The sequence below is a fragment of the Serratia sp. SCBI genome, from assembly GCF_000747565.1.
Lineage (GTDB): Bacteria > Pseudomonadota > Gammaproteobacteria > Enterobacterales > Enterobacteriaceae > Serratia > Serratia ureilytica.
Genome location: NZ_CP003424.1, coordinates 3505235 through 3732708 on the forward strand (window position 1 = coordinate 3505235; position 227474 = coordinate 3732708).

216 protein-coding genes, 7 tRNA genes and 4 pseudogenes (2 of these 227 running past the window's edge) are annotated in these 227474 nt (G+C 60.0%); 79 read left to right on the forward strand and 148 right to left on the reverse strand.

Annotated features, from left to right (window positions below):
* Positions 1–670, forward strand: a pseudogene (locus tag SERRSCBI_RS16420) (IS3 family transposase); it begins 576 nt to the left of the window's first position.
* Positions 671–676: 6 nt separating this feature from the next.
* On the opposite strand, the gene SERRSCBI_RS16425 reads toward SERRSCBI_RS16420, so the two are convergent.
* Positions 677–1216 carry a YfaZ family outer membrane protein gene (locus SERRSCBI_RS16425; protein ID WP_033643844.1) on the reverse strand — a complete coding sequence of 180 codons (540 nt, stop codon included), beginning with the start codon at positions 1214–1216 and terminating at the stop codon, positions 677–679.
* Between the two features lie 338 nt (positions 1217–1554).
* On the opposite strand from SERRSCBI_RS16425, the gene katA reads away from it, so the two are divergent.
* A complete protein-coding gene (katA, locus tag SERRSCBI_RS16430) occupies positions 1555–2991 on the forward strand; it encodes a catalase KatA (RefSeq protein WP_042785089.1) in 1437 nt (478 codons plus the stop codon).
* 44 nt (positions 2992–3035) lie between these two features.
* On the opposite strand, the gene menE is transcribed toward katA, so the two are convergent.
* The 8 genes from menE to idnO all read right to left on the reverse strand — a co-directional run bounded on the left by menE (position 3036) and on the right by idnO (position 11297).
* Complete coding sequence (gene menE / locus SERRSCBI_RS16435; protein WP_042785091.1) at positions 3036–4421, reverse strand: o-succinylbenzoate--CoA ligase; 1386 nt, start codon at positions 4419–4421, stop codon at positions 3036–3038.
* Entirely contained in the window at positions 4409–5392 is a 984-nt protein-coding gene (gene menC, locus SERRSCBI_RS16440) for an o-succinylbenzoate synthase (RefSeq protein ID WP_033651932.1), read from the reverse strand. The genes menE and menC overlap by 13 nt, the downstream gene beginning before the upstream one ends.
* Complete coding sequence (menB, locus tag SERRSCBI_RS16445) at positions 5392–6249, reverse strand: 1,4-dihydroxy-2-naphthoyl-CoA synthase (RefSeq protein ID WP_033639797.1); 858 nt, start codon at positions 6247–6249, stop codon at positions 5392–5394. Before menB ends, menC begins: the two co-directional genes overlap by 1 nt.
* An 11-nt stretch (positions 6250–6260) precedes the next feature.
* Positions 6261–7031 carry a 2-succinyl-6-hydroxy-2,4-cyclohexadiene-1-carboxylate synthase gene (gene menH, locus SERRSCBI_RS16450; RefSeq protein WP_042785092.1) on the reverse strand — a complete coding sequence of 257 codons (771 nt, stop codon included), beginning with the start codon at positions 7029–7031 and terminating at the stop codon, positions 6261–6263.
* Positions 7028–8704 (reverse strand): 2-succinyl-5-enolpyruvyl-6-hydroxy-3-cyclohexene-1-carboxylic-acid synthase, encoded by a 1677-nt coding sequence (menD, locus tag SERRSCBI_RS16455; RefSeq protein WP_042785093.1) that lies wholly within the window; start codon positions 8702–8704, stop codon positions 7028–7030. Before menD ends, menH begins: the two co-directional genes overlap by 4 nt.
* A 380-nt stretch (positions 8705–9084) precedes the next feature.
* Positions 9085–9396: a stress response protein ElaB gene (gene elaB / locus SERRSCBI_RS16460; RefSeq protein WP_033643850.1), complete on the reverse strand. Its 312-nt coding sequence runs from the start codon at positions 9394–9396 to the stop codon at positions 9085–9087.
* Between the two features lie 81 nt (positions 9397–9477).
* Positions 9478–10509: an L-idonate 5-dehydrogenase gene (idnD, locus tag SERRSCBI_RS16465; RefSeq protein ID WP_033643851.1), complete on the reverse strand. Its 1032-nt coding sequence runs from the start codon at positions 10507–10509 to the stop codon at positions 9478–9480.
* Between the two features lie 23 nt (positions 10510–10532).
* Positions 10533–11297, reverse strand: a complete 765-nt coding sequence (gene idnO / locus SERRSCBI_RS16470) for a gluconate 5-dehydrogenase (RefSeq protein WP_033643852.1) — start codon at positions 11295–11297, stop codon at positions 10533–10535.
* 268 nt (positions 11298–11565) lie between these two features.
* Between idnO and SERRSCBI_RS16475 the strand changes: the two genes are divergently transcribed.
* Positions 11566–12549, forward strand: coding sequence for a LacI family DNA-binding transcriptional regulator (locus SERRSCBI_RS16475; protein WP_042785095.1), 984 nt, complete (start codon positions 11566–11568; stop codon positions 12547–12549).
* On the opposite strand, the gene SERRSCBI_RS16480 is transcribed toward SERRSCBI_RS16475, so the two are convergent.
* Both SERRSCBI_RS16480 and SERRSCBI_RS16485 read right to left on the reverse strand, forming a co-directional pair.
* A complete protein-coding gene (locus tag SERRSCBI_RS16480) occupies positions 12529–13038 on the reverse strand; it encodes a DUF1097 domain-containing protein (protein WP_033643854.1) in 510 nt (169 codons plus the stop codon). The two genes, SERRSCBI_RS16475 and SERRSCBI_RS16480, sit on opposite strands and share 21 nt — an antisense overlap.
* Positions 13039–13168: 130 nt before the next feature.
* Positions 13169–14404, reverse strand: a complete 1236-nt coding sequence (locus tag SERRSCBI_RS16485) for an MFS transporter (RefSeq protein ID WP_042785096.1) — start codon at positions 14402–14404, stop codon at positions 13169–13171.
* A 288-nt stretch (positions 14405–14692) separates the two neighbouring features.
* Here SERRSCBI_RS16485 and SERRSCBI_RS16490 point away from each other — a divergent pair, with 288 nt between their 5' ends.
* Positions 14693–15568 carry a LysR family transcriptional regulator gene (locus SERRSCBI_RS16490; RefSeq protein WP_033643856.1) on the forward strand — a complete coding sequence of 292 codons (876 nt, stop codon included), beginning with the start codon at positions 14693–14695 and terminating at the stop codon, positions 15566–15568.
* Between the two features lie 58 nt (positions 15569–15626).
* Here SERRSCBI_RS16490 and nuoN read toward each other — a convergent pair whose 3' ends face one another.
* The 14 genes from nuoN to lrhA all read right to left on the reverse strand — a co-directional run bounded on the left by nuoN (position 15627) and on the right by lrhA (position 32344).
* Positions 15627–17084: an NADH-quinone oxidoreductase subunit NuoN gene (nuoN, locus tag SERRSCBI_RS16495; protein WP_033635324.1), complete on the reverse strand. Its 1458-nt coding sequence runs from the start codon at positions 17082–17084 to the stop codon at positions 15627–15629.
* Between the two features lie 6 nt (positions 17085–17090).
* Entirely contained in the window at positions 17091–18620 is a 1530-nt protein-coding gene (nuoM, locus tag SERRSCBI_RS16500; RefSeq protein WP_033643857.1) for an NADH-quinone oxidoreductase subunit M, read from the reverse strand.
* A gap of 95 nt (positions 18621–18715) precedes the next feature.
* Positions 18716–20563 (reverse strand): NADH-quinone oxidoreductase subunit L, encoded by a 1848-nt coding sequence (gene nuoL / locus SERRSCBI_RS16505; RefSeq protein ID WP_004936005.1) that lies wholly within the window; start codon positions 20561–20563, stop codon positions 18716–18718.
* Positions 20560–20862, reverse strand: a complete 303-nt coding sequence (gene nuoK, locus SERRSCBI_RS16510) for an NADH-quinone oxidoreductase subunit NuoK (protein WP_004936014.1) — start codon at positions 20860–20862, stop codon at positions 20560–20562. Before nuoK ends, nuoL begins: the two co-directional genes overlap by 4 nt.
* Positions 20859–21416, reverse strand: coding sequence for an NADH-quinone oxidoreductase subunit J (gene nuoJ / locus SERRSCBI_RS16515; protein ID WP_019453717.1), 558 nt, complete (start codon positions 21414–21416; stop codon positions 20859–20861). Before nuoJ ends, nuoK begins: the two co-directional genes overlap by 4 nt.
* 13 nt (positions 21417–21429) lie before the next feature.
* Positions 21430–21972, reverse strand: a complete 543-nt coding sequence (gene nuoI / locus SERRSCBI_RS16520) for an NADH-quinone oxidoreductase subunit NuoI (RefSeq protein ID WP_025160170.1) — start codon at positions 21970–21972, stop codon at positions 21430–21432.
* A gap of 14 nt (positions 21973–21986) precedes the next feature.
* Positions 21987–22964 (reverse strand): NADH-quinone oxidoreductase subunit NuoH, encoded by a 978-nt coding sequence (gene nuoH / locus SERRSCBI_RS16525; RefSeq protein ID WP_033643858.1) that lies wholly within the window; start codon positions 22962–22964, stop codon positions 21987–21989.
* Positions 22961–25699 carry an NADH-quinone oxidoreductase subunit NuoG gene (gene nuoG, locus SERRSCBI_RS16530; RefSeq protein ID WP_084587990.1) on the reverse strand — a complete coding sequence of 913 codons (2739 nt, stop codon included), beginning with the start codon at positions 25697–25699 and terminating at the stop codon, positions 22961–22963. The genes nuoH and nuoG overlap by 4 nt, the downstream gene beginning before the upstream one ends.
* A gap of 76 nt (positions 25700–25775) precedes the next feature.
* A complete protein-coding gene (gene nuoF / locus SERRSCBI_RS16535) occupies positions 25776–27122 on the reverse strand; it encodes an NADH-quinone oxidoreductase subunit NuoF (protein ID WP_015378579.1) in 1347 nt (448 codons plus the stop codon).
* Complete coding sequence (gene nuoE, locus SERRSCBI_RS16540; RefSeq protein WP_033651941.1) at positions 27119–27670, reverse strand: NADH-quinone oxidoreductase subunit NuoE; 552 nt, start codon at positions 27668–27670, stop codon at positions 27119–27121. Before nuoE ends, nuoF begins: the two co-directional genes overlap by 4 nt.
* 2 nt (positions 27671–27672) lie before the next feature.
* Entirely contained in the window at positions 27673–29469 is a 1797-nt protein-coding gene (gene nuoC, locus SERRSCBI_RS16545) for an NADH-quinone oxidoreductase subunit C/D (protein WP_033651942.1), read from the reverse strand.
* A gap of 96 nt (positions 29470–29565) precedes the next feature.
* Positions 29566–30240, reverse strand: coding sequence for an NADH-quinone oxidoreductase subunit B family protein (locus SERRSCBI_RS16550; RefSeq protein WP_004936039.1), 675 nt, complete (start codon positions 30238–30240; stop codon positions 29566–29568).
* A gap of 15 nt (positions 30241–30255) precedes the next feature.
* Complete coding sequence (gene nuoA / locus SERRSCBI_RS16555; protein WP_004936040.1) at positions 30256–30693, reverse strand: NADH-quinone oxidoreductase subunit NuoA; 438 nt, start codon at positions 30691–30693, stop codon at positions 30256–30258.
* A gap of 706 nt (positions 30694–31399) precedes the next feature.
* Positions 31400–32344 carry a transcriptional regulator LrhA gene (lrhA, locus tag SERRSCBI_RS16560; RefSeq protein ID WP_033643860.1) on the reverse strand — a complete coding sequence of 315 codons (945 nt, stop codon included), beginning with the start codon at positions 32342–32344 and terminating at the stop codon, positions 31400–31402.
* 856 nt (positions 32345–33200) lie between these two features.
* On the opposite strand from lrhA, the gene SERRSCBI_RS16565 reads away from it, so the two are divergent.
* Positions 33201–34415, forward strand: coding sequence for a pyridoxal phosphate-dependent aminotransferase (locus SERRSCBI_RS16565; RefSeq protein WP_019453720.1), 1215 nt, complete (start codon positions 33201–33203; stop codon positions 34413–34415).
* A 107-nt stretch (positions 34416–34522) separates the two neighbouring features.
* Positions 34523–35140 carry a 5'-deoxynucleotidase gene (gene yfbR / locus SERRSCBI_RS16570; protein ID WP_042785099.1) on the forward strand — a complete coding sequence of 206 codons (618 nt, stop codon included), beginning with the start codon at positions 34523–34525 and terminating at the stop codon, positions 35138–35140.
* 27 nt (positions 35141–35167) lie between these two features.
* Here the strand turns inward: yfbR and SERRSCBI_RS16575 are convergent, their stop codons facing one another.
* The 4 genes from SERRSCBI_RS16575 to yfbV all read right to left on the reverse strand — a co-directional run bounded on the left by SERRSCBI_RS16575 (position 35168) and on the right by yfbV (position 38862).
* On the reverse strand, positions 35168–37000 hold the full coding sequence (locus tag SERRSCBI_RS16575) for an SLC13 family permease (RefSeq protein WP_033643862.1): 1833 nt from the start codon (positions 36998–37000) through the stop codon (positions 35168–35170).
* A gap of 97 nt (positions 37001–37097) precedes the next feature.
* The gene (locus tag SERRSCBI_RS16580; RefSeq protein WP_042785100.1) at positions 37098–37754 is read right to left on the reverse strand and encodes a sugar phosphatase; all 657 of its coding nucleotides are present in this window, start codon (positions 37752–37754) and stop codon (positions 37098–37100) included.
* A gap of 17 nt (positions 37755–37771) precedes the next feature.
* Positions 37772–38266 carry a YfbU family protein gene (locus SERRSCBI_RS16585; RefSeq protein WP_033643864.1) on the reverse strand — a complete coding sequence of 165 codons (495 nt, stop codon included), beginning with the start codon at positions 38264–38266 and terminating at the stop codon, positions 37772–37774.
* Positions 38267–38406: 140 nt separating this feature from the next.
* Positions 38407–38862: a terminus macrodomain insulation protein YfbV gene (gene yfbV, locus SERRSCBI_RS16590; protein WP_004936061.1), complete on the reverse strand. Its 456-nt coding sequence runs from the start codon at positions 38860–38862 to the stop codon at positions 38407–38409.
* 358 nt (positions 38863–39220) lie between these two features.
* Here yfbV and ackA point away from each other — a divergent pair, with 358 nt between their 5' ends.
* Together ackA and pta are read left to right on the forward strand one after the other, a co-directional pair.
* On the forward strand, positions 39221–40423 hold the full coding sequence (gene ackA / locus SERRSCBI_RS16595) for an acetate kinase (protein ID WP_004936063.1): 1203 nt from the start codon (positions 39221–39223) through the stop codon (positions 40421–40423).
* A 74-nt stretch (positions 40424–40497) separates the two neighbouring features.
* Positions 40498–42657 (forward strand): phosphate acetyltransferase, encoded by a 2160-nt coding sequence (pta, locus tag SERRSCBI_RS16600; RefSeq protein ID WP_033651943.1) that lies wholly within the window; start codon positions 40498–40500, stop codon positions 42655–42657.
* A gap of 73 nt (positions 42658–42730) precedes the next feature.
* Here pta and SERRSCBI_RS16605 read toward each other — a convergent pair whose 3' ends face one another.
* The 7 genes from SERRSCBI_RS16605 to SERRSCBI_RS16635 form a co-directional block, all read right to left on the reverse strand.
* On the reverse strand, positions 42731–43153 hold the full coding sequence (locus SERRSCBI_RS16605) for a putative T6SS immunity periplasmic lipoprotein (RefSeq protein ID WP_042785102.1): 423 nt from the start codon (positions 43151–43153) through the stop codon (positions 42731–42733).
* A complete protein-coding gene (locus SERRSCBI_RS16610; RefSeq protein ID WP_042785103.1) occupies positions 43150–43689 on the reverse strand; it encodes a hypothetical protein in 540 nt (179 codons plus the stop codon). The genes SERRSCBI_RS16605 and SERRSCBI_RS16610 overlap by 4 nt, the downstream gene beginning before the upstream one ends.
* 223 nt (positions 43690–43912) lie before the next feature.
* Positions 43913–44872: a transketolase family protein gene (locus SERRSCBI_RS16615; protein ID WP_042785104.1), complete on the reverse strand. Its 960-nt coding sequence runs from the start codon at positions 44870–44872 to the stop codon at positions 43913–43915.
* The gene (locus tag SERRSCBI_RS16620; RefSeq protein ID WP_033643868.1) at positions 44865–45716 is read right to left on the reverse strand and encodes a transketolase; all 852 of its coding nucleotides are present in this window, start codon (positions 45714–45716) and stop codon (positions 44865–44867) included. Before SERRSCBI_RS16620 ends, SERRSCBI_RS16615 begins: the two co-directional genes overlap by 8 nt.
* 13 nt (positions 45717–45729) lie before the next feature.
* On the reverse strand, positions 45730–47109 hold the full coding sequence (locus tag SERRSCBI_RS16625) for a PTS ascorbate transporter subunit IIC (protein WP_004936074.1): 1380 nt from the start codon (positions 47107–47109) through the stop codon (positions 45730–45732).
* Between the two features lie 23 nt (positions 47110–47132).
* Positions 47133–47414 (reverse strand): PTS sugar transporter subunit IIB, encoded by a 282-nt coding sequence (locus tag SERRSCBI_RS16630; protein WP_025303676.1) that lies wholly within the window; start codon positions 47412–47414, stop codon positions 47133–47135.
* A 92-nt stretch (positions 47415–47506) separates the two neighbouring features.
* Complete coding sequence (locus tag SERRSCBI_RS16635; RefSeq protein ID WP_033643869.1) at positions 47507–47950, reverse strand: PTS sugar transporter subunit IIA; 444 nt, start codon at positions 47948–47950, stop codon at positions 47507–47509.
* A 310-nt stretch (positions 47951–48260) separates the two neighbouring features.
* Between SERRSCBI_RS16635 and SERRSCBI_RS16640 the strand changes: the two genes are divergently transcribed.
* Complete coding sequence (locus tag SERRSCBI_RS16640) at positions 48261–49280, forward strand: LacI family DNA-binding transcriptional regulator (RefSeq protein WP_042785105.1); 1020 nt, start codon at positions 48261–48263, stop codon at positions 49278–49280.
* A gap of 53 nt (positions 49281–49333) precedes the next feature.
* On the opposite strand, the gene yfcD is transcribed toward SERRSCBI_RS16640, so the two are convergent.
* Both yfcD and yfcE read right to left on the reverse strand, forming a co-directional pair.
* Positions 49334–49879, reverse strand: coding sequence for an NUDIX hydrolase YfcD (yfcD, locus tag SERRSCBI_RS16645; protein WP_004936086.1), 546 nt, complete (start codon positions 49877–49879; stop codon positions 49334–49336).
* A 100-nt stretch (positions 49880–49979) separates the two neighbouring features.
* On the reverse strand, positions 49980–50531 hold the full coding sequence (yfcE, locus tag SERRSCBI_RS16650; protein ID WP_033643871.1) for a phosphodiesterase: 552 nt from the start codon (positions 50529–50531) through the stop codon (positions 49980–49982).
* A gap of 233 nt (positions 50532–50764) precedes the next feature.
* Between yfcE and yfcG the strand changes: the two genes are divergently transcribed.
* The 3 genes from yfcG (at position 50765) to SERRSCBI_RS16665 (ending at position 52808) form a co-directional block, all read left to right on the forward strand.
* The gene (yfcG, locus tag SERRSCBI_RS16655) at positions 50765–51394 is read left to right on the forward strand and encodes a GSH-dependent disulfide bond oxidoreductase (RefSeq protein ID WP_016926886.1); all 630 of its coding nucleotides are present in this window, start codon (positions 50765–50767) and stop codon (positions 51392–51394) included.
* 111 nt (positions 51395–51505) lie between these two features.
* Positions 51506–51877, forward strand: a complete 372-nt coding sequence (folX, locus tag SERRSCBI_RS16660) for a dihydroneopterin triphosphate 2'-epimerase (RefSeq protein WP_025303682.1) — start codon at positions 51506–51508, stop codon at positions 51875–51877.
* A gap of 16 nt (positions 51878–51893) precedes the next feature.
* Entirely contained in the window at positions 51894–52808 is a 915-nt protein-coding gene (locus SERRSCBI_RS16665) for a TIGR01777 family oxidoreductase (RefSeq protein WP_033643873.1), read from the forward strand.
* A gap of 7 nt (positions 52809–52815) precedes the next feature.
* Here the strand turns inward: SERRSCBI_RS16665 and hisP are convergent, their stop codons facing one another.
* The 15 genes and pseudogenes from hisP to SERRSCBI_RS16740 form a co-directional block, all read right to left on the reverse strand.
* Positions 52816–53589, reverse strand: coding sequence for a histidine ABC transporter ATP-binding protein HisP (hisP, locus tag SERRSCBI_RS16670; RefSeq protein WP_004936098.1), 774 nt, complete (start codon positions 53587–53589; stop codon positions 52816–52818).
* Between the two features lie 21 nt (positions 53590–53610).
* A complete protein-coding gene (locus tag SERRSCBI_RS16675) occupies positions 53611–54315 on the reverse strand; it encodes an ABC transporter permease (protein ID WP_033643875.1) in 705 nt (234 codons plus the stop codon).
* A pseudogene (locus SERRSCBI_RS16680) lies at positions 54312–54997 on the reverse strand (histidine ABC transporter permease HisQ). Before SERRSCBI_RS16680 ends, SERRSCBI_RS16675 begins: the two are co-directional and overlap by 4 nt.
* An 82-nt stretch (positions 54998–55079) precedes the next feature.
* Positions 55080–55862, reverse strand: coding sequence for a histidine ABC transporter substrate-binding protein HisJ (gene hisJ, locus SERRSCBI_RS16685; RefSeq protein ID WP_033643876.1), 783 nt, complete (start codon positions 55860–55862; stop codon positions 55080–55082).
* A 305-nt stretch (positions 55863–56167) separates the two neighbouring features.
* A complete protein-coding gene (locus SERRSCBI_RS16690; RefSeq protein ID WP_033643877.1) occupies positions 56168–56740 on the reverse strand; it encodes a UbiX family flavin prenyltransferase in 573 nt (190 codons plus the stop codon).
* A gap of 139 nt (positions 56741–56879) precedes the next feature.
* Entirely contained in the window at positions 56880–58397 is a 1518-nt protein-coding gene (purF, locus tag SERRSCBI_RS16695) for an amidophosphoribosyltransferase (RefSeq protein ID WP_033632500.1), read from the reverse strand.
* Between the two features lie 21 nt (positions 58398–58418).
* Entirely contained in the window at positions 58419–58919 is a 501-nt protein-coding gene (gene cvpA / locus SERRSCBI_RS16700; RefSeq protein WP_004936119.1) for a colicin V production protein, read from the reverse strand.
* Positions 58920–59153: 234 nt separating this feature from the next.
* The gene (gene dedD / locus SERRSCBI_RS16705; protein ID WP_033643878.1) at positions 59154–59906 is read right to left on the reverse strand and encodes a cell division protein DedD; all 753 of its coding nucleotides are present in this window, start codon (positions 59904–59906) and stop codon (positions 59154–59156) included.
* Positions 59907–61172, reverse strand: coding sequence for a bifunctional tetrahydrofolate synthase/dihydrofolate synthase (gene folC / locus SERRSCBI_RS16710; RefSeq protein WP_042785107.1), 1266 nt, complete (start codon positions 61170–61172; stop codon positions 59907–59909). It abuts the gene before it with no gap.
* Positions 61173–61363: 191 nt separating this feature from the next.
* Positions 61364–62272: an acetyl-CoA carboxylase, carboxyltransferase subunit beta gene (gene accD / locus SERRSCBI_RS16715; RefSeq protein WP_033643880.1), complete on the reverse strand. Its 909-nt coding sequence runs from the start codon at positions 62270–62272 to the stop codon at positions 61364–61366.
* A 232-nt stretch (positions 62273–62504) separates the two neighbouring features.
* A complete protein-coding gene (locus SERRSCBI_RS16720; RefSeq protein ID WP_004936130.1) occupies positions 62505–63167 on the reverse strand; it encodes a DedA family protein in 663 nt (220 codons plus the stop codon).
* A 78-nt stretch (positions 63168–63245) separates the two neighbouring features.
* A complete protein-coding gene (gene truA / locus SERRSCBI_RS16725) occupies positions 63246–64067 on the reverse strand; it encodes a tRNA pseudouridine(38-40) synthase TruA (protein ID WP_033651950.1) in 822 nt (273 codons plus the stop codon).
* The gene (locus SERRSCBI_RS16730) at positions 64067–65077 is read right to left on the reverse strand and encodes an aspartate-semialdehyde dehydrogenase (RefSeq protein WP_033643883.1); all 1011 of its coding nucleotides are present in this window, start codon (positions 65075–65077) and stop codon (positions 64067–64069) included. Before SERRSCBI_RS16730 ends, truA begins: the two co-directional genes overlap by 1 nt.
* A gap of 110 nt (positions 65078–65187) precedes the next feature.
* On the reverse strand, positions 65188–66309 hold the full coding sequence (pdxB, locus tag SERRSCBI_RS16735) for a 4-phosphoerythronate dehydrogenase PdxB (protein WP_033651952.1): 1122 nt from the start codon (positions 66307–66309) through the stop codon (positions 65188–65190).
* A 53-nt stretch (positions 66310–66362) separates the two neighbouring features.
* Positions 66363–67136 (reverse strand): helix-turn-helix domain-containing protein, encoded by a 774-nt coding sequence (locus tag SERRSCBI_RS16740; RefSeq protein WP_033643885.1) that lies wholly within the window; start codon positions 67134–67136, stop codon positions 66363–66365.
* A 117-nt stretch (positions 67137–67253) separates the two neighbouring features.
* On the opposite strand from SERRSCBI_RS16740, the gene SERRSCBI_RS16745 reads away from it, so the two are divergent.
* Positions 67254–68174, forward strand: coding sequence for a DMT family transporter (locus tag SERRSCBI_RS16745; protein ID WP_033651953.1), 921 nt, complete (start codon positions 67254–67256; stop codon positions 68172–68174).
* Here the strand turns inward: SERRSCBI_RS16745 and SERRSCBI_RS16750 are convergent.
* The 3 genes from SERRSCBI_RS16750 to SERRSCBI_RS16760 form a co-directional block, all read right to left on the reverse strand.
* Positions 68171–69589: a sensor histidine kinase gene (locus tag SERRSCBI_RS16750; RefSeq protein WP_033651954.1), complete on the reverse strand. Its 1419-nt coding sequence runs from the start codon at positions 69587–69589 to the stop codon at positions 68171–68173. The two genes, SERRSCBI_RS16745 and SERRSCBI_RS16750, sit on opposite strands and share 4 nt — an antisense overlap.
* A complete protein-coding gene (gene tctD / locus SERRSCBI_RS16755; protein WP_033643888.1) occupies positions 69576–70250 on the reverse strand; it encodes a transcriptional regulator TctD in 675 nt (224 codons plus the stop codon). Before tctD ends, SERRSCBI_RS16750 begins: the two co-directional genes overlap by 14 nt.
* Positions 70251–70417: 167 nt before the next feature.
* Positions 70418–70747: a hypothetical protein gene (locus tag SERRSCBI_RS16760; RefSeq protein ID WP_033651956.1), complete on the reverse strand. Its 330-nt coding sequence runs from the start codon at positions 70745–70747 to the stop codon at positions 70418–70420.
* Positions 70748–71021: 274 nt separating this feature from the next.
* On the opposite strand from SERRSCBI_RS16760, the gene SERRSCBI_RS16765 reads away from it, so the two are divergent.
* Genes SERRSCBI_RS16765 through SERRSCBI_RS16775 form a run of 3 tightly spaced genes read left to right on the forward strand, consistent with a single transcriptional unit; the run spans position 71022 to position 73978 of the window.
* The gene (locus SERRSCBI_RS16765; protein ID WP_042785108.1) at positions 71022–72002 is read left to right on the forward strand and encodes a tripartite tricarboxylate transporter substrate binding protein; all 981 of its coding nucleotides are present in this window, start codon (positions 71022–71024) and stop codon (positions 72000–72002) included.
* 15 nt (positions 72003–72017) lie between these two features.
* On the forward strand, positions 72018–72449 hold the full coding sequence (locus SERRSCBI_RS16770; protein ID WP_033643891.1) for a tripartite tricarboxylate transporter TctB family protein: 432 nt from the start codon (positions 72018–72020) through the stop codon (positions 72447–72449).
* 11 nt (positions 72450–72460) lie between these two features.
* The gene (locus SERRSCBI_RS16775; RefSeq protein ID WP_042785109.1) at positions 72461–73978 is read left to right on the forward strand and encodes a tripartite tricarboxylate transporter permease; all 1518 of its coding nucleotides are present in this window, start codon (positions 72461–72463) and stop codon (positions 73976–73978) included.
* Between the two features lie 34 nt (positions 73979–74012).
* Here SERRSCBI_RS16775 and SERRSCBI_RS16780 read toward each other — a convergent pair whose 3' ends face one another.
* Together SERRSCBI_RS16780 and SERRSCBI_RS16785 are read right to left on the reverse strand one after the other, a co-directional pair.
* On the reverse strand, positions 74013–74642 hold the full coding sequence (locus SERRSCBI_RS16780) for a CatB-related O-acetyltransferase (protein ID WP_042785110.1): 630 nt from the start codon (positions 74640–74642) through the stop codon (positions 74013–74015).
* 156 nt (positions 74643–74798) lie between these two features.
* Positions 74799–75794, reverse strand: a complete 996-nt coding sequence (locus tag SERRSCBI_RS16785) for a DMT family transporter (RefSeq protein ID WP_033651959.1) — start codon at positions 75792–75794, stop codon at positions 74799–74801.
* Positions 75795–75966: 172 nt separating this feature from the next.
* Between SERRSCBI_RS16785 and SERRSCBI_RS16790 the strand changes: the two genes are divergently transcribed.
* A complete protein-coding gene (locus SERRSCBI_RS16790; protein WP_042785111.1) occupies positions 75967–77433 on the forward strand; it encodes a PLP-dependent aminotransferase family protein in 1467 nt (488 codons plus the stop codon).
* Here the strand turns inward: SERRSCBI_RS16790 and SERRSCBI_RS16795 are convergent.
* Genes SERRSCBI_RS16795 through SERRSCBI_RS16810 form a run of 4 tightly spaced genes read right to left on the reverse strand, consistent with a single transcriptional unit; the run spans position 77430 to position 81084 of the window.
* Positions 77430–77930: a protein disulfide oxidoreductase gene (locus tag SERRSCBI_RS16795; protein ID WP_042785112.1), complete on the reverse strand. Its 501-nt coding sequence runs from the start codon at positions 77928–77930 to the stop codon at positions 77430–77432. The two genes, SERRSCBI_RS16790 and SERRSCBI_RS16795, sit on opposite strands and share 4 nt — an antisense overlap.
* Entirely contained in the window at positions 77923–78639 is a 717-nt protein-coding gene (locus SERRSCBI_RS16800) for a DsbA family protein (RefSeq protein ID WP_042785113.1), read from the reverse strand. The genes SERRSCBI_RS16795 and SERRSCBI_RS16800 overlap by 8 nt, the downstream gene beginning before the upstream one ends.
* On the reverse strand, positions 78636–80672 hold the full coding sequence (locus SERRSCBI_RS16805) for a protein-disulfide reductase DsbD (RefSeq protein WP_042785114.1): 2037 nt from the start codon (positions 80670–80672) through the stop codon (positions 78636–78638). Before SERRSCBI_RS16805 ends, SERRSCBI_RS16800 begins: the two co-directional genes overlap by 4 nt.
* Before the next feature lie 49 nt (positions 80673–80721).
* Positions 80722–81084: a hypothetical protein gene (locus SERRSCBI_RS16810; RefSeq protein WP_042785115.1), complete on the reverse strand. Its 363-nt coding sequence runs from the start codon at positions 81082–81084 to the stop codon at positions 80722–80724.
* Between the two features lie 205 nt (positions 81085–81289).
* Between SERRSCBI_RS16810 and flk the strand changes: the two genes are divergently transcribed.
* Positions 81290–82318: a flagella biosynthesis regulator Flk gene (flk, locus tag SERRSCBI_RS16815; RefSeq protein WP_033643901.1), complete on the forward strand. Its 1029-nt coding sequence runs from the start codon at positions 81290–81292 to the stop codon at positions 82316–82318.
* Positions 82319–82322: 4 nt separating this feature from the next.
* Here flk and SERRSCBI_RS16820 read toward each other — a convergent pair whose 3' ends face one another.
* Positions 82323–82778, reverse strand: a complete 456-nt coding sequence (locus SERRSCBI_RS16820) for a rhodanese-like domain-containing protein (RefSeq protein ID WP_033651965.1) — start codon at positions 82776–82778, stop codon at positions 82323–82325.
* A 93-nt stretch (positions 82779–82871) separates the two neighbouring features.
* Here SERRSCBI_RS16820 and SERRSCBI_RS16825 point away from each other — a divergent pair, with 93 nt between their 5' ends.
* Complete coding sequence (locus SERRSCBI_RS16825; RefSeq protein ID WP_198036326.1) at positions 82872–84305, forward strand: PLP-dependent aminotransferase family protein; 1434 nt, start codon at positions 82872–82874, stop codon at positions 84303–84305.
* A gap of 27 nt (positions 84306–84332) precedes the next feature.
* Here SERRSCBI_RS16825 and SERRSCBI_RS16830 read toward each other — a convergent pair whose 3' ends face one another.
* Positions 84333–85229, reverse strand: coding sequence for an endonuclease/exonuclease/phosphatase family protein (locus SERRSCBI_RS16830; RefSeq protein WP_042785117.1), 897 nt, complete (start codon positions 85227–85229; stop codon positions 84333–84335).
* A 217-nt stretch (positions 85230–85446) separates the two neighbouring features.
* Here SERRSCBI_RS16830 and pepT point away from each other — a divergent pair, with 217 nt between their 5' ends.
* Positions 85447–86694 (forward strand): peptidase T, encoded by a 1248-nt coding sequence (pepT, locus tag SERRSCBI_RS16835; RefSeq protein ID WP_042785118.1) that lies wholly within the window; start codon positions 85447–85449, stop codon positions 86692–86694.
* Here the strand turns inward: pepT and SERRSCBI_RS16840 are convergent.
* Positions 86691–87803 (reverse strand): SLC13 family permease, encoded by a 1113-nt coding sequence (locus SERRSCBI_RS16840; RefSeq protein ID WP_033643905.1) that lies wholly within the window; start codon positions 87801–87803, stop codon positions 86691–86693. The genes pepT and SERRSCBI_RS16840 overlap by 4 nt on opposite strands.
* 152 nt (positions 87804–87955) lie before the next feature.
* Here SERRSCBI_RS16840 and apbE point away from each other — a divergent pair, with 152 nt between their 5' ends.
* Positions 87956–88987, forward strand: a complete 1032-nt coding sequence (gene apbE / locus SERRSCBI_RS16845; RefSeq protein ID WP_042785119.1) for an FAD:protein FMN transferase ApbE — start codon at positions 87956–87958, stop codon at positions 88985–88987.
* Between the two features lie 51 nt (positions 88988–89038).
* Here apbE and SERRSCBI_RS16850 read toward each other — a convergent pair whose 3' ends face one another.
* Together SERRSCBI_RS16850 and fabB are read right to left on the reverse strand one after the other, a co-directional pair.
* On the reverse strand, positions 89039–89260 hold the full coding sequence (locus SERRSCBI_RS16850; RefSeq protein WP_004936201.1) for a hypothetical protein: 222 nt from the start codon (positions 89258–89260) through the stop codon (positions 89039–89041).
* Positions 89261–89472: 212 nt separating this feature from the next.
* Entirely contained in the window at positions 89473–90693 is a 1221-nt protein-coding gene (gene fabB, locus SERRSCBI_RS16855; RefSeq protein ID WP_016926857.1) for a beta-ketoacyl-ACP synthase I, read from the reverse strand.
* Positions 90694–90863: 170 nt separating this feature from the next.
* Here fabB and mnmC point away from each other — a divergent pair, with 170 nt between their 5' ends.
* Complete coding sequence (mnmC, locus tag SERRSCBI_RS16860; protein WP_042785762.1) at positions 90864–92885, forward strand: bifunctional tRNA (5-methylaminomethyl-2-thiouridine)(34)-methyltransferase MnmD/FAD-dependent 5-carboxymethylaminomethyl-2-thiouridine(34) oxidoreductase MnmC; 2022 nt, start codon at positions 90864–90866, stop codon at positions 92883–92885.
* Between the two features lie 40 nt (positions 92886–92925).
* Here mnmC and SERRSCBI_RS16865 read toward each other — a convergent pair whose 3' ends face one another.
* The 6 genes from SERRSCBI_RS16865 to prmB form a co-directional block, all read right to left on the reverse strand.
* The gene (locus SERRSCBI_RS16865; protein ID WP_016926855.1) at positions 92926–93207 is read right to left on the reverse strand and encodes a YfcL family protein; all 282 of its coding nucleotides are present in this window, start codon (positions 93205–93207) and stop codon (positions 92926–92928) included.
* 32 nt (positions 93208–93239) lie between these two features.
* The gene (locus SERRSCBI_RS16870) at positions 93240–93794 is read right to left on the reverse strand and encodes an elongation factor P hydroxylase (RefSeq protein WP_042785120.1); all 555 of its coding nucleotides are present in this window, start codon (positions 93792–93794) and stop codon (positions 93240–93242) included.
* Between the two features lie 91 nt (positions 93795–93885).
* Positions 93886–94692, reverse strand: a complete 807-nt coding sequence (locus SERRSCBI_RS16875) for a sulfite exporter TauE/SafE family protein (RefSeq protein ID WP_033651971.1) — start codon at positions 94690–94692, stop codon at positions 93886–93888.
* A gap of 3 nt (positions 94693–94695) precedes the next feature.
* On the reverse strand, positions 94696–95523 hold the full coding sequence (gene mepA / locus SERRSCBI_RS16880) for a penicillin-insensitive murein endopeptidase (RefSeq protein ID WP_025303719.1): 828 nt from the start codon (positions 95521–95523) through the stop codon (positions 94696–94698).
* Between the two features lie 5 nt (positions 95524–95528).
* Positions 95529–96614 (reverse strand): chorismate synthase, encoded by a 1086-nt coding sequence (aroC, locus tag SERRSCBI_RS16885; protein WP_042785121.1) that lies wholly within the window; start codon positions 96612–96614, stop codon positions 95529–95531.
* Positions 96615–96679: 65 nt separating this feature from the next.
* Positions 96680–97612 carry a 50S ribosomal protein L3 N(5)-glutamine methyltransferase gene (prmB, locus tag SERRSCBI_RS16890; RefSeq protein WP_025160157.1) on the reverse strand — a complete coding sequence of 311 codons (933 nt, stop codon included), beginning with the start codon at positions 97610–97612 and terminating at the stop codon, positions 96680–96682.
* A gap of 170 nt (positions 97613–97782) precedes the next feature.
* Between prmB and smrB the strand changes: the two are divergent.
* Positions 97783–98314 (forward strand): annotated as a pseudogene (gene smrB, locus SERRSCBI_RS16895) (endonuclease SmrB).
* A gap of 69 nt (positions 98315–98383) precedes the next feature.
* On the opposite strand, the gene sixA reads toward smrB, so the two are convergent.
* From sixA to SERRSCBI_RS16915, 4 genes are all read right to left on the reverse strand, one after another.
* Positions 98384–98866, reverse strand: coding sequence for a phosphohistidine phosphatase SixA (sixA, locus tag SERRSCBI_RS16900; RefSeq protein WP_004936230.1), 483 nt, complete (start codon positions 98864–98866; stop codon positions 98384–98386).
* A gap of 389 nt (positions 98867–99255) precedes the next feature.
* Positions 99256–101421 carry a fatty acid oxidation complex subunit alpha FadJ gene (fadJ, locus tag SERRSCBI_RS16905; protein WP_042785122.1) on the reverse strand — a complete coding sequence of 722 codons (2166 nt, stop codon included), beginning with the start codon at positions 101419–101421 and terminating at the stop codon, positions 99256–99258.
* On the reverse strand, positions 101421–102731 hold the full coding sequence (gene fadI, locus SERRSCBI_RS16910) for an acetyl-CoA C-acyltransferase FadI (protein WP_042785123.1): 1311 nt from the start codon (positions 102729–102731) through the stop codon (positions 101421–101423). Before fadI ends, fadJ begins: the two co-directional genes overlap by 1 nt.
* Before the next feature lie 195 nt (positions 102732–102926).
* Positions 102927–103223: a YfcZ/YiiS family protein gene (locus SERRSCBI_RS16915; protein ID WP_072145088.1), complete on the reverse strand. Its 297-nt coding sequence runs from the start codon at positions 103221–103223 to the stop codon at positions 102927–102929.
* Between the two features lie 405 nt (positions 103224–103628).
* Here SERRSCBI_RS16915 and fadL point away from each other — a divergent pair, with 405 nt between their 5' ends.
* Positions 103629–104969, forward strand: a complete 1341-nt coding sequence (fadL, locus tag SERRSCBI_RS16920; protein WP_042785124.1) for a long-chain fatty acid transporter FadL — start codon at positions 103629–103631, stop codon at positions 104967–104969.
* Positions 104970–105086: 117 nt separating this feature from the next.
* On the opposite strand, the gene mlaA is transcribed toward fadL, so the two are convergent.
* The 10 genes from mlaA to ccmA form a co-directional block, all read right to left on the reverse strand.
* Positions 105087–105845 (reverse strand): phospholipid-binding lipoprotein MlaA, encoded by a 759-nt coding sequence (gene mlaA / locus SERRSCBI_RS16925; protein WP_033643913.1) that lies wholly within the window; start codon positions 105843–105845, stop codon positions 105087–105089.
* 28 nt (positions 105846–105873) lie between these two features.
* Positions 105874–107088 carry a c-type cytochrome biogenesis protein CcmI gene (gene ccmI / locus SERRSCBI_RS16930; protein ID WP_042785125.1) on the reverse strand — a complete coding sequence of 405 codons (1215 nt, stop codon included), beginning with the start codon at positions 107086–107088 and terminating at the stop codon, positions 105874–105876.
* Positions 107088–107555, reverse strand: a complete 468-nt coding sequence (locus tag SERRSCBI_RS16935) for a cytochrome c-type biogenesis protein (RefSeq protein WP_033643915.1) — start codon at positions 107553–107555, stop codon at positions 107088–107090. Before SERRSCBI_RS16935 ends, ccmI begins: the two co-directional genes overlap by 1 nt.
* Positions 107552–108103, reverse strand: coding sequence for a DsbE family thiol:disulfide interchange protein (locus tag SERRSCBI_RS16940; protein WP_033643916.1), 552 nt, complete (start codon positions 108101–108103; stop codon positions 107552–107554). Before SERRSCBI_RS16940 ends, SERRSCBI_RS16935 begins: the two co-directional genes overlap by 4 nt.
* Positions 108100–110070, reverse strand: coding sequence for a heme lyase CcmF/NrfE family subunit (locus SERRSCBI_RS16945; protein ID WP_033643917.1), 1971 nt, complete (start codon positions 110068–110070; stop codon positions 108100–108102). Before SERRSCBI_RS16945 ends, SERRSCBI_RS16940 begins: the two co-directional genes overlap by 4 nt.
* Positions 110067–110561: a cytochrome c maturation protein CcmE gene (ccmE, locus tag SERRSCBI_RS16950; RefSeq protein WP_042785126.1), complete on the reverse strand. Its 495-nt coding sequence runs from the start codon at positions 110559–110561 to the stop codon at positions 110067–110069. The genes SERRSCBI_RS16945 and ccmE overlap by 4 nt, the downstream gene beginning before the upstream one ends.
* Positions 110558–110794: a heme exporter protein CcmD gene (gene ccmD, locus SERRSCBI_RS16955; RefSeq protein ID WP_033651976.1), complete on the reverse strand. Its 237-nt coding sequence runs from the start codon at positions 110792–110794 to the stop codon at positions 110558–110560. The genes ccmE and ccmD overlap by 4 nt, the downstream gene beginning before the upstream one ends.
* Positions 110791–111528 (reverse strand): heme ABC transporter permease, encoded by a 738-nt coding sequence (locus SERRSCBI_RS16960; RefSeq protein ID WP_042785127.1) that lies wholly within the window; start codon positions 111526–111528, stop codon positions 110791–110793. Before SERRSCBI_RS16960 ends, ccmD begins: the two co-directional genes overlap by 4 nt.
* Before the next feature lie 120 nt (positions 111529–111648).
* The gene (gene ccmB / locus SERRSCBI_RS16965; RefSeq protein ID WP_025303731.1) at positions 111649–112308 is read right to left on the reverse strand and encodes a heme exporter protein CcmB; all 660 of its coding nucleotides are present in this window, start codon (positions 112306–112308) and stop codon (positions 111649–111651) included.
* The gene (gene ccmA, locus SERRSCBI_RS16970; protein ID WP_015378626.1) at positions 112308–112940 is read right to left on the reverse strand and encodes a cytochrome c biogenesis heme-transporting ATPase CcmA; all 633 of its coding nucleotides are present in this window, start codon (positions 112938–112940) and stop codon (positions 112308–112310) included. Before ccmA ends, ccmB begins: the two co-directional genes overlap by 1 nt.
* A gap of 229 nt (positions 112941–113169) precedes the next feature.
* Here ccmA and SERRSCBI_RS16975 point away from each other — a divergent pair, with 229 nt between their 5' ends.
* Together SERRSCBI_RS16975 and SERRSCBI_RS16980 are read left to right on the forward strand one after the other, a co-directional pair.
* Positions 113170–114096, forward strand: coding sequence for a formate/nitrite transporter family protein (locus tag SERRSCBI_RS16975; protein WP_042785128.1), 927 nt, complete (start codon positions 113170–113172; stop codon positions 114094–114096).
* 129 nt (positions 114097–114225) lie between these two features.
* A tRNA-Arg gene (locus SERRSCBI_RS16980) sits at positions 114226–114300 on the forward strand.
* A gap of 71 nt (positions 114301–114371) precedes the next feature.
* On the opposite strand, the gene SERRSCBI_RS16985 is transcribed toward SERRSCBI_RS16980, so the two are convergent.
* From SERRSCBI_RS16985 to SERRSCBI_RS17000, 4 genes are all read right to left on the reverse strand, one after another.
* Positions 114372–114614 (reverse strand): hypothetical protein, encoded by a 243-nt coding sequence (locus tag SERRSCBI_RS16985; protein ID WP_033643920.1) that lies wholly within the window; start codon positions 114612–114614, stop codon positions 114372–114374.
* A gap of 19 nt (positions 114615–114633) precedes the next feature.
* A complete protein-coding gene (locus SERRSCBI_RS16990; RefSeq protein WP_033643921.1) occupies positions 114634–115434 on the reverse strand; it encodes a helix-turn-helix domain-containing protein in 801 nt (266 codons plus the stop codon).
* A gap of 698 nt (positions 115435–116132) precedes the next feature.
* A complete protein-coding gene (locus SERRSCBI_RS16995; RefSeq protein ID WP_033643922.1) occupies positions 116133–116354 on the reverse strand; it encodes a hypothetical protein in 222 nt (73 codons plus the stop codon).
* A gap of 1 nt (position 116355) precedes the next feature.
* On the reverse strand, positions 116356–117327 hold the full coding sequence (locus tag SERRSCBI_RS17000; RefSeq protein WP_042785129.1) for a hypothetical protein: 972 nt from the start codon (positions 117325–117327) through the stop codon (positions 116356–116358).
* 227 nt (positions 117328–117554) lie between these two features.
* Here SERRSCBI_RS17000 and SERRSCBI_RS17005 point away from each other — a divergent pair, with 227 nt between their 5' ends.
* The 3 genes from SERRSCBI_RS17005 to dsdC all read left to right on the forward strand — a co-directional run bounded on the left by SERRSCBI_RS17005 (position 117555) and on the right by dsdC (position 120819).
* The gene (locus SERRSCBI_RS17005) at positions 117555–119051 is read left to right on the forward strand and encodes a PAS domain S-box protein (protein WP_042785130.1); all 1497 of its coding nucleotides are present in this window, start codon (positions 117555–117557) and stop codon (positions 119049–119051) included.
* Positions 119052–119185: 134 nt separating this feature from the next.
* Positions 119186–119437: a CsbD family protein gene (locus SERRSCBI_RS17010; protein ID WP_033643925.1), complete on the forward strand. Its 252-nt coding sequence runs from the start codon at positions 119186–119188 to the stop codon at positions 119435–119437.
* 452 nt (positions 119438–119889) lie between these two features.
* A complete protein-coding gene (gene dsdC, locus SERRSCBI_RS17015) occupies positions 119890–120819 on the forward strand; it encodes a DNA-binding transcriptional regulator DsdC (RefSeq protein ID WP_042785131.1) in 930 nt (309 codons plus the stop codon).
* Between the two features lie 11 nt (positions 120820–120830).
* Here dsdC and SERRSCBI_RS17020 read toward each other — a convergent pair whose 3' ends face one another.
* Genes SERRSCBI_RS17020 through SERRSCBI_RS17030 form a run of 3 tightly spaced genes read right to left on the reverse strand, consistent with a single transcriptional unit; the run spans position 120831 to position 122397 of the window.
* On the reverse strand, positions 120831–121133 hold the full coding sequence (locus SERRSCBI_RS17020) for a hypothetical protein (RefSeq protein WP_042785132.1): 303 nt from the start codon (positions 121131–121133) through the stop codon (positions 120831–120833).
* Between the two features lie 3 nt (positions 121134–121136).
* The gene (locus SERRSCBI_RS17025) at positions 121137–122060 is read right to left on the reverse strand and encodes a DMT family transporter (protein ID WP_042785133.1); all 924 of its coding nucleotides are present in this window, start codon (positions 122058–122060) and stop codon (positions 121137–121139) included.
* Between the two features lie 46 nt (positions 122061–122106).
* Complete coding sequence (locus SERRSCBI_RS17030) at positions 122107–122397, reverse strand: hypothetical protein (RefSeq protein ID WP_042785134.1); 291 nt, start codon at positions 122395–122397, stop codon at positions 122107–122109.
* A gap of 399 nt (positions 122398–122796) precedes the next feature.
* On the opposite strand from SERRSCBI_RS17030, the gene SERRSCBI_RS17035 reads away from it, so the two are divergent.
* Complete coding sequence (locus tag SERRSCBI_RS17035) at positions 122797–123948, forward strand: porin (protein WP_042785135.1); 1152 nt, start codon at positions 122797–122799, stop codon at positions 123946–123948.
* 57 nt (positions 123949–124005) lie between these two features.
* On the opposite strand, the gene mltB is transcribed toward SERRSCBI_RS17035, so the two are convergent.
* Positions 124006–125094, reverse strand: coding sequence for a lytic murein transglycosylase B (gene mltB, locus SERRSCBI_RS17040; protein WP_033632457.1), 1089 nt, complete (start codon positions 125092–125094; stop codon positions 124006–124008).
* Between the two features lie 279 nt (positions 125095–125373).
* Between mltB and SERRSCBI_RS17045 the strand changes: the two genes are divergently transcribed.
* The 3 genes from SERRSCBI_RS17045 to ypdK all read left to right on the forward strand — a co-directional run bounded on the left by SERRSCBI_RS17045 (position 125374) and on the right by ypdK (position 126980).
* Positions 125374–125826 carry a DUF805 domain-containing protein gene (locus tag SERRSCBI_RS17045; protein WP_033643931.1) on the forward strand — a complete coding sequence of 151 codons (453 nt, stop codon included), beginning with the start codon at positions 125374–125376 and terminating at the stop codon, positions 125824–125826.
* Between the two features lie 83 nt (positions 125827–125909).
* The gene (locus tag SERRSCBI_RS17050) at positions 125910–126347 is read left to right on the forward strand and encodes an antitoxin HicB (RefSeq protein ID WP_033651988.1); all 438 of its coding nucleotides are present in this window, start codon (positions 125910–125912) and stop codon (positions 126345–126347) included.
* 558 nt (positions 126348–126905) lie between these two features.
* Positions 126906–126980: a membrane protein YpdK gene (gene ypdK / locus SERRSCBI_RS24805; protein WP_099782600.1), complete on the forward strand. Its 75-nt coding sequence runs from the start codon at positions 126906–126908 to the stop codon at positions 126978–126980.
* Positions 126981–127038: 58 nt separating this feature from the next.
* Here ypdK and SERRSCBI_RS17055 read toward each other — a convergent pair whose 3' ends face one another.
* The 3 genes from SERRSCBI_RS17055 to SERRSCBI_RS17065 form a co-directional block, all read right to left on the reverse strand.
* The gene (locus SERRSCBI_RS17055; RefSeq protein ID WP_033643933.1) at positions 127039–127563 is read right to left on the reverse strand and encodes a cytochrome b; all 525 of its coding nucleotides are present in this window, start codon (positions 127561–127563) and stop codon (positions 127039–127041) included.
* A 111-nt stretch (positions 127564–127674) separates the two neighbouring features.
* The gene (alaC, locus tag SERRSCBI_RS17060) at positions 127675–128904 is read right to left on the reverse strand and encodes an alanine transaminase (RefSeq protein ID WP_042785136.1); all 1230 of its coding nucleotides are present in this window, start codon (positions 128902–128904) and stop codon (positions 127675–127677) included.
* A gap of 119 nt (positions 128905–129023) precedes the next feature.
* Complete coding sequence (locus tag SERRSCBI_RS17065; RefSeq protein ID WP_042785137.1) at positions 129024–129563, reverse strand: GNAT family N-acetyltransferase; 540 nt, start codon at positions 129561–129563, stop codon at positions 129024–129026.
* Between the two features lie 168 nt (positions 129564–129731).
* Here SERRSCBI_RS17065 and SERRSCBI_RS17070 point away from each other — a divergent pair, with 168 nt between their 5' ends.
* The 3 genes and pseudogenes from SERRSCBI_RS17070 to SERRSCBI_RS17080 all read left to right on the forward strand — a co-directional run bounded on the left by SERRSCBI_RS17070 (position 129732) and on the right by SERRSCBI_RS17080 (position 133491).
* Positions 129732–130976 (forward strand): DUF1479 domain-containing protein, encoded by a 1245-nt coding sequence (locus tag SERRSCBI_RS17070; protein WP_042785138.1) that lies wholly within the window; start codon positions 129732–129734, stop codon positions 130974–130976.
* Positions 130977–131050: 74 nt separating this feature from the next.
* Positions 131051–132760: pseudogene (locus SERRSCBI_RS17075) on the forward strand (LytS/YhcK type 5TM receptor domain-containing protein).
* Positions 132757–133491, forward strand: a complete 735-nt coding sequence (locus tag SERRSCBI_RS17080) for a LytTR family DNA-binding domain-containing protein (RefSeq protein WP_025303751.1) — start codon at positions 132757–132759, stop codon at positions 133489–133491. The pseudogene SERRSCBI_RS17075 and the gene SERRSCBI_RS17080 overlap by 4 nt, the downstream one beginning before the upstream one ends.
* A 4-nt stretch (positions 133492–133495) precedes the next feature.
* On the opposite strand, the gene SERRSCBI_RS17085 is transcribed toward SERRSCBI_RS17080, so the two are convergent.
* The gene (locus tag SERRSCBI_RS17085; protein ID WP_033643938.1) at positions 133496–133828 is read right to left on the reverse strand and encodes a DUF2502 domain-containing protein; all 333 of its coding nucleotides are present in this window, start codon (positions 133826–133828) and stop codon (positions 133496–133498) included.
* A gap of 396 nt (positions 133829–134224) precedes the next feature.
* Between SERRSCBI_RS17085 and SERRSCBI_RS17090 the strand changes: the two genes are divergently transcribed.
* A complete protein-coding gene (locus tag SERRSCBI_RS17090; RefSeq protein ID WP_033643939.1) occupies positions 134225–135454 on the forward strand; it encodes an OFA family MFS transporter in 1230 nt (409 codons plus the stop codon).
* Between the two features lie 69 nt (positions 135455–135523).
* Here SERRSCBI_RS17090 and glk read toward each other — a convergent pair whose 3' ends face one another.
* A complete protein-coding gene (gene glk, locus SERRSCBI_RS17095; protein ID WP_042785139.1) occupies positions 135524–136486 on the reverse strand; it encodes a glucokinase in 963 nt (320 codons plus the stop codon).
* A 310-nt stretch (positions 136487–136796) separates the two neighbouring features.
* On the opposite strand from glk, the gene SERRSCBI_RS17100 reads away from it, so the two are divergent.
* Positions 136797–138044, forward strand: a complete 1248-nt coding sequence (locus tag SERRSCBI_RS17100) for an ion channel protein (protein ID WP_033643940.1) — start codon at positions 136797–136799, stop codon at positions 138042–138044.
* Here SERRSCBI_RS17100 and SERRSCBI_RS17105 read toward each other — a convergent pair.
* Positions 138041–138733: an aspartate/glutamate racemase family protein gene (locus tag SERRSCBI_RS17105; protein ID WP_019453821.1), complete on the reverse strand. Its 693-nt coding sequence runs from the start codon at positions 138731–138733 to the stop codon at positions 138041–138043. The genes SERRSCBI_RS17100 and SERRSCBI_RS17105 overlap by 4 nt on opposite strands.
* A 67-nt stretch (positions 138734–138800) precedes the next feature.
* Complete coding sequence (locus SERRSCBI_RS17110) at positions 138801–139253, reverse strand: multidrug/biocide efflux PACE transporter (RefSeq protein WP_016926809.1); 453 nt, start codon at positions 139251–139253, stop codon at positions 138801–138803.
* A 96-nt stretch (positions 139254–139349) separates the two neighbouring features.
* Between SERRSCBI_RS17110 and SERRSCBI_RS17115 the strand changes: the two genes are divergently transcribed.
* Complete coding sequence (locus tag SERRSCBI_RS17115; protein WP_033651995.1) at positions 139350–140240, forward strand: LysR family transcriptional regulator; 891 nt, start codon at positions 139350–139352, stop codon at positions 140238–140240.
* Here the strand turns inward: SERRSCBI_RS17115 and SERRSCBI_RS17120 are convergent.
* Entirely contained in the window at positions 140216–141877 is a 1662-nt protein-coding gene (locus SERRSCBI_RS17120; RefSeq protein WP_042785763.1) for an alpha-keto acid decarboxylase family protein, read from the reverse strand. The genes SERRSCBI_RS17115 and SERRSCBI_RS17120 overlap by 25 nt on opposite strands.
* A 191-nt stretch (positions 141878–142068) precedes the next feature.
* Here SERRSCBI_RS17120 and mgrA point away from each other — a divergent pair, with 191 nt between their 5' ends.
* Positions 142069–143058: an L-glyceraldehyde 3-phosphate reductase gene (gene mgrA, locus SERRSCBI_RS17125; protein ID WP_042785140.1), complete on the forward strand. Its 990-nt coding sequence runs from the start codon at positions 142069–142071 to the stop codon at positions 143056–143058.
* On the opposite strand, the gene SERRSCBI_RS24810 is transcribed toward mgrA, so the two are convergent.
* Entirely contained in the window at positions 143050–143283 is a 234-nt protein-coding gene (locus tag SERRSCBI_RS24810; protein ID WP_127897177.1) for a hypothetical protein, read from the reverse strand. The two genes, mgrA and SERRSCBI_RS24810, sit on opposite strands and share 9 nt — an antisense overlap.
* On the opposite strand from SERRSCBI_RS24810, the gene SERRSCBI_RS17130 reads away from it, so the two are divergent.
* Positions 143282–143692 (forward strand): DUF2502 domain-containing protein, encoded by a 411-nt coding sequence (locus SERRSCBI_RS17130; RefSeq protein ID WP_046896266.1) that lies wholly within the window; start codon positions 143282–143284, stop codon positions 143690–143692. The genes SERRSCBI_RS24810 and SERRSCBI_RS17130 overlap by 2 nt on opposite strands.
* A gap of 41 nt (positions 143693–143733) precedes the next feature.
* Here SERRSCBI_RS17130 and SERRSCBI_RS17135 read toward each other — a convergent pair whose 3' ends face one another.
* The gene (locus SERRSCBI_RS17135; protein WP_042785141.1) at positions 143734–144969 is read right to left on the reverse strand and encodes an Nramp family divalent metal transporter; all 1236 of its coding nucleotides are present in this window, start codon (positions 144967–144969) and stop codon (positions 143734–143736) included.
* Between the two features lie 379 nt (positions 144970–145348).
* Here SERRSCBI_RS17135 and SERRSCBI_RS17140 point away from each other — a divergent pair, with 379 nt between their 5' ends.
* A complete protein-coding gene (locus tag SERRSCBI_RS17140) occupies positions 145349–146536 on the forward strand; it encodes a NupC/NupG family nucleoside CNT transporter (RefSeq protein WP_004936373.1) in 1188 nt (395 codons plus the stop codon).
* Positions 146537–146917: 381 nt separating this feature from the next.
* Here the strand turns inward: SERRSCBI_RS17140 and SERRSCBI_RS17145 are convergent, their stop codons facing one another.
* A complete protein-coding gene (locus SERRSCBI_RS17145) occupies positions 146918–147856 on the reverse strand; it encodes a hypothetical protein (protein ID WP_042785142.1) in 939 nt (312 codons plus the stop codon).
* Positions 147857–148383: 527 nt separating this feature from the next.
* Here SERRSCBI_RS17145 and SERRSCBI_RS17150 point away from each other — a divergent pair.
* The 5 genes from SERRSCBI_RS17150 to SERRSCBI_RS17160 all read left to right on the forward strand — a co-directional run bounded on the left by SERRSCBI_RS17150 (position 148384) and on the right by SERRSCBI_RS17160 (position 153247).
* The gene (locus tag SERRSCBI_RS17150) at positions 148384–148920 is read left to right on the forward strand and encodes a fimbrial protein (RefSeq protein WP_049866699.1); all 537 of its coding nucleotides are present in this window, start codon (positions 148384–148386) and stop codon (positions 148918–148920) included.
* Between the two features lie 69 nt (positions 148921–148989).
* Positions 148990–149670 carry a molecular chaperone gene (locus tag SERRSCBI_RS24280; RefSeq protein WP_071883570.1) on the forward strand — a complete coding sequence of 227 codons (681 nt, stop codon included), beginning with the start codon at positions 148990–148992 and terminating at the stop codon, positions 149668–149670.
* A gap of 23 nt (positions 149671–149693) precedes the next feature.
* Entirely contained in the window at positions 149694–151922 is a 2229-nt protein-coding gene (locus SERRSCBI_RS17155; protein ID WP_049866700.1) for a fimbria/pilus outer membrane usher protein, read from the forward strand.
* Positions 151867–152154 (forward strand): FimD/PapC C-terminal domain-containing protein, encoded by a 288-nt coding sequence (locus SERRSCBI_RS25385; protein WP_369795877.1) that lies wholly within the window; start codon positions 151867–151869, stop codon positions 152152–152154. The genes SERRSCBI_RS17155 and SERRSCBI_RS25385 overlap by 56 nt, the downstream gene beginning before the upstream one ends.
* Before the next feature lie 112 nt (positions 152155–152266).
* Positions 152267–153247 (forward strand): fimbrial protein, encoded by a 981-nt coding sequence (locus SERRSCBI_RS17160; protein WP_042785143.1) that lies wholly within the window; start codon positions 152267–152269, stop codon positions 153245–153247.
* 157 nt (positions 153248–153404) lie between these two features.
* On the opposite strand, the gene SERRSCBI_RS17165 is transcribed toward SERRSCBI_RS17160, so the two are convergent.
* Both SERRSCBI_RS17165 and SERRSCBI_RS17170 read right to left on the reverse strand, forming a co-directional pair.
* Positions 153405–153480: transfer RNA gene (locus SERRSCBI_RS17165), tRNA-Ala, on the reverse strand.
* 60 nt (positions 153481–153540) lie between these two features.
* Positions 153541–153616: transfer RNA gene (locus SERRSCBI_RS17170), tRNA-Ala, on the reverse strand.
* Positions 153617–153924: 308 nt separating this feature from the next.
* On the opposite strand from SERRSCBI_RS17170, the gene SERRSCBI_RS17175 reads away from it, so the two are divergent.
* Entirely contained in the window at positions 153925–154710 is a 786-nt protein-coding gene (locus SERRSCBI_RS17175; RefSeq protein ID WP_042785144.1) for a formate/nitrite transporter family protein, read from the forward strand.
* 66 nt (positions 154711–154776) lie between these two features.
* Here SERRSCBI_RS17175 and gltX read toward each other — a convergent pair whose 3' ends face one another.
* Positions 154777–156192 (reverse strand): glutamate--tRNA ligase, encoded by a 1416-nt coding sequence (gene gltX, locus SERRSCBI_RS17180; protein ID WP_033643946.1) that lies wholly within the window; start codon positions 156190–156192, stop codon positions 154777–154779.
* A 294-nt stretch (positions 156193–156486) separates the two neighbouring features.
* Here gltX and SERRSCBI_RS17185 point away from each other — a divergent pair.
* From SERRSCBI_RS17185 to SERRSCBI_RS17200, 4 genes are all read left to right on the forward strand, one after another.
* Positions 156487–156562: transfer RNA gene (locus tag SERRSCBI_RS17185), tRNA-Val, on the forward strand.
* A 28-nt stretch (positions 156563–156590) separates the two neighbouring features.
* A tRNA-Val gene (locus tag SERRSCBI_RS17190) sits at positions 156591–156665 on the forward strand.
* A 38-nt stretch (positions 156666–156703) separates the two neighbouring features.
* Positions 156704–156779: transfer RNA gene (locus tag SERRSCBI_RS17195), tRNA-Val, on the forward strand.
* Between the two features lie 7 nt (positions 156780–156786).
* Positions 156787–156862 (forward strand) — tRNA-Lys (locus tag SERRSCBI_RS17200).
* Positions 156863–156946: 84 nt separating this feature from the next.
* Here the strand turns inward: SERRSCBI_RS17200 and SERRSCBI_RS24290 are convergent.
* A complete protein-coding gene (locus tag SERRSCBI_RS24290) occupies positions 156947–157357 on the reverse strand; it encodes a GNAT family N-acetyltransferase (protein WP_071883572.1) in 411 nt (136 codons plus the stop codon).
* A 216-nt stretch (positions 157358–157573) separates the two neighbouring features.
* Here SERRSCBI_RS24290 and fepB point away from each other — a divergent pair, with 216 nt between their 5' ends.
* From fepB to SERRSCBI_RS17220, 4 genes are all read left to right on the forward strand, one after another.
* Complete coding sequence (gene fepB / locus SERRSCBI_RS17205) at positions 157574–158581, forward strand: Fe2+-enterobactin ABC transporter substrate-binding protein (protein WP_042785145.1); 1008 nt, start codon at positions 157574–157576, stop codon at positions 158579–158581.
* 215 nt (positions 158582–158796) lie between these two features.
* Positions 158797–159852, forward strand: a complete 1056-nt coding sequence (fepD, locus tag SERRSCBI_RS17210; RefSeq protein WP_042785147.1) for a Fe(3+)-siderophore ABC transporter permease — start codon at positions 158797–158799, stop codon at positions 159850–159852.
* The gene (gene fepG, locus SERRSCBI_RS17215; protein ID WP_033652548.1) at positions 159852–160889 is read left to right on the forward strand and encodes an iron-enterobactin ABC transporter permease; all 1038 of its coding nucleotides are present in this window, start codon (positions 159852–159854) and stop codon (positions 160887–160889) included. Before fepD ends, fepG begins: the two co-directional genes overlap by 1 nt.
* 21 nt (positions 160890–160910) lie before the next feature.
* Complete coding sequence (locus tag SERRSCBI_RS17220) at positions 160911–161717, forward strand: ABC transporter ATP-binding protein (RefSeq protein WP_004936408.1); 807 nt, start codon at positions 160911–160913, stop codon at positions 161715–161717.
* Positions 161718–161745: 28 nt separating this feature from the next.
* Here the strand turns inward: SERRSCBI_RS17220 and SERRSCBI_RS17225 are convergent, their stop codons facing one another.
* The 3 genes from SERRSCBI_RS17225 to budA all read right to left on the reverse strand — a co-directional run bounded on the left by SERRSCBI_RS17225 (position 161746) and on the right by budA (position 165973).
* A complete protein-coding gene (locus SERRSCBI_RS17225) occupies positions 161746–163332 on the reverse strand; it encodes an ABC transporter substrate-binding protein (protein ID WP_042785765.1) in 1587 nt (528 codons plus the stop codon).
* 143 nt (positions 163333–163475) lie between these two features.
* Positions 163476–165161, reverse strand: coding sequence for an acetolactate synthase AlsS (alsS, locus tag SERRSCBI_RS17230; protein WP_033643950.1), 1686 nt, complete (start codon positions 165159–165161; stop codon positions 163476–163478).
* Positions 165162–165193: 32 nt separating this feature from the next.
* The gene (gene budA, locus SERRSCBI_RS17235) at positions 165194–165973 is read right to left on the reverse strand and encodes an acetolactate decarboxylase (RefSeq protein ID WP_033643951.1); all 780 of its coding nucleotides are present in this window, start codon (positions 165971–165973) and stop codon (positions 165194–165196) included.
* A gap of 449 nt (positions 165974–166422) precedes the next feature.
* Here budA and SERRSCBI_RS17240 point away from each other — a divergent pair, with 449 nt between their 5' ends.
* Positions 166423–167325, forward strand: a complete 903-nt coding sequence (locus SERRSCBI_RS17240; RefSeq protein ID WP_042785148.1) for a LysR family transcriptional regulator — start codon at positions 166423–166425, stop codon at positions 167323–167325.
* Here SERRSCBI_RS17240 and eutC read toward each other — a convergent pair.
* Entirely contained in the window at positions 167304–168095 is a 792-nt protein-coding gene (gene eutC / locus SERRSCBI_RS17245; protein WP_042785149.1) for an ethanolamine ammonia-lyase subunit EutC, read from the reverse strand. The two genes, SERRSCBI_RS17240 and eutC, sit on opposite strands and share 22 nt — an antisense overlap.
* On the reverse strand, positions 168092–169477 hold the full coding sequence (locus SERRSCBI_RS17250) for an ethanolamine ammonia-lyase subunit EutB (RefSeq protein ID WP_042785150.1): 1386 nt from the start codon (positions 169475–169477) through the stop codon (positions 168092–168094). Before SERRSCBI_RS17250 ends, eutC begins: the two co-directional genes overlap by 4 nt.
* Positions 169478–169637: 160 nt before the next feature.
* On the opposite strand from SERRSCBI_RS17250, the gene SERRSCBI_RS17255 reads away from it, so the two are divergent.
* Both SERRSCBI_RS17255 and SERRSCBI_RS17260 read left to right on the forward strand, forming a co-directional pair.
* Positions 169638–170186: a nucleotidyltransferase family protein gene (locus tag SERRSCBI_RS17255; protein WP_042785151.1), complete on the forward strand. Its 549-nt coding sequence runs from the start codon at positions 169638–169640 to the stop codon at positions 170184–170186.
* Between the two features lie 52 nt (positions 170187–170238).
* Entirely contained in the window at positions 170239–170706 is a 468-nt protein-coding gene (locus SERRSCBI_RS17260) for a FlxA-like family protein (protein ID WP_021505617.1), read from the forward strand.
* Position 170707: 1 nt separating this feature from the next.
* Here SERRSCBI_RS17260 and SERRSCBI_RS17265 read toward each other — a convergent pair whose 3' ends face one another.
* Positions 170708–171628, reverse strand: coding sequence for a LysR family transcriptional regulator (locus SERRSCBI_RS17265; protein WP_033643957.1), 921 nt, complete (start codon positions 171626–171628; stop codon positions 170708–170710).
* A gap of 97 nt (positions 171629–171725) precedes the next feature.
* On the opposite strand from SERRSCBI_RS17265, the gene SERRSCBI_RS17270 reads away from it, so the two are divergent.
* Positions 171726–172718, forward strand: a complete 993-nt coding sequence (locus SERRSCBI_RS17270; protein ID WP_042785152.1) for a bile acid:sodium symporter family protein — start codon at positions 171726–171728, stop codon at positions 172716–172718.
* Positions 172719–172745: 27 nt separating this feature from the next.
* Here the strand turns inward: SERRSCBI_RS17270 and SERRSCBI_RS17275 are convergent, their stop codons facing one another.
* From SERRSCBI_RS17275 to zipA, 3 genes are all read right to left on the reverse strand, one after another.
* Positions 172746–172961 (reverse strand): DUF3820 family protein, encoded by a 216-nt coding sequence (locus tag SERRSCBI_RS17275; RefSeq protein WP_004936441.1) that lies wholly within the window; start codon positions 172959–172961, stop codon positions 172746–172748.
* The gene (gene ligA, locus SERRSCBI_RS17280) at positions 172961–174982 is read right to left on the reverse strand and encodes an NAD-dependent DNA ligase LigA (protein ID WP_042785153.1); all 2022 of its coding nucleotides are present in this window, start codon (positions 174980–174982) and stop codon (positions 172961–172963) included. The genes SERRSCBI_RS17275 and ligA overlap by 1 nt, the downstream gene beginning before the upstream one ends.
* Positions 174983–175061: 79 nt before the next feature.
* Complete coding sequence (gene zipA / locus SERRSCBI_RS17285) at positions 175062–176087, reverse strand: cell division protein ZipA (RefSeq protein ID WP_042785154.1); 1026 nt, start codon at positions 176085–176087, stop codon at positions 175062–175064.
* A gap of 221 nt (positions 176088–176308) precedes the next feature.
* On the opposite strand from zipA, the gene cysZ reads away from it, so the two are divergent.
* The 5 genes from cysZ (at position 176309) to crr (ending at position 181211) form a co-directional block, all read left to right on the forward strand.
* A complete protein-coding gene (cysZ, locus tag SERRSCBI_RS17290) occupies positions 176309–177067 on the forward strand; it encodes a sulfate transporter CysZ (RefSeq protein ID WP_033643961.1) in 759 nt (252 codons plus the stop codon).
* A 185-nt stretch (positions 177068–177252) separates the two neighbouring features.
* Positions 177253–178221 carry a cysteine synthase A gene (gene cysK / locus SERRSCBI_RS17295; RefSeq protein WP_016926786.1) on the forward strand — a complete coding sequence of 323 codons (969 nt, stop codon included), beginning with the start codon at positions 177253–177255 and terminating at the stop codon, positions 178219–178221.
* A 399-nt stretch (positions 178222–178620) separates the two neighbouring features.
* Entirely contained in the window at positions 178621–178878 is a 258-nt protein-coding gene (gene ptsH, locus SERRSCBI_RS17300) for a phosphocarrier protein Hpr (RefSeq protein WP_004936458.1), read from the forward strand.
* Between the two features lie 46 nt (positions 178879–178924).
* A complete protein-coding gene (gene ptsI, locus SERRSCBI_RS17305; protein WP_004936461.1) occupies positions 178925–180652 on the forward strand; it encodes a phosphoenolpyruvate-protein phosphotransferase PtsI in 1728 nt (575 codons plus the stop codon).
* A gap of 49 nt (positions 180653–180701) precedes the next feature.
* Complete coding sequence (gene crr, locus SERRSCBI_RS17310; protein WP_004936467.1) at positions 180702–181211, forward strand: PTS glucose transporter subunit IIA; 510 nt, start codon at positions 180702–180704, stop codon at positions 181209–181211.
* Positions 181212–181286: 75 nt separating this feature from the next.
* Here crr and SERRSCBI_RS17315 read toward each other — a convergent pair whose 3' ends face one another.
* From SERRSCBI_RS17315 to SERRSCBI_RS17360, 10 genes are all read right to left on the reverse strand, one after another.
* Complete coding sequence (locus tag SERRSCBI_RS17315; RefSeq protein ID WP_042785155.1) at positions 181287–182612, reverse strand: ATP-binding protein; 1326 nt, start codon at positions 182610–182612, stop codon at positions 181287–181289.
* A gap of 6 nt (positions 182613–182618) precedes the next feature.
* The gene (locus SERRSCBI_RS17320) at positions 182619–183299 is read right to left on the reverse strand and encodes a response regulator transcription factor (RefSeq protein ID WP_033643964.1); all 681 of its coding nucleotides are present in this window, start codon (positions 183297–183299) and stop codon (positions 182619–182621) included.
* 250 nt (positions 183300–183549) lie between these two features.
* Positions 183550–184431 (reverse strand): cysteine synthase CysM, encoded by an 882-nt coding sequence (gene cysM / locus SERRSCBI_RS17325; RefSeq protein ID WP_033644334.1) that lies wholly within the window; start codon positions 184429–184431, stop codon positions 183550–183552.
* Between the two features lie 80 nt (positions 184432–184511).
* Positions 184512–185600, reverse strand: coding sequence for a sulfate/thiosulfate ABC transporter ATP-binding protein CysA (cysA, locus tag SERRSCBI_RS17330; RefSeq protein ID WP_033643965.1), 1089 nt, complete (start codon positions 185598–185600; stop codon positions 184512–184514).
* Complete coding sequence (cysW, locus tag SERRSCBI_RS17335) at positions 185590–186465, reverse strand: sulfate/thiosulfate ABC transporter permease CysW (protein ID WP_033643966.1); 876 nt, start codon at positions 186463–186465, stop codon at positions 185590–185592. The genes cysA and cysW overlap by 11 nt, the downstream gene beginning before the upstream one ends.
* Positions 186465–187304 (reverse strand): sulfate/thiosulfate ABC transporter permease CysT, encoded by an 840-nt coding sequence (gene cysT / locus SERRSCBI_RS17340; protein WP_033652561.1) that lies wholly within the window; start codon positions 187302–187304, stop codon positions 186465–186467. The genes cysW and cysT overlap by 1 nt, the downstream gene beginning before the upstream one ends.
* Positions 187305–188327: a sulfate ABC transporter substrate-binding protein gene (locus SERRSCBI_RS17345; protein WP_042785156.1), complete on the reverse strand. Its 1023-nt coding sequence runs from the start codon at positions 188325–188327 to the stop codon at positions 187305–187307.
* Positions 188328–188527: 200 nt separating this feature from the next.
* Entirely contained in the window at positions 188528–189427 is a 900-nt protein-coding gene (locus SERRSCBI_RS17350) for a Dyp-type peroxidase (protein ID WP_033643968.1), read from the reverse strand.
* Positions 189428–189609: 182 nt separating this feature from the next.
* A complete protein-coding gene (locus tag SERRSCBI_RS17355) occupies positions 189610–190197 on the reverse strand; it encodes an RpoE-regulated lipoprotein (RefSeq protein WP_004936494.1) in 588 nt (195 codons plus the stop codon).
* Between the two features lie 157 nt (positions 190198–190354).
* Positions 190355–190819 carry a DUF2919 domain-containing protein gene (locus SERRSCBI_RS17360; protein ID WP_033652563.1) on the reverse strand — a complete coding sequence of 155 codons (465 nt, stop codon included), beginning with the start codon at positions 190817–190819 and terminating at the stop codon, positions 190355–190357.
* 174 nt (positions 190820–190993) lie between these two features.
* On the opposite strand from SERRSCBI_RS17360, the gene SERRSCBI_RS17365 reads away from it, so the two are divergent.
* Complete coding sequence (locus SERRSCBI_RS17365; protein ID WP_016926776.1) at positions 190994–191392, forward strand: YgiW/YdeI family stress tolerance OB fold protein; 399 nt, start codon at positions 190994–190996, stop codon at positions 191390–191392.
* Between the two features lie 42 nt (positions 191393–191434).
* On the opposite strand, the gene SERRSCBI_RS17370 is transcribed toward SERRSCBI_RS17365, so the two are convergent.
* Positions 191435–191860, reverse strand: coding sequence for a GNAT family acetyltransferase (locus SERRSCBI_RS17370; protein WP_004936504.1), 426 nt, complete (start codon positions 191858–191860; stop codon positions 191435–191437).
* Positions 191861–192064: 204 nt separating this feature from the next.
* Between SERRSCBI_RS17370 and amiA the strand changes: the two genes are divergently transcribed.
* The 3 genes from amiA to SERRSCBI_RS17385 all read left to right on the forward strand — a co-directional run bounded on the left by amiA (position 192065) and on the right by SERRSCBI_RS17385 (position 194387).
* Positions 192065–192946 carry an N-acetylmuramoyl-L-alanine amidase AmiA gene (gene amiA / locus SERRSCBI_RS17375; RefSeq protein WP_033652564.1) on the forward strand — a complete coding sequence of 294 codons (882 nt, stop codon included), beginning with the start codon at positions 192065–192067 and terminating at the stop codon, positions 192944–192946.
* Between the two features lie 65 nt (positions 192947–193011).
* A complete protein-coding gene (gene hemF, locus SERRSCBI_RS17380) occupies positions 193012–193932 on the forward strand; it encodes an oxygen-dependent coproporphyrinogen oxidase (RefSeq protein ID WP_042785157.1) in 921 nt (306 codons plus the stop codon).
* Entirely contained in the window at positions 193932–194387 is a 456-nt protein-coding gene (locus SERRSCBI_RS17385; RefSeq protein ID WP_004936514.1) for a YaiI/YqxD family protein, read from the forward strand. The genes hemF and SERRSCBI_RS17385 overlap by 1 nt, the downstream gene beginning before the upstream one ends.
* A gap of 22 nt (positions 194388–194409) precedes the next feature.
* On the opposite strand, the gene SERRSCBI_RS17390 is transcribed toward SERRSCBI_RS17385, so the two are convergent.
* From SERRSCBI_RS17390 to SERRSCBI_RS17405, 4 genes are all read right to left on the reverse strand, one after another.
* On the reverse strand, positions 194410–196650 hold the full coding sequence (locus SERRSCBI_RS17390) for a TonB-dependent receptor domain-containing protein (protein ID WP_042785158.1): 2241 nt from the start codon (positions 196648–196650) through the stop codon (positions 194410–194412).
* A gap of 123 nt (positions 196651–196773) precedes the next feature.
* Positions 196774–198900 (reverse strand): S9 family peptidase, encoded by a 2127-nt coding sequence (locus SERRSCBI_RS17395; RefSeq protein WP_084587972.1) that lies wholly within the window; start codon positions 198898–198900, stop codon positions 196774–196776.
* A gap of 54 nt (positions 198901–198954) precedes the next feature.
* Entirely contained in the window at positions 198955–199752 is a 798-nt protein-coding gene (locus tag SERRSCBI_RS17400; protein WP_042785159.1) for an energy transducer TonB, read from the reverse strand.
* A gap of 102 nt (positions 199753–199854) precedes the next feature.
* On the reverse strand, positions 199855–200694 hold the full coding sequence (locus SERRSCBI_RS17405; RefSeq protein WP_042785767.1) for a ChaN family lipoprotein: 840 nt from the start codon (positions 200692–200694) through the stop codon (positions 199855–199857).
* A 177-nt stretch (positions 200695–200871) separates the two neighbouring features.
* On the opposite strand from SERRSCBI_RS17405, the gene mmuP reads away from it, so the two are divergent.
* On the forward strand, positions 200872–202281 hold the full coding sequence (mmuP, locus tag SERRSCBI_RS17410) for an S-methylmethionine permease (protein ID WP_042785160.1): 1410 nt from the start codon (positions 200872–200874) through the stop codon (positions 202279–202281).
* Positions 202271–203209 carry a homocysteine S-methyltransferase gene (mmuM, locus tag SERRSCBI_RS17415; protein WP_042785161.1) on the forward strand — a complete coding sequence of 313 codons (939 nt, stop codon included), beginning with the start codon at positions 202271–202273 and terminating at the stop codon, positions 203207–203209. The genes mmuP and mmuM overlap by 11 nt, the downstream gene beginning before the upstream one ends.
* Positions 203210–203257: 48 nt before the next feature.
* Here the strand turns inward: mmuM and maeB are convergent, their stop codons facing one another.
* From maeB to SERRSCBI_RS17440, 5 genes are all read right to left on the reverse strand, one after another.
* A complete protein-coding gene (gene maeB, locus SERRSCBI_RS17420; RefSeq protein WP_016926766.1) occupies positions 203258–205537 on the reverse strand; it encodes an NADP-dependent oxaloacetate-decarboxylating malate dehydrogenase in 2280 nt (759 codons plus the stop codon).
* 216 nt (positions 205538–205753) lie between these two features.
* The gene (locus tag SERRSCBI_RS24955; RefSeq protein WP_004936544.1) at positions 205754–205927 is read right to left on the reverse strand and encodes a hypothetical protein; all 174 of its coding nucleotides are present in this window, start codon (positions 205925–205927) and stop codon (positions 205754–205756) included.
* Complete coding sequence (locus SERRSCBI_RS17430; protein WP_042785162.1) at positions 205908–206288, reverse strand: DUF2570 family protein; 381 nt, start codon at positions 206286–206288, stop codon at positions 205908–205910. Before SERRSCBI_RS17430 ends, SERRSCBI_RS24955 begins: the two co-directional genes overlap by 20 nt.
* Complete coding sequence (locus SERRSCBI_RS17435; protein ID WP_033643981.1) at positions 206285–206686, reverse strand: M15 family metallopeptidase; 402 nt, start codon at positions 206684–206686, stop codon at positions 206285–206287. Before SERRSCBI_RS17435 ends, SERRSCBI_RS17430 begins: the two co-directional genes overlap by 4 nt.
* Positions 206676–207002, reverse strand: a complete 327-nt coding sequence (locus SERRSCBI_RS17440) for a phage holin, lambda family (RefSeq protein WP_033643982.1) — start codon at positions 207000–207002, stop codon at positions 206676–206678. The genes SERRSCBI_RS17435 and SERRSCBI_RS17440 overlap by 11 nt, the downstream gene beginning before the upstream one ends.
* Before the next feature lie 293 nt (positions 207003–207295).
* On the opposite strand from SERRSCBI_RS17440, the gene SERRSCBI_RS17445 reads away from it, so the two are divergent.
* Positions 207296–208795, forward strand: a complete 1500-nt coding sequence (locus SERRSCBI_RS17445; RefSeq protein ID WP_033652572.1) for a glycosyl hydrolase family 18 protein — start codon at positions 207296–207298, stop codon at positions 208793–208795.
* An 85-nt stretch (positions 208796–208880) separates the two neighbouring features.
* On the opposite strand, the gene SERRSCBI_RS17450 is transcribed toward SERRSCBI_RS17445, so the two are convergent.
* Positions 208881–209822, reverse strand: coding sequence for a LysR family transcriptional regulator (locus tag SERRSCBI_RS17450; protein ID WP_025303805.1), 942 nt, complete (start codon positions 209820–209822; stop codon positions 208881–208883).
* Positions 209823–210226: 404 nt separating this feature from the next.
* On the opposite strand from SERRSCBI_RS17450, the gene SERRSCBI_RS17455 reads away from it, so the two are divergent.
* Positions 210227–210820, forward strand: a complete 594-nt coding sequence (locus SERRSCBI_RS17455) for a lytic polysaccharide monooxygenase (protein WP_033643984.1) — start codon at positions 210227–210229, stop codon at positions 210818–210820.
* 65 nt (positions 210821–210885) lie between these two features.
* Here SERRSCBI_RS17455 and SERRSCBI_RS17460 read toward each other — a convergent pair whose 3' ends face one another.
* The 6 genes from SERRSCBI_RS17460 to SERRSCBI_RS17485 all read right to left on the reverse strand — a co-directional run bounded on the left by SERRSCBI_RS17460 (position 210886) and on the right by SERRSCBI_RS17485 (position 216888).
* Positions 210886–211848, reverse strand: a complete 963-nt coding sequence (locus SERRSCBI_RS17460) for a sugar-binding transcriptional regulator (RefSeq protein WP_004936575.1) — start codon at positions 211846–211848, stop codon at positions 210886–210888.
* 95 nt (positions 211849–211943) lie between these two features.
* Entirely contained in the window at positions 211944–212600 is a 657-nt protein-coding gene (gene dhaL / locus SERRSCBI_RS17465; protein WP_042785163.1) for a dihydroxyacetone kinase subunit DhaL, read from the reverse strand.
* Between the two features lie 3 nt (positions 212601–212603).
* A complete protein-coding gene (locus SERRSCBI_RS17470; RefSeq protein ID WP_015378693.1) occupies positions 212604–213605 on the reverse strand; it encodes a dihydroxyacetone kinase subunit DhaK in 1002 nt (333 codons plus the stop codon).
* A 29-nt stretch (positions 213606–213634) separates the two neighbouring features.
* On the reverse strand, positions 213635–214405 hold the full coding sequence (locus tag SERRSCBI_RS17475) for an SDR family oxidoreductase (protein WP_049866701.1): 771 nt from the start codon (positions 214403–214405) through the stop codon (positions 213635–213637).
* Positions 214406–214440: 35 nt separating this feature from the next.
* The gene (locus SERRSCBI_RS17480) at positions 214441–215709 is read right to left on the reverse strand and encodes an MFS transporter (protein WP_042785164.1); all 1269 of its coding nucleotides are present in this window, start codon (positions 215707–215709) and stop codon (positions 214441–214443) included.
* A 66-nt stretch (positions 215710–215775) separates the two neighbouring features.
* The gene (locus SERRSCBI_RS17485; protein WP_033643987.1) at positions 215776–216888 is read right to left on the reverse strand and encodes an alcohol dehydrogenase catalytic domain-containing protein; all 1113 of its coding nucleotides are present in this window, start codon (positions 216886–216888) and stop codon (positions 215776–215778) included.
* Between the two features lie 318 nt (positions 216889–217206).
* Between SERRSCBI_RS17485 and rpiB the strand changes: the two genes are divergently transcribed.
* The 3 genes from rpiB (at position 217207) to tkt (ending at position 220822) form a co-directional block, all read left to right on the forward strand.
* Positions 217207–217665: a ribose 5-phosphate isomerase B gene (gene rpiB / locus SERRSCBI_RS17490; protein ID WP_033643988.1), complete on the forward strand. Its 459-nt coding sequence runs from the start codon at positions 217207–217209 to the stop codon at positions 217663–217665.
* 193 nt (positions 217666–217858) lie between these two features.
* Positions 217859–218809, forward strand: coding sequence for a transaldolase (gene tal, locus SERRSCBI_RS17495; protein WP_016926754.1), 951 nt, complete (start codon positions 217859–217861; stop codon positions 218807–218809).
* Positions 218810–218827: 18 nt separating this feature from the next.
* Complete coding sequence (gene tkt, locus SERRSCBI_RS17500; protein WP_042785165.1) at positions 218828–220822, forward strand: transketolase; 1995 nt, start codon at positions 218828–218830, stop codon at positions 220820–220822.
* Between the two features lie 50 nt (positions 220823–220872).
* On the opposite strand, the gene nudK is transcribed toward tkt, so the two are convergent.
* Positions 220873–221448, reverse strand: coding sequence for a GDP-mannose pyrophosphatase NudK (nudK, locus tag SERRSCBI_RS17505; RefSeq protein ID WP_042785166.1), 576 nt, complete (start codon positions 221446–221448; stop codon positions 220873–220875).
* Between the two features lie 387 nt (positions 221449–221835).
* Between nudK and narQ the strand changes: the two genes are divergently transcribed.
* Positions 221836–223512, forward strand: coding sequence for a nitrate/nitrite two-component system sensor histidine kinase NarQ (narQ, locus tag SERRSCBI_RS17510; RefSeq protein ID WP_042785167.1), 1677 nt, complete (start codon positions 221836–221838; stop codon positions 223510–223512).
* A gap of 161 nt (positions 223513–223673) precedes the next feature.
* Positions 223674–224306, forward strand: a complete 633-nt coding sequence (locus SERRSCBI_RS17515) for a response regulator (RefSeq protein WP_033643992.1) — start codon at positions 223674–223676, stop codon at positions 224304–224306.
* 31 nt (positions 224307–224337) lie between these two features.
* Here SERRSCBI_RS17515 and SERRSCBI_RS17520 read toward each other — a convergent pair whose 3' ends face one another.
* Positions 224338–224616, reverse strand: a complete 279-nt coding sequence (locus SERRSCBI_RS17520; RefSeq protein WP_004941750.1) for a helix-turn-helix domain-containing protein — start codon at positions 224614–224616, stop codon at positions 224338–224340.
* Positions 224617–224908: 292 nt separating this feature from the next.
* Here SERRSCBI_RS17520 and acrD point away from each other — a divergent pair, with 292 nt between their 5' ends.
* Positions 224909–227474 carry the 5' portion of a multidrug efflux RND transporter permease AcrD gene (gene acrD / locus SERRSCBI_RS17525; RefSeq protein ID WP_042785168.1) on the forward strand. Its footprint extends 569 nt past the window's final position, so only the first 2566 of its 3135 coding nucleotides appear in the window; its start codon is at positions 224909–224911; the stop codon falls past the right edge of the window.

The following is a 227474-nucleotide window of genomic DNA, read 5'->3' on the forward strand; positions in this document are numbered from 1 at the left end:
CGGCATTGCATGTGGGGCGCGACCGGCTGTTCAGTATCCTGCGCTGCGCGCGGTTACTGGTGATGCCTAAACGGGCATATCACAAGACGACGCAGAGCCATCATCGTTTTTATCGTCATCCCAACCTGCTGAAGGCGGGGGACAACCAGGTCATAGCCAGCCGTCCGGAACAGGTATGGGTGGCGGATATCACCTACTTGCCGCTGAGAACAGGGACGGCGTATGTCAGCCTGGTAACGGATGCCTGGTCGAGAAAAATCGTGGGGTATCATGTGCATGACAGTCTGCATACCCGGCATGTCGCCTGCGCGTTCAAAATGGCACTGGCCGGCAGACGCACGGCGTTGCCGTTGGTGCACCACTCGGACAGGGGTATCCAGTACTGCTCACAGGAATATCAGGCGTTACATCAGAGATATGGCATCACCTGCTCGATGACGGACGGGTATGACTGTTATCAGAACGCGCTGGCGGAACGGATAAACGGGATACTCAAAACGGAATACCTGCTCGGCAGGCCAGAAGATATCGCGCAGGCAAGAAAGATGGTCAGGGAGTCGGTGAACTTGTACAACACGCGGCGGCCGCACCTGTCGCTGAAATACAAAACGCCCGATGAGGTTCATCGGGCGTTATCCGGCTGAAAAGTGTCAACCTATATCAGGACTAGTCAGCGTCAGAAGCTCAGACCGACACCGACATAAGGGCCATCGGCCAGGGTGTTGTCGCGACGCCCGTCTTTGCCTTCCATCTGCATGTAACGGTAGCCCACGTCCACGCTCAGCGGACGGAACTTCCAGCGCAGGCCGCCGCTGGCTTCGTTATAGGCCTTCACGCCGCTGGTGAAAGACTCAGGGGCAAAGTAACCTTCGCCGTGCAGGCTGAAGTAACGGTTAATTTCCCACTCCAGGCCGCCGCCCAGCGCCACCGCCCCGCCGCTTTTCCCGTCTTTCGGGCTGAGGTACAGCGCTTTGGCGCCCACGGTCGCCGTCAACGGCCCCAGCGGCACGCCGAAGTTCAACCCCACGCTGCCGACGTTGCCGTCATGGTCGCTGCGCGCCCAGTTGCCGGTCAGGCCCAGACCTGAAGAGCCGGTGCTCATACCAACGCCCAGGTTGGTGTAGTGTTGCCCGGCTTCGCCTGACACGCTGATGGCGTTCGCCGCGCCGGTCACAAACAGCAATCCTGCCGCGCACGCGACCCAAGTCTTTTTCATCATCTTTCCCTCTGGTTTGTCATCCGTACCGAATGATCGAATCAACGCAAAATAATAACGTCATGAGTCTATACCAAAGCGCAATGAGTATTTAAGGGATAAAAGCGAAAAAATTCTTCAATAATCAAATAAATGTAAAAATTTGCAAACAAAAATCCATATTCGTCAAGGCGATGCCAACGATAACCGAGACCTATTTGCCGTCGCTCGCCAATAGGGCTACAACTAGTAGTGGCTTTGACCAAGGTCAGGGGAAGAAGCCCCGCCAAAGGACTATGCTGATGAACGCTTAAACCGCCCGAGTCTTTACTTAACTGCACTACGATAAGGAGCAAGTGATGAGCAAGAAAGGACTGACCACCGCAGCCGGCGCCCCGGTTGTCGATAACAATAACGTGATCACCGCAGGCAAACGCGGCCCGATGCTGTTGCAGGACGTGTGGTTCCTGGAAAAACTGGCCCACTTCGACCGTGAAGTTATCCCCGAACGCCGCATGCATGCCAAAGGATCCGGCGCCTACGGCACCTTTACCGTTACCCACGACATCACCCGCTACACGCGCGCCAAAATCTTCTCCGAGGTCGGCAAACAGACCGACATGTTTATCCGCTTTTCCACCGTCGCCGGTGAGCGCGGCGCGGCCGACGCCGAACGCGACATTCGCGGTTTCGCCATGAAGTTCTATACCGAAGAAGGCAACTGGGATTTGGTGGGTAACGATACGCCGGTGTTCTATCTGCGCGATCCGCTGAAATTCCCCGACCTTAATCACGTGGTGAAACGCGATCCGCATACCAACCTGCGTAATCCGGTGTACAAGTGGGACTTCTTCTCCCACCTGCCGGAGTCGCTGCACCAGCTGACCATCGACTTCAGCGATCGCGGCATTCCCAAGTCCTACCGCCACATGCACGGTTTCGGCAGCCACACCTTCAGCTTTATCAATGCCGCCAACGAGCGCTTCTGGGTGAAATTCCACTTCCGCTGCGAACAAGGCATTGAAAACCTGATGGATGAAGAAGCGGAAGCGATCATCGCCAAGGATCGCGAAAGCTCACAGCGCGATTTGTTCGATGCGATCAAACGCGGCGACTTCCCGCGCTGGAAACTGCAAATTCAGATCATGCCGGAACATGAGGCCTCGCAGACGCCGTATAACCCGTTCGATCTGACCAAGGTCTGGCCGCACGGCGACTACCCGCTGATCGACGTCGGCTTTTTCGAGCTGAACCGCAACCCCGACAACTACTTCTCCGAGGTTGAGCAAGTGGCGATGAACCCCGCTAACGTGGTGCCGGGCATCAGTTTCTCGCCGGATAAAATGCTGCAGGGCCGCCTGTTCTCCTATGGCGATGCGCACCGCTACCGCCTGGGCGTCAACCACCACCAGATCCCGGTGAACGGCGCCAAATGCCCGTTCCACAACTATCATCGCGACGGCGCGATGCGCGTGGACGGCAACAGCGGCAACGGCGCAACCTACGAACCGAACAGCTTTGGCCTGTTCCAAGAGCAGCCGGACTTCAGCGAACCGCCGCTGAGCATTGAAGGCGCGGCCGACCACTGGAATCATCGTGAAGACGACGATTACTACAGCCAGCCGCGCGCGCTGTTCAACCTGCTGAGCGCCGAAGAGCACCAGCGCATGTTCACCCGCATCGCCGGCGAACTGTCGCAGGTGCCGGAACACATCCAGCGCCGTCAGGTCGAGCTGTTCACCAAGGTGCACCCGGACTACGGCGCCGGCGTCGCCAAGGCGTTGGGACTGAAATAACCCGCCGTCATCCTTCGCTCAGCCGCCCTTTCGGGCGGCTTTTTTTATGCCTGACGCAGGCGCTCCGCCACCCACACCTGCAACCGGCGGCGCGAAATCTTGATGCCGCCGTTTTTCAGCTCGTCAGGCAGCGGAAGCAATGCCGTCGGGCGTTGGAAATTGGCGAGCTTATCCTGCGACCAGGCGAGCAGCGTCGCCAGCGACAGCGACGGATCGCCGTCGATCACCGCCACCGGCCGCTGACCGAATTCGGCGTCCGCCACCGGCACGACAAACGCCTGTGTGATCTGCGGATGCGCCGCCAGCACGCGTTCGATATCTTCCGGCTGCACCCCTTCGCCGCCGCTGAAAAACAGGTTGTCCAGCCGGCCGAGAATTCGCAGTTCCCCCTCGATCATCGCGCCGCGATCGCGGGTCGGGAACCAGCCCTGCTCATCGGCCAACGGCTGCAGATGCCCATGGCGCCAGTAGCCGAGCGCCAGGCTGTCGGCGCGGATCCAGACCTCTTCATCCACCAGTTTTACCTCGCGGCCGCCGAGCGGCAGGCCGACGCCCGCCCGCGCATCGGCGCGCTTGGCGCACACCGTGGAGGCCAGTTCGGTCAGCCCGTAGCCGCACCAGCAACGGATCCCCGCCGCCTCCGCCCGTTCGGTCAGCTCCACCGGGATCATCGCGCCGCCGAGCAGCACCGCCTTCAGCGTCATGTCCGCCAGCGGTTGCGCCAGCAGCCGCCACAGCTGGGTCGGCACCAACGAGGCATGCGTGCATCCCGCCAACGCCTCGTTCAGCGGGTGCATCTCGCGCACCGCCAACCGGGCGCCCGCCGCCAGCCAGCGCCAGACAATGCCCTGTCCGGAGACGTGAAACAGCGGCAATGACAGCAGCCAGCAATCCTCGCGCTGAAACGCCATCAGCCCCAACACCCCGGCGGCGCTGGCCAGATGGTTGGCATAGCTGTGCGCGGCCGCTTTCGGCATGCCGCTGGAACCGGAGGTCAACGTCAGCGTCGCCAGACGCTGCGCATCCCACGTCGGCAGGTCTGGCCAACGCGGCTCGGTCGACGGCGGGGTCAATCGAATCACGTCTTCCGGCAGCGCCGGCAACGAGTCCGGGCCGAAGACAAAGGTCATATCCAATTCCGACAACAGCTGCGCCAGCAGCGGCGTCGGCAAGGCGGGATTGAGCGGCAACAGGCGTGCGCCGCACTGCAACAGCGCCAGATAGGCCAGCAGCAGTGGATAGCTGTTTTTACCGCACAGCGCCACGCCGCAGCCCGGTTCAACGCCCTGATGCTGGAAATCCGCCGCCAGCTCATCCACCTGGCTCTGCAACGCCAGCCAGCTCAGCGGTTGTTCGCCGAGCATCAGCGCCGTCGCCTGCGGCTGAGTGCGCGCCCAGTGTCGCCACGGCCAATCGTTCAACGGCGCCATAGGCACTCCAGCGCCGAGACATCCAGCAGCGGCAACGCGCTGCCCGGCCACGGGCGCAGCACCTGCGCCTGCATCAACCCCAGCGTGTCCAGGCCCGGCACGGTATCCGGCGTCAGCCAATGGGCGATGCGCGCCAGCTGGGTCAACCCCAGGCTGGATTCGAGGCTGGAACTGATCACCGCCGTCAGGCCCGCCGCGTGCGCCTGCGCCACCAGCGTCTGGCAACGCGCCAGGCTGCCGACCAGCGTCGGCTTGATCACGATGGCCGCCACGCCCGGCTCGGCCTGCACCACAAAGTCCGCCTCCCGCACGCTCTCATCCCAGGCGATGGCGATACCGGTCGCCCGGGCGAAGTCGCGCGATTCATCACGGGTCTTGCAGGGCTCTTCCAGGAAGGCGATGCGATCGCGCCACGCCGGGTTAACGTACCTGGCGAAGCCGTCGGCCTTGGCGCGGGTCCAGCTGCGGTTGGCGTCCAGCCGCAGCCGCAGATCCGGCAGCGCCTCCAGCAACACGTTGACGATCATGCCGTCCCGCACCGCCTCATACAGCCCCACCTTCACCTTGGCGACTTTCTCGCCCGGCAAAGCGCTCAATGTCTCGAACAGCTCATCCGGATCGCCGGTGCACAGCGGCGCCTTGCGAAAATCCGCCTGCATCGGCAAACGCTGCTCCAGCTCGGCCTGCGCACAGCTGAGCCCAAAGGCCACCGAGGGCAGCGCGCTGTGCTCCGGTTCGTTGCCCGCCAACCACGCCTGCAGCCAGCCCAACGCGGCCTGTTCGGCCTGCGCCGGCGTTTCCCGGCTGAATTCCGGCAGCGGCGCGATCTCGCCCCAACCTTCACGCTCGCCCTGACGCAGCTGCACCACCCATCCGTCACGCGTTTTCAACCGTTGATTGCGCAGCACCACGCCCGCCTCCATCGGCAGGCTGTAACGGTATAGCGCCGCGCTGCGGTTTGCCCCGCTCATTACGGGTTACGCTTGAATTTGCTGAAGTCCGGTTGGCGCTTCTCGTTGAACGCGTTGCGCCCTTCCTGCCCTTCGTCGGTCATGTAGAACAGCATGGTGGCGTTGCCCGCCAGCTCCTGCAAACCGGCCTGGCCGTCGCAGTCGGCATTCAGCGCCGCCTTCAGGCAGCGCAGCGCCATCGGGCTGTTCTGCAGCATTTCGCGGCACCAGCGCACCGTCTCTTTTTCCAGATCGGCCAGCGGCACGACGGTATTGACCAGACCCATGTCCAGCGCGGCGGCGGCGTCGTACTGGCGGCACAGGAACCAGATTTCGCGCGCCTTCTTCTGGCCGACGATGCGCGCCATGTAAGACGCGCCCCAGCCGCCGTCGAACGAGCCCACTTTCGGGCCGGTCTGGCCGAAGATGGCGTTATCCGCCGCGATGGTCAGATCGCACATCATGTGCAACACGTGGCCGCCGCCGATCGAATAGCCGGCCACCATCGCCACCACCGGTTTCGGGCAGGTGCGGATCTGGCGCTGGAAGTCCAGCACGTTGAGGTGATGTACGCCGCTGTCGTCGCGATAGCCGCCGTAGTCGCCGCGCACTTTCTGATCGCCGCCGGAGCAGAAGGCCTTATCGCCGGCGCCGGTCAGAATAATGACGCCGATGCCGTCGTCGTAACGGGCGTTGGCCAGCGCGTCGATCATCTCTTTGACCGTTTGCGGACGAAACGCGTTGCGCACCTGCGGCCGGTTGATGGTGATTTTGGCGATGCCGTCGGCGGACTTGTGATACAGAATGTCTTCGAAATCGCCGGTGCAATCCTGCCAGGCGATAGCGGCATACAGGTGTTCTTCATTCGGATAAAGCATGTTCGGTTCCTTTAACCAGGGTTAACGAGAAAGGTCTGCAGCTCGGCGACGAAATCCTGCGGATTGGCCAGATGCACGTTGTGGCCGGCCTGCGGCACGATGCGCAACGGCAACCCGGCGTCGCGCGCCAGCCGTTGAAATTTGGGGTCGTTCTCACCGCACAGCACCCGCAGCGGCACGGTCAGTTGGCGCAGCTGCGGCGCCAGATAAGGCTGTCTCCCGAGCGAGGTGGCTTCGAGCATGTCGGCAATCGCCGGGCCGCTGTTGACCGAACGCGCGGCGATCAGCGCCTGGCGGTGCACATGGCTAAGCTCTTTGAACACCGGCTGCTGATACCAGTCCGCCAGGACTTCGGCAATCGGCTCACTGCGAAAACGCGCCGCCCATCGCGCATCCTGCTCGCAACGATCGCGGCGCTGTTGTTCGTCCTCAAGCCCCGGGTTGCCGCCCTCGACGATCACGCCTTGCAGGCCGTCATGGCGGCCGTGGCAAGCGTGATACATGGCGATGCGCCCGCCGAGCGAGTAGCCCACCAACCAATAACGTTCAATATTGCGCAGTTGCAGGGTCGCGGCGATTTGCGCGCTGATGTCGTCGAAGCCGCGGCAGCTCACCGCCACGGAATCGCCGTGGCCGGGCAGATCGATGGCCAGCGACGGCCATTCCGGGCAACGCGCGGCGATCACCCGCCATTCATTGTTGTTGCCCAGCAGGCCGTGCAGCCATACCAGCCACGGACGCCCCGCTTCGCCCTGTTGCAAAATTCGCGTCGCCAGCATCATTGCACCGCCATCTGTTGCACCAGGTATTGCAGGCTTTCGGCCCCTGCGCTCGGCGACACCTGCAGTTCTATCAGCGTGGCGCCGCCGCGCCGCCAGCCTTGCTCAACCGCCTGTTGCAGTTGGCGCCAGTTTTCCGGCCGCGCGTAGCCAAGCTGGAACATCGCCGCCGCGTGGCTGAACTCGACGTTCTGCGGCATGCAGTAAAAGCGTTGGCGCTCCTCGTCCGGCGTCGGCAACAGCGAGAAAATTTGGCCGCCGTTGTTATTGACGACGATCAGCACCGTCGGCGCCGAACAGTGGCGCAACAACGCCAGCGCATTGAGGTCATACAACGCGGAAAGGTCGCCCACCACCGCCAACGTCGGCCTGGCGGTGGCGCGCTGTACGCCGGCGGCGGTGGAAATCAGACCGTCGATGCCGCTGGCGCCGCGGTTGCTGAATACCGGGTAAGCGACAGGCAGCGTCGTTAACGCGTCGATCAGTCGCACCACCAGGCTGTTGCCGAGAAACAGCTGGCCGTTCTCCGGCAGCAGTTCCGGCAGGCGGTGCGCCAGCTGCGCTTCGCCAAAGTTATCGTGCAGATGCGTGGACGCCGCCGTCAGCGCCTTATCCGCCAAGGCCGCCAGCCCGGCGGCCCACGGCGCGCGCGGTTGCGCCGGATGCTGCGCCAACCACTGCGCCACCCCGGCACGCAGACGCCGCCCCCGGTGCTGGGCTGGATCGAGCCGCCCCGGCAGCTCGTCGATAACCCAATACTCTTCCGGCCGACACTGCGCCTGCCACTGCAGCAAGCGTTTACCGGTCAGACTGCCGCCGAACTGCACCACCAGCTGCGCGTCTTGCAACACGCGCTGTGCCTGCGGATGAGCGAGCCATAAATCGGCGCAGGGCAGCGGTTGCCCGGTCTGCGACAGCACATCGCCGATCAGCGGCCAGCCCAGCGTCTCAGCCCAGTCGGCCACCTGTGCGCCCTCTTCCGCGCTCATGCGGCCGGCCAGCACCACGCCGCGTTTTTGCCGCCAGAAGAACCAGTCCGGCTGCGGCGACGGCGCCGCACGCGTCTCGCTTTCCTGCAGCCAAGGCCGATCGCTCTGCCACCAGTCGCCCAGCGCGGCGGACCAATCGGCATACAGACGTTCATCGCCGCCGTACAGCGGTTCGGCGAACGGGCAGTTGATATGCAACGCGCCGTGCTGCAGGCGCGCCATCGCGCTGTCGACGCTGGAGGCCAGCCACGCGGCCGGAATATCCGGCGTAGGACGCGGCAGATCGATCGCCAACGTCGGGTGGCTGCTGTAGAGGCCGTTTTGACGGATCGCCTGATTGGCGCCGCAGTCGATCAGTTCCGGCGGCCGATCGGCGGTGAGAAACACCAGCCGCTCACCGGTCAGGCCGGCCTCGATTAAAGCCGGGTAAAGGTTCGCCGCCGCGGTGCCGGACGTGACAATCACCGCTACCGGCTCACGCGCCGCCTTCGCCAGCCCAAGCGCCAAATGGCCAAGCCCGCGTTCATCAAAGTGGGTATGACAGATAAAAGATCGGTTGGCCGCAGCGGCCAGCGTCAACGGCGTGGAGCGCGATCCCGGAGCGATACAAACATGCCGCACCCCATGGCGGGCCAGCGCCTCGAGCAGCACAGCCGCCCACCGGCGATTAAAAACACTTGTCGACATAGTTCGCTCACAAGTCAGTTAGCAGAGATCGTCCCCGGCGCAGCCGACGGACGCCGCGCCTGTAGTTACGCTCTGTATTATATGAGGTGTTATTTTCACGGCTTTTGCGCCAGCGCAAAAACGCCGTATATCCCTGGGTGTTTACACCAGATAATTATTTGATTTAGAACAAAAAACAAACAATAAATACACAAACACTTTACACCTGCGGCGACATGGCCTCAATTCGTCCGCACAAAAAACAGGGGAATAGCGCCCCGCCTGCGGCGGCTAGCGGAAAGTATAGGCGGGATATGGAAGAACTATCGGAGAAACAGCGGGATGAAGCACACAGTCTGCAGAAAAGAACGAGGCGGCTTGCGCCGCCCCTGGGGCGTGATTTATTTGCGGGCCAGCAGCAGCCCCAGCACCAGCCCGACGGTGGCGCCGATGCCCACGCTGTGCCAGGGTTTATCCCGCACATAGTCGTCGGTGCGGTGCACCGCTTCTTTGGCGCGGGCATAGTAGGATTCGCCGGTGTTCACCCAGCGCGCCTTGACCTCACTCAGCGCCTGCTCGGCGTGCGACTTGATGTCGATGTAGGCCTGATCCGCGCGATCGCCGCTGTATTGCAACACTTCTTCCAGCGTTTCGGTCAGCATTCTCAGATCGTCATCCAGCGTAGTTTGCTCAGCATCCGTATGTCTTGCCATCGTGAGATCTCCGTGGTTGAAAAATTAAGCGTTCCTACACTATAGACAACGATCGTCACCTGCGGCCATCGGACTTTTACCCTAAAACACTAATTGCACCTTGGCGGCCTGGCGCTTGTCGCCGGCAAACTCCAGCGCCTGCGCCAGTTGGTCCCCGGCGAACTCCGCCGACAGCAGCGGCAGCGGATCGACCACATCGCCGGCCAGCCAGGCCACCGCCAGCGCGAATTCCTCCACGAAGCGGAAGGAGCCGAGCAGATTCAACTCCTTGGCGATCAACAGCATCAGCGGGAAATCAGGGAAGCTGCCGCCCATCCCGACCTGCACGACGGTGCCCTTGGCGCGCGTGACTTCCAGGCAGCGCTGCAGCGACGTCGGATGCCCTGCTGCCTCGAAAGCGATGTCGAAATAGCCTTTGTGTTGCTGATATACGCTGAAATCGTCGTCTGCGGCATGCAGACAGCGATCCGCCCCCATCTGGCCGGCGAGCGCCAGACAGCGCGGGCTGAGATCGGCGCAGACGATCTCGGCGGCGCCCAGCGCTTTCAGCGCCGCCACCAGCAAACAGCCGATCGGGCCGACGCCGGACACGAAAACCGTTTTACCCTTCACCGCGCCGGGCTGTTTCGCCGCGTGGATCGCCACCGCCAGCGGTTCGGCGAATACCATCACCCTGTCGTCGCGATCGGCGGCGTAAGGAATGCACTGCGCGCTATCCACCACCTTGTATTGGGTGAAAGCGCCGTCGACGTGCGGGAAATACATCGCGCTGCCGAAAAAGCGCATCTCGACGCACTGATTGCTTTGCTGCGCCAGACAATATTTGCACTGCCCGCAGGGTTTGCTGGGATTGAGCGCCACCTTCTGCCCGATCGCCAGCTGCGGCGAATCGCTGGCGACCACCTCGCCGATCGCCTCGTGGCCCAGCACCATCGGCTGGCGTACCTGAAAATTGCCGACCTTCCCTTCCTGAAAGTAATGCAGATCCGAGCCGCAGATGCCGCCGCGGCGGATTTTCACCAGCGTGCCCTGCCCCTGATAATTCACTTCTTGCGCGATCACCGCCACGTCTCGTTTGCCGTTAACCATGCAAGACTGGGTTTGAATTTTCATCTCAACACTCCACGAAAGAGGGATTACACCGCGGCGGACATGCCGCCATCGACAAACAGCAGCTGCCCGTTGACGAAGCTGGAAGCGTCGGCGGCCAGGAACACCGCCGCGCCGATCAGCTCCTGCGGATCCCCCCAACGCGCGGCGGGCGTGCGCTGGGTTAGCCAGGCGGTAAAGGCCGGGTCGTCGGCCAACGCCTGTGTCATCTCGGTTTTGAAATAGCCGGGGGCAATGCCGTTGACCTGAATGTTGTAACGCGCCAACTCCACGCACATGCCGCGCGTCAGCATTTTCACCGCCCCTTTGGACGCCGCGTAAGGGGTGATGGTGTCCCGCCCCAGCTCGCTTTGCATCGAGCCGATATTGACTATCTTGCCGCGCCGGCGCGGCACCATGTAACGGGCCACGGTCTGCGACACGATGAAGACCGCCTTCTGGTTGACGGCGATGATGTCGTCCCAGTCTTGCTCCGGGAACTCGGTGAAGGGATGACGGCGCTGGATGCCGGCGTTGTTGATCAACACGTCTATCGCGCCGATGTCCGTTTCGATACGGCCGATGGCGGCATGCACCGCCTGAGAGTCGGTGACGTCGAACGCCGCCGCGTCGGCGCGCAGCCCCTCTTCGCGCAGGCGATCGGCGGCGTGCCGGGCATGTTCTTCGGTGGTGGCGTTGACCAGAATATGCGCGCCTTGCTGCGCCAGGCCACGCGCCAGCAGAAAACCGATGCCGCGCGAGGCGCCGGTGATCAAGACGGTTTTGTTATCCAGAGAAAACAGGTTGTTCATGGTGATTCCCGGCCTTCAGGCCTCCAATCGGACAGGCCTCTATCTCAGCCGATTGTTACCGGTAAAAACGTGATGAAAATCACTGAAAATAATGTTACGAAACCCTGTTACCCTTAACGTGAACTCACGCAGACAGCGAGAGAACAAAGCCAATCTATCCAATTGAAAAATAGCCACTTTCAATAAAATCGCATGCGTTGTTATCACCAAATCGATTTGTTAACATACCGCTATCCACCCTTGCCGCGCCGCCCGTTAAGGCTACCGAATGAAACACCCCCGCGTAACGCTACAGGACATCGCGCAATTGGCCGGCGTGACCAAAATGACCGTCAGCCGTTTTCTGCGCACGCCGGACAAAGTGGCGTCCGACACCGCTGAACGCATTGCGCAGGTCATGCGGGAGCTGAACATCACTGACGCCGATACCGCACAGGCCGGCAGAAAACCGCGCATCGGCGTGTTGATCCCCTCTTTCAATAACCAGATTTTCGCCGATCTGCTGGCCGGCATCGAATCCGTCACCCAGGCGCGGGGTTATCAAACGCTGGTGGTGAACTACGATTACAGCCCGCAGCGGGAAGAAGAGCAGATTGCACAGCTGCTGGCTTATCCAATCGCCGGGCTAATCCTCACCGATTCGGCGCACACCTTGCGCGCTGAGACCTATCTCGCCGCCGCGAAAATTCCCATCGCGCAGGTGATGGATCTCGACGCGCCGCCGGGGCGGATCGCGGTGGGATTTGACAATGAACAGGCGGGGTATGACATGACCGCCGCGCTGCTGGCCAGCGGCAAACGCCATATCGTTTACTTTGGCGCCATGTCCGACGCCCGCGACATTAAACGTTACCAGGGTTACTGCCGCGCCATGGCGGCTCAGGGGCAAACGCCGCGCCAGATCACGCCGCATCGGGTCTCATCGGTTTCGATCGGCGCCGACATGCTGGCAATGGCGCGCGAACGCTACCCGCAGTTGGACGGTATCCTGTGCACCAACGACGATTTGGCGGTAGGCGTGGTGCAGGCCTGCCTGCGTCTCGGCGTGCGCGTGCCGCAGGAGGTTGCGCTATCGGGTTTTCACGGTCTGGATATCGGCCAGGCGACCACGCCGGGCATCGCCAGCGTGATCACGCCGCGCTTTGAGATGGGTAAGGCCGCCAGTGAACTGTTGCTGCAGCGGATCGCGGGCGAGCCCTGCGCCGAGCGTCTCGATCTGCACTACCGCCTCTCACTCGGCGGCACCGTTTGAGCCGGCATGCCGGCTGACCGGCTGTGCGGCGCGGGCTTTTTCGCTGCGCGCCGCCCACCACAGCCCGCTGTTTTTCATCGCATAGCCGAATAGCAGGCCCACCAGCAAAGAGAGCGTCACCAGCGGCCAGTCGCCGCCGCCGGCGAAGGTCGCACAGGCGCCGATAAAGGTGCCGGGCACGAACCCCAGCCATTGCTGTTTGGCCTGTATGCACATCAAGAACGCCACGGCGCCGGTCAGCAGATACCCCAGCAAATTCCATTGCGGCGCCAGTTCGCTGCCGTGGATGATGACCATTGCCCAGAAAACGCCGCTGCAGCAGGTCAACGCGCCGATCAACAGCCCTTTCAGGCCGCCCTGCGGGCAGGCGAAATAGGCCGTGCAGCCGAGAAAACCGGCCCAACCGATCAGGCCCAGACTGACGGCAACCCATCCCCAAACGCCGGACAGGATCCCGGTGGTGACGGCAATGGCGAAAAGAACGTTCATAAAGTGACCTGCAGCAAAAAGAAAGCGCGCAGTTTACCCGAAAACAGGCCAATTTATGCGATACAAATCACATCATAAATGTAATTAAAGAATAATTAATTATAAAAAATAGATATTAATCACAAAATAATTAGCAAGGGAACCCCACCCGGGACGTTTTCCATGCCAGCAACAGGCACACTGCGCTGCTGCTCAAGAACAGCAAATGGGTCGCCTGCTGCAGATCGACGCGATCGACCACCACGCCCAGCAAGATCGGCACCCAGTTGGCGATATAAGCGATAACGTAAAACAGAGAAAGCAAACGCGCATGGCTGGTCGGCGGCGAAATCAAGTTCACCAGGGTCGCGCTGCCGACGAAAATGGCGCCGTAAGCATAGCCGGCCACCACCAGCCCCACCGCCGCCAGCCCCAGAGAATGCCACTGGATCGCCATGGCGAACACCACTGCCGCCAGCACCTGCGCCAGGCAACCGAACAACAGCGAATGACGGGCGTTAACGCGGCGGCTCAGGATCTGGCTGATGCCGGCGATCAGCAGATACACCGCAATCGCATAGCCAAAGACGCCACGCTGGTGCATGCCTAACAGCGTTTCCGCCACGCCGGGGCCGATTGCCAAAATACTGGCGGCCAGCGCCCAACAGACAAACAGCGCGCCGGCGCACACAAAGAATTTACCGCCGGTAGCGCGCAGGCCATCGAGCAGCGTGCTTTTTTCCTGTTCGGCCGGCACAGCGCGGGCCGGCGACGCAACCTGGCCACGCGGCCACAGCAGCATGACGCCCAACGCCGCCATGGCGGCAATGGCCATGATGAAAACGAACGGCAGCGTCGTAGGATGAAAACCGGTCTGCAAAGCGATGCCGCTGAAGATCGGCCCCAGCGCTAATCCGGTGGTGAATGACAGCGTTGCGATTAACGCCGCGCTTTTACCGCCGTCGCGCGGCCCAAACCGCACCAACGCGATGTTCGCCGCGCCGGTCAGCGCCCCGGTGCCTACCCCGGCCAGCAGCCGTGCCATCAGCATCATGGCAAAGGTATCAGCCAGCGCGAACAGCAGCGCGCCGCTCAACACCACCAGCAACGCCGGCACGATCATGCTGCGTAAATCCTTTACTTTGCCGGCCAGATTGCCGACGCCGAACAAAGAGATCAGCACGCCGGCGGCATAGGCGCCGTAGATGACGGTCAGACTGACCGAGCTTAGCGCAAGCTGCTGCTGATACAGCGGATAAAGCGGCGTCGGCGCGCTGCTGTTCAGCAATGCCGACATCAAAGCCAGCGCCAGGAACAGTAAAATGGCCGTGCGCGACGCCTGTGCGTTTGCTGGCGCCGCGTCCTGGATGGCGGTATTTTCTGACATGCTTCCACTCCCAAAGTCGGCAGGCGGCGGCCTGCCATCGTCGTCTTTCCTCACCCGGTCTGCCGGGAACGGCGCTTATCATAGCGTTACGGCGACGGGCGAAGTATCGTCAAGAATGAATCACCCTGATGCATTCTTGCATCACCGGAGAAATAACCGCCGATGTGCGTGCCGTTGACCGTCTTTCTCTCCCTCCAGACGGAACAACGCTTTATGATAGATACCGGTATCGTTCGCCCGGCCCGCACTGCTCCCCTGGCGCCGACAAATCTGCAGAGAGGAAATGGCATGATGAATTGGGATGACGCGCGCTTCTTTCTGGCCGTCGCACGCTGCGGCACGTTACGTAAAGCCGCCAACCAGCTGCAGGTTGATCAAGCGACCGTCGGCCGACGTCTCACCGCCCTGGAAAACTCGCTGGGTTCGAAATTGTTTATCCGCACGCCAAAATCCTTCTCCCTCAGCCCGCTGGGCGAATCCATGCTGGCGGACATGATGAAGATGGAAAATGCCGTGCAGGCGATCGCTCGCAAAGCCGCCGGCGGCGACGAAAGCCTGTGCGGCAACGTGCGCATCGCCACCACCGATACCCTGGCCGAAGCCTTCGTGATACCGGCGCTGCAAGATCTGCGGCAACGCTATCCGGCCATCACCGTCACGCTGTTGACGGCGCTGAACATCACCGATATCGCTTACCACAGCGCGGATCTGGCGATCCGCGGCGCCCGCCCCGATAACGATGAGCTGATCATCAAACGCTTAGCCACTATCGAAATGGGCCTGTACGCCAGCCCGCACTATCTGACGCGGCGCGGCATGCCGGTCAAAGGCGAGCAGCTGCGCGGCCACGATCTGCTGATGTTCCCGCGCGAACTGGTGCCGCGCCACTGGAGCAATTTCGGCGGCGAGACCCTGTACGAGCCCAACGCCGTGCTGCAATGCAATTCGCAGCTGTTGTTACGTTCGGCCACCCGCAGCGGGCTGGGCATCGGGCTGCTCTTGTCGTGCCTGGCCGACCACGACCCGGAACTGGTGCGCCTCTTTCCCGAGAGCAAAGACTGGGTGGATATCTGGCTGGTGCTGCACCCCGATTTGCAACGCGCCGCTCGCGTGCGCGCGGTGGTGCAGGCGCTGGAAACGTCGTTTAGCGCCCATTACGACTGAGTGCCGTTTCTCCATAAAAAAGGCCGCCGAAGCGACCTTTTTACCGTCAGAAGCGTTATCAGAACGTCGGCTGAGCCATCTGCACCAGCGAAATCAGCGGCTGAGGATAAACCCCCAACAGCAGCACCAGCGCGGCTGAGATCAGCACCACGACGCCACCGGCAGTCAACGCCCAGTTGTTCGGGGTGTCGCGCTGCAGCGATTCCGGCGCGCTGAGGAACAGACTGACGGTCACGCGCAGGTAGTAGTACAGGCCGATGGCGCTGCCTACCACGACTGCGCCGGTCAGCCACCACAGGTGCGCGCTGACGCCCATCGCGATCACGAAGAACTTACCGATAAAGCCCAGCGTCATCGGGATACCGGCCAGCGACAGCATCATCACCGTCATTACCGCGGACAAGATTGGCTTGTGCCAGAACAGACCACGGTAAGAGAACAGCGAATCCGCATCCGGGCCACGGTATGGGCTGGACATCAGGCTGACCACGCCGAAGGCGCCCAGGCTGCTGAACAGGTAACCGGCCAGATAAACGCCGGCGGTTTCCAGCGACAGCTGATGAGTTTGCACCGCAATCAGCGCCACCAGCAGGTAGCCCAGATGAGCGATCGACGAGTAGCCCAGCAGACGCTTGATGTTGGTCTGGCTGATGGCCATCAGGTTACCGAACAAGATGGAGCAGAACGCGATGATCGACAACACCATGCGCAGCGCTTCGTTGTCGGCGGCCGGGGCATACAGGAACAGACGCATCACGACCGCAAAGATCGCGATCTTGCTGGCGGTCGCCAGGAAGGTCGAGACCGGCGCAGGCGCGCCCTGATAAACGTCCGGCGTCCACAGTTGGAACGGCACCAGCGACAGCTTGAAGCCCAGACCGACGATCATCATGCCCATGCCGGCCAGGATCAGCGGCTGGTGCATCATGTTTTCCTGCAGGCTCTTGCCGAGGCCGGCCAGCGACAGATCGCCGGATTCGGCATACAGCAGCGCCATGCCGAACAGCAGGAACGACGACGCGGCGGCGGACAGCAGCATGTACTTGATGGCGGCTTCCAGCGGGCGCTTCTGGCGGTAGGCATAGCCCACCAGGCCGAACAGCGGCAGCGAGATCAGCTCGATACCGATGAACAGCGAAGCCAGATGGTTGGCGCTCGCCAGCAGGATGCCGCCCATGGCGGCGATCAGCACCAGCAGGTAGAACTCTTCGCGGTTATCCGGATAGCCGACCAGCCACGGATACGCGAAGGTGCAGGTCGCCAGACTCGCCAGCAGCACCAGCCCGGTGTAGAACATCGAGTAGCCGTCAACCCGCAGCAGCGGGGTGACGTCCATTGGGCCTGCCTGGCCGACAAAGTACAGCGAAAGCAGCGCCAGGTTGAGACCGATCACGGTCAGGGTGGCGTTGATAAAGTGGTCGCGTCGCCACGCAATGCCTAGCATCACAACCACCACCGTCAATCCGACGATCAACAGCGGCAGCAGTGCGATCAGTTGTTGAGGAGTTATTGTCATGGCGAATTACGGCCTTGTTGTTGAAATTGCTGAAACTGACGAACCAAACCAGTGTTGCACGTTGCTCATAGCCGCGTTGGAAGTATCCAGAATCGGCTGCGGGTAAACCCCCAGCAGAACCAGCAACACCACCAGCAGCAGAATGATGAACAGTTCGCGCGCGGTCATGCCCTGCAGCGGCTGGTCGGACTTAGGCGCACCGTAGTAAGCGCGCTGCATCATGATCAGCGAGTAAACCGAAGCGAACACCAGACCGAAGGTGGAGATCACGGTGATCACCGGCACCACCTGGTAGCTGCCGAACAGAATCATGAATTCGCCGACGAAGTTACCGGTACCCGGCATCCCCAGCGTAGCCACGGCGAAGAACAGCGACAGCGCAGGGATGAACTTGATGCGCCCCCACAGGCCGCCCATCTGACGCATGTCGCGCGTATGCAGACGCTCATACAGCTGGCCGCAGATGATAAACATGCCGGCGGCGGACAGGCCGTGCGCGATCATCTGGATAACCGCGCCCTGGTAAGCCAGCTGGCTGCCGGTGTAGATGGCGATCAGCACGAAGCCCATGTGCGATACCGAGGTGTAAGCGATAAGGCGCTTGATGTCGGTTTGCGCGAACGCCATCCAGGCGCCGTAGAAGATGCCGATCACGCCCAGCCACATGGCGATTGGCGCGAACTCGTGCGAAGCCTCAGGGAACAGCGGCAGACTGAAACGCAGCAGGCCGTAGGCCGCGGTTTTCAGCAAGATGCCCGCCAGGTCGACGGAACCTGCGGTTGGCGCCTGGCTGTGCGCATCCGGCAACCAGCCGTGCAGCGGCACCACCGGCATTTTCACCGCGAAGGCGATGAAGAAGCCCAGCATCAGCATATATTGCACGTTGTGGGACATCGGCGTTTGCAGCAGGTCTTCGTAATCGAAGGTCCACACGCCGGTGGCGTTGTAGTGCACGAACACCAGGCCCAGGATCGCAATCAGCATCACCAGACCGCTGGCCTGGGTGTAGATGAAGAACTTGGTCGCCGCGGTGATGCGGGTTTTACCGTCCGACGCCTTGTGACCCCACAGCGCGATCAGGAAGTACATCGGCACCAACATCATTTCCCAGAAGAAGAAGAACAGGAACATGTCGATGGCGAGGAACACGCCGATAACGCCGCCCAGGATCCACAGCAGGTTGAGGTGGAAGAAGCCCTGATACTTCTGGATTTCACGCCAGGAACAGAGGATCGCCAGCACGCCCAGCAGACCGGTCAACACCACCATCAGCAGCGACAGACCGTCCAGCGCCAGGTGGATGGAGATGCCGAAGCGCGGGATCCACGGCAGCAGGAATTCGCTCTGCCACTGCGGAATGCCTTTCGGCGTGGTCAATGTATAGCCGCCCTGCATCCACAGCTGCAGAGAGAGCGCCAACGTCAGCCCCATTGCGATCAGCGCTATCCAGCGCGGCACCTTAGTACCGAAGCGCTCAAGCTGCCAGCACAGCAGACCGCCGATAAAGGGGATAAGAATTAGCCAAGGTAATAGCATGGCGTTTTGTGTCCCTTATACGAATAATTTCAAACTTTGTACGTAGCGCCTGCCCGGCGCTACGCCCGAAAAATGCGTCTGTTTAAATTATTCAATTAAACCAAAATCAACAGAGCCAATACGACCACTGCACCCACACCCATAGACGCTATATACCAACGCACCTGACCGTTCTCGCTCACCGTTAGACCGCGGTTCCCCCAGCGGGAGAAGACGGCCGGCAGGTTCATCAGCGAGTTCAGCGGATCGCGTTGCAGCAGCTTCGCAATGCCCAGGTACGGCTTGACGAACACTTTGTCATACAGCCAGTCGAAGCCCCAGGCATGGAACCACCAGGTCGAGAAGAAACGACCCGGCGCGCTGTTGGCGATGCTGTTGACCAGGCTGCGTTTGCCCAGCCACAGCGCGGCCGCCAGCAGAATGCCGACGATAGCCACCACGCCGGAGGTGATTTCAAGCCGCAGCACGCTGCCGTGCGCCAGCTCGGTGGTCTCCGGCAGCACGCCCTGCAACGGCGGCACGATCATCGCGCCGACGAAGGTGGACAGCACCAGCAGAACCAGCAGTGGCAAGTGGTGAGTGATGCCTTTACCGGCATGCGCTTTGATTTTCTCTTCGCCATGGAACACGATGAAAATCATACGGAAGGTGTACAGCGAGGTCATGAACGCACCGACCAGGCCGGCAACCATCAGGTTGATGTGGCCGTTGGCCATCGCGCCCGCCAGGATCTCGTCCTTACTGAAGAAGCCGGCCGTGACCAGCGGCAACGCAGACAGCGCCGCGCCACCCACCAGGAAGCAGACGTACACCAGCGGGATGCTCTTGCGCAGGCCGCCCATCTTGAAGATGTTTTGCTCGTGGTGGCAAGCCAGGATCACCGAACCGGATGACAGGAACAGCAGCGCCTTGAAGAACGCGTGGGTCATCAGGTGGAAGATCGCCGCGTCCCATGCCTGCACGCCCAGCGCCAGGAACATGTAACCGATCTGGCTCATGGTGGAGTAAGCGAGCACGCGCTTGATGTCGGTCTGCACCAGCGCGGCGAAGCCGGCCAGCAGCAGAGTGACCGCACCGACGATGCCCACCAGGTGCAGCACTTCCGGCGCCATCAGGAACAGGCCGTGCGTGCGGGCGATCAGATAGACGCCCGCGGTCACCATGGTCGCCGCGTGGATCAGTGCGGAAACCGGGGTTGGGCCCGCCATCGCGTCCGCCAACCAGGTTTGCAACGGCAGCTGCGCCGATTTACCGACCGCGCCGCCCAGCAGCATCAGGGTCGCCCAGGTGATGGCTGTGTCGCCCACCGCCAGTTTCTGCGGCGCCAGGATCATCAGCTCGCGGATGTTCAGCGTGCCCAGCTCGTTGTAGAGGATGAACAGCGCGAACGCCAGGAACACGTCGCCCACGCGGGTCACGATAAAGGCTTTCATCGCCGCCGCGCCGTTGGCCGGATCTTTGTAGTAGAAACCGATCAACAGGTAGCTGCACAGGCCCACGCCTTCCCAACCCAGGTACATCAACAGCAGGTTGTCCGCCAGCACCAATACCACCATGCTGGCGATAAACAGGTTGGTGTAAGCGAAGAAGCGCGAATAGCCCTCTTCACCGCGCATGTACCAGGAAGCGAACATGTGGATGAAGAAGCCGACGCCGGTGACCACCGACAGCATGGTCAGCGACAGGCCGTCCAGCACCAGGGTCACGCCGATATTGAAGTTGCCGACGGCCATCCAGGTCCACAGGCTTTGCTCGAACAGCTGCACGCCGGCGGCTTTCTGGGCGAAGAAATCCATCGCCACATACACCGTGACCAGCGCAGCCAGGCCGATAGAACCCACGCCGACGGTGGCCGCCGTGTTTTCAGACCAACGACCGCGGGAAAATGCCAACAGCAGGAACCCGATCAGCGGTAGCAGAATTGTTAAATATAATAGGTTCATCCGCGCATCTCACTGACAGTATCAATATTCAGGGTATGACGACGACGGTAGAGCTGCAGCAGCAGCGCCAGGCCGATACTGGCCTCGGCTGCCGCCAGGCTGATCGCCAGGATGTACATCACCTGTCCGTCCGCCTGGCCCCAGTAGCTTCCCGCCACGATAAACGCCAACGCCGCAGCGTTGATCATCACTTCCAGGCTGATCAGCATAAACAGCAGGTTGCGGCGCACCAGCAGCCCGGTCAGCCCGAGCACAAACAGGATAGCCGCCAGGATCAGGCCATGTTGAAGAGGGATCATGCTTGCTCCTCCGATTTTCTTCTCGCCATTTCGCCACTCGCCGGCGCGTTGCTCAGCACCTCGCCAGGCTTGTGCTCGCGGCCGATATGGAAGGCGACAACCAGACCCGCCAACAGCAGCATTGAAGCCAGCTCAACCGCCAGTACGTAAGGCCCGAACAGGCTGATGCCCACCGCCTTCGCGTCGACCATCTCACCGCTGATACCCTGATCGGATACGCTGCGGATCGCGACGATCAATACCACCAGCAGCGCCAGCGACAGCAGGCCAGGCCCGATCCACACCGTCGGCTTCATCCAGTCGCGCTCTTGCTGCTGCACGTTGCCGAGGTTCAGCATCATCACCACGAACACGAACAGCACCATGATGGCGCCCGCATAAACGATGATTTCCAACGCGGCGGCAAAGTAGGCGCCGAGAGAGAAGAAGACTGCCGAGATCGCCAATAACGAGACGATCAGATACAGCAGCGCATGCACAGGGTTGGTATGGGTGATCACGCGAATCGTCGCGGCCACCGCAATCAAACCTGCCAGATAAAATGCAATTTCCATGCTTGCTGGCTCCTTAGGGCAACAGACCTTTGACGTCGATCGGTTTGGCTTCGTTTTCGGCTTCGCCTTTGGCTTTGCCGTCAATCGCCATACCGGCCATCCGGTAGAAGTTATATTCCGGATATTTACCCGGCCCCGAGATCAACAGATCTTCTTTTTCGTACACCAGATCCTGACGCTTGTACTCACCCAGTTCGAAATCCGGCGTCAGCTGGATAGCGGTAGTCGGGCAAGCCTCTTCGCACAGGCCACAGAAAATGCAGCGCGAGAAGTTGATGCGGAAGAACTCCGGATACCAACGGCCGTCTTTCTGTTCCGCTTTTTGCAGCGAGATACAGCCGACCGGGCAGGCAACCGCACACAGGTTACAGGCGACGCAGCGCTCTTCGCCGTCCGGATCGCGCGTCAGCACGATGCGGCCGCGGTAGCGCGGCGGCAGGTAAACCGGTTCTTCCGGGTACATCTGGGTTTCACGCTTGGCGAAGGCATGCATGCCAATCATCCAAATGCTGCGCACCTGGGTGCCGAAACCAACCACTAACTCTTTCAATGTCATGGTTTATTCACCCCTTATTGAGCGTTGTACAAAATGACCGCGGCGGTTGCCAGCAGGTTCAGCAGCGTCAGCGGCAGGCACACTTTCCAGCCGAAAGACATCACCTGGTCATAACGCGGACGCGGCAGCGCGGCGCGGATCAGGATGAACATCATCATGAAGAAGGCCGTTTTCAACGCGAACCAGATGAATGGCGGCAGGAACGGACCCTGCCAGCCGCCGAAGAACAACGTCACAATCAGGGCGGACACGGTGACGATACCGATGTATTCCCCCACGAAGAACAGACCGAACTTCATGCCGGAATATTCGATGTGGTAACCGTCAGCCAGTTCCTGTTCGGCTTCCGGCTGGTCAAACGGGTGACGGTGACACACCGCCACGCCGGCGATCGCGAAGGTCACGAAGCCGAAGAACTGCGGAATGACGTTCCAGACGTGCGCCTGCGATTCAACGATAGCCTGCATGTTGAACGAACCCGCCTGCATCACCACGCCCATCAGCGACAGGCCGATGAACACTTCGTAGCTCAGGGTTTGCGCGGAGGCACGCATCGCGCCCAACAGCGAGTATTTGTTGTTGCTCGACCAGCCGGCGAACAGCACGGCGTACACCGCCAGGCCGGCCATCATCAGGAAGAACAGAATACCGATGTTGAGATCGGACACCGCCCAGGTCGGGCTGACCGGTACGATGGCAAATGCCAGCAACAGGGAAGTAAAGGCGATCATCGGCGCCAGGGTGAAGATCACCCGGTCGGAGAATCTCGGCACCCAGTCTTCCTTGAAGAACATTTTGATCATGTCGGCGACCAGCTGCAGCGAGCCGCCCCAGCCTACGCGGTTCGGTCCGTAACGGTTCTGGAATAGGCCGAGCAGGCGGCGTTCGCCGAAGCTCATGAACGCCCCGCACGCCACGACCACCAACAGGATCACGACCGCTTTAAGAACGGCGATCAGAATGTCGATCACCTCAGGGGTAAACCAGCTCATCGTGCCGCCTCCCGCAGATTGTCTACCTTAGCACCCACCAGAATCGGCGGGATCCCTGGCAAGCCGAGCGGCAAACCAACCTGGCCCTGGGTCAGGGTTTCACTCAGACGCACCGGCAGACGCAAGGTCTGGCCCGCACAGCTGAACTCCACCAGGCTGCCCGCGTTGACGCCAAGCGTCGCCGCGTCGGCCGGGTTGACCATCACGTAGGCTTCCGGCATGCGCTGCTGGATCACGTGAGAGCGCTGCGACATTTCATCGCTGCCGAACAGGTGGTAGTAAGGCGCGACACGCCAGCCGTCGTTCGGATTGAAGGCGGCTGGCACGCGGTCGAAGTAACCGAGGCTGCCCTCCCCCGCTTCGATCAGGCGCACGCCCGGATCGCCGTGGCGCAATTTGCCGCCCACTTCAGCCTGGAACTTGTTCCATGCCTGCGGTGAGTTCCAGCCTGGCGCCCAGGCGAACGGGATCTGCTGACGATCGGCCAGCGGGCTGTTGTTCCCTTCCATCGAGAAGGCGAACATGGTGTCTTTATCCTGCGGCTGACGCGGCTCGTGCACGCTGATGTTGGCGCGCATGGCGGTACGGCCGCTGGAACGGTGCGGCGAACGCGCCAGCTTCTGACCGCGAATGCGGAAAGTCGCGTCCGGCGCGGCATCGACGATGCCCTGCAGCTGCGGCAACGCGGCGACGCAAGCGGCGATCACGTCATCGAGCTGAGTCCAGTCCACATGGCGGCTGGTGTAGGTGGAGTGCAGCGAGTGCATCCAGCGCCAGCTTTCCAGCATCACAGTGAACTGATTCTTCTTGGCGTCGTCGTAGTAAGCCGGATCGTATACCTGGAAGAAGCGCTGCGCGCGGCCTTCCTGGTTGATCAGCGTACCGTCGCTCTCGGCAAAGCTGGCCGAGGAGAGGATCAGGTTGGCTTTGTCCATGATCGCGGTGCGCTGGTGATCGGCGACGATCAGGTTGCTGACCTTAGCCAACGCTGCGTCCACCTGCGCCGCCGGCGCATGGCGATAGAGATCGTTTTCCATCACGATGGCGGTATCGGCTGCGCCGCTCGCCAGCTGTTCCAGCGCCTGATCGAGCGAACCGCCGCCGATCATCGCCAGGCCCATGCTGTTGGCGGCGCCCGCCACGAAGGTGATGCCGACGTCGGAACCGCGGCCCTTCAACGCTTTGGCGATGTTGGCCGCCGCTTCGATGATGGCTTCGCTGCCGGCGTTGCTGCCGGTAATGATCAGCGGTTTGCGTGCGCCGGTCAGCGCCTGCACGATGATGTCGACTTTCTTGTTCAGGCCATCGGCCAGATCGTTCACCGCCGGCGCTGCGCTATCCAGCGCGTGCGCGATGGCGAAGCCGAAGCGCGCCTGCTCGTCTACCGGCGCGCGGTAGTTCCAGGCGGCGATGTCGTCCAGGCGGGTGTTGTCGACGTTGGTGGTGAACAGCGGGTACTTGGCGTGCTGGCCGATGTTCTGCACCGCCGCGATCTGCCAGTCGGCAACGCGCTGCGCCGCCGCCATCGCGCGGGCTTTACCCTTGACGGCCTGACGCACGGACAGCGCGATGCGCGCGCCGGTTTGCGTCAGGTCTTCGCCCAGCACCAGCACCGCGTCGTAATCTTCGATCTCACGCAGCGCCGGCGTATGAACGCCGCCGTTCTTCAGCACGTTCAGCATCAGCGCCAGGCGTGATTGCTCCGCCTGAGCGATACCGGTGTAGTAGTTCTCGGTGCCGACCAGCTCGCGCAGCGCGAAGTTGCTTTCCAGGCTGGCGCGCGGGGAGCCGATGCCGATGGTTTTCTTCGCCTGACGCAGGATGTCCGCCGCGCCCTGCATCGCCTGCTCGGCGTTCAGGGTGATCCAGTCGTCGCCGCGCAGCTGCTGCGGTTGACGCGGACGATCTTTCTGGTTGACGTAGCCGTAACCGAAACGGCCGCGGTCGCACAGGAAGTAGTGGTTCACGCTGCCGTTGTAACGGTTTTCGATACGGCGCAGCTCGCCATAGCGCTCGCCCGGGCTGGTGTTACAGCCGATGCTGCACTGCTGGCAAATGCTCGGCGCGAACTGCATGTCCCATTTACGGTTGTAGCGTTCGGAGTGCGTTTTGTCGGTGAAGACGCCGGTCGGGCACACTTCCACCAGGTTGCCGGAGAACTCGCTTTCCAGCGTGCCGCTTTCCGGGCGACCGAAGTAGACGTTGTCGTGCGCGCCGTACACGCCGAAGTCGGTGCCGTCCGCATAGTCTTTGTAGTAACGCACGCAGCGATAGCAGGCGATGCAGCGGTTCATCTCGTGCGAGATAAACGGCCCCAGCTCCTGGTTGTTGTGGGTGCGCTTGGTGAAGCGGTAGCGACGGAAGCTGTGGCCGGTCATTACCGTCATATCCTGCAGGTGACAGTTACCGCCTTCCTCACAGACCGGGCAATCGTGCGGGTGGTTGGTCATCAACCACTCGACCACGCTTTCACGGAACTGCTTCGCTTCGCCGTCATCGATGGAGATGAAGGTGCCATCGGATGCCGGGGTCATACAGGACATCACCAAACGGCCGCGCGTATCTTCCGCGTTTTGGTATTGCTTTACCGCACATTGGCGGCAAGCGCCGACGCTTCCCAGCGCCGGATGCCAGCAAAAGTAAGGAATATCAAGGCCGAGGGAGAGACAAGCCTGCAGCAGGTTGTCCGCTCCGTCTACCTCATACTCTTTGCCGTCTACATGAATCGTAGCCATAGTCAGCATGCTTCCAAGTGGCCTGCCTTGCGGCAGGCGTTAATCAAAAATTCTGGCCGTGTTCGGGCGAGTCGGCTTACCAGCGTTGCTTCAGCAGATTGTTCGGCTGAATGCCGCCAATCGCATGCGCGTTGCCGAAGTGCTGCACGGCGATACCCGCCTCGAACTCTTCACGGAAATATTTAATCGCGCTTTGCAGTGGCTCTACGGCACCTGGCGCGTGGGCGCAGAAGGTTTTGCCCGGGCCGAGGGAACGGCACAGCTGTTCGAGGGTTTCGATATCCCCCGGCTGCCCTTCGCCGTTTTCCAACGCACGCAGGATCTTCACGCTCCACGGCAGGCCATCGCGGCATGGCGTACACCAGCCGCAGGACTCGCGGGCGAAGAACTCTTCCAGGTTGCGCACCAGCGGCACCATGCCGATCTCGTGGTCTACCGCCATCGCCAACGCGGTGCCGAGACGGCTGCCGGCTTTGCCGATCGCGCCGTATTCCATCGGCAGATCGAGGTGATCGGCGGTCAGGAAGTCGGTGCCCGCGCCGCCCGGCTGCCAGGCTTTGAAACGCAGACCGTCGCGCATGCCGCCGGCGTAATCTTCCAGGATTTCGCGCGCGGTGGTGCCGAACGGCAGCTCCCAGACGCCCGGATTTTTCACCCGGCCGGAGAAGCCCATCAGCTTGGTGCCTTTGTCTTCACTGCCGGAGATGCCGGTGTACCACTCCACGCCGTTCGCCAAAATGGCCGGCACGTTGCACAGCGTTTCGACGTTGTTGACGCAAGTCGGCTTGCCCCAGACGCCGGCGCTGGCCGGGAATGGCGGCTTGGAACGCGGGTTGGCGCGGCGGCCTTCCAGCGAGTTGATCAGCGCGGTTTCTTCGCCGCAGATGTAACGGCCGGCGCCGGTGTGCACGATCAGCTCGAAATCAAACCCGGTGCCGAGAATGTTCTTGCCCAGATAGCCGGCTTCGGTGGCTTCCGCGATGGCGCGACGCAGGTGCGCCGCCGCTTCGATGTACTCGCCGCGCAGGAAGATGTACCCGCGATAGGCTTTCAGCGCGAACGCGGAGATCAGCATGCCTTCCACCAGCAGGTGCGGCAGCTGCTCCATCAGCAGGCGGTCTTTATAGGTGCCCGGCTCCATCTCATCGGCGTTACACAGCAGGTAACGGATGTTCATGGATTCGTCCTTCGGCATCAGGCTCCACTTCAAACCGGTGGAGAAGCCCGCGCCGCCGCGGCCCTTCAGCCCGGAATCTTTCACCAGGCCGACGATCTCGTCCGGGGCCAGGCCTTTGAGGGCCTTCTCTGCGCCGGCATAGCCGTTTTTGCTGCGGTATTCGTCCAGCCACAGCGGCTGCTTGTCATCGCGCAGACGCCAGGTCAGCGGATGCGTTTCGGGAGTGCGTACAATGTGCTTGGTCATTGATACTGCTCCAGTAGCGTCTCGATATCTTCAGGCTTCAGCTGACTGTGCGTGTCGTCATCAATCATCATGGTCGGCCCTTTATCGCAGTTGCCCAGACAGCAGGTCGGCAGCAGCGTGAAGCGGCCATCAAAGGTGGTTTGACCCGGTTTGATGTTCAGCTTCTTCTCGATAGCGGCCTGAATGCCCTGGTAACCGGTGATGTGACAAACAACGCTGTCACAATAACGGATCACGTGACGTCCTACTGGCTGACGGAAAATCTGGCTGTAGAACGTGGCCACGCCTTCTACGTCGCTGGCGGGGATGCCCAGCACTTCCGCGATGGCGTAAATCGCACCGTCCGGAACCCAGCCGCGCTGCTTCTGCACAATTTTCAGTGCTTCGATGGAAGCGGCGCGCGGATCCTCGTAATGGTGCTTTTCGTGCTCGATCGCATCACGTTCTTCCGCGCTCAGTACAAATGCATCAACGCCGCTCTGAGGAGCGGCTGCATTGATGGGCTCGAGCGCATCGTTGACTGCGTGATTGTCTTTTTGAGAGTCCATAGTTAGCGGTCCACATCTGACATTACAAAATCGATACTACCCAGATAGACGATCAGGTCGGAAACCAGGCTGCCTCGGATGACCGATGGGATCTGCTGCAGGTGCGCAAAGCTCGGCGTACGTACCCGGGTGCGGTAGCTCATGGTGCTGCCGTCGCTGGTCAGGTAGTAGCTGTTGATCCCTTTGGTGGCTTCAATCATCTGGAATGATTCGTTGGCTGGCATCACCGGGCCCCAGGAAACCTGCAGGAAGTGGGTGATCAGCGTTTCAATGTGCTGCAGCGTGCGCTCTTTCGGCGGCGGCGTGGTCAGCGGGTGATCGGCCTTGAACGGGCCTTCCGGCATATTGTTCAGGCACTGTTCGAGGATGCGCAGGCTCTGGCGCAGCTCTTCCACCTTCAGCATCACGCGGGTGTAGCAATCGCTGTTGCCGTCGCCGACCGGCACTTCGAAGTCGAAGTTCTCGTAGCCGGAGTACGGGCGCCATTTACGCACGTCGAACTCGACGCCGGTGGCGCGCAGACCGGCACCGGTCACGCCCCATTCCAGCGCTTCTTTGGCGTTGTAAGACGCGACGCCGATGGAACGGCCTTTCAGAATGCTGTTCTTCAGCGCCGCTTTCACGTAGGAATCCAGACGCTTCGGCATCCATTCGAGGAATTCACGCAGCAGGCGATCCCAGCCGCGCGGCAGATCGTGCGCGACGCCGCCGATGCGGAACCAGGCCGGGTGCATACGGAAGCCGGTGATCGCTTCCACCAGATCGTAGATCTTCTGGCGGTCGGTAAAGGCGAAGAACACCGGGGTCATCGCGCCGACGTCCTGAATGAAGGTGGAGATGTACAGCAGGTGGCTGTTGATGCGGAACAGTTCGGACAGCATCACGCGAATGGTGTCAACGCGCTCCGGCACCTTGATGCCGGCCAGCTTTTCAACCGCCAGCACGTAAGGCATTTCGTTCACGCAGCCGCCGAGGTATTCGATGCGGTCGGTGTACGGAATGTAGCTGTGCCAGGATTGACGCTCGCCCATCTTCTCAGCGCCGCGGTGGTGATAGCCGATATCCGGCACGCAGTCGACGATCTCTTCGCCGTCCAGCTGCAGAATGATGCGGAACGCACCGTGCGCAGACGGGTGGTTCGGGCCGAGGTTGAGGAACATGAAGTCTTCGTTCTCGGTGCCGCGCTTCATGCCCCAGTCTTCCGGTTTGAAGGTCAGCGCTTCCATCTCCAGATCTTCTTTCTGCTTGGTCAACACGAAAGGATCGAATTCGGTGGCGCGCGCCGGGTAGTCCTTGCGCAGCGGGTGCCCTTCCCAGGTCTGCGGCATCATGATGCGCGACAGGTGCGGGTGGCCGTCGAAGGTGATGCCGAACATTTCCCAGGTCTCGCGCTCATACCAGTTGGCGTTTGGGAACACCTTGGTGGCCGTCGGCACGTGCAGGTCTTTTTCAGACAGCGCCACCTTCAGCATGATGTCGCGGTTGCGCTCGATGGAAATCAGATGGTAGAAAACGGAGAAATCCGCAGCGGGCAGGCCGTCGCGGTGGGTGCGAAGACGTTCGTCCACGCCATGCAGATCGAACAGCATGACATACGGCTTCGGCTGTTTTCTCAGGAACGTCATTACTTCCAGTAACTGGTCAGGTTTAACCCATACCACGGGCATGCCGGTGCGGGTGGCCTGAACAGTAAAGGCTTCCGGCCCAAAACGGTTGCGCAGTTCGCCGATCACCGGGTCGTCAAGGTGATCTCGGGTCTGCCAGGCAGGCAAGGCGTCGTGCGTCGTCAAATCTGTCATAATTTTTTTTCACCACACTAAAGGGTTATTCGCCGCAAGTTTCACTTTTCGCTGTGTTAACCAATAGCGCACTAAGATGGACGTTAAATGAACGTCTTAAATCTCGTCAGGCGTCCGGAGGTTGGTCACCGCGATGCGCTCGCCGTGTTTACGCTCTCTTTCAGACTGCATATTGGCGCGGTAAACGCCCTGATCGCCGACAACCCACGACAGCGGGCGACGTTCTTTGCCGATGGATTCCTGCAGCAGCATCAGCGCTTGCATGTAGGCTTCCGGACGCGGTGGGCAGCCGGGAATGTACACGTCGACCGGCAGGAACTTGTCCACGCCCTGCACCACGGAATAGATGTCGTACATGCCGCCGGAGTTGGCGCAAGCGCCCATCGAGATCACCCACTTGGGCTCCAGCATCTGCTCGTACAGGCGTTGGATAACCGGGGCCATCTTGGTGAAGCAGGTGCCGGCCACCACCATCAGGTCAGCCTGACGCGGGGAGGCGCGCAACACTTCCGCACCGAAACGCGCCACGTCGTGAACGGCGGTAAACGACGTCACCATCTCCACGTAACAGCACGAAAGGCCGAAGTTATACGGCCAAATAGAGTTTTTACGCCCCCAGTTCACCATGTCATGCAGCGCATGCTCGAGTTTACCCATGTAAACCGTGCGGTGGACCTGTTGTTCCAGGGGATCGGCGACGATCTCCTGTTTTTGCAGGGGATAACGGTCGTTCTCACCGTTCGGGTCTATGCGGGTGAGCGTATAGTCCATCTTAATGCCTCGCTGTTACTGCGGATGACTGTTGGTGTTAGTGATCGTGCTCGGTTTGCTGCGGCGTTGGGAACGCGCCGGAGTCCAATCCAACGCGCCGATGCGCACCAGATAAACCAGACCGGCCAATAGCACCAAAATGAAAATGGCGGCTTCGATAAAGCCTACCCAGCCGCTCTCGCGAATCGAGACCGACCAGGCATACAGGTATAAGGCTTCAACGTCGAAAATAACGAAGAACATGGCCACCAGGTAGAACTTGGCGGACAAACGCATGCGCGCCGTGCCGACCGAGTCGATGCCTGATTCAAACGGGGTGTGTTTGGCGCGCGCCCGAGCTCTCCCGCCCAAGAAGAACGCGCCCAGCAGCATTAAGCCGCAGAGCCCGATAGCCACAACGAGAAATACGGCGAGCGCCCAGTGATGAGCGATAACTTCAGTGGTTGTTGACATACTCTATGCTTACTCATCAAAAGTGGCGTCGATCGCACTGCTCTTGTCACCGGCAGTTAGTGCGCCACATCGATTTAAGGGAAGGATAAATAACCACACAAACAAACTGCTTTTACAGCGAGTTAGGCAGCGTTTTTCTGTGGGCTTTTTACTCCTTTCTATAACCTTTTGTCAACTTTGACAAAAGTATCTACACACTAGTTTACATACGTATCATTTGATTAACATTTGATGCGCCAGGGACAGGCTAAATCGTGTCAGTTAATTTTTGTGTAGAAACAGATAGATATAAACCAACATGCACATTTCAGTTTTACTATACCATTGTCTCAGGAATTCCCTGTTCTTCCACTCACTACCTAGGGGTATTTTTTTGATCCAGGACACGTTTTCAGCATAAATCCTCAAAAAAAGTGTGGCCCTTTAACAATTTTCCTCAAATTGAGCCGCAAAAACGGCCGCTATAAGCTAACAAAATAACCCTGCTATTACCATGCCTTTAACCCATTCAATCTTATTGCTCAAAAAACGAACTTAGCGTATTAAACCCGGCCAAACTCTCTTTTCAGTAACGCTTAAAAGTTAACAAAACAGCCAACTCAATTTAAAAAACAAACCAAATACATATAAATACAATTTTAGGTAAAAAAGGACAAAAAAAACCTCCGCCGAAGCAGAGGTTTTCATCAGATATCGCGCCGCAGCGTTATTCTTCTTCGTCCACCAGGCTGGCGTCATCCTGATCGCTCTGGAGACCGCCTTCCGCGCCGTTGAAGCCATAGCCGTCATTGCCGCCCTGCATCGCGCTGAAGATGGCCATCGCCAGCTCGTTGCTGCACTGCGCGTTTTTGCACAGCGCATACTGGGTATCCGGCAACGGCGGCAAACCTTCCGCCGCGCCCAGCACCCGCAGGTCAGGGCTCATCATCTCGATCGGCCGCGCGGTCACGCCCAGGCCGGCCTTGCAAGCCGCCCGCACTGCGGACAGCGTGGAAGCGACGTAGGCGATGCGCCACGGGATGCCGGCTTCGTCCAACTGCTTGATCGCCAGCGAACGGAACGGGCTTGGCTCGTCCATCACCACCAGCGGGATCGGCTCGCCGGCCTGGTAATGGTAATCGGCGGCGCAGTACCACAACGTCGGCGACGTGCGCAGCACGATGTGCGGATGCCCTTCGGGATCGGCCGTGGTCACCGCCAGATCGATCTCGCCCTCTTCCAGCAGATCGACCATCGTCGTGCTGCGCTTCACGCGCACGTCAATAGCCAGCTTCGGATAGATGGCGGTTACGCGGTTCAGCAGGAAAGGCAGAATGGTATCGGCGGTGTCGTCGGAAGCGCCGATGGTCAGAACACCTTTAATATTGTTGTACATCAGAGAGGTACAGGCTTCATCGTTAAAGCGCAGGATTTTTCTGGCATAACCGAGAAGCTGAATACCATGCTCAGTCAGAAGTTTGTTGCGCCCATGGCGGGCAAACAGTTCTTTGCCGACCAGTTGCTCTAATCGCTGCATTTGTTGGCTGACGGCTGATTGAGTACGGCAAACGGCGACAGCCGCCGCTGCGAAAGTATTCAAATCAGCAACCGCAACAAAGGTTCTTAGCAGATCGAGGTCGAGATTAAGTATCGGACGATTTGCAGTTGTCATAGTGTATTCTTCACTTTTTTAAATTCTAATTTACGAACTACTACCCTGGTGTGTTTCTCAGACGCCGTTGAAAAAGGACGGAGCCTGTTATGACAGTACCCCACTCATAAGTGGAGGGCAAAAAAATTACTTATGATTCGTTACCTCTATCGCTTTTTGAAATGCGATCTATCGATGCTGCTTATAGAACGCGGGGGACTAAATGCCGGCATACGGGGAAAACCCCCACCGGGCCTGAGATTTTACTCATTCATACTGCCTAATTTCCACTCCATTCGTGCTACTGATAACCCTTATCAACTGGCGTTCAGACTGCATTTACGAGCAAGAAATATAAATAATTAACGGCACCGACTTCGTATCACCACGCAATGAATTTAATAAATTCAATCAGTAAGATTTTTACTTTAAATAATATTCTCATAACCACATAAACAATGCTTAAGATAAAATATAAAGTAAAGCTTATGTAAATATGCCATTTTTCTTAGTGTGGTGTGTCATCTGACAACCCGCTATCAGACAACTCCGGTATTATCGTTCCTTTACAGTTACTGAAAACCATTCTCCCTTATGGCTTATCAGTTCTCCACACCCAGGCGCTGACGCCAGCGCGTCGCGTTGAACGACGCTCGATTTCACAGAACAAAACCCTAGTAAAATTATAGTTCATGAAATTATGAACCACAAAATAACTTTACCTTTGCTTATCATAACTAAAATCCCCCGTTACGACATGCATTTGCACCAAAGGCGTGCAAAACCCTTCAAAAGCAACTACGCCAGGAGTACATTGGGCGGGTTGCGGCGTCCCACGGTAGGAGCGCCCCTATCCCAGCAAAAGGCTCAACTTTTTATGTCCCCCATTGAGAAATCCAGCAAACTGGACAACGTCTGCTATGACATTCGCGGCCCGGTGCTTAAAGAAGCTAAACGTCTTGAAGAAGAAGGCAATAAAGTCCTGAAACTGAACATCGGCAACCCTGCCCCGTTCGGCTTCGACGCCCCGGACGAAATCCTGGTCGACGTGATCCGCAATCTGCCCACGGCGCAAGGCTACTCCGATTCCAAAGGCCTCTTCTCGGCGCGTAAAGCGATCATGCAGCACTATCAGGCGCGCAACATGCGTGACGTGACCGTTGAGGATATCTACATTGGCAACGGCGTCTCCGAGCTGATCGTTCAGTCCATGCAGGCGCTGCTCAACAGCGGCGACGAAATGCTGGTGCCGGCGCCGGACTATCCGCTGTGGACCGCCGCAGTGTCGCTGTCCGGCGGCAAGGCCGTACATTACCTGTGCGATGAGCAGGCCGGCTGGTTCCCGGATCTGGACGACATCATCAGCAAGATCACCCCGCGCACCCGCGGCATCGTGATCATCAACCCGAACAACCCGACCGGTGCGGTCTACAGCAAAGCGCTGCTTGAGCAGATCGTCGAGATCGCCCGTCAACACAACCTGATCATCTTCGCCGACGAGATCTACGACAAGATCCTGTACGACGAAGCAGAGCACCACTCGATCGCCGCGCTGGCGCCGGATCTGCTGACCGTGACCTTCAACGGCCTGTCGAAGACCTACCGCGTGGCGGGTTTCCGCCAGGGCTGGATGGTGCTGAACGGGCCGAAAAAGCACGCCAAAGGCTATATCGAAGGGCTGGAGATGCTGGCTTCGATGCGCCTGTGCGCCAACGTGCCGATGCAGCACGCGATTCAGACCGCGCTGGGCGGTTATCAGAGCATCAGCGAATTCATTCAGCCCGGCGGCCGCCTGTACGAACAGCGCAACCGCACCTGGGAATTGCTCAACGACATCCCGGGCGTCTCTTGCGTGAAGCCGCAGGGCGCGTTGTACATGTTCCCGCGCATCGATGCCAAACGCTTCAACATCCATGACGACCAGAAGCTGGTGCTGGATCTGCTGCTGCAGGAAAAAGTGCTGCTGGTGCAGGGCTCCGCGTTCAACTGGCCTTACCCCGATCACGTGCGCATCGTCACCCTGCCGCGCGTAGACGAACTGGAAATGGCGGTCGGCAAGCTGGGCCGCTTCCTGGAAGGCTATCACCAATAATCATCAGGGGCGCAGCGCCTCGCTGCGCCCTTCCCTCACAGCCCGGTTGCAAAATTCGCCGACACTGCTTCACAATGGGGCCCTCACTTGCCGTTAAAGAGAGCACCATGAGTCAGAGCCATTTCTTCGCCCATCTGTCCCGCCTGAAACTGATCAACCGCTGGCCGCTGATGCGCAACGTGCGCACCGAGAACGTCTCCGAACACAGTCTGCAGGTGGCCTTTGTCGCCCACGCGTTGGCGGTGATCAAGAACCGCAAATTCAACGGCAACCTCAACGCCGACCGCGTTGCGCTGTTGGCGATGTACCATGACGCCAGCGAAGTGATCACCGGCGACATGCCGACGCCGATCAAATACTACAATCCGCAGATCGCCCATGAGTACAAGAAGATCGAAAAGATCGCCCAGCAAAAGCTGCTGGATATGATCCCGGCGGAGCTGCGCAACGATTTTCGCACCATTCTCGATGAGCATTATTACAGCGAAGATGAAAAGCAGGTGGTGAAGCAGGCTGACGCGCTGTGCGCCTACCTGAAATGCCTGGAAGAGCTGTCTGCCGGCAACAACGAATTCACCCTGGCCAAGGCGCGGCTGGATAAAACCCTGGAACAGCGCCGCAGCCCGGAGATGGGCCGCAGCCCGGAGATGGACTACTTCATGGAAGTGTTCATTCCCAGCTTCAGCCTGTCGCTGGACGAAATCAGCCTCGACAGTTCGCTGTAACCCCGCCGGCGCAGCCTCGCTGCGCCGTTAAAAACCGTAGAGCCACGGCACCACAATCACGCTGACCGCCATCACCAGCAGGGTGAACGGCACGCCGAGACGCACGAAATCGCCGAACTTGTAATTGCCCGGCCCCAGCACCAGCGTGTTGACCGGTGAAGAGACCGGCGTCATAAAGGCGGCGGACGCGGCGATGGCGATAATCATCGCGAACGGGTATGGCGAGACGCCCATTTCGCGCGCGGCGGCGATGGCGATCGGCGCCATCAGCACCGCCGTCGCGGTGTTGGAAATAAACAGCCCGATAGTCGCGCACAAGACGAACAGGCACAGCAGCATCACGCGCGGCCCCGCCCCGCCGGCGACATCCATCAGCCCGCTGACGATCAGACTGACCCCGCCGGTCTTTTGCAGCGCCTGCGCGAACGGCATCATGCCGACGATCAAAATGATGCTCGGCCAATGGATCGATTTATAAGCGCTCTCCATGTCGATACAGCGGAATTTGCCCATCAGCAAACAGGCGATCAGCGCCGCGATCGGGTTGGGGATTTCGTCGGTCAGCATCATCGCCACCATCAACGCCAGGCAAAACAGCGCGTGCGGCGCCTGCGTGATGGCCGGGGCCACTTCGTCCACTTCGGCCGGCAAGTTGAGCACGATAAAGTCATGGGTTTTGGCCTGCAGTTGACGGATCGCCTTCCAGTCGCCGATCACCAGCAAAATGTCGCCCAGCTCCAGCGGCTCGTCCACCAGTTTGCCGCCGAGCGTCTCGCCGTGGCGGCGGATGCCCACCACGTTCAGATCGTAGCGGCTGCGGAACGCCGCTTCGCGCAGGCTTTTGCCCAGCAGCGCCGAGTCAGGGATCAGCGAGACCTCCGCCATGCCGACGTTGCGCGACTGTTCCGAGAAGTAATCGCCGCGCAGCACCATCGGCTCCAGCCGCTGTTCGCCGCAGAATTCGCGCAGATCGATCTGGCTGTCCGACATGTCGATCAAGAGAACGTCACCCTCGCGCAGCTCGGTGCTGCCGGAGGCGCTGACCATCACCCGCCGAAAGCGTTTCCAGCGTTCGATGCCCACCACGTTGGCGCCGTAGCGCGCACGCAGGTGCAGTTCATCCAGCGAACGCCCAATCAGCGGCGAAGCGCTGCGGACAGCCAGCCGCCGCGCGCGGCCGGTCAGTCTGTAATCGCGGATCAGATCGCGGAAGGTGCGGCGCTGCCAGCCGTCGCCGGCTTTGCCCGTGTCACCGCTGCCCAGCCAACGCCGGGCGATCAGCATGTAGCCGACCCCCAGCGCCAGCACCACCAGGCCGATCGGCGTCACGCTGAAGAAACCGAAACCATGGATGCCTTCGCGCACCAGCTCGCTGTTGACCACCATATTGGGTGGCGTGGCCACCAACGTCATCATGCCGCTGATAAGCCCGGCGAAGCTGAGCGGCATCATCAGCCGCCCCGGCGCGATCTTCATTCTGGCCGTCACGCTGAGCACCACCGGGATAAAGATCGCCACCACGCCGGTCGAGCTCATAAATGCCCCCAGCCCGGCGACCGTCACCATCAGCAGCATCAACATTTTGGTTTCGCTGCTGCCGGCCACTTTGACCAGCCAGTCGCCCACCTGGTAGGCCACCCCGGTGCGCACCAACCCTTCGCCGATCACGAACAGCGCGGCGATCAGAATCACGTTGGGATCGCTGAACCCGACCGTCGCCTCCTGCAGGCTGAGCGTGCCGCTCAGCACGAAGGCGATGATCACCAACAGCGCCACCACGTCCATGCGCAGCTTGTTGGTGGTAAACAGCACGATGGCAATCAGCAGTAAACTCAGCACCCACAGTAATTCGCTGTTCAAAACGGCCTCATCCGGCAAATGTCCAAGGGCTTAAAAAATAGCATAAAAAAACCCCGCAAAGGCGGGGTCTAATCAATTAGGGTGAAGATAATGCCACTCAGGCCAGTAGGCGAACGATCGCGCCCTGCGCCGTTTTATCAACGGCGATCTGCGCCAGCGAATCCAGCCGCAGGTCAACCTGCTCCAGCTTCGGCGCGTCGGCCGGGGCGTTGACCGCAATCACCTGGCAGCCCGCCGCCAGCCCCGAAAGAATGCCGGCCGGCGCGTCTTCAACCACCACGCACTCGTGCGGCGCCAGCCCCAGACGTTCGGCGCCCAGCAGGTAGGCATCGGGCTGAGGCTTGCCGTGTTTAACCTGCTCGGCGGTGATGAGCACCGCCGGCTGCGGCAAACCGCCGGCCTGGCGGCGAGCGCCGGCCACCGGCACCGAACCGGAGGTGACGATCGCCCAAGGGATGCCGAGCGCGTTCAGGCGCTCCAACAACGCGATGGCGCCCGGCAGTGCGCGAACGCCTTCGGTATCCTGCGCTTCCACCTGCTCCAGCAGTTGGAACTCGCGCTGAATTTCCGCTTCGCTTTCACCCGGCATAAAGTGGCGCAGAGAAGTAATGGCCTGTTTACCGTGAATGAAGTCCAGCACCGCTTGCGGATCGACGCCGCGACGCTCGGCCCAGTGCGTCCAGGCGCGCTCTACCGCCGGCAGCGAATCCACCAGGGTGCCATCAAGATCGAACAGAAAACCCTTACACTCCACAGAAAACCTCTTTTTAATCAAGCATTGATGATTTGCGCTATCTCAACGGCGCTCAAGTGATACTGGCGCGGGCAGGCCAGCCAGATCGCCAGCATACGCTGGTATTTTTCCCACATTTTGGTCTGGGCGTTGAAACCGTGGCTGCCGGAATCGAAGTGAGTATAGCGCCCCTCGGTGTTGACCAGGAAACGCACATAGCTCAGGTAGCGCGCCTCGGTGGCGGCGTCGAAGCCGAGAAACGCCAGGCGGCGCTCGTCCAGCCCCTGTTTCTCTTTCAGATTGCCCCAGGAAACCTGCAGCGCATGGTGCATCTCCATCACGTTGATGATGGTGCGGCACACCTCTTCGCTCAGTTCGCCAAAGTCACGATCCAGCTCGCGCATTTGCAAGCCGAAGCCGCGTTCGACGATGGTTTGCAACCGGCGATAACGATCGCTGTTGTCCGGATCGAGTAGCGTCATCATCTTGTACTGATTCGACAGGATCAGGCGCTGGGCATGGGTCATTTCCATCAGGATTTCCTCATTTCTGTATGATGGCGGGAGCATCGCACAGCGCAAGAACGCAGGAAATCACAACTCGACCGTTCTTTGATTTAAACCGGGGTTATTGGCGCTTTCACGAGAAAGGCCGCATCAGCGCGGCCTTTTCATTACAGATCGTCGAGGAAGGTTTTATCCAACTGCTTGAAGGCGCGCTTAAGCAGATCGGCCAACGTCTGATAGGTGGGCGTGCCCTCGAGCGGCGCCACCGCCTGCCCGGCTTCCGTCAGCTTGTTGCGCACCTCATGGAACCATTGCAGCAGCGTCGGCGGCAGCGGCGTAACAGAGCGACGCCCCAGCCACCACAAGCCCTGCATCGGCAGGCTGCAGGCAAACAGCGCGGTGGCGATCGCCGGGCCGAGCTGGCCGCCCAGCGCGATCTGCCAGGTCAGCGTGAAAATCGCCAACGGCGGCATGAAACGGATAGCGAAACGGGTGGCACGCGCAACGCGGTTCTCCGGAAAGACCGGTGCCAGACGTTTGTCTGACGGCCAGGTTTTCATATAATGCTGCCCGCGCTGGAAGACCTGAAACCAGCTTACGGAACCGGACGGTTTGCTCGTCATTGCGTACCTCAACGTCACGTAAAGAAACTAAAAGCGTGCTGCCAGAGCCCATACTAAAAAATTTGAAGCTTTAAATTTATTTTGTGTTTGCACCGGGCTATCGGTATCCTAAGCCGGCCTTGTGGCCGGTAGAAGATGACGTAAATTTTGTCAACTTTTAGCCCTATAAAAATCAAGATTATTTAAACCGCAGAGAAATCATCGGTTTTTCCATCATCCTGTGATTTGTGCACTTCACATGATGTTAATCATAAATGTCATCGGCACTATGCGCTACGCTTGTTGTCTGATTGACGATTAATTCACCACGTGTGTTCGATTTTCTTTTAACAACACGACTATTTAAGTAGGTACTTCCATGTCGAGTAAGCTAGTACTGGTTCTTAACTGCGGCAGTTCTTCTCTGAAATTCGCCATCATCGATGCCGTTAACGGCGACGAATTCCTCTCCGGTTTGGCCGAGTGTTTCCACCTGCCTGAAGCTCGCATCAAGTGGAAAATGGACGGCGCCAAACACGAAGCTGCCCTGGGGGCCGGCGCTGCACACAGCGAAGCGCTGAACTTCATTGTTAATACTATTCTGGCACAAAAACCAGAGCTTTCTGCGCAGCTGACCGCTATCGGCCACCGCATCGTGCACGGCGGCGAGAAGTTCACCGCTTCCGCCGTGATCAACGACGAAGTTCTGCAGGGTATCAAAGATTCCGTGCCGTTTGCACCACTGCACAACCCAGCTCACCTGATCGGCATCGCGGAAGCGCTGAAATCCTTCCCTCACCTGGCTGACAAGAACGTTGCCGTGTTCGACACCGCGTTCCACCAGACCATGCCGGAAGAATCTTACCTGTACGCCCTGCCGTACAGCCTGTACCGCGACCACGGCGTTCGCCGCTACGGCGCACACGGCACCAGCCACTTCTACGTGACTCAAGAAGCCGCGAAGATGCTGAACAAGCCGGTAGAAGAAGTGAACGTGATCACTTGCCACCTGGGCAACGGCGGCTCCGTCACCGCAGTGCGCAACGGCCAGTGCGTTGACACCTCCATGGGTCTGACCCCGCTGGAAGGCCTGGTGATGGGCACCCGCAGCGGTGACATCGATCCGGCTATCATCTTCCACCTGCACGATTCTCTGGGCATGAGCGTTGACCAGATCAACAAGATGCTGACCAAAGAATCCGGCCTGCTGGGCCTGACCGAAGTCACCAGCGACTGCCGTTACGTTGAAGACAACTACGACAGCAAAGCCGACGCCAAACGCGCCATGGACGTGTTCTGCCACCGTCTGGCCAAATACGTCGGCGCCTACAGCGCGCTGATGGAAGGCCGTCTGGACGCGGTGATCTTCACCGGCGGCATCGGCGAGAACGCCGGCATGGTGCGTGAGCTGACCCTGAACAAACTGGGCCTGCTGGGCTTCGAAATCGACCACGATCGCAACATGGCCGCTCGCTTCGGCAAATCCGGCGCCATCACCAAAGACGGCAGCCGCCTGGCGCTGGTGATCCCGACCAACGAAGAGTTGGTCATCGCGCAGGACGCATCCCGCCTGACCGCGTAATGCTCTCAAAACACCGTCAGCCCAGGCTGACGGTGTTGTTTTAGCCTCATGTTAATCGTGAAGAGGACTATTCTGTGTCACGTACTATTATGTTGATCCCCACCGGCACCAGCGTCGGCCTGACCAGCGTCAGCCTGGGTGTCATCCGCTCCATGGAGCAAAAAGGCGTTCGTCTGAGCGTGTTCAAACCTATCGCTCAACCGCGCACCGGCGACAACGCACTCGACCAGACCACCACCATCATCCGCAGCAACTCTACCATTCCGGCGGCCGAACCGCTGCGCATGGACTACGTTGAGGGCCTGCTGAGCTCCAACCAGCAAGACGTGCTGATGGAAGAGATCGTGGCGCGTTACCACGAGAACACCAAAGACGCGGAAGTGGTGCTGATCGAAGGCCTGGTGCCGACCCGCAAGCATCAGTTCGCCAACGCGCTGAACTACGAGATCGCCAAAACCCTGAACGCCGAGATCGTCTTCGTGCTGGCGCTGGGCAACGACTCCCCGGCGCAGCTGAAAGAGCGCATCGAACTGGCGCGCACCAGCTTCGGCGGCAGCAAGAACAAAAACATCACCGGCGTTATCATCAACAAGCTGAACGCGCCGGTCGACGATCAGGGCCGCACCCGTCCTGACCTGTCCGAAATCTTCGACGACTCCACCAAGGCCAGCATCGCCCACGTCGATCCTGCACAGCTGTTCGCCAACAGCCCACTGCCGGTTCTGGGCTGCGTGCCGTGGAGTTTCGATCTGATCGCCACCCGCGCCATCGACATGGCTCGCCACCTGAAGGCCCGCGTGGTCAACGAAGGCGACATCATGACCCGCCGCGTGAAGTCCGTGACTTTCTGTGCGCGCAGCATCCCGCACATGCTGGAACACTTCCGCCCAGGCTCCCTGCTGGTGACCTCCGCAGACCGCCCTGACGTGCTGGTCTCCGCCTGCCTGGCGGCGATGAACGGCGTGGAAATCGGTGCCATCCTGCTGACCGGCGGCTACGCCATCGACGAGCCGATCAAGAAGCTGTGCGAACGCGCCTTCCAGACCGGCCTGCCGGTGTTCATGGTTGACACCAACACCTGGCAAACCTCGCTGAGCCTGCAGAGCTTCAACCTCGAAGTGCCGGCGGACGACCACCAGCGCATCGAGAAAGTGCAGAACTACGTGGCCAGCCACATCAGCACCGAGTGGATCGACTCGTTGACCGCTGCCTCTGAGCGTTCACGCCGTCTGTCTCCACCGGCGTTCCGTTACGAGCTGACCGAGCTGGCGCGTAAAGCCGGCAAGCGCATCGTGCTGCCGGAAGGCGACGAGCCGCGCACCGTGAAAGCGGCGGCCATCTGCGCCGAACGCGGCATCGCGGAATGCGTGCTGCTCGGCAACCCGGACGAGATCCAGCGCGTCGCGGCAGCGCAAGGCGTTGAGCTGGGCAAAGGCATCGAAATCGTCGATCCGGTCGCCGTGCGTGAAAACTACGTGCCGCGTCTGGTTGAGCTGCGTAAGAGCAAGGGCATGACCGAAGTGGTCGCGCGCGAGCAGCTGGAAGACAACGTGGTGCTCGGCACCCTGATGCTGGAACAAGGCGAAGTCGACGGCCTGGTCTCCGGCGCGGTTCACACCACCGCCAACACCATCCGTCCGCCGTTGCAGCTGATCAAAACCGCACCGGGCAGCTCGCTGGTGTCCTCCGTGTTCTTCATGCTGCTGCCTGACCAGGTACTGGTCTACGGCGACTGCGCGATCAACCCGGATCCGACCGCCGAGCAGCTGTCTGAAATCGCCATCCAGTCTGCGGATTCCGCCGCGGCCTTCGGCATCGAGCCACGCGTGGCGATGATCTCCTACTCCACCGGCAACTCCGGTGCGGGCAGCGACGTAGAGAAAGTGCGCGAAGCGACCCGTCTGGCTCAGGAAAAACGCCCGGATTTGATCATCGACGGCCCGCTGCAGTACGACGCCGCCATCATGGCCGACGTCGCCAAGTCCAAGGCGCCGAACTCGCCGGTGGCCGGCCAGGCGACCGTGTTCATCTTCCCGGATCTGAACACCGGCAACACCACCTACAAAGCGGTACAGCGTTCCGCTGACCTGGTCTCCATCGGGCCGATGCTGCAAGGCATGCGCAAGCCGGTGAACGACCTGTCGCGCGGCGCACTGGTTGACGATATCGTCTACACCGTCGCGCTGACGGCGATCCAGTCTTCCCAGGCTGACGCTGCCGCCGCCAAGGCGTAATTCATCGCCAAACGAAACAAGGGCCGGCATTGCCGGCCCTTGTTATTTCATTCATCCCTTCTCTGACTTTTTATTACTCCGCGCTGGCAATAACCTGCGAAATCTTGCCGTCACTGATTTTCAGCGAGAAACTGCGCTGCCAGAAACGTTTCGAATCCGCATCCTGAGGATCCACGGTACTGATTGCTACGGTGTATGGCATATTGCTCTCAAATGCTTTGAACGAGTATGGGATACACTGGCCGGGCGTGATCGTCTCAGCGGGTTTTGGCGGTAGAATGGCCCTGCGCCAGAGTTCATGCGTTTGGCTACCCAACCGTTGTTCAATAGCGATACTGACCAGACTGACCCTGCCACTCTGTGTTTGGTAGGTCTGCGGCAAAGAGAAACAGAGATCATTTCCCCGTAGCGTAATATCCGCAGTGTAAAAACGTTGCTTTTCAAGCATACAACCACTGAGCAACATCATCATGATGAGGGTATAGATTCTTCTCATTTCAGGTTTTTCCTGTCGGTAGGAGCATTAAGAAATCTTTTCAAAACATGCTCATAACGGCTTTTCAAATCTGGACCTATAATACCTTGCATCAGCTTCACCTCAAACCACCGTTCTTTTCCATAACGAGAAAGGATGAAGTAATCTGCAAGAAGGCTGGCTTGCGCCTCCATACCATAATCAGCTAATGAGTAGTAATCGGGCAGCGAGTATTTATAAGTTACCGCCCAGCTCATTATTCCCCGTAGCCGGACGTTTATCCCCATCTGATACTGCCATACGTGGGCCATTTCATGCATGAACCACCATAGATAGCGTGTTGTTTCTGTGGAAAAATCTTCCCTGAAGTGTTTTTCAGGCCAATAAAGTTCACCATTAGGCGTAACGGCCGTTTCCCCATTCTGCAAACCAAACGGGAAATAGCTCGCGTTATGCACTTTAACAAGACTGTAGTCGATGGCATTTTTATAGAGAGAGCGGGATAGCGTGATCTCGCCTAGCGTCAGCCTTCTGAATGAGCCTCTTGCTGTTATCATTATTCACTCCATGAATATAACTCATTGTATTTATTGCGCTATTTTTATTATCTCTTTTTACCCAAGCATTGGCCACCTATTATTCACCGAAAACAAAAAGCCCCCTAAGGGGCTTATCAGTTAATAATACGTGAGTCATGACTCAAATTCCGGGTCGGAAGGTATATGCTTTCTCCAGAGCACCGAGCCTCATTCGTTACAGCAATTGTTATTGACTCAAGAACTACTTTTGCAGCAACTGCCCGGCAGCCTCCAGAATGTGCTCGGCGGTCAGGCCGTACTCCTGCTGTAAAAACGCCTGGGTGCCCACCTGGCCGTAACGTTCCTTCACCCCCACGCGCCGCATCGGCGTCGGGCATTCCTCCGCCAATACCTCCGCCACCGCCGACCCCAGCCCGTTATGAATGCTGTGGTTTTCACAGGTGACGATGCGTCCGGTCTTGGCCGCGTAGGTTTTGATCAGTTCACGGTCAATAGGCTTGAGGGTGAACATATCGATCACCGCCGCGCTGACGCCCTGCCGCGCCAGCATCTCCGCCGCCTTCAGCGCCTCCGCCACCATGATGCCGTTGGCGATCAGCGTGATATCGTCGCCGTCGCGCAGCAGGTTGCCCTTGCCGATGGTAAAGCGCGAGCCGTCCTGGTAGATGCGCGTCGCCTGCTTGCGGATGGTGCGCACCCAGTAGAAGCCGCGCAGATCCATCAGCTGGCGCAGAATGTCGGCGAACATGGTGGCGTCGGTCACTTCCAGCACTACCGAGTGCGCCAGCCCGCGCACGATGCCCATATCCTCGAACGACATGTGGGTGCCGCCGTTGTGGCAGGCGCTCACCCCGGCGTCGGAAGCGATCACCTTGACGTTGTTACGCTGATAATCCAGCGACATGAACAGCTGATCGAAACAGCGGCGGCTGGCGAAGGCGGTAAAGGTGTGCACGAACGGCACCCGGCCGGTCAGCGACAGTCCGGCGGCGACGCCGATCACGTTAGCCTCCATGATGCCGCAGTTGATCACGTGCTGCGGGTGATCCTTATGCACGCCGTCCATCGCCATGGAGCTCATCAGATCCGCCTCCAGCGCGATGATCGGTGCGCCCGCTTCAATCTGCCGCCGGACCGCGCCGGCATAGACTTTGCGCATTTCGACGGCGTCGTTTTCCAACTGCGTCACTACGTTAAACATGGGCGGCCTCCAGTTCGGCGATGGCTTTTTCAATCTCCTGCTGCACGTCCGGCGTCAGGCGCAGGTGGTGTGAGTTCGACAGGTTTTCCAAATAGGTCACCCCCTGTCCCTTGATGCTGTCGAGCACGATCGCCAGCGGCCGCTGTTCTCCGCCGCGCGCCGGCCTCACCGCCGCCAGCAGCGCCGCAATGTCGTCGCCCTTGATGGTCTGCACCTCAAAGCCGAAAGCGCGGAACTTGGCGGCCAGATCGAACGGTTGGATCACCTCGTCCAGCGCGCCGTCCAGCTGCTGTTTGTTGTAATCGATAAACAGCGTCAGGTTGTTCAGATTGTGGTGGGCGATAAACTGGAACGCCTCCCAGCACTGCCCTTCGTTCAGTTCACCGTCGCCGAGGATGCTGAACACCCGATTGCGGCGCCCCGCCAGCCGATGGGACAGCGCCATGCCGGCGGCGATCGACACGCCCTGCCCCAGCGAGCCGGTAGTGGCGTCCACGCCGCGCGTGCGCAGCCGGTCCGGATGGCTCGGCAGGCGCGTGCCGTTCTGATTGAGGGTTTGCAACTCCGCCAGCGGGAAGTAGCCCTTGATCGCCAGCGTGCTGTACAGCGCCGGGCCGGCGTGCCCCTTCGACAGCACGAAGTCATCGCGCTCCGGCCAGTCCGGATCCGCCGGATCGATGCGCATCACGCCGCCGTACAATACCGCCAGCGTCTCGACCACCGACATGCAGCCGCCGTAGTGGCCGAACCCCAGCCCGGTCAACGCCTTCAATGTTTCCAGGCGGATGGCGCGCGCCAGGGCGCGCAGCTCTTCAATTTCCGTTTCGCTCGTTGTGTCGTTCATCACTCTGCCCTCATTATTTCTCGACGCGGTCAGCGGCCGGCGCGCCTTTGCGTTTTCCCAGGAAGTTATGCGCCACCAGCAGCGCAAACACGGCGACAATCGCCAGCATGATCATCTCTTTCGACATAAAGCGCGCCATGTTGCCCAGCAGGATGCCGATCGCGCCGAAGTCGGCGTCGGAGAAGGTGGTGTTGGCAAAGCCCAGCGCCCCCAGCACCGGCAGCAGCAGCACCGGCAGGAAGGTGATCAGCAGACCGTTGGCGAAAGCGCCCAGCATCGCGCCGCGCCGCCCGCCGGTGGCGTTGCCGAACACCCCGGCGGTAGCGCCGGTGAAGAAATGCGGCACTACGCCGGGCAGGATCAGCACCATCTTCAGTTGCCCCAGCAGGAACAGCCCGGCCAACCCGCCGAGGAAGCTGAACAGGAAGCCGATCAGCACCGCGTTGGGGGCATAGGGGTAAACCACCGGGCAATCCAGCGCCGGCCGCGCGTTAGGCACCAGTTTTTCCGAGAAGCCGGTGAACGCCGGCACGATCTCCGCCAGAATCAAGCGCACGCCCTGCAGGATAATGAATACCCCGGCGGCGAAGGTGATGGCCTGGATAATCGAATACACCAGGTAGTTCTGGCCGCCGCTGAGCTCGCTTTCCACATAGGCCCGCCCGGCGCAGATCGCCAGGATCAGGTAGATGACGATCATGGTCATCGAGATCGAAATGGAGCTGTCGCGCAGGAAACTGAGGTTTTTCGGCAGGTTCATCTCTTCGGTCGAGCGCGAGTTTTTCCCCACTTTCGAGCCGATCCAACCGGACAGCACATAGCCCAGGGTGCCGAAGTGGCCGAAGGCGATATCGTCGTTGCCGGTGATGCGGCGCATATAGCGCTGGGCGATAGCCGGGAAGAACGCCATCACCAGCCCCAGGGTCAGCGCGCCGGTGAACACCAGCTGTACGCCCTCGAAGCCCGCCACCGTCAGGATGATGCCGATCATGCAGGCCATGTAGAAGGTGTGGTGGCCGGTGAGGAAGATGTATTTCAATCGGGTAAAGCGCGCCACCACGATATTCGCCACCATGCCGAACGCCATGATCAGCGCGGTGGAAGCGCCGTATTTCTCCAGCGCGATGGAGACGATGGCTTCGTTATTCGGAATGATGCCCTGAATATTAAACGCGTGTTCGAACATGCCGCCCAGCGGATTGAGCGACCCGACCAATACCGTGGCGCCGCCGCCCAAAACGATAAAGCCAAGAATGGTTTTTACCGTGCCTTTCACCACGTCGGAAAACGATTTCTTTTGCGCCAGCAAACCGATCAGCGCAATAAGCCCGACCAGTACCGAAGGCACCTTTAATATATCCACCACAAACTTAAGCGTTTCCTGGATAAACATATCCACCTCGCCAATCGTTTTATTCAGATGATTGAGTGGGCTTCGAAGTAAGCGCGCAGCTTGGCTTCCAGCTCATTAATGTCGATGATGTTGCTGATCACCACCAGCTGCTCGGCCGGTACGCTGGCGCTGTCGGCGATGTCTTTCGCCATCACGAATACGTCGGCGGCGCCGGGAGTGGCGGACGACAGATCGGAGTGTTCGACCTCGGCCTCCACCCCCATCTTTTTCAGCACCTTTTTAATGTTCATTTCCACCATAAAGCTGCTGCCGAGACCTGAACCGCAAATCGCCATGATTTTCATGATATCCACCTGTTGAATTTAGCGTGTAGGGTAGCGCCGCCGGGAATATTCCCGACGTTATGGGCATTAATAATGTTCCTGGTGATTAAACGTTAATAGCGGGCGATAATATCCTCAATTTGCCGTTTATCTGTGGCGTGAAATAACGCTTCCATCGCCGTGTTATCGGAAAATAATTCCGCCAACTGCGAAATCATTTCAATATGACTGTTGCCGTCGGGTGCGGAAAGCATCACCACCACCTGAACCGGATCGTTATCCGCAGAATGAAAATTCACGCCCTGGTGGATCTTCAACAGCGACAGCCCCAGCGCGTTGGCGCCCTGCTCCGGCCGCGCGTGCGGCATGGCGATGCCCGGCGCCAGGACGAAGTAGGGGCCAAGCTGCTCCTGCTGATGAAAGATGGCCGTCAGGTAATTCGGCGTAATCACGCCGCGTTGCAGCAGCGGTTGCGCGCTCAGCGTTACCGCCTGGCGCCAGTCCTCCACCCGTTCGCACAGCTGTATATGATCGGCGGTCAGCCATTCTTTCAGCACGTTACCCTCCCAAGCGTTGATGGTTTCGGCCGGTGATTAATTCACCGACGACGGTAAAACTTTAATCAACCCCTCTCGGCTGCACAGTGATTGGCATCACAAAGATAGCGCTACCAAAGCGCTATCATGCAGAACTGTGATAGCGCTATCAAAACGCCATGCCGCGGCGCGGCGTTAACCACAATTTTTTCTCGCTCTTTCGGGTAACGGGGTAGAATGTGCCGCATACTGGGATCGTCGAAGCCGCGCCGTCGGCTTCCCACCATCACAATCTTTATGCGCCGCGCGCGCATTTCAGTCGGGATTAGGCATGTCGATCGGTAAAAAACGCCGCAGCACAGGCAGGGTGACGTTGGCTGACGTAGCGCAGCTGGCGGGCGTCGGCACCATGACGGTGTCGCGCGCGCTGCGCACGCCGGAACAGGTTTCGGACAAACTGCGCGAGAAGATAGACGCGGCGGTAAACGAGCTGGGCTATCTGCCCAACCTGGCCGCCAGCTCGCTGGCCTCGGCCTCGTCCTACACCATCGCCATGGTGGTGCCCAGCCTGTCCGAATCCGGCTGCGCCGAGATGTTCGCCGGCCTGCAGAAAGTGCTGCAGCCCGCCGGCTATCACATCATGCTGGCGGAGTCGCAGCACCACCTGGAACGCGAGGAGAAACTGCTGGAGACGCTGCTCTCTTACAACCTGGCGGCGGCGGTGCTGCTCAGCGTCGAGCATTCGCAAAATGCCCGCAACGCGTTGATCGCCGCCAACATTCCGGTGGTGGAGATCGGCGCCGTACGCGCCGATCCGATCGACATGAGCATCGGCATCGATTACGTGGCGGCCATGTATCAGCTGACGCAAACGGTGATCGCCAGCGGTTACCAGAATGTCGGACTGCTGTGCGCCAATCAGGAGCAGTGGATTTTCCAGCAGCACCTGCAGGGCTGGCACAAGGCGCTGCTGCGCAACCATATGTCGCCGCATCGGGTCATCAACGCCGCGCAGCCCGCCAGCTTCAGCACCGGCGCGCAGCAGCTGCCGGAATTCTTGCTGGCCTGGCCGGAGCTGGACGCGCTGGTGTGCGCGTCGGACGAACTGGCGGGCGGCGTGCTGTATGAATGCCAGCGGCGGCGCATCAAGGTGCCGGATAATCTGGCGGTGGTGGGCTTCGGCAACAGCGAGTTCAGCCGGGTGTGCCAGCCGCCGCTGACCACCATGACCATTCCGCATCGCGACATCGGCATTCAGGCCGGCCAGGCGCTGCTGGCGCGGCTGAACGAGCATCCCTGGCAGCCGCCAGGCTCCCTGCCCGCCACGCTGTGCCGCCGCGACAGCTGCTGAATCCGCCCGTAAAAAAAGCCGGTCGATGACCGGCTTTTCCATGCGCAGGCGGCTCAGTGATTGTCGAGCGGCTTGCCGTAATCCTGTTCATTGTTGCGCGTCAGCCACAGCGACAGCGCCTTCAGCGAATCCGGGGTAAACTCGTCGCAGCGGGCGGTGATCTCTTCCGGCGTCAGCCAGCACACCTCGGCCACTTCTTCTTCCTGCAGCGCGAACGGCCCGTGCGATACGCAGCTGAACAGCGCGCCCCACACCCGGCACTGCTCTTCCTCAAAGTAGAACAGACCGTGCTCGGCGAAAGGCACGCCGGCGATGCCCAGCTCCTCTTCCGCCTCGCGGCGCGCCGAATCCAGCACGTTTTCACCGCTTTGCACTACGCCGCCCGCCGTCGCGTCCAGCCAACCCGGGTAGAAGTCCTTGATCTCGGTGCGACGCTGCACCAGAATTTTTCCCATCCCATCATGCACCACAATATAGGTAGCACGATGACGCAGCCGCTCCGCCCGCATCTGTTGACGACTGGATTGAGCAATCACCTCGTTTTGCTCGTCGACGATATCAACCCACTCGGTATCTGCAGCCTGACCCTGTTCCGCCATCCTCTAAAACCTTCTATTTTGGCGCGATGCAATCCCGCGCGCTGGTTAATCAATGAGTGTTTTTCAAAGATTTTTATTGTGTGTGTATAAATTAGTGCGTTTAGCGTGTTAACGCCACCTCCGCGACGACCTTGCCGTCGTCGAGCGTCAGCACGCGCAAAGTGCCGCTTTCCAACATGCCGTAGCTGGCGGGAAAGCCCCCTTTCGGGATGCTGACCGAGCCCGGATTGAAGCAATAGATCTCACCCTGCCGCTCCGCCTGCGGCAGATGCGTATGGCCATAGGCCAAGACGTCACCGCAGGATAACGGCGGCAGTGCCGAGGGATGATAAAGGTGACCGTGGGTCAAAAACAATCGTCTTTTTTGCAGTAAAACCTGTTGCCAGGGCGCCTCGATGGGAAACGTCAGCAGCATCTGATCGACCTCGCTGTCGCAATTGCCGCGAACGGCGATGATCTTGTCGCTATAGCGATTCAATCGTTCGGCAACCTGAGCGGGCTGATACCCGGCGGGCAACGCGTTGCGCGGGCCGTGATTCAGCAAATCACCCAGAAGAATCAGCCAGTCGGCGCCGTGTTGTGCGAACAATTCCAGCACGCGTTCGGTCGCCGGCAGCGAACCGTGGATATCCGAGGCGAACATCAGCTTCATAACCTTGTCCTATAGAGGGAAATAAGCGCCATTTTACCGCGCCGGCGCCGTGCGGCAAACCGCCGCCCGCCCCGGTGGAGAATTGTGATCCAACTGTGCAGATAGCATCGGACGAATCCCACATAGCCTGCTATCCTTAGCTGCTATTGTTGGATCTCTGATATACCTTTGTGCGCGGCGAAGACCGCAGCAACGTGTAATGAATTACAGATCACCTTACCGCAGGAGGCAACATGATTGACCTGTATTACGCGCCTACTCCCAATGGTCACAAGATCACCTTGTTTTTGGAAGAGGTCGGCTTACCCTACCGTATCCATCGCGTAAACATCAGCGCCGGCGAGCAGTTCAAACCGGACTTTCTGAGCATTTCTCCCAACAACAAAATCCCGGCGATCGTCGATCAGCAACCGGTGGACGGCGGCGCGCCGATCAGCCTGTTCGAATCCGGGGAAATCCTGCTGTATCTGGCGGAGAAGACCGGCAAGCTGCTGAGCAAGGGCCTGCGCGAACGCGCCGCTACCCTGCAGTGGCTGTTCTGGCAAGTGGCCGGATTCGGGCCGATGCTCGGGCAGAATCACCACTTTAACCACTACGCGCCGCAGCCGGTGCCTTACGCCATCGAGCGTTACCATCTGGAGACCAAGCGGCTGTACGGCGTGCTGGAAGCTGAACTGCAAAAACACCCGTACCTGGGCGGCGATAACTACAGCATCGCCGATATCGCCACCTACCCGTGGGTCGTATCGCATCCACGCCAGCGCATCGATCTGGCGGATTACCCGGCGGTGCGCAACTGGTTCGAGCGCATCAGCAATCGCCCGGCGACCGAGCGCGCCTACAAACTGGCCGAACAAGCCTAAGTGCCTCCCCCGACTCCCCGTCGGCCGGGGAGTCACATTGTCCCTGCGTTATCATTTCCCTACTTTCCGTGTATTCTGAACGCTAATAATCAGACCTATGGAGAATCTCTGATGTCTTTCAGTCAACCCGACGCCGTTATTCGCATTAAAAATCTGCGGCTGCGCACGTTCATCGGTATCAAGGAAGAGGAAATAAACAACCGACAGGACGTCCTGATCAACGTGGTGATCCACTACCCGGCGGACAAGGCGCGCAACAGCGAAGATATCGCCGATGCGCTCAACTACCGCACCATCACCAAAGCGATCATCCGCCATGTGGAAGATAACCGTTTCGCGTTGCTGGAAAAATTAACGCAGGATGTGCTCGATATCGTAAAAGAACACGCCTGGGTGACCTATGCTGAAGTGGAGATAGATAAACTTCTGGCCCTGCGCTACGCCGACTCGGTTTCCATGACCATGAGCTACCGCCGGGACTAATTCAGGGAGGTCGACCATGCGGATCCTGATCACCGGCGCAACGGGATTGATAGGCAGCAGCCTGACGGCAAGACTGCTGGCGCTTTCTCACCACATTACGGTGCTGACCCGAGACGAACGGCGAGCCCGAGCCCGGCTGGGCGACCGGCCGAGCTATTGGCGAACGCTGGACGACCGGCAATCGCTGGATGAATTTGACGCGGTGATCAACCTGGCCGGCGAACCTATCGCCGACAAGCGCTGGAGCGCGCAGCAGAAAGAGCGGCTGTGCCGCAGCCGCTGGGATCTGACCGAACGCTTGGCGAAGCTGATCAAGGCCGGCAGCACGCCCCCCGGCGTGTTGATTTCCGGTTCCGCCGTCGGCTACTACGGCGATCAGGGGCAGGCGGTGGTGACCGAAGAGGAGCCGCCGCACGACGAATTCACCCACCAGCTGTGTCAACGCTGGGAAGCGCTGGCGCTGCAGGCGCAAAGCGACGCCACCCGCGTCTGCCTGCTGCGCACCGGCGTGGTGCTGGCGCCACAGGGCGGCGCGCTGGCCAAAATGCTGCCGCCGTTCCGCTTCGGGCTCGGCGGCCCGATCGGCGACGGTCGCCAATACCTGCCGTGGATCCACCTCGAAGACATGGTCAACGGCATTATTTATCTGCTGGATCACGCCACCCTGAGCGGCCCGTTCAACATGGTCGCTCCCTACCCGGTGCACAACGAGCAATTCGCCGCCCAATTGGCCAACGTGCTCGATCGCCCGGCGTTTCTGCGGGTGCCGGCGTTCGTCATGCGGCTGTTGATGGGGGAAGCGGCGGTGCTGGTGCTCGGCGGCCAGCGGGCGGTGCCGAAGCGCCTGGAAGAGGCCGGTTTCCACTTCCGTTATCTGGAGCTGGAACAGGCATTGGATGACGTTGTCAATCAGCGGGCCGAAGCCCGCTGATCTGAGGTTACTTCAACGCGCCGGACAGGAACTGCTGCAGGCGCGGGCTTTTGGGATTGCCGAACAGCTCGGCCGGCGGGCCCTGCTCTTCGATCAACCCTTTGTGCAGGAAGATCACGTGGTTCGAAACGTGGCGCGCAAATTCCATTTCGTGCGTCACCACCACCATGGTTTTTCCCTCCTCCGCCAGCTTCTGCATGATGCGCAGCACCTCGCCCACCAACTCGGGATCCAGCGCCGACGTCGGTTCGTCAAACAGCAGCACTTCCGGCTCCATCGCCAATGCGCGGGCAATGGAGACGCGCTGCTGCTGGCCGCCCGACAGGTGCACCGGGTACTTGCCGCGCGCCCGCTCGTCGATGCCCACTTTATCCAGGTAGCGCACCGCGCGCTCGTGCGCGTCGGCCTTGCTCAGCCCCAGCACCTGCACCGGCGCCTCCATCACGTTCTCCAGCACCGTCATATGGCTCCACAGGTTAAAATGCTGGAACACCATGGTCAGGCGGGTGCGCAGCAGCTGCAGCTGCTTCTTGTCGAATACCTTCAGCTGGCCGTCCTTGTCGCGCACCATGCGAATATCTTCGTTGTTCAGGCTGATCGAGCCTTCGCTCGGCTTCTCGAGGAAGTTGATGCAGCGCAGAAAGGTGCTTTTGCCGGAGCCGGAGGAGCCGATGATGCTGATCACATCCCCGGCGTTGGCCGCCAGCGAGACGCCCTTCAGCACCTCGTGATCGCCATAGCGTTTGTGCAGTTCCGTGACGGCTAATTTATTCTCAGACATGGTTTTTCTTCCCGTCATTTATCAGTGACTAACGTGTGCCATCCAGCGTTTTTCAGCTTTGCGGAACAGGCTGATTAACACGTAGGAGATGATCAGGTACAACACCGCCGCAATGCCGAAAGCGTAAAACGGCTGATAGGTCGCGGCATTGATGTCGCGCGCAATCTTCAGCAGGTCCGGCACGGTGGCGGTAAACGCCAGCGCGGTGGAGTGCAGCATCAGGATCACTTCGTTGCTGTAGGCCGGCAGCGCGGTGCGCAGCGCCGAAGGCAAAATGATGCAGCGATACATCTTGAAGCGCGAGAAACCGTAAGCGTTGGCGGCCTCGATTTCACCGTGCGGCACCGAGCGGATCGCCCCGGCGAAAATCTCGGTGGTATATGCGCAGGTGTTGAGCGTCAGCGCCAGGATGGTGCAGTTGAGCCCGCTGCGGAAAAACGCGTTGAGAAACTCGCTGCCGCGCACGATTTCCAGGCTGTACATGCCGGAGTAGAACACCAGCAACTGCACGTACAGCGGCGTGCCGCGAAACACGTAGGTGTAGAGCCACACCGGGAAACGCACCCAGCGAAGGGAAGAGACGCGCGCCACCGCCATCGGGATCGCCAGCAACCCGCCCATCACCACGGAGGCGATCAGCAGCCACAGCGTGACCGCCACGCCGGTGAAACGGTAGCCGTCGCTCCACAGCAGCGACTGCCAATACTGTTGCAAAATCTCGATCATAGCTCGGCCCTCTTGACGCCCAGTGAGTAACGCCGTTCAAGCCACAACAGCACGCCGTTGGAAACGGTAGTGAAAATCAGGTAAACCACGCCGGCTACGATGGCGAAGAAGAACGGCTGATAGGTGCCTTTCCCCGCCAACTGCGTGGCTTTCACCACGTCGTTCAGGCCAAGGATAGACACCAGCGCCGTCGCCTTCAGGATCACCTGCCAGTTGTTGCCGATGCCCGGCAAGGCGAAGCGCATCATCGCCGGGAACAAAATGCGCCGAAAGATCTGCGCGCCGCTGAAGCCGTAGGCCGTCGCCGCCTCAATCTGCCCTTTCGGCACCGCCAAGTAGGCGCCGCGGAAGGTTTCGGTAAAGTACGCGCCGTAAATAAAGCCGAGGGTAATGATGCCGGCGCCGAGCGGGTCAATATCGATCTGCGAGAAACCGAGCAGCGTGGTGATGTTGTTCAAGGCGATTTGCAGGCCATAAAAAATCAGCAGCATCAGCACCAGATCGGGCACGCCGCGGATCAGCGTGGTGTAAGCGCCGAACAGGCCGGAAATAAGGGGTTGTGGGAGAGTTTGCCGCCGGCGCCGATCAACCCGATCACCACCGCCAACAATACGGAACTGAGGGCCAACTCCAGCGTCACCAGAGCCCCCTCGAAAATCAGTTGGGAATAGCCTTGCAGCATCTACTTCACCCTGTCGTCTAGGATCCGAACCATCGGAGCCGGCGCACCGGCCCCGCAGTCACAGCATGGAACGGTTAGCGGATTAGCCGCCGTAGACGTCGAAGTCGAAGTACTTTTTCGCGTATTTATCGTAGGTGCCGTCTTTGCGCATCTCGGCGAAGGCTTTGTCCAGCGCCGCTTTCAGCTCGGTATCGGTTTTGCGCAGCCCCATGCCGGTGCCGACGCCAAAGAATTTGTCATCCTTCACCGATTCGCCGGCGAACGCATAGTCTTTGCCCGGCGGCTGTTTCAGGAAGCCATCGCTGCCCGCCACTTCATCCTGGAAGGCGGCGTCGATGCGCCCGGAGGCCAGATCGGCGTAGACCAGATCCTGGTTCTGATAAGGCACCACGGTGACGCCCTTCGGCTGCCACATGGCGTTGGCGTAGGCTTCCTGGGTCGTGCCCTGCAGCACGCCCACGCTCTTGCCTTTCAACGCATCCACGGTAGGCAACAGCTTAGACCCCTTCGGCGCGATCAGGCGGGCGTTGGCGGCATACAGCTTGTCGGTAAAGGCGATTTCCTGCTGGCGTTTTTCGGTGATGGACAGCGAAGAGATGATAGCGTCGATCTTTTTCGCCTTGAGGGATGGGATCAGCGCGTCAAAGTCGCTCTCCACGAAGGTGCATTGGGTATTTATGCGTTTGCACAGCTCTTTGGCCAAATCGATATCGAAGCCGACCAGCTCGCCTTTGGCGTTTTTGGATTCAAACGGCGCATAAGTCGGATCGGTGCCAATCTTCAATGTCGATGGGATAGCGGCGAATGCGCTGTTTGCGGCCGCCAAAGCCAAGACTAAAGGAAGAACCTTAACCAGCTTTTTCATAAATTACCCTCAAATTGATTTTTTTTGATGCCACTACGGGCATTACTTTTCCCCACCAAATCAATTTGCAGTAATCGTGCCACATTAGGTGCTACGGGCGGAGGGAACGGCTCCGGCCTTCACAATACTGTTTCCTGGGACGATAACCGCAAAATTAAATCGGCCGCTCGGGGCCGCGCCACTGGCAGCCGCGACAGGACGGCGCCATGAAACAGTGAACGTGATGAAGTGGGATCATTATGGTGCATGCGCCGCCCTAATTCAGTGCGGTGTTGCACAAATGTACCAATTTGGGGATGAAAATGTTAATCAGCACCCTGCCAACGGGTGAACAGATCGGCCGGCAATTCGATATCAAACTGATCGATCACCCGATTGACGGTCTGATCGATGATGTCTTCCACGCTTTTCGGCTGGTGATAAAACGCCGGTACCGGGGGCATGATCACCGCGCCCATTTCCACCGCCTGCGTCATCAGCCGCAGGTGCCCAAGGTGCAACGGCGTTTCACGCACGCACAATACCAGGCGGCGGCGTTCTTTCAGCACCACGTCGGCGGCGCGGGTCAGCAGTCCGTCGCTGTAGCTGTTGACGATGCCGGACAGCGTTTTGACTGAACAAGGCAAAATCGCCATGCCCAGGGTTTTGAAGGAACCGGAAGAGATGGCGGCGGCGATATCGCGCGCATCGTGAACCACATCGGCCAGCGCCTGCACTTCACGCAGACTGTACGGCGTTTCCAGCGCCAGCGTCTGCCTTGCAGCGTTGCTCATCACCAGATGGGTTTCCACCTCTGCGACGTCGCGCAAGACCTGCAACAGGCGCACGCCGTAGATCGCGCCGCTGGCGCCGGAAATGCCGATGATGAGTCGTTTCATGAAGAATGGCCTCTGCCGTAAAAAGTAAAAAATAAGATCAGGCAGACTTTGCCGCAATGGCGAGGGATAAGCAAGTTCACAGGAGCAAGGCGCACCGCCGCAGACGCGACGATGCCCCCTGATGGATCAACACAGGCGGTTAGCCTTCGTTATGCAGTTCCAGATTTTCCGCTTCGGTTTGTCCCCGCAGCGCCTTGGCGTCGTCGTTGCGCAGCGACTCCAGGTATTCCAGATAGCTTTGATCGACGTCTTTGGTCACGTAGATGCCGTTGAATACCGAGCATTCGAACTGGGTGATGTCCGGGTTTTCTTCACGCACCGCTTCGATCAGATCGTCGAGGTCCTGGAAGATCAGCCCATCGGCGCCGATGATTTGGCGGATTTCATCCACTTCGCGCCCGTGGGCGATCAGTTCGTTGGCGCTCGGCATGTCGATGCCGTAGACGTTAGGGAAACGCACTTCCGGCGCGGCGGAAGCCAGGTACACGCGCTTGGCGCCCGCTTCGCGCGCCATCTCGACGATCTGCTCTGAGGTCGTGCCGCGCACGATGGAATCATCCACCAGCAGCACGTTCTTGTCGCGGAACTCGGCGCGGTTGGCGTTCAGCTTGCGGCGCACCGACTGACGACGCGCCTGCTGGCCCGGCATGATGAAGGTGCGGCCGACGTAGCGGTTCTTCACAAAGCCCTGGCGGTAGGGTTTGTCGAGAATGCGCGCGATCTCCAGCGCGATGTCGCAGGAGGTTTCCGGAATCGGGATCACCACGTCGATGTCCAGATCTTCCCATTCGCGGGCAATCTTCTCGCCCAGCTTCTGGCCCATGCGCACGCGGGCGCTGTAGACCGAGATCTTGTCCATAAAGGAGTCCGGGCGCGCGAAATAGACGTATTCGAACAGGCACGGATTGGTTTTCGGATTCTCTGCGCACTGGCGGGTGAACAGCTGGCCTTTGGTGGTGATGTACACCGCTTCGCCCGGCGCCACGTCGCGCAGGAATTCAAAGCCCAGGGTATCCAGCGCCACGCTCTCGGAAGCCACCATATACTCGCTGCGGCCATCTTCCAGCGTGCGTTTGCCGATCACCAGCGGACGAATGCCGTACGGGTCGCGGAACGCCAGCAGGCCGTGGCCGATAATCATCGCCACGCAGGCGTAAGCGCCGCGCAGTTGCTGATGCATGGCGGCGACCGCGGTAAAGATGTTGTCGGCCTCCAGCGGATAATGCGGGAAGCGATCCAGCTCGCTGGCCAGCACGTTCAGCAGGATTTCCGAGTCGGAGGTGGTGTTGACATGGCGGCGGCCGCTTTCGAACAGCTTTTGGCGCAGCTCATGGGCGTTGGTCAGGTTGCCATTGTGGGCCAGCGTAATGCCGAACGGCGAGTTGACGTAGAAAGGCTGGGCCTCAGAGGCGCTCGAGCTGCCGGCCGTCGGGTAACGCACATGGCCAATGCCCATGTTGCCCTGCAAGCGTTGCATATGGCGCGCCTCAAATACATCCTTCACCAGGCCGTTGGCTTTGCGCAAACGGAACCCGTTGTGGGCGTCAATGGTGACGATGCCTGCGGCATCCTGGCCACGGTGCTGAAGCACCGTCAGCGCATCATAAATCGACTGGTTTACCGGCATAAAACCGGCGATACCGACAATACCGCACATGTTGTCTTTTCCTCATCAGCGCTACCGCCCCGGCAATTGGGTCGGCAAGAAACTCGACGTGCTCTGCAGGTAGTCAAAGAACCACCTGATGACGTAACTGAACTGGGGAATCAGCTGCGACTGTTTCCAGTCGGCACTCTGTGAAAAGCCGGTAAAGGTATCCAGGAAGAACAGGATCGCCGCAACGATCAACACGCCGCGCAATGCGCCGAAGCAGATGCCCAGCACCCTGTCGGTGCCCGACAGCCCGGTTTTCTCTACCAGTGAGCTAATCACATAGTTAACAATAGCCCCTACGATCAGGGTCGCGATGAACAAAATCGCGATCGCGATGCCGTTTCGCACCAGTTCATCTTCAAAACGAGTGAAATAGACCGCAAGGTAAGAGTAGAAATGGCTGGCAACAAAAAACGCACATCCCCATGTCACAAGTGACAATGCTTCGCGAACAAACCCTCGGATCAGGCTCACCAGAGCCGAAAATCCAATCACCGCTATAATGACGTAATCAATCCAGACCATGAACTATTCCAATGATGAATCGCCCCTGCATCCAATTCGCGGCGAATTCTAACAGAAAAAGAAAACGTTTGCGTAGGGGATTTCCTACCACGTTACAAATAAAAAGCGGCGATTAAAAAATTCCCAATCGCCGCGCCTACATAGGTGATTTCGCCTGTAAAAGGCGCGGTTTCTCTAGCGATCTCTCCACCACTCCTTAATTCAGGGGCGCATCCTGCTGCGCCCCTGCGGGGTTTAACGACCGTACGGCTTCACCTGCCCGCTCAGCCCGCTGATCGAGTTCAGCGACGGCAATGCCGCCTGCAGCTTCTGCTTGGAAGCATCCGGGCCGACGTAGATGCGGGTGATCTGCCCTTGCACCGGCGTTGACGGCACGGTGAAGGCGCGATAGCCCGAAAGACGCAGCGAAGCGACAATCTCGTTCGCCTTGGCGGCATTTTTCAACGCCCCGAGCTGCACGACATAGGCTTGCCCGGCCGGCGCTTTTTCTTCCGCCGGTTTCGGCTGCGGTGCCGGCTCAGGCTTCGGCGTCGGTTCAGGTTTCGGCTCCGGCTTAGGCGTCGGTTTCACTTCCACCGGCTTCGGCTGCGGCGCCGGTTTCGGTTTCACCTCTACCGGTTTGGTTTCCACCGGTTTCGGCTTAGGCTGCTGCTGTACCGGCTGAGGACGCGTCTCGACCGGCGGCGGCGCCACCTGCGTCGGTTGCTGAGCATTCTGTCGCACCGCCTGTTGCGCCGCCGCTTCGTTGGCCGCCTGCTGCTCGACCAGCGCGCCCGCCCCTTCCGGCGGCTGCGCCGGCAACGGCTGCGTCACCGGCGGCAACACGTCGTTCTCTTCGACGTCGCCCGCCTTCGGCACCAAAGGAATGGCCGCGAATTCATCCTCGTAATGCTTCTTTTTGCCGTCCAGCAACCCTGGCAGGATAATCACCCCCAGCGCCACCAGAATCACGGTTCCGACCAGTCGGTTCTGAAATTTACTCGCCACTCACACTCCCCGCATCTCGTCTGACGCCGCCATCACCTGCGCAACGGTGTGGAACGATCCACAGACGATCACAATATCCTGTTTATCAGCATCCTGCATAGCCTGCCGCCAGGCAGTTTCGACATCATTAAAGCGTCGCGGTTCCGCCAGATGTTGCGCCAGCAGTTCAACGCTGGCGCCGCGCGGGCCGTCGAGCGGTGCGCAGTACCATTCATCCACCTGCTCGCTCAGGCAGGCCAGCGTACCGGCGATGTCCTTGTCCGACAGCATGCCCACCACCGCGCGCACCTTGCCGCCGTCGCGCGGCAGCTTGGCCAGACGCCCGGCGAGATAGCCGGCGGCGTGCGGGTTGTGCGCCACATCGAGGATCAGCATCGGCTCCCGCCGCACGATCTGGAAACGCCCCGGCAGCGTCGCCTGCTGCAGCCCGGTGAAGATCGCGCGCTCGTCGATTTCCAGCGGGGAACAGTTCAGCGCCGCCAGCGCGGTAGCGGCGTTGGCCAGCGGCACGTTCGGCGTCGGCAGATCGGTCAGCAGCGTGTCGCCGCCCTGCCACTGCCAGCGATCGCCCTGCTCGCTGAAGCTCCAGGCTTCACCGCGGCGATACAGCGGCGCGCCCAGCGTTTCGGCGACCTGGCGAATGTTGTCCGGCATGTCGGGTTCGCCCACTACCGCCGGCTTGCCGCTGCGGAAAATGCCGGCCTTTTCACGGCCGATGCTTTCGCGATCGTTGCCCAGCCAGTCGGTGTGATCGAGCGCGATGCTGGTGATCACCGCCACGCTCGGATCGACGATGTTGGTGGCGTCGAGACGTCCGCCCAGGCCGACTTCCAGGATCACCACGTCCAGCCGCGCCTGTTTGAACAGCTGCAGCGCCGACAGGGTGCCGAATTCGAAATAGGTCAGCGACGTTTCGCCGCGGCCGGCTTCAATGGCGGCAAACGAGCGGCTGTGCTCCGCTTCGCTCAGCTCTTCCCCCTGAATGCGCACACGTTCGGTGTAGCGCACCAGATGCGGTGAGCTGTAAACGCCGACGCGCAGGCCGGCGGCCAGCAGAATAGCTTCAAGGGTGCGACAGGTCGTGCCTTTGCCGTTAGTGCCGGCAACGGTGAACACCGTGGGAGCGGGGGTCAGTAAGTCCAGATGCGCCGCGACGCGCTGTACGCGCTCGAGGCCGAGTTCGATCGCCTGGCTGTGCAGACGTTCCAGATAGTAAAGCCACGAGCTCAATGGCGACGTGGCTTGGGGAATTTGGTGGTTTTGCATGAGTCCCATCACTGAACTTGGGTTCATTAATCCATCAGGGCACCACCCTCACCGCGGTAAAGGCGATGCGCTTCGTCACTGCCGCCCACCTGCAAACCGCAACGTCATAGGCCGCGGCCGGCAGGGAACGGGCATCAGCCGTCACTTAGCCACAAAGTGGCGGCTGAACCCGGGCGGGATCCGTCTTTGCCTCAGGCGTCGGCCTGCTGCTCCGGCTCAATGACCGGCGCGGCCTCATCGAAATGCGGCTGCGGCTGGTTGGTCAGCTTGGACAGAATGCTCGCCAGCGTTTGGCGCATTTCCGGGCGGCGAACGATCATATCGATCGCGCCTTTTTCGATCAGGAACTCGCTGCGCTGGAAGCCCGGCGGCAGTTTCTCGCGCACGGTCTGTTCGATCACGCGCGGGCCGGCAAAGCCGATCAGCGCTTTCGGCTCGGCGATGTTGATGTCGCCCAGCATCGCCAGGCTGGCGGAGACGCCGCCCATGGTCGGGTCGGTCAGCACGGAGATGTACGGCAAGCCGCGCTCCTGCATTTTGGCCAACGCCGCGCTGGTTTTCGCCATCTGCATCAGCGACATCAGCGCTTCCTGCATGCGCGCACCGCCGCTGGCGGAGAAGCACACCAGCGGACAGTTGTCCTCCAACGCCTGCTCAACCGCACGCACGAAACGCGCGCCAACCACGGAAGACATCGAACCGCCGATGAAGGCGAATTCAAAGGACGCCGCGACGATCGGCATGCCGTACAGCGTGCCCTTCATCACCACCAGCGCGTCTTTCTCGCCGGTCGCTTTCTGTGCGGCGACCAGACGATCTTTATAGCGCTTGGAATCCTTGAATTTCAGAACGTCCTTCGGCTCCAGATCGCTGCCCAGCTCCACTTCGCTGCCTTCGTCCAGCAGGGTATGCAGACGCGCGCGCGCGCTCATACGCATGTGGTGGTCGCACTTCGGGCACACTTCCAGATTCCGCTCCAGCTCGGCGCGGTAGAGAACCTGGCCGCAGCTGTCGCATTTAGTCCAGACCCCTTCAGGAATGCTCGCCTTACGGGTTTGTGTGATATTGCTCTTGTTAAGAATTCGTTCAATCCAGCTCATCGATGACCTTTCTGTTTGAACCTGGCACACGCCAGTCCGCTGTTCATGCTTTAACAATCCCCCCGAAAACACCCCCAATGAAAAAATGCCCGTTCGCCGCGCGGCAAGCGCGCGACCGAGGCATCGGCTTCAGGGTTGTTCGCAGGAACAGACCATAATGTCGCTCATTAAACCATATCGGCCCGACGCTGTGGACAAAAAACTGGTCGAACCGACAGGTTGAGCGATGTTTTTATTGTTTTTGCTGGCGGGCGGCGGCGCGCTTGTGGCGCCAAATTTCAATCACGCCCGGCAGAATCGAAACGATGATGATCCCGACGATCAGCAGTTTCAGGTTCTCCTGCACCACCGGCAGATCGCCGAACAGGTAGCCAGCATAAGTGAAGAGCAGCACCCAAACCAGTGCGCCAATCACGTTGTAGGCGGCGAAGTGGCGATAGGACATATGCCCCATGCCGGCGACGAACGGCGCAAAAGTACGCACGATCGGCACGAATCGCGCCAGAATAATCGTTTTCCCGCCGTGCTTCTCATAAAACTGATGCGTTTTATCCAGGTAGCTGCGGCGGAAGATTTTCGAATTCGGGTTACTGAACAGCTTCTCGCCGAACAACCGCCCGATAGTGTAGTTCACCGCATCGCCGATGATCGCCGCCACGGCCATCAACGCCACCATGGTGTGCACGTTCAGATCGTTGGTCGGCAAAGCCGCCAGCGCGCCGGCGACGAACAGCAAAGAATCCCCCGGCAGGAACGGCGTCACCACCAAACCGGTCTCGCAAAACAGGATCAGGAACAGAATAGCGTAGACCCACATGCCGTATTGTGCGACCAGTTCGGCCAGGTGCACATCAATATGCAGAATGAAATCAATAATAAACTTGATGATGTCCATAAATTCTCTCATTGATACCGGGCGTTTCAATCACCCGGCAGAAGCACAAGGGAGCGACGCTTTCAGGCGTGCCGGCGTTTAATCGTCGGGTAAAAACAGCGGCCCCATCGGCGGCCGCGGGATGCCAAAGTGGTCGGGATAGTCCACGGAAACCAGATACAGCCCCTCGGCTCGCGCCGTCGCCGCCGCCAGATTGCGATCCTTCAGCGCCAGCAACTCGGCCATCCAGTTCTCATCCTGATTGCCGCAGCCGATCTCCATCAGGCTGCCGACGATGTTGCGAACCATGTGATGCACGAAGGCATTCGCCTTGATATCTACCACAATATATTCGCCGTAGCGCGTAACCTTAACGTGTTTTACGCAGCGCCACGGGGTGCGCGACTGGCATTGCACCGCGCGAAACGAGGTAAAGTCGTTCTCGCCCAGCAATGCCTGCGCCGCCCGATGCATGCGGTCCGCGTCCAGCGGGTGATAAAAATGCGTCACCCCCTGTTGCAACACCGCCGGCCGGTAGCGATGGTTGAAAATAATATAGCGGTAACGGCGCGCGGTGGCGCTGAAACGCGCGTGAAAATCATCGGCGACGGGGCTCACCCAGCGCACCGCGATGTCCGGCGGCAAATGGGTGTTGACGCCCATCGTCCAGGCGGCGTCCTTGCGGCGCGCGGTGGTTTCGAAGTGCACCACCTGCCCGGTGGCGTGCACCCCGGCGTCAGTGCGCCCGGCGCACAGCACGTTGATCGGCGCATCCGCCACCTTGCTCAACGCCTGCTCCAGCCGTTCCTGCACGCTGGCCACTTCTTGCTGCCGCTGCCAGCCGTAGTAACGGCTGCCGTCATATTCGATGCCCAGCGCTACCTTCAGCGTCGGCTGAGCGGGCGAGACCACCTCAGACATCAGTACATCTGCTCCTGCACCAGACGCTCGGCGGTTTCGATCGCCATCAACGCGCCGCCGAAGCGGACGTTGTCCGCCACCGTCCAGAACTGCAACAGCTCGGGGATGCCGTAATCGTTGCGCAGACACCCGATACTGAGCGCATCGCTGCCGGAAGCTTCGGTGACCTGAGTCGGGTAATCATCCTCTTCACTCAGTTGAACGTCTTCGACCTCTTCAAGCTCGCTGCGCGCCTCTTCGGCGGACAGCGGACGCAGCGCTTCCAGATGCACGACCTGGGCGTGGCCATAAAACACCGGCGACTGGATACAGCTCACCGAAATCGGCAACCCTTCGTCCTGCAGCACCTTGCGTACCTGATCGACGATCAGGCGCTCTTCGCGCACGCTGCCCTGCTCGTCGGCGACAAGCGGCAGCATATTAAACGCCAGCTGTTTAGTGAAAACGCCTTCTTCGGCCGGGATGCCGTTCAACAGGCGCGCGCTCTGGCCGGCCAGATCGTCCACCGCCGCCTTGCCGCGCGAGGATACCGACATCAGCGTCGTGACGTGCAGGCGCGACAGCCCCGCCTGTTCGGTCAGCGGTTTGATCGCCGTCAGCAGTTGGCTGACCATGCTGTCGGCCACCGCGACGATGTTGCGGTTGCGGTAATCCGCCAGCACCTGCGGGTTAACGCCAGGCACCACCAGCGGCACATCCGGTTCCATGGCGAACAGGCCGCTGGTGTCGATCACCAGACAGCCCATGTTGCCGGCCTCTTCGGCATAGCGCGCGGAAGCGTCGCTGCCGGCGACGAAGAAGGCCAGCTGCGCCTGCGACCAATCGAACTCTTCGGCGTTTTGCACCAGAAGAGACTTGCCGTTGAAGCGCACATTGGCGCCCGCGCTGCGTTCGCTTGCCAGAGGATAGAGCTCACCCACCGGGAACTGGCGTTCCTGCAACAATTCCAGCAACGCTTCACCTACCGCGCCAGTGGCGCCGAGCAGCGCGATATTCCAGCCGTCAGACATTGGGTTTTCTCCAGAGTATTTCATTCATAAAAGCAGACGGGCAGTGCAGCCACCGCCCGATAATCTTTGCCGCTCACTGTAGCGGCGTTGGCTTAAGACAACCTTACGCGCTACGCGATGCTGAAGCCCAACTTGCCGAGCAGCTCGGCGCTGGCGCTGTCATCGCATTGCACGGCCAGCGAAGACCACTCGCGGCGTTCCTGGTAGTGCTTGCGCAGGCGATCGAACTCGCCCGGTTGCCCGGCGACTTTGCGCAGCGGCGCATCATCGCGGCGCACATCATACACCAAGTGCATCAATCGTTTTAACCGCGCTTCATCCAGCGGGCCGTTGAGACGGATCTGGCTGAACTCCGGCACCGGCAGCAGCGAGGCCAGCGCCACCTGTTGCGGCTGCCCCAGATGGCGGCTGAACGCTTCGAACACCTGGGTGGTGCCGCGCGCCTTGCCTTCCAGCGTATACCCGGCGATGTGCGCGGTGCCGATATCCACCCGCGCCAACAGCGGCAAGGCGAGATCCGGCTCCGGTTCCCACACGTCCAGCACCGTGCTCAGCTTTTTGCCTTTTTCCAGCGCCTGCAGCAACGCGGCGTTATCCACCACCGGCCCACGACAGGCGTTGATCAGAATGCGATTGTCCGGCAACGCCGCCAGCAGCTCGGCGTCCGCCAGATGCAATGAATGATACGGGCCGGATTTATTCAGCGGCGTATGGAAGGTCAGCACGTCGGCCTCGGCCACCAATTTCTCCAGTGGCCAGAATTCCCCGGCGTCGCCGCGATCGGCGCGCGGTGGATCGCACAGTAGCGTGCGCACGCCCAGCGCTTTGAGGCGCGCGTCCAGACGCGAACCGACGTTGCCCACGCCGACGATGCCGACGGTTTTATCCCGCAATTGGAAGCCATCGCGCTCGGCCAGCAGCATCAATGCGGAGAACACATACTCGACCACCGCGATGGCGTTGCAGCCCGGCGCGGCGGAAAACCCGATGCCCTGCCGTTGCAGCCAGGCGTCATCGACGTGATCGGTGCCGGCGGTAGCGGTGCCGACAAAGCCGATGCGGCTGCCGGCCAACAAGGCTTCATTGACCTTGGTGACCGAACGCACCATCAGCGCGTCGGCATCCGCCAGCGCCTCAAGCGGGATCGGACGCCCCGGCACCGCCCGCACGTCGCCCAGGCGGCTGAACAGCTCGGCCGCATACGGCATATTTTCATCAACCAGAATTTTCACTGCGTTCTCCGACGGTTTACGGCTATTTGTCTGCGAAATAGTGTGCCACTGAATCAGGCACGGCGAAAGCGCTCAGGGGTGGTGCCGGCGATCTGCTGGAACATGACGATAAAGGCCGACGCGGAGCTGTAACCGACCTCCAGCGCCACGTCCTGCACGGTTTTGCCCTGTTCGAGCAGCGACACGGCGTGCAGGAACCGCAGGCGCTGGCGCCATTCGCTGAACGGCATGCCCAAATCCTGCTGGCAGCGGCGAGACAGCGTGCGCTCGGTGGTGTATACCCGCTTCGCCCACGTCGCCAGCGAAGTGTTGTCCGCCGGGCAATGTTCCAGCGCTTCCAGCACCGGCGCCAAAAACTTGTCGTCCGACGACGGCAGATAGGTTTGCTGGCGCGGCGACAGATGCAGTTGGTCGATCAGCACCTGGCAGAGGCGCAAATCCGCCTCCGCCTGCGGAATGTACTGTTTACGCGCATAGAAATCCTCGGCGATGGCGCGAAAGATCGGCGTCACATTGACCAGGCAAGGATCGGCCGGCATGCCGGCGCACAGCGCCGGCGCGATGTCCACCATGCGGCACTGCGCCAGCCGCTGGTTGTAACAGGAGTGTTCGATGCCCGCCGGCGTCCACAGCACGTACTCCGGCGGCGCCAGAAAGCGCTGCCCGCCGATGCGCAGCACCATCACCCCGGCTTTGACCCACATCAATTGGCCCCAGGTATGGCTGTGCGGCTGGAATTCGGTGCGGACGTTGAACTCCTCGCAACGAAACTGCACCGGGTTTGGCGCCGGGATCAGCGACTCGGGGAAATGGCGGATTTCTGGCATGGTTTCGTCTCGTGATTTGTCTTATTTACGCCGATTTTTGTCTGAATATCGTTATATATGATAAACCGGACACGCGTAGACTAGCCAGCATGTTGGACGCTATTGAGAATAATTGTCATGAATATGCTTTTCCCCCTGCTGGCCGTGCTGATTTGGTCGATTAACGCCGTCGTCAGCAAACTCTCCGCCACCGCCATCGATCCGGCAGCCATCTCGCTCTACCGCTGGCTGCTGGCGCTGATCGCCCTGACGCCGTTTGTGCTGCCGGGCGTGCTGCGCAATTGGGCGCAGGTGCGCGCCAACTGGTGGAAGCTGATGATCCTCGGCTTGCTCGGCATGGTGCTGTATCAAAGCCTGGCCTATTACGCGGCGCACAGCGTCAGCGCGCTGTTTATGGGCATCATCGTGTCGCTGATCCCACTGCTGACCATCCTGATCAGCATCGTACTGCTGCGCATTGCGCCGACCGTCGGCGTGCTGCTCGGCAGCATTCTCTCCTTCTGCGGTTTGATCTGGCTGGTCAGCGGCGGTCAGCCCGGCGCGCTGTTGCAGCACGGTATCGGCAAAGGGGAATTGATGATGCTGCTCGCCACCGCCTCTTACGCGCTGTATGGCGTGTTGACCAAACGCTGGGCCATCGCGCTGCCGAACTGGCAATCGCTCTACGTGCAGATCCTGTTCGGCGTGCTGTTGCTGCTGCCGAATTTCCTGATGGCGCAGGATGTTGGCTTGAACGGCCATAACCTGCCGCTGGTGCTGTTCGCCGGCATTCCGGCCTCGATCATCGCGCCGTACCTGTGGATCCAGGGCGTCCTGCGCCTGGGCGCCAACACCACCTCGATCTTCATGAACCTGGCGCCGGTGTTTACCGCCGCTATCGCGGTGCTGTTCCTGCATGAACAATTGCACGGTTACCACCTGATCGGCGGCGGCATCACCCTGCTGGGCGTGATCCTGTCGCAACGGCTGCGCACGCCGCTGACGCGTAAAGCCAAAGCCCCGGCGGCAGGCGCAGATTCCTGCAAAGAACAGGCCTAAGCCAGCAACCTGAAACGCACCCGCACCAACAGGCCGCCCAGCGCGGCGGAGCTCAACAGCTCCGGGCGGGTGCCGTGATACGCGGTGATGTCCTTCACCAACGCCAATCCCAAACCGGCGCCCGGCTGATCGCCCACGTTGTCCAAACGATGAAACGGCTGCAGCGCCAACGCCTTGTCCTGCAAGGCGATGCCCGGGCCGCTGTCTTCTATCTCCAGCACCCCTTCCCCCGTAGCCTTGTCCCGCGTAAGGCGGGCGGTCACCACGCCCTGACGCGGCGTGTATTTCAGCGCGTTGTCCAGCAGATTGGCACACAGCTCGGCCAACAGCAGCGGCTCCCCCGCGACCTGACATGCCGCTTCACCCTCGAAACCGAGATCGATCTGTTTGCTGCGCGCCTGCGGCAAGCGAGAGAAACAGGCGTCGCGCAGCACCTGCGCCAAATTGACCGGCTGCAGCTTGCGATCGGCGCTGTGCTCGCTGGCTTTCAGGCGCGAGAGGTGCAGCAGACGGTCGGTGAGCGCCACGGTGTTATCCAGCGTCGCGCTCATCGCCTGCAGACTTTCGCGCCACTGCTGCGGCCGATCGCTGGCCAGCGCCACCCCGACCTGGGTCTTCAGCACCGCCAGCGGGGTGCGCAGCTGGTGAGAGGCGTCGGCGCTGAAGCGTTCCTGACGCGCCACCATCAGCCGCAGCCGTTCGATGTAACGATTAAAGGCCACCAGCAGCGGCTGCATCTCCGACCAGGGAAGAACCCGCGGCAAAGGCGTCAGTTCGCCCGGATCGCGCCGCAGCATGATGCCGGAGAGTTTACGCATCGGCTTCAACACCCGCTTGAGCAGCGCGAACGCCAGGATCAGGGTCAACACCACCACCGTGCCCTGGCTCAACAGCGCCGCGATCATCATCTGCCGCGCCAGGTAACGACGCGATTCCAGGGTTTCCGCCACCAGAATGGTCGCCATGCCGCTCACGCCCGACTCGTTGACCGGTTGAAACAGCGCCGCCACGCGGATCGGCCGGCCGAGGTATTCCGCATCGTAGAAATGCACCAATGCCGGATAGAGGGTGGAGCGTGGAATGTGGGGCGGCAACGACGGCAAATCGTCATAGCCCGAGATGCTTTTCCCCTGCGGCGAGATCACCTCGTAATAGAGCTGATCGTTCATGTTGCGCTCGAAGCTGTCGAGCACCACATAAGGCACATCGACCGCCAGCTTGCCTTCGCGCACCACCAGCCGCTCCGCCACGGTGCGCGCCGACGCCAGCAGCGTGCGGTCGTAGGCCAGGGTGGCGGCGCTCATGGCGCTGAAGTAGTGGGTGTAGATAGAGATGCCGCCCAGCGCCAGCAGCGGCAGGCCAAAAAACAGCAGCAGTTGATAAAACAGCGAACGCGGCGCGTTAAACCACCGCATTGCACAGTTCCAGGCTGTAGCCCAGACCGCGCAGCGTGACGATCGCCACGTCGCTGCCCTGCAGCTTTTTTCGCAAACGGTGTACGTAAAGCTCGATGCTCTCCGGATTGGCCTCGTCAGACAGCGTAAACACCTGCTCAAACAGCTGCTGCTTGGCCACCGGGCGGCCGCGCCGGTGCATCAGCGCGGTCAGCACCGCCAGCTCGCGCGGCGTCAGCGCCAGCGGTTTGCTCTCCAGCAGGAAATAACCTTCGTCATGATAGGTCAACGCGCCGTATTGCAACGCCGGCTGCGCGGCGCCGACGCTGCGGCGCAGCAACGCCCGAATGCGCGCCTCCAGCTCGTCCAGTTCGAACGGTTTGGTCAGGTAGTCGTCCGCCCCCAGATTCAGGCCTTTCACCCGGTCGGTCACGTCGGTGCGCGCCGTCAGCAACAGCACCGGCAGATCCTGCCCGCGCTTGCGCAAGCGCGCCAGCAAATCGAGACCGTTCAGACGCGGCAACGCCACATCCAGCACCGCCAGCGCATAGCGTTCATTAAGCAACAGGTGGTCGGCGGCCACGCCGTCCGGCGCGACGTCGACGGCAAATCCGGCGCCGGTCAGCGCCTTTTGCAACCAGTGAGACAGCTCGGGGTGATCTTCAACCAATAACAGTCGCATGTTCCCATTCCATTGATTTACCTGAACAACCAGACACCGATGCGGCGTCTGTTAACAGGTCGATAACAGAGAATGGCATGGAAAATAAGGGGATAAAAGAGCGCCGCGCCGCCAGTTTTGGGAGCTGGCACACAATTATGCGTACTGGGGCGCGCTCGTATGACGCCTCAGATCAGCGTGATGGGGCTATCGGCGAGAGCAAGATCCAACACCGGACGCAGCTTGTCGGCGGTAAACGGCGAAGAAACCAGCACGGAGCGGTTGTTGGCGGCAAACACCAGATCGATGCCGGTCACGCAGGCGGTCATCGGGCAAACATACTTTTCACCGTCGGCGTTGACGAAATGCAGCTCAAATACGCCAATCTCAGGGCGCAAGCGCTTCAAACGACACTGCCCGGCTTCTCCCGCCATCTCGGCGTAGACCTCTGGCAACCGTTTAATCGCACATACCTTGGCGCTGTCCCTGCCGCCAAACAATTTCCCTAACGAAAACATATCACTGCATCTCTATTCATTTTATTACAGATGATTTTAACGCGAATGACTATCGGCAATCCTGACATTACGCAGGGTTTTGGCCGGTTTTGCGCGCTGTTCTCTGCGCCCATTCTATGTTAGCGCACCCGCCGTTCGCTCGCGACAAGAGACCCTAATCACAGACTGGAAACTTTTCCGGCCACTGAAAGGTAAATGAAAGGTTGTTGTTTTAACAATTCCGCAACCGCATTCGGCGGGATTCACCATCAGACAATACCGAGGGTAAGTCACAATGAAAAAAATAATGACCCGCACCTTTACCGCCGCCGCCCTGTTGCTGGCGGCCTCTCAGGCCTTTGCCGTGGAAGCGCCCAAACGCACCGAATGCATTGCGCCGGCCAAACCCGGCGGCGGCTTCGATCTGACCTGCAAACTGATTCAGGTATCGCTGCAGGACACCAAGGCCATTGATAAACCGATGCGCGTCACCTATATGCCCGGCGGCGTCGGCGCGGTGGCCTACAACGCCATCGTCGCGCAACGCCCGGCGGAGTTCGGCACCGTGGTGGCCTTCTCCGGCGGTTCGCTGCTCAACCTGGCTCAGGGCAAGTTCGGCCGCTACAACGTGGACGACGTGAAATGGCTGGCGGCGGTCGGTACCGACTACGGCATGATCGCGGTGCGCGCCGACTCGCCTTACAAAACCTTGAAAGACTTGATGGACGCTTTCCAAAAAGATCCCAACAGCGTGGTGTTCGGCGCCGGCGCCTCGATCGGCAGCCAGGACTGGATGAAAACCGCGCTGCTGGCGCGCGAAGTCGGCGTGGATCCGCGCAAGATGCGCTACGTGGCGTTCGAGGGCGGCGGGGAACCGGTCACCGCGCTGCTGGGCAACCACATCCAGGCGGTATCCGGCGATCTGAGCGAAATGGTGCCTTACCTGCAGGGCGACAAGATCCGCGTGCTGGCGGTGTATGCCGAGCAACGTCTGCCGGGCCAGTTGGCCGATATTCCCACCGCCAAAGAGCAAGGATACAGCCTGGTGTGGCCGATCATTCGCGGCTTCTACGTCGGGCCGAAAGTCAGCGATGAAGAGTATCAGTGGTGGATCGACACCTTCCAGAAAATGATGGCGACCGAGGAATTCAAACAGCAGCGCGATCTGCGCGGCCTGTTCGAATTCAACCTGACCGGCAAAGAGCTGGACGCCTACGTGAAGAATCAGGTTGCCCAATACCGTGAGCAGGCAAAAGTGTTCGGCCTGGCCAAATAACCGCAGGGGAAAACCATGAGCGATCGTATTTTTGCCGGCTTTTGGCTACTGCTGTGTATCGGCGGGCTGTTCATCGGCTGGGGCATCCAGAGCGAATACAGCTATGAACCGCTGGGGCCGCGCCCGTTCCCGCTGGCGATCCTCAGCCTGATGGCGCTGTGCGCGGCGCTGCTGTTGCTGCGCCGCCCGCAGGCGGTGGAATGGCCGCACCACAAGGTGATGCAGCGGCTGCTGGTGCTGGTGATCACCCTGGTGCTGTATGCCTGGGGGTTTGAATGGCTTGGCTTTCCGCTGGCGACCGCGCTGCTGACGTTCAGCATCGGCCTGCTGTTTCAGGCCAGCCTGCCGGCAGCGGCCATCTCCGGCGTCATCATGGGCGCAGCGTTGTACTACGCCTTTGACCAACTTCTCGATGTCACACTGCCGCTCGGCGCCTGGCTGAGCTAACGGGAGCGATGATGGATACCTGGATGTATTTGACCCAAGGGTTTGAAGTGGCGCTGGTGCCGCAAAACCTGATTATCGCCCTGATCGGCTGCTTCGTCGGCACCATCGTCGGCCTGTTGCCAGGGTTGGGGCCGATCAACGGCGTGGCGATCCTGCTGCCGCTGGCGTTCGCCCTCAAACTGCCGGCCGAATCGGCGCTGATCCTGCTGGCGACGGTGTATATCGGCTGCGAGTACGGCGGGCGCATCTCGTCGATTCTGCTCAACGTGCCGGGTGATGCGGCGGCGATCATGACCGCGCTGGACGGCTACCCGATGGCGCAGCAGGGGCGCGCCGGCGTGGCGCTGTCCATCTCGGCGGTCAGCTCGTTCGTCGGCTCGATGATCGCCATCGGCGGCATCATTCTGTTCGCGCCGCTGCTGGCCCGCTGGTCGCTGGCCTTCGGCCCGGCGGAGTATTTTGCCCTGATGGTGTTCGCCATCGCCTGCCTCGGCAGCATGATGAGCCAAAACCCGCTGAAATCGCTGCTGGCGGCGTTGATCGGCCTGGGGCTGGCGACGGTGGGCGTCGACGCCAACACCGGCGTTTACCGCTTTACCTTCGACAGCGTGCACCTCTCCGACGGCGTGCAGTTTATCGTGGTGGTGATCGGCCTGTTCTCGGTCAGTGAAATTCTGCTGATGCTGGAAAGCACCAGCGCCGGGCAAAAGCTGGTACGTAAAACCGGCCGGTTGCTGTTCAACCGCAAAGAAGCGGCGCAGTGCGCAGGCCCGACCCTGCGTTCGTCGGTGATCGGCTTCTTCGTCGGCATTCTGCCGGGCGCCGGCGCTACCATCGCCAGCGCGCTGACCTACATGACCGAAAAGAAAATCAGCGGCAACAGCGACACCTTCGGCAAAGGCGACATCCGCGGCGTAGCGGCGCCGGAAGCGGCCAACAACGCCTCGGCCTGCGGTTCGTTCATTCCGATGCTGACGTTGGGGGTGCCGGGATCCGGCACCACGGCGGTGATGATGGGGGCGCTGACGCTGTATAACATCACCCCCGGTCCGGCGATGTTTACCGAACAACCGGATATCGTCTGGGGGCTGATCGCCGCGCTGCTGATCGCTAACGTCATCTTGCTGATCATGAACCTGCCGCTGGTTGGCCTGTTCACCCGCATGCTGACCATCCCGCTGTGGTTCCTGGTGCCGGCGATCGCCGCGGTTTCCGCGGTGGGGGTTTATGCGGTGCACAGCACCACCTTCGACCTGCTGTTGATGGTCGGGTTGGGGGTGTTCGGCTATATCCTGCGGAAAATGCACTTTCCGATGTCGCCGCTGATTCTGGGCTTCGTGCTGGGTGAGATGCTGGAGCAGAACCTGCGTCGCGCGCTGTCGATCAGCAACGGTGAATTCGGCATCCTGTGGAGCAGCAGCATCGCGCAAACGCTGCTGGTGCTGGCGGTCGCGGTGCTGGCGCTGCCGCCGCTGCTGCGCCTGATGCGCAAACGCAGCCATCCGGCGGCCGAGGCCAAGGCCGAGTAACGCGTAACGGGCGGGAATTTCCCGCCCGTTGTGTTTAACGGCGCAAGGCCGCAATTCCCCTTTCCAGCGCCCCGATATCGTCATCGACGAGCAGGGGCTGAATCACCGCAAAGTCCGCCTCAGGCAACTCATAGAGCCGCAAGGCGAGCAAGCGCGCGATAACTTCCGGCGCGAATCGCCAACGGATAAACCTCGCCGGATTGCCGCCGACGATGGCATAAGGTTCAACGTCGCCGGTCACCACGCTGCCGGCGGCGACGATCGCCCCCTCGCCTATCGAGACCCCTGGCATCAACATCGCCCGCATGCCAATCCAGCAACCGTCGCCCAGCCGGGTATCGCCTTTGGGGCGGTACGCCTGTTTGATGGTTGCCATAAACGGATACAGGCTCAGCCAGTCGATGCGATGGGTATGGTTGCCGCCCATCAGGATCACCGCTTCGGCCGCGATGCAGACATAGTCGCCGATCAGCAGGCGGTCTATTTCTCCCAGCGGCTGCCATTGCCGGCTTACCGCGTCGCCGTGCAGATAGCGCACTACCGAGCGTTCGAAGCCGTTATCCCAACAGTCGCTGTAGTAGCTGTGGGTGCCTTTGACGATGATATTCGGGTTAGTCACCGTCTGATGCAGCAGCTCGGTGTTGGACCAGTGTTTTTCGGACATGGCGTATTCTCTTGTTACGGGAATAAAAGCCACGGAACGGAAGGTCTGTGGCCGTGTTGTCGTTCACTCAACACGGCCATTCAAGCGATAAGCGCTCGTTTCAACCTCGGGTTATTCATGATTACCGCCTCTCTTGCGAGGCGAAATGGTAACCGATCACGCCTCGGCGGTCTTGCTTTTCAACAGCAGCACCCCACCCATGACCAACGCGCTGCCCAGCAGCTGCAGCTGATTCATGTTTTCCCCCAGCAGGAAATAGGCGATCACCGCGGTGAAAACCAGCTCCAACGACAGGATCAGGTTGGCTACGGCCAGCGGCAGCGTTTTCAGGCTGATGTTATACAACCCGAAGCCCAACAGCGTCGGCCCGGCGGCCAGCGCCAGCAGCAACAGCCAGCCGCTCCACTGAATGCCCTGCGCACCGTGCGACAGGAACCACAGATCGCCGGCCATGCCGTGGAACGCCGCCAGCGGGAACGTCGTCAGCGCCGCGTTGAACATCAGCTGATACAGCGCCGAAAAACCGAAAACGTACAAAATGGTGTTCCACACCGGATAGCCCCGTTCGCTGGCCACCCGCCCGCCGAGGGTATACAGGGTATAGCCGATGCCCGACAGCATCCCCACCAGCAGCCCCAACAAGTCGAAGTGCTGGTTGCCCATGCTGTCACCGTTGCTGACCAGGAAACAACCGCCCAGGCTGATGGCGATCACCAGCAGTTGGCGCAGCGTCAGGCGTTCGCTGTACATCACCCAGCCGAGGAACACGGTAAAGCCCACCGAACAGTAGGTCAGAATGGTCGCCACCGATGCGCCGTTCAGCGCCACCGACAGCGTCCACAGGCTGTTGAACAGCGCCAGCAGCAGTCCGTAAAGCGCGTAGAACAATACCTGTTCACGGCGCAGGCGCGCCCACTGCGGTTTCACCACCAACAGCAGCGGCAACAGCACCAGCGCCACCAGCGCCGCGCGCCAGAACGCCAGCACGAAGGTCGGCAGGTGATAGTATTCGGTCAGCGCGCGGATGATGATGGCGGTAAAGGCCAGCAGCATGGCGCTGATAATGGCGATGACGTAACCCTGGCGGCTGCCCTGAAAGAGACGCGCGCCGGGCAGCAAAGGCCGGGCGGAAACGCCTGACGGTAATGACATGAGATCCTCGGGAAAATGGCGACATAAATGCTCAGGCGCACAGTGTAACGCGGCCATATTTTCCCACTATAGCCACTTTTCGGCCTTGTCATGCAGGCCACTTTTCTGCGCTTGAAGCCCTGTTGACATGGGGTATAGTAAAAAGCTCTCTCCCTAACCGGGCCAATTTCGCATGCACATTCCGTTAGATCGCGAGCAGGACGTTCCGCTCTATTTACAGATCGAAGAAGCGCTGCGGCGCGCCATCCTCACCGGCGTGTTCGTGGATGGCGACAAGCTGCCCTCGACGCGCACGCTGGCGGCCGAATTGGCGGTCAGCCGTTTGACGGTGGATAACGCCTATGCCGAACTGGCGGCCAAGGGCTTTTTGCACCAGCGCCGCGGCAGCGGCGCCTATGTTGTGCACCCGCAGGCGCAAACGCGCCCGGCCCGGCCGACCAGCGATGCCCCCTTCCCGCTGGAGAGCTTCACCACCCTCACCTCGCGGCTGGACGGCTATGCCGACGCCCCGCTGCCGGAGGGGCTGATCAACTTCGCCGCCGGCGTCGGCAGCCCTAAGGTGTTCCCGCTGGAGGCATTTCGCAAAGTGCTGCTGTCGGTGCTCAGCCGCCACGCGGAAGAGGCCTTCAGCTACGGCGAATACTGCGGCTACTACCCGCTGCGCGATACGCTGAGCCGCATTCTCAGCGCGCAGGGCATCCCCACGCAGGCGGAACAGGTGCTGATCACCAACGGCTCGCAGCATGCCATCAGCCTGGTGGTGCAAAGCCTGCTGGCGCCGGGCGATACGGTGATCGTCGAAGAACCGACCTACGCCGAAGCGCTGGGCCTGCTGCGCCAGCACCGCATCAATATCGTCACCGTGCCCGGCGATCGCCACGGCATGCTGGTCGAACGATTACCCGAGTTGCTGGAACGCCACCGCCCCAAATTGATCTACACCATCCCCAACTTTCACAATCCGACCGGCCGTTGCCTGAGCGAAGCTCGCCGGCGGCGCCTGCTGGCGATCGCCCAACAGGCCGGCGTGGTGATCCTGGAAGATGACTTCGTCGGCGATCTGCGTTACCAGGGCAAACAGCTGCCGTCGCTGCGTGCGCTGGCGCAACCGGGCGCGGTGATCTACGTCAGCACCTTCTCCAAGATGCTGCTGCCCAGCATGCGCATCGGCTATCTGGTGGCGGACAGCGAGCACTATCAGCGCTTCGCGCGGCGCAAGCACGTCGACAGCTTCACCAGTTCCAGCCTGATCCAGCGGGCGCTGGACGCGTTTGTCACCGTCGGCCGTTACGACAAGCAGCTGCGCCGCGCCGGGCGCGTCTATCGCCTGCATCTGGAAGTGATGATCGACGCGTTGCAACGGCGGTTGCCGCCGGGGTGCCGTTTCGAAACGCCGCAAGGCGGCTTGTTTATCTGGCTGACGCTGCCCGCGACAGTGACCACCACCGAGCTGATGCCGGTGGCCTGGCGGCACGGCGTCACTTTCGCGCGCGGCGAATGCTTTTATGCCCAGGAACAGCTGGGCGCGCACAGTCTGCGGCTAAACTTCGCCGCCAACTCGCCGCCGCAGATTGAAGAAGGTATCGCCCGGCTTAGCCGGGCGATTGAGGAAGTGATAGCAGAGAAAAACGCCGGTTAGACGGCGGCCCACCACAGCCGCAGCTTCATCCCCCAGTAGCTGGTCCAGCCGGTGGTGCTCTGCACCACCTTGCCCTGCGAGACCACCACGAAGGTCGGCGTCACGCCAATCTGCCACTGCGCCGACAGCGTACCGGCCGGATCGTTGACCACCGGCAGCGCCAGCCGTTTGCGCGCCAGCCACTGTTTCACCTGGGTATCGTCGCCCGATCGCAGCGCGACGGTCAGCACGTTGCCGCCCGCCGCCTGCAAACGGGCGACGTCCGGCGTGGTGAAACGACAAACGCCGCACCAGCTGGCCCAGAAGTAAACCAGCAGCGGCCGCTCATGACTGAGCTGCGCCAACGACACGCGCTCGTCATCCAACGTGGTCAGCGTCTGGGCATCGAAGGCCGGCGGCGCCTGCGGCGCGTTCAGCCAATCCATCACCGTGATCACCGCCAGTGCGATCAGCGCCAGCAGCAGCAACTCGCGCCCCCAGCGCTTGAGCTTAGCCATGGTTGGCCTTCGCCAGCTGCTGCTTCACCATCGCTTCCAGCTCTTCATAGGACACCGCCCCCGGCAGCATCCGATCGCCGATCAGCGTCGCCGGCGTCCCTTGTACGCCCAGTTGTTCCGCCAATTCCATATTGGTGCGCAGCGTGGTCATGCTCTGTTCGCTCGGCGCCACCGCCTTGACGCCGGTTTTCTCCTGCGCGGCGGCGATGCTGGCCTTGTCGTGGAAGCCCTTTTTCGCCATCAGCCGCTGATGCAAGGCCCAGAATTGCTCCGGGTGCTGCTGCCAGGTGGTGAGCGCCACGCGCGCCGAACTGACCGAACTTTCGCCCTTGAACGGCAACAGCTTCACCACCAGCGCCACATCCGGGTATTGCTTGACGATTTTCTCCAGCATCGGATCAAACCGCTTGCAGTACGGGCAGTTATAGTCGGTAAAGGTCACCAGCGTCAGCTTGGCGTTGGCGGCACCGAGGCGCGGGCTGGCCGGATCCTGATACAGCGTTTTGGCATTCTGCTTGATAGCCTGGCTGATTTGCTGGCCTGCGGTTTGCTGCTGCCAGGCGTCCACCGCCTGCGCCAGAATGTCCGGGTTGGACACCAGCGTTTCGCGGATCATCTCTTTGATACGCGCCTCTTGCGCCGGGGTGAAAGGCTCGGCGGCCCACACCGGGGCGGCGATGGTCATCAGTAAAATCAGTAGCTTTTTCATTGTTCGGTTCCTTTGGCATGGGAAAGCGTTTGCAGCACGGCGTCACGGGTCAACAGCGGGGATAACACCTCGCCGTCCGGGCTGCCGGGGCCATAGATTTGGTTGAAAGGCACGGCGACGCTGCCGCGCTTTTGCAGGAAGGCGCTGATGTCGGCCGACGGGCGGCTCCAGTCGCCGCGCAGCGCGACCACGTCATCGGCGCTCAACGCCCGCTGTACGTCATCGCGTAGCAGCACATTGAATTTGTTGGCTTTACAGGTCACGCACCAGTCGGCGGTGACGTCGACGAACACCCGTTTATGTTGCGCCAGCGCCTCGGCGATCGCCTGTTCGCTCAGCGGTTGCCACTGCACCCGATCCTGCAACGGCTGGCGCCACAGACCGGCGGTCAGCGAACCGGCCAGCAAGACGGCGCCCGCCAGCACCAACGTGCCCGCCGCCAGCTTGGCCGCCAACCGTGCCCCCTGCCGGCGCCACACCGCCAGCAGCAACGCCAGCAGCGCCAACCCCCCCAGCCACAGCGTAGCCTGCACGCCGATATGATTGCTCAGCAGACTCAGCAACCACAGCGACGACGCCAGCATCAACAACCCCATCGCCAGCTTGACGGTATTCATCCAGCGGCCGGGACGCGGCAACCGCAGCGCCAGCGAAGGCCAGGCGGCGATCAGCAGCCACGGCAGGCTCATGCCGATGCCGAGCGCGATGAACATGCCCCACAGCACCGGCAGCGACGCCGCCAGCGCGAAGGCCACCGCCGTGCCAAGAAACGGTGCCGAGCACGGCGTCGCCAGCAGCGTGGCGAACGCGCCCTGCCAGAAATGGCCGCTCAGACCATGCCCGTTATGGGTGGCCAGCGACGTGTTCAGATCGGAAGAGAGGCGCAGATGAAACAGGCCAAACAGGTTGGCGCTGAACAGCAGCGTCACCAGCACCATAAAGCCGATAAACCACGGATTCTGGAACTGAATGCCCCAGCCGAGCGCGTGGTTGCCGAGCCGCAGCAGCGTCATCAGCAGGGCCAACGCCATAAACGAGGCGACAATACCCAGCGACGATGCCAGGAACTGCAGCCGTACGCTGCGCCGATCGCGCCGCTCCACCTGCAGGATGGAACCGAGCTTGATGCCCAACACCGGCAGGACGCACGGCATCAGATTGAGGATCAACCCGCCCGCCAGCGCCATCAATACCGCCTGCCATAACGGAAATGCCGCACTGGCGGGCGCGGCCAGCGGCTCGCCGATCGGCAGCGTAATCTGCTGCGCCATGCCGCCGTCGTCGATCACCAGCGTCAGCGTTTTGCCGCGCAGATCCGGCGCCGCCTCTCCCCAACCATCGCTGACCGGGACTCGCGCCAGCAACTGATCGCCGTCGGTTTCAACCTGCGGCTTGCCGAGATCGGCATCCGCCAGCGTATCGAAGAACAGCGCGGGCCGCTGCCAACCGTCGGCGCGTTCGGCGGCAATCTGCAGCTCACCGCTGCGATACCCGGCCTTGACGTTATCCGTCAACCCGGCGGCGATCGGCACTTGCCCCATCGCCTGCGCGAAGTCGTGATTAAACTGCGGATCGTTCGGCGCCGTCAGGTCCAGACTGAACGGGTAGTCGGTCAGAATGCAGACATTGCTGCAGGTGGACAACGTCAAAGAGCCCGCCAGCGGGCCGGATACCGAGCCTGGCATCACGATCGGCAGCGTGACCCGATCGTGATAGCCCTGGGTGGAAATGCCGGCCACCTCGAAACGCTGCGGCGTCGGCCAGTGCCAGGTCGCCGGCGGTGGGTGGCCTTGCCAGACGATAGCCGGCGCGATGCCGCCTTCACCCGGGGAACGCCAGTAAGTTTTCCAGCCTTTTTGCAGCTCGACCGACAGCAGCAGACGGGTCTCTCCCGGCTGTGACGTGTCGGCGCGCAGCCGCACCTTGGCATGATCGTTGGCCGGATTTTGCAGCCAGCCGCTGTCCGCCGCCTGCAAGGCGGGCAGCCACAGCATAAACAGGCAAGCGCAGGCCAGCCTGATAATTTTCAACATGTTAATTCTCCATAAATGATTAATTCACCGCGAAAAACGGGCGATTAACTCATTCACGGAAGACGCATAATCGAAGGTGCACCCTGAGGGTGGGCGGAGAAATGGCGCGAGGAGGAGGAATGCGCAGACGCGCGGCAATGGTCGGCGCCAACAGCGCCAGCAGCAGACCCAGACCGAACAGCATGGTTTCGAACATTACCGGCGGCGCGGCCAGCAATGATTTGGCGCTCAGTTCACAGGGCGTCGGCTGCGCTTCGGCGGCGGCGTCGCTGGATTGAACGGCGGTAGCGGCCGGGATCCCCAGCGTTTGCTGCAGCGCATGCAGGCCCGCCATGCGCTGGGTCATGCACGTCAGCACCACCAGGCAAGCCAGGCATAAAAACCATTTTGCAATCCGCTGCCGTTTAACCATGCCATCCTCATGTTCAGATCTGGGGTTATCTTAGCGGCGCAGACGCGATTAGCAACGTTTTGTCGGTAAAGAAATGTCTGAGCGGCGGTATTGATGGCGGCGAATTACAGGTATCATAGAGGGTAAGCCTGCGCTTTTCGCCGGGTACGATGACGATTCTCTCCTCCAGGCACACTGCGGGGATACACAGCGAAGGACTGGTGATATGCAACCTTTGAGTGGGCCGGGCACCCCAATCGCCGGCGAGCGCCCCCCTTCCCCGGGCAAAACGGCGGCCACTGACGATCAACCCCTCTCTCCGGCGCAGCGCACAACGCTGGAAAAACTGATCGTGAAAATCATGACGCTCAGCCCGGTAAAATCGGCAGAGATCTGGGCGTCTCTGCGTCACGATCTCGGCGCCGACAAAGGCGGCGAACTGCTGGCGCGCCATTTTCAACCGGCGGAACAGCTGCTGCAAACGCGCCTGACGCAGGCGCAGCAAAACCATGCCGGGCGCCAACTGCTGCAACAGCTGGCCGAGTTGCTGCCGCAGGGCAATAATCGCCAGGCGGTCAGTGACTTTATTCGTCAACGGTTCGGCCATACGGTGTTGAGCCAGTTAAGCCCACCACAGCTGCAGCAGGTGCTGAATCTGTTGCAGACCGGCGGCCTGACCATTCCCCAACCGCAGCAAACCGCCACCAGCGATCGCCCGCTGCTGCCCGCAGAGCATCAAAGCCTGCAGCAGCAGGTTACCAAACTCAGCGCCGCGACCGGTGAAGCGCCGGCTAAAATTTGGCAAACGCTGTTCGATCTGGCGGGCGTGAAAACCAACGATCCGCTGCCGGCGCGCCACTTCCAGCTGCTGAACCAGTTTTTACAGGTGAAGGTGGCGCTCAGCCCGCAGAACGCGCCAACGCTGAACAACCTGCTGGCGGCGCTCAAACAGCCGGCGGATGAGCAAGAACTGCAGCAGATGAACGACTATTGCCAGACGCGCTTCAACTGCGGCGCCAACGCGCCGCTGACGCATCCGCAAATGAGCGACGCCATTCATCAGCTGTTTGCCCGCCGTCTGGAGAAAGCCGGCCAGGCGCAGCCGATCGCAAGCCCCTCTATCGAACCGCAGCCGCTGCTCAACCCGCTGATCGCCACCCTGCCTCTGCCGCTGCAAAAAGCGCTGAGTAAGCCCGCCGTGGCGCTGATCCTGCTGCTGTTGGCGTTGGCCGTCGTGCTGGCGCTGGTGTTTTAACGCCTCAGGCGCAGCCGCAGTCCGCTGCGGCCGCCCGGGAGCGCAGCGACCCCGGCAGTTCGCCGATGGCCAACGGATGGCCGTCGCGCAGCCAGAAATCCAGCCCGCCAATCAACTCCTTCACCCTAAACCCCAACTTCGCCAGCTTGTAGGCGCCTTTGGTGGAGCCGTTGCAGCCGATGCCGTCGCAGTAGGTCACATACACCTTTTGGCGATCCAGGTGCGCCGTGCCGGCTTCATCCATCAGGCGATGCGGCAAGCTGAATGCGCCGGGGATATGCCCGGCGGCGTACAGCGCCTCCGCACGGGTGTCGATCACCACCATCCCGTCCACGCCATTGCGCAAATCTTCCGCCACGTCCCAGGCATCCGCATAGCGACTCAGTTTAGCCGCCAGATAGGCCAGGCTCTCTTCCGGCGCTGCCGGCGGAAAGGCCAGCACCAAGGATTCTTTCGACATATCACTCACTCCCGTTGATCAAGACAGATGACAATAGTGCCCGATTTTGGTCTTATGATTGATACCCATTTTTTACTCATGATAAGACCCATTATGCGGCACACGCTGATCACGCTGTTTCAGCAATCGCCCCAGGCCATCGGCACGCTGCGCGATCGTCTGTGTGCGGCATTGCGGCAGGCCATCCACCACGGCGCATTGAGCGTTGGGCAACGGCTGCCCTCCAGCCGAGTGCTGGCTGGGGATCTGAACCTCTCAAGGGTGACCGTCGAAGCAGCCTACGGCCAGTTGGAGGCGGAGGGGTATTTGCAGCGCCGCGTCGGCCAGGGCACATTTGTGGCTATCCGCATCGCCAAATCGCCGCCGCCGGCGACCCGCACCGCCATGCCGCGCCTTTCGCTGCGCGGCCAACAGATCGTGCACACCGGCGGCTGCCGCGATCCGCAGAACCCTCAGGCCTTCGCTGCCGGCTCGCCGGACCTGCGCGCGTTTCCGCTGGCCCTGTGGAAGCAGTTGACCGCTCAACGCCTGCGCCTGCAGGGGGAAAGCCTGCTGCGCTACGGCGATCCGCAAGGCTATCTGCCGCTGCGCGAAGCCATTGCCGCCCACGTCAATCAAACGCGCGGCGTAGTCTGCGATGCGAGCCAGGTTATCGTGCTGACCAGTTCGCAGCAGGCGCTGCAAATGATCGCCACCTTACTGTTGGACAGCGGCGACAGCGTCTGGATGGAAGAGCCGGGTTACGCCGGGGCGAGAAACGCCTTTATCAGCGCCGGCGCCGCGCTGACGCCGGTGGCGGTAGACGGCGATGGCCTGCGAGTAGAACCTTCCTTGCCCGATCCGCGTTTGATTTATCTGACGCCCTCGCACCAATACCAGACCGGCGCGGCGCTCAGCCTGGCACGCCGCTTGGCGTTGCTGGCGCAGGCGGAGCGGCAACAGGCCTGGATCATTGAGGACGATTACGACAGCGAGTTTCACTACGACGGGCTGCCGATTCCGGCGATGCAAGGCCTGGATCGCCATGGCCGGGTGCTCTATCTCGGCACCTTCTCCAAATCGTTGTTCCCTTCGCTGCGGCTGGCGTACCTGATCGTGCCGCCCGCGCTGGCCGCCCCCTTCGTCACCGCACGCACGGTCTATGACGGCCACAGCGCGCAATTGATGCAGGCGGTGACCGCCGAGTTCATCCGCCAGGGGCACTTCGCCGCGCATATTCGTTACATGCGCCAGCTCTACCACAGCCGGCGCGATGTGCTGCTGACGGAAGTGCGCGAAAAGCTGAGCCACTTCGCCACGGCCGCTACCGCCGCCGCCGGCCTGCAGCTCAGCGTTTGGCTGCCGCCCGGCCGGGAGGCGGCGCTCAGCCAACAGGCGCGGCGGCTCGGCGTTCTTACGCCCGGGTTAACGGCGCAATACCAAACGGTTCAGGCCCAGCGCGACGGCTGGCTGCTGGGTTTTTCGGCCCTGACGCCGGGCGAGATCCGCAGCGCCGTCGAGCGGCTGGCGCGGATCGCCGCGGCTTAGCCCTGCCCCGGAGAGACGCCGGCCGGCTTATTGCTCGGTCAGGCGCATCTCCGCCACCAGCGGCAGGTGATCGCTCACCGCCGGCCAGTGCACGCCGTTCCAATCGCCGCTGGCGTTCGGCACCGTCAGGCTGTCCAGATGCCAACGCTGCGCATTGCCGCTAAAGATGTAATCCACCTTGATTTCGGCGTTTTCCGCCGGCCAGCTGCGGCCATCTCGCCCATTGGGCATGATGTCGTTCCAATAGCGGCTCAGCTCCAGCCAGGTGACGCTGCCCGGCACGTCGTTCATGTCGCCGAACAGCAGTTTGATGCCGCGCACTTCGATGGTGCGATCGTTCAGCTCCCGCACCTGATCCAGACGCATCGTCGGATCTTCCTTGGTATCGAGGTGGGTGTTGAACAGGGTGATCGGCGTCGGGAACTCCGGCACATCGACCTTGGCGCTGAAGGCGATGCGCTGCTCGCGCTGGCCGGACGGCAACGGATAGATCACGGCGTCGTGCAGCGGATACTTCGAGAGAAACGCCAGGCCGTATTCACCGCCGTCGAAATCGATCGCCCGGCCGAACACCGCCTGCATGCCGGTCAGCTTCGCCAGTTCCGCCGCCTGATCGACCCGCCCGCTGCGGGCGGTGAGTTTATCCACCTCCTGCAGCGCCACCACGTCGACGTTCATCGCGCGAATCGCCTTGGCGATAGCGGTCATGTCGCTGACCTTGCCGGCGGCGATATTGAAGCTGGCGACGCGGATCTTCGGCGCCTGTTCCAGCTCGTAGGTTTTGTTCTTCAGGCCGCCCAACGCGCTGGCCACCTCGCGGCTGTTGGCGTTGCTGTTGGCGTGCCCGGTATCGGCGGACGACCAGGCGCTGTGAGAGATGCCCAGGGACAGTAAGGTGATGAGCAAAGCGTGACCGGTGTGCATGAATTCTCCTTGAGGGACAGATAAGTGTTATGCGGGCGCTTCCCGGCCCACAGCTAACACCGATTTTGCCGCAGTAACCTGCGACTATTTCCTAGTTGCACCGCTATTTTTCGTTTCTGCGCGATGCTTCGCATTCTGGCGGTTTACGCATTGCGCCGTTGGACAATCGGCTGATTTCGTTTTAAAACCGGTAGATTGCCAACCGCGAGGAGTTCCGATGACCAGCCCGATTGCCGAACAGCTTACCGAACGTTTCTTCCGCTATCTGGCGGTGACCAGCCAGAGCGACGCCGCCGCAACCGCCCTGCCCAGCACGCCGGGGCAGCATGAGATGGCGCAACTGTTGGCGGACGAGCTGCGCCGGCTCGGCCTGGCCGACGTTCAAATCGACGAGCACGCCACCGTGACCGCCCGCAAGCCCGGCACCCAACCCGGCGCGCCGCGCATCGGCTTCATCACGCATATCGACACCGTGGACGTCGGCCTGTCGCCCGAGATTCGCCCGCAGCGCCTGCGCTTCACCGGCGAGGATTTATGCCTGAATGCCGAGCAAGACATCTGGCTGCGTACCGCCGAGCATCCGGAGATCCTGCCCTACCGGAACGAAGAGATCCTGTTCAGCGACGGCACCAGCGTGTTGGGCGCCGACAATAAGGCGGCGGTCACCGTGGTGATGACGCTGCTGGCCAACCTGACCGCGGCCGATCGCCACGGTGATATCGTAGTGGCGTTCGTGCCGGACGAAGAAATCGGCCTGCGCGGCGCCAAGGCGCTGGATCTGCAGCGTTTTCCCGTCGATTTCGCCTACACCATCGACTGCTGCGAACTGGGTGAAGTGGTGTACGAGAATTTCAACGCGGCGGCGGCGGAGATCCGCATCGAGGGGGTGACCGCCCACCCGATGTCGGCGAAAAACGTATTAATCAACCCGATACGCATCGCCAACGACATCATTAACCGATTCGACGTGCAGGATACCCCGGAGCACACCGAAGGGCGCGAGGGCTATTTCTGGTTCACCGATCTGGCCGCCAACGCCAATCAGGCGACGCTGAAGGTGTCGATTCGCGACTTCGATCGCGCGGCGTTCGAGGCACGCAAGGCCCGCCTTGAGGAGACGGTGCGCCAGGTGGCGGCCAACTATCCGCGGGCCAACGTCAGCTGCAGCGTCAGCGACATCTACAGCAACATCAGCAACGCCATCGGCGAGGACCGGCGCGCCATCGATCTGATCTTCGGCGCCCTCGCCGCCCACGGCATCCCGCCGAAGGTGATCCCGATGCGCGGCGGCACCGACGGCGCGGCGCTCTCCAGCCGTGGCATCCTGACGCCCAATTACTTCACCGGCGCGCATAACTTCCACTCGCGCTTCGAGTTTTTACCCGTCAGCGCCTTCGTGAAATCCTATCAGGTGACCCGCAGCATTTGCCTGCTGGCCGCGCGACAAAGCGGCCAACCGGCTTAGCTCATCACCCAGCCGAGCAACGCGGCCCATACCAACAGCGGCAGCGAATAATAGTGGAAGCGCAACCAGATCTTGCGCTCCCCCGCCATGCGCAGCGCAATCAGGTTGGCGAGCGATCCGATCGCCAACCCGAAGCCGCCGGCGTTGACCGCATAGGCCAGCTGAGCGCTGGAGGGCACATAGTTGAGCAACAGTATGGTGGCCGGCACGTTGCTGACGATCTGCGACAGCCCGACGCCCAACGCATACACGCTCCCCTCGCTCAGCCCGGCGATGGCGGCGAACGCCGGCTGAAGCGGCGGCAAACGGGTAAACAGGCCGACATCGATGAACATGGCGGCGAACACGAAAATCAGACTCCAGTCGATCTGCAACAGCACTCGGCGCGCCAGCAGCAAGAAACCGGCGAACACCGCCAGCAGCCCGTACAACGGCAGATCGAAATCGAGACACAGCAGGAAAACCGCATACAGCCCTACACAGCTCAGCAACAGCGGCCGCTGGTAGGGATACCCCTCGGTATTCGGCGTTTTCACGATGTCGCGCGCCGGGAAGCTGAACCAGGTCAGCGCCAGCAGGCTCAACATCATTGCGGCGCCAAACGGCGCCATCTGGCCGATGAAACCGAGGAAAGAGAGGCCGGAGCGGCTCCACAGCAGGATATTTTGCGGGTTGCCGATCGGCGTCAGCAACGAACCGGCGTTCACCGCCAGCGCCTGGAAGATGATCAAGCGACCAACCGGCAGCGCCGACAGCTTTTTTAGCGTGATGGTGAGCGGAATGACGATAAACAGCGCCACATCGTTAGTAAGAAACGACGACAGCAGCGCGGCGGAAAACACCAGGAACAGCGCCAGCCGCCGTTCGCTGTGCAAGCGGTTGATAATCTTGCGGCCGACAAAATCGAAGTAGCCGCTAACCTCCACCCCTTTGGTCAGCAGCATCAGCCCCAACAGGGTGATGAGGGTACGGCCGTCGATGAAACCACCCAGCGCCGACAGCGGTTGCGGATGAAAAGCGAACATCGCCACGCCGGCCAGCAGCAATGCATGCAAGAAGCGATCTTTGACAAAGGGGTGGATAAGCCGAGAAATGGCGGTTGAACTCATAGCGGCAGTGTGAACCTCACCGAAAAGAATGGGCAGACGTTAGCTCAGACGCGGCTTCAGCGCCAGCAAAATGCTATTTTACCTTTATCCGCTTTTCATTTGCCGCGCTTTACTTTATTTGTAGCGGCTTTCACGGTTTCAAAGGACATGTTATGGCTTCCCTGCTCGCCAAAGGGGCGTTGCTCAGCGCCTTATGCGCCCTGCTCGTCGCCTGCGACGATTCCGCCTCTCGCCCGCAAATCGATATCGACGGCAAGACCATGGGCACCTTCTACAGCGTTAAGGTCAGCGGTGACGTCGCGATCGGCAAACAAGAGCTGCAGCGGCAGATCGACACGGTGCTCGAACGGGCCAACGACGATATCTCTACCTACCGCGCCGATTCGGTGCTGTCGCGGTTTAACCGCAGCGCCAGCCTCGAGCCGCAGCCTATCCCGCGCGGCATGGCGGACATCGTATTGATGGCCCAACGCATCGGCCGCGATACCGGCGGCGCCATGGACATCACCGTCGGCCCACTGGTGAACCTGTGGGGGTTCGGCCCAGACAAGCATCCGGTCAAGGTGCCGGAACAGGCGCAGATCGACGCGGCGAAGCAGAACATCGGCCTGCAGCACCTGAAGCTGATCAGCGACAATCGCGGGGAGTGGCTGCAAAAAGATCTGCCGGGCATGTATGTCGATCTCTCGACGCTGGGCGAAGGCTATGGTGCCGATGAGCTGGTGCGCCTGATGAACCGTCACGGCATTACCAACTACCTGGTGTCGGTAGGCGGCGCGGTCTCTTCACGCGGCGTCAACGGCCAGGGCAAACCCTGGCGGGTGGCGATCCAAAAGCCGACCGACCGTGAAAATGCGGTGCAGGCGCTGGTGGATCTGCACGGTTACGGCATCAGCACCGCCGGCAGCTACCGCAACTACTTCGAACAAAACGGCCAGCGTTACTCCCATGTCATCGATCCGACCACCGGCAGGCCGATAAACCACCGACTGGTTTCCGCCACGGTGATCGCCCCGACCGCACTCGAGGCCGACGGCTGGGATACCGGCTTGATGGTGCTGGGCCCGGAGAAAGCGTTGCAGCTCGCAGAAGAGAAAGGGCTGGCGGTCTACCTGATCAGCAAAACCGACGACGGTTTCAGCGCCGTGATGACGCCGCAGTTCAAAGCATTTTTAGTGCAGTGAGATAAAAAAGCCCGGCGCGCAATGGCCGGGCTTATTCCTGTTCCGCGCCGATCACTTGGTCAGCGCGATGATACCGAGGGTCAGACCGGCAACCGCCGCCGCACCGCCGGCGATCGCGCCCGCGGTTTCCCAGTTATCCTGAGTGGTGCCCTTCATACAGGTGTTGGTGTGCACCAGACGCCCCTGGTCATCGTAGACCGGCACGCAGGGAGAATCGGTGGCGCATCCGGCCAACACGGCCGACAGTAACCCAACCGCAATTAACTTTTTCATACTTCTTGCCTCAATGTTCGATCACTTTAGAAAGCTACGCCGAGCGATAATCACGCTACCTGGCTATTGTATGCCCAACGCGTGTAATGGCGAGGTAATGATGTGTCAGGGGATGTGATTTGGGAAAACTCCGAGCGCCCGGCCGGTGGGCTTCGGGCAGTAAAAAGCCCGCGAAAACGCGGGCTTTTTGGCGGAATGACGCGCCGGCGGGATTATTTCGCCAGTTTGCGCATCACCAGCGTGGCGTTGGTACCGCCGAAGCCGAAGCTGTTGGACATCACGGTGGTCAGCTCGCGCTGGGTCGGCTGAGTCACGATGTTCATGCCGGCCGCCTGTTCATCCAGGGTTTCGATGTTGATGCTCGGTGCGATAAAGCCGTGCTCCAGCATCAGCAGGCTGTAGATCGCTTCCTGCACGCCCGCGGCGCCCAGTGAGTGGCCGGTCATTGCCTTGGTGGAGGAGATAGCCGGGGTATTGTCGCCGAACACTTCACGAATGGCGCCCAGCTCTTTCACGTCGCCTACCGGCGTAGAGGTGCCGTGCACGTTGATGTAATCGATCGGCGCATCCAGATCCTGCATCGCCATCTTCATGCAGCGCACTGCGCCTTCACCCGAAGGGGCAACCATGTCGGCGCCGTCGGAAGTCGCGCCGTAGCCGACGATTTCCGCATAGATGTGCGCGCCGCGCGCCAGTGCGTGCTCCAGCTCTTCAACCACCACCATGCCGCCGCCGCCGGCGATGACGAAACCGTCACGATCGGCGTCATAGGTGCGGGACGCTTTTTCCGGCGTGTCGTTGTATTTGGTGGACAGCGCGCCCATCGCATCGAACTCGCAGGCCATTTCCCAGCACAGCTCTTCGCCGCCGCCAGCGAATACGATGTCCTGTTTGCCCAGCTGGATTTGCTCAACCGCGTTGCCGATGCAGTGCGCGGAGGTCGCGCAAGCGGAGCTGATGGAGTAGTTCACGCCGTGGATTTTGAACGGCGTTGCCAGGCAGGCGGAAACGCCGGAAGCCATGGCCTTGGTCACCACGTACGGGCCAACCGCTTTCAGGCCGCGCGGGCTGCGCATCGCATCGGCGCCGAACACCTGGAAGCGCGGAGAACCGCCGCCGGAACCGGCGATCAGGCCCACGCGCGGGTTGTTTTGATACTCTTCTTCCTTCAGGCCGGAAGACGCGATCGCTTCTTGCATCGCCAGGAAGGCATAAATGGAAGCGTCGCTCATGAAACGCACCGCCTTGCGGTCGATCAGGCCGGTAGTGTCGAGCTTAACTTGCCCCCATACGTGACTACGCATGCCGGAATCTTTCAGCTCCTGGGAGAAAGTGATCCCAGAACGTCCTTCCTGCAGGCTTGCCAGGACCTCCTGCTGGTTATTACCAATGCTGGAGACAACTCCCAGGCCAGTAATCACTGCACGTTTCATTCAATACCTCTTCCACTATTTACCTACGGGATTTTGCATCGCACTTTAGCGTACAGATGTAAGCCGAACAAGTCCGATCAGCGTTTTTCAGCTTTATTGTTGTCCAGTTTGCGCCGGGGCGCCAGCGCCGTTAGAATTCGCGGCATCCCTTGAATTTCGAGCCATTGACCGTGAACCACGCCCCCATCCAAACCGCAACGCTAACCTGGAACGAACAGGGTACACCTGTTTCGAAACAGTTTGATGACGTCTATTTTTCCAATCAGGATGGGCTGGAAGAAACCCGCTACGTCTTCCTGCACGGCAATCGGCTGCCGCAACGTTTCGCCGCCCATCCGCGCTCGCTGTTTGTCGTGGCGGAAACCGGGTTCGGCACCGGGCTCAATTTCCTCACGCTGTGGCAGGCCTTCGCCGGCTTCCGTCAGGCTGAGCCGGACGCGACGCTGCAGCGCCTGCACTTTATCAGCTTCGAAAAATTCCCCCTCCAGCAGGCTGACCTGGCGGCGGCGCATGCACGCTGGCCAGAGTTGGCGCCTTATGCCGACGAGCTGCGCGCCCAGTGGCCGCTGCCGTTGCCGGGTTGCCATCGCCTGCTGTTAGCCGAAGGACGCATTACGCTCGATCTGTGGTTCGGCGACGTCAACGATCTGCTGCCGCAGTTTGACGCCAGCATGAATAACCAGGTGGATGCCTGGTTCCTCGACGGTTTCGCGCCGGCAAAAAACCCCGACATGTGGACCGATCAACTGTTCGCCGCCATGGCGCGCTTCGCCCGGCCGGGAGGCAGCTTCGCCACCTTTACCGCCGCCGGCTTCGTGCGCCGCGGCTTGCAACAGGCCGGTTTTCAGGTCAACCGCTGCAAAGGCTTCGGCCAAAAGCGTGAGATGCTCGCCGGCGAGCTCCCGGCCGATGCGCAGCCCGCCGCACATCCGGCGCCCTGGTATCGACGCCCGGCGGCGGACAACACCGCCGACATCGCCCTGATCGGCGGCGGCGTCGCCAGCGCGCTCACCGCGCTGGCCTTGCTGCGCCGCGGCGCCACCGTCACGCTGTACTGCGCCGATGAGCAGGCGGCCGAGGGCGCATCCGGCAACCGCCAGGGCGCGATTTATCCTTTGCTGAACGGCAGCGGCGACGCGCTGGAGAGCTTTTTCAGCGCCGCGTTTCCCTTCGCCCGCCGCCAGTACGATGCCCTGTTGCAACAAGGCGTCGCCTTTGATCACCAGTGGTGCGGCGTCAGCCAGTTGGCCTATGACGAAAAGAGCGGCGCCAAGATCGCCAATATGCTGAAAACCGACTGGCCGCAGGCCTTGGCGATGGCGGCCGACCGCGAGACGCTCAGCGAACGGTGCGGCGTAGATACCGGCTTTGGCGGCATCACCTACCCGCTAGGCGGCTGGCTCTGCCCGGCCGAGCTGACGCGCGGCGCTATCGCGCTGGCGCAGCGTCAGGGCTTGGTCTGCCACTACCGGCACGATGCACAGAGGCTGACGCAGGAAGAAAACGGCTGGCGCATCGATTTCGCCAACGGCGACAGCCGGCGCCATGCGACGGTGATCCTGGCCAACGGCCATCGGTTGGCCGAACTGGCGCCGACGGAAGCCCTGCCGCTGTATTCGGTACGCGGGCAGGTGTCGCATATCCCGACCTCGCCGGCCCTCGGTCAATTGAAACAGGTATTGTGTTACGACGGTTACCTGACGCCGGTTAATGCCAACAACGGCCACCACTGCATTGGCGCCAGCTACCAGCGCGGCGACATCGCCACCGACTACCGCGAGCAGGAGCAACAGGAGAACCGCGAGCGCCTGCTGCGCTGTCTGCCGGAGCAGGCCTGGCCGCAGCAGGTGGACGTCAGCGCTCATCAGGCGCGCTGCGGCGTGCGCAGCGCCACCCGCGATCATCTGCCGATGGTCGGCGCGCTGCCGGACTATCAGGCCACGCTGGCGCAGTATCAGGATTTGCAGCGGCAGAACCAGCGCGGCGAAACCGTCGCCGATGCGCCGGTCTATCCCGGTCTGTTCGCTATCGGCGGGTTAGGCTCGCGCGGCTTGTGCTCGGCGCCGTTGGCGGCGGAAATTTTGGCGGCGCAGCTGTTTGGCGAACCGTTGCCGGGCGATGCGCGCCTGCTGGCGGCGTTGAATCCGAATCGGATGTGGGTGCGGAAATTGCTGAAAGGGCGTGCGGTTTAATCAACCTTGAGGGGCGCGGCGACGCGCCCCGGCATGACGATCAGGCGGCAGGGGTTGCAGCCTGATAGAGGTTTTCCCACATGCCGCGCACCAGGATCTGATCCGGCGGCGAGAGTTCCCCGGCGGCGATCGCTTTGTGCAGGCTCTCCTCCACCCGCGCTTTCAGCGCTTCGGCGGTGTGTTCGCCCTGCTCTTCCGCCTCGGCCACCGCCAGCGTCAGATGACCGCGCAGGTAGCCACCGGCAAACAGTTCATCATCGCTGGCGTGCTCTACCATGTCATCAATCAGCGCCAAAATGCGCGCTTCAAATTCTGCGATCATCAAATTTCCTCATTAAATAACGGGCTGTGGCGTCAGTTGAGATCTTCCGGATACGGAAAGTGCTCGGCTGCCAACGGTGGCGTATTGTAGAACGATTGCAACGCCTGAATAAAGCGCGCAGGCCTTGTGGGTATTCCCTGCTCCAGCAGCGCCAATACCCGGGCGCGCACCTTGCGTTGGAACGCGATGCGATCCGGCTCGCAGTCGCCGTTCAGGTTGTCGCAGCTGACGTTGAACGGGAAACCGGCCGCCACGCAGAACATCCATTCCAGCGCCTGCGGTTTGATCTCTACCGCTTCAAATTCGCTCTGGGTCTGCGCGTCCCGCCCATCCGGGCAATACCAATAGCCGAAGTCCACCAATTGACGGCGCGCTTCACCGGCGATGCACCAGTGCGAAATTTCATGCAGGCCGCTGGCGTAGAAACCGTGGGCGAACACGATGCGGTGATACGGCAATTCGTCGGCCGGCAGGTAGATCGGTTCGTCGTCGCCCTTCACCAGGCGGGTGTTGTAGTCATCGCTGAAGCAGCGATTGAAGATCTCGATCAACTGCTCATAGTGATGGCGGGTCTGTGTGTCTGACATAAAAAACTCTATAACCACAAAAATAAAGAGGCCATTATACCCGATAACCGGCGGGGGGATACGGGCGCATAAACGGCGCCCATTTTCATCGTCAGCGGTGCAAGAAGGCGGACAGCCACTGCTGAATCTCTGCGCCGTGATTGTCGTAAAGCAGCTTGAGGCTCATCACCAGCGAGACGATCACGATCATCGGCCGAATCAATTTCTGGCCACGGGTCAGCACCATGTGCGCGCCCAAACGCGCCCCCAGCACCTGCCCCACCAGCATCACCAGACCGATGCTCCACACCACTTTGCCGCCGATGATGAACAGCGCCAACCCGCCGACGTTGGAGGTAAAGTTCAGCACTTTGGCGTGCGCCGTAGACTTGGCGAGGTTGAAACCGCACAGCGTCACGTAGGCCAGCGCGTAGAATGAGCCGGCGCCGGGGCCGAAGAAACCGTCGTAAAACCCGACGCAACCGCCGGCTACCAGCCCGAACGGCAAGGCGCCGAGGCGGCGTTGACGATCTTCCTCACCCAGTCGCGGCATCAACAAGAAATAGAGACCGATGCCGATCACCAGCAGCGGCAACATCTGCCGCAGCAAATCGGCGCGCATGTGCTGCACCAGAATCGCGCCGGCGATCGAGCCGATCAGCGTCAGAAAAATCGTCAGCTTCTGGTCGTTGAGGTTCACCGCTCGCCGACGAATGAAGTACAGACTGGCGGAGAAAGAGCCGCCGACCGACTGCAGCTTATTGGTCGCCAGCGCCTGCGCCGGAGGAACCCCCACTGCCAGCAAGGCCGGCACCGTCAGTAATCCGCCGCCGCCGGCGATGGAGTCGATAAACCCCGCCAGCAGCGCTACCGCAAACAACACCCCGAGCATCTCGGGGCCAATGACGAACCAGTCCATGTGTTATTCCGCTGAGAAATGGTGATCCAGCAATGCCTGACAGGTAGGCGGTAACGGCGGCGGCACGGGTTTGCCCGGCTTCGCGTTCGGCTGATGCGGTACGAACCAACTCGCCAGTTCGGCGCCGCAGCCATCGCCCGGCGGCGGCGTATCCTGCTCCTGGCACTCCAGGCTGCCGGCCGGACAACGCAGACGCACGTGCATATGCGCACGGTGGCCGAACCACGGCCGCACCTTGTGCAGCCAGGCGCGATCGGCGCCGGCGTCCAGGCACAGACGCTGCTTGATCGCCGGGTTGACGAAGATGCGCGTCACGTCCGCATCCTGCGCCGCCAGTTTGATCAGCGACTCAATCTGCGGTTGCCATTGGCTCGCCACCACCTGTTTGCCGTCGCCCGACACCAGGTCGATCGGCTGCGGCTTGAGCAATTGCTGCGCGCTCCAACGTTGGCGCGGCAGCTGCAGCCAGATGTCGACGTCGAGCCCAGACTGGTGGCTGGCGTGGCCGCTGCTGAAGCGCCCGCCGGCCGGCATCGCCATGTCGCCGATCAGCACCGTGCCCAGCGCTTTCTGGTTCGCTTTGCTGCTGAGGCGCTGTATGAACGCCAGCAGATCCGGATGGCCGAAATAGCGGCGCTGGTCAGTACGCATCACCTGATAGTCCGGTGAATTCAGCGGCAACGGCTGCGCGCCGATGATGCAGCCGTTGGCGAAACCGCCCACCGCCTGCGGCGCGCCGGCCACCGGATGGTCGATTTTCTGCCACGGCGTCAGCGCCATGGCGGAAGCGGAGGCCGTCAGGGCCACCAGGCCCAACATCCAGTTTTTCATGGCGATTACCAGCGAGGCACGTCGGAAACCACATCACCGTTTTGCGCACGCTGGCGCAGCAGGTGATCCATCAACACGATCGCCATCATCGCTTCGGCGATCGGTACGGCGCGGATGCCCACGCACGGATCGTGGCGACCGCGGGTCACCATTTCCACCGCTTCCCCGTGGCGATTGATGGTGCGGCCCGGCACCATGATGCTGGAGGTCGGCTTCAGCGCCAGATGCGCGATCACCGGTTGGCCGCTGCTGATGCCGCCGAGAATGCCGCCGGCATGGTTGCTTTGGAAGCCTTCCGGGGTGATTTCATCGCGGTTTTCGCTGCCGCGTTTGGTCACCACGGCGAACCCGTCGCCGATCTCCACGCCCTTCACCGCGTTGATGCTCATCAACGCGTGCGCCAGATCGGCATCGAGGCGGTCAAACACCGGCTCGCCCAGGCCAACCGGCACGTTTTCCGCAATCACGCTGACCTTGGCGCCGATGGAGTCACCCTCTTTTTTCAGCGCGCGCATCAGTTCGTCCAGCGCTTCCAGCTTGTCCGGATCCGGGCAGAAGAACGGGTTCTGTTCGACCTGATCCCAGTCTTTCAGCTCGCAGGTCACGTCGCCGATCTGCGCCAGATAGCCGCGCACCTGCATGCCGAACTTCTGCTGCAGGTATTTCTTGGCGATAGCGCCCGCCGCGACGCGCATGGCGGTTTCACGCGCCGAAGAGCGGCCGCCGCCGCGATAGTCGCGCAGACCGTATTTCTGTTCGTAGGTGTAGTCGGCATGCCCTGGACGGAACACGTCTTTGATGGCGCTGTAGTCTTGCGAGCGCTGATCGGTGTTTTCAATGATCAGACCGATGCTGGTGCCGGTGGTCACGCCTTCGAATACGCCGGAGAGAATGCGCACCTGATCCGGTTCGCGACGCTGGGTGGTGTAACGCGAGGTGCCCGGACGACGGCGGTCCAGATCGTGTTGCAAATCGGCTTCGGTGAGCGGGATGCCGGGCGGCACGCCGTCGACGATACAACCCAGCGCCACCCCGTGAGATTCACCGAAGGTGGTGACGCGGAAAATCTGCCCAATACTGTTTCCTGCCATCACGGCTCCTTACCGTTAGTCTTTTATCGTTATGAGGCCCGCCATGCGGGCCTTGGAAATGCGGCTTAGCTGCGATAGAGGCTGAAGTGATCCTTGCAATCCACCAGCTGCTGTTTGGTCAGCATGAACACGCCGTCGCCGCCGTTTTCGAATTCCAGCCAGGTGAACGGGATGTCCGGATATTGTTCCATCAGATGTACCATGCTGTTGCCCACTTCACAAATCAGCACGCCGTCGTCGGTCAGGTAGTCCGGCGCGCAGGCCAGGATGCGGCGCACCAGCTTCAGGCCGTCACTGCCCGCCGCCAGCCCCAGTTCCGGCTCAAAGCGGAACTCCTGCGGCAGATCCGACATGTCTTCCGCATCGACGTACGGCGGGTTGGTGACGATCAGATCGTACTGGATCGCGGGAACGTCGCGGAACAGATCGGAACGGATCGGGATCACCTGGTGCTCGACGCCGTGCGCCTGAATATTGCGCTCGGTCACCGCCAGCACTTCGCTGGAGATGTCCACCGCGTCCACTTCCGCTTCCGGGAAAGCGTAGCCACAGGCGATGGCGATGCAGCCGCTGCCGGTGCACATGTCGAGAATATGGCGCGGCGGGTGCGGGATCAGCGCGCTGAAACGATCGTTGATCAACTCGCCGATCGGCGAGCGCGGCACCAGCACGCGTTCGTCGACGTAGAATTCCATGCCGCAGAACCAGGCCTTGTTGGTCAGGTAGGCGACCGGGATACGCTCGTTGACGCGGCGGATCACGCGCTCAACGATGCGATGGCGCTCGCTGGAAGTCAGACGAGCGGTATGCATGTCCTCCGGAATGTCCAACGGCAGAAACAGGCTTGGCAGCACCAATTGCACCGCTTCGTCCCACGGATTGTCGGTTCCGTGACCATAATAGATATTGGCGGCGTTGAAACGGCTTACCGTCCAGCGCAGCATATCTTGAATGGTGTGCAGTTCGTTCACTGCTTCGTCGACGAAAATTTTGTCCAATTTGCCCTCCGGCAGGCGCTGTGTTTCATGATTTAGCCGCATAGTTTGCCATGAAGCCCGCGACAAATCACGCGCGCCCCTCGCGCTTTTCACTCTGGCCCGAGTTTTGCGTCGACAGCGCTCATTCACAAGGTAAACTAGCGAAATAAACGATTTCCGGTGAATGAAGCATGAAGAACAAGCCCCCTCTGAGCAAAGACGAACAACAGCTCTTCAGAGAGTCGGTGGCGGGCGCAAAAAAAGCTGCGCCAGGACACCATCGTCCACCGCCCGCCGAAGCTCAAGGTCAAACAGGTTGCGCCGCAGCGGCTGCTGCAGGAGCAGGTCGATGCCAGCTATTATTTTTCAGATGAATATCAGCCGCAGCTGGAAGAGGAAGGCCCGACGCGCTACGTGCGCCCCGGCAGCAGCCCGTATGAGCTGAAGAAGCTGCGACGCGGCGATTATTCGCCGGAGCTGTTTCTTGATTTGCACGGCCTGACTCAGCTGCAGGCCAAGCAGGAATTGGGGGCGCTGATCGCCGCCTGCAAACGCGAGCATGTACACTGCGCCTGCGTGATGCACGGGCACGGCAAACACATTCTCAAACAGCAAACGCCGCTGTGGCTGGCGCAGCATCCCGACGTGCTGGCGTTCCATCAGGCGCCGAAGGAATGGGGCGGCAACGCCGCCGTCCTGCTGTTGGTGGAGCTGGCAGAATAGCCTCCCGCAGAAACGACTCAGGGCGATGTCAGACATCGCCCTGAGTTTATTCCGCACCGCATCCGCGGCTCACACTTTGGCCATCACCTGCGACGGGCTGACCTGCCATTCAAATTTGCCGTAGCTGCCGTCCGCCGGCAGATCGACGTTGGCGATCGCCGAGGTCGCGAACATCGGCGGGCACTCGCCCGGACACAGTTCCGCCACCAGATACCCCACCAGCGGCAGGTGCGACACGATCAGCACCGAGCTCACCCCTTGCATCGCCAACGCCTGAAGATAGCTGCCGACTTGTTCGGCGTTCCCGCCCGGCGTCAGTTCGGGCAGCACTTCTTCGCCCTCCGGCAGCGTCAAGGCTTCACGCACCGTCGCCAGCGTCTGTTCGGCCCGCAGATAGGGGCTGACCAGCACGCGTTCAATATCCACAGACTTGGTGTTCAACCAGGCCGCCATCTGACGGGACTCGTCGCGGCCGCACAGGGTAAGGGGCCTTACCGCATCGCTGGCTGCCTCGAGCGCCGCCTCTCCGTGACGCATAATCAAAACTTGCATATTGCACCGCTGTTGTTGACAAAGTAACGCTATACAGAAACGCCGTGCGTGCTGTACCGCCGAGTTTTACAACCCCAAAGCCAAAGCTTTAAAACGATAACGCGCCGTCTCTTTATGGCGGCCGGGCATTTTGCCTGAAAGTTTGCGTAAAGAAAATGCTGTTTTTTACAGCAATCCTCCCCGGGCAAACCTCGATTGCTCATAGAACAATCAATTCAACGGGTTAAATTTTAACCTTTTCGCCATGAAAATTATTGATGGCGCTCAAGCTAACTTACCGCTGCCGCAGCCTTGCTGTACAGCCTCACGGACTGACGCTGTCGCAAGGAGTGATGGCGATCACAACGCGGCCCTGTTGCAACTATAGTGCAAATCGGGCCGCCCTGCGTTCAACTCCCCAGCGGGTAAAAACGTTCGCCCTGCTGCGCCATGCGCTGCAGGCGCTCGCACGGCGCGAAGTGCTCGCCGTGCTGCTGACGCAGGTAGTCCAGCGTCTTCACCACTTTCTCGGCGCCGAGTTCATCCATATAGCGGAACGGGCCGCCAAGGAACGGCGGGAAACCGATGCCGAATACCGCACCGATGTCGCCGTCGCGCGCGCTGCGGATCACGCCTTCATCCAGACAGCGCGCCGCTTCGTTCAGCATCATCATCACGCAGCGCTGGGCAATGGTCGCCGGCAGCATATGCGCCTTCGGCGTGACGCCGAGCAACGTATACAATGAGGTGTCCGCGCGCTTACGCCGCTGACGCTGCTGCCCCTCGCTCGGGTAAAGATAGAAGCCGCGGCCGTTCTTGCGCCCTTTGCGCCCGTCCTTCAGCACCGCATCGAACGCGGCAGGCGCGGCGAAGCGCGGCCCCAGCGCCTCGACCAGCACCGGAATGATCTTGGTGCCGACGTCGATGCCCACTTCGTCCAACAGGGTGATGGGGCCGACCGGAAAGCCGAAGTCCACCAGCGCTTTGTCCAGCGATTCAATGGGCTCGCCTTCCAGCAGGCAGCGCGCCGCTTCGTTGATGTACGGCGCCAGGATGCGGTTGACATAAAAACCGGCGCTGTCGCCCACCACGATGGCGGTCTTGCCCTGCTTGTGCGCCAGCGCTACGGTGGTGGCGATGGTTTGTTCGCTGGTGCCGGCGTGCGGGATCACTTCCACCAACGGCATTTTGTCCACCGGGCTGAAGTAGTGCAGACCGATAACCTGCTGCGGCCGCTGGGCCTGTTCGGCGATTTGACCGATAGGCAGCGAGGAAGTATTGGAGGCGAACACGGTATGCGGTGCACAGTTCGCTTCGACCTCGGCCACCATCTTCTGCTTCAGCGCCAGATCCTCAAACACCGCCTCGACCACGATATCCACCTGCTCGAAGCCGGTGTAATCGGTAGAGCCGGAGATCAGCATCATCTGTTTTTGCCGTTCCGCCGGGCGCATGCGCTTGCTGCGCACCCGCTTGCCGAGCACGTCCCAACTGTATTTCAGCGCATGATTGATGCCGGTTTCATTGATGTCTTTGATGCGAACCGGCAAACCGCCGCGCGTGGCGGTGACGCAGGCGATACCGCCACCCATCAGGCCGCCGCCGAGAATGCCGACGCGATGCAAGGCGCGCGGCTGAGCATCGCCGCCCCGCTCTTTTTTCAGCGCGGTGGAAGCGAAGAACAGGCTGCGCAACGCCGCCGATTGCGGCGTCATCGCCAGCTCGCCAAAGGCGCGCGCTTCGGCTTCATAGCCGCTGGCGCTGCCGTGATCCAGCCCGGTGCGCACCACCTGAATGATGCGCTCCGCCGCCGGGTAGTTACCGTGCGTTTTCGCCAACGTTTTCTTGCGCACGATGCTGAACAGCAGATTTCTGCCCAGCGGGCCGTTGAGCAGACGATCCTGCCACGGCAGCTCGCGCTGATGCTTCCAGCCCTGTTTCACCCGCTCGATGGCGGTCTGCAGCAAAATCGATTGCGGCACGGCGTCGTCCACCAGCCCCATGCGCAGCGCCTGGCGGGCGCGAATGTGCTTGCCGGTCAGGATCATGTCCAGCGCCTTGGCGGCGCCTACCAGGCGCGGCAGGCGCTGAGTGCCGCCGGAGCCCGGCAGCAGGCCCAGCTGCACTTCCGGCAGACCGAGCGCGGTTTTGTCATCCAGCGAACAGACGCGGCCGTGGCAGGCCAGCGCCAATTCCAGCCCGCCGCCCAGGCAGGCGCCGTGGATGGCTGCCACCACCGGCACCGGGAAGGCGGCGATCTGCGCCAGCGTGCTCTGCCCTTTCTTGGCCAGCGTTTCCGCCTCTTTGGCGCTGGTGCAGGCGGCGATCATGGTGATATCGGCGCCGGCGATAAACGAGTCCGGCTTGCCGGAAACGATCACCAGCCCTTCCAGCGCAGTATGCTGCTGCGCGCGGATCAGCACGTCGTTAACCTGTTCGACAAACTCGGCCTTGAGCGTATTGACCTTGTCGCCCGGCACGTCGATGGTGATCACCCCGATGTTGTCAGGGCGGATCGTCAGTTGAAAGGCCGACGGTTTGGCGCGCTGCTCGTGCAATGCGTTTTCGACGCTCATCATTCCACCTCCACGATCATCGCGGCCCCTAACCCGCCGGCGGCGCAGGCGGTGGTCAGGCCCAGCCCGCCGCCGCGGCGTTTCAGCTCACGCAGCGTCTGGGTAATCATGCGCGCGCCGGTGGCGGCGAACGGGTGACCATAGGCGATAGAACCGCCCAATACGTTGAATTTGTCCATGTCCACTTCGCCGATTGCCTGGCTGCGGCCAAGCTTCTCGCGGGCGAACGCTTCGCTGGCGAACATCTTCAGGTTGGCCAGCGTTTGCGCGGCGAAGGCTTCATGCATGTCGATGAGCGTCAGATCGGCCAGGCCGATGCCGGCGCGATCCAGCGCCAGCGGCGTGGCGTAGGAGGGCCCCAGCAGCATGTCTTCCCACACGTCGATGGCGGCGAAGGCGAAACTGCGCAGATAGCCGAGCGGCTGCAGCCCCAGCGCTTTGGCGCGCGATTCGCTCATCATCAGTACCGCCGCCGCACCGTCGGTCAACGGCGTGCTGTTGGCCGCAGTGACGCTGCCGTGTTTGCGATCGAATGCCGGTTTCAGCTTGGCGTAGGAAGCCAGGCTGGAGTCTTTGCGGATATTGTTGTCTTCAGAAAGCTGAGCGCGGTAAGGCGGCACGTAGGCGGTCATGACCTCGTCGCGCAGCCACCCCTCCCGCCAGGCCTTGGCCGCCAGCTCGTGGGAACGATGCGCCAGCGCATCTTGCGCTTCACGGGTGATGCCGTGGCTTTTCGCCATCTGTTCGGCGGTATCGCCCATGCGCAGGCCGGTGGAATACTCCGCCACCGCCGGCGGCACCGGCATCAGATCGCGGAATTTCAGCCGGCTGAACAATTTGAGGCGCTGCGACAGCGTGCGCGCCTTGTTGACGTCCACCAACGTGCGCGCCAGCGCCTTGCTGACGCCGATCGGCAAGACGGAAGAAGAGTCCGCCCCGCCGGCGATGCCGACGCTGATGCTGCCGGCCATGATGCTCTCCGCCACGTTGGCGATCGCCTGGAAACTGGTGGCGCAGGCGCGCGACACGCTGTAGGCGTCGGTATGGACGCTCATGCCGGTGCCAAGCACGATCTCACGCGCGATGTTCGGCGCTTCGGGCATTTGCACCACCTGGCCGAACACCAGCTGTTCGATCAGTTGCGGCTCGATACCGCTGCGCGCCAACAGCTCGCTCACCGCCGTTTTCCCTAAATCCACCGCCGGAATGCCGTGATAGGCGGTCGCCTGTTTGGCAAAGGGGGTACGCAGTCCATTCACAATCGCAATGCGGTCACCATGACGGGTCACCAACGGCAGTGCCTTACTCATAAATGCTCCTGAAGAAAATAACGTCAGCGCAATGGGCAGAAAGAGGTCTGACCTGATGAGGTCATTGTTAACCAAACGGTTACATTTGGCAAACCGGCAGAGATCAAAACTGCGAGCAGGCGCACTTTCTATCGGGAACGAGGCAGGGAAGGAAATCCCCGGCGCGCAGCAGGCGGCGCCGGGGTAAAGCGGGGATTAACGCAGGCCGAGCTGGAAGATCAGGGTTTCCGCCTGGCAGGCGAAGGTAAAATCGGCTTCCAATTGTACGCCGCCGTCAACCGGTTTAATGCTACTGCTGATGTCACAGGGATCGGATTCGACCGCGCGCGCCTTTTCGCTCAGGGCCGCCAGCATCGCCTCCGCATCTTGTTGATTGCTGAACACCTGGCTGTAGGATGCGGTGCAATCGGTGTTATCCATCACGGTGCCGACATCCACGCAGCAACACGCGGCGGTTTCCTGGGCGCTGCATTTATTAATTGCATCTGACATGGTTGGTTCTCCTCAAGGGCCTCTGTTATCAGCCCAAATTGCCGTTTTATTCACCGGCGCAAAGCCACAAAATTCTGTGGGTATTTTACGCTCCCAAGCCGGCAATCACTAGCACTTACTTTTACTAGGTGTTTTAAGTGATGGAAATCACAAATAAAAATGAGCGCCTGCTAAGAAATGGTAAGAATTTTGTTATTTACCACTGTCTTTTTGTTAAGCAGATCTCTTTTTTGATATCAGAGTGGAAATATTTCAAAAACAAACTTGCAACATTTTCACAGGTCAGACCTATACTTCAGCCACTGGTCTGATTTGTCTGAACGATAACGGACCCTACAATCCCGCGCTCCTTGTTACTTCGTGTAACAATAGTTTAAATAATAAACACATAATGAGGTTTTGGTCATGAGCCAGAAAAACCTATTGACTAAATCAGCTCTCGCAGCTGCAGTGGCAATTATTTCTTCAAACGTGTCTGCCGCAGGATTCCAGCTGAATGAGTTCTCATCAGCTGGTTTAGGACGTTCGTATTCTGGCGAAGGCGCCATGGCGGATACGGCGGCCTCCGCAAGCCGCAACCCGGCGTTGCTGATGATGTATACCCGCCCGGAACTCTCTTTCGGCGCAGTCTTCATCGATCCGGACGTCGATATTTCCGGTACCTCGCCTTCCCGCGCCAGTCTGGATGCGAAAAACATCGCGCCGACCGCCTGGGTGCCGAACCTGCATTATGTTCACCCGATTAACGATCAATTCGCCGTAGGCGGCTCGGTCACCAGCAACTTCGGTTTGGCGACCGAATTCAATAACGGTTACACCGCAGGCGCTTACGGCGGTAAAACCGATCTGGAAACCCTGAACCTGAACCTGAGCGGCGCCTATCGTCTGGACCAACACTTCAGCTTTGGCCTGGGCTTTGACGCCGTCTACGCCAAGGCTAAACTCGAGCGTTACGCAGGTGAATTGCCTAAGCTATTGGCCGCTCAAGGCTTACAAACCGGTAGATTAACGCAGCAGCAAGCCGGAATGATCGCTCAAATCCCTGGCGATACCCAGATTTCTCACCTGAAAGGCGATAAATGGGGCTTCGGCTGGAACGCCGGTATTCTCTACGAAGTGGATGAAAACAACCGTTACGGCTTCACCTATCGCTCTGAAGTGAAAATCAAGTTCGACGGCGATTACAAGAGCAGCCTGCCGGCACAGTACAACCCAATTACCCAGGCGCTGGGCGTTGGTTTACCGTGGGGCACCAGCGGCAGCACCATTCCAGGTTCTCTGGATCTGAACCTGCCGGAAATGTGGGAGCTGTCCGGTTACAACAAAGTGGCGCCGCAGTGGGCCGTTCACTACAGCCTGGCTTATACCAGTTGGAGCCAGTTCCAGGAGCTGAGAGCCACCGGCAACAACGGCCAGACGCTGTTCGAGAAGCATGAAGGCTTCCGCGATGCCTACCGTATCGCATTGGGCACCACCTACTTCTACGACGACAACTGGACCTTCCGTACCGGTATCGCCTTCGATGACAGCCCGGTGCCTGCCCAAAACCGTTCGATTTCCATTCCCGATCAGGATCGTTTCTGGCTGAGTGCCGGTACTACCTATGCGTTCAACAAAGACGCCTCGGTCGACGTCGGCGTGTCCTACATGCACGGCCAGAAAGTCACCATCAATGAAGGTCCTTACACCTTCAACTCGGTGGGTAAAGCCTGGCTGTACGGCGCCAACTTCAACTACCGCTTCTAATCTCGCTTGAGATGGATGCCAAAGCGCCCCGCGGGGCGCTTTTTCTTTGCCTGTCGCTCGCCGCGGGCGTAAAAAAACCCGCCAGACGGCAGGTTTTCATGGGCATAAGGCCGGCGGTTACTGCGAGTCGATCTCGTCCAGATCGCCCTGAATCGCCTTGGCGTTCGGGTTCTCTTCCGGCTTGAGCGAACCGCCGTTGGCGATGAAGTCGTGGCGCTGGAAGTAAGCTTCGCGCACCATGACATAAGGATCGGAGGAGTTGCGCAGCAGGCCGTCGGAATCCAGCAGTTGAGCGCGGGTTTCGATACCCTCGACCACCCATTTGCCCGCCGACATCCAGAAAGTCAGGTAGCTCAGCATCGGATACAGCGTATCCGCAAAGTCGCCGCCGTCTTCACGCAGGGTAAAGCTGCCGTAGCCCGGCAGCATCACGTACGGACCGTAGCCCACATCGTAATGCCCCAACGTGCTGCCGAAACGGTTCGGCTCTTCGCGCGCCAGTTTCGGGTTGGCCATGCCGGCCACGTCGATCAGGCCGCCCATCCCGAGCAGGGTGTTCAGGAAGAAACGGTTAAAGTGGATCATCCCGCGGTAAGGATCGCCCTTCAGGAAGGCGTTGACCATGCTGGCCGGCTCTTCCAGGTTGGAGGTGAAGTTGCTGATGCCGTTACGCGCCGGCATCGGCACGTAGTCACGCCAGGCCACCGCGACCGGACGCAGGATATAAGGATCCAGGACGTTGTAGTTGAAGTCGAACATCGTCCGGTTAAATCCTTCCAGAGGATCGGAACGCCCTTGCGGCTCATTGTCTGGCGCGCTGGCACAGCCCACCAGTAATGCCGCTGCGAATGCCACCCCAGTCAGGCGAAAGTTCATATTTTTCTCCATAAAAACACGTTCGGTCTTATTTTTCAGGGACCTGCTTGTTTATCTGAACGCTAACCTGCTCTTTGCCGCTGAATGTCTGCAGCGAGCTTTCGCCGAACCAGTCCCCCGGCTGCGGCGTGGCCAATCCGTCCTGTGAGAGGCGCACACGCACCTGCACCTGATGCTGTGCCGAGAGTAGACGCTCGGGCATCATGGCGTTGCTGTCGTCCAGAGAGAAAGACAGCGGAAAACGGCTCAACGGCAATTGTTTTACCGCGACCGGCACCGGGCTGACGCCGTCGGTCACCGAGATAACCAGCGTCCCCTGCGGCGGCATGGCTTTCGCCGCCTGCGGTGACAGTGAAACAGTCACATTCAGTTTAACAGTTTCTCCGCCGGCCTGGGCTTTTGCTTGTGCAATACTGCGCTTTATCACTTCCGCGCGCGGATCGTTAGCCGGCAGCAGCTGCAGCATCACTTGCCAGGCGCCGATCGCCTGTTTGAAATCGCCCTGTTCGAAAGCGTTGAACGCCAACAGGCTGAGCACCCGCGGATCGCTGTGATTTTCCGCGATCATGCGCCGCAACAGCTGCGTCGCCTGCTTGTTATCCTCCGGATCGTTGGATCGCGTCAAGACCTCGGCATAGCCGAGCCGCACTTCCAGACTATTCGGATCCAATTGATAGGCATGAGCAAATGCCTGCGTGGCGGTGGTGGCGTTGTTCAACGCCATGCCGACGCGCCCCAGCATCATCCAGTCATTGATATTGCGATCGTCCTGCTGCAGCTCGGTGCGCAGCCCCAGCCCGAGGCGCGCGATCTCTTCCATGCTCAGCGGTTTGGCGCGCTCATTGGCGACGCGCTCACGCAATTCCGGCATTTGCGCCTGCACCAAACGCCAATCCAGCACCTGCGCCAACCCGCCGGTTTTCAGATAAAAGCCAACGGTCACCGCCAGCAATAACAACACGCCCGGCACTAACGCCCAACGGTTGATCGGTTTCACCTGCTCTGCCTGTTCGACGGGGATGTCGTTCAACAGGTTCTGTTGCAGCTCTTTAACCAGCTCCGGGCGCTCGGCCACCACGCCCTGCTGCTCGTCCTGCTCCAGTTCGCTGAGGCGATCCTGATAGAACGCCTTGTTCAGCGCATCGCGCGTAGCGGCGCTCTGCTTGCCGTGGCGCATCGCCGGCACCACCAGCAACGCGGCGGCGCCGGCCAGCAACACGCAAATAATCAGCCAAAAAGCCATTAGGGTTTCTTCCTGTCAGTCTCTTGCAACAACGCCGCCAGGCGCTGCCGTTCCCGTTCGGAGAATTCATCGTCCACCGCCGCGTCGGGCCGGCGACGGGTGCGCAGGATCACCACCGCCCCGCCTATCAGCACGAACAGCAGCGGGCCGATCCACAAGATCAGCGTCGCCGGCGTTACCGGCGGTTCGTAGGTGACGAAATTGCCATAACGCGCCACCATGTAATCGATGATCTGCTGCTTGCTTTGCCCCTGCATCATCAGCTCGTACACCTTGGTGCGCATGTCTGCGGCGATAATGGCGTTGGAATCGGCAATGCTGTTGTTCTGGCATTTCGGGCAGCGCAGCTGTTCGGTCAACTCGCGATACTGTTGCTCCTGCTCAACGGAGTTGAAGCGATAGGTATCGATCGCCGCAGCGGCGCTCCAGCTCAGCAATGCGGCGAACAGCAGGGCAATCAGCCTCATGCCTCACCCCCGTACTTTCTATACAGCGGCAGCACTTCCTGCTGCCAGACGCGCTCGTTCATGTCGCCGGCATGGCGATAGCGAATGATCCCCTGTCCGTCGATAAGGAAGGTCTCAGGCGCGCCGTACACCCCGAGATCCAATCCCAGCATGCCGTCGCCGTCGTACAGGCTGAGCGCATAGGGATTGCCGAGGGAATTAAGCCAGGTCACCGCCTTGGCGCGATCGTCTTTATAGTTCAGGCCGACCACCCGCACGCCGCGCGCCGCCAGCGTATTGAGATACTGGTGTTCCGCGCGGCAGGTCGGGCACCAGGTCGCCCAGACGTTGAGCAATATCGGCTTGCCGTCGCGCAGCACCGCCTGATCGTAGGTTTTGCCCGGCTGATCCAACGATTCCAGCCTGAAGGTCGGCACCGGTTTGCCGATCAGCGCCGACTCCAGCATGGTCGGATCTTCGCCGCCGGCGTTGCGCGTCAGTTGCACCATCAGGGCCGCCACCAGCAGCAGGAAGAGCACCAACGGGATAAACAGCAGCTTACGCTTCATGATTGCGCCTCCAGCTTGCCTTCACGCTTGAGCTTTTTGCTCATGCGATAACGCGGATCGAGAATGCACAGCAGGCCGCCGAGCGCCATAAAGACGCCGCCGAACCAGATCCAGCGCACGAAGGGTTTGTAATACAGGCGCACCGCCCAGGATCCGTCTTCCAGCTCCTCGCCCAGCGCTGCGTACAGATCGCGGCTGAACCCGCCGTCGATCGCCGCCTCGGTCATCATGCTGCGCGCCACGCTGTAGTAGCGTTTCTCCGCGTGCAGCGTCGCCTCCGGCTTGCCGTTGCGCGTGACGTCGATGATGCCGACGCCGCCGCTGTAGTTCGGGCCGCGAATGTCGTGCACGTCGCGGAACACGAAGTGATAGTTGTGGATATCCACGCTGTCGCCGGCCTTCATCCGTACGTCGCGCTCCACGCTGTAGTTCTGGCTGAAGGCGATGCCGATCACCGTCACCGCCACGCCGAGGTGGCCGAGCACCATGCCCCAGTGGCTGCGGGACAGCTGCCGCAGGCCGCGCCAGAAACCGTGACGATGGGTGGCGCGCTCATGCAGCTCCATCAGCGTCAGGATGATCACCCACAGCGCCATAATCAGGCCCACCACCGTCATGCCGGCGATGCTGTCCTGCAACAGCCACGGCAGCAGAATCGACAGCACCAGCGTCACCAGCAGCGCCACGCCGAGGCGGCGCCACAGCTTGCCCGGCTCATCGCGGCGCCAGCGCACCAGCGGCCCGATGCCCAACAGCAGCGCCAGCGGCGCCATCAGCCAGGTGAACATGGTGTTGAAGAACGGCTCGCCGATCGAAATGCTGCCCAGCCCCAACTGTTTGTGCACCAACGGCAGCAGCGTGCCCAACAGCACCACCAGCATGGCGGCGATCAGCAGCACGTTGTTGCCCAGCAGGAAGGTCTCGCGCGAGAAGGTCTCGTGCTGCACCCGGCTGCGCACCTGGCCGCCCTTGACCGCGTACAGCAGCAGCGAACCGCCGATGACGATCACCAGATAGGCGAGAATAAACATGCCGCGCGCCGGATCGGAGGCGAAGGAGTGCACCGAGACCAGCACGCCGGAGCGCACCAGGAAGGTGCCCAGCAGGCACAGCGAGAAAGCGGTGATCGCCAGCAACACCGTCCAGGCTTTGAACGTGCCGCGTTTCTCGGTCACCGCCAGCGAATGCATCAGCGCGGTGCCGGCCAGCCACGGCATAAAGGAAGCGTTCTCCACCGGATCCCAGAACCACCAACCGCCCCAGCCCAGCTCATAGTAGGCCCAGGCCGATCCGAGCACGATGCCCAGCGTGAGGAACACCCAGGCGGCGGTGGTCCACGGGCGCGACCAGCGCGCCCAGGCGGTGTCGAGCCGGCCGGCCATCAGCGAGGCGATGGCGAACGCGAAGGCGACCGAGAAGCCGACATAGCCCATGTACAGCAGCGGCGGGTGGAAGATCAGGCCGATATCCTGCAGCAGCGGGTTGAGATCGCTGCCGTCGATCGGGAAGTTAGGCAACGTGCGGGTGAACGGGTTGGAGGTCATGATGATGAACAGCAGGAAGCCGGCGGTGATCATGCCCATCACCGACAACACCCGCGCCACCGCGTCCTGTGGCATCGCCCGGCTGCACAACGCCACCGCCAGCGACCAGCAGCTCAGCAGCAGCACCCACAGCAGCAACGAACCTTCGTGCGCCCCCCAGGTGGCGGCGATGCGGTAATACACCGGCAGTTGGGTATTGGAGTTGGTGGCCACGTAGGCGACGGTAAAGTCATTGACCACGAAGGCATGCACCAGGCACAGGAACGCCAGCGCAATCGCGGCGAACATGCCGTAGGTCAGCGGGCGGGCCACCGCCATCATGCGGCTGTCCTGCCGCGCCGCGCCCCACTGCGGGTAAATGCTCAGCAACAGCGCGATCGCCAGCGCCAGGCACAGCAGAAAACTGCCCAGTTCCGGCATCATGACTTGGCGCCCTCCGCCTGCGGCGCGTTATACGCTTCCGCCGGCCCTTTGTGATTCTCTTTCATCGCGTCGGCCACTTCCGGCGGGGTGTATTTCTCGTCGTGCTTGGCCAGCACTTCGCGCGCGTTGACCACGTTGCCCTCGCCCAGCACGCCCTGCGCCACCACGCCCTGCCCTTCGCGGAACAGGTCCGGCAGAATGCCGGTGTAGGTCACGCCGATCGCGCCGCGCGCATCGTAAATCTTGAAGCTGACCTGCAGCGTATTGGGATCGCGTTTCACCGAGCCGGGCATCACCATGCCGCCGATGCGCAACCGCTGGCCAACCTTGGGCTTCTCATGGTTTTCGCCCTTGCCCTGCAGGATTTCACCCGGGGTGTAGAACAGATCGATGTTGGAGCGCAGCGCGTACAGCATCAGAGTTGCGGTCAGCGCGATGCCGATCAGCACAACGATCGCCAGATAAAGGCGGCTTTTACGACGTGGATTCACAATGATTTCTCCCGCGGTGCGGCGGATTTTTGTTTTGATTGTTGCGCATGGCGAATGCGCCGCTCGCGCGCCTGACGGCGGCCGATCTCGGCGAGCAATAGCCGTCGCTGCCAGACGGTGTGCGCCACCAGCCCCAACAGCGAAATCAGCGTGACGGCGACCGCCAGCCAGACATAAAAGGCATAACCGCCCATGGCGAAAAACGCCGGCCAGGAATCGAACGCGGCATTCATGACTGACGCTCCTTATTCACCAGCCCGGCAACCCACGGGCGCTGGCGCTCCTGGAACAGGATAAGATTGCGCAGGCGCATCAGCGTCAGCGTGATGAACAACAGCAGATAGCCGAGGATCGCCCAGCGCAGCGGGGTGCGCATGCTTGGCGCGATGGATTGCTGCATGTTGGTCGAGCCCTGATGCAGCGTATTCCACCATTCGACGGAGAAATGGATGATCGGAATGTTCACCACGCCCACCAGCACCAGAATGCCGGCGGCCCGGCCCGCCAGGCGACGGTCTTCAAAAGCGTTATACAGCGCGATAACGCCCATATAGAGGAACAGCAGCACCAGCTCGGAGGTCAGCCGCGCGTCCCATACCCACCAGGTGCCCCACATCGGCTTACCCCAGGCGGAACCGGTCACCAGCGCGATAAAGGTGAACACCGCGCCGATCGGCGCCATCGCCGCCACCACGGTATCGGACATTTTCATCTGCCACACCAGGCCGATAAACGCCGCCACCGCCATCGAGGCGTAGATGCCCATCGACCACATGGCCGCCGGGACATGAATATAAATGATGCGGAAGCTGTCGCCCTGCTGATAATCCTTCGGCGCGAAGCCAAAGCCCCATGCCCAGCCGAGCAGCAGGCAGGCCGCCGCCGCCAGCCCCAGCCAGGGGATAAAGCGGCCGCAGACGTGATACAGCCGTTCGGGCCGCGCCAGTTGATGTAACCATTTCCACATTGTCGTCAGTGCTCACGGTAATTTTTATGCGTCGGCCGCTCCGAGCGTTCGAAACGGCGAAAATCTTCTGCGGGGTACGCTCTTGTCGGCCTTGCCCCGTCTGTTCATTCAATACGTTAGCTAGTGCACGCTCACTCTCAGCGCCGCCGCGGTGGCAAACGGCGCCAATGTCACGCTGCCCGCCAGCATCGCGCCGAGTATCGCCAGATAACCGTCGATCGGCATGCCCATCGAGGCGGCGTCGATCGCGCCGGTGGCGAAGATCAGCACCGGGATATACAGCGGCAGCACCAGCAGGCTGAGCAGCACGCCCCCTTTGCGCAGGCCGACGGTCAGCCCCACGCCGATAGCGCCGATCAGACTCAGCGTCGGCGTGCCGAGCAGCAGCGTACCCGCCACCGCCAGCCAGGTTTGCATATCGAGCGACAGCAGCAGCGCCACCAGCGGCGACAGGATCAGCAGCGGCAATCCCGTCACAACCCAGTGAGCACACACTTTGCCCAGCACCGTCATCGGCAGCGGCGTCGGCAGCAGCAACAGCTGCTCCAGCGAACCGTCGAGAAAGTCGTCGCGAAACAGCCGCTCCAGCGACAGCAGCGAAGCCAGCAGCGCCGCCACCCACACGATGCCCGGCGCAATGCGCGCCAGCAGCTGCGGTTCAGGGCCAATCCCCAGCGGGAACAGCGTGATCACAATCAGGAAAAACCACAGTGGGTTGACGATCTCCGACCCTTTACGGCAGGCGATCTTCAATTCGCGACGCACCAGAGTCAAAAACATCACAAACTCCCCGCGTCGTGTTCCGCCAAACGAATTTTGCCCACCGTTTGGCTGACGCCGGCCAAATCCTGATGCGTGGTCAACAATACCATGCCGCCCCGCTGCGCATGTTGTTCAAAAAGGCTAATCAACTCGGCCACGCCCTGTTTATCGATTGCCGTCAACGGTTCATCGAGGATCCACAGCGGCGCCGCGCTGAGCCACAATCGCGCCAGCGCCACCCGCCGCTGTTGCCCGGCCGAAAGCTGCGCCACCGGCAGATCTTCGTACCCCACCAACCCCACCTGCTCCAGCGCGCGCCAGATGGCCTGATGCTCGGCCGCGCCGCGCACCGCCTGATAAAACTGCAGATTTTCAAAGGGTGTCAATACGGCTTTGATGCCCGGTTGATGGCCGATAAACAGCAAATCTTGCTGATACGCCGCGCGATCGCGCAGCGTGTTGCGCCCGCGCCAGCACACCTCACCGCCGTCCGGCCGCGCCAGACCGGCGAGGATGCGCAGCAAACTGGTCTTGCCCGCGCCGTTCGGCCCTTCTACCTGAATGATATCGCCCGGCTGAACTGAAAAGCTTAGCTCGCTAAACAGGATGCGCTCATCGCGCACGCAACTCAGACTTTTGGCTTCCAGCATCAGGGAACTCATATTTTTCTTTGGGATAGCGAATCATAGCATAAGCCTTTCCCCGCACGCAGCCTGCGGCGGGCGCGCCGAGGGGCCAATATGGCGAGCAGGATCAAGAATGCGTGGAAAAAATCGGCGGATTTTAACTCTTGTTACCTTTTTCTGTATTTCGCCGCATTTAGACCGGGCAACTACGCTTAATGACGTGAACTCACCCTTATTGAGCAGGAGCGACAGCATGAACGAACAGCCACGCCAGGAGCACGAGCCGGATGAGACAATGCAGGTAGAGAGCGAAGAGCAGGAACAGGGCAAACGCGAAATCGAAGTCAGGGAAGAAAATTTGCCTTCGCGCGCGGCGGCGGTGCATGAGCAGATCCGGATGGAAGGCGAAAAAGAACTGGAGCGCGACGGGCTGGCGCTGCTGTGGTCGGCGATCGCCGCCGGACTGTCGATGGGCGCCTCGCTGGCGGCGAAAGGCATTTTCCACGCCCGCTTGCCGGACGATCCCAGCCGCTTTTTCATTGAGAACCTCGGCTACACCTTCGGTTTTATCATTGTCATTATGGCGCGCCAGCAGCTGTTTACCGAAAACACCGTCACGGCGGTGTTGCCGATCATGCATAAACCCACGCCGCGCAACCTGCTTATCCTGCTGCGCCTGTGGGGCGTGGTGCTGCTCGGCAATCTGATCGGCACCGCGCTGGCGGCGCTGGCGTTTACCCATATGCCGCTGTTCGACGCCGAAACGCGCCGCGCCTTCATCAGCCTGGGCGAAGAGGTGATGCGCCATACGCCGGGAGAAATGTTCGCCAACGGCATCCTGGCCGGCTGGATCATCGCCACCATGGTATGGATGTTCCCGGCCGCCGGCGCGGCGAAAATCTGGGTGATCGTGTTGATGACTTACCTGGTGGCGATTTGCGATTTGACGCATATCGTGGTCGGCTCGGTGGAGATCCTGTATCTGGTGTTCAACGGCGCGATGGGATGGCAAGCATTCGTTTATCCGTTCGCCCTGCCGACGCTGGCGGGCAACATCATCGGCGGCACCTTTATCTTTGCGCTGATAAGCCACGCACAAATCCGCAACGATTTGAGCGCCAAAAATAAGGCGGCGCGCCTGCAAGAGGAAAAACGGCGCCACGGCGGGGAAAAACCGTGATCGCCGTCGGTTAGCCGAGGAAATTTCGGCGCGAACTGGCGAGGTATTGAGCAAACGCGCCGCTAAGCGCTTATTCTGCGGGTAAAAAAAGGTATAATGCCCCGGCAGCTTCGGTTGCCGGTCCGCAGCGTCCCCGTAGTTAAACGGATATAACAAGCCCCTCCTAAGGGCTAGTTACTGGTTCGATTCCAGTCGGGGACGCCATTTTTCCTTATCGAGCCAATGCGCATCGACCGCCCGCGGCCCCTGCTTCAATCCCTTGTTCAGCCCTAATTTCATCCCTGCGGGTGCAGGCACGCCATCCAGGTCATTCCTGCCAACGCGATTGGCTGATGTTCCCAATTATTGGCCATCGCATTTCCTGAAAACATGAACAGAATGAATGCCAGCGTGAATTGAATGGCCCGTTTCCCTAAACCGGCGACGATGATTCGGCCAAAGGCAGACAGCCTTAAATACAGTAGCAGGAGTGCGCGGTGCCGTTTATTCATCGAATCGGGGCGATTTTCTCTATCCATGACGTCTCCTTTTCCATCACTACGTCACAGGAATAAGTATATCGACATTGATAACTTTACTGTTTGAATTTTCATCTCTATATAGCTCGATAAAGAAGCTTTCCCTCATTTTGGCGTTGATAGCCGGCAAGTAAGCGTCATATATCCCCTCAAAAAAATTAACGTACTCAGGCAACTCGCCCATAAAGGGAATAACAATATATTTGCCCATTGGGATATAGAAGTTGAAGATGGAGTGAAAAACCGCCTGCTCCTTGCCGTTGGCATGGCATTTATTCCCCCTGCTTTTCTCTACATTATATGCCCCCCAATTTTTGCTTAGCCGTTTCTCATTAGTCTGCGCAATATCATTGGCATCTCTGTATTTCCTTATAGAATGGAAAATTAATGTTTTGTAATGCTTCAGCATCTCGATGTCATCCGGCATGACCGTATGATAGAAATAGGGTTTATTATCGTTGCCGTACGGGGGGATCTGCGTGGAAAAATCCCATCCCCGGCTGTTTCTAAAGCTGTTGGGCGTTTCGCCAAAGAAACGTTTGAATGCCCGGGTGTAGCATTGCTGAGAGGCAAACCCCGATGCCAAGGCGACATCCAATATGTTCCCTTGATGCTGTTTGAGCAAGACAGCCGATCGGCTCAGCTTTCTATTCCTGATATACGTCCCGAGCGTAATGCCAAAATAATGCTTAAACAACCGCTGTAAATGCCATTTAGAGTAACCCGAGATAATTGAAACCTTCTCAACCGAAAGCCCTTCCACAATATTCTTTTCCATATACTCCAATACTTGTAAAAGAATATCTCTTCTGTAATCCATGTGCGCTCCTTGCATTTATAAAAGCCGTATCCTTTTCATTAAAATCGTTAAGCGAAGAAATTAAGTCATTAAGATTAATCCTAAAAAATCACGCCCTCTTTTTTTTATTCTCACACCCTCCAAGAGGTCATTATATAAATAACTGAAAATGATCATGTTATATAAATCCACCCACAAGAAAATCGAAAAACAAAATTTAACGACACAAAGTGCATCTATTGAAGGAGCACTTGCGCCGCCAGTGAGAATCACACTTTCTGTTAAATTTTTATCTTAAAGTGTTTTTTATCGCATCAATTGCATGGCCGAATAGGAATTTCATCATCAGAAATGAAATCGCATTTTATAGCCTTGATTGTTGATAACACTTATTGCAGCTAATGGGTAAAGCCTGAGCCGTGGCTAAGGAAGCTGAGAGGAATAAACGCAAAGCCTGAACATCAGGCTTAATAATCACATGTCGCAACAGTGAGTTTCTTTTTTATCTTTCCCTGCACAGAAAAAGCGGATGCATCAACAAATCATGTTAGAGGTCATATATTGCCTTCCCGTCCCGGGGGCATTGATGCTCCCGCACCGCGCCAGCCTCTCCGCCGTCAAGCGCCAAGCCGATACGCGCCATAGTTTGTTACCGTAACCGCCCGCTCCTCAAAAAAAAGCCCAGCACGCAAAGCTGGGCTTTTCATCCAATGAGCGGATTAGTCCGTCAGGTTGTCGATTTCTGCCGCTCTGTGCTTACGCAACAGATACAGCAGCAAGGACACCCGTCGCTCGGTCCGTTCCGGGGTATCCGGCGGCAAGTTATAGCGCAAGGTGTAACGCTCGTTGTTCTCGTTGCAAAAATCGATGACCAGTACGGGCGCGGACGCTCCCGCCACTTTTCGATAATTCAGCGAGATGCACGACAGGTTTTTGCCCATCTCAACTCACCGCGACGGTACGGCGGGTTGACTCGGCAATTCGCCCCACGCCGGCGCTCAACGCAGCGCCCAGCAACAGTATCAGCAGTGAGCCCCACGCGGCGCGAGAGAGTTGCTTGGCCGCTTCATCAGCCGCTTCACGCGCTTTCTGCTCGGCCTCGGCCTTGAGTTTTTCCACCTTCTGCACCGCCTGCTGATAAGCCTGGGCGTAGTTATCGACGATTTGGCTCGCTTCATCACGGCTCTTGCCGGTACGCGCCGCAACAATATTCACCAGCGCGTCCTTATCGGCGGCGCTCAACGTCGGCTCACCGGACTGCTTAACGCGCTCGAACCACTGCTTAAGCTCGGTGGCGGCCTGCGCCGGATCGGCCGCGGCATCCACGGCCGACTGTTTGCCGTCGGCGGCCGCCCGATTGGCTTTCTGCTCCAACCGAGCCGGATCCAGCTCCGGCTTACCGCTCTGCTTAAGCGTTGCGTTCAACTGGCTTTCCAGGTTTCCCCAGTCCAGGCTGATGCCCTTTTTATCCAACTGTTGCTTCAGGCTGTCGCCCACGCTTGGCGCCGCCGCCGCCAGGCCGCTGCCCGCCAGCGAGAGCCCTTTGCCAACCGCGTTGCCAGCCAGCCCCACCACGCCGCTCGCCAGTGACACCATCAACCAGGTGGTCAGCAAGGTGGTGATCGCCCAGCTCAGCAGGCCATGCAAGCCGCCGCGATTCGGCGCGGTGCGGCCGGCGACGAACGCGCCTGCGGCCAACGACGCCAGCGTTGAAACCAGCAGCCAGATCCCGGTGCCGGTGCCAAAACCGCTCAGCGGGTTGCCCTTTTGCATCATATCCACGGCCTGGGCGCCGATCGCCGTCCCCAGCACGCTGAATATCAGATAAGTCACCAGCGCCACGGCACTCCCGGCCAATATCGAGCCCCATGACACCTGAAACGCAAAGCGATTTGATTCATAGACAGTGGTCATCGTTGTTCCTTATATTTTCTGGACAAGTGATTGCACGCACGGCAGAAAACCGCGCAGACAAATTCAGTCTGCCGCGCGACATCATCGGCCGTCCCGGTTCATTTGCACCAGAACGCCTGGTGCATTCACACCCTGCGAATACGCACGTTATGCACTAAGCTGCTCAGCGAGTAGCGTAACCCGCGGCCCCTAGAGAGGCCGCTCCCCTTCTGTCTAGCGGAGAACACATGAGCCAATCCGTCTTGGCCAGCGAAACCAACCGCGGCCACCTGCAGCAAATCATCTCCGGCTTGTCCGACGGCGTGATCCTGACGGATACCGATCAAACCCTGCTATGGGCCAACGAGGCCGCGTTAGCCATGCATGGCGTGAGCCACCAGCAAGCCCTGGGGGCCAATGCCGGCGAGTACGCGGCGCGTTTTGCCCTGCGCTATCGCAACAACCATCCGCTGGCTTTGGAGCAGTACCCTTTGAACCGGGTTGCCGATGGCGAGACCTTCACCGATGTGGTGGTGGAAGTTCGCCAGGTCGACGATCCGGACAGTTTCTGGGTGCACCGCCTGCGGAGCCTGATCGTCACCGATCCGCAGGGGCAGCCGGAGCTGCTGGCGCTGATCATGAGCGACGCGACGGAGTGGGCCAGCGCCGAACAGCGCTTTGAAAAAACCTTTAACGCCAATCCGGCGCCGGCGGTCATCTGTCGGCTCAGCGATCTGCGCTACGTCAAGGTCAATCAAGGGTTCCTTGATATGACCGGTTACCAACGTGAACAGGTCTTGGGGCGTTCGGTTTATGAACTGGACGTCCTGCAACAGGCCGAGCATAAAGAGCTGGCGGTGCAGCGCCTGGGGGAAGGCGCCACCATTCCGCAGATGGAGGCCGAGCTGAAACTGCCCGATGGAGGCAGCAAGCTGGTGGTGGTTGCCGGTCAACCGTTGGACATCAATGAAGACGACTGCATGCTGTTCACGTTTACCGATCTCGAACCCCGGCGCCAGGCTGAATCGGCGCTGCGAGAAAGTGAAGAGCGGTTCGCCAAATCTTTCCGCCTGAGCCCGGTGCCAACGCTGGTGTGCACCGCAGACGGGCGGCGCGTGCTGGATGTTAACGAAGCCTTCACCCGCGCCATCGAATACGACGCCGAAGCCTTGATCGGCAAATCGGTCGACGAGATCCCGGTTTTTGACGATCCCGAGGCGGGCAGCCGTTTGTTTGCCGCCCTGGAAAAAACCGGCAATGTCGAAGGGATGGACATCCGGGTGCGCAAGAAAGGGAGCGAGTTAATCGACTGCGTGGCCTCGGCGGATGCCGTCAGCATCCATAATGCGCCCTGCTATCTGTTGGTGCTCATGGACATTACCGAACGCAAGCGCTCGGAGCTGGAGCTGGTGAACGCCATCGAGGAAGTGATGCAGGACGCCTCGTGGTTTAGCCAAACCCTGATCGAAAAACTGGCTAATGTGAAAAGCATCAATCGCTCCAACCAGGCCGGGTTTGCCGCCAGCGATCTCACCCCGCGCGAGCGCGATGTGCTGGGTTTGATCTGCGAGGGACTGCCGGACAAGAAAATCGCGGCGCGCCTCAATCTGGCGCTCAACACCATTCGCAATCATGTCGCGACGGTCTATTCCAAACTCGGCGTGCACAGCCGCAGCGAAGCCATCGTATGGGCCAGAGAACGCGGGCTGTTTACCGGCGGACCGGCCTCGATGAATGGCAAGTAGCCTGCAAATGCACTAGCCATACCGATGCAAACGCCCCTTATGAGCACCGAGTGAAGTGCATAACATGGCGGTGCAAATGCAGGCTTTCGCCCTGAGCGAACGCCAAACGGATCGAACCTAAGGAGCGCATCATAATGAACAGCGAAAAAGCCAATGGCATGATGGAAAAAGTGGCGGGCAAAGCGCAGGAAATCGCGGGCGACGTCAGCGGCAACGAACGTTGGCAGGCCGAAGGCGTCACGCGCCAGGCAGTGGGCGCGCTGCAAGAAAAATACGGTGACGCCCTGAGCTGCGCCGGCAGCATGATGAAGAAAAATCCCCTCGCCGCGTTGGCACTCGTTGCCGGCGCAGGTCTGTTGGCCGGCCTGCTGCTGCGTCGCCGTTGATGGGCGCCGACGAGCAAACCACTTTTCCCTGAATGCCGTGTCCGGTGGGCAGCCACCGGGCACGGTTCTTTGCCAGGCGGGGGATTGCTGCCTCCCTCTCGTTGGCATCCGGGCTTAACGCGTGCTCTGCGTCGCCATGCGACGGATTATTATGGCGAAACCGTTATATCCCGCATGGAACATGAGCCTTTATCGTTCAGGCTGTCGCACACCGCCTTTACTCGCGGCTTAACGGCACCTCTTTTATTATATTCGTCCTATTGCTGATTATCATCGCCCTCTCAATCAACGCCCCCAGCGCCTGTTATTTCCGCTTGTTATGCAAGTAAGTTAATTTTCCCTCAAGATAACGAAATTCCTCGGCATAAAAACCGAATATATCAATCAGGCTGGGTTTATCCTCCGCACCATTAAATGTTAATATTGCCGGATTATGCGCACGGAGAAATAGCATGTTCCCCAGTAAAAAACATTCGCAGCGGGCGACACCGCTGACCAGCTATCAATTTTCCAGGCTGCATACTTTCGAATGCGTCGCCCGTCATTTATCTTTTGCGCTGGCGGCACAAGAATTGTCGATCACCCCCAGCGCCGTGAGCCACCGCATTAATTTGCTCGAAAAGGAATTGGGGTTTCAGCTATTCCAACGCTTTCATCGCAGAATTACGCTGACGCCGGAGGGCGAGCGCATGCAATGGGCGCTGGACAGCTCCTTCAACACCTTGAATCAGGAAATCCTGGACATCAAAAATCGCGAGTTGACGGGGACCTTGACCCTCTACTCGCACCCGTCCCTGGTGCAATGTCTGCTGCTGCCGCGCATCGGCGACTTTATCGCCCAGCACCCCACCATTCACCTCAACATTCTGACCGGGCAGGAAATCATCAACCTGGCCAACCGCGGCGTGGATCTGGCGATGTACTTCGGCAAACTGCGCTCGGGGCGGCATCTGGAAGAGGCCTTTATGCAGGAATCGATGGTGCCGATCTGCACGCCGCAGTACGCCGCCGCACATAATCTGTATGATGCGCCGGAAAACCTGGCTCACTGTACGCTGCTGCACGATCGCTACAACTCCGGCGAAGATGAGTGGCAAACCTGGTCACAACACTTTGCGCTGGGGCTGGATACCGACAGTAAAAGTATGGAATTCGACCGTTCCGATCTCGCGGTGCTGGCCGCTACGCGGCACCTTGGCGTCGCCATGGGGCGGCTTAATCTGGTGCAGGACTGGATCAAAAGCGGCGAGCTGATCATTCCGTTCGCCGATATGACCGTGCCCTGCGAACACTGCTATTTTACCTCGACCATCTCCGAGCGGCAGTGGCCGAAGATCCTCGCGTTTAAGCAGTGGATAATGAAAATATCCCCTCTGGTCTGATGGCCAGAGGGTTATCGCCATACTTTGGGAGAATAAGAAAAATGCAACGCGCAGGCATAGAGCCGGCCGGCCTTTGAATAAGAGATATATTTGCGATTTTTATCCCAGGTCAGCAGGGAATTATTGGCAAAGTAATAAACCTCCAGCGGCATCCCGTTAGCCAATTTCGACCAACCTCGGCTTCTTATCACGGTAAAGTCACCGTTATCGCTGAGCGTAATCAACGGCACGCCCCAGGCATAGCGGGATATTTGCATCTGAATAATGAATTGGCTTTCGCAGCTTATTTGGTAATTCTGTACATCAACATCCATAATTTATATTTTTGGTGCCACCCTACGGTCAAAATAAATAAGATATGAACAACTCACCACGATTAACCCCAGCACGATCAGCACGGCACCCAATACAAACTCAATTTGCAGCGGCTCGCCGAGCATGACGACGCCGGCCAGGATGCCGAATACCGGCGTCATAAAGGTGAGAATCCCCAGCGAGGACGCCTGATAACGACGCAACAGTGAAAACCAGATCAGGTAACTGAAAAACGACACGATCACCGTTTGGAACAGCAGGCTACTCCAGGCCACCCGGCTCAGAACGACGTGCAAATTGCCCGACGCTATCGCCAGCAACGACAGCAGCACGCAGGCGCCCGTCAACTGGAACAGCAGCGTCTGTTTAGCCGGACACTCTGCCAGACGCGAGGTACGGATCACCAGCGTAGAACCGCCCCAGGCGATCCCCGCCAGCAGGCCGTAGAGATCGCCCTTCAACCGAGCTGCGTCGCCGCTGCCCTCAGCCATGCCCGATATGGCCAACACCACGCCGCCAAAGGCGATGAGCATGCCAAGCCACTGCACCGACGACAGGCGTTCCTGGCGAATCAGAAAATGCAGGCCGAGAGCGGAAAACAGCGGCGCGGTGTACAAAAACACCGCCATATGCGAAGCGCTGGTATAGCGCAGCCCTTCGGAGACAAAAAAGAACTCCAGCGCGAACAATGCCCCTACGCTCAAACCGGCGCTCAGCGTGGCACGATCCCAGGTGAAGCACTCGCCGCGGCAGCGCGCCAGCAGGTAAACCCCCAGGGCGGCAAGACCGGAGCGAATGGCAATTTGCAGCACCGCCGACACATCCGGTTCAGCGGCCTTGATCGCCACCTGCTGCATCCCCCAAATGGCGCATAGCATCACCATGGCGGCGGCAGCCCTGCCGTCGATACCGATTCTTGCATTCATAATAGGGTTCCCGCCGCCGTTGAAATAATCACAGGCTGCCGCCGCGTTATTCTTTATACACCACGATTTCCTGATAAAGCTTAATAACTTCGCCATCGCTGTCGACGGAGTCGGTATATTCAGTTTGCTGCGCCAGGTGAATCACCTTCCAGCCTTTTCGCGCCAATTCCGGGATCGTCAGGCGCCCCACGCCGCGGCAGAAAAACAGAGTGTCGTCAGACAACCTTAGCTTACTAACCTCTGCATAATCATAAGATTGAGAATGGCAGACGTGCGACTCCGCCGCCATCGCCGATAATGAAAACAGCCCCACCAACAACATTAACAGGTTTCTCATGGCGACCTCCCAATCGCTTATTCCTGCCAACCGATTACGCAAAAATGCCTCACGTTAATACGGCGGTGACAGGCTGGAATTAATTATCTCTTGCATGGCTGAAATTACAGGCTGGGGTTGGTGACTGACAAATGAAAAATATAAACCTTGGCGTTAAATGAATTCATCCGAGTGGAGAGAGAGGAGCAGAGCGGCCACTTTCACCGCACGAAATGGTCAAAAACCGGCCAATAATTAGCAAGAAAAGTAATTATTTATTTCACCGTTTATGTTACAAATTCCGCCCGCCGCTAAAACACCAAAAAAAACCGTCAAAATGCGCAAAAACGCAGCTTTCTGCGCAAAACATCGGCATGGCGGCGCTGATGAGGGCGGTCATACCTAAAACAGGGATAACACATGGCAATGAAATTGCGCGTAATGACTCAAGCGGTGGCGCTGGGTCTGGCGATCGGCAGCGCGTCGTTCGCCGCTCAGGCGGAAATCACCCTGCTGAAGCAAGATCCACAGGCCGGCGATCCGCTCAGCCGCCTGAACTTCACCGTTGGCGGCAGTATTCGTCCGCAGTTCAACAACATGACGGGCGACGGTGACAAGGGCTCGTACAAGCGTAACGGCTTCGACGGCGGCACCCGCTTCCGTTTCGCGGCGGACTACTATCTGTTCGACGATATCAGCTGGATCAGCTACTACGAGCTGGGCGTGAACATTCCGGCGCTGTTTGACTGGGATCATCACTATGCCGACGGCGCGAGAAACACCAGCCGCCGCATGCTGTACACCGGCCTGAAAAGCAACACCTGGGGCCAGATGACCTTCGGTCAGCAGAACAGCGTTTATTATGACGTGGTGGGCGCCAAGACCGATATCTGGGACTACGACATGCTGGCCCAGGCGCCGGGCAACGGCATTAACGGCGACTACGACGGCTCTTACCGTTCACGCAAAATGCTGAAGTACAAGAACCGCTTCGGCGATGCGGACGTTTACGCCTCGTACCTGTTCAGCGACAGCGACTACCTGCCGGGCAACGGCCTGCGCTACAAGCGCAAAGGTGGCGGCTCTCTGGGTGTGGATTACCATATCACGCCGGACCTGACCTGGGGCACCGCCTGGAACTACACCCGCGCCGAAATGCGCAACCCGTCCACCAGCGGCAGCAAAAGCTACGATCAGAACATTTTCGGCACCGCCATCAGCTGGAAACCGGACAACTGGACCCTGACCTTCGGCGGCGGTTACTACAACGACTTCCTGACCACCAAGAAATCCGACGTCAATAATTACTTCGCCGGCGATGCGTGGGGTATCGAATACCTGGCCGGTTATACCGTGCCGGTAGGTCAGTACGCGGTGAAATCGGTGATGCCGTACTTCATGGGCGACCGCCTGGAATACATCACAGGCCGCAACTACCAGCGTATCGATAACGGCCTCGGGGTGACCGTACAGTTTGACTACGGTTTCCGCGTTGACGTGGAGCACGTGCTGACATCGAGCACCGACAACCTCGGCGATATGACCGTGGTGCGTCTGCGCTACGATTTCTGATTGCTCAGAATGCAAAAAAGGCCGCTCAAGCGGCCTTTTTCGTTTATTGACGCAGCGTCAGAAGCCGCCGCGCGCCGAGCGCCCGACCGCTTCGCCCAGTTGCCATACCGCCATGGCGTAATGGGTGCTGTGGTTATAGCGCGTGATGACGTAGAAGTTCGGCAGACCATACCAATACTGGTAGCCGGTGCCGACATCCAGCCGCAGCAGGCTGGCCTCTTGGTTATCACCAAGCGAACCCTGCGGGCTCAGGCCGGCTTCGGCCAGCGCGGCGACCGAGTAGCGCGTCTTGAAGCCGTTTTCCAACCCCGGCGCCTGGCCGTTGGCCTGAATGGCGACCGGCTCGCCTTTGGACCAGCCGTGCGCTTTGAAGTAATTGGCCACGCTGCCGATGGCATCGACCGGATCCCACAGGTTGATATGCCCATCGCCGTTGAAATCGACCGCATAGCTTTTGAAGGAAGAAGGCATGAACTGCCCGTAGCCCATCGCACCGGCGAAGGAACCGCGCAACTCGAGCGGATCGTCGCCTTCGGTGCGCGACATCAGCAAGAAGGTTTCCAGCTCACCGGCGAAGTAATCGGCGCGGCGCGGGTAGTCGAAGGCCAGCGTCGCCAGCGCATCGATAATGCGGGTTTTACCCATTACGCGGCCCCAACGGGTTTCCACGCCGATAATCCCCACGATAATCTCCGGCGGCACGCCGTACACCTGCCAGGCGCGCTGCAGCGCATCCTGATATTGATTCCAGAACACTACGCCGTTTTGCACGTTATCCGGGGTGATGAACTTGTTGCGGTAGCGCAACCAGGAGCCATTCGGCCCGGTTGGCCCCTGGGTAGACGGCGTCGGCGCCTGCCTGTCCATCAGCCGCAGCACCGAATCCAATCGCCGAGCCTGCGCCAGCACGTCGTGCAGCTGCTGCCGGTCAAAACCGTGTTCCTGCACCATCTTCTCGATAAAGCGCGCGGTATTCGGGTTATTGGCGAAATCCCCACCCAGCGGCGCGCCGCTGTGCGCCGGGCTCAGCAAAAAGCCGCCCTTTACCGGGGCGCTCTGCGGCGTAGCGGTGGTACTGGGTTTCGGCGTGCTGCTACAGGCAGCAAGCAAGGTAATCAGCGGTAAAAGCGCAACCAGGTGACGCATCGGATATCCATATAGCCATGCAAGAGATAAGTGGGAGTTATGTTAATGCATTGTTCAACGCGAACAAACAGGATTATGCCGCCAATGACCGCGTCAGGTAGCCAAACGTGCCAAATTGTGACGTTTTGCACGGGCAAAGAACGCCCGGTGCGGCCGCGCTGAATCTCAACCGCAACTAAATGAGAAAAGTTATCACCTTGACGCCCACGTTTGCCCCGATAAAATGCCCGACTGCTTGCCACCCGGCTATCGCCGCAATGATCACGACAATGGACTGCGATGGAATCTCTCGGACAACTCGCCAAAGACCTGTACCGTGGGCGCATCTCGCGCAAACCGTTTATTTTCTCGCTGGCGATCTTCGCCATCGGTATCGTGCTGCTGTCGTTTCTGTCGACCTATCTGGATAAAAACCATTTTCGCGCCCACGCGCACGGCGACGGCGCCGAATTCGTCTCGGTGCTGCTGTATCTGCTGTGCATTATGGTGTGGGCGTTGTTCTGTTTCGGCCTGGTCACGTGGTTCATGGCCAAAACCGCATTCCGACTCAACGATATCGGCCTGCCCGGTTGGGCGTTGGCCGTCGCGTGCTATGTTTGCTCGGTGCTCAACAACTACTCCCCCGGCCCGGTAGCGCGCTGGCTGCCGCTGTTCAGTCTGGCAGTCATGGTCTGCGCCCTGCTGTTGCCGCCCGACGGGCTGCGACGCAAGCCGCGTGAACAGACCGATTAAGCGCCATTCCGCTCAAGGCTATGGCTATCCGCCGGCCGTGCCGTCACAATAGCGCCTCATTCAGGTTTTAATCAGGGATCGCCATGTTCAGCCATTACTTCGCCCATTACGCCTTCGATCGCGACAGCGACGCCTGGCAGATCGGTTTTCGCGACTTCCCCGAGTGGCAAACCGCCTGCTATAAACGCGAAGACATCGAACTGGAGGCGCAGGAAAGCCTGTTGGCCGCCATCGCCGCCACGATGGATGAAGGTTTGCCCCTGCCCGCCCCTTCCCCTCTGCAAGCCGATGAGTTGAGGGTACACCTGCCGGCGCTGGTGGCGCTGAAAATCGAACTGCACAACGCCATGCTGCGCAAAAACACCGGTAAAGCGGCGCTGGCGCGCAAGCTGGGTTTCAACGGCGGGCAAATGGAGCGGTTGCTGGATATCGGTTACGCCTCGAAGGTGGAAGCGTTGGAGCAGGCGCTGTATCTGTTGGGCTACGACGTGCGCGTGACAATAAGTGAAGTTTGCCAATAAGTTAGCAACAGGTAAGCAAAATATTATCCGCAGGGGCTAAATTTTCCTCCATTCGCGCCGATGTGATCGTTACCTAATCCTCTGTCGCAACAACGAAGGCTAAAAATGGAGTGGAGTCGCCGTCATATTTGGGCCGTTATTCTGCTGTCTTGTCTCGTTTTTTGGGTCATTCTGGCGACCGGCATCAACGCCGTCGCCTGAGCGCCTGCCGCTGCATTCTTTCATCCCTTATTTTACAGCCCGCCACGGCGGGCTAGTTCCTGTCGCCCGCCGATGAAAAGCGTTATAAAACAGCGCGCCCTGTTCAAAAAACAGCCTAAAATTGTGATCAAAAACACAGTATTGAAATCAGACCAGTATTGAGAGTACATTAGCGCCGATCCTGTCGCGGTTCGGATTTTACCTCACGGAGCATGAGGCGCGACAACCGGACAACCCGCGCGCGAGGACGTTGTTCTTTCGTTTGGAAGAACCCGCCCGACAAACAGGTTGCCCATAAAACACTCAGCACAACAATCGGGATCATTGCTGGCGAGGACTCCAGACAGGAGTTGTTCAGTGAAATATTTTTTGATGGGCGTGTCATTCATGCTGGTTGCCTGGGTTGGCACCTTCATGTTGATGGTTGCCTGACCGGGAACACAGCCAAAGGGACGCGCGAGCGTCCCTTTGTCGTTTCCGTCGTTCGCCGTTATTTGCCCGGCATCATGCGGCGCAGGGTGTCGTCCTTGCGCAGGTAGTGGTGATACAGCGCCGCCAGCGCATGCGCGCCAATGATAAAGTAGCCGATATTCGCCAGCGTCTCATGAACCGTTTTAACCAGCTTGCGCATCACCGGATCCGGCGTCACCCATTGCGGTACCGGCCACCCCAGTAAAGTCCACGATTTCCCGCCGTAGGCCAGGGTTAACACGCCCAGCAGCGGCAACATCAGGAATACCACGTACAGCAGCCAATGGAAGATCTTGGCGCCCACTTCCTGCCATTCCTCCAGCGGCGGCGTGGTCGGCGGCGTCGCGTGGAGGGTGCGCACCGCCAGCCGAATCAGCATCAGGGCAAAAACCGAAGCCCCAAAATTAAAGTGCAGATTTTTGACCAGCGGCGCCCACGCCTCCGGCACCGAATCCTTCAGCAACATCGCCGCGTAGGTGAGGATCACCATCAGCAGCGTCAACCAATGTAAAACGATTTGCGATCGCGCGTAGCGGTTGCTCATACACTCTATCCAAAAAATAAAATTCAGCGTAGTCGAGCATAATGGGGAAATAATGAAGAAAACCTTGGGACGGGAAAAAATAAGGCCGGACAAACGTCCGGCCTGACAGGATTATTTGGCGCCGCCGCCTTTGCCCGACATCAGCAACCCGTCCGCGCGGAACATGGCCTTGATGCCGCGCACCGCCTGGCGAATACGGTCCTGATTTTCGATCAGCGCGAAGCGCACATGGGTATCGCCATAGTCGCCGAAGCCGATGCCCGGCGAAACGCAAACCTTGGCTTCCGCCAGCAGGCGTTTGGCGAACTCCAGCGAACCGAGATGGGCATAAGGTTCGGGAATTTTCGCCCAGACGTACATCGACGCCTTCGGGTTCTCCACCATCCAACCCGCCTCATGCAGCCCTTTCACCAACACATTGCGGCGCTGCCGATACTGTTCGGCGATATCGCGCACGCACTGCTGATCGCCTTCCAGCGCGGCGATGGCCGCCACCTGCAGCGGCGTAAAGGTCCCGTAGTCGTGATAGCTCTTGATGCGCGCCAACGCGCTGACCAGTTCGGGATTGCCGACCATGAAACCGATGCGCCAGCCGGCCATGTTGTAGCTTTTCGACAGGGTGAAGAACTCCACCGCAATGTCTTTCGCCCCCGGCACCTGCATGATCGACGGCGCTTTCCAGCCGTCATAGACGATATCGGCATAGGCCAGATCGTGGATCACCAGCACGTTGTACTGCTTGGCCAGCGCCACCACCCGCTCGAAGAAATCCAGCTCCACGCACTGCGCGGTCGGGTTGGACGGGAAGCCGAGGATCATCATTTTCGGGCGCGGAATGGTTTCGCGAATGGCGCGCTCCAGCTCGCCGAAAAAATCCACGCCGTCCACCAGCGGCACCGAGCGCACCTGAGCGCCGGCGATCACCGCGCCGTAAATGTGGATCGGGTAACTGGGGTTCGGCACCAGCACGGTATCGCCGTGATCGAGGGTCGCCAGCATCAGGTGCGCCAGCCCCTCTTTCGAACCGATAGTGACGATGGCTTCGCTTTCCGGATCGATATCCACCTGATAACGATCGGCATACCAGCGCGAAATGGCGCGGCGCAGGCGCGGAATGCCGCGCGAGGTGGAATAACCGTGGGTGTCGTCGCGCTGGGCGACGGCGCACAGTTTTTCCACGATGTGCGGCGGCGTCGGGCCGTCGGGGTTACCCATGCTGAAGTCGATAATATCCTCGCCGCGACGGCGTGCGGCCATCTTCAGTTCGGCGGTGATGTTGAATACGTAAGGGGGAAGGCGTTCAATGCGCGTGAAACGGCGCTGTGGACTGTTATCAGCCATAGGGGATTCCTCGATAGACGTTAGCGCCCGGACCGTCCGAGCGACGCTGGCCAGCGAACTGACCGAATATCGAACATAGCGCAGCGCCGACGAGCTTGTCGATACCCTGCGCGATATTTTTATTTAGCGCTCTGAAACTCCGCCGCCAGCAGCCCGAACAGCCAGTCGTCGCACCACTGATCCGCCAGACGGTAGTTGTCGCGCAGCGTGCCCTCCAGCTGGAAACCACACGACTCCAGCAGGCCGCGCGAGGCGACGTTACCGGCGGTCACGGTGGCGGTCAGCTTGTGAAAACCGCAGGCGTTCACCGCAAAATCCAGCACCGCCCGCAGCGACTCCTTGCCATAGCCCTTGCCCTGCCCGGAAGGCAAACTCCCATATCCCACTTCCGCCTGCCGATACGGCGCCCAGTGCGGGCGAAAGCCGGTAATGCCCACCGCCTCTCCGCTGTGCTTCTCACGCATCACCAGGCACAGCCACTGGTCGCCGTGTTTCTCCCAGACCGGCAGGCGCTCCTCGAACCGTGCGCGGATCTCCGCTTCGCTGCGCGGATCGGAGATGTAACGGATCACCTCGGGATCTTGGTACAGGCGCAGAAACAGCGGCCAATCCTCGGCGGTTATCGACTGTAACTGCAGACGTTCAGTGACCAGCTTCATAAAATCTCCGAAAAACGAAAAAGAGGAACTTACGAATGAAAGATATCTCTTTATTTTCCCCGATTGGTTGCCGATAATCATTTACGTTAAAACCACAAAACCATAACGTCTTGCCCGATTCCCTACAACTGCCCGCCGCCGTTACCCACGCGGCATCAGGAGAACACCATGGCCTCTTTAGTCATCGACGATATTCCGCAGGCGATCGTTAACGTCAAGCGTCAGCTGCGCCAGGCATTGCCCAACTATCGCGACGTATTCCAGGCGCTGGAAGAGAACATCCGCGGCCAGGTCGAACAGATTCGCCGCGAACTGGCCGCCGGCCACAACCCGGTGCCGCAAATTGACGCGGAAGATATCCTGCAGCAGCGCGTCACTGAACAACAAAAAGCGCTGATCAAACAACGCGGCGCCTGCGCTATTCGCGGGGTGTTTCCGCGCGCCAAAGCCGAGGGCTGGAACCGCGAAATCGGCGATTACCTCGATCGCAACAACTTCGTCGAGCGATTGAAAAACGCCGCCGAAGACAACTATTTCGGCAAGCTGGCCGCCAGCAAGCCGCAGATCTACGGCATCTATTGGTCAAAACCGCAGGTTGAAGCGCGGCAGGACGCGCGCATGCATGCGGTGCAGGTGTTCCTCAACAGCCTGTGGGCCACCGAAAGCAACGGCAAGCAGCATTTCGATCCGACTCGCGTCGCCACCTACGCCGATCGCACCCGCCGCCGCCCGCCGAACTCCTCGTCGCTGGGTCTGTCGCCGCACGTCGACAGCGGCACCATCGAGCGCTGGCTGGACGAGAACTTCCGCTATGTGTATCGCCACGTCTTCTCCGGCGACTGGCAGCAGTACGATCCCTTCGCCGCCGACGGCCGCACCGAAGTGCGCGAGATAGCCTCTCCGGCGGTCTGCTCGATGTTCCGCACCTTCCAGGGCTGGACGGCGCTGACGCCGCAGCGCACCAACGCCGGCACGCTGAACCTGGTGCCAATCGCCAACGCCATGGCCTATGTGCTGCTGCGCGCGCTGCAGGACGACGTCGCCGATGACGATCTATGCGATGCGGCGCCGGGTCGCGCGCTGTCGATCTCGGAAAAATGGCATCCCCTTTTATTAAGCGGGATTTCCCCTATTCCCGATCTGGAGCCGGGCGACACGGTCTTTTGGCACTGCGATGTGATCCACGCGGTGGAGAACGAACATAACGGCGAGTTCGACAGCAACGTGATGTACATCGCCGCCGCGCCGGGCTGCGAGAAAAACGACGCCTATCTGCAGCGCCAGCTGCCGAGCTTTATCGACGGCAGAACGCCGCCGGACTTCGCCCCCGACGATTTCGAGGTCGATTTCGAGGGCCGCGCCACCGTCGAGCTGCTGACGCCGCTGGGCAAAGCGCAGCTCGGCATGCGCTGACCGCCGCCCCCAGCCACGGGCCTCTCTCGCTGTGGTATACTGCCGTCATCCGTAGGCCGCAGCGAGAACCCGTCGTGCACCCTTTTTTTGAAATGCTGTTGGCGGTGTTTGATCGCGCCGCGCTGATGTTGATCTGTCTGTTTTTCCTGACCCGCACCCGGCTGTTCCGCCAACTGCTGCAAAAAAGAAGACCATACGCCGCTTGAGCTCGGCATCGTCACGGCGATCTTCTCGCTGTTCGCGCTGTTCAGCACCTACTCCGGCATCAACGTTGAGGGATCGCTGGTCAACGTGCGCGTCATCGCCATCATGGCCGGCGGCATCCTGTTCGGCCCTGGGTGGGGATCGTCACCGGCATCATCGCCGGGGTGCACCGCTATCTGATCGACATCGGCGGCATCACCTCGGTGCCCTGCCTCATCACCAGCATCATCGCCGGCATCAGCGCCGGCTACATCAACCTCAAGGTGAGAAAAGAGCAGCGCTGGCGCGCCGGCATCGTCGGCGGCATGCTGTGCGAATCCCTCACCATGCTGCTGATCGTGCTGTGGGCCAAGCCGACCGAGCTTGGGCTCGACATCGTGTCGCAGATCGCGCTGCCGATGATCCTCGGCACGGTGTGCATCGGCCTGATCGTGCTGCTGGTGCAGAGCGTCGAGGATGAGAAAGAAGTGATCGCCGCGCGCCAGGCCAAGCTGGCGCTGGATATCGCCCACAAGACGCTGCCCTATTTCCGCAACATCAACAGCGAATCGCTGGCCACCATCTGCGATATCATCCGCCAGGATATCCGCGCCGACGCGGTGGCGATCACCGATACCCATCAGGTGCTGGCTTACGTCGGCGTAGGGCGCGAAGCCTACCCGATCGGCCGCGAAGGGCTGAGCCGTGTCACTCGCGAAAGCATTCGCCACGGCAAAATCATCATCAAAAACAACCTGGAAAACCCGGCCGCGCCGCAGATCCATTCGCAGCTGGTGGTGCCGCTGTGGGAAAAAGGCGAAGTGACCGGCGCGCTGAAAATTTACTACTGTCACGCTCACCAGATCACCAACACGCTGAAGGTGATGGCGGTCGGGCTGTCGCAGATCATCTCCACCCAGATGGAGGTTTCGCGCATCGAGCACCTGCGTCAGATGGCGGATAAAGCCGAAATGCGCGCGCTACAGAGCAAGATTAACCCGCACTTCCTGTTCAACGCGCTGAACGCCATCTCTTCCTCCATCCGCCTGAATCCGGACACCGCGCGCCAGCTGATCATCAACCTGTCGCGCTACCTGCGCTACAACCTGGAGCTGAACGACGAACTGATCGATATCCGCAAGGAACTGCATCAGATCCAGGATTACATCGCCATCGAACAGGCGCGTTTCGGCGCCAAGCTGACGGTGATTTACGACATCGACGACGACGTCTCGGTGCGCATTCCGAGTCTGCTGATCCAGCCGCTGGTGGAGAACGCCATCGTGCACGGCATCCAGCCCTGCAAGGGCAAAGGGGTAGTGGTGATCGCAGTGAAAGATCAGGGCGACCGGGTGAAAATATCGGTGAAGGATACCGGCCACGGCATCAATCAGGAAACCATCGATCGGGTGGCGCGCAACGAGATGCCGGGCCACAATATCGGCCTGCTCAACGTACACCACCGCGTGTCGCTGCTGTACGGTGAAGGGCTGCATATCCGCCGCCTGGAGCCGGGCACCGAAATCGCGTTCTACATCAGCAAAAACGGCGGCAAGCTGCATCAGGAGCCGAGCGCGCCGCCGGTCGGGGAGGCCTCATGAAAGCCATTATCGTGGAAGACGAATTCCTCGCGCAGGAAGAACTCAGCTACCTGATCAAGAAACACAGCAATATCGATATCGTCGCCACCTTCGAGGATGGCCTCGACGTCCTCAAATACCTGCAGACTCACCAGGTCGACGCCATTTTCCTCGACATCAACATCCCGTCGCTGGACGGCGTGTTGCTGGCGCAAAACATCAGCAAATTCGCGCATCGCCCGTCTATCGTGTTCATCACCGCCTATAAAGAGCACGCGGTGGAAGCGTTCGAGATCGAAGCGTTCGACTATATCCTCAAGCCCTATCACGAGGCGCGCATCGTCACCATGCTGCAAAAGCTGGAGGCGCTGCATCATCGCCCCGCCGGCGCGACGGAGCCGGCCAGCGCGCCGAGCCGCGGCAGCCACAGCATCAACCTGATCAAAGACGAGCGGATCATCGTTACCGACATCAACGACATCTATTACGCCGCCGCCGATGAAAAGGTGACGCGGGTCTATACCCGCCGGGAAGAGTTCGTGATGCCGATGAACATCACCGAGTTTTACGGCCGGCTGCCGGAAGAGCATTTCTTCCGCTGCCACCGCTCTTACTGCGTTAACCTGGCGAAGATCCGCGAGATCGTGCCCTGGTTCAACAATACCTACATTCTGCGGCTGAGCGATCTCGAGTTTGAAGTGCCGGTCAGCCGCAGCAAGGTGAAAGAGTTCCGCAAGCTGATGCGCCTGTAAGCGCTTACCAGCGCGGGCCCGGACGGTAGTAATACCCCGGCGGCGGCGGTGGCGGCATGCGGTAATGCGGCCGGTCGCGCCAGTCGCGCCGCGGCGGCCCGTAGTAAATCACCCGGGGCGGCGGGCCGTAATAGTACCCGCGCGGGCGTTCATACCGGCGGTGATCGGCCCACCAGCGCGGATCGCGCCAGCGATAGCCGTCCCAGTAATGGCCGCGATTGTCGCGATCGCCGATATGCAACGACAGGCCAGGCACGTTCACGCCGATGGAGACGTCGGCCTGGCTCGCCAGCGGCAGCGCCAGCAGCGCAGCCAGTAACAACAGCGTTTTTTTCATTTCATGGCTCCTGCAGAGCGGACCTTGTCCGATCGCAGATAACATAGCCCCGCGCTCACCGCCGCTCTATAGGCGCAATGCCGATTTACGCCTTTCAGACGCATCCTTCACAATTCCACCACAATCGTTCACCGGCGATTAACAATAAATCGTTGATATCTTTGATGTAGATCACGTGTCACCCCCGGCATTTCACGGGCTTTCAGGCGCAAAAACGGCAACTCACGCCGCATAAAATGCATTTCATTCCTTCCGTCGTGCAACTCATTCCCGATCCGCCGCCCGCCGCAGGGGCCGGCCATATAATAAGCCCATACCGCGGGAACGCTGATTCACCCCGCAAATTTCAGCCAACGGCTCACGCCCGGCAACGCACACACAGGAAGGAGACCGGCCATGAACACCAAACCGGCAAATCGCAGCTTAATCGTTCTCGGCACCATCATCTGTCAGATGGGTCTGGGCACCATCTACACCTGGAGCCTGTTCAACCAGCCGCTGGTCGACAAGTTCCACTGGGGGCTGGCGGACGTCGCCACCACCTTCTCCATCACCAGCTTCTTCCTGGCCTTCGCCACGCTGTTCGCCGGTAAGCTGCAAGAACGCTTCGGCATCCGCAACCTGACGCTGTGCTCCGGCATCCTGGTCGGCCTGGGCCTTATCGCCAGCGCCCACGTCAGCTCTCTCGACATGATCTACCTGCTGGCCGGCGTGGTGGTGGGCTTTGCGGTCGGTATCGCCTACATCTCCACCCTGTCCAACCTGATCAAATGGTTCCCGGCCAACAAAGGCCTGATTTCCGGCATCTCCGTCGGCGCCTTCGGCAGCGGCAGCCTGCTGTTCAAATACGTCAACGCCGCCCTGATCGCCGACGTCGGCGTTTCCGGTGCCTTCTTCTACTGGGGTGCCATCGTGATGGGCCTGATCGTCGTCGGCTCCCTGCTGCTGAAAGAGCCGGTGCTGGCGACCAACGCCGCACAGCCAGGCGCCAACGGTCTGGGCAACGACTTCAGCGTGCGCCAGATGCTGGCCACCAAAGAAGCCTACCTGCTGTTCACCATCTTCTTTGCCGCCTGCATGAGCGGTCTGTATCTGATTGGCATCGTGAAAGACATGGGCGTTCAACTGGCCGGGATGGACTTGGCCACCGCCGCCAACACCGTGTCCGCCGTCGCCATCTTCAACACCGCCGGCCGCATCATCCTGGGGACACTGTCCGATAAAGTGGGCCGTATGCGCGTCATCAGCTTCACCATGCTGGTTACCGTGCTGGCGATTGTCGCCCTGAGCTTCATGACCCTGAACCACACGCTGTTCTTCATCTGCGTCGGCGCGGTGGCCTTCTGCTTCGGCGGCAACATCACCGTGTTCCCGGCGATTGTCGGCGACTTCTTCGGCCTGAAAAACCACAGCAAGAACTACGGCATCATCTACCAGGGCTTCGGCCTGGGCGCGCTGGCCGGTTCGTTCGTCGCCAAATACTTCGGCGGCTTCCACGCCACTTTCATGGTGATTGGCGTCCTGTCCGCCGCCTCCTTGCTGATTACGCTGTTCATCAAAGCGCCGAAAGCCGTGGAAGTGGAAAGCGAAGAAACGGCACAGGCGGCAGAGCTGGCCAAAGCCTGATACCCCGCGAAAACGACAAGGGGCGCAACCTGCGGGTTGCGCCCCTTTTTTATCGTGCCGCCGCGTTGCTTACAGCTGCATGCCCAGCGTCTGGCGCAGATGCGCGCCGGCTCCCAGCAGGCCCGGTTGGCCATGGGTTATCATGAACACCGGAATGTCTCGCACATAGTCACGGAAACGCCCTTTGTCTTCGAAGGCGGCGCGGAAGCCCGAGGCCTTGAAGAATTCCATAAAGCGCGGCACGATGCCGCCGGCGATGTACACGCCGCCAAAGGTGCCCAGATTCAGCGCCAGGTTGCCGCCGAAGCGCCCCATGATCACGCAAAACAGCGACAGTGCACGGCGGCAGTCGATGCAGCTGTCGGCCAGCGCCCGCTCGGTAATGTCCTTCGGCTCCAGTTTCTCCGGCAGGCGGTTGTCCGCCTTGACGATGGCGCGATACAGGTTGACCAGGCCCGGCCCGGACAGCACGCGCTCGGCGGAAACGTGCCCCACTTCACCGCGCAGCACCTCCAGAATAATGTCTTCTTCTTCGCTGTTCGGTGCGAAATCGACATGGCCGCCCTCGCCCGGCAGGCTGACCCAGCGGCGATCGACCTGCACCAGGTGGGCAACACCCAGCCCGGTGCCGGCGCCGTACACCGCGATCGGTTTGCCCGGCTGCGCATCGCCGCCGCCAAACTGCAGCACGTCGTCCGACGAGAGCATCGGGATCGCCATCGAGACGGCGGTGAAATCGTTGATCACTTCCAGATGACTCAACCCCAGGTTGGCCTTCATTTCTTTGATAGAGAACGCCCAGCTGTGGTTGGTCATCGCAACCCAGTCTTCCGTCACCGGGCAGGCGATCGCGATACAGGCGTCCTGCACCTCGATATCGCACGCTTTCAGATAGTGGCGGATCACCGCCTCCAGGCTGTCGAACTCCAGGCCGGAATAGGTTTTCGCCTGGGTAATCTCACCCGTCGCAACAGTGCACAACGCCAGGCGGGCATTGGTGCCGCCAACATCACCTACGAGGGCATAGGTCATTGATTTCGTCTCCGCAAAATGAAAAATAAAAAGCTGCCCACACTGTAAAATCCTGCTGCGAAAACAACAATCACCCGCCTCGGATCTGCGCCCCAATAGCGATCCGGATCACAAAAAACGTTTCAGCTGGCCCGCCAAGCCGCGATTTGAAACAAATTGCGGCAAAAAACGCGCCGCCGCGACTGTTAACCGTCATCGACGCCGGGCAATATCAATGCGTGCCTGCTCGCCGATAGTCTGGCAAGCTGTGGTCACTGTCCAACCACCCGCTCTCCCTGCCCTGCATGGAGGCATCGACAAGGGATTATCCATGCTGCATCCGCGCGCCAATGCCATGTTGGCCTTTGCTTTGCCTGCGCTGATTATCGGTTCCGCCTCCAGTCTGGTGCTGCTGTTGATGATGAAAGTCGCCGCTACGCTGCAGCAATGGCTGTGGGTGACGCTGCCCGACGCGCTGAGCCTGGACGCCCAGGCACCCTGGTGGCCGCTCGGCATGCTGACGCTGACCGGCGTGGCGGTCGGCCTGATCGTGCGCTATATGCCGGGCCATGCCGGGCCTGATCCGGCGACGGAATCGCTGATCGGCATGCCGCTGCCGCTCTCCGCCCTGCCGGGGCTGGGATTGGCGCTGATCGTCGGCCTGGCCGGCGGCGTCAGCCTGGGGCCGGAGAACCCGATCACCGCCATCAATATCGCGCTGGTGGCGGCGGCGGGGGCGCGCCTGCTGCCTAAAGTGCCGCGCATGGACTGGATCATCCTGGCGGCCGCGGGCACCATCGGCGCGATGTTCGGCACACCGGTCGCCGCCGCGCTGATCTTCTCGCAAACCCTGGCGGGCAATAACGAAACGCCGCTGTGGGATCGGCTGTTCGCCCCGCTGGTGGCCGCCGCCGCCGGCGCGGTCACCACCCAGCTGTTCTTCGTGCCCAATTTCGCCCTGCAGCTCGACGCCTATGACGTAACCCGGCTGCCGGACATCTTCAGCGGCGCCATCGTGGCGCTGATCGCCATCGCGCTCGGCATGGTGGCGCTGTGGTGCTTCCCGCACGTTCACCGCCTGTTCCATTCGATGAAGAATCCGGTGTTGATGCTAGGACTGGGGGGCTTTGTGCTGGGCCTGCTGGCGCTGGTGGGCGGTGAGATTACCCTGTTCAAAGGGTTGGATGAAATGAAGCGCCTCGCGGCAGACGGCAACTATTCGGTGCCGGCGCTGTTGGCCGTTACCCTGACCAAGCTGGCGGCGCTGGTGATCGCCGCCGCCTGCGGCTTTCGCGGCGGGCGCATCTTCCCGGCGGTGTTCGTCGGCGTGGCGCTGGGGCTGATGCTGCATCAGCACGTTCCGGCGGTGCCGGCGGCGATCACCGTCTCCTGCGCCATCATGGGGCTGGTGCTGGTGGTCACGCGCGACGGCTGGCTCAGTCTGTTTATGGCGGTGGCGGTGGTGCCGGATCTGCACCTGCTGCCGATCTTGTGCATCGTGATGCTGCCCGCCTGGCTGGCGCTGGCGGGCAAACCCTTGATGCTGGTGAACCGCCGGCAACCGCCGCACGACGATTAGGCCAGCGCGAACGCCGCGGCGGCGCGAGCGTGGATCGCGGTGGTGTCGAACACCGGCACCGAGGCATCCCGCTCGCTCACCAGCAACCCTATCTCGGTGCAGCCGAAAATAATCCCCTGCGCGCCCTGTTGTTCCAGATCGCTGATGATCCGGCGATACTCGTCGCGCGAGGCGTCGCGAATTTTGCCGAGGCAGAGTTCGTCATAGATGATGCGGTGCACAATGTCACGATCGGCGCTGACCGGCGTCACCACATCGATGCCGTGCAATTCCTGCAGGCGGCCGCGGTAGAAGGTCTGCTCCATGGTAAAACGCGTGCCCAGCAGCCCGACGCGGCGAATGTTTTTCTCTCGCACCTGGAGCGCCGTGGCATCGGCGATGTGAATCAGCGGCAGGCCGCTGGCCTGCTCGACCGCCTCCGCCACCTTGTGCATGGTGTTGGTGCAAATCACGATAGCTTCGGCGCCGGCGGCGCGCAAAGCCACGGCGGCGGCGGCCAGCAGCCGGCCGGCGCCATCCCAATCGCCCTGGTGCTGCAAGCGTTCAACCTCCTGAAAATCGACGCTGTAGAGCACGATTTTGGCCGAATGCAGCCCGCCGAGGCGCGCCTTTACCTGCTCGTTGATAGTGCGGTAATACGGAATGGTGGATTCCCAACTCATGCCGCCCAGCAGACCCAACACTTTCATCCTTCACTCCTCAGCATTTTCCGACGATCCTCTGACCTTACCTGAGAATCGCCGGGCTGACGACGCCTTATTTGGCGCCGGAATTGATCGGCTGGCGCGCTTCGAACCAGCGCTGGCGCAGCGTGTCGTACAGCCAGTTGTAGGCCATGGTGTACGGCAGGAAGAACAGGAAGAAACCGATTTCCAGCATAAACGCCTGCGCCCAGGAAATGCTCAGCATCCAGGCGGCGATCGGCACGCCGATCAGAATAAAACCGGCTTCAAAGCCGACGGCGTGCAGCGCACGCACCTTCAGGTTACGCACCACCCGGCTGACCGGCCACAGGCGGTCGAACACCGTGTTGTAAACCATGTTCCACAGCATCGCGACGGTGGACAGCATCACCGCCAACGCACCGACCTGCACCATTGAGCGGTTCAGCAGCCACGCGCCCAGCGGGGCGCAAACCATCACGGCGATGGCCTCGAAACCGACGGCGTGGACGATACGTTCAATGAGAGACTTGTTTTGCAGTTGCATACATCACCTTTTTTTCAACAGTTGTTGCGAAAGCCAGGTGATTATCATCGCTTTTTTGGGTAGATTAAAAATAGGTTCCATCGATAAAGTAGATATATGCACTATTCACCGGAAGCGTTACAGGCGTTCGTTGAAGCCGCCGCCCTCGGCTCATTTTCCGCCGCCGCGCGCAAGCTGCGCAAAAGCCAATCCACCGTCAGCACCGCCATCGCCAATCTGGAAGCCGACCTGGCATTGACGCTGTTCGATCGCAGTGCGCGCCAACCGGTGCTCACCGCCGCCGGCCGCAAGGTGCTAGGGCACGTGCAGGAGATCCTCGCCGCCAGCGAGCGACTCGACGCGCTGAGCATTCAGCTGGCGGGCAATGTCGAACCGCGCCTGAGCATGGTATTTTCCGATACCTACCAACCGAAGCATCACGACAGCCTGATGCAGCGGTTTGAACAACGTTACCCGGAGATTGAGCTGGAATGGATGATCGCCGAGGAAGGCGACGTTATCGATCTGCTGCAAAGCGGCCGCGCGCATTTGGGCATGGTGGAAGTGCAAAAACGTTATCCGCCGGATATCGCCTTCTCCCGCCTGCCTGAGCAGACCGAAATGGGGTTGTTCGTCGCGCATGGGCATCCGCTGGCGCAGGTCGCCGCGCCGACCCCGGAGCAATTATCCAGCACCCGTCAGCTGATCCTGAATACTTACACCGGCGCCGAAGCGGCCAGACAAGGCGGGCTGGTCTGGTCGGCGCCCAGCTATCTGCTGTTGCTGGAGATGGCGGAACAGGGATTCGGTTGGGCGGTGCTGCCGCACTGGCTGGTGCAACAATACGGCCACGGCAGGCTCACCCAGCTGCGCCCGCGCGGTTGGCCCAAACTGATTTCGGTGGATGCGGTATGGTCCAAACTGACCCCGCCGGGCCCGGCGGGGTACTGGATGCTGGAGCGATTGCTGGAAGACGACGCGGCTCAGGCGGCGGCGTTGCGCGACTGAATAACGCGCGAGATCGTATCGAGCAGTTCGGGAATATCCATCTTTGGCAGCATCACTTCGATGAAAGCCAGCCGGTCGCCCTGCGCCGCCTCACTCAGCGCCTGGCGCAGCGCCTCCGGCTGACTGACCCGCAACGCCGTCACCGGCCGCCCACCGGCCAATGCCGTTGGCAGCTGCGTCCAGTTCCACCGGGCGATGTCGTTGTAACTCTGCTCCGGCCCGTGGATAGCGCGTTCAATCGTGTAGCCCTGATTATTCAGCACGAAGATCACCGGTTTAAGCCCGTCGCGCAGCATCGATCCCAGCTCCTGCACGGTCAATTGCGCGGCGCCGTCGCCGATCAACAGCACCACCCGGCGCTGTGGTTCGGCGGTTTGCACCCCGAAGGTCGCCGGTAAGGTATAGCCGATCGAGCCCCAGAGCGACTGCACGATCATCCGGCTGCCGCGCGGCAGCGTCAAGGTCGCGGCGCCGAAACAGGCCGTGCCCTGCTCGGCCAGCACGATATCCCCCGGCCGCAGGAAATCCTGTATCTGCCGCCAGAAGGCGTGCTGATCCAACCCTTCCCCATCGCCTTCCGGCAGCGCCGGACGGCCGATCGTCGGCAACGGCCAGCGCGACGCCAGCGACAGAGTCAGGCGGTGCAGCGCCTGCACGGCGGCGCACATCGGGATGCGGCTGAACCGTTGACGACCGACCCAGGATTCGAACGGTTGGATATCGATGCATTTTTCCGCCGGCAGATGATGCGTGAATCCTCCGGTAATGGTGTCGGTGAGACGCACGCCAACGGTGATCACGACATCGGCATTTTCAATCAGCGCTTTGGTCGCCGCAGCGCTGGCGCCGCCGCTGTAGGTGCCGACAAAACCGTCGCGGTTCTCATCCAGCACGCCCTTGCCGAGCAGCAGCGTGGCGTGCGGGATAGCCACCTCCTGCATCCAGTTATCCAGCGCCGTTTCAACACCAAAGCGGTCCGCCAGAAAGTCCGCCAACAATGACACTTGCCGCGCCGATTGCAGCTTTTCACGCGCTGCGGCGATAAACGCCTGCAATGCGCTCCGCGACAGCCTGGCCTGGCGCAGCATCAGCGGCGCCGGTTTGGCCGGCAGCGGCGCTTCCGCTACGTCGCTGGGCAGCATCAGATAAACCGGACGATGATCCAGCAAGGCGGCGTCGATCAGGCGGTCGATCTCCCTGGCGGCGTTGTCGGCGGTCAGGTTGGCCTGTGCGACGCTGACTTCTTTGGCTATCCGCGCAAAGTGAGTGAAGTCGCCATCGCCCAGCGAATGGTGCAGCAAATCGCCGGCGAGCTGGGCACGCTGCGCCGGTGTGCCCACCACGTGGATCACCGGCAGGTATTCGGCATAACTGCCGGCCACGCCGTTCAGCGCGCTCAGCTCCCCGACGCCGAAGGTGGTGAGCAGCGCCGCGGCCGGTTTGCAACGCGCATAGCCGTCGGCGGCGTAGGCGGCGTTCAGTTCGTTGGCGCAGCCTACCCAGGTGATTTGCGGATGAGCGATGACGTGATCGAGGAATTGCAGGTTGTAATCCCCCGGCACGCCGAAGACGTGGCGGATGCCAATCTGGGCCAGACGATCGAGCAGATAATCGGCCACCGTGTAGATCTGAGTCATGATCATCACCTGTCTGCAGCTGAAGCGATTATCTTTAAGTATCGAAGATGCCGGTTAATTTTCGAACAGCGCTTTCCGTGTCGAGCGGCAACCTGGCGTTACATGCCGGCCTTGTGATCGCCCCCTCGGCGGCACGCTGTGAAAACGCATACACTCAAAACACGCCACTTCTTCGCCGACAAAGGATCACGATGTCCTACTCAGCCTCCCCCTCGCGTTATCAAGATATGGAATACCGGCGCTGCGGCCGCAGCGGATTGAAGCTGCCCGCCGTCTCGCTCGGGCTATGGCACAACTTTGGCGACGCCACGCTGTACGACAACGCCCGCGCCCTGATCCGCTGCGCCTTCGATCGCGGCATAACCCACTTCGATCTGGCCAACAACTACGGCCCGCCGCCCGGCGCCGCCGAGGAAAACTTTGGCCGCATTCTCAACGCCGATCTGCGGGCCTGGCGCGACGAGCTGATCGTCTCATCCAAAGCCGGTTACACCATGTGGCCCGGCCCCTACGGCGATTGGGGCTCGAAAAAGTACCTGGTCGCCAGCCTCGATCAGAGCCTCAGGCGCATGGGATTGGAGTATGTGGATATCTTTTATCACCATCGGCCGGACCCGGACACGTCGTTGGAAGAAACCATGGCGGCGCTGGATCTGTTGGTGCGCCAGGGCAAAGCGCTGTATGTCGGTTTGTCCAACTACCCGGCCGAGCGCGCGCGCCAGGCGTTCGACATCCTGCAGCGGCTCGGTACGCCGTGCGTGATCCACCAGCCCAAGTATTCGATGTTTGAACGCGGGCCGGAGGCGGAATTGCTGGATACGCTGGCGGATCATGGCGTCGGCGCGATCGCCTTCTCCCCGCTGGCGGGCGGCCTGCTGACCGATCGTTATCTGCACGGCGTCCCGCAAGATTCCCGTGCCGCCAGCGGCAGCCGTTTCCTGCAGCCGGAACAGCTGACCGCCGACCGACTGGACAAGGTGCGCCGCCTCGATGCGCTGGCGCGGCAACGCGGGCAGAAGCTGTCGCAGATGGCGCTGGCCTGGGTGCTGCGCGGCGATCGCGTCACCTCGGTGCTGATCGGCGCCAGCAAGACTGCGCAGATAGAAGACGCGGTGGGCATGCTGGCCAATCGTCACTTCACTGAAGAAGAGCTTGCGCAGATCGAGAACATTTTATTGTAATCGCTTACAAATTCCGCCGCTCAATTGAGCGGCGATGCCCCAGAAAAATCTCAAATCTCGACCTCCGGCGCCCTTTTCAGAGTGGCTCTCAGATTCAACCCCATGCGCCGGCGCTATGATGCCGATATTGCAGTAAAAATAACGATAAGGCCGTTTTTTAAACTGATGAACGCGCTTCATAAAGTGATCAACGGCCAGGCCGCGCAAGCGGAAAGGAGAAGTCATGTTTAAACCTCTGCTCTTGGCCGCCATCTTGGCGGCGACGGTACTGCCCGCCGCACAGCAGGCGCACGCCGAAGGGATCAGCATCGATCTGATGCCGGGCGTTTCATTGCGCATCGGCGATCAGGACAATCGCGGCCGTTACTGGGACGGTTACGACTGGCGCGATCGCGACTGGTGGCAAGGCCATCAGGGACGCTATCTCGGCGATCGCAGCCCGCGCGGCTATTACTGGGATGGCTATCGCTGGCGCGACCGCGACTACTGGCGCAAATATTACTACTCGCGCGACGGGCGCTATTACAAATGCGACCATCATTGCGACAAGCATTACTGGAAGAAAGAGAAAAAACACCACCACGATCATGACCGCGATCGCTGGCGCCGCCACGGCGATGACGACCGCGATTAACGACAACGGGCCGGCGCAACGCCGGCCCGCACTGTTTTCGCCTACAGCACACTGCCGATCAGCAAGTAGCCATTCAACCCCACCACCACCAACACGATCAGCTTGCCCAGGTTTTGCACCACGGGGCCGTTAACCATCTCCCCCATCAGCGCCCGATTGCCGGTGAAAGCCAGCAGCGGCACCAGCGCCAGCGCAATGCCGAAGCTGAGCAGCACCTGGCTCAGCACCAGAATGCGCGTGGCGTCCACTCCCAGCATGATGACGATAAACGACGGCAGCATGGTCACCGCTCGGCGCAGCCACAGCGGGATATGGAAATGCACGAACCCTTGCATCACCACCTGCCCCGCCAGCGTGCCCACCACGGTGGAAGAAAGACCGGCGGCCACCAGGCTCAGGCCAAACACAGTGGCGGCGGCTTGCCCGAGCAGCGGTTGCAGCGTCAGATAGGCCACGTCGAGATCGGCGATGCCGCTGTGACCGCTGAAATGAAACGCGGCGGCGGCAGTGGCCATCATCGCCAGGTTGACGAAACCGGCGATGGTCATGGCGACGGCGACGTCGACTTTGGTGGCGGCATAGCGTTCCGCCTTATCGTGCTCACCGCCAACTTGGGTGAGCGACGAATGCAGATAGATCACGTGCGGCATGATGGTGGCACCCAATACCCCGGCGGCCAGGAATACCGCGTCGCCGTTGGGCAAATCGGGCAACGCCATGCCTTTCAGCAGCGGCGCAAGCTGCGGCTGGGAAAACGCCAGCTCGACGATGTAAGCGGCGGCGACGAAAAGCAGCAGGCCGCCGATCACCCACTCCAGCGGCTTTTGTCCGCGCTTTTGCAGCATCAGAATTAAAAAGGTGGCGATGCCGGTCAGCACCGCGCCCTGCAACAAGGAGACGCCGAGCAGCAGCTTGAAGCCGATCGCCGCGCCGATGAATTCGGCCAGATCGGTCGCCATGGCGATAATCTCCGCCTGCACCCAATAGGCCCATACCGCCGGCCGCGGAAAGCGATCGCGAATATGCTCGGCCAGGTTTTTTCCGGTGGCGATCCCCAGCTTGGCGGACAACAGCTGGATCAGCATCGCCATCACGTTGGCCCAGACCACGACCCACAACAGGCTATAGCCAAACGAGGCGCCGGCCTGGATATTGGTGGCGAAGTTGCCGGGGTCGATGTAGCCGATAGCGGCGATGAAGGCGGGCCCCATCAGCGAGAGTTTGATTTTTCTGGCGGAGCGACCGGAGGTGGTTTCAACCACGCGACTGTTCAGCATATGTTGAACCCTTACTGAAATTACGTTTATCTCCACTCTATATAAATGATAATAATTATCAAGCGCATTTAGAGTGGTAAAACTTATCTCTGCAATAGCCAACATTAACGGTTTTATCGAAGGGTTCGACACCGAACTTGCCGATTTCCGTGCTTTTGGGTTGGGATTTTGGCTGCAATACCCCTGAAAGACAGGTTAGCACAAGAATACGAATTTCCTATGTCTGAGTTAACATCTTGATTTTTTTATGCTTTTTGCGCAACACTTTAGGAGAACTCCCACTATGATTTTCCATATTTGCAATAGAAGTCTCGTTTTTAAACGTAGCGTTACATAAAATGACAGCCGAAATTCAGCCTGCCTCAAATTTGGAGCAAACATGTCCCATATTGCGCACTTTGCGTTGGCGATAGTGGTGGTGGCGATCCTGGCCCTGTTGGTGTGCCGCGATCGCAAAAGCATCCGCATTCGCTATGTTATTCAATTATTGGTTATCGAAGTACTGCTGGCCTACTTTTTCCTGCATTCGGAAGCGGGTTTGGGCTTCGTAAAAGGATTCGCCGCGCTGTTTGACAAACTGCTCGGGTTTGCGGGACAAGGGACTGATTTCGTGTTCGGCGGCATGGGCGACAAAGGCCTGGCGTTCTTCTTCCTGAAGGTGCTGTGCCCGATCGTCTTCATTTCGGCGCTGATCGGTATTCTGCAGTACATCAAAGTGCTGCCTTTCATCATCCGCATTATCGGTACCGTGCTGTCGAAAGTGAACGGCATGGGCAAGCTGGAGTCGTTCAACGCCGTCAGCTCGCTGATCCTGGGCCAATCCGAAAACTTCATCGCCTACAAGGATATCCTGGGCAAGATGTCGGAAAAGCGCATGTACACCATGGCGGCGACCGCGATGTCTACGGTGTCCATGTCCATCGTCGGCGCCTACATGACCATGCTGGACGCCAAGTTCGTGGTGGCGGCGCTGGTACTGAACATGTTCAGCACCTTTATCGTGCTGTCGTTGGTCAACCCGTACGACACCAATAAAGAAGAAGAGCTGCACCTCGGCAACCTGCACGAAGGCCAGAGCTTCTTTGAAATGCTGGGCGAATACATCCTGGCCGGCTTCAAAGTAGCGATTATCGTCGCCGCGATGCTGATTGGTTTCATCGCCCTGATCGCCGCGCTTAACGGCGTGTTCAGCGCCATCTTCGGCCTGAGCTTCCAGGAAATCCTCGGCTACTTCTTCTATCCGTTCGCCTGGATCATGGGTATTCCTAAGCACGAAGCCCTGCAGGTCGGCAGCATCATGGCCACCAAGCTGGTTTCCAACGAATTCGTGGCAATGATGGAACTGCAGAAAGTCTCTGCCGAGCTGTCGCCGCGCAGCCTGGGGATCCTGTCGGTGTTCCTGGTGTCCTTCGCCAACTTCTCTTCCATCGGCATCGTGGCCGGTGCGATCAAGGGCCTGAACGAACACCAGGGCAACGTAGTGTCCCGCTTCGGTCTGAAGCTGGTCTACGGCTCTACGCTGGTCAGCATCCTGTCCGCTTCCATCGCGGGTCTGGTGCTGGGCTAAGCCTGAAATTTACAGCAATGATAAGGCGCCTGCGGGCGCCTTTTTTATTGTTCTTCAGCTCTTGGTAACTCGTCCTATCCGCAAAGCGGAAATCAATCTCAAAATCGGTTAGCGCCAAGCCATAACGCCGCTTATGCCGGCTTATATACAAAAGCAACGCGTTGAAAAATCGCTTCTCCCGTTAATTTAGAGCCTGCTCTTTCCCATATCGCGATGAGATAAACGCAATATCATTGCAATGGCGATGAGCACATCCTTTCGGCTATGAGCAAGGCGTGTCTTTATTCTGAATTGATTTTATGAAATAACGTTAGTTGAAGGAATTCGCTAACAGCGTTGTAATTTCCTCAGAAATAATTGGCGACGCGTTGTAATAAGAATCTACACTTTCAACAACCACGATTTTTTATTATCCTCACTCACCGTCCAACAGGGTACGACCGCCAAGGTTCCTTCCGCATAGGAAAAAGAAGAGATAATGGTAAACAATGATTCGGAGATAATGTCCAACTTCCTGCGATCACAATAAGCATCAATATCTAAACTTCGCATCAGCAAGTCAGCGGATTGCGGGACATGCACATCAGCCCCCACTCTAATGACAGTTCCATCAACAGAAGGGACAACCCATAGGTTGTACTCTTTTTCCGTTATCAGTATCGGCGAGAGAAGATTTCCCACCGAGTGGGAAAGATAATAATCTCTAAATACCCGATTCACGGCAGGGCAAACTTGATAAATTGAGCCTATCTCATTGATCTTATATCCATTTGTGAATTTTATAATAGTGTCATATATACGCTTGTTTTCATCAAAAAAAATCACACCACTTTCAATGCTGTTTAAGTCTCCAATGTTTTTGTTTCTAAAAACATTGACACTGGTAAAGAACGCCAGCTCATCCTGAAAGTAGGAAAAAATCTCTGCCGTGTTTAGTAGAATGGAGTCATAACTCACAAAAACAGATTTGTTTTTGCAGTTAATGAAAGAGGGAAAATCGATGGACCCATCATCACCGCAATTCTGCACCTCATAGGGCAAGTCATGCTGTTCGTAAAGGCGGGCAAGATGAGCGACTTCTGATCTTTCGATAATACGAATCATTTTCTCTTTTCTGCCAAACTCTCCGCTAGACGACAGAATAAACTTTTCCCACATCCATTGTGACTGCGTGGAAAAACGACTGAGGCGTTGATTATTCTCGTGAATGCGTCGCCACAGGCAATGATTTCCAAAGGAGGTTTTAAAGTCATCATAGTCACTGTCATCAAGGAAGAAATCGACGGAAATTCCTTTTCTGGCGCAAGCCAGGGCCGTCATTACCGCAGTTACCCCACCGCCACCTACAATTGCGATATTTTTTATTTTTTTTCATGGATAACCTCATCCAATAGTAACGAAACACTAACAATAGTTTCTTCAAGAAAACAACATCAATGTCAATAGATACAAACAGTCAATATTAATTAGCATATTAACTATCACATGGTTAATCAGAATATAAAACTATTCACGTTGCTGAAATTTGAGATGAATCCATAATCATTCAGCACAAAAAACCATGCATGTAGAATTATATTCTAAAAATATCGATATAGGCGCACATTAAGACTGCTGAATTTTTTTTCATGTAGACTGAATTTCATTAACAAATCACACCCGCAAGGAGGCTCTTTGACAGAATAAAAATCCAATAAAAAAACAAAAACAAGAATGTTATAAGAACTTAACATGTTAATGATGGCATCAATCACCTGAAAAGAGGGAGTTTATCACCCATTTACATATGATAGCGTGATGGTTGAAAATTTATAATTTACGCGCAGTTACTATACAAGGATATTTATATGAATAAGCATATGCAGAGATCCCTACTGCTTGCCGGCATTCCTTTGGCAATGTCCGTCATTGCCACAGCTACCGCAGCAGACGGCACCATAAACTTTACCGGTAATGTCACCGACCAAACCTGCACAGTTGAAGCAGGCAGTGCCAACCAAACTATTCCAATGGGCAACATCAGCGCTAAGGCATTCAAGACCGCTGGCGATACCGCTCTGCCGACAAAATTCAGCATTGCCTTAGCCGGCTGCCCTGAATCGGTAACAAAAGCGTCGGTAAAATTCGACGGCGCATACGCACAAGGCAATTCGACCTTGTTGTCACTCAATGCGGAGAAAGGCGTGGCCACGGGTCTTGGCGTAGCCATCTATGAGGCCGATGGCACCACACAAATTCCAATGGCTTCATTTTCTACAGCGCAGAGTGTGCAAAAAGATATCAGCAATGTCTTTACCTATGTCGCGAAATACATGGCGACATCAGACACCGTCACCGTCGGACCGGCGAATGCCACGACACAATTCAGCATCTCTTATAACTGATCATCTTAGTCTATCAGGTCAGCAAATATTGCCGGCCTGATAGTACGCTCCATCAAGGACGGCTTGCTTATGAAGCAGAGTAAATATTATTTGCTGGCAATATTATTTTTTTCATACGGCGCTTCGGCAAGCGTAACGCTAGGCGGTACTCGTATCGTATACGAAGAAAGTAAAAAAGAAGCGAACATTTCAGTCAGCAATCAAGATAAAAATAGTCCCGTACTTATTCAAACATGGGTAGAAAATTTCTCACCTGACGATAAAAAAGAGGTTCCGTTTATTGTTACGCCCCCCTTATTTAGGTTGGAGGCAGAGCAAGAGAACATCCTTAGAATTATTTATTCTGGAGATAACCTGCCGCAGCATAAAGAATCAATATATTGGTTAAGCGTAAGATCGATACCATCAACCCAAAAATCAAAAGAGAACAAGTTACTCATTACCGTTCAAAACAGAATAAAAATATTTTACAGGCCTAAACATCTATCAAAAGATGAAGCCATTGACGCCTACAAAAAAATTCGTTTCTCACTGAAAGGAAAAACCTTAGAGGCAAAAAACCCAACGCCATTCCACGTCTCTTTTTACTCTGTAAGCATCGATGGTAAAGAAGTGAAAGAGGCCGACATGATTGCGCCGCAGAGCACCAAGAAGTGGTTATTGCCAAAAGAAATTTATGGTAAAGAAATAAGATGGCAAGCGATCAATGATTATGGAGGAATAACTCAGGCGATAAGCGCACCATTATAGTAAATTTGCAAGGGGATGCAAAAATGATGATAAGAAATAATGCCACTCATAAAACATCGGTGTGGTTCTTTTGTGTTCTTTCTTCACCTGCGGCTCTCGCTGAAGATTATTTTGACCCCTCGGCATTAAACAGGAATCATCAGACTATTGTTGACTTATCCAAATTTAATAACGCGAGTCATCAACTGCCGGGCGATTACTGGGTAGATATCTATGTGAACAACGTGTTTTTTGCCAATCAAAAAGTGTCTTTCTATCATGCAGAAGGCATTTTGCAACCCCGCATCCATCGCAGCGATCTCGATTCTTGGGGCGTTCGCATGGATAAAATAAAAACAGTCAATGACAGTGAATTGGCGGCATCCCCCATTAATGAAATTATTCCTGGCAGCCAGGCGACATTTGATTTTAACAAACAAAGATTGGATTTAAATATCCCACAGGCATACATTGAAAATCATCCCAGAGACTGGGTTAACCCCTCACTTTGGGATGATGGCATCCGCGCCTTTTTGTTAGATTACAGTTTTAGTGGTACCGAGACGCGGAAAACGAAAAATAAAGATAATCAATACTTAAATTTGCGCAGCGGTTTCAACTATGATGCCTGGCGCTTTAGAAACTATGCCACCTACTCAAGCCAAAACAACGCCAAGTGGAAAAGTATTAACACCTATGCCGAGCGCAGCTTTAGGGACAGTAAAAACACGCTGACCATTGGCGATAGTTCAACATCCGGCGATGTTTTTGACAGTTTTCAATTTCGCGGAATGAAACTGGCAAGCGATCCGGGCATGTTGCCCGATAGCCAGAGAGGGTTTGCCCCGACGGTGAGAGGCATAGCGCAAAGCAATGCAGAGATCACTATAAAACAAAATGGCTATATGATTTATCAAACATATGTGCCTGCGGGGAGTTTTGAGATAACGGATATTTACCCTACCACTTCCAGCGGTGGGTTACAGGTGATCATCAAAGAAGCGGATGGCTCAGAAAGGAGTTTTTTTCAGCCTTTTTCCTCCGTTCCCATTATGCTCAGGGAGGACATGAAAAAAAATGAACTCACAATCGGAGAATATCGCTCTGCGCGAGACGATAGCCAAAATGCTAAGTTCCTACAGTCATCAGTAATTTATGGTCTTAAAGATGATAAAACGCTCTATGGCGGTGCCATTATTTCAGAAAAACACCAGGGAATCTCTTTCGGCCTTGGCAGCAGTCTGGGGCTGCTGGGTTCCCTCTCTGCAGATGTCACGCATAGCAAAAGCCGGTTGGCCACAGGGCAGGTTCGTAATGGGCAACAATATCGTATCCAGTATGCAAAAAATATTGAAACAACGGGTACCAACTTTACGCTGGCCGGCTATCAATACTCAACGTCAGGCTACTTAAGCTTTTCGCAACTAAACGATATGAATGCCAATCTTAAAAGAAAGTGGCTGACACGCGGCGTAAAAAGAAACAAGTTGGTTATCAACATTAATCAGCCCATACGAGACTTTGGCAGTTTATATATCAATGGTTACCAACAGAACTATTGGCACAGCGACGCCGTTGAACGAAACGTTCTAATGGGTTTCTCCACGAACCAATTTGGGGTTAGCTGCAATATTGGGTTCGGCTACAATAGCAGCCGCTATACGGACAGGCCCGACAAGATCGCCACGCTCAATGTTCAGATCCCACTGAACAAATGGCAATCAAACAGCTGGGTAAATTATACCTCAAGCAAGAGCAGCAAAGGAAAACTCAATCAACAACTGGGGTTAAGCGGAACCGCGCTGGAAAATAATCAGCTCAGTTATAACGTTTCTGCATCCCAAAGCAGCAATCGCCCCGGCAACGCTGGCAACAGCTCTGTTTATTATCGCAGCAGATATGGCGAAATTGGCGCCGGATACAGCTTTGATAAAGATATGCAGCGAATAAACTACAGTCTGCGAGGCGGCGCCGTGGCTCATCGCAACGGCATTACATTGTCCCAATCGCTGGGTGACACTATTGCTTTAGTTGAGGTGCCGAATGCACGCGATGTTGAAGTCATCAACAGTACCGGCGTAACGACCGATTGGCGAGGTTACGCCGTGGTGCCCTATATCAGCAGCTATCATAAGAATCGAATTAATTTAAATCCGCAATCCTTTGATGACTCTGTTGAAATAGAAAAAAATAGCCAAACTGTCATCCCGACGAAAGGTGCGATTGTTGTTGCCAACTTTGCCTCTCAAATCGGCAATCGCATTATTTTTTAACGTTGCCCACCAGAGTACAACGATTCCTTTCGGCGCCGTTGCGACATTGCTTACCGACCGAGGAAAGACGGGCATCGTCGGCAATAACAACACGGTTTATATGAGCGGCATGCCCGACTCAGGAACAATAGGGTTGAGCTGGGGAGCAGAAAGAGGTTGCCAGGGTAATTACAATATTGCCCCTAACACCCCTGCCTCAAGAATTAAGCGTATTAACTTGCAGTGTGAATAAGACAAACACGATAAACCACTATCGCTTGCCATATTAAATTTTAGAACATGGTAGCCAGTAACAAGCAGACTGATAAATCATCTGCAAGAGAACATCGCCAAAGGACATCAGCATGACGACATCAAGGCAAATCACAGCCGCACAGATCGCCAAAACAGTAAGCATTCTGGTCTTATTATTTTCTTTTTCAGCCAAGGGAGACGGCGATTGCCGTGCAATATGGCACAATCCACTGCGCATCGAGCAATCCGGCATTACCGTCACGGCTGGCGCCAAAATAGGCGATCTTATCGGCCAGGGAGAATCTTACTTTTCAGTAAAATTACTGGAAAATAACACGGGATTCTCCTTGGGTGAGCGAGGCGACTTGGTTATGCAGCCCTTCTCCGACCTGACTGCGACAGACTTAAAGTACAATGGCATCACTGTCTATCAAACGAGTTGGAAGGGCGTCGGCATTGCCATGTCGCTTAATGACAAACCGGGCCTCATCGAGTTCTATGGTCCCCGCGAGACGCCTGTCGGCTATATCCTGGGCGCTAACTTTAAACATTATCTGATCAAGACAGGCGATATACAGCCTGGCACCATGCCCTCGTTTGCGCCTTTCTTTTTCAACTATGCCTGCTTAAGAGCCTCAAATGCCAGGAGATTGGGCCACGTTTATTATCCTGCCGTCAATATTGCCGTCGAGGGCTGTCGCCTGAACACCCCCTCGAAACAGGTTATTTTAGACAAGGTTAATCGGCGGGTATTTTCCGGTCCTGGCAGCGTGGCCGGGAATACTCCCTTCAACATCGCTCTGGAGTGCAATGCCAACACAAAAGTTGATTTGGAAATACGCGGGGAAACGGTTAATGGCCTTCATCAAGTCTTGGCGATTACCCCCTCCAAAGAGTCCGCCACCGGCGTGGGCCTACAGATTCTGCACAACGGCGTTCCCTTTGAACTGGGCTCCGCGGCCAACGTATTAAACGAAACATTAATAGGGATAAATGAAATCCCACTCAGTGCGCAATATTACCAAACTGAAGAGAAAATCACGCCGGGAGAAGTCAATGGCATCGCGCATTTCACCGTCTCATATCGCTGATTTTAGTATTGTTATGACGTGCCAAGACGAAACCGGACAGAATAGCGGCAACATCTAGCGAGGGTATCAAGGAAAAATTTTGCGTAAAAGTAGCGGACAAAGGCAGCTAAAAGGATATAAAGCAAAAAGCCGACCCTAAGGTCGGCTTTTCAAATGGTGGTGGAGCTAGACGGGATCGAACCGTCGACCTCTTGCATGCCATGCAAGCGCTCTCCCAGCTGAGCTATAGCCCCACAAAAGTGGTACGCGTTGACCGGCGTTACGGTATTCCCCAACCTCTCTGAGAAGAAGGTTGGTGGAGCTAGACGGGATCGAACCGTCGACCTCTTGCATGCCATGCAAGCGCTCTCCCAGCTGAGCTATAGCCCCGTTCCACAATCACTTTGTGCTGTGAACGGGGCGCATAATATGAAACCCGCTCAAAGCTGTCAACGGCTAAATTGAATTACTGAATCAAGCGTTGAAAAAGCCGCCAAATCAGCATCTTTGGCGCCAAAAAATCATCACTTTGCGCAGAGTTCATCCATTTTGCGCGCTACTTCTCAAAATGGCAAAAGACCCTGCATATCACGTTGATTTTTAATTAACGGAATGTTAGCGAAATGCGCTTGAGTCGGGCTCCCGAGCGGCATAGACTGCCCGCGCCATAAACTTTATTACTATAAACCGAGTCCGTCATGTCTTTGCATTCACCAAAAGAAATCGCCGCCCTCGCCGTTCAGGCCGGGGTAAACAAAAGCCGCGCCCCTCTCGCTAATCTGCTGATTCTGGGCTTTCTCGCCGGCGCCTTTATCGCCACCGGCTTCCTGCTGGATATTCACGTCATCGGCACCCTGCCGGCCGAATGGGGCTCTTTCGGCGCGCTGTTGGGCGCCGCGGTCTTCCCTATCGGTTTGATCCTGACCATTCTGGCCGGCGGCGAACTGCTGACCGGCAACATGATGACCTTGCCAATGGCCTGGTTCGCCCGTGAAATTCCCGCCATCGCCGTGCTGCGCAACTGGTTTTGGGTCACCCTGGCCAACTTCGCCGGCAGCGTGGCCGTCGCCTACTTCTTCGGCCACCTGCTGGGCCTGACCGAAGGCGCGTTTTTACATAAGACGCTGGCGATCGCGCAGGCCAAAGTGGATGCGGACTTCCTGCACGCCTTCATTTCCGGCGTCGGCTGCAACTGGCTGGTATGCCTGGCGGTGTGGTTAGCCTTCGCCAGCAAAGATGTGCCGGGCAAAGTGATCGGCATGTGGTTCCCGGTCATGGCTTTTGTCGCCATCGGCTTCCAGCACGTGGTGGCGAATATGTTCATCATCCCGGCGGCCATCTTTGCCGGCGGCATGGGCTGGGAGCAATATCTGCCTAATTTCGTCGCGGTATTTCTCGGCAATGCGCTGGGCGGCGCCGGCTTTGTCGGGTTGATGTATTTCCTTGCCTACCGTCCGGGTTTGCCGGCTAGCGAACAAGCCTGACAAAGCGCAATAAAAAAGCCCCGGGATCGCTCCACGGGGCTTTTTCTTTAAGGCGTATCAGCCTAATCAGGCCTGGGCTTCACGTTCGGCGATGTAAGCCAGCGCCATATCGATACGCTGCAGCGAGCGCTTCTGGCCGATTGCATGCACGGTCACGTCCATGCCCGGCGACTGGCCGGCGCCGGTCACCGCGACACGCAGCGGCATGCCGACTTTACCCATGCCGACGCCCAGCTCATCCGCCGTGCCCTGAATGGCGTCGTGCACGTTTTCCGGCGTCCAGACGGTGATGGCGGCCAGCTTGGCGCGCACCGCTTCCAGCGGCTGACGCGCGACCGGACGCAGGTGCTTCTTGGCGGCGTCGGCATCGAACTCACTGAAGTCTTCGTAGAAGTAACGGCAAGACTCCGCCATCTCTTTCAGCGTCTTGCAGCGCTCGCCCAGCAGCTTGACGATGTCCTTCAGTTCGGGCCCGTTGCGGGTTTCAATACCCAGTTGCTCAACGTGCCATGCCAGATGCACCGCCACTTCTTCCGCCGGCATATGGTTGATGTAGTGGTGGTTCAGCCACTGCAGCTTCTCGGTGTTGAACGCGCTGGCGGATTTGTTGATCGCTTCCAGCGTGAAGAACTCTTTCATCTCGTCGATGGAGAAGATCTCCTGATCGCCGTGGGACCAGCCCAGACGCACCAGGTAGTTCAGCAGCGCCTGCGGCAGATAGCCGTCGTCGCGGTACTGCATCACGCCCACGGCGCCGTGACGTTTGGACAGCTTTTTACCGTCGTCGCCGAGGATCATCGACACGTGCGCGTATTCCGGCACCGGCGCGCCCAGCGCTTTCAGAATGTTGATCTGGCGCGGGGTGTTGTTGATGTGGTCTTCGCCACGGATCACGTGGGTGATTTCCATGTCCCAGTCATCGACAACGACGCAGAAGTTATAGGTTGGCGAACCGTCGGTGCGGCGGATGATCAGATCGTCCAGCTCCTGGTTGCTGAATTCGATCGGGCCGCGAATTTTATCGTCGAAGATCACCGACCCTTCCTGCGGGTTGCGGAAGCGCACCACGTGCGGCTCGTCGTCGGTGTGGCTGCACTGGCTGTCGCGGCAGTGGCCGTCGTAACGCGGCTTCTCGCCGTTTTCCATCTGCTTCTCGCGCAGCGCTTCCAGGCGTTCCTTGGAGCAATAGCATTTATAGGCCGTGCCCTGCTCCAGCATTTCGTCGATGACCGCGTTGTAGCGATCGAAACGCTTGGTCTGGAAGTACGGGCCTTCATCCCAATCCAGGTTCAACCAGTTCATGCCATCCATAATTGCGTCGATCGCGTCCTGGGTAGAGCGTTCCAGATCGGTATCTTCGATACGCAGAACGAACTCACCGCCCGCATGGCGGCTGAACAACCAGGAATAAAGTGCGGTACGCGCGCCGCCGACGTGAAGATAGCCGGTCGGGCTCGGTGCAAAACGGGTTTTGATTTTCATTGGGTTCACTGCCTTATTACGCAACGCGTGTCGGCGATGGCCGACGATTGCTCGGAATTGAAAAAAGAGTGGACGACATTGTATCACCACGCGCTAATTCCTCAACGCCGACACGATATTGCGCCGGTCGATTTCGCGCGTTTTGCGGCGAGTTTCGCATAGCGTTGCGCAAAGAATCGGCGCCGTTGGCGATAATTATCGCGCCCTGCCTAAATTTGCGGCGAACGATTGAAATCATTTTAAAAACCGTTGACTCACTTTGAACTATCCCTATAATGCGACTCCAACAAGACGGGGCGATTAGCTCAGTTGGTAGAGCATCTCCTTTACACGGAGGGGGTCGGCGGTTCGAGCCCGTCATCGCCCACCATCTTGTTGAGAAAAATGAGAACGAATGAGGGTGATTAGCTCAGTGGTAGAGCATCTCCTTTACACGGAGGGGGTCGGCGGTTCGAGCCCGTCATCACCCACCATCATTCTCTAGTTTAGCAGTGCCTGGAAGTCCTGAAGTGGGTGATTAGCTCAGTTGGTAGAGCATCTCCTTTACACGGAGGGGGTCGGCGGTTCGAGCCCGTCATCACCCACCACTTCTGCGGGTCGTTAGCTCAGTTGGTAGAGCAGTTGACTTTTAATCAATTGGTCGCAGGTTCGAATCCTGCACGACCCACCAATTCAGAAAAAAGCGCCTTTTGGCGCTTTTTTCGTTTCTAAAGACCGTATTATACAGCCCTCTTTATCTCTCGTCAGTGAACGCTCATCCGCCATGGCCCTTTGTCAGATCAATTAAACCTGCAGCGGTAGGGCGAAAACCGCACCCGCAATAAAAACCGGTCAGATGGGGTTCGTAATCGACGTGCAGCCAGCTTGCTCCACGCATTTTTGCGATCGCTATCGCCGCTTGAACCAGCCCGGTCGCCACCCCCTGCCGTTGATAATGACGATGGACGCAGGTATCTAAAATAAACGCGTGCTTGCCACCGTCCCAAGCCACATTCACAAATCCAATCATCACATCTTCTGCGTAAGCGCCGATATGGGCCAAACTGCGGGATAATATCGCCGGCATGTCAGCCGGTAGCGGTTCTCCCCAAGCGGATAACCATAGCTCGTTCAACACAGGAAAAGCCGGATGAGGATCCGTTCGAAACTCAACATCCCGAACCATACGCCCCCTCTTAATCGATTAAGTCGAAACAGGAAACTTCTATCATCTCTCTATTATGGACAGGCCTCGTTAAAACTGCCTGCGGTTGCCTGGGAAACACGAGATACGAATGGTTATCATTTTGACGGCTTGAATGGTAAATTAGCGGGCAAACACTCCCCAGCGATCCGCACGCGGATTGATACGCCTTTGTGCAAGGAAAGAAAGAGCCCGCTCATGACCCTATCCTTACGTCAGCTGTTTATTGCATTCATCGCCACTTCCAGCCTGTTGCTCAGCGGCTGCGGCCCGGACGACAAGAGCGACGGGCAGAAACCGTCCGCCCCCGCTGCCGACAGCAGTTGGCCGCGCACCATCGATAGCGCCAAAGGGAAGTTCACGCTGGAAAAACCGCCGCAGCGCATCGTATCCACCAGCGTCACCATCACCGGCACGTTACTGGCTATCGACGCCCCGGTGGTCGCCAGCGCCGCCACCAGTCCAAATCCCCTGGTGGCCGATCAACAAGGCTTCTTTACCCAATGGAGCGAAGTGGCCAAACAGCGCCACGTCGAACGGCTGTATCAGGTGGAACCCAATGCCGAAGCCGTCGCCGCCGCTGCGCCGGATTTGATCGTCGTCGCAGCGACCGGCGGTGATTCGGCGCTGAAGCTGTACGATCAGCTGTCCGCCATTGCGCCGACGCTGGTGCTCGATTACGGCGACAAAAGCTGGCAACAGCTGGCCAGCGAGCTCGGTGAGATCACTGGTCACGAAGCCGGCGCCAAACAGGCGGAAGATCGTTTCGAGCAGCGCGTGGAACAAGTGAAGCAGGCGATTACCCTGCCGCCGCAGCCGACCACGCCGCTGGTGTATGCCGACAACGGCCGCGAAGCCATGCTGTGGACGCCGGGCTCCGCCCAAGGCAAGCTGCTGACCCAGCTCGGTTTCCAGCTGGCTACCCCGCCGGAAAGCGCCAAAGGCAACGCCAGCATGGGTAAACGCCATGACATCATCCAGATCTCCGGCGAAAAAATGGCCGAAGGCCTGAACGGCAAAACCCTGATCCTGTTCGCCACCAATGAGCGCAAAGTGCAAGAGGTGCTGGCCAACCCGTTCCTCAAACATCTGGAGCCGGTGGAACAGCGGCACGTCTACGCCGTCGGCAACGATACCTTCCGCCTCGATTACTACAGCGCCACCAACATGCTGAACCAAATCGAACGGCTGTTCAAAAAGCCCTGAATCACGCCGTCGGCAGGCCAGTCCCCTGCCGACGCTTTTCGCAAACGGGGCAACCATTCACATTCAATCAATTGAAATATCAATAGTTATTAACATCGTCCACGCGCCTTCGCCACCAACCGGCGGGTGCATGCGGGCGTAAACTCGTGTTACTATTGGTGCCCTTCACGAACGCAAATAACAATGAGAATAAAAATCATAAAGGAGTTACCGGTGTGAACGTACCCACTCCGACTGAGCGGACGCTTTCGTCCGCACCGCACGCAGCTTACGCCAGTGGCTTCAAACGCATCGCCGGGTTCGGTATCGGCTTGGCGTTGTTGTTGCTGTGCATCATTGCCAGCCTGATGCTGGGTTCCAAAGCCATCCCCTTCCATACCGTCTGGCTCAGCCTACAGGGCGCCGCGAGCGGCTCCGACAGCACCATCATTCTCAACGCCCGGGTGCCCCGTACGCTGGCGGGCATTTTGGCCGGCATGGCGCTCGGCGCCGCCGGCGCGCTGATTCAGGCGCTGACGCGCAACCCGCTGGCCGATCCCGGCGTGCTCGGCATCAACGCCGGCGCCAGCTTCGCCGTGGTGATCGGCATCATGTTTTTCGGCGCCGCCACCACCGAAAGCTATATGGCCTATGCCTTTGTCGGCGCGGCCCTCACCACCCTGCTGGTCTACCTGATCGGCACGCTGGCGGGCGGGCGCATCAACCCGGTGCGGCTGACGCTGGCCGGCGTGGCGATCGGCGCGGTGTTGCTCGGCATCACCACCGGGCTGTCGCTGATCGATCCGCAAACCTTCGACCAACTGCGATTCTGGCAGGCCGGCACGCTGGATATCCGCACGCTGGCCACCCTGCCGGTGACCGCCCCCGCCATTTTGCTCGGCTGCCTGCTGACGCTACTCATCGCCCGGCCGCTGAATACCATCGGCATGGGGGAAGATCTGGCTATCGCGCTCGGCGCGCGCGTAGTGCTGACTCAGGCGATCGCAGTGATCGCCATTACGCTGCTGTGCGGCGCGGCGACCGCCACCGTCGGCCCGATCAGTTTCATCGGCCTGATGGTGCCGCATATCGCCCGCTGGTGGGTCGGCCCCGACCAACGCTGGATCCTGCCCTACTCCATGCTGCTGGCGCCGATTTTACTGCTGTGCGCCGACGTGGTCGGCCGCTTGCTGGCGGCCGGTGAGCTGCGGGTTTCCATCGTGGCGGCCTTCATCGGCGCGCCGGTGCTGATCTGGCTGGTGCGCCGCAAGAAAACGCTGGGGGGTCTGTGATGAGTCTGCCGCACACGCTGCATATCGGCCGCCCGGACGGCGTCATCAACGGGCGCCTGCCGCTGCGCCTGCTGCTGGTCAACCTTTCACTGTTGGCGCTGTGTCTGGCGATGGCCGTCGCCGCCCTGTGCTACGGCACGCTGCAACTTTCGCTGGAGCAGGTTTTTGCCGCGCTGACCGGCGAGGCGCCGAAAAACCTGGTCACCGTGGTCACCCAATGGCGCTTGCCGCGCATCGCCATGGCGCTGCTGTTAGGCGCCGCGCTCGGCATGAGCGGCGCCATCTTCCAGTCGATTATCCGCAACCCGCTCGGCAGCCCGGACGTGATTGGCTTTAACATGGGGGCTTACACCGGCGCGCTGATCGCCATCACCCTGTTCAACGGCGGCTATTACTACATCGCCGGCGGCGCGCTGGCCGGCGGCATTCTCGCCGCGCTGGCCATCTACCTGCTGGCCTGGCGGCAAGGCATCGCCGGCTTCCGGCTGATCATCGTCGGCATCGCCATCAGCGCGGTGCTGGTCTCCACCAATACCTGGCTGATCATCACCGCCTCGCTCGAGCGCGCCATGGACGCCGCCATGTGGCAGGCCGGCTCGCTCAACGGCATGACCTGGCAGAAAGCCCAGCCCGCCACGGCGTTCATCCTGCTGGCGGCCGCGGCCGCGCTGTTGATGGGCAAACGGCTGCAGCTGCTGGAAATGGGCGACGACACGGCGCGCGCGCTGGGCGTGAACGCCGAAGGCAGCCGGCTGTGGCTGATGCTGTTCGGCGTCACCCTCACCGCCGCCGTCACCGCCACCGCCGGGCCGATTTCCTTTATCGCGCTGGCGGCGCCGCAAATCGCCCGCCGCTTGGCCGGGCAATCCTCGGTCACCCTGACGTCCTCGGCGCTGATGGGCGCGGCGCTGCTGCTCGGCGCCGACGTGGTGTCCCAACATCTTTTCGCGCCGATCCAACTGCCGGTCGGGATCGTGACCGTCTGCATCGGCGGCCTGTACCTGATTTGGCTGCTCATCCGTGAGGCCCGCAGATAGATAATGAAGAGTGATAATGCCATGAGCCACCGCCTGCACGCCTCGCACCTGAAGCTGGGCTACGACAATAAAATCATCGCTGACGATCTGAGCGTGGCGATCCCCGACGGCGCCTTTACGGTGATCGTCGGGCCGAACGCCTGCGGCAAATCGACGCTGTTGCGCGCCCTGTGCCGCCTGCTGAAACCCAGCGCCGGCGAGGTGATGCTGGACGGCAAGAACATCAGCAGTTTCGCCACCAAGGCGCTGGCGCGCGAGCTTGGCCTGCTGCCGCAAACCTCGATCGCACCGGACAGCATCACCGTGGCGGACCTGGTGTCGCGCGGCCGCTATCCGCACCAGAGCCTGCTGAAACAGTGGACACAGGCCGACAAACAGGCGGTGGAAGCCGCCATGGCGGCCACCAACGTCAGCCAACTGGCGGATCGCAGCGTCGACGAGCTGTCCGGCGGGCAGCGTCAGCGCGTCTGGGTAGCGATGGCGTTGGCGCAGCAAACGCCGCTGCTGCTGCTGGATGAACCGACGACGTATCTGGACATCGCGCACCAGATCGAGCTGCTGGATCTGTTCCGCCAGCTCAACCGCGAGCGCGGTCAAACCCTGATCGCGGTGCTGCACGATCTCAACCACGCCTGCCGCTATGCCGATCACATCATCGCCATGCGCGACGGCAAGATCGTGGCGGAAGGGAAACCGGCGGAGATCATTACCGCCGAACTGGTGGAGCGGGTGTTCGGCATGCCGTGCATGATCATCGACGATCCGCTGTCCCACACGCCGCTGGTGATCCCGCGCGGCCGCTATCACTGCGACGCGCCACAGGCATGAAAAAGGCCGGGTTATCCCGGCCTTGTCGTTACTTCTCCAGCGACACCTGTTTGAAAATGTGTTTGCCGAACGGGTCTATCTCGTAGCCTTTCACTTCCTTGCGCACCGGTTCGAAGATGGTCGAGTGCGCAATCATCAACGCCGGCATCTGATCGTGCATCATCACCTGCGCCTGCTGATACATCGCCACCCGATTGGCGTGATCGTTCTCTTCGCGCGCCTGCAGGATCAGCTGGTCGAACGGTTTATAGCACCATTTCGCCGAGTTCGAACCGCCGAGCGAAGCGCAGGTGAACAGCGGCCCGAAGAAGTTGTCCGGATCGCCGTTGGCGGTGGTCCAGCCCATCAGCGCGGTCTGGTGTTCGCCGTTTTTAATCCGCTGTAAATACTCGCCCCACTCGAAGGTGACGATTTTGGCGCGCACGCCGATTTTAGCCCAATCGGCCTGGATCATCTCCGCCATGCGCTTGGCGTTGGGGTTATAGGGCCGCTGCACCGGCATCGCCCACAGATCGATGTCGAAGCCCTGCCCCAGCCCGGCCTCCTGCAACAGCTGCTTCGCCCGCTCCGGCGAATACGGGTAGTCTTCAAGCTGCGCGTTGCTGCCCCATTGAGCCGGCGGCAGCAGGTTCTTGGCCGGCTGACCGGCGCCGTGGAACACCGCGTCGATGATCGCCGGCTTGTTGACCGCCAGCGCCAACGCCTGGCGCACCTTAACGTTATCCAACGGTTTCTTCTGGGTGTTGAACGCCAGGAAACCGATATTCAAGCCGGATTTTTCCATTACCTGAATGTTGCCGTCCTGCCGCATGCGTGCCAGATCCGCCGGATTGGGGAACGGCATCACCTGGCATTCGTTCTTTTGCAGCTTGGCGTAACGCACCGCCGCATCCGGCGTGATCGAGAATACCAGCCGATCAAGCTTCGGCTTGCCTTCCCAGTAGCGGTCGAACGCCTTGTAAAGGATTTTCGCGTCCTTCTGGTACTGCACCAGCTGGAACGGCCCGGTGCCGATCGGATCGTTGTCCACCCGCTGCGGCGTGCCGGCCTTCAGCATCGCGTCGGCATATTCCGCCGATAAAATGGTGGCGAAATACATGCCCAGATCGGCGACGAACGGCGCCTCGGCGCGGGAGAGCTCAAAACGCACGGTGTGCTCATCCACCTTAACGATCCGGTCGATCAGCGTGCCGAACTCCATCGACTCGAAGTTGGTGTAGGCGCCATTGGAGACCTTGTGATACGGGTTGTTGGCGTCCTTCTGGCGCATAAACGAGAAGATGACGTCATCGGCGTTGAAATCGCGGGTGGGCGTGAAATATTTATTGCTCTGGAATGCCACGCCCTTGCGCAGATGGAAGGTATAGCGCTTGCCGTCTTCGCTCACCTCCCAGCTTTCCGCCAGGCTGGGTTGCAGCTCGACGGTGCCGGGTTTGAAATCCACCAGCCGGTTGTAGATCGCCGCCGAACTGGCGTCTACCGTGGTGCCGGAGGTGAACAGCTGCGGGTTGAAGCCTTCCGGCGAGCCTTCGGAACAGTAGACCAGCGTATTGGCCCGCGCCCCGCCGGCAATCGCCAACGCCAGCAGCCCGATCGTTATTGCTTTTCTTTTCATTGCGCTATCCCCAGTGGTGAAAAAACAGCCGAACGGATAGCAATAAATCATGCAGTTAGCGATGTAAAGGACAAATTCCGCGCATAAAAACGGGCAGGCGCGCAAGCGGCCTGCCCCGGTGAAACGGCGCGAGGATGATGAAATTAAATCATCTGGCTGAAGTTCATCTGCGCCATCAGCTTATAGTTATCGGCGTAGTCGACCGGAATGGCCACCACCACCGGCCCCTGGATCTCCATCGCCTTGCGCAGCATCGGCCGCAGATCTTCCACCGACTGCACGGCGAAACCGACCGCGCCGCAGGATTCCGCGTAGGCCTTGAAGTCGATCGGCCCGAACTCCACGCCGGATTTGCGCTGGTATTTGTTCACTTCCTGCATTTCCACCATGTTGTAAGCGTTATCGACCCAGATCACGTGCACGATGTTGTTTTTCAGCCGCACCGCGGTCTCCAACTCCATGCTCGACTGCATGAAGCCGCCGTCGCCGGAGATTGACACCACCTTATCGCCGGGGCGCACCAGCGCCGCGCCAATGGCCCACGGCAGCGCTACCCCCATGGTTTGCTGGCCGTTGGAGATCAACAGCTGGCGAGCGCGGAAGCTGTAAAGATAGCGGGCGATCCAGATGTGGAAACTGCCCATGTCCACGCACAGCGTCACGTCGTCGCTGACGATGTCCTGCAGCTCCTTGACGATGCGCAACGGATGGATCGGCATGCCGCCGCGGCGCGCGGCGCGTTCCGCCAATTCGGCGCGCTGGCGGCCGAGATCGGTCAGGATCAGTTCCACCTCCGCCGGGACGCAGACCGCCTCATTGAACGCTTCGGTCATCATGTTCAGCGTGGCGCTGATGTTGCCCACCAGCTCGACGTCCGGCCGATAGCAGGTATCGATGTCCGCCGGCAGCACGTCGATATGCACCAGCTTCAGCCGCCCGTGGCTGTTCCACATGCACGGATCGTATTCGATCGGATCGTAGCCGACGCTGACCACCAGATCGGCCTTTTGCAACAGCTGATCGGCCGGCTGGTTGTTGAACAGGCCGACGCGGCCGGCGAAGCGGGCAAAGTGATTGACGTCAATCACCCCCGCCGCCTGATAGGTGCCGACCACCGGCATATGGGTGCGGTACAGCAGATGGCGCACCGCCTCGCTGTTCTCCGGCCGGCTGGCCTGCAAGCCCAGCAGCAGCACCGGGCATTTGGCCTGGCGGATCAGTTTCACCGCCGCCTGAATGTCGTCCGCCGCCGCGGCCCCCATGCGCGGCAAGCGGCAGCCCGCCAGCACCGGCGCCGTGACCGGCTCATTGACGATATCCATCGGCAGGCTGACGAACGACGCCCCCGGCCGGCCGAACTCGGCGCGGCGGAAGGCGTTGGCGATCACCTCGGAAATCGCCGAACCGGCATGCACTTCGGCACAGTACTTGGTCACCGGCCGGAACATGCTGACGGTATCCATGCTCTGGTGCGTCTGCTTCAGGCTGTCGGCGCGCTTCACCGCGCCGCCGAAGGCCACCACCGCATCCCCTTCCGAGGTGGCGGTTGCCAGCCCAGTGATCAGGTTGGAGCTGCCCGGCCCGGAGGTGACCAGCGCCACCCCCGCCTTGCCGGTCAGGCGGCCGACCGCCGCCGCCATAAAGGCCGCGTTGGCCTCATGGCGCACCACTACCGTTTCGATCGACGGCGCATCTTCCAGCGAATCGAACACCCGGTCGATCTTGGCGCCCGGAATGCCGAAAACGTGTTTGACGCCCTGCGCTTCCAGGTTTTTCACCACCAAGTCGGCGCCGCATTGCCAGTCATTGCCTGTTTTTTCCTGTGCCATGGTTCCACCTCCTAAGAAAACGATCGCCGGGATTAGCCCTCGGCGGAACGAATTGCGCGATCCAAATCCTCTGGACAGAGGTTGGCGCGCAAGAAATCCGCATCATGCGGTAACTGAAGATTGAGACGGGTGATGACGCCGAACTGCAGGCGGCCATGATCGAGCTGGTAATCCAGCACGTGGCCGCCGCCGCTGCGGTCGTCGGTAACGAAGTGTTCGTGATAGCCGGCCACGCCGATGCCCTGCATGTAATCGGGCGAGCGGAAGCCGACCAGCGTGCCGCGCCGCTGATGGAACGAGAAGGTCGGCTGCTCTTCTATCGCTTCCAGCATTGGGCGGTAAGGCCGTTCCTGACGCGGCACGGTGCGGGTTTCTACATGGCTGAACTCACCGTCGACCCGCACCGCGCAGAACAGGTTCGGCGAGGCGACCTGTTCATCGATGCATTGGTGCAGTTGCGCCTTGGTGATCGGCCGATCGAATTGCTGGCTGACGCTGGGCTGGAAAAAGGTGACGACGGCGAAAGGGGTTTTCTGTTGCAAACCGGCCGGGCGGGCGCTGCCGTCGGCGCGCAGCTGGTGTATTTCCTGATCGAACGCGATCAGTTCGCCATCCAGATGATTGAAGGTGCCGAGGCCGAAATCGCCGTGTTTCAGCAATTCGGCGATGGTGGTCTCCCCTTCATAAACCCCGTCGATGAGCGCGCTCATCAGCGAGATTTGATAGATTTCGCCCTCCCCGGCGTTGATCGACTGCCTGGCGAAACCCTGCGCCAAATGGCGCGCACAGGAACACCCGTGTTTTTCGTTCATGCTGACTCCTCCACCAGCGCGGAACTGCGGTTCCACGCGTTCAAAAGACCCGCCGACGGCGGGCCAAGATGTCCCTCAGGCGCGTTCATCAGTTGGAACGATTCAGCCTGAGGCGACAAAAAAACCGGCACGGCTGGCCGGCCGATATCCAGAAACAACAGGAAGATAAGTGAAAGTAAAGACTCACTAATCATTAAGGTTGAGTCGGATATCAAATTGAACGGTTAATCTGGTGTTGGAGCGACAATCAACGCCACAGGCGGCTGACGCAGCCTGGGAAAAACATCTGCTATTTGGTGCTAAACGCCGCGAGGTTTATGCGTTTTCTCTCTATGCGGCCGGGATGCGGCGGCGCTGAATCCCGTCGTCAACCCGCAATCAGAGTAGCCGCAGCATCGCCAACAGAGAAGCGGGTATTCATAAGAAACGCTTTTGCATATAATGCAAAAATGAATGACGCCCGCTATGTAGAACATCTGCCAATCTTTCTCGACGTGGCCCGCCTGGGCAGCTTTTCCGCCGCCGCACGCCAGCTGGGTATGGTGCCTTCTTCGCTGGTGCGCCATATCGATGCGCTGGAAAGCGCGCTCGGCGCGACGCTGTTCGTGCGCTCCACCCGCGGCCTGTTGCTGACCGACGCCGGCGAGCTGCTGCTGGCACGCGCCGCCACGCTGATGACGGACATTACCGGCATTCGCGCCGAGCTGAACGCGCTGAACGAAACGCCGCAGGGCACGCTGCGCATCAGCTGCCTGCCGACCTTCGGCAAAACCTATGTGCTGCCGCTGCTGCCGACGCTGGCGGAACGTTACCCTCAGCTGTGGGTCGATCTCGATCTGACCGAACGCCAGACCGATCCGACCCAGGAACGGCTGGACGCCGCCATCCGCATCGGCGAGCAGAAGGACAGCGCGCTGTACGCCAGCCGCATCGCCACCCAACGCTGGGTGATGTGCGCCAGCCCCGGCTACGTCGCCCGCTATGGCCTGCCGAGCGATCTGGAGGCGCTGCCGCAGCACCGGCTGATCGCCCGCTACCACAAACAACAGCCGGCCTGCTGGGCGCAGATCCTCGACGCGGCGTTGATGAACCGCTGCACCATGGCGCTGCGTTGCGATGACTTCACCGCGCAGCGTCAGGCGGCGCTGCTCGGCCTCGGCATCGCCTTTCTGCCCAACTGGGTGGTGGGGCCGGACGTGCAGCATGGGCGGCTGGTGCAGATGCTGGAAGATCCGCGCCATGAACAGCAAGGCATCTATCTGCTGCGGCCGGTGGCGAAAGTGTCCGCCCGCCTGGCGGCCTTCACCGCCCTGCTGCAGCAAACCATCGGTCAACCGCCCAACTGGGCGTAAAGCGGGGTGACGCGGCCGCGCAGCGCCGGGTTGTCGCTCTCGTCTTTCAGTTCGACGCCGGTCAGCCGTCGCCGGCACGCCTGTTCCAGCAACCAGGCCAATTTGAACGCCGCCTGCGGATAATCCAGCCCCTCCGGCCGCACATTGGAGATGCAGTTGCGCTCTGAGTCCCTTCTGCGCCCGTTCGGCTCCCAGGTCAGATAAACCCCCAGGCTGTCCGGCGACGACAGCCCCGGCCGTTCGCCGATCAGCACCGCCACCGCCCGGGCCTGCAGGCACTCGCCGATCTCATCCCCCAGCGCCACTCGCGCCTGATGCGCCAACACCACCGGCGCGATCGCCAGCCCCAACGTATCGAGATAGGGCCGCAGCGCCTGCAGCAGCGGCAATGCCTGGCGGTGCACCGCCTTGGAAGAGAGGCCATCCGCCACCACCAGCAGCAGATCGGTCCGGCGCGGCGGCACGCCGAGCAGCAGGCGGCGGCTGTCCAGCGCCAATCGCCGCCCCAGATCCGGACGGCGCAGATAGGCGGCGCGGTCAACGGCCTGGCTGTGCACCGCCAGCGTGGGCCAACCGGCATCGTGCAGATCCGCCGCCAGCCGTTCGCTCTCGAATGGCTGATGCACCGCGTCGCGCGCCTGGGCATGGGCCAGGCCGAAGCGCAGCAGCTCGTCGGTCGGCAGACTGGCGCCGGTGCGCCCCAGCGCGATGCGCGCGTCGGTAAAGGCGCGCAGCGCGTCCCAACTGTTGACGTGAACCGGTTTGCTCATGTCCGTTCTCCCTGCAGCGCCAGCAACAGCGGGTGATTGGCGGCGGCGTCGCGCAGCCGTCCGCGTTCATCGGTGATGTTCATCGCCGCCAGCCAGGCGGCGAACTCCGGCGCGTGCTTCAGCCCCAGCAGTTCACGGATATAGAGCGCGTCGTGGAACGAGGTGCTTTGGTAATTGAGCATGATGTCGTCCGCGCCCGGCACGCCGATCAGGAACGTCAGCCCGGCGGCGGCCAACAGCGTCAGCAGCGTGTCCATATCATCCTGATCGGCCTCGGCATGGTTGGTGTAACAGACATCGCAGCCCAGCGGCAGGCCGAGCAGCTTGCCGCAGAAGTGATCCTCCAGCCCGGCGCGGATAATTTGTTTGCCGTCATACAGGTATTCAGGGCCGATAAACCCCACCACGGTGTTGATCAGCAGCGGTGAGAAATGCCGCGCCACCGCATAGGCGCGCGCCTCGCAGGTCTGCTGATCGACGCCGTGATGCGCGTTAGCCGACAGGCAACTGCCCTGCCCGGTTTCGAAGTACATCACGTTATCGCCCAACGTGCCGCGCTTGAGGCTCAGCGCCGCCTGCTGCGCTTCCGCCAGCAGCGCCAGACTGATGCCGAAACCGCGATTGGCCGCTTCGGTACCGGCGATCGACTGAAACACCAGATCCACCGGCGCGCCGCGCTCCATCAGCCGCAGCGTGTTGGTCACGTGGGTCAGCACGCAGGATTGGGTGGGTATGGCGAAGCGCTGGATCACGTCGTCCAGCATGTAGTTGAGTTTTTCCAGCAGCGGCAGGCTGTCGCTGGCCGGATTGATGCCGACCACCGCGTCGCCGCTGCCGTACAGCAAACCGTCCAGCATGCTGGCGGCGATGCCTTGCAGGCTGTCGGTCGGGTGATTGGGCTGCAGCCGCACGCTGAGGTGGCCCGGCAGGCCAATCGTATTGCGAAAGCGCGTCACCACCCGGCATTTCTTCGCCACCAGGATCAGATCCTGATTGCGCATGATCTTGCTTACCGCCGCCGCCATCTCCGGCGTAATGCCGGCGGCCACCTGCGCCAGCATGGCGCTGTCCGCCTGCTCGCTCAGCAACCAGTCGCGAAAATCGCCGATCGTGAGGTGCGAGATGGGCTCAAAGGCGGCGGCGTCGTGGCTATCGATGATCAGGCGCGTCACCTCGTCCTGCTCGTACGGCACCAGCGGCTGCTGCAGGAAAGTCTTGAGCGGCACATCCGCCAGCGCGATGCGCGCCGCCATGCGCTCTTCGGCGCTTTCCGCCGCCACCTCCGCCAGATAATCGCCGGAACGCGCCGGCGAAGCTTTCGCCATCAGCTGGCGCAGGCCGCCGAAGCGATAGCCGCGTTGGCCCAACGTTGCCTGATACATAGCCCCCCTCCCTTGCCCTGAGTGACGAGATAAAAGCCCTGCACCAAGTGTAGTCAGTGAAGCAAGAAAATTAATTTGCCTGCTATCGCCGCCATCGCGCATCCCCCCATTTCACCCGCCGCCGCTTCGGGTTACAGTAGCCGCGAAAACAGGAGGGGTGATGGATCCGCAACGGCAAATTATCGACTGGCTGCAACAAGATAGCGCGCGCATGGCCGCCCTGCGCACCGTGCGCCGGCTCGGCCTGAATGACTGGTGCCTCGGCGCCGGCTTTGTGCGCAACCTGGTGTGGGATCGGCGCCACGGCTATGCGGAGCCCACGCCGCTCAACGATATCGACGTGATCCACTTCGATGCGGAGCGGGCGGGCGCCGAACGCGATCGCATGCTGGAGGCGCGGCTGCAGCAGTGGCTGCCGCAGCCGTGGTCGGTCAAGAACCAGGCGCGCATGCACCTGCGCAGCGGCCGCGCGCCCTACCGCAACAGCGAAGAGGCCATCAGCTTCTGGACCGAAGTGGAAACGGCGATCGGCGCACGCCTGAACGCCGACGACAGCATCACGCTGGTCGCCCCTTTCGGGCTCACGTCGCTGTTCAACGACACCATTACCTTCAACGTGAAAAATGGCGATCGCACGGCCTATGCCCAGCGCGTGGTCGACAAAGGCTGGCTGCTGCGCTGGCCGCGTCTGCGGCAGGTAAAGATTTAGCCGCCGCTGCCGATACCCTGAACAGCGAGATCCAGACTCAGGGAGAGCAACCATGTCGACCACCATCACCATGATCGTACCGATCAAGAATACCGTCCCCGGCGTCAGCAACGTCTTCAGCGCGCCGGGCCATCAGGGCGAATTGCTGATGGCCAAACCGGTCAACAACCAGCCGCAAGGCGGCAAGATGGAGAAAAACGAACGCGCCAACGGCAATGACGAACCGGTTAACCTCAATGAAAGCCGCGCTTCGGCGCGCATCAAGGCGCTGAACCGGCAGATTCAGGCGCTGCAGCAAAAGCTGGTGGAACTGAAGGATTCCGACGCCGATCCCAAAGAGATCGAAAAGCAGAAACAGCTGATCGAAGCGCAGATCAAGATGTTGCAGGCCGAGATCGCGCGCATCCAGAAAGAAGAAATGGAAAAGCAGCAGCAGGAGCAAATGGAAAAAGCCGCGGCGAAATCCGGCGACGGCGTAAACCGCCCAACGCCGCTCAACGCGGTGGACGTCTATATCTGAGTCAATATGCCGCGTTTTCCCGCCGGCGCTGTTGCAGCAGCGCCGCCTGCTGACGCGCCACCTGCCAGATGGCCTCCGCCGCCGGCGTCAGTGAGCGGTTCTTGCGCCGCACCAGCATCAGCGCACGGTTAATTTCCGGCACCAGCCGCCGCACCCGGAGCCGTCCCCCTTCCGGCAATGGCAGCGCCAACGCCGGGAAAATGCTGATGCCAATCCCCTCCGCCACCATCGGGAACAGCGTGGCCGGATGGCCGATTTCCTGCACCACCTGCGCCTCCACGCCCTGCTGTCTCAGCGCACTGTCGATCAGCGGCCGGCTGCCCGACGCATAATCCTGCAACACCAGGCGGCAACCGTTCAACGCCGACCAACGCACCGCCTGCTGCGCAGCGAACGGATGATCGTCGCGGCACAGCAACAGGAAAGGTTCATGCAGCACCGCTTCGCACTCCAGATCCACCGCCTGTACCGGATCGACCACGATGCCGAAATCCACCTCGGCGTTGCGCACGCTGTGCAGCACCTGCTGCTGCGCCTGATCGCGCAGCATGATGCGGATCTCCGGGTATTCACGCTCGCCGGCGGCGATGCACTGCGGCATCAGATGGGCGGAAATGGTTTGGCTCGTCGCCACCCGCACCGTGCCGCTGCGCTGTACGCCAAAGCTGCGCGCATCCAGCAAAGCGGCCTGCAGTTCGTCCAGCAGCCGCTCGACCCGGTTGGCCAACCGCAGACCGGCGTCGGTCAACACCACTTCACGCGTGGTGCGATCCAGCAGCCGCACGCCGACCTCCGCTTCCAGCTCTTTCACGCTGTGGCTGACCGCCGATTGCGTCAGGCCGATCGCCTCACCGGCGCGGCTGAAGCTGCCGTGGCGGGCGATGGCGACGAACACCCGCAGCTGTTTGAGTGAGTAATTCATGTGTTTTATTCATATATGAATTAAATAAATCAATTTAATTATTATATGTCCGCGCGGGAGAATAGCCCTATCGATTTTCGACCCTGAGCGCACCGCCATGAGATTTCTGCCCGATCGTTTTACCCTGACGCTGATCGCTACCGTGCTGCTGGCGTCGTTCCTGCCGGCGCGCGGCGAGTTCGTCGGCTGGCTCAACGCCCTGACCATCGCCGCCATCGCCCTGCTGTTCTTCATGCACGGCGCCAAGCTGTCGCGCGAGGCCATCCTGGCCGGCAGCAACAACTGGCGGCTGCATCTGTGGGTGATGTGCAGCACCTTCATCATTTTTCCGGCGCTGGGCGTGCTGTTTGCCTGGTGGGCGCCGATCGACGTCAGCCCCGAGCTGTACGCCGGTTTCATCTACCTGTGCATCCTGCCGGCCACCGTGCAATCGGCCATCGCCTTCACCTCGCTGGCGGGCGGCAACGTCGCGGCGGCGGTATGCAGCGCTTCCGCCTCCAGCCTGCTCGGGATCTTCGTGTCGCCGCTGCTGGTCGGCTTGTTGATGAATGTGCACGGCGATACCGGCGGCCTGCGGCAGGTCGGTTCGATCGTGCTGCAGCTGCTGGTGCCGTTCGTCGCCGGTCACCTGCTGCGGCCGCTGATCGGCGGCTGGATCGAACGCCATCGGCCGCTTATCGGTAAAACCGATCAGACTTCAATTCTGCTGGTGGTGTACGCCGCCTTCAGCGAGGCGGTGACGCACGGCATCTGGCATCAGGTAGGGATGGGCTCACTGGCGTTTATCGTCGGTGGCAGCATCGTGCTGCTGGCGATCGTGCTGGTGGTGAACACTTACATGGCGCGCTGGCTGGGGTTCAGCAAAGCGGACGAGATCACCATCGTATTCTGCGGTTCGAAGAAGAGCCTGGCGAACGGCATTCCGATGGCCAATATCCTGTTCCCGGCGGCGACGGTGGGGATCATGGTGCTGCCGCTGATGGTGTTCCATCAGGTGCAGCTGATGACCTGTGCGGTATTGGCGAAAAGGTATCAGCGCAAGCAGCGGGCGCAACAGGCGGTGCCCAACGCGCAGGCGTCGCGCGGGTAAAAAAAAGACGGGCCAAGGCCCGTCAGTTCAGCTTTTCTTCAGCGGCTTGACCAGGTGGTCAAGCCCTTCGATTTTAATCGCCAGCGTCATCTCCATCAGCATGCCGAGCTTGCCTTTGGGGAATTCACCCTTGCGGGCGAACCACAGCAGGTACTCTTCGGGCAGATCGATCAGCACCCGCCCCTGGTACTTGCCGAACGGCATCACGGTATTGGCGATCTCCAGCAGGTTTTCTTTTTCCATCACTCACCCAGCAAGCGGATCATCTCCGCTTCGTCGATCACGGCGATACCCAGCTCCTGAGCCTTCGCCAGCTTGGAGCCGGCCGCCTCGCCGGCGATCACCAGATCGGTTTTCTTCGACACGCTGCCGCTGACCTTGGCGCCCAGCGCCGTCAGGCGATCTTTGGCCTCGTCGCGCGACAGCTGGCTCAGCGAGCCGGTCAGCACCACGGTTTTGCCGGCGAACGGGCTGTCTATCTCTTCCGCCGCCACCACCACCGGCGCCGGCCAGTGGATGCCGATCTCGGCGCCCACCAACTCGTTGATCACCTGCTGATTGAGCGCTTCATCGAGGAAGTTGCGCGTGTGTTTGGCCACCACTTCGCCGACGTCCGGCACCTCTTTCAGCGCCTCGATGTCGGCGGCGAACAGCTTCTCGAGCGATCCGAAATGCGCCGCGAGGTTGGCGGCGGTCGCTTCGCCGACCTCGCGAATGCCGAGCGCATACAGGAAGCGAGCGAAGGTGGTCTGCTTGGATTTCTCCAGCGCATTAACCAGATTCTGCGCCGATTTCGGCCCCATGCGATCCAGGCCGGTCAGAATGCCGGCGGACAGCCGGAACAGATCGGCCGGGTTCTTCACGTACTCCTTGTCCACCAGCTGCTCGATGATCTTGTCGCCCATGCCTTCAACGTCCAGCGCGCGGCGGGAAACGAAATGCTTCAACGCCTCTTTGCGCTGCGCGCCGCAGATAAGACCGCCGGTGCAACGCGCCACGGCCTCGCCTTCCACGCGCTCAACGTCGGAACCGCACACCGGGCAGTGCAGCGGGAACACCACTTCGCGCGCATCCTGCGGCCGACGGTCTTCCAGCACGCCCACCACCTGCGGGATCACGTCGCCGGCGCGGCGCACGATCACCGTATCGCCGATGCGCAGCCCCAACCGCTCAATTTCATCGGCGTTGTGCAAGGTGGCGTTGCTGACGGTCACCCCGGCCACCAGCACCGGCTCAAGGCGCGCCACCGGCGTAATCGCGCCGGTGCGGCCAACCTGAAACTCCACTTCGCGCACCACGGTGATCTGCTCCTGCGCCGGGAATTTGAACGCCGTCGCCCAGCGCGGCGCACGCGCCACGAAGCCCAGCGTTTCCTGCAGATCGATGTCGTCAATCTTGATCACCACGCCGTCGATATCGAAACCGAGCTGTGCGCGGTCCCGCTCGACCTGGCGATAGAACGCCAGCACTTCCTCGCTGCCGGTGCGGCGCTGGGCGCGATCGCTGACCGGCAGGCCCCAGGCCTTGAACTGCATCAGGCGTTCGAAGTGGCTGCGCGGCAGCTCGCCGCCTTCCAGCAGCCCGACGCCATAGCAAAAGAAGGTCAGCGGGCGTTTGGCGGTAATGCGCGGATCGAGCTGGCGCAGCGAACCGGCGGCGGCGTTGCGCGGATTGGCGAACACCTTGCCGTCTTTGCGCCGCGCCTCTTCGTTCATCTGTTCAAACCCTGCCTGCGGCATGAACACTTCGCCGCGCACTTCCAGCCGGCGCGGGATGTTGTCGCCGGTCAGGCGCAGCGGGATGGCGCGAATGGTGCGCACGTTGGAGGTGATGTTCTCGCCGGTGGTGCCGTCGCCGCGCGTCGCCGCACGCACCAGCTCACCGTCTTCGTACAGCAGGCTGACCGCCAGGCCGTCCAGCTTCAGCTCGCAGCAGAAGGTCAGCGGATCGCTGCTCTTGAGCCTGTCCTGCACGCGCTTGTAAAACGCCAGGAAGCTCTCTTCGTCGAACACGTTGTCCAGCGACAGCATCGGCACTTCGTGACGCACCTGGTCAAACGCCGCCAGCGGCGCCGCGCCCACGCGCTGGGTCGGCGAATCGGCGGTGATCAGCTCCGGATACGCGCTCTCGAGCTCGCGCAGCTCGCGCATCAGGCGGTCATATTCCGCATCCGGCACTTCGGGCGCATCCAGCACATGATACTGGTATTCATGATGGCGCAATGTGGCTCGTAGTTGATTGATTTGTTGGATTATCGATTCCATGGCTCACCATCAAAGATAAAAAACCCCCGGCTAGCGGGGGCTTTGTTGTTACGGATGTTCAGTGCGCGCGGCAACCCGGTCAGGCGTTGTTTTCCAACACTTCACGGATACGCGCTTTGTAGGTTTCCAGCTTCTGCGGCGTCATCATGCGGCGCTCGTCGTCCAGCACCACACCGCCCACGTCGTCGGCGATGCGCTGCGCCGACTGCAGCATCAGCTTGAAGTTCTGATTGGCGTCGCCGTAAGACGGCACCATCATGAACATCGACACGCCCGGCGTGGAGAAATCGGACATCATGTCAGGATCGAACGACCCCGGCTTGACCATGTTCGCCAGGCTGAACAGCACCGGGCCGCTGCCGGCCGGGCTGATATGGCGGTGGAAGATGCCCATCTCGCCAAACTGGAAGCCCGCCTGCAACACGCTCTGCAGCAGCACTTCGCCGCCGATCACGCCGCCCTGATGGGCCGCGACGTGCAGCACCAGCACGGTCTCTTTCAGTTTAGCCTGTACTGGCGCAGCGGCCGGCTGTTGCGGCTGCGGTGCAGGTTCCGACGCAGGCTTCACTTCCGGCGCTTGCTGCACCGGGGCGGATTCGGCGTGGAATGCCGGTTCCGCCGCCAGCGGCGCCTCATGTTCATGCGGCAGATCGTCAACGCGCGGCTCGCGGCGCACGGCCGGTTGCGGTTGCTGCGGCTCGGCCGGTTTTTCGTCCGGCGCGTAGTTGTTCAGCAGGATGTCATCGTACTCCGGCCGCTGAGACAGCGGAGGCGGCGTCTGATGAGCAGCCGGCTGAACGGCGCGGGGCGCAGGCGCAGCCGCCGGAGCGGGCTTCGGCGCGGCCACGGGTTCTTCGCGTGCGGCATCGAAATGGCCGAATGACGGCTCGTCTTGCGGGTGAGGTGCGCGTACGCGCACCTCACCGACGCCTTCTTCGAGATCGTCGATCGGAGTTTGTTCACGTTCCTTTTGGGAACGTTTGGCTGGGCGATCGCGGAAGAGCGCTGACCGTTCTTTGCGACTGGTCCACAGACCGTGCAATAACAGCGCTATTATGGCGATCGCGCCAACAACGATTAATATCAGACGCAAATCCTGCATCATTGCTATCTCTGTTGTTCCAATACATTGCCACCGCGGCAAACATTCACTCTTTAACTCTATTTGCCCGCGCACACAAGTGCAAGTCCGTGCTGAACTTTATGCCAATAAAGATGATTATACTGCCTTTTTCTGCTGGTTTTTCAGCCAACCCTACCCTAGCCAGTGGAAAATCATCCCTATATGATAATGATGCCTGTTCAGACAACGAGATAACTTAAGATATGTCCTATACGCAGCCCCCTTCCCGTTCCACCAGCGGCATTCATTATTTCGCCGAAGGCTGGCGCCTGATTTCGCGCCCGGGGATTAAACGCTATGTGGTCCTGCCGTTGCTGGTCAACGTGCTGCTGATGGGCTCCGCTTTCTGGTGGCTGTTCAGCCGCCTCGGCGACTGGATCCCGGCGATGATGAGCCACGTTCCCGATTGGCTGCAATGGTTGAGCTACCTGCTGTGGCCGCTGGCGGTCATTTCGGTGCTGCTGGTGTTCAGCTATCTGTTCAGCACCCTCACCAACCTGATCGCCGCCCCGTTTTGCGGCCTGCTGGCCGAACAGCTCGAAGGCAGCCTGACCGGCAAACCGCTGCCGGACACCGGCCTGCTCGGCATCGCCAAAGACCTGCCGCGCATCATGGCGCGCGAATGGCGCAAGCTGATGTATTACCTGCCGCGCGCGCTGCTGCTGCTGGCGCTGTACTTCGTGCCCGGCATCGGCCAGACGGTGGCGCCGGTGCTGTGGTTCCTGTTCAGCGCCTGGATGCTGGCGATCCAGTATTGCGACTATCCGTTCGACAACCACAAGGTGAGCTTTGCCGACATGCGCCGCGCTTTGCGCCAGCACAAAACCGACAACCTGCAGTTCGGCGCGCTGGTCAGCCTGTTCACCATGATCCCCATCCTCAACCTGGTGATCCTGCCGGTCGCCGTCTGCGGTGCCACCGCGATGTGGGTCGATCGCTACCGCTCGCAATTCGTCCGATAACCGCCGTTTTTTGCCGCCGACAGCGCGGAAATTTTCGACAGGGCGCGCATTTCGCGCCCTTATCATTGTGCTTAAAACTTATTTCCTAATAACATATAGATATACCAATTCTTTACTTCCCTGCCGGTACTGTTAGCGTATGCTTTCGATGTTCCCCACATTTTCATAGAGTTAAAGGACGGGCTATGAGCAAGATATATGAAGACAACTCATTAACAATCGGCCATACGCCGCTGGTTCGTCTGAACCGTATCGGCAACGGACGCATTCTGGCCAAGGTTGAATCACGCAACCCGAGCTTCAGCGTCAAATGCCGCATCGGTGCCAATATGATTTGGGATGCGGAACAACGCGGCGTGCTGACCGCCGGCAAAGAACTGGTGGAGCCGACCAGCGGCAACACCGGCATCGCGCTGGCCTTCGTCGCCGCCGCGCGCGGTTACAAGCTGACGCTGACCATGCCGGAAACCATGAGCATCGAGCGCCGCAAGCTGCTCAAGGCGCTGGGCGCCAATCTGGTGCTGACCGAAGGGGCGAAAGGCATGAAAGGCGCCATCGCCAAAGCGGAGGAGATCGTCGCCACCGATCCAAACCGCTACCTGATCCTGCAACAGTTCAGCAACCCGGCCAACCCGGCCATCCATGAAAAAACCACCGGCCCGGAAATCTGGGAAGACACCGATGGGGAAGTCGACGTGTTCATCTCCGGCGTCGGCACCGGCGGCACATTGACCGGCGTCAGCCGCTACATCAAGAACACCAAAGGCAAGGCCATCACCACCGTGGCGGTCGAGCCGACCGACTCGCCGGTCATCAGCCAGGCGCTGGCCGGTGAAGAGCTGAAACCGGGCCCGCACAAGATCCAGGGCATCGGCGCCGGCTTCATTCCAGGCAACCTCGATCTTGACCTGGTGGATCGCGTCGAAAAAATCTCCAACGACGAAGCCATCAGCATGGCGCGCCGCCTGATGGACGAAGAAGGCATCCTGGCAGGCATCTCCTCCGGCGCAGCGGTCGCAGCGGCGGTGAAACTGGCCGAAGAACCGGCGTTCGCCGACAAGACCATTGTGGTCATCCTGCCCTCTTCCGGCGAACGTTATCTCAGCACCGCGCTGTTCGCCGATCTGTTCACCGAGCAGGAATTGCAGCAGTAATCCCGCCACTGCACAAATCGCTAAAAAAGCACCCTGTGGGGTGCTTTTTTGTGGACTGGATCAAACTTTATAGCAGTCCAAGATTGCTTTTGCCCGTCGCCTTTAGTATTTAACGGTGCATTATTTCGATGCGCAAAATTAATCACTCTCCGAGCCTGGTCGAGGCTGAATCGATTTACTCATCTGTCGCCGACGCGGCGAATCGGGCATAATGGGGAGCGGATTGGAACGACGTCTAAAGCCGAGTTTTTTGATCTGAAGTGCCTAACGCGTCGTTTTCTGTTGCATCAACGTTCGCCCCTGTCCATAGTCAGGCGCTATAACCAGACAAGTTAAAGTCAGGCCCCTGGGCTAAACTTTAACTCCACAACATTAATCCAATAAGTTGGGGAAACATCAATGTTCCAGCAAGAAGTTACTATTACCGCTCCGAATGGTCTGCATACTCGCCCTGCCGCTCAGTTCGTTAAAGAAGCCAAAGGCTTCACGTCTGACATCACCGTGACCTCCAACGGCAAAAGCGCCAGCGCTAAAAGCCTGTTCAAACTGCAAACTCTGGGGCTGACTCAAGGGACCGTAGTGACCATCTCAGCTGAAGGTGAAGACGAGCAGAAAGCCGTTGAGCACTTGGTAAAACTGATGGCAGAGCTTGAGTAATCGGCCCGTCTTTTTAGTTAACACCAGTCAAGAGTAAGGTAGGGTTATGATTTCAGGCATTTTAGTATCACCGGGCATCGCTTTTGGTAAGGCTCTCTTGCTGAAAGAAGACGACATCGTCATCAACCGGAAGAAAATCTCTGCTGATCAAGTAGAGCAGGAAGTCTCGCGTTTTCTGGCCGGCCGCGCGAAAGCGTCCGAACAGCTGGAAGCGATCAAGACCAAAGCTGGCGAAACCTTCGGCGAAGAGAAGGAAGCTATCTTCGAAGGCCACATCATGTTGCTGGAAGACGAAGAGCTTGAGCAGGAAATCATAGCCCTAATCAAAGACGATCTGGCCTCCGCAGACGCCGCCGCCTACACCGTGATCGAAGGCCAGGCGAAAGCGTTGGAAGAGCTGGACGACGAATACCTGAAAGAACGCGCCGCCGACGTGCGCGACATCGGCAAACGCCTGCTGCAGAACATTCTGGGCATGCCGATCGTCGATCTGGGCTCCATTCAGGATGAAGTGATCCTGGTGGCCACCGATCTGACCCCGTCCGAGACCGCGCAGCTGAACCTGGACAAAGTGCTGGGCTTCATTACCGATCTCGGCGGCCGCACCTCCCACACCTCTATCATGGCGCGCTCCCTGGAGCTGCCGGCGATCGTCGGCACCAGCGACGTGACCAAGCAGGTGAAGAACGACGACTATCTGATTCTGGACGCGGTTAACAACCAGATTTACGTTAACCCGACCGCTGACGTTATCGATCAGCTGAAAGCCGCCCAGAACCAATATATCACCGAGAAAAACGATCTGGCCAAGCTGAAGGACCTGCCGGCGATTACGCTGGACGGCCATCAGGTTGAAGTCTGCGCCAACATCGGCACCGTGCGCGACGTCGCGGGTGCAGAGCGCAACGGCGCGGAAGGCGTCGGCCTGTATCGTACCGAATTCCTGTTCATGGACCGCGACTCGCTGCCAACCGAAGACGAGCAGTTCCAGGCTTATAAAGCCGTGGCGGAAGCCATGGGCTCGCAGGCCGTGATCGTCCGCACCATGGACATCGGCGGCGACAAAGACCTGCCGTACATGAACCTGCCGAAGGAAGAGAACCCGTTCCTCGGCTGGCGCGCCATCCGCATCGCGATGGACCGCCGTGAAATCCTGCACGCCCAGCTGCGCGCCATCCTGCGCGCCTCGGCGTTCGGCAAACTGCGCATCATGTTCCCGATGATCATTTCCGTGGAAGAAGTGCGCGATCTGAAAGGCGAAATCGAGACGCTGAAGGCGCAGCTGCGCGAAGAAGGCAAGGCGTTTGACGAGAGCATCGAAGTGGGCGTGATGGTGGAAACACCGGCTGCGGCGGTCATCGCTCACCACCTGGCGAAAGAAGTCGACTTCTTTAGTATTGGGACAAACGATCTAACCCAGTATACTCTGGCGGTAGATCGCGGCAACGAGCTGATTTCTCATCTCTATAACCCGATGTCCCCATCAGTGCTTGGCCTGATTAAACAGGTTATTGATGCATCTCACGCGGAAGGCAAGTGGACCGGCATGTGCGGCGAACTGGCTGGCGATGAGCGTGCTACACTGTTGTTATTGGGCATGGGGCTGGATGAGTTCAGCATGAGTGCGATTTCAATCCCGCGCATCAAGAAAATTATTCGCAACACGAATTTCGAAGATGTGAAGGCGTTGGCAGCGCAAGCCTTGGCACAGCCAACGGCACAAGACCTGATGAATTGCGTCAATAAATTCATCGAAGAAAAAACGCTCTGCTAAACTTCCACGACACTGGAACGCCGCCCAATTTAATGCTTAGGAGAAGATCATGGGTTTGTTCGATAAACTGAAATCTCTGGTTTCTGATGACAAGAAAGACACGGGCACTATCGAGATCGTCGCTCCCCTTTCTGGCGAAATCGTCAATATCGAAGATGTGCCGGACGTAGTGTTCGCTGAAAAAATCGTTGGCGACGGTATCGCCATCAAACCGGCCGGCAACAAAATGGTTGCTCCGGTTGACGGTACCATCGGTAAGATTTTCGAAACCAACCATGCATTCTCTATCGAATCCGACAGCGGCATTGAGCTGTTCGTCCACTTCGGCATCGATACCGTAGAACTGAAAGGCGAAGGCTTCAAACGCATCGCCGAAGAAGGTCAGCGCGTCAAGAAAGGTGACGTCGTTATCGAGTTCAACCTGCCACTGCTGGAAGAGAAAGCCAAGTCTACCCTGACGCCGGTCGTTATCTCCAACATGGACGAGATCAAAGAGCTGATCAAACTGTCCGGCAGCGTGACCGTTGGCGAAACCCCGATCATCCGCATCAAGAAGTAATCGCGAATGAGCAAGAAAAACGGCGCCCTCGGCGCCGTTTTTTTATCCCCTTCGTCGTATCCCAATCTCGCTACGTTATGACGACCAGCGCGGGATACGCAGGGTAATGACCAGCCCCTCTCTGTCGCCGTTGCGCGCCTCAACCTGGCCGCCGTGCGCCAATACCACCTTGCGGGTAATCGCCAGCCCCAGGCCGTAGCCCTTGCCCGACTGCGCCGACTTCACGCGCACGAATGGATCGAAGATGCTCGACAGTTTCGACTCCTCCACGCCCGGCCCCTGATCGCTGACGGCGAGCTGGAACTGGTTGTCGATGCGCGACAGCGCTACCGTCACCCGCTGGCCCTGGCTGGAAAAGCGCAGCGCATTGCGCACGATGTTGTCCACCGCGCGCCGCATCAGCTCCGCATTGCCCTTGACGGTATACTCCACGTCCGACTCGGCCTGCAGCACGATCTCCACGCCGGGCACCTGCGCCTCGTAGCGCGCATCGCTCACCACCGCATCCACCAGGCCGTACAGATCGAAGTACTCCTCGTCCGGCAGGCTGCTGTGTTCGGTGCGCGACAGCGCCAGCAGCTCGCCGATCATTTTATCCAGCCGCCCCGACTCATGTTCGATGCGCTTGAGCGAGGTTTCGACGTTGCCGGCATTCTGCCGCGCCAGGCCGATCGCCAACTGCAGGCGCGCCAGCGGCGAACGCAGTTCGTGCGAGACATCGTGCAACAGCTGCTCGCGGGCGCTGACCAGCAGTTCCAGCCGCTCGGCCATGGTGTCGAAATCGCGCGCCACGTCGGACAGCTCGTCATGACGGCGCCGCATTTTCGGGAACAGCCGCACCGACAGATCGCCCTGCGCCACCCGATCCAGGCCGCCGCGCAGCTGACGCATCGGCCGGGTCAGGTTCCAGGCCAATACGGCGCTGAACAGCAAACCGCCCAGCCCGCCGACCCACAACATCGGCGCAGGAATGTTGAAGAAATGGGAACGCCGCTCCGGCCGATACTCTTCCCGCAGCCCGCGCACGTTATAACTCAGCCAGTATCCCTGCCCTTCCCCGGTCTGCACCCAGGCGGAAATCGCTTTCGGCATCCGCCGCCCTTCAAACAGCGGTTCTTCCGGCGCGGGCGGCGGCGGTTGGGTCATCGGCGTTACCGACAGCAGACGCCTGTCGTCCTCGGGCCAGTCGCGCATCAGCGCTTCCAGCGCCGGCATGCCGCCGCTGCGCAATTGGGTGGCGGCGGAGGTCAGCTGCAGGCCGATCGCCCGCCGCGCCATGGCGTTCTCCGGCGGCACATAGCGATCGCCATAAAGAGAAAACGCCACCCACAGGGCCTGCGTCATGATGAGAAAGGTCAGCCAAAAGCCGAGCAAAATTTTCCAGAACAGTCTTCCGCGCATGTCAGGTTACCGGATGCGATAGCCGATGCTGCGCACCGTTTCGATGCTCAGCGTATTGCCGGCCAACGCGCTCAGCTTCTGGCGGATATTGCTGATATGCACATCCACGCTGCGGTCATAGGCTTCACGCGGGCGCCCCAGCCCCTTCTCGGACAATTCGTCCTTCGACACCACACGGTCCGGCGCGCGCAGCAACAGCTCCAACAGATTGAATTCCGAAGCGGTCAGATCGAACGCCTTGCCGCGCCATTCGCTGCTGCGGGTTGAAGGGTTTAACGTCAGCTCGCCAACGCTGATGGCGGCCTCGTCGTCCGCTTCTTGCGGCCGTTCTTCGAAACGGCGCAGCACCGCGCGCAAACGCGCCACCAATTCGCGCGGATAGCAGGGTTTGGGCATGTAATCGTCGGCGCCCATCTCCAGACCAATCACCCGATCGATGTTGTCACCTTTGGCGGTCAGCATGATGATCGGCAGCCGGCTCTTTTTGCGCACGTCGCGCAGCACGTCGATGCCGCTCATATCCGGCAGCATGATGTCGAGGATCATCGCGGTATAGTCGCCCGACAGCGCGCCCTCTACCCCCGCCTTGCCGGTCAGCACCAGCTTGGCGTCGAAACCTTCGCCCGTCAGGTATTCGCTCAGCATGGTGCCAAGCTCCAGGTCATCGTCGACCAGTAAAATTTTCATGCCTTGCTCCTTCACCGATTTTCGTTATTTTCCCGCCAATTTCGCCGGTCCGCAGCCGGTTTTACTCAATCCTTACACATCGCTCTTGGCGTCTCGTCACCGTTATTGTGGCCGCTGCCGCGCGATTTCTCTACTTCAGTCATGGCATTGGCGCACGGGCAAGCGGCAGCCGCCGCAAGTGGGGCTGCCGTCTGTCGAAAGGAAAGGAGGAAAGGTTTTCCCGACGGAACACACCGCCGGGAGGGCGCGCTCAGCCGAACACGCCGGTTGAAAGGTAGCGATCGCCGCGATCGCAGACGATCGCCACCACCACGCTGCCGGGGTGAGCCGCGGCGACGCGCAAGGCGCCGACCACCGCGCCACCGGAGCTGACGCCGCAGAAGATGCCTTCACGCTGCGCCAGCTGGCGCATGGTCTGCTCGGCATCGCCCTGTTCGATATCCAGCACCTGATCCACCAGCTCCGGGCGGAAAATACCCGGCAGGTAAGCGGGCGCCCAGCGGCGAATGCCGGGGATGCTGCTGCCCTCCGCCGGCTGCAGGCCGATGATCTGCACCTGCGGATTCTGGCTTTTCAGGTAACCGCCCACGCCGGTAATGGTGCCGGTGGTACCCATGCTGGAAACGAAATGCGTGATGCGCCCTTCGGTTTGGCGCCAAATCTCCGGGCCGGTGGTGGTGAAATGGGCGTAGGGATTGTCCAGGTTGTTGAACTGATCCAGTACCTTGCCCTGCCCCTGACGCTGCATCTCCAGCGCCAGATCGCGCGCCCCTTCCATGCCCTGCTCACGGCTGACCAGGATCAGCTCGGCGCCGTAGGCGCGCATCGCCGCCTGCCGCTCCAGGCTCATGTTCTCCGGCATCAGCAGCTTCAGCGTATAGCCTTTCAATGCAGCGATCATCGCCAGCGCAATGCCGGTGTTGCCGCTGGTGGCCTCAATCAGCACGTCGCCGGGCCTGATCTCACCGCGCAGCTCCGCCTGCTGGATCATCGCCAACGCAGCGCGATCCTTCACCGATCCCGCCGGATTGTTGCCTTCCAGTTTGACCCATACCTCGCTGCCCGCCTGGGCGGCCAGCCGTTGCAGTTTTACCAGCGGGGTATTCCCGATGCATTGTTCGAGCGTTGTCACGATCTTTGCCTGTGTGTTGGTGTGCGTAAAGTAAAAAGGCAACCCTGGGGTTGCCTTGAATAAAGGGCTGCTAAAACCTATCAGGCGCTTTTGGCTAACGCAACAGGTTGCAGCAGTTGATCGCCGGCATACAGCCGCGCATTGAGGCTGCCGACGTAATAACGGCCGCCGCGCACCGGCGTGGCGTTGCCTTCCGGCAGCACCACGCTGATCGGTTCCTGGTGCCAGCCGATCGGCTGCACCGTCAGCTGCCAGAAATGGCCGCGCGGACTGACTTCCAGCACCTGAACCGGTAGCGGGCAACGTTCGCTGCTTTCGGTCGCCACTTCCATTTCCCACGGGCGCAGGAACAGATCGACGCTGCCCTGGTGCATCGGCTGGAACGACAACGGCCACTGATGCGCGCCGACGAACAGCTGGGAGCCGCGAATTTCGCCGTTCAGGCGGTTCACTTCCCCCATGAATTCCAGCACAAAGCGGCTCGCCGGTTCGCGCATGATGTCGACCGGCGACCCGACCTGTTCGATATTGCCCTGGCTCATCACCACGATGCGGTCGGCCACTTCCATCGCCTCTTCCTGATCGTGGGTGACGAACACGCTGGTGAATTTCAGCTCTTCATGCAGCTGACGCAGCCAGCGGCGCAGCTCTTTGCGCACCTGCGCATCCAGCGCGCCGAACGGTTCATCCAGCAGCAGAATCTGCGGTTCCACCGCCAGGGCGCGCGCCAGCGCCACGCGCTGTTTCTGGCCGCCGGACAGCTGCGACGGATAGCGGGTAGCCAGGTGGCCCAGCTGCACCATTTCCAGCAACTGAGTGACTTTCTGTTTGATCGCCGCGGCGTTCGGGCGCTCGCGGCGCGGCAGCACGGTCAGGCCGAAGGCGATGTTATCGAACACCGTCATGTGGCGGAACAGCGCATAGTGCTGAAATACGAAGCCCACGCGCCTGTCGCGCGCGTGCATGTGGCTGACGTCGGTGCCGTGGAAGCCCAGCTTGCCGCCGCTCTGGCTTTCCAGCCCGGCGATGATGCGCAGCAGCGTGGTCTTGCCGGAACCGGACGGCCCGAGCAGCGCCACCATTTCGCCGGAAGCAATATCGAGCGAGATATCGTTCAATACCTTGGTGCGACCGAAGGACTTGTTGATGCCGTTAATCTCAATGCTCATGATTTTCCTCCCGCTCAAGACGCGCGTTTTGACGTTCCAGACGCCACTGCAGCGCGCTCTTCAAAAATAGGGTAACGATCGCCATCAGGGTCAACAGGGCGGCGGCGGTAAAGGCCCCGACGGTGTTGTAATCCTGCTGCAACAGCTCGACCTGCAGCGGCAGGCTGTAGGTTTCGCCGCGAATCGAACCGGACACCACCGACACCGCGCCGAACTCGCCGATGGCGCGCGCGTTGGTCAGCACCACGCCGTACAGCAGCGCCCAGCGAATGTTGGGCAGCGTCACGCGGCGGAACATTTGCCAGCCGGACGCTCCCAGCAGAATGGCGGCCTCATCTTCCTGGCTGCCCTGGCTGAGCATCATCGGCACCAGTTCGCGCACCACGAAGGGACAGGTGACGAAAATGGTCACCAGCACCATGCCCGGCCAGGAGAACATCACCTGAATGTTATGCGCATCCAGCCAGCCGCCCAGCAGGCCGTTGCTGCCGTAAAACAGCAGATAAATCAGCCCCGCCACCACCGGTGAAACGGCGAACGGGATATCGATCAGCGTCAGCAGCAGCTGGCGGCCGGGGAAGGTAAAACGCGTCACCAGCCACGCCAGCAACGTGCCGAACACCAGGTTGAACGGCACGGTGATCAGCGCGATCAGGACCGTCAGCCAAATGGCGTGCAGCATGTCCGGATCGAGCAAATTGCTCCACATCGCGCCGAATCCTTTGGAGAAGGCCTCGGCGAAAATCGATATCATCGGCACCACCAGCAGCAGCGCCGAAAACAGCGTGCCGATGGCGATCAGCGTCCACTTGCCCCAGTTAACGCGCGGGCGCTCGGCGCCGTTGAAGGCGGAAATATCAGCCATCAGTGCCCTCCTCCCAAACGTCTGCCGAAGCGGCTTTGCAATACGTTAATGCTGAACAGCAGCAGCAGCGACGCCGCCAGGATCACCGAGGCGATGGCGCTGGCCGCCGGGTAATCGAACTCCTGCAAACGCACAAAAATCATCAGCGAGGTCACTTCCGTCTTCCAGGCGATGTTGCCGGCGATGAAAATCACCGCCCCGAACTCGCCCAGGCTGCGGGTAAAGGAAATGGCGGTGCCGGCCAGCAGCGCCGGCGCCACTTCAGGCAGCACGACGCGACGAAAACTCTGCCAACGTGTGGCGCCCAGCGTCTCGGCCGCTTCTTCGTATTCCGGCCCCAGCTCTTCCAGAACCGGCTGCACGGTGCGCACCACAAACGGCAGGCTGGTGAACGCCATCGCCACCGCGATCCCAAGCCAGGTGAAGGTGACTTTGATGTCGAAGTGCGCCAGCCACTGCCCGTACCAGCCCGTGGTGGAAAACAGACCGGCCAGCGTCAGGCCGGCTACCGCCGTCGGCAGCGCGAACGGCAGGTCGATCAGTCCATCCAGCAGCGAACGGCCGGGAAAGCGGTAGCGCGTCAGGATCCAGGCCATCAGCATGCCGAACACCGCATTGAACAGGCTGGCGACAGCGGCCGCCAGCAGCGTCACTTTATACGCCGCCACCACCTGCGGGTTGGAAATCACTTCCCAATATTGCGCCAGGCTCATCTGCGCCAGCTGCATCACCAGCGCACTGAGCGGCAGCAGCAGGATCAAACAGGTATAAAACAGGCTGCTGCCGAGGCTGAGGCCAAATCCGGGCAGCACCCGCTTACTGGACGACAACGCCAACATTTACTTGCGCCCTGCCGCTAACAGCTGATCCAGCTCGCCGCCGGTGGCGAAGTGGGTTTTCATCACCTGCGGCCAGCCGCCGAATTGATCTTCCACGCGGAACAGTTGGGTGTCCGGGAATTGCCCCTTGGCCGCCGCCATCGCTTTCTGGTCATACACGCGGTAGTAGAAGCTGGTGATCACCTGCTGCGCCGCCGGGCTGTAGAGATAGTTCAGATAGGCTTTGGCCGCCTGTTCGGTGCCGTTGCGCGCGACGTTTTTGTCGACCCAAGCCACCGGGAACTCCGCCAGAATATCGACCGGCGGCACGATCACGTCGTACTTGTCTTCACCGTATTGCTTGCGGATGTTATTCACTTCGGACTCGAAGCTGATCAACACGTCGCCCAAACCGCGCTCGACGAAGGTGGTGGTCGCGCCGCGGCCGCCGGTATCGAACACCAACACGTTTTTCAGGAAACGGGTCATGAAGGCGCGGGTCTTGGCCGCATCGTTGCCGTCGGCCTGGCTGGCGGCGCCCCAGGCGGCCAGATAGGTGTAACGGCCGTTGCCGGAGGTTTTCGGGTTCGGGAACACCAGCTTCACGTCGTCACGCACCAGATCGTTCCAGGTGTGGATACCCTTCGGGTTGTCCTTGCGCACCAGAAACGCCATGGTGGAATAGAACGGCGAGCTGTTGTTCGGCAGACGCGACTGCCAGTCCGCCGGGATCAGCTGCCCGCGATCGTGCAGGATCTGTACGTCGGTGACCTGGTTGTAGGTCACCACGTCGGCGCGCAGGCCCTGCAGGATCGCCAACGCCTGCTTCGACGAGCCGGCGTGCGATTGTTTGATGGTCAGCTTGTCATTCGGATGCTGCTGGTTCCACTGCTGTTCAAAGCCGGGATTCAGCGCGACGAACAATTCACGGGAAACGTCATAAGAGCTGTTCAGCAATTCCGCCGCCGACACGGCGCCGCTCGCCAACAGCGCAGCCGCCAGCCAACCTTTCAGCACGAGATTTTTAACCCGGTTTTGTTTCATTCTGCACCTTATCACTGAGTCATTCCTTCAGGCTTTCGCCTTATTGACGACCAGTGTATTTATAACTCGGTGCGGAGCTGTAACGCTTTTATATACCGTTTAGTGATTTACAAGCATCAAACGCTATAAGGCAGGAAATGCGAGGCGTTTTGGGGCGGGAAAACAGACCGAAGCCGGACGCGCCGGCTTCGGCAACGGCGTCAAAGTGACAGCAGGCGCGTCAGCGATGGCGCAAAATAGTAGCTGCCGGTGACCGCACGGCTGAAACGCAGCATCGCGTCGCGTTTGCCGTCCAGATCGCCGAACATGCTCAGCAGTTGCTGCTCGATATTGTGCAGGCGCGCGCAATAGGCGATGAAGAACAGGCCGTGCTTGCCGCTGGCGGTGCCGTAAGGCAGGCTCTGGCGCAGAATTTTCAGGCCTTTGCCGTTCTCTTTCAGATCGACGCGGCTGACGTGCGAGGTATCCGGGCGCCGATCCGCCGGCAGCTCTTCGCTGTCGTGCTTGGTGCGGCCGATGATCTGCTCCTGTTGCTCGGTGGTAAAGCGCTGCCACTGGCGCAGGTTGTGCTCGTAGCGTTGCACCAGCACGTAGCTGCCGCCGGCGTCCTCTTCACCTTCGGCGATCGTCGCCACTGCCGGGCGTTGATCGCCCTGCGGGTTTTCGGTGCCGTCGATGAAGCCGCTCAGATCGCGCTCTTCCACCCAGCGGAAACCGTGGGTTTCTTCCTCAATCTTGATGACGTTGCCGAACGCCGCCAGCGCGGCCTGCGCCAGCGTGAAGTTGACGTCGTGACGCAGCGACTGGATGTGGATCAGCATATCGCGCTGGGTGGCCGGCGCCAGCCCTTTGCCGAGCGGCGTGAACGGCTTCAGCTCTTTCGCGCCCTGGCCGCTGGAGAGATCGTGCCAGACGTCGTAGCCGAAAGCGATCACCGCGCCGAGGCGCGCATCGGGGAACTGCTGCTGCAGCTCGCTCAGCGTCTGACAAAACTGTTTGCAGCCCTGGCGCAAATCGGCGAATTCGCCCTGTACGCTGGCTTCCATAAAAATGGCGAAACGGCAGTGCTCCAGCAGAATGCCGCTCTGAACCTGTGTCATGTTGTTATCCTCAATACCAGAATCCGGCAACAGGTAAGGTATGGCGGTTGACGCGCGGGGTCCCTGTTACAAACGCGCGCTATCATACCGCAAGCACAGGCGATTGCCTTGCAGCAGCGCAAAGAAAATAGGGGTAATGATTTGGACAAGCAGGCGCCGGGAACCGGCGCCCGTTGAACGCGTTACTGCTGCGGCTTGGCGTGCCAAATGATTTTGCTGACCGTCCAGCTTTTCAGGGTGTCGTCCGGCGGGATGATATCCTGCGCGCCGGCCCACTTGCCGCTGAAGATGTAGGTGACGTATTTGCTCTGCTCCGCCACGCACTCCACTTTACCGGCGTCTTCGCCGCTGCCCGGCTTACAGGAGCCGAACGCCTTGCTGTACATGTCGCCGAACGGCGTGCCGAGCTTGTTGCCCCACTCCGTCGCCACTTTCGGATCCAGCACGTCCACCCGCTGCAGGCGCCCTTTCGGTTCGCCGGTGATCACCAGCTTCACCTCGTCGCCGGACAGCGCCTGATAATAAGAGACGATCTGGCCGTTGTTGGTCGCCATGCCGCCGCGCAGGCGGTAGTTGCCGTCCAGCCCGTCGTTGATGGCGCTTTCCGACATCGGCGTGCCGGCGTTGAGCTTGCCGACGCCCTTGGCGCCGACTTCCAGGCTGCTGCCGAACCAGTTGAACGGCGACAGGCTGGACCAGGAGAAATTGGACATGCTCGAACAGCCGGTCAGTAACAGCGGAAGCCCTAACAACAGGGGGCGAATATTCATCTCTAGCTCCTTAGACATCAATGGCACGGGGCGGGTCACCCGCTCCTGCCGCATTCGGCGTTTTGCTGCGTGCCAGCCTCTCACAACGGCCCGCACTACGCCAACGGTTGCCAGCTTGGAGTGCGGAAAATGCGAAAAGTGCCGCACTTCTCGGCAATTAGTCGGCGCGCTCCGCCGGCGCGAAACAGGCTTTCAGACGCGCGTTCAGCAGCAGATAGCTCAGCGCCAGCGCGTCGAGCAGCGCCAACGTCAGCTCCAGCCCCGGCGCATCGCCGTCCTGGCGCCACAGGCTGAACAGCGAGCCGCCGAACGACGCCAGCAGCGAGACAGCCAGCCCCCAGCGCCAACCGCGCCACAGCCGCGGCCATTGGTGGCGACGGCCGCTCAGCAAAAACGCCAGCGCCGCCGGCAGACCGAGCAGCATGCCGTACCAAAAGCGTTGGGTATCCGGATAAAACAACGCCAACAAGCTTTCGCCCTGCTCGCGCGAAGCGCCGGCCATCACGAACAACAGCCAGGTGCGCGCCTGCAAAATCAGCACGGCCCAAAATCCCAGCGGCAGCCGCAGCGCGCCGTGCTGATCGTAATCGTCCGGGGAAAACCGGGGTGAGAATGGCTTCAACGCTCGTTCCTTGCCAACAGAATAAAGACTATGGCTACAGATGGGCGCCGGCGATGAGAATTTCAATGCGTCGGCTTAAGAAGCTCTTAAGATCGGTGTGTTTTAATCCTTATCACTAAGCAAGCACCCGATATCAGCGGGATGTGATTTTCGATAACGATAAGGAAGCGCAACATGAAAAAACTGACTCTGGCCGCTCTGATCGCGCTGTGCAGCGCACCGGTACTGGCGCAACAAGGCGGGTTCCTCGATCCGGCCGCGCCGCAGGCTCAAACGCAAACCACCGCACAAGGTGGTTTCTCCGGCCCCAGCGCGGCGCTGACCACCGTGGACAAGGTGAAATCGCTGAGCGACGACACCTGGGTGATGCTGCAAGGCAACATCGAGCAGCGCATCGGCGACGATACCTACACCTTCCGCGACGCCACCGGCACGCTGACGGTCGAGATCGATCGCAAGCGCTGGAACGGCCAAACCGTCACGCCGAAAGACAAAGTGCAGTTGGAAGGCAAAGTGGATAAAGACTGGAGCAGCGTCGAAGTGGACGTGAAAACCGTCAAAAAGCTGCCGTAATGCGTTGCGGCGGGCGGGGCAACGCCGCCGCCCGCCGCTCGATCAATATTCCTGATCTTCGATCAGCCGCTTGCCCAGGCTGGTGATGCCCTGGATCTCGTAGCCGAGCTTCTCGTACATCTCAACCACCGTGTCGTTGTCTTCGCGCACCATAATCTGGATCTTCGGGCAGCCGCGAGCGATCAGCTTCTTCTCCAGACGATTGATCAACGCATTGGCGATGCCGCGCCCACGATAGTCGGGATGCACCCCGAGGTAATACGCCGAGCCGCGGTGGCCGTCATAGCCGCCCATCACCGAACCGACCACTTCGCCGCCGACTTCCGCCACCAGGAACAGCTCAGGATCGTGGTTCAGCTTGCGCTCGATGTCCATTTCCGGATCGTTCCAGGGCCGCAGCAGATCGCAGCGCTCCCACAGGGTAATGACTTCTTCAAAGTCGTCTTGTCGAAATACGCGAATTTCCATCGATGTTGGCCGCTGTTAATTAAGGTGTTTATCTGATTATCGCGTGATTATTCACTTACGCAATATCAAACTGCGATTTACCGCGCTATTTGCCCCGAAATCGCCGGTAACAGGCGTAATAAATGGAAATAGTTATCGGGTCGATTAATGATTATCAATACGATATAACGTCGCGAAATAGAATCGTCGATGGAGCGTTGCGTAATGAAAAAGCAGGGTAAACAATTCCTCAATTTTAAGCCGCTTGCCGTTTCCCCGACGCGACGCCAACTGTTGCTTTCCGGCCTGGCGGTAGCGCTGTTCGGCGTGAAAAACCCAAGCGCCAAGGCGGAAGGCATGCTGCGCAATCAGCACAGCAAACCGGCGGCGAAACCGGCCGGCGGCAAAAAGCGGGTGATGATCGATCCCGGCCACGGCGGCATCGACTCCGGCGCGGTCGGCCACGAAGGTTCGCAGGAAAAACACATTGTGCTGGAAATCGCCAACCACGTGCGCCGTTTCCTGCATGAGCACGATCACATCGAGGCGCGCCTGACGCGCGAAGAAGACGAATTCATTCCGCTGTTCCAGCGGGTGGAGATCGCCCACCAGCACCAGGCCGATCTGTTCATTTCCATTCACGCCGACGGTTTTACCAGCCCGTCGGCCTCCGGCGCTTCGGTATTCGCCCTCTCCAACCGCGGCGCCAGCAGCGCCATGGCGCGCTACCTGTCCAACCGTGAAAACGCCGCCGACGACGTAGCGGGCGGCAAATACAAGGATCAGGACAACTACCTGCAGCAGGTGCTGTTCGATCTGGTGCAAACCGACACCATCAACAACAGCCTGACGCTCGGCCGCCACGTGCTCGGCCAAATTCGTCCGGTACACCATCTGCACAGCGACAGCACCGAACAGGCGGCGTTCGCGGTGCTGAAATCCCCGTCCATTCCCTCGGTGCTGGTAGAAACCTCGTTCATCACCAACCCGAACGAAGAACGGCTGCTGGGCACCACCGCGTTTCGCGAGAAAATCGCCCGCGCCATCGCGGACGGCATCGTCAACTTCTTCGACTACTTCGACGCACACCAACGCAAACCCCGCTGATGCCGCGGGCGGCGAATAAGAGTATACTCAGCGCCTTGTTCAGCCAGACGCTATAAAGACCCCGCATGAGTTTACCTAACATCGCTGAAGTAAAATCCTTCCTGCTGGCGCTGCAGGATCATATCTGCGCGCAGCTCGCCCAAGCCGATGGCGGCGCCGTGTTCACCGAAGACCAATGGACGCGTGAAGAAGGCGGCGGTGGCCGCAGCCGCGTGCTGACCAACGGCGCGGTGTTCGAACAGGCGGGGGTCAACTTCTCGCACGTCTCCGGCGCCACCCTGCCGGCCTCGGCGACCGCGCACCGTCCGGAACTGGCCGGGCGCAGCTTCCAGGCGATGGGCGTCTCCCTGGTTATCCATCCGCTCAGCCCCTACGTGCCCACCAGCCACGCCAACGTACGCTTTTTCATCGCTGAAAAGCCGGGCGAAGCGCCGGTGTGGTGGTTCGGCGGCGGTTTTGACCTGACGCCGTTCTACGGTTTCGCAGAGGATGCCGTGCACTGGCACCGCACCGCGGCCGAGCTGTGCGCGCCGTTCGGCGACGAGGTCTACCCCAAATATAAACAGTGGTGCGACGATTACTTTTTCATCAAGCATCGCAACGAAGCGCGCGGCATCGGCGGCCTGTTCTACGACGATCTGAACACCCCGGATTTCGACCATTGTTTCGCCTTCACCCGCGCGGTGGGCCAGGGCTTCCTCGACGCCTACCTGCCGATCGTCGAAAAACGCAAGGCCTTGACCTGGGGCGAGCGCGAGCGCCAGTTCCAGCTGTATCGCCGCGGCCGCTATGTGGAGTTCAACCTGGTGTGGGATCGCGGCACGCTGTTCGGGCTACAAACCGGCGGGCGCACCGAGTCCATCCTGATGTCGATGCCGCCGTTGGTGCGTTGGGAATATAACTACCAGCCGGACGCCGACAGCCCGGAAGCGGCGCTGGCGCGCGATTTCCTGCCGGTGCGCGACTGGCTGCGGGAGAAGAAATGATGCAGATTTGGGTCGATGCGGACGCCTGTCCGAACGTGATCAAGGAAGTGCTGTTCCGCGCCGCCGATCGCACCGCCATCACCGTGACGCTGGTGGCGAACCAACCGCTGCGCACGCCGCCGTCGAAATACATCCGTTCGCTGCAGGTGGCGGCCGGCTTCGACGTGGCCGATAACGAGATCGTGCGCCGCTGCGAAGCGGGCGATCTGGTGATCACCGCCGACATTCCGCTGGCGGCGGAGGTGATTGAGAAAGGCGCGGTGGCGCTGAACCCGCGCGGCGAACGCTATACGCCGGACACCATTCGCGAGCGCCTCAACATGCGCGATTTTATGGATACCCTGCGCGCCAGCGGCATTCAGACCGGCGGCCCGAACGCCCTGAACCAGCGCGACCGCCAGCAGTTCGCCAACGAGCTGGACAAATGGCTGCTGCAGGCGAAACGGGCGCAGTGACTGCGCCCTGCTCTGCTGCGGTTTAGAAGCGCACCTCCCCGCCGAAGATATAAGTCCGCCCACGGGCGGTGTTGGTCGGCGTCTCATACTGCGACTGCGACGGCAGCGAGTTCATCTTGTTCAGCGCGTCCGAATAGTCTCTGTCCATCAGGTTTTGCACGCTGAGCTTCAGCAGCAGATTGCGATTCACCTGATAGGTGCCGTACAGATCGATAATGGTCGGAATATGCGGCGCCGGCTCCTTCAGCAACTGCTCATTCTCATCGTAATCAGAGTCCGGCGACAGGCGCACCGACTTGCCGGTGTATTTCACCACCCCGCCCAGCGTCAGTTTTTCGTCCAGCAGGCGCACCCCGCTGTCCAGCGTGAAGTAGAATTCCGGCAGTTCGCTGATATCGCCCGCGCCGAATACGTTGCTGGCCTGGTTGGTCGGCTGGGAGGTATGCTCCTTGCTTAACGACAGTTTGGTGAAGGCGAAACCGGCGTCGTACAGCGCTTCAAGCTCCACCCCGCGCGTTTTGACCGGATCGGGAGCATTGCTGTACATGGTCATGCTGACGTTGATGTCCGCGTTATCCCACTCTTCCTGCGTCGCCTGCGAACGGTTGCACTTCTGACGGTTTTTACACACCAGGTAGGTTTGGCTGGATATGTAGTTTTTGATCTTGGTTTCGAAATAGACCGCTTTCAGTTGGAAGCTGTCCTGCTTGAACAACAGATCGTGGGCATTGGCGTTGAACCCGCCCTGCCAGGTCTCCGCTTTTTCACCCTTCAGGAACGGGTTCATCGACTGGCCGCCGCTGTTGGCGAAGAACACTTCCTGGATATTCGGCCCGCGCATCGACTTGCTGTAGCTGACGAACGGCTGCAGCCACGGCGTCACCTGCGCCGACAGCATGACCGACGGGTTGAAGCCGTGTTCATTGCGGTTGATAGTGCCGGCGCCCTGAGGGAAGCACTCTACGCGCTCATCACAGGCCGGCTTGTAGCCGGAGAGGCGATAAGCGGTGTAGTTCAGGTCGAAATTTCCCTGCCAGATGCCGTAGTTGGCCTGCAACCCACTGTACAGGCTGGAGATATCTTGTTTGCCGGCAATGCCCACCGGCATGCTTTCCGCCTGATCCTGATCCGTCACCAACCCGGATGCCTTTTTCTTATACTCGTTGCGCACCAGCTTGCCGCCGTAGCTGAAGGCGAAATCAATATCCCGCAGGCTGAAACGGCTGGTGTTGTTGATATCCAGCGCATCGGAAATGTTTTTCGCCGTGCTGTCGCTGAACCCCGCCATGTTGTTGGACATGAACTTCTGCTCACCGCGGCTGGTGCTGGCGGTCAATTTGAAATCGATCAGTTCCGAGAACGGCGCGTAGTGGTATTTGAGGTAAAAATCGTCGCTGTCGATGTGGCGGCGGGTGATTTTATTCTGGTAGCTGCGCGCCGACAGTTCGATGCTGTTGAAGGCATCCGGCTTGATGTCCACTTTGAACAGCTGGGATTTCGGGTTCTGGCGGTAGGTTTTATCGACGTTGAACATCTCGCTGTCGAAACCGGCGCCGTTTTTGTAGTTAGAGGTGATGGAGCTGCCGCTGATCGCCGCCATCGCCCCCAGGCTGCCGCCGTCGGCAAAGGCGGCAGTTTTGGCGCCCACGGCGATCATGCCGCTGCGGCCGATGCCGTTATTGCCCACCGAGAACTTGGTGCGTACGCCGAACGGGTTATCGGAAAACACCACGTCATCCACGCCGATGGTGCGGAAATTGGCGCTGCCCGCCAAGGCATTCACCCCGTCGGAACCGGTGGCGTTGCCGCGCGCCACATCGACGCCGACGATAAAGTTAGGATCGATCAGCGCCCCGAACTGGCTGGTGGGCATGCCGCCGTGCGCTGCATCGCTCGGGGAGTTGCCGTAGTAGTTTTGCGTGATGCCGTCGACCATGGTGTTGACCCGGCCGAAGCCGCTCAGGCCGCGAATATTGACGCTGACCGATCCCTGGCCGGGGTCGATCTGGGTATAGGTGCCCGGCATGCTGCGCAGAATGCTGTCCACCGACTCCAGATTTTGGTTCTCGTCGCGCGAGCTGAACGCGCCCGGCCTCGCCAACGCCTCTTTTTCGCTGCTTTTGCCGCCGTCGGCGGCCGAGACGTTGAGCGGGCTGAACGCCACGCTGCCTTTATTGTTTTCCGCCTGTTCCTGCGCGGCCACAGCCTGCCCGTGCAGCACCAGTCCCGCGCCGATCAGGCTCGCTATCATTTTAATTTTCATATATCCCCAGAAATAGCCAATAAGGTTTGATGGCCGACAATGCCCAGCAAAAAGCCCGCCGAAAGCGCGGTATAAAAGGTTGTTATTGTTTTATTGCGCCGCAGCGTGCCGCGGCGCTGAAGGTTATTTCTGCGCCTGCCGATCCGCCGCCAAAATAAAGGCGTACTCCAGCGCGCCGTTTTCCAGCCGCGCCAGGCGGCCCGATTTGCCACCGTGGCCGGCGGTCATGTCGGTGGAGAGCAGCAGCAGCGAATCGCCCTGTTTGAAAAGCCGCAGCTTCGCCACCCATTTGGCCGGCTCCCAATACTGCACCTGCGAATCGTATAAACCGCTGGTGACCAGCAGGTTCGGGTAACGCTGTTTGCGCACATTGTCATACGGGCTGTAGGACTTCATCAGCGCATAGGCGGCCGGCTGGTGCGGGTTGCCCCACTCCTCGTATTCGCCGGTAGTGAGCGGAATGCTGTCGTCCAGCATGGTGGTCACCACGTCGACGAACGGCACCTGCGCCACCACCGCGTTGTACAGCTGCGGCGCCTGATTGATCACTGCCCCCATCAGCAAACCGCCGGCGCTGCCGCCCATGGCGTAGATGCGCCCCGGCTGGCCGTAGCCGCCGTTGATCAGCGCCTGGGTGGCGTCGATGAAATCGTTGAAGCTGTTCGGTTTGTGCGTCAGCTTGCCCTGTTTGTACCAGTTCTGCCCCAGTTCGCCGCCGCCGCGCACGTGGATCAGCGCATAGACGAAGCCGCGATCCAGCAGGCTGATGCGGTTGGCGCTGAACGCCGGATCCATGCTCATGCCGTAAGCGCCGTAGCCGTACACCAACAGCGGGTTATGCCCGTTTTTGAACAGCGACTTGCGATACACCAGCGAGACCGGCACCTTCACGCCGTCGCGCGCCGTGACCCAAATGCGCTCGCTGTGATACAGGCTGGGATCGACGCCTTTCACTTCCTGCTGCTTGAGCAGAGTGCGCTCGCCCTTGTTCAGGTCCCATTCATAGGTGCGGGTCGGCGTGGTCATCGCCGAATAGCCGTAACGCAAACGATCGCTGTCCGGCTCCGGGTTATAGCCCAGCCAGGCCATGTAGCTGGCGTCGTCGAACGGGATGGCGCGCTCGGTTTTGCCGTCCCAGCTGATTTGCCGCAGCTGCACCAGCCCGTTGGCGCGTTCCTGCACCACCAGCCAATCGCGGAACAGGCTGAAGCTTTCCACCTCGTGCTGCGCCTGCGGCGCAATCAGCGTCTGCCAGGGGTTGCCCGCCGCCGCCGTGCGGTACAGGCCGAAGTTCGGATCCTGATGGTTGGAACGCAGATAGAACTCGCCGCGGTAGTGATCGAGATAATACTCGCGGCCGTTTTGCCGGGCGGCGAACAGCTGAGGCTCGCGCTGCGGCTGGTTGGCGTCGATCAGGCGCACTTCGGACGTGGTGTTGCCGCTGATGGTCAGAATCAGGTAATCGCGCGAAGAAGAACGGCTGAGGCTGAGGTAGAACGCCGGATCATTTTCCTGATACACCAGTTTATCTTCCGCCGGCGGCGTACCGTACTGATGGCGGTAGACCTGGTACGGCAGCAGCGTTTGCGGGTGGTTGCGCACGTAGAACAGGGTTTGGCTGTCGTTGGCCCACACCATGTTGCCGGAGGTGTTTTCCAGCGTTTCCGGCGACCAGCGTTCGCTGTCTATCTCGCGCAGGGAGATGCGGTATTGGCGGCGGCCCTGCAGATCTTCGGCCACCGCCAGGCGGCGGTTGTCCAGGCTCACGTCCAGCGCCCCCAGGCGATAATAGGCATGGCCGGCCGCGCGCTGATTGGCGTCCAGTAAGGTTTGCCACGGCGCGTCGGCGGTGAGCGCCTGGCGCTGATACCGCGCGAAATCTTTACCGGCGGCGTAGCTTTCCTGATAGCGATAGCCGTTGAGCTGATACGGCACCGAACGATCGTCAGGGTTCATGCGGCCCAGCATCTCCTGATACAGCGTGGCGCGCAACTTCTGGTACGGCGCCATCATCTGCTCGGTGTAGCGGTTCTCCGCCTTCAGGTAGTCCAGCACCTTCTGATCTTTTCGGCTGTCGTCGCGCAGCCAGTAGTAATCGTCGGTACGCGTCTCGCCGTGGGCCGTCAGCGCTTTCGGCGCCCGTTCCGCCAACGGCGGCTGCGGTTGCGCCAGCGCGGCGCCGGCGATGCCTAAAGAAAGCCAGAGCGCGGCCGCGATGCGACGGCGCGGGGTAAATAACAGCGGATTCATAATCCCTCACGAAGTTTGAAGAGCCGGACGGCGGCGCTGCCGCGTCTGCGGGCATTAACGGCGGGCATTCAGCTCCGCCAGATTGAAATCGATCGGCATCCTTACCCTGACGGCCCCCTTCTGGAGCATCTCCGGCGGCGGCGGCGGCAACGGCTGCGCGCGCGACACCACCGCCACCGCTTCCCGATCCAGCGACGCGGTGCCAGAACGGATCTGCAGGGTCACGTTCGACACCCGCCCCTGCGCATCGACGCTAAAACTGACCTGCGGCATGCCGCTGCGCCGGCGGTTGCGGGCATCCAGGGGATACTCTTTGATGCGGTTCAGTTTGCCCTTCACCAGGCTCTCCCACGACAGCTTGGCCTGCGCGTTGCTGTTGGCGTCGCTGTTAATCGGGGCGGCGGTTTGGTGAGAGAGCGTCTGCGCCTGCGGCGCGGCGGCGCTGGACGCGGCGGCGTTGCGCGTCTCTTTCGCCTGTTCCTGCGGCTTCGGCTGCGCTTTTTGCGGGGGACGGTGCTCGGCGCGCTTCTTGTTCGCCGTCACGATCTTCGCTTTATCGGCGCGCGCCAGCTTGGGCAGATCCGGCTGTTGCTGCTGCTCCGCCGGCTGCGCCGCAGCGGATTTCGCCTGCTGCACGCCCAGCGGCAACGGTTTGCTTTCCGGCGCTTCAATCTGCGCCGCCCAGCTCATCATCACCGCCGGCGGCGGCAGCTCGACCGGCTCGAGCGCCGTCTGCGGCCAATAAAACAGCAGAACCAACGCCGCGTGCGCCGCCAGGGCGAGCAGCAAGCCGCGCGCCCAGCGCGGCTGCGGCAGCGCAAAGGCCGGAGGGGGATAAGACTGACTTAACATAGGGGCATTAGCTTACTTAATTGCGAATGATTGCAGATCACATTTACTAATGATAATCATTTGCAACTATAATTAACACCCCTTTTCACTGCCTTAACGTATTCATTTCACTGATGGTGTGATCCACAGGTAGTCCGCCGTGTGCACGTCAACCTGTACGCCCGGCTCCGCCAGCATCAGCACCGTCGGCGCCGCCGCCGGTTGCAGATCCCGCACGTGCAGCGGCACGCCCACCGATTTGGCGGCGTGATAACCGCCGGCGATCAATAGCGCGGGCGTCGGCGCCGCCAGCAGGCGCTCCGCCATGCGCCTATCGCGCTGCTGCTGGATTGCCAGCATCGCATGCAGCTGCGCGGCCTCAATCTGGCCGCCGTGCGAAGTGCGGATAGTCTCTTCCAGCGCCTTGCGCACCGCCGGCTGCGACGAGAGCTGCCCCGCCGGGAACTGCGGCTGCTGATAGAACGCCGCGATCTCGCTGCGATCCAGGTTGGCCGACCACAGCGGGTAAGGCGCGCGCATCGCCGCCATCGTCACCCCGCCATACAGCGCCCATTCCCAGCCCGGCTGCCAGGCGATCAGCTCCGCCACGCGGCCATCACGCACCGTGGGATCGCTCTGCAGCCACTGCTTGACTTTGTCGACCTGCGCCTGCTGGTTCGGGTTGATCATCTCCATCAGCACGCTGCCCTGCGGCCGCCGTTGCGGCAGCTGCTGCACCAGCCATTGCTCAATCTGATGGTGGTAAGGATTGTCATGCTTTTCCCCGACGATCACCCGCGGCTGCTGCGCCAACCGCGTCAACAGCTGCTCGGGCGTCAGGGTCGCGCCGCTGTGCAGATCGGTGATATTCCCCAGGCTCGCGACGTCGCTGGCCGGCGTCTTCACCGGCGTTTGGCTGCAGGCGCCGAGCGCCAACGCCGCCAATAAAATCAGATATCTCATCATGTTGCCCCATTAGCGAAAATGGCGACATTATAGATAATAATTATCATTTGCATATAGATCTGGCCTGACGATTTTTTTACGCGGCGATCGCCGGTGACGCATTGCGTTGAAACGGCATTGCGGGTATAACCAATAGCCATTCAGATATTTAGACGTCTATACGGATAGATTATTATGCACTCATCGGCGCCCGCCGCAGGGCAGTTCAAACGCAGCATGAAGGCCCGGCATCTGGTGATGCTGTCGCTGGGCGGCGTGATCGGCACCGGGCTGTTTTTCAATACCGGCTACATCATCTCCACCACCGGGGCGCTCGGCACGCTGCTGGCCTACCTGATCGGCGCGCTGGTGGTGTATCTGGTGATGCTGTGCCTGGGCGAGCTGTCGGTGGCGATGCCGGAAACCGGCGCCTTTCACGTCTATGCTTCGCGCTATCTGGGGCCGGCCACCGGCTATGCCGTCGCCTGGCTGTATTGGCTCACCTGGACGGTGGCGCTGGGCTCCAGCCTGACCGCGGCCGGATTCTGCATGCAGTACTGGTTCCCGCAGTCGCCGGTGTGGCTGTGGTGCCTGATCTTCTGCGCGGCCATTTTCCTGCTCAACGTCGTGACCACCCGTTTTTTTGCCGAAAGCGAATTCTGGTTTTCGCTGATCAAAGTGGTGACCATTCTGGCGTTCATCATTCTGGGCGGCGCCGCCATGTTCGGCCTGCTGCCGATGAAAGACGGCACCCCGGCGCCGTTCCTGCACAACCTGACCGCTTCCGGCTGGCTGCCGCACGGCACGCTGCCGATCCTGATGACCATGGTGGCGGTGAACTTCGCTTTCTCCGGCACGGAGCTGATCGGCATCGCCGCCGGTGAAACCGAGAACCCGGAGAAAGTCGTGCCGCTGGCGATCCGCACCACGGTGATCCGCCTGATGCTGTTCTTTATCGGCACGGTGTTTGTGCTGGCGGCGTTGATCCCCATGGATCAGGCGGGGATCGTCAAAAGCCCGTTCGTGCTGGTGTTTGAACGCATCGGCGTGCCTTACGCCGCCGATATCTTCAACTTCGTGATCCTGAACGCCATCCTGTCGGCGGCCAACTCCGGCCTGTACGCCTCGGGGCGCATGCTGTGGTCGCTGGCCCACCAGCGCACCCTGCCGGCCTACTTTGCGCGCGTCAATGCGCGCGGCATTCCGATCAACGCCCTGACCTTCAGCATGCTCGGCGGCGTGCTGGCGCTGCTGACCAGCGTGATCGCGCCGGATACGGTGTTTGTCGCCCTGTCGGCGATCTCCGGTTTTGCGGTGGTGGCGGTGTGGCTGAGCATCTGCGCCGCCCACTATGCTTTCCGCCGCGCCTATCTGCGCAGCGGCCAGCCGATAAGCGGCCTGAAATACCGCGCGCCCGGCTATCCGTTGACGCCGATCCTTGGCTTTGCGCTGTGCCTGCTGGCCTGCATCGGGCTGGCGTTCGATCCGGAGCAGCGCATCGCGCTCTACTGCGGGCTGCCGTTCGTCGCCCTGTGCTATCTCACCTATTTCCTGACCCGGCGCGCCGGGCAAAAAAACGCTTTGGGAGAACAACATGTCGGTTAACAACCCCGTCGCTCGTTTGCTGGCCGAACGGCCGACGCTGATCCTGGACGGCGCGCTGGCCACCGAGCTGGAAGCGCGCGGCTGCGATCTGACCGATCCGCTGTGGTCGGCCAAGGTGCTGATTGAAAATCCCGAGCTTATCTATCAGGTCCACCTCGATTATTTCAACGCCGGCGCCCAATGCGCTATCACCGCCAGCTATCAGGCCACGCCGCAGGGCTTCTTGCGCCGCGGCCTGGATCAGGCTCAGTCGCTGGCGTTGATCGCCAAAAGCGTGCAGCTGGCGCAGCGCGCGCGCCGCGATTATCTGGCCACGCACCCGCAGGCGGCGCCGCTGTTAATCGCCGGTTCGGTGGGCCCGTACGGCGCCTATCTGGCTGACGGCTCGGAATACCGCGGCGACTACCGGCTGGCGCAGGATGACTTCATTGCCTTCCACCGCCCGCGCATCGCCGCGCTGGCCGCCGCCGGCGTCGATCTGCTGGCCTGCGAAACGCTGCCGTCGTTCTCTGAACTGCAGGCGCTGCTGACGCTGCTGCAGGAATTCCCGACGCTCGGCGCCTGGTTCGCCTTCACCCTGCGCGACAGCCAACACCTCAGCGACGGCACGCCGCTGACGGAGGTTCTGTCCGCGCTGCGCGGCAACCCGCAGGTGCTGGCGATCGGCATCAACTGCATCGCGCTGGACAAGGTCGCCCCGGCGCTGCATCAGCTGAGCGCGCTGGCCGACAAACCGCTGCTGGTCTACCCGAACTCCGGCGAGCACTACGATGCGGTGAGCAAAACCTGGCACGCCTGCGGCGGCGAACACGGCAGCCTGGCCGATCAGGCGACAGAGTGGCGCGCGCTCGGCGCGCAATTGATCGGCGGCTGTTGCCGCACCACCCCGCAGGATATTCGCGCCATCGCCGCGCGCTGCAAGGCATAAAAAAGCCCCCGGCGCCAACGGCGCAGGGGGCCAGTCATTAACCCGGGCTTACAGCGGTTCGGTCTGGGCTTCCACCACCGCCAGCGCCACCATGTTGACGATGCGGCGCACCGAGGCGATCGGCGTCAGGATGTGCACCGGTTTGGCCACCCCCATCAGCACCGGCCCGACGGTCACCCCTTCCGAGCAAGAGACGCGCAGCAGGTTGTAGCTGATGCGCGCCGCTTCCATGTTCGGCATGATCAGCAGGTTGGCCGAGCCTTTCAGCGGGCTGTCCGGCATCAGATCGTGACGGATGCTTTCCACCAGCGCGGCGTCGCCGTGCATTTCACCGTCGATCTCCAGCTCCGGCGCCAGCTCGTTCACCAACTCCAGCGTTTTGCGCATCTTGCGCGCCGCCGGGCAGTCAGACGAGCCGAAGCTGGAATGAGACAGCAGCGCCACCTTCGGTTCGATGCCGAAGCGGCGCACGGTTTCCGCCGCCATCAGGGTGATCTCCGCCAGCTGTTCCGGCGTCGGATCGTCGTTGACGTAGGTGTCGGCGATGAAGGTGTTGCCGCTCGGCAGCAGCAGCGCATTCATCGCGCCGGCGACGTGCGCGCCTTCACGGAAGCCGAACACGTTCTTCACCACGTCGTAATGCTCGTGGTAGCTGCCGATGGTGCCGCAGATCATCGCATCCGCTTCACCGCGGTGCAGCATGATGGCGGCGATCAGCGTCGGGTTGCCGATCACCGCGCGGCGCGCCTGCTCTTGCGAAACGCCGCGGCGTTTCATGATCTGGTAGTACTCGCCCCAGTATTCGTTGAAGCGCGGATCCGACTCGTTGTTCACCACTTCGAAATCTTTGCCCGGCGTCAGCTGCAGGCCCAGCTTTTTCAGGCGCATCTCGATCACGCTCGGCCGGCCGACCAGGATCGGGAAAGCCAGCCCCTGCGACACCAGCTCTTGCGTGGCGTGCAGCACGCGCTCTTCCTCGCCTTCCGCCAGCACCACCCGCTTCACCTCTTTGCGCGCCTGCGAGAAGATCGGTTTCATGAACAGATTGGTTTTGTAGACGAACTCCGCCAGCTTCTCCACGTAGGCGTCGAAGTCTTCGATCGGGCGCGTCGCCACGCCGGAGTCCATCGCCGCCTTGGCCACCGCCGGCGCGATCTTGACGATCAGCCGCGGATCGAACGGTTTCGGAATGATGTATTCCGGCCCGAAGGAGAGATCCTGATCGTCATACGCGGAGGCCACCACGTCGCTCTGTTCCGCCAGCGCCAGATCGGCGATGGCATGCACGCAGGCCAGCTTCATCTCTTCGTTGATGGTGGTGGCGCCCACGTCCAGCGCGCCGCGGAAAATGAACGGGAAGCACAGGACGTTGTTCACCTGGTTCGGGTAGTCGGAACGGCCGGTACAGATGATGGCGTCCGGGCGCACCGCTTTGGCCAGCGGCGGCAGAATTTCCGGTTCCGGGTTGGCCAGCGCCATGATCAGCGGATCGCGCGCCATGGTTTTCACCATATCCTGCGTCAGCACACCCGGGCCGGAGCAGCCGAGGAAGATGTCGGCGTTCGGGATGGCGTCGCCCAGCGTGCGCTGGCCGTTATCCTCGATGGCATAGGCGGCTTTGGTCTGTTCCATATTGGCGTCGCGGCCTTTATAGATGACGCCCTTGGAATCGCAGACGGTGATGTTCTGTTGACGCAGCCCCAGCGCCACCAGCAAGTTCAGGCAGGCGATGGACGCCGCGCCGGCGCCGGACACCACCAGCCGCACATCGGAGATGTTCTTCTTCACCACGCGCAGGCCGTTGAGCACCGCGGCAGTGGTAATGATCGCCGTGCCGTGCTGGTCGTCGTGGAACACCGGGATCTTCATGCGCTCACGCAGTTTCTGTTCGATGTAGAAACACTCCGGCGCCTTGATGTCTTCCAGGTTGATGCCGCCGAAGGTCGGCTCCAGCGCGGCGATAATGTCGATTAATTTGTCAGGGTTATGCTCATCCACTTCGATATCAAATACATCGATACCGGAAAACTTCTTGAACAAAACGCCCTTGCCTTCCATCACCGGCTTACCGGCCAACGCGCCGATATTGCCCAGACCCAGTACCGCCGTGCCGTTGGAAATCACCGCCACCAGGTTGCCGCGCGCGGTGTATTTGTAGGCCGCCAGCGGATCTTCGGCGATCTCGAGGCAAGGCGCGGCGACGCCCGGCGAATAGGCCAGCGCCAGATCGCGCTGTGTCGCCAACGGTTTGGTTGGGGAAACCTGGATCTTCCCTGGGACAGGAAACTGATGGAAATCAAGGGCACTCTGTTTGAGCTGTTCGTCCATTATGGATTCCTTTGTTTTTTGCTTTTATGTTGAGGTAAGGCTTTGAGGCTGCGCCCTGCCGTGGGCCATGGCGCCCAGGTACAATGACAGGGCACAGCCTTGAAGTATAGTGAGAGAAACATCACAAACTTTGAAGCGCGCCATAACCTTGGTCGAAAGACCGTTTTAAAAGTAAAAAAAGAAAGGCCTGCGGGACAAGTCAGACAAGCGCCGCCGTCAGCGCGGCGGCAGCGTGGCGCGCCAGGCGTTGAGCGTCTCCACCTGGCCGGCGCAAATGTGTAACGAGGTTTGTAACGCCAGGGCATAGCTTACCGCATCGCCCCAGGTCTCCCCCTGCAACTGCGGCTGCTCACAGGGAGCAAATACCGACTCAGGGGGCAACAGCGGCACGGCCTGCGGCGCCGGCGGCCGGGCGCAGGAGCTCAAGCACAGCGCCAGGCAGAGGCTGAGCGGCGCAGGGATCGTTTTTAATCGCTTCACGGTATTTCCTCTGATTAGCCTCGTGTTGTTGGCGCAGCTGCTGTTCCTGCCGCTGCTGCGCCGCCATCAGCGCACGATTTTGCGCATCCTGGGTCTGCAGGGTGGCGATCAGCCCCGCCTGCTGCGCCAGGCTTTTTTGCAATTCCGCCGCCTGTTGCCGCGCGGACACCAACTGATGCGACAGCAACGCGCTGTAGCCGCCGAGGCAGATAGCCGCCAGCAACAGCAGCAGCAAGCCGCCCTGCATCAGTTTTTGCAGCCAGCCGCTCATGCCGGATAGTCCCGAAACGGCAGCTGGAAGTGCGGGCCGTCCTTGAGGGTCTTCCATTCGCCGCCCCATTCGACGTTGATGCCGCATTCACGCGCCGCTCGCCGCACCGCCACCGCAATTTGCGCGTAGTAATCCCACTCCCAGGAGACCACGCCCGCCGGCATCGCCACCACGTCCACCGCGTGTCCGGTCAGATGGCGGCTGCGCAGCGTTTGGCTGTTGCCGGCGCGCACCATTTCCCGCTGGCGCGCCATGCTGCGCAGCCCCTCGCTGACGGAAAACGGCACCAGGGAATAGCGCAGCGCCAGACGAATAACGCGCACCAGATCCGGATGCACGCCGCGCAGATTCTCTTCGCTGCGGGCGGTAAAGCGAATCTCTTCGATGTCATTTAACATTTTTAAACCCCGTTTTTTTGCCGATGAATTTTTTAATTAAGGCGTTGATGTAATCCGCCCCCATAAAGCCAATCAATACGCTGGCCAAATTCGCCCAGTTTAATTCCAGGCCCATCAACGCCAGCGCATCGCGCACCGTCCAGGCCAATAACGCGCACATCGCCGCATTCAATAAACGTCGCCGAATACCCACGTTGCGATAGGCGCCGTGTAATAGCGCCATCACGCCGGCCAGAATGGCGTTCAATACCGGCTGAAGATATTCACATACTCGCTGGACTATTAAGCCAACAGCGTCAGGCTCTATGCTGGACATAGCTCATCTCCTTTTTTATTTTTAATTAAATGCCAATCACGGCCGGTGGGACATCGGATACTCAGAATCTAGTTAAGGATGCTATTACAAAGCAAATGAATAAATACAGGCCCTATGGTCGAATTCATTCATGCTGAATGCTGGCACAACACATAAACGCCAAGGCAGGCGGCAGTGAATAAAAAATTCATTCTTATCGTGATTTGTTTCGACTGTTATTTCCGCGAAAAATAAACATTAATGGCAACGGGAAATATTTCCCCATCGAAAAACATCCACTCTGGAGAAATGCCATGTCCACACGTAAAGCCGTTATTGGGTATTATTTTATTCCGACCAACCAAATCAATAATTACACCGAGACCGATACGTCTGTCGTGCCGTTCCCGGTTTCCAACATCACGCCGGCCAAAGCCAAACAGCTGACGCACATTAACTTCTCGTTCCTGGATATCAACAGCAATCTGGAATGCGCCTGGGATCCGGCCACCAACGACGCCAAGGCGCGCGATGTGGTCAACCGTCTGACCGCGCTCAAAGCGCACAACCCCAGCCTGCGCATCATGTTCTCCATCGGCGGCTGGTACTACTCCAACGATCTGGGCGTGTCGCACGCCAACTACGTCAACGCGGTGAAAACCCCAGCGTCGCGCGCCAAGTTCGCCCAATCCTGCGTGCGCATCATGAAGGATTACGGCTTCGACGGCGTGGACATCGACTGGGAGTACCCGCAAGCCTCGGAAGTGGACGGTTTCATCGCCGCGCTGCAGGAGATCCGCACCCTGCTGAACCAGCAAACCGTCGCCGACGGCCGCCAGGCGTTGCCGTACCAGTTGACCATCGCCGGCGCCGGCGGCGCCTTCTTCCTGTCGCGCTATTACAGCAAGCTGGCGCAGATCGTCGCGCCGCTCGATTACATCAACCTCATGACCTACGATCTGGCCGGCCCCTGGGAGAAAGTAACCAACCACCAGGCGGCGCTGTTCGGCGATGCGGCCGGGCCGACCTTCTACAATGCGCTGCGCGAAGCCAACCTGGGCTGGAGCTGGGAAGAACTGACCCGCGCCTTCCCCAGCCCGTTCAGCCTGACGGTCGACGCCGCGGTGCAGCAACACCTGATGATGGAAGGCGTGCCGAGCGCCAAAATCGTGATGGGCGTGCCCTTCTACGGCCGCGCCTTCAAGGGCGTCAGCGGCGGCAACGGCGGGCAATACAGCAGCCACAGCACGCCGGGCGAAGATCCGTACCCGAACACCGATTACTGGCTGGTGGGCTGCGAAGAATGCGTGCGCGACAAGGATCCGCGCATCGCCTCCTATCGCCAGCTGGAGCAGATGCTGCTGGGCAACTACGGCTATCAGCGGCTGTGGAACGACAAGACCAAAACGCCTTACCTGTATCATGCGCAGAAAGGGCTGTTCGTCACCTATGACGATGCCGAGAGCTTCAAATACAAAGCGAAATACATCAAGCAGCAGCAGTTGGGCGGCGTGATGTTCTGGCATCTGGGGCAAGACAATCGCAACGGCGATCTGCTGGCCTCGCTGGATCGCTATTTCAACGCCGCGGACTACGACGACAGCCAGCTGGATATGGGCACCGGGCTGCGCTACACCGGCGTCGGCCCCGGCAACCTGCCGATCATGACCGCGCCGGCTTATGTGCCGGGCACCACTTACGCGCAGGGCGCGCTGGTGTCCTACCAGGGTTACGTCTGGCAGACCAAATGGGGTTACATCACCTCGGCGCCCGGTTCTGACGGCGCCTGGCTGAAGGTGGGCCGCGTGGCGTAAGCCGTAAAAAAACCCCGTAGCCGAATGCTGCGGGGTTTTCATTGAGTTAACCGTTTGATTTTCGCGTCCCTTCGTCTCTATTCCTTCAGTTGTGGCACCAAGGATAACCGCCATCCCGCACCACTTCGCGGCCCATCAGGCTGTAGACATCGCTTTTGCGCGTCAGCCGCTCATGCCACCAGTTAAACCCAGCGCCCTTGCTGGCCGGGTGCCACGCCAGCCAAATCATTTCGTCGCCCTTTTGCATCTCTACCGGCACCGTCACCAGTTCGCCGCTGGCCAATTCCTTTTCGATCAAAGCAGGCGGCAGAAAAGCGTGGCCGATGCCGCGTTTGAGCAGCGCCAGGTTGCTTTCCACGTCGCATACCACCAACTGACGCTGCAAGGGCAGCGTGCCGTGATTGCGCTTTGGCAGCTCATGGCTGCTGTCGGCGATCACCACCACGATGTCGTTCAACCGCTGTTTCTTGCACACCGGCTTTCTCTGCGCCGCGAACGGGTGCGAAGGCGACACGCACAGCACAAAGTTGAGCTTGCCGAGCATCAGGGTTTTGGCCTGCACGCTGTCGGGAATTTGGCCAATGGCGATGATCAGATCCGCCCGGTTGTTCTTCAGCGCATCCCAGGTGCCGTTCAACGCTTCTCGCTGCACCGAGATACTGGCGTTCGGGCAATGCTGAATATAGTCGCGGATATCCTGCGTCAGGGTTTCCAACGGGAAGAAGGTGTCTACCGCCAGGCGGATATTATTGTCCAGCTTGGGGATGTTGCGCACCCGGCTTTCCAGATCCTGCACCGCATTTAATATCCAGCTGCCTTCCTGCAGGAGAAATTCCCCTTCATCCGTCAGGGTAATCATGGGGCCATTGCGATGAAAAAGTTTCACGCAGAGTTTGCTTTCAATATTGGAAACCCGATAAGAGATCGCCGAAGGCGTTTTATGCAGCGCCTCCGCCGCCATAGAGAAAGAACCGGTGCTCTTGATAGTGCTGATTATTTTAATCGCGTCCAGGGATAATCTAGTCATACAAATTCCTCTTTAAAATAAAATAAGAAAAATGACACTAAATTCCCAAGGTGGTGGCGCACAAAAATCGATCAAATCGAACAAGGGTACTCATAGCAACAAGCAATATACTTCATAAATGAGAGCGCTATCTTAAATACTATTCATCACGACCTGATATAAAATTCATCATAGCGCCCTACTTTTACACAGCGACAGTTAAATAAATTCAGCCTAACGATCAAAGATCGTCATCATAATAATTTTCGTTAATAGCCGTTAAAACATTCCGCTCTATCGCACGACCAGAATGATAAAAATAAAACAAGCCGACAAGGAGGGTTATTTCTAATTGCGTTATTAGTCTCTCATTTTGTCGGTGAAATACGCTCAACTTACAACATAATTTCAGTCAGGAGTGACTTATGAACAAAACTTCCCGTACCCTGCTCTCTCTGGGCCTGCTGAGCGCGGCCATGTTCGGCGTTTCGCAACAGGCGAATGCTCACGGTTATGTCGAGTCGCCGGCCAGCCGCGCCTACCAGTGCAAACTGCAGCTCAACACCCAGTGCGGCAGCGTGCAGTACGAACCGCAGAGCGTCGAAGGCCTGAAAGGCTTCCCGCAGGCCGGCCCGGTTGACGGCCATATCGCCAGCGCCAACAAGTCCACCTTCTTCGAACTGGATCAGCAAACGCCGACGCGCTGGAACAAGCTCAACCTGAAAACCGGCCCGAACTCCTTTACCTGGAAGCTGACCGCGCGTCACAGCACCACCAGCTGGCGCTATTTCATCACCAAGCCGAACTGGGACGCTTCTCAACCGCTGACCCGCGCTTCCTTTGACCTGACGCCGTTCTGCCAGTTCAACGACGGCGGCGCCATCCCTGCCGCGCAGGTCACCCACCAGTGCAACATACCGGCAGATCGCAGCGGTTCGCACGTGATCCTTGCCGTGTGGGACATAGCCGACACCGCCAACGCCTTCTATCAGGCGATCGACGTCAACCTCAGCCACTGATCCGTCAAAAGGGGGATGTCTCTGGAGGGTTCAGCCTGGCGCTGAACCCTTTTTTGCGGGTGCCGCTATTGCGACATGTTGAGGATAGTACGCACATTGAGCGCGCTGGTGGCGATAATGTCGATGGCGCCGGTGCGCAACGCGCCCAAAATCGCCAGCGCCTTGGTATTCTCGGAGGCAATGGCGATCACGCACGGAATTTTGCGCAGCTCATCAATGCTCAGCCCAATCACACGGTCATTCATCACCGTATCGACATGCTGCCCCTGGGCATTGAAAAAGTCATAGCCGGCGATGTCGCCGATCACGCCCTGATTAAGGCTGGCGTCGATAATCTCGTGCGGCGTAAACCACCCCAATTTCACCATATAACTGTTTTCATTCATGTCGCCAATGCCGACTAACGCCACATCGGCCTTACGCGCGCGATCCAACGTTTCCTTGATCGTGCCATTCTGCATGAAGGCGTCTTTCAACGCGCGATTTTCGACGTAGGCCGGCGCATAGAGCGTCTCGCTGCTGCCGCCGAACTTCTTCGCCAGACGCCGGCTGATATGGTCGGCGTTGATCGCATCGCCCGGACGGTGGGTGCCGCCGATGCCGCAGATGAACTTGCAGTTGCGCTCCGTCACGCTGCCGACGTGATCGGCGATCGCCGCCACGTTGCGTCCCTGCCCGACCGCCAACACCATATCGTCTTTCAGCGACATCGCCAGGTAGTTGGACACCAGCGCCGCCACTTGCCGACGCTGTTCCTCTTCGTCCTGATGATCGAGCGCGATCAGCGCGCGGCTGATGGGAAAACGTTCCATCATCTGCTGTTCCAGCCGGGTGCTGAACACCGGGTGATAACGCACGTTGATCTCGACGATGCCTTCTTCCTTGGCGCGCTTGAGCAAACGACCGACTTTGATCCGTGAGATGCCGAACTTTTTGGCGATCTCTTCCTGCGTGATCTCATCCTGATAATAAGCAACGGCGATTTCGGTCAGCAGTTCGTTATCCTGGGACACAGTTTGTTTTTCCATCCGTTAGACGTTTCCCCACGGCAGGCCGGTTAATCATGGCGGAGGGACGATACACGCCCCTCCGACAATGCTGAATGCCCGCTAGTATAACGCGTTCAGGCGGCAACGGTATTCAGTCGTTGCTCCACCTCGTCCGCCAATCGGGTCAAGAGCAGGCAGCAAGATACCGCGCCGGCGTCCAGTACGCCGCGCGAACGCTCGCCCAGACGGCTGGCGCGGCCGATTTTCGCCACCAGCTCGCGCGTGGAATCGCGCCCGCGCGCTGCGGCGATCCTCATCTGTTCCAGCGCAGCGGCGAAGTCGTCACCGCGCCCCGCCGCCTGCTCAAACGCCGCTACCGCCGGTATCAGCGTATCCATCAGACACTTGTCCCCCACGCCCGCGCTGCTGATGTCCTGCAGTTCGCACAAACCGCCGTGCAACATCGCCAAAAATGCCTGCTTATCCAGCACGCTGCGCTCGCGCACGCTCTCCGCCATGCCCATGAACAGACTGCCGTACAGCGGCCCCATCGAACCGCCGATGCCCTCCATCAGCGCATCGGAAACCGCATCGAACGCCTGCGCCAACGTAAGCTCGCGGCCGCGAATGGCATCGCCGCACATCGCGAATCCCTTCGACATGTTAATGCCGTGGTCGCCGTCGCCGATGGCGCCGTCGATTTCGCTCAGGTATTCGCGGTTGCCGACAATGGTTTCTATCAGCCCCGTAACGATCTCACTGCCGTACCGGGTTGAAATTTGTTCCGTCATGATTCACTCCACCTGGGTTAAGCCTAAAGATTGCGCCGGCATGTCCAGCAGCGTTTTCAGTTCGTCATCCAGCGTCATCAGCGTCAGCGTCACGCCCATCATTTCCAGCGACGTGAAGTAATTGCCGACGTAGCGCCGATGCACCCGCACGCCTTTCGCCGTCAACCGACGCTCTATTTCGGCATAATAGATATACAGCTCCATCACCGGCGTGGCGCCAAGCCCGGAGATCAGCAACGCCACCTCCTGCCCCTGTTCCAGCGGCATGTCGTTGAGCACGAAATCGAGCATGGTGCCGGCCATCGCCGACGCCGACTGGATCGGCGACACCTCAATGCCCGGTTCGCCGTGATGGCCAATGCCGATCTCCATCTTGCCGTCTTCGATATGAAAATTGGGTTTGCCGACCGCGGGAATGGTGCAGGAACTGAGGCCGACGCCGATCGAACGACACCGGTCGATGGCTTTTTGCGCCGCGCCGATCACGCCGTCCAGATCGTATCCCTTGGCCGCCGCCGCCGCGCCGACCTTCCACATCAGAATTTCTCCGGCCACGCCGCGCCGTTTATCGATCTCACTGGCCGGCGCCGAGGCGACGTCATCGTTGGCCACCACGGTTTTCACCCGTATGCCGGCCGCCGTGGCCTTCTTGATCGCCATCTTGACGTTCATGTTGTCGCCGGCGTAGTTGCCGTACAGGCAAGCGACGCCCGCACCGCTGTCCGCCGCCTTGAACGCGTCGAGAAAAGCCCCCGCCGTAGGCGATGAAAAAATCTCGCCAATTGCGACGGCATCCAGCATGTTTTTGCCGACATACCCCAGAAACGCCGGCTCATGGCCGGAACCGCCGCCGGTGACGATGCCCACTTTGCCGGCGATCGGCGCCGGCGGATATTTCAACACCCGCGCATTGTCGGTGGCGGCGTAATAGTCCGGGTGGGCCAGCCTATAGCCCTGAATGGCGTCTTCCACTACGTGATCGGGATCGTTAATGATTCTGTTCATCGCGGCCTCTCTGTCGCCTGAATAAGAAATTATTGAATGGTGTAACCGCCGTCGACCACCAGGTTGGCGCCGGTGATCATCGCCGCCGCGTCACCGGCCAAAAACAGGGCGCTGGCGGCGATATCTTGCGGCTCAGCAAAGCGCCGCAGCGGGATTTTCTGCTTCATTTGTTCCGCCACCTCGCCTGACCAGGCTTTGCGCCCCAGCTCCGTCAAAACCACGGTGGGTGAAATGGCGTTGACCCGCACGTTGTGTGGCCCCCACTCCAGCGCCAGCACCTGGGTCAACCCGATAACGCCCGCTTTGCTGGCGCAATAGGCCAGGTGATTCGGCAATGCCACCACCCCGGCCTGCGAGGCGAGATTGATGATGCTGCCGCCGCGCTGGCGAATGAAACGGCGGCCCACCGCCTGGCAGGTGAGAAACACGCCTTTCAGATTGACCGCCAGGGTTGCATCCCACGCCGCTTCCGGCAGTTCCTCAGCGGGATGCAGCGCGACGATGCCGGCGCTGTTGACCAGCACGTCCAGCCGCCCGAAATGCGCCTCAATCTGCGCCACCGCCCGCTCCACCGACGCGGCATCGGTGACGTCGGCCACGACGCCCAGCGCCGCCTCGGCGTCCAGCTGTCGCGCTACTTCCGCAACCTGCGGCGCCCGATCGAGCAGCGCCACGCGCGCGCCGTTTTGCAGATAGCGTTCGGCGATAGCGAGACCGATCCCCGCAGCGCCGCCGGTAATCAGCGCCACCTTGCCCTTTAGCGAGAGCTCGCGCGGCGCCGTAGTTTGATGATTAATCATAAATTTCCCCTTAAAACTGTGAACTTCACCCTCGGTCAGGATATTTTCGCCAAACTCGCGCCGCGTTCTTCCTGCGCCATCGCGTTTTCCTTCGGCAGCGTGACAAATTTCATCAGCACGCCGCTGAACAGGTACAAGCCGGTAAAGATCCAGATCACGCCAACGGTGCCGAGGCTGCCGATAAACAGCCCCACCACCGCCGGGCCGACAAAGGTGCTCAGGCCGGCGCCCAGATTGAGAATCGACATCGCCGCGCCCTTATTGTCCGGCGCCAGCGACGGCATGATGGCCGACAGCGGCACGAACGCCGCCAGGCAGGCGCCGAACAAACCGGCGGCGCAAACGGTCAGCAGGTAGTTGGCGCCGAAGAATTGCGGCACGTAGTAGAACATCAGCGTGGTCAAGGCGCAGCCGACGCAGCCGAACCACATCACCACATTGCGCCAGCCGAGACCGTCGCTGATCACGCCGAAAATCAGGTTGAAAATGATGTTGACCGTCCACAGCGCGGCGTACATCTGCAGCCAATGCGTGCGGGTGAATCCCATATCCATCATGTACATGGGCATGAATACGACGAAGCCGTATGCCGCAGAGGTATTAATGGTGCGCACGATGCCGCCCAGGCCAATCTTCGGGTTTTCAAACGCGATGGTGATGCCCTTCAAGACGTAACCCAGCGACGCTTTTTCCCGGTTGCCGCTCTGTGCCGCGCCGTCGTCGCGATTGAGCATCAGCGCAATCACCGCGCCCAGCACGACGAAAATCAGCGCGCTCCACAGCGTGTGGATCTCGCCGAGATAAGGCAGCATGATGCTGGAATACAGCACGCCCAGCACGCTGAGCCCGCCGCTGTAGACGAACCAGAAAATCCCCACCGCCGACCCCAGCCTTTCCGGCGGCGCCTCATACGCCACCCACACCAGAAAACCGTAGGCGAACAACGGATAACCCAAGCCGCGCAGCGCATAGGTCGGCACCATGATCGCCAGGTTGTTGCTCGGCAGGCCGAACGTCAAAAAGCACACCGAACCGAACAGAAACAGCAGCAGGCCGGCCAACATCACCCGCCGGGCGGTAAAGATTTCCGCCAGCACGCCGGAAAACCAGGCGGCGATCGCGGCCGCAAAGCCATAAACGCTGAACAGCAGCGCCGATTCCTGAATGCTCAGCCCCTTGCCGATCAAATAAGGCGACAGCCATCCTTGTTCCAGCCCTTCGCCCATCATGAACACCAACACGCCGGCATAGCCCAGCAGCAGTTTCGGTGACAGACCAATGCGATGAATCAGTCCATGCAACATAGAACACCCCAGCACATGTGATTATGGAGGCGCAGGCTCGCCCGCACCCGAAGAACGATGCAGGTTTCAGAGGTTTGGATTAAGCACCACTTTGATTGAACCGATGCCGCGCTTCATCAGCTCGAAGCCCTCGGCGAACTGTTCCAGCGGCAGCGTATGCGTCACCACGCCTTCGGTCGGCAGATCGCCATTGGCGATGCCTTCGATCACCAGCGGGTAGCAGTAAGGGCCGAGGTGCGAACCGAGCACGTCCAGCTCCTTGCGGTCGCTGATGATGCTCCAGTCGACGGTCACCGGATCCTTGAACACGGAAAATTCCACGAAGGTGCCGAGCTTGCGGATCAGCGTCAGGCCCTGTTCCACGGACTTTTGGGCGCCGGTCGCCTCGATGTAGATGTCGCAGCCGTAGCCGTCGGTCATCGCTTTAACCGCCGCGGGCACGTCGTCACGGGTCGGGTTCAGCGTCACATCCGCGCCGAAGCGCTTCGCCAGCGCCAGACGCTCGTCGGACAGATCCAGCACCACCAGCTTCGAGGGCCCGGACTTTTTGATCGCCCCGATCATGCCCAGCCCCAGGGTGCCGGCGCCGGCCAGCACCACGACATCGCCCAGTTTGATATTGGCGCGTTGCACCGCATGGAAGGAGCAAGCATAGGGTTCGATCAGAATGGCTTTTTCGATCGGCAGATCGGCCGGTACGTGATAGTTAATCGCCTCTTTGGTGAACTTCATGTACTCGGCCATGCCGCCATTGACGTTTTTCTGGAAACCGTACAGGTCATGCTTTTCGCACATCCAATACTGGCCGCGGTTGCAGAAGCGGCATTGCCAACAGGGAACGATCTGTTCTGATATCACCCGATCGCCGAGATTGAAGCCCTCGACGCCTTCGCCGTATCCCACCACGTGGCCGATAAACTCATGACCGGGGATCATCGGCGCCTTGATGTATGCCGGTTGTTTTTCATCGCCCCAGAAGCTGGGCGCCCCTTCGAACGCTTTAACATCGCCGGCGCAGATGCCGCAGGCCTCGATCTTCACCAGGATCTCTTTCGGGCCGATCTTCGGCACCGGCACCTGTTCCAGGCGGTAATCTTTCGGGGCGTACGCCACAACCGCCTTCATGATCTCGGGGATACCGTCCGCCATTTTCGCCTCTGTCATGCAGGTCTGACACATAGCACTCTCCTCTGGTAGGGTGACTCTTTATGATCAATAACACAAACAAAGAACAAATGAACACTAACGTCACGCGTTCAATTTGCCCACAGAGAACTTGCCAAACTGTGATATCGCTCAAAAACCCGTCTGCATGAGGATAAATAACGATTAAAACCTCTTTTTTAGTGACGACCGTCACCTTTTAAAGGGAGAGACAGAAAAATCAGGTAAAAAACAAAAGAACATCAATTGAACATTTGATTAAACAGGGATACGGTAATGAACGTGGCGCCACCGAGGATCGCCGCCCTTTTCGTTACCAATCAGGAGACCGCTATGCTGCCTATCGCCATCGGCGCCGACGATGCCGCCATTGAATTGAAGGATCTGATCGTCGCCCACCTGCAACGACGGGACATTCCCGTCATTGACTACACGACGGATCGCACCGCAGAAACGGGGATCTATCCCGATATCGCCTATCGCGTCGCGCAGGCGATACGGGAGGAAAAACATCGGCGGGGGATCCTGCTGTGCGGCACCGGCATCGGTATGAGCATCGTGGCCAATAAAGTGCCCGGCATTCGCGCGGCGCAATGTCACGATACCTACTCCGCCCAACGGGCGCGCAAAAGCAATGATGCGCAGATCATCACGCTGGGCGCGCGGGTCATCGGCGCCGAACTGGCGAAAACCATCGTCGATGCCTGGCTGGAATCGGAGTTTGAAGGGGGAGGTTCGGCACCGAAAGTCGAGCGGATCGGCTATTACGAAAACGCGGTCGGTCGGCGTTAAACCGCCTGCAGTCTCGATGGCGGTCGCGCGCAAGCCGCGCTCCGCCTGGGTTTATTCGTCATTCATTGTTATTATCCATCGCAACAATCAGAAAAAGCGCATTTTCATTCTCGATCCGATGATGCAGTGTGTTCCCCCTATGATGAAAAAGGTTCTCATTTCCCTACGTTGAGCTTGGTCAAGGAGCTTATCAATGAATCAATTAGACGCACTCAAGCAGCTGACCACGGTGGTCGCCGACAGCGGCGATATCGAATCCATCCGCCAGTTCGAACCCCAGGACGCCACCACCAACCCTTCGCTGATCCTGAAAGCCGCCGCGCTGCCGCAGTACAAAGCGCTGATCACCGAAGCGCTGGAGTATGCCCGCCGCCAGGGCGGCAGCAAGGAAACCCAGCTGATCAACGCCAGCGATAAACTGGCGGTCAACATCGGTGTCGAGATCCTCAAAAGCGTGCCGGGCCGCATCTCCACCGAAGTGGACGCCCGCCTGTCGTTCGACCGCGGCATGTGCGTCGCCAAAGCGCGCAAACTGATCGGCATGTATCAGGAACAGGGCATCGACAAATCGCGCATCCTGATCAAGCTGGCTTCCACCTGGGAAGGCATCAAAGCCGCCGAAGAGCTGGAAAAAGAAGGCATCAACACTAACCTGACGCTGCTGTTCTCCTTCGCTCAGGCCCGCGCCTGCGCCGAAGCCGGCGTGTATCTGATCTCGCCGTTCGTCGGCCGCATCTATGACTGGTACCAGGCTAAACAGCCTGCCGCCGACTACGACGCCGATCAGGATCCGGGCGTGAAATCGGTGCGCACCATCTATGAATACTACAAGCGTCATCGTTACCAGACGGTGATCATGGGCGCCAGCTTCCGCAAAGTTGAGCAGATCCTGGCGCTGGCCGGCTGCGATCGCCTGACCATCGCGCCGAACCTGCTGGAGCAGCTGAAAAACAGCGAACAGCCGGTCGAGCGCAAGCTGACCCCGTCGACCGAGGGCTTCCACCAACCCGCTCCGCTGGCCGAAGCGGAATTCCGCTGGCTGCACAATCAGGACGCCATGGCGGTAGAAAAACTCGCCGAAGGCATCCGCCTGTTCGCCGTCGACCAGCAGAAGCTGGAAGACATGTTGGCCGCTCAACTGTAATCGCACTGGAGTTTCGTTATGTCTTCTCGTAAAGAGCTTGCCAACGCCATCCGCGCACTCAGCATGGACGCCGTACAAAAAGCAAATTCCGGCCACCCGGGGGCCCCTATGGGCATGGCGGACATCGCCGAAGTCCTGTGGCGTGACTACCTCAACCACAACCCGACTAACCCGCACTGGGCTGACCGCGACCGTTTCGTGCTCTCCAACGGCCACGGCTCCATGTTGATTTACAGCCTCCTGCACCTCACCGGCTACGACCTGCCGATGCGCGAGCTGGAAAACTTCCGTCAGCTCCATTCCAAAACACCGGGCCACCCGGAGTACGGTTACACCCCGGGCGTTGAGACCACCACCGGCCCGCTGGGCCAGGGTATCGCCAACGCCGTCGGCTTCGCCATCGCCGAACGCACCTTGGCGGCGCAGTTCAACCGCCCTGGTCACGACATCGTCGACCACCACACCTACGCCTTCATGGGCGACGGCTGCATGATGGAAGGCATTTCGCACGAAGTCTGCTCCCTGGCCGGCACCCTCAAGCTCGGCAAGCTGACCGCCTTCTACGATGACAACGGCATCTCCATCGACGGCCACGTCGACGGCTGGTTCACCGACGACACCGCCCTGCGTTTCGAAGCCTACGGCTGGCACGTGGTGCGCAACGTCGACGGCCACAACCCGGACGCCATCAAGGCCGCGATTGAAGAAGCCCGCAAGGTGACCGACAAGCCGTCGCTGCTGATGTGCAAGACCGTTATCGGCTTCGGTTCGCCGAACAAGGCCGGCACCCATGACGTGCACGGCGCCGCGCTGGGCGCCGCCGAAGTGGCCGCCACCCGCGAGCGGCTTGGCTGGAAATACGCCGCCTTTGAAATCCCGCAGGACATCTACGCCCAGTGGGACGCCAAGGAAGCCGGTCAGGCCAAAGAAGCGGCCTGGAACGACAAGTTCGCCGCCTACGCCAGGGCCTTCCCGGAACTGGCCGCCGAGTTCAAGCGCCGCATGAACGGCGAGCTGCCGGCGGACTGGAAAGCGGACGCCAAGGCGTTCGTGGAAAAACTGCAGGCCAACCCGGCCAACATCGCCAGCCGCAAGGCGTCGCAGAACGCGCTGGAAGCGTTCGGCAAGGTGCTGCCGGAGTTCCTGGGCGGCTCCGCCGACCTGGCGCCGAGTAACCTGACCATGTGGTCCGGTTCGAAAGCGCTGAACGTTGACCCGGCGGGCAACTACATTCATTACGGCGTGCGCGAGTTCGGCATGACCGCCATCACCAACGGCATCGCGCTGCACGGCGGCTTCCTGCCGTACTCGGCGACCTTCCTGATGTTCGTGGAATACGCCCGCAACGCGGTGCGCATGGCGGCGCTGATGAAGCTGCGCAACGTGTTCGTCTACACCCACGACTCCATCGGTCTGGGCGAAGACGGCCCGACCCACCAGCCGGTGGAGCAGCTGGCGAGCCTGCGCGTGACCCCGAACATGAGCACCTGGCGCCCGTGTGACCAGGTGGAATCGGCGGTGGCGTGGCAGTACGGCATCGAGCGCAACGACGGCCCGACCACGCTGGTGTTCTCGCGCCAGAACCTGACCCAGCAGCCGCGCACCGCAGAGCAGCTGGCGAACGTGTACCGCGGCGGCTACGTGCTGAAAGACTGTGCGGGCACGCCGGACGTTATCCTGATTGCCACCGGCTCCGAAGTGGGCATCACGGTGGAGGCGGCGGACAAACTGACCGCGGCGGGCCGCAAGGTGCGCGTGGTGTCGATGCCGTCGACCGACGCGTTCGACAAGCAGGATGCGGCGTACCGCGAGTCGGTGCTGCCGGCGGCGGTAACGGCGCGCGTGGCGGTGGAAGCGGGTATCGCGGATTACTGGTACAAGTACGTGGGCCTGAACGGCGCTATCGTGGGCATGACCACCTTCGGTGAGTCGGCGCCGGCGGAGCAGCTGTTCGCCGAGTTCGGCTTCACCGTGGACAACGTGGTGGCCAAGGCGCAGGCGCTGCTGAAGTAAGCCGCCGGGCGCAAGCCGATAAAAAAGCCGGTCATCATGACCGGCTTTTTTTATTCCATCACCCGATGAATCTGCAAATACTGCAGCAACATGATGGTTTTGCCGTCTTTAATCCGGCCATCGGCGATCATCGCCACCGCGTCGCTGAACGGCAGTTCGATCACCTCAATATCTTCATCTTCAATGCCGCCGCCGGCCGCGCGCCGCTCATCGTCATGGTATTCGGCGATAAAGAAGTGCACGATCTCGGTCACGCCGCCCGGCGACATGTAGGCTTCGAAGATTTTCTTCACCTCGCTGACCTGAAAACCGGTCTCCTCCACCGCTTCGCGGCGCGCGCACTGCTCCGGAGAGTCGGCGTCCAGCAAGCCGGCGCAGGCCTCGAGCAGCATGCCGCTCTCGTTGCCGTTGACATAGGTCGGCATACGGAACTGGTTGGTCAGCACCACCGTGCCCTTGGCGCGGTTATACAGCAAAATGGTGGCGCCGTTGCCGCGATCGTAGACCTCGCGCACCTGTTGCACCGAACCGCCGTTTTTGCGTTTCAGATCGAACGTGTACTTGTGCAGCACATACCAGTTGTCCGACAGCAGCTCTTTCTTCACATTCTCAATTTTCGACGACATAACCCTTTTCCCTTGCGTGACAACGTGAAGATCATACCGCGATTAGGCCGCGCCGCGGCAGACGATTTGCAACAAAAATCACACCGCGCCCCGCCGGACAAGCCGGGACTTAACATTGCTTAAAATAATGAAAAATAAGTCGCGCTCAGGCGCATGAGATTGCATAAAACCCAGTGCGATTCGCCCCCCAAAGACAAATCGTCAGAGGAAACCGGCCCGCCGCTGAAAATCGACGGGCGTTTCGCTATTCATTTGATTACACAACCACAATTGTTCCCGTTTTGTTGACAACTTGATACAAATCGCGGTGCATTTTAGTTGCAAAAGTTATAGTTTTGCTTTCGAATGAAACTGGCGACGCGCCCTACCTGAGAGAAGGATCCTTGATTGCTTGTTAAACGTTCCGTGACCGGCAGCCTGGCCAAAGCGCTGTTCGGCATCGTGATACTGTCGGTGCTCGCCACCGGGTTGGCGTTGACCACCGTCGCCGGCAGCCAGAGCGATGCCGAAGCGATCAATATCGCCGGTTCGCTGCGCATGCAAAGCTACCGGTTGGCCTTCGATCTCGACCAGCAGAGCCCAGAGCTGGAGCTGCACCTGCAGCAATACCGGCAGTCATTGCAGGCGCCGGCGCTGCAAAAACTGGCGCGCTTCTACGTACCGGCCGAGGTGCGCAACCATTACCTGGCGCTGCAACAGGCGTGGCAAACGATGGAGCGGCAGATCCGCAACGGGCAGGCGATCGCCTATCGGGCGGAGGTCGCCGGCCATGTCAATCGCGTTGACCATTTCGTGTCCGCCCTGCAGCGCTATTCCGAACTGAAACTGACCCTGGTGGCCGCCGTCAGCGTGCTGGGTTACGCCGCCATCATCGGTCTGGTGCTGTTTTGCATTCGTTTCATGCGCCGCCAGGTGGTCACCCCGCTGCAGCATCTGGTCGACGCCAGCCAGCGCGTGCAACAAGGGGATTTTCGCCACCCGCAGTTGGACGTGACGTTGCCGAACGAGCTCGGCGTGCTGTCGCAAACCTTCAGCGCCATGTCGGACGAACTGGCCCGGCTCTATCAGTCGCTGGAGCTGAAGGTACAGGAAAAAACCCAACGTCTGCAGCAGGCCAATGAAACGCTTGAGGTGCTGTATCGCTGCTCGCAGGCGCTGAGCGTGCGCCAGCTCGATCAGCAGGCGTTCGAAAATGTGCTGCGCATCGTGCGCCAAAGCGAACGGCTGCGCTGCATCCAGCTGAACGTAGCGGACGGCCAGGGCCAGTGGCGGCTGAGCGAAGGGGAAGCGGCGCCGACGCAGGCCTGGAACGCGCTGCCGATCACCCAGGGCGACAAGCCGCTGGGCGAGTTGCGCTGGCAGCCCGAGGCGCACCCGCCGCATCCTCACCTGATGCAGAGCCTGGCCAATATGTTGGGCCGCGGCGTTTACTTCAACCGGGCGCAAAAGCAGCACCAATATCTGCTGTTGATGGAAGAGCGTGCGACCATCGCCCGCGAGCTGCACGATTCGCTGGCGCAGACGCTGTCGTTCCTGCGCATCCAGCTGACGCTGCTGCGGCGCAGCGCCACCGATCCGGCGGCGCAGACCATTATCGACGATTTCGATCGCACGCTGGCCGATGCCTATCGCCAGTTGAGAGAGCTGCTGGCCACCTTCCGTCTCAACATTCAGGAGGCGGATCTGAACGCCTCGCTGGAGCAGCTGTTGCAGCCATTAAAAGCGCTAACCCCCGCGCGGATTCAGTTACACTGTCGGCTGTCTTCGCAGGCGCTCAACGCCCAGCAGCAGGTGCACGCGCTGCAGATCGTGCGCGAGGCGGTGCTCAATGCCGTCAAGCACGCCGGGGCAGACGAGATTACGGTGTGTTGCGAGGTCAACGCCGCAGGCGACAACGTTTTCAGCATTACCGACGACGGTTGCGGCATCGCCAGTCTGGAGGAACCGGAAGGGCATTATGGTTTGACCATCATGAGCGAACGCGCGGCGCGATTGGGAGGAACGCTGCACATTCAGCGCAGAAGCGGCGGCGGTACGGCGGTTTGCCTGACATTCTCGCCCTGACCTTGCGGCTGTTCATTCTGCGTTACGGTTGCCGCCGGGCGGAAGGCCGTCCGGGGAGGTTTACGGCGCTGATTGCCGCTATTTTTGAAGAGACAGTCCCACTGTGAAGCACGCCGCAGGGCGCGTTTGAGTGGCTTTACTTGCTACAGGGAGCATATTTCATGGTGATGAAGCAATACCGAGTCATGATCGTTGACGATCATCCGTTGATGCGGCGCGGCATCAAACAACTGCTGGGACTGGATGCGCGATTTAGCGTGGTGGCGGAGGCCGGCAACGGCAGCGAGGCGGTTGCGCTGGCGCTGCAGCACGCCCCGGACGTGATCTTGTTGGATCTGAACATGAAGGGCATGTCCGGGCTGGACACGCTGCGGGCCCTGCGCGACGAAGGCGTGGACGCGCGCATCATCGTGCTGACGGTCTCCGACGCGCGCAGCGATCTGTATGCGCTGATAGACGCCGGCGCCGACGGCTACCTGCTGAAAGACAGCGAGCCGGAACTGCTGCTGGAGCACATCGGCGCCGCCGCCGAGGGGCAGAACGTGATCAGCGACGCCATGGCCGACTATTTGCTGGCGCGCAGCGAGCAGCGCGATCCCTTTGCCGCCTTGACCGAACGTGAGCTGGATGTCTTGCAAGAGGTGGCGCGCGGCCTGTCCAACAAACAGGTAGCGGCGCAGCTGCATATCTCTGAAGAAACCGTGAAGGTGCACATCCGCAACATACTGCGCAAATTGGACGTGCGTTCTCGCGTGGCGGCGACGGTGATGTACCTGGAGCATAAAAGCCAATGAACGTCAGCCCCGGCCGCTGCGCCGGGGCAGCTTACTCGATGGCGCTGAGTAGCGCCTGATGGTGCTGGTGCACCCAGCTCTTGTTGAACGGCCCCCAGCTTTCCAGCTGATAAAAACCGTCGTTGTTGCGCACGCCCTGCTGCACGAACTGCAGCTCGACGCCCATGCCGGGCAGCGCCTTCAGCACATCCTGCAACGTGCGGCGCGGCCAACCGGTCAGCGCCATCAACCGCGGCACATTGGGCCGCTCACTGTGGCTGATCAGCCAGCACAAATAAAGCCGACGGGCAAATACCGGGTTAATTCCCATGCCAAGCTCCTGCTGTAAGGTGAGTCCTGTTTATTTCCGGTTCCGTGCGCGCAAAAAGGCGCGCAAGGCCTTCGACAGTCATAAAAAATGTCTTAATCGCGTCTCGTTGTCGGCAAACAAGCGCCAACGCCGTTTTACGCTACCGTTATTTACACTATCTCCTTTTTTTCTCCACGCTTTCCTCGGCTTTCCCGAGTACAGTGCAATAGCGCCGGGATCCCTCCCTGCCGCTGAAATGCATAATTCTGATGCGTTTTAAAGATAGAACAAGTCATAACGAGGTTCGCGCTGCATGGCCAATTTTTTTATTGATCGCCCGATTTTCGCCTGGGTGCTGGCAATAATTCTTTGCCTGACCGGAGCGTTGGCGATTTTTTCTTTACCGGTAGAACAATACCCGAATTTGGCGCCGCCGAACGTGCGCATCAGCGCAACTTATCCAGGCGCTTCGGCGCAAACGCTGGAAAACACCGTCACGCAGATCATTGAACAGAATATGACCGGCCTCGACAACATGATGTATATGTCGTCGCAGAGCACCAATACCGGCCAGGCAACCGTCACGCTGACGTTCGAAGCCGGCACCGACCCCAACGAAGCGATGCAGCAGGTACAAAACCAGCTGCAGGCGGCGATCAAACGTCTGCCGCAGGCGGTGCAGAATCAGGGGGTCACGGTCTCGAAATCCGGCGATACCACGCTGATGATGGTGGCGTTCGTCTCCACCGACAACAGCATGGACAAGCAGGACATCGCCGATTACATCGTCTCCAACCTGCAGGATCCGCTCAGCCGCATCAACGGCGTCGGCAGCATGGACGTCTACGGCTCGCAGTACGCCATGCGCATCTGGCTCGATCCTAACAAACTCAACAGCTATCAGCTCACGACCCAGGACGTGGTCAAAGCCATTCAGTCGCAGAACGCCCAGGTGGCGGTCGGCCAGTTGGGTGGCACGCCGTCGGTCGATAAACAGGCGCTGAACGCCACCATCAACGCCCAGTCGCAGCTCCAGACGCCGGAGCAGTTCCGCCAGATCACCCTGCGGGTCAATCAGGACGGTTCGCTGGTGACGCTGGGCAACGTCGCCACCGTTGAGTTGGGCGGCGAGAACTACAACTACCTCAGCCGCTACAACGGCATGCAGGCCGCCGGCATGAACATCAAGCTGGCTTCCGGCGCCAACGAACTGCAGACCGACCAGTTGGTGAAGGACAAAATCGCCGAGCTGTCGCAATACTTCCCGCACGGGCTGGAAGCCAAAGTGGCCTATGAAACCACCCCGTTCGTCAAAGCCTCGATCAAGGACGTGGTGAAAACGCTGCTGGAGGCCATCCTGCTGGTGTTCCTGGTCATGTACCTGTTCCTGCAGAACTTCCGCGCTACCCTGATCCCCACCATCGCCGTGCCGGTGGTGCTGATGGGCACTTTCGCCATCCTCTCCGCCTGCGGCTTCAGCATCAACACCCTCACCATGTTCGCCATGGTGCTGGCGATCGGCCTGCTGGTGGACGACGCTATCGTGGTAGTGGAGAACGTCGAGCGCGTGATGAGCGAGGAAGGCTTGCCGCCGCGAGAGGCCACGCGCAAATCCATGGGGCAGATCCAGAGCGCGCTGGTCGGCATCGCTCTTGTGCTGTCGGCGGTGTTCGTGCCGATGGCGTTCTTCGGCGGCACCACCGGCGCCATCTATCGCCAGTTCTCCATCACCATCGTCTCCGCCATGGTGCTGTCGGTGCTGGTGGCGATGATCCTGACCCCGGCCCTGTGCGCGACGCTGCTTAAACCGATCGCCAAGGGGCATCATCACGGCAAGCGCGGCTTCTTCGGCTGGTTCAACCGCATGTTCAACCGCAATGCCGATCGCTATGAGCGCGGCGTGGGGCGCATCCTGCACGCCAGCGGCCGCTATATGGTGATTTATCTGCTGCTGCTCGGCGGCATGGCGCTGCTGTTCATCAAGCTGCCGACCTCGTTCCTGCCGCAGGAAGACCGCGGCATCTTCACCGTACAGGTGCAGCTGCCGGCGGGATCGACCCTGCAGCAAACGTCCAAAGTGGTGGAGAAGGTCGAGCAGTACTTCCTCACCGAAGAGAAACAGGACGTGTTGTCGGTGTTCGCCATCATCGGCTCCGGGCCGGGGGGCAACGGCCAAAACGTGGCGCGCCTGTTTGTCCGGCTGAAAGACTGGGACCTGCGCGCCTCGGGCGCCAACAGCTCATTCGACATCATCGATCGCGCGACTCAGGCATTCAGCAAGATTAACGAAGCCCGGGTGATCGCCAGCAGTCCGCCGGCGATCACCGGCCTCGGCAACTCCTCCGGCTTCGATATGGAGTTGGAAGACCACGCAGGCCTCGGCCACGCCAAGCTGATGGCGGCGCGCGATCAATTGCTGCAGCTCGCCGGGCAAAATCCGCTGCTGTCGCGCGTGCGCCACAACGGCCTGGACGACAGCCCGCAGTTGCAAATCGATATCGATCAACGCAAGGCTCAGGCGCTGGGCGTGTCGATCGACGACATCAACAGCACGCTCTCTACCGCCTGGGGCTCGACCTACGTCAATGACTTCGTCGATCGCGGCCGGGTGAAAAAAGTCTACGTGCAGGCTGCGGCGCCGTTCCGCATGCTGCCGGATGACATCAACAAATGGTATGTGCGCAACAGCACGGGCGGCATGGTGCCGTTCTCGGCCTTCGCCAGCTCGCACTGGGAGTATGGTTCGCCACGGCTGGAACGCTATAACGGCAGCTCGGCGCTGGAGATCGTCGGCGAAGCGGCCAACGGCGTCAGCACCGGCACCGCCATGGCGGAAATGGAGAAACTGGTCAGCCAGCTGCCGAACGGCTTCGGTCTGG

Bases quoted from the DNA above. Each gene is read 5' to 3' on its own strand.
- ligA (WP_042785153.1), bottom strand. From the start codon at position 174,982: ATGGAATCGATAATCCAACAAATCAATCAACTACGAGCCACATTGCGC.
- SERRSCBI_RS17045 (WP_033643931.1), top strand. From the start codon at position 125,374: ATGGAATCTCTCGGACAACTCGCCAAAGACCTGTACCGTGGGCGCATC.
- apbE (WP_042785119.1), top strand. From the start codon at position 87,956: ATGGCTTCCCTGCTCGCCAAAGGGGCGTTGCTCAGCGCCTTATGCGCC.
- elaB (WP_033643850.1), bottom strand. From the start codon at position 9,396: ATGGCAAGACATACGGATGCTGAGCAAACTACGCTGGATGACGATCTG.
- mmuP (WP_042785160.1), top strand. From the start codon at position 200,872: ATGCACTCATCGGCGCCCGCCGCAGGGCAGTTCAAACGCAGCATGAAG.
- SERRSCBI_RS16810 (WP_042785115.1), bottom strand. From the start codon at position 81,084: ATGGTTAAACGGCAGCGGATTGCAAAATGGTTTTTATGCCTGGCTTGC.
- pepT (WP_042785118.1), top strand. From the start codon at position 85,447: ATGACCAGCCCGATTGCCGAACAGCTTACCGAACGTTTCTTCCGCTAT.
- SERRSCBI_RS17030 (WP_042785134.1), bottom strand. From the start codon at position 122,397: ATGAGAAACCTGTTAATGTTGTTGGTGGGGCTGTTTTCATTATCGGCG.
- folC (WP_042785107.1), bottom strand. From the start codon at position 61,172: ATGCAAAACCACCAAATTCCCCAAGCCACGTCGCCATTGAGCTCGTGG.
- nuoC (WP_033651942.1), bottom strand. From the start codon at position 29,469: ATGACAGATTTGACGACGCACGACGCCTTGCCTGCCTGGCAGACCCGA.
- sixA (WP_004936230.1), bottom strand. From the start codon at position 98,866: ATGCAAGTTTTGATTATGCGTCACGGAGAGGCGGCGCTCGAGGCAGCC.
- SERRSCBI_RS16875 (WP_033651971.1), bottom strand. From the start codon at position 94,692: ATGGACTGGTTCGTCATTGGCCCCGAGATGCTCGGGGTGTTGTTTGCG.
- budA (WP_033643951.1), bottom strand. From the start codon at position 165,973: ATGAACGAAAAACACGGGTGTTCCTGTGCGCGCCATTTGGCGCAGGGT.
- SERRSCBI_RS16790 (WP_042785111.1), top strand. From the start codon at position 75,967: ATGCACATTCCGTTAGATCGCGAGCAGGACGTTCCGCTCTATTTACAG.
- SERRSCBI_RS16940 (WP_033643916.1), bottom strand. From the start codon at position 108,103: ATGAAGCGTAAGCTGCTGTTTATCCCGTTGGTGCTCTTCCTGCTGCTG.
- ackA (WP_004936063.1), top strand. From the start codon at position 39,221: ATGTCGAGTAAGCTAGTACTGGTTCTTAACTGCGGCAGTTCTTCTCTG.
- nuoG (WP_084587990.1), bottom strand. From the start codon at position 25,699: ATGGCTACGATTCATGTAGACGGCAAAGAGTATGAGGTAGACGGAGCG.
- SERRSCBI_RS17025 (WP_042785133.1), bottom strand. From the start codon at position 122,060: ATGAATGCAAGAATCGGTATCGACGGCAGGGCTGCCGCCGCCATGGTG.
- SERRSCBI_RS17070 (WP_042785138.1), top strand. From the start codon at position 129,732: ATGGCCTCTTTAGTCATCGACGATATTCCGCAGGCGATCGTTAACGTC.
- SERRSCBI_RS16425 (WP_033643844.1), bottom strand. From the start codon at position 1,216: ATGAAAAAGACTTGGGTCGCGTGCGCGGCAGGATTGCTGTTTGTGACC.
- SERRSCBI_RS16915 (WP_072145088.1), bottom strand. From the start codon at position 103,223: ATGTCAGATGCAATTAATAAATGCAGCGCCCAGGAAACCGCCGCGTGT.
- SERRSCBI_RS17110 (WP_016926809.1), bottom strand. From the start codon at position 139,253: ATGCAACTGCAAAACAAGTCTCTCATTGAACGTATCGTCCACGCCGTC.
- cysZ (WP_033643961.1), top strand. From the start codon at position 176,309: ATGTCCTATACGCAGCCCCCTTCCCGTTCCACCAGCGGCATTCATTAT.
- alsS (WP_033643950.1), bottom strand. From the start codon at position 165,161: ATGGCACAGGAAAAAACAGGCAATGACTGGCAATGCGGCGCCGACTTG.
- SERRSCBI_RS16630 (WP_025303676.1), bottom strand. From the start codon at position 47,414: ATGAAAATCATGGCGATTTGCGGTTCAGGTCTCGGCAGCAGCTTTATG.
- SERRSCBI_RS16730 (WP_033643883.1), bottom strand. From the start codon at position 65,077: ATGTCTGACGGCTGGAATATCGCGCTGCTCGGCGCCACTGGCGCGGTA.
- SERRSCBI_RS17400 (WP_042785159.1), bottom strand. From the start codon at position 199,752: ATGTTAAGTCAGTCTTATCCCCCTCCGGCCTTTGCGCTGCCGCAGCCG.
- katA (WP_042785089.1), top strand. From the start codon at position 1,555: ATGAGCAAGAAAGGACTGACCACCGCAGCCGGCGCCCCGGTTGTCGAT.
- SERRSCBI_RS16565 (WP_019453720.1), top strand. From the start codon at position 33,201: ATGTCCCCCATTGAGAAATCCAGCAAACTGGACAACGTCTGCTATGAC.
- SERRSCBI_RS17105 (WP_019453821.1), bottom strand. From the start codon at position 138,733: ATGAAAGTGTTGGGTCTGCTGGGCGGCATGAGTTGGGAATCCACCATT.
- SERRSCBI_RS17220 (WP_004936408.1), top strand. From the start codon at position 160,911: ATGAGCCACCGCCTGCACGCCTCGCACCTGAAGCTGGGCTACGACAAT.
- SERRSCBI_RS17260 (WP_021505617.1), top strand. From the start codon at position 170,239: ATGTCGACCACCATCACCATGATCGTACCGATCAAGAATACCGTCCCC.
- SERRSCBI_RS16850 (WP_004936201.1), bottom strand. From the start codon at position 89,260: ATGAAAAAGTTAATTGCGGTTGGGTTACTGTCGGCCGTGTTGGCCGGA.
- SERRSCBI_RS24280 (WP_071883570.1), top strand. From the start codon at position 148,990: ATGAAGCAGAGTAAATATTATTTGCTGGCAATATTATTTTTTTCATAC.
- accD (WP_033643880.1), bottom strand. From the start codon at position 62,272: ATGAGCTGGATTGAACGAATTCTTAACAAGAGCAATATCACACAAACC.
- SERRSCBI_RS17130 (WP_046896266.1), top strand. From the start codon at position 143,282: ATGTTTAAACCTCTGCTCTTGGCCGCCATCTTGGCGGCGACGGTACTG.
- SERRSCBI_RS17265 (WP_033643957.1), bottom strand. From the start codon at position 171,628: ATGAATTACTCACTCAAACAGCTGCGGGTGTTCGTCGCCATCGCCCGC.
- SERRSCBI_RS16475 (WP_042785095.1), top strand. From the start codon at position 11,566: ATGAAACACCCCCGCGTAACGCTACAGGACATCGCGCAATTGGCCGGC.
- SERRSCBI_RS16625 (WP_004936074.1), bottom strand. From the start codon at position 47,109: ATGTTTATCCAGGAAACGCTTAAGTTTGTGGTGGATATATTAAAGGTG.
- SERRSCBI_RS16550 (WP_004936039.1), bottom strand. From the start codon at position 30,240: ATGGACTATACGCTCACCCGCATAGACCCGAACGGTGAGAACGACCGT.
- SERRSCBI_RS17480 (WP_042785164.1), bottom strand. From the start codon at position 215,709: ATGTTGCATGGACTGATTCATCGCATTGGTCTGTCACCGAAACTGCTG.
- idnO (WP_033643852.1), bottom strand. From the start codon at position 11,297: ATGAACAACCTGTTTTCTCTGGATAACAAAACCGTCTTGATCACCGGC.
- SERRSCBI_RS16805 (WP_042785114.1), bottom strand. From the start codon at position 80,672: ATGTTGAAAATTATCAGGCTGGCCTGCGCTTGCCTGTTTATGCTGTGG.
- mlaA (WP_033643913.1), bottom strand. From the start codon at position 105,845: ATGAACTTTCGCCTGACTGGGGTGGCATTCGCAGCGGCATTACTGGTG.
- SERRSCBI_RS17450 (WP_025303805.1), bottom strand. From the start codon at position 209,822: ATGACTAGATTATCCCTGGACGCGATTAAAATAATCAGCACTATCAAG.
- SERRSCBI_RS16640 (WP_042785105.1), top strand. From the start codon at position 48,261: ATGTCGATCGGTAAAAAACGCCGCAGCACAGGCAGGGTGACGTTGGCT.
- SERRSCBI_RS17055 (WP_033643933.1), bottom strand. From the start codon at position 127,563: ATGAGCAACCGCTACGCGCGATCGCAAATCGTTTTACATTGGTTGACG.
- SERRSCBI_RS16945 (WP_033643917.1), bottom strand. From the start codon at position 110,070: ATGATGCCGGAACTGGGCAGTTTTCTGCTGTGCCTGGCGCTGGCGATC.
- SERRSCBI_RS17135 (WP_042785141.1), bottom strand. From the start codon at position 144,969: ATGCTGAACAGTCGCGTGGTTGAAACCACCTCCGGTCGCTCCGCCAGA.
- menH (WP_042785092.1), bottom strand. From the start codon at position 7,031: ATGATGCTGGCGACGCGAATTTTGCAACAGGGCGAAGCGGGGCGTCCG.
- folX (WP_025303682.1), top strand. From the start codon at position 51,506: ATGTCTTTCAGTCAACCCGACGCCGTTATTCGCATTAAAAATCTGCGG.
- SERRSCBI_RS17005 (WP_042785130.1), top strand. From the start codon at position 117,555: ATGAGCCAATCCGTCTTGGCCAGCGAAACCAACCGCGGCCACCTGCAG.
- amiA (WP_033652564.1), top strand. From the start codon at position 192,065: ATGAAAAAGCAGGGTAAACAATTCCTCAATTTTAAGCCGCTTGCCGTT.
- SERRSCBI_RS17120 (WP_042785763.1), bottom strand. From the start codon at position 141,877: ATGACTCAGATCTACACGGTGGCCGATTATCTGCTCGATCGTCTGGCC.
- SERRSCBI_RS17350 (WP_033643968.1), bottom strand. From the start codon at position 189,427: ATGACACAGGTTCAGAGCGGCATTCTGCTGGAGCACTGCCGTTTCGCC.
- SERRSCBI_RS17000 (WP_042785129.1), bottom strand. From the start codon at position 117,327: ATGACCACTGTCTATGAATCAAATCGCTTTGCGTTTCAGGTGTCATGG.
- ccmB (WP_025303731.1), bottom strand. From the start codon at position 112,308: ATGTTTTTGACTCTGGTGCGTCGCGAATTGAAGATCGCCTGCCGTAAA.
- cysK (WP_016926786.1), top strand. From the start codon at position 177,253: ATGAGCAAGATATATGAAGACAACTCATTAACAATCGGCCATACGCCG.
- SERRSCBI_RS17470 (WP_015378693.1), bottom strand. From the start codon at position 213,605: ATGAACAGAATCATTAACGATCCCGATCACGTAGTGGAAGACGCCATT.
- SERRSCBI_RS17035 (WP_042785135.1), top strand. From the start codon at position 122,797: ATGGCAATGAAATTGCGCGTAATGACTCAAGCGGTGGCGCTGGGTCTG.
- mepA (WP_025303719.1), bottom strand. From the start codon at position 95,523: ATGAAAAACTGGATGTTGGGCCTGGTGGCCCTGACGGCCTCCGCTTCC.
- cysT (WP_033652561.1), bottom strand. From the start codon at position 187,304: ATGTTGGCGTTGTCGTCCAGTAAGCGGGTGCTGCCCGGATTTGGCCTC.
- nuoK (WP_004936014.1), bottom strand. From the start codon at position 20,862: ATGATCCCTCTTCAACATGGCCTGATCCTGGCGGCTATCCTGTTTGTG.
- SERRSCBI_RS17430 (WP_042785162.1), bottom strand. From the start codon at position 206,288: ATGAGCGGCTGGCTGCAAAAACTGATGCAGGGCGGCTTGCTGCTGCTG.
- idnD (WP_033643851.1), bottom strand. From the start codon at position 10,509: ATGAAAATTCAAACCCAGTCTTGCATGGTTAACGGCAAACGAGACGTG.
- SERRSCBI_RS16785 (WP_033651959.1), bottom strand. From the start codon at position 75,794: ATGTCATTACCGTCAGGCGTTTCCGCCCGGCCTTTGCTGCCCGGCGCG.
- cvpA (WP_004936119.1), bottom strand. From the start codon at position 58,919: ATGGTCTGGATTGATTACGTCATTATAGCGGTGATTGGATTTTCGGCT.
- SERRSCBI_RS17275 (WP_004936441.1), bottom strand. From the start codon at position 172,961: ATGGAAAAAGAAAACCTGCTGGAGATCGCCAATACCGTGATGCCGTTC.
- SERRSCBI_RS16865 (WP_016926855.1), bottom strand. From the start codon at position 93,207: ATGATCGCAGAATTTGAAGCGCGCATTTTGGCGCTGATTGATGACATG.
- SERRSCBI_RS17115 (WP_033651995.1), top strand. From the start codon at position 139,350: ATGCACTATTCACCGGAAGCGTTACAGGCGTTCGTTGAAGCCGCCGCC.
- SERRSCBI_RS17315 (WP_042785155.1), bottom strand. From the start codon at position 182,612: ATGCGCGGAAGACTGTTCTGGAAAATTTTGCTCGGCTTTTGGCTGACC.
- fadJ (WP_042785122.1), bottom strand. From the start codon at position 101,421: ATGAGCGTCGAAAACGCATTGCACGAGCAGCGCGCCAAACCGTCGGCC.
- nuoL (WP_004936005.1), bottom strand. From the start codon at position 20,563: ATGAACCTATTATATTTAACAATTCTGCTACCGCTGATCGGGTTCCTG.
- fepG (WP_033652548.1), top strand. From the start codon at position 159,852: ATGAGTCTGCCGCACACGCTGCATATCGGCCGCCCGGACGGCGTCATC.
- tal (WP_016926754.1), top strand. From the start codon at position 217,859: ATGAATCAATTAGACGCACTCAAGCAGCTGACCACGGTGGTCGCCGAC.
- SERRSCBI_RS17050 (WP_033651988.1), top strand. From the start codon at position 125,910: ATGTTCAGCCATTACTTCGCCCATTACGCCTTCGATCGCGACAGCGAC.
- SERRSCBI_RS16765 (WP_042785108.1), top strand. From the start codon at position 71,022: ATGAAAAAAATAATGACCCGCACCTTTACCGCCGCCGCCCTGTTGCTG.
- SERRSCBI_RS16780 (WP_042785110.1), bottom strand. From the start codon at position 74,642: ATGTCCGAAAAACACTGGTCCAACACCGAGCTGCTGCATCAGACGGTG.
- SERRSCBI_RS16615 (WP_042785104.1), bottom strand. From the start codon at position 44,872: ATGTTTAACGTAGTGACGCAGTTGGAAAACGACGCCGTCGAAATGCGC.
- SERRSCBI_RS17175 (WP_042785144.1), top strand. From the start codon at position 153,925: ATGTCTTTGCATTCACCAAAAGAAATCGCCGCCCTCGCCGTTCAGGCC.
- nuoN (WP_033635324.1), bottom strand. From the start codon at position 17,084: ATGACAATAACTCCTCAACAACTGATCGCACTGCTGCCGCTGTTGATC.
- nudK (WP_042785166.1), bottom strand. From the start codon at position 221,448: ATGTCGTCGAAAATTGAGAATGTGAAGAAAGAGCTGCTGTCGGACAAC.
- nuoE (WP_033651941.1), bottom strand. From the start codon at position 27,670: ATGGACTCTCAAAAAGACAATCACGCAGTCAACGATGCGCTCGAGCCC.
- SERRSCBI_RS17455 (WP_033643984.1), top strand. From the start codon at position 210,227: ATGAACAAAACTTCCCGTACCCTGCTCTCTCTGGGCCTGCTGAGCGCG.
- mmuM (WP_042785161.1), top strand. From the start codon at position 202,271: ATGTCGGTTAACAACCCCGTCGCTCGTTTGCTGGCCGAACGGCCGACG.
- SERRSCBI_RS16665 (WP_033643873.1), top strand. From the start codon at position 51,894: ATGCGGATCCTGATCACCGGCGCAACGGGATTGATAGGCAGCAGCCTG.
- truA (WP_033651950.1), bottom strand. From the start codon at position 64,067: ATGTCTGAGGTGGTCTCGCCCGCTCAGCCGACGCTGAAGGTAGCGCTG.
- SERRSCBI_RS16960 (WP_042785127.1), bottom strand. From the start codon at position 111,528: ATGTGGAAATGGTTACATCAACTGGCGCGGCCCGAACGGCTGTATCAC.
- menC (WP_033651932.1), bottom strand. From the start codon at position 5,392: ATGAGCGGGGCAAACCGCAGCGCGGCGCTATACCGTTACAGCCTGCCG.
- mltB (WP_033632457.1), bottom strand. From the start codon at position 125,094: ATGCGTCACCTGGTTGCGCTTTTACCGCTGATTACCTTGCTTGCTGCC.
- SERRSCBI_RS16820 (WP_033651965.1), bottom strand. From the start codon at position 82,778: ATGTCGAAAGAATCCTTGGTGCTGGCCTTTCCGCCGGCAGCGCCGGAA.
- SERRSCBI_RS16675 (WP_033643875.1), bottom strand. From the start codon at position 54,315: ATGATCGAGATTTTGCAACAGTATTGGCAGTCGCTGCTGTGGAGCGAC.
- fabB (WP_016926857.1), bottom strand. From the start codon at position 90,693: ATGAAACGTGCAGTGATTACTGGCCTGGGAGTTGTCTCCAGCATTGGT.
- SERRSCBI_RS16605 (WP_042785102.1), bottom strand. From the start codon at position 43,153: ATGAGAAGAATCTATACCCTCATCATGATGATGTTGCTCAGTGGTTGT.
- SERRSCBI_RS16870 (WP_042785120.1), bottom strand. From the start codon at position 93,794: ATGTCAGACACACAGACCCGCCATCACTATGAGCAGTTGATCGAGATC.
- SERRSCBI_RS17010 (WP_033643925.1), top strand. From the start codon at position 119,186: ATGAACAGCGAAAAAGCCAATGGCATGATGGAAAAAGTGGCGGGCAAA.
- SERRSCBI_RS17140 (WP_004936373.1), top strand. From the start codon at position 145,349: ATGTCCCATATTGCGCACTTTGCGTTGGCGATAGTGGTGGTGGCGATC.
- SERRSCBI_RS16975 (WP_042785128.1), top strand. From the start codon at position 113,170: ATGAACGAACAGCCACGCCAGGAGCACGAGCCGGATGAGACAATGCAG.
- SERRSCBI_RS17370 (WP_004936504.1), bottom strand. From the start codon at position 191,860: ATGGAAATTCGCGTATTTCGACAAGACGACTTTGAAGAAGTCATTACC.
- SERRSCBI_RS16690 (WP_033643877.1), bottom strand. From the start codon at position 56,740: ATGAAACGACTCATCATCGGCATTTCCGGCGCCAGCGGCGCGATCTAC.
- nuoI (WP_025160170.1), bottom strand. From the start codon at position 21,972: ATGACATTGAAAGAGTTAGTGGTTGGTTTCGGCACCCAGGTGCGCAGC.
- fadI (WP_042785123.1), bottom strand. From the start codon at position 102,731: ATGAGTAAGGCACTGCCGTTGGTGACCCGTCATGGTGACCGCATTGCG.
- SERRSCBI_RS16610 (WP_042785103.1), bottom strand. From the start codon at position 43,689: ATGATAACAGCAAGAGGCTCATTCAGAAGGCTGACGCTAGGCGAGATC.
- SERRSCBI_RS16995 (WP_033643922.1), bottom strand. From the start codon at position 116,354: ATGGGCAAAAACCTGTCGTGCATCTCGCTGAATTATCGAAAAGTGGCG.
- SERRSCBI_RS24290 (WP_071883572.1), bottom strand. From the start codon at position 157,357: ATGGTTCGGGATGTTGAGTTTCGAACGGATCCTCATCCGGCTTTTCCT.
- mgrA (WP_042785140.1), top strand. From the start codon at position 142,069: ATGTCCTACTCAGCCTCCCCCTCGCGTTATCAAGATATGGAATACCGG.
- SERRSCBI_RS17445 (WP_033652572.1), top strand. From the start codon at position 207,296: ATGTCCACACGTAAAGCCGTTATTGGGTATTATTTTATTCCGACCAAC.
- SERRSCBI_RS17515 (WP_033643992.1), top strand. From the start codon at position 223,674: ATGGTGATGAAGCAATACCGAGTCATGATCGTTGACGATCATCCGTTG.
- SERRSCBI_RS16775 (WP_042785109.1), top strand. From the start codon at position 72,461: ATGGATACCTGGATGTATTTGACCCAAGGGTTTGAAGTGGCGCTGGTG.
- SERRSCBI_RS17475 (WP_049866701.1), bottom strand. From the start codon at position 214,405: ATGATTAATCATCAAACTACGGCGCCGCGCGAGCTCTCGCTAAAGGGC.
- SERRSCBI_RS16990 (WP_033643921.1), bottom strand. From the start codon at position 115,434: ATGGATTACAGAAGAGATATTCTTTTACAAGTATTGGAGTATATGGAA.
- nuoH (WP_033643858.1), bottom strand. From the start codon at position 22,964: ATGAGCTGGTTTACCCCTGAGGTGATCGACATTCTGATCGCCGTTCTT.
- hisJ (WP_033643876.1), bottom strand. From the start codon at position 55,862: ATGAAAAAGCTGGTTAAGGTTCTTCCTTTAGTCTTGGCTTTGGCGGCC.
- SERRSCBI_RS17020 (WP_042785132.1), bottom strand. From the start codon at position 121,133: ATGGATGTTGATGTACAGAATTACCAAATAAGCTGCGAAAGCCAATTC.
- cysW (WP_033643966.1), bottom strand. From the start codon at position 186,465: ATGGCTGATATTTCCGCCTTCAACGGCGCCGAGCGCCCGCGCGTTAAC.
- zipA (WP_042785154.1), bottom strand. From the start codon at position 176,087: ATGATGCAGGATTTGCGTCTGATATTAATCGTTGTTGGCGCGATCGCC.
- ptsH (WP_004936458.1), top strand. From the start codon at position 178,621: ATGTTCCAGCAAGAAGTTACTATTACCGCTCCGAATGGTCTGCATACT.
- SERRSCBI_RS17390 (WP_042785158.1), bottom strand. From the start codon at position 196,650: ATGAAAATTAAAATGATAGCGAGCCTGATCGGCGCGGGACTGGTGCTG.
- purF (WP_033632500.1), bottom strand. From the start codon at position 58,397: ATGTGCGGTATTGTCGGTATCGCCGGTTTTATGCCGGTAAACCAGTCG.
- hisP (WP_004936098.1), bottom strand. From the start codon at position 53,589: ATGTCTGAGAATAAATTAGCCGTCACGGAACTGCACAAACGCTATGGC.
- SERRSCBI_RS16485 (WP_042785096.1), bottom strand. From the start codon at position 14,404: ATGTCAGAAAATACCGCCATCCAGGACGCGGCGCCAGCAAACGCACAG.
- SERRSCBI_RS17150 (WP_049866699.1), top strand. From the start codon at position 148,384: ATGAATAAGCATATGCAGAGATCCCTACTGCTTGCCGGCATTCCTTTG.
- menE (WP_042785091.1), bottom strand. From the start codon at position 4,421: ATGGCGCCGTTGAACGATTGGCCGTGGCGACACTGGGCGCGCACTCAG.
- eutC (WP_042785149.1), bottom strand. From the start codon at position 168,095: ATGAGCAAACCGGTTCACGTCAACAGTTGGGACGCGCTGCGCGCCTTT.
- SERRSCBI_RS17225 (WP_042785765.1), bottom strand. From the start codon at position 163,332: ATGAAAAGAAAAGCAATAACGATCGGGCTGCTGGCGTTGGCGATTGCC.
- SERRSCBI_RS17355 (WP_004936494.1), bottom strand. From the start codon at position 190,197: ATGAATATTCGCCCCCTGTTGTTAGGGCTTCCGCTGTTACTGACCGGC.
- nuoJ (WP_019453717.1), bottom strand. From the start codon at position 21,416: ATGGAAATTGCATTTTATCTGGCAGGTTTGATTGCGGTGGCCGCGACG.
- SERRSCBI_RS16760 (WP_033651956.1), bottom strand. From the start codon at position 70,747: ATGTTTTCGTTAGGGAAATTGTTTGGCGGCAGGGACAGCGCCAAGGTA.
- ccmI (WP_042785125.1), bottom strand. From the start codon at position 107,088: ATGGCTTTTTGGCTGATTATTTGCGTGTTGCTGGCCGGCGCCGCCGCG.
- SERRSCBI_RS17345 (WP_042785156.1), bottom strand. From the start codon at position 188,327: ATGAAACAAAACCGGGTTAAAAATCTCGTGCTGAAAGGTTGGCTGGCG.
- glk (WP_042785139.1), bottom strand. From the start codon at position 136,486: ATGACCTATGCCCTCGTAGGTGATGTTGGCGGCACCAATGCCCGCCTG.
- SERRSCBI_RS17145 (WP_042785142.1), bottom strand. From the start codon at position 147,856: ATGACGGCCCTGGCTTGCGCCAGAAAAGGAATTTCCGTCGATTTCTTC.
- SERRSCBI_RS17270 (WP_042785152.1), top strand. From the start codon at position 171,726: ATGAGATTTCTGCCCGATCGTTTTACCCTGACGCTGATCGCTACCGTG.
- aroC (WP_042785121.1), bottom strand. From the start codon at position 96,614: ATGGCAGGAAACAGTATTGGGCAGATTTTCCGCGTCACCACCTTCGGT.
- yfbR (WP_042785099.1), top strand. From the start codon at position 34,523: ATGAGTCAGAGCCATTTCTTCGCCCATCTGTCCCGCCTGAAACTGATC.
- fepB (WP_042785145.1), top strand. From the start codon at position 157,574: ATGACCCTATCCTTACGTCAGCTGTTTATTGCATTCATCGCCACTTCC.
- SERRSCBI_RS17100 (WP_033643940.1), top strand. From the start codon at position 136,797: ATGCTGCATCCGCGCGCCAATGCCATGTTGGCCTTTGCTTTGCCTGCG.
- SERRSCBI_RS16585 (WP_033643864.1), bottom strand. From the start codon at position 38,266: ATGGAAATGACCCATGCCCAGCGCCTGATCCTGTCGAATCAGTACAAG.
- yfcE (WP_033643871.1), bottom strand. From the start codon at position 50,531: ATGAAGCTGATGTTCGCCTCGGATATCCACGGTTCGCTGCCGGCGACC.
- SERRSCBI_RS17240 (WP_042785148.1), top strand. From the start codon at position 166,423: ATGAATGACGCCCGCTATGTAGAACATCTGCCAATCTTTCTCGACGTG.
- SERRSCBI_RS17395 (WP_084587972.1), bottom strand. From the start codon at position 198,900: ATGAATCCGCTGTTATTTACCCCGCGCCGTCGCATCGCGGCCGCGCTC.
- menB (WP_033639797.1), bottom strand. From the start codon at position 6,249: ATGCTTTATCCGAATGAAGAACACCTGTATGCCGCTATCGCCTGGCAG.
- yfcD (WP_004936086.1), bottom strand. From the start codon at position 49,879: ATGGCGGAACAGGGTCAGGCTGCAGATACCGAGTGGGTTGATATCGTC.
- SERRSCBI_RS17065 (WP_042785137.1), bottom strand. From the start codon at position 129,563: ATGAAGCTGGTCACTGAACGTCTGCAGTTACAGTCGATAACCGCCGAG.
- SERRSCBI_RS17440 (WP_033643982.1), bottom strand. From the start codon at position 207,002: ATGTCCAGCATAGAGCCTGACGCTGTTGGCTTAATAGTCCAGCGAGTA.
- cysA (WP_033643965.1), bottom strand. From the start codon at position 185,600: ATGAGCATTGAGATTAACGGCATCAACAAGTCCTTCGGTCGCACCAAG.
- SERRSCBI_RS16720 (WP_004936130.1), bottom strand. From the start codon at position 63,167: ATGGACATCATCAAGTTTATTATTGATTTCATTCTGCATATTGATGTG.
- SERRSCBI_RS17160 (WP_042785143.1), top strand. From the start codon at position 152,267: ATGACGACATCAAGGCAAATCACAGCCGCACAGATCGCCAAAACAGTA.
- flk (WP_033643901.1), top strand. From the start codon at position 81,290: ATGCAACCTTTGAGTGGGCCGGGCACCCCAATCGCCGGCGAGCGCCCC.
- ccmD (WP_033651976.1), bottom strand. From the start codon at position 110,794: ATGAATGCCGCGTTCGATTCCTGGCCGGCGTTTTTCGCCATGGGCGGT.
- rpiB (WP_033643988.1), top strand. From the start codon at position 217,207: ATGCTGCCTATCGCCATCGGCGCCGACGATGCCGCCATTGAATTGAAG.
- SERRSCBI_RS17405 (WP_042785767.1), bottom strand. From the start codon at position 200,694: ATGAGATATCTGATTTTATTGGCGGCGTTGGCGCTCGGCGCCTGCAGC.
- hemF (WP_042785157.1), top strand. From the start codon at position 193,012: ATGAGTTTACCTAACATCGCTGAAGTAAAATCCTTCCTGCTGGCGCTG.
- alaC (WP_042785136.1), bottom strand. From the start codon at position 128,904: ATGGCTGATAACAGTCCACAGCGCCGTTTCACGCGCATTGAACGCCTT.
- SERRSCBI_RS16620 (WP_033643868.1), bottom strand. From the start codon at position 45,716: ATGAACGACACAACGAGCGAAACGGAAATTGAAGAGCTGCGCGCCCTG.
- SERRSCBI_RS16795 (WP_042785112.1), bottom strand. From the start codon at position 77,930: ATGGCTAAGCTCAAGCGCTGGGGGCGCGAGTTGCTGCTGCTGGCGCTG.
- SERRSCBI_RS16935 (WP_033643915.1), bottom strand. From the start codon at position 107,555: ATGAGGCTGATTGCCCTGCTGTTCGCCGCATTGCTGAGCTGGAGCGCC.
- nuoF (WP_015378579.1), bottom strand. From the start codon at position 27,122: ATGACCAAGCACATTGTACGCACTCCCGAAACGCATCCGCTGACCTGG.
- ptsI (WP_004936461.1), top strand. From the start codon at position 178,925: ATGATTTCAGGCATTTTAGTATCACCGGGCATCGCTTTTGGTAAGGCT.
- SERRSCBI_RS17320 (WP_033643964.1), bottom strand. From the start codon at position 183,299: ATGAAAATTTTACTGGTCGACGATGACCTGGAGCTTGGCACCATGCTG.
- dsdC (WP_042785131.1), top strand. From the start codon at position 119,890: ATGTTCCCCAGTAAAAAACATTCGCAGCGGGCGACACCGCTGACCAGC.
- yfbV (WP_004936061.1), bottom strand. From the start codon at position 38,862: ATGACGAGCAAACCGTCCGGTTCCGTAAGCTGGTTTCAGGTCTTCCAG.
- SERRSCBI_RS24810 (WP_127897177.1), bottom strand. From the start codon at position 143,283: ATGACTTCTCCTTTCCGCTTGCGCGGCCTGGCCGTTGATCACTTTATG.
- gltX (WP_033643946.1), bottom strand. From the start codon at position 156,192: ATGAAAATCAAAACCCGTTTTGCACCGAGCCCGACCGGCTATCTTCAC.
- SERRSCBI_RS17085 (WP_033643938.1), bottom strand. From the start codon at position 133,828: ATGAAAAAAACGCTGTTGTTACTGGCTGCGCTGCTGGCGCTGCCGCTG.
- SERRSCBI_RS17485 (WP_033643987.1), bottom strand. From the start codon at position 216,888: ATGTGTCAGACCTGCATGACAGAGGCGAAAATGGCGGACGGTATCCCC.
- SERRSCBI_RS17385 (WP_004936514.1), top strand. From the start codon at position 193,932: ATGCAGATTTGGGTCGATGCGGACGCCTGTCCGAACGTGATCAAGGAA.
- ccmA (WP_015378626.1), bottom strand. From the start codon at position 112,940: ATGCTGGAAGCCAAAAGTCTGAGTTGCGTGCGCGATGAGCGCATCCTG.
- menD (WP_042785093.1), bottom strand. From the start codon at position 8,704: ATGTCGACAAGTGTTTTTAATCGCCGGTGGGCGGCTGTGCTGCTCGAG.
- SERRSCBI_RS16745 (WP_033651953.1), top strand. From the start codon at position 67,254: ATGAATATGCTTTTCCCCCTGCTGGCCGTGCTGATTTGGTCGATTAAC.
- SERRSCBI_RS17090 (WP_033643939.1), top strand. From the start codon at position 134,225: ATGAACACCAAACCGGCAAATCGCAGCTTAATCGTTCTCGGCACCATC.
- lrhA (WP_033643860.1), bottom strand. From the start codon at position 32,344: ATGACAACTGCAAATCGTCCGATACTTAATCTCGACCTCGATCTGCTA.
- SERRSCBI_RS16480 (WP_033643854.1), bottom strand. From the start codon at position 13,038: ATGAACGTTCTTTTCGCCATTGCCGTCACCACCGGGATCCTGTCCGGC.
- SERRSCBI_RS16750 (WP_033651954.1), bottom strand. From the start codon at position 69,589: ATGCGGTGGTTTAACGCGCCGCGTTCGCTGTTTTATCAACTGCTGCTG.
- SERRSCBI_RS17520 (WP_004941750.1), bottom strand. From the start codon at position 224,616: ATGGGAATTAACCCGGTATTTGCCCGTCGGCTTTATTTGTGCTGGCTG.
- tctD (WP_033643888.1), bottom strand. From the start codon at position 70,250: ATGCGACTGTTATTGGTTGAAGATCACCCCGAGCTGTCTCACTGGTTG.
- nuoM (WP_033643857.1), bottom strand. From the start codon at position 18,620: ATGCTATTACCTTGGCTAATTCTTATCCCCTTTATCGGCGGTCTGCTG.
- SERRSCBI_RS16840 (WP_033643905.1), bottom strand. From the start codon at position 87,803: ATGAGTTCAACCGCCATTTCTCGGCTTATCCACCCCTTTGTCAAAGAT.
- SERRSCBI_RS16740 (WP_033643885.1), bottom strand. From the start codon at position 67,136: ATGCCAGAAATCCGCCATTTCCCCGAGTCGCTGATCCCGGCGCCAAAC.
- SERRSCBI_RS16830 (WP_042785117.1), bottom strand. From the start codon at position 85,229: ATGCACACCGGTCACGCTTTGCTCATCACCTTACTGTCCCTGGGCATC.
- crr (WP_004936467.1), top strand. From the start codon at position 180,702: ATGGGTTTGTTCGATAAACTGAAATCTCTGGTTTCTGATGACAAGAAA.
- nuoA (WP_004936040.1), bottom strand. From the start codon at position 30,693: ATGTCAACAACCACTGAAGTTATCGCTCATCACTGGGCGCTCGCCGTA.
- SERRSCBI_RS17250 (WP_042785150.1), bottom strand. From the start codon at position 169,477: ATGTATCAGGCAACGTTGGGCCAACGCGGCTATCGCTTCGGCGGCCTG.
- SERRSCBI_RS17255 (WP_042785151.1), top strand. From the start codon at position 169,638: ATGGATCCGCAACGGCAAATTATCGACTGGCTGCAACAAGATAGCGCG.
- fadL (WP_042785124.1), top strand. From the start codon at position 103,629: ATGAGCCAGAAAAACCTATTGACTAAATCAGCTCTCGCAGCTGCAGTG.
- yfcG (WP_016926886.1), top strand. From the start codon at position 50,765: ATGATTGACCTGTATTACGCGCCTACTCCCAATGGTCACAAGATCACC.
- SERRSCBI_RS16770 (WP_033643891.1), top strand. From the start codon at position 72,018: ATGAGCGATCGTATTTTTGCCGGCTTTTGGCTACTGCTGTGTATCGGC.
- SERRSCBI_RS17080 (WP_025303751.1), top strand. From the start codon at position 132,757: ATGAAAGCCATTATCGTGGAAGACGAATTCCTCGCGCAGGAAGAACTC.
- tkt (WP_042785165.1), top strand. From the start codon at position 218,828: ATGTCTTCTCGTAAAGAGCTTGCCAACGCCATCCGCGCACTCAGCATG.
- SERRSCBI_RS17155 (WP_049866700.1), top strand. From the start codon at position 149,694: ATGATGATAAGAAATAATGCCACTCATAAAACATCGGTGTGGTTCTTT.
- SERRSCBI_RS16490 (WP_033643856.1), top strand. From the start codon at position 14,693: ATGATGAATTGGGATGACGCGCGCTTCTTTCTGGCCGTCGCACGCTGC.
- maeB (WP_016926766.1), bottom strand. From the start codon at position 205,537: ATGGACGAACAGCTCAAACAGAGTGCCCTTGATTTCCATCAGTTTCCT.
- SERRSCBI_RS16825 (WP_198036326.1), top strand. From the start codon at position 82,872: ATGCGGCACACGCTGATCACGCTGTTTCAGCAATCGCCCCAGGCCATC.
- SERRSCBI_RS16800 (WP_042785113.1), bottom strand. From the start codon at position 78,639: ATGAAAAAGCTACTGATTTTACTGATGACCATCGCCGCCCCGGTGTGG.
- dhaL (WP_042785163.1), bottom strand. From the start codon at position 212,600: ATGACGGAACAAATTTCAACCCGGTACGGCAGTGAGATCGTTACGGGG.
- SERRSCBI_RS17365 (WP_016926776.1), top strand. From the start codon at position 190,994: ATGAAAAAACTGACTCTGGCCGCTCTGATCGCGCTGTGCAGCGCACCG.
- SERRSCBI_RS17460 (WP_004936575.1), bottom strand. From the start codon at position 211,848: ATGGAAAAACAAACTGTGTCCCAGGATAACGAACTGCTGACCGAAATC.
- SERRSCBI_RS16985 (WP_033643920.1), bottom strand. From the start codon at position 114,614: ATGGATAGAGAAAATCGCCCCGATTCGATGAATAAACGGCACCGCGCA.
- SERRSCBI_RS17435 (WP_033643981.1), bottom strand. From the start codon at position 206,686: ATGTTAAATGACATCGAAGAGATTCGCTTTACCGCCCGCAGCGAAGAG.